General features: G+C 70.3%; 186 protein-coding genes, 5 pseudogenes and 1 riboswitch (1 of these 192 only partly in view). Of the genes and pseudogenes, 100 read left to right on the forward strand and 91 right to left on the reverse strand.

The genetic code is table 11. The annotated features are described in order from the left end of the window. Nucleotides 1-294, reverse strand: a pseudogene (locus POF73_RS05365) (Sir2 family NAD-dependent protein deacetylase); it reaches 394 nt to the left of the window's first position. 434 nt (nucleotides 295-728) lie between these two features. On the opposite strand from POF73_RS05365, the gene POF73_RS05370 reads away from it, so the two are divergent. From POF73_RS05370 to POF73_RS05380, 3 genes and pseudogenes are all read left to right on the forward strand, one after another. After that, nucleotides 729-2,624 carry a P-loop NTPase fold protein gene (locus POF73_RS05370; protein ID WP_272113299.1) on the forward strand — a complete coding sequence of 632 codons (1,896 nt, stop codon included), beginning with the start codon at nucleotides 729-731 and terminating at the stop codon, nucleotides 2,622-2,624. A 126-nt stretch (nucleotides 2,625-2,750) separates the two neighbouring features. After that, nucleotides 2,751-3,323: pseudogene (locus tag POF73_RS05375) on the forward strand (IS5 family transposase); the annotation flags it as partial. Between the two features lie 99 nt (nucleotides 3,324-3,422). Then, nucleotides 3,423-4,445 carry a S66 peptidase family protein gene (locus tag POF73_RS05380; RefSeq protein ID WP_272113300.1) on the forward strand — a complete coding sequence of 341 codons (1,023 nt, stop codon included), beginning with the start codon at nucleotides 3,423-3,425 and terminating at the stop codon, nucleotides 4,443-4,445. Nucleotides 4,446-4,924: 479 nt separating this feature from the next. Here POF73_RS05380 and POF73_RS05390 read toward each other — a convergent pair whose 3' ends face one another. Further along, the gene (locus POF73_RS05390; RefSeq protein ID WP_334313579.1) at nucleotides 4,925-5,476 is read right to left on the reverse strand and encodes a hypothetical protein; all 552 of its coding nucleotides are present in this window, start codon (nucleotides 5,474-5,476) and stop codon (nucleotides 4,925-4,927) included. 117 nt (nucleotides 5,477-5,593) lie between these two features. On the opposite strand from POF73_RS05390, the gene POF73_RS05395 reads away from it, so the two are divergent. Next, complete coding sequence (locus POF73_RS05395) at nucleotides 5,594-6,364, forward strand: transposase (RefSeq protein ID WP_272113302.1); 771 nt, start codon at nucleotides 5,594-5,596, stop codon at nucleotides 6,362-6,364. Nucleotides 6,365-8,126: 1,762 nt separating this feature from the next. Here the strand turns inward: POF73_RS05395 and POF73_RS05400 are convergent. The 3 genes from POF73_RS05400 to POF73_RS05410 form a co-directional block, all read right to left on the reverse strand. Continuing rightward, the gene (locus POF73_RS05400; protein ID WP_272113303.1) at nucleotides 8,127-8,870 is read right to left on the reverse strand and encodes an SIR2 family NAD-dependent protein deacylase; all 744 of its coding nucleotides are present in this window, start codon (nucleotides 8,868-8,870) and stop codon (nucleotides 8,127-8,129) included. 116 nt (nucleotides 8,871-8,986) lie between these two features. Next, nucleotides 8,987-9,481 carry an NUDIX domain-containing protein gene (locus tag POF73_RS05405; protein WP_272113304.1) on the reverse strand — a complete coding sequence of 165 codons (495 nt, stop codon included), beginning with the start codon at nucleotides 9,479-9,481 and terminating at the stop codon, nucleotides 8,987-8,989. Between the two features lie 128 nt (nucleotides 9,482-9,609). Continuing rightward, complete coding sequence (locus POF73_RS05410; RefSeq protein ID WP_272113305.1) at nucleotides 9,610-10,683, reverse strand: ADP-ribosylglycohydrolase family protein; 1,074 nt, start codon at nucleotides 10,681-10,683, stop codon at nucleotides 9,610-9,612. A 213-nt stretch (nucleotides 10,684-10,896) separates the two neighbouring features. Between POF73_RS05410 and POF73_RS05415 the strand changes: the two genes are divergently transcribed. After that, on the forward strand, nucleotides 10,897-12,015 hold the full coding sequence (locus POF73_RS05415) for a glycerate kinase (protein WP_272113480.1): 1,119 nt from the start codon (nucleotides 10,897-10,899) through the stop codon (nucleotides 12,013-12,015). A 68-nt stretch (nucleotides 12,016-12,083) separates the two neighbouring features. On the opposite strand, the gene pssA is transcribed toward POF73_RS05415, so the two are convergent. The 10 genes from pssA to POF73_RS05465 all read right to left on the reverse strand — a co-directional run bounded on the left by pssA (nucleotide 12,084) and on the right by POF73_RS05465 (nucleotide 23,811). After that, nucleotides 12,084-12,863: a CDP-diacylglycerol--serine O-phosphatidyltransferase gene (gene pssA, locus POF73_RS05420; protein ID WP_272113481.1), complete on the reverse strand. Its 780-nt coding sequence runs from the start codon at nucleotides 12,861-12,863 to the stop codon at nucleotides 12,084-12,086. Between the two features lie 58 nt (nucleotides 12,864-12,921). Continuing rightward, a complete protein-coding gene (locus POF73_RS05425) occupies nucleotides 12,922-13,581 on the reverse strand; it encodes a phosphatidylserine decarboxylase (RefSeq protein WP_272113307.1) in 660 nt (219 codons plus the stop codon). A 170-nt stretch (nucleotides 13,582-13,751) separates the two neighbouring features. Continuing rightward, a complete protein-coding gene (locus POF73_RS05430) occupies nucleotides 13,752-14,957 on the reverse strand; it encodes an acyl-CoA dehydrogenase family protein (RefSeq protein WP_031475707.1) in 1,206 nt (401 codons plus the stop codon). A 3-nt stretch (nucleotides 14,958-14,960) separates the two neighbouring features. After that, on the reverse strand, nucleotides 14,961-15,473 hold the full coding sequence (locus POF73_RS05435) for a MaoC family dehydratase (protein ID WP_093905754.1): 513 nt from the start codon (nucleotides 15,471-15,473) through the stop codon (nucleotides 14,961-14,963). 5 nt (nucleotides 15,474-15,478) lie between these two features. Next, on the reverse strand, nucleotides 15,479-16,438 hold the full coding sequence (locus POF73_RS05440; protein ID WP_062716550.1) for an HpcH/HpaI aldolase/citrate lyase family protein: 960 nt from the start codon (nucleotides 16,436-16,438) through the stop codon (nucleotides 15,479-15,481). Further along, complete coding sequence (locus tag POF73_RS05445; protein ID WP_272113308.1) at nucleotides 16,435-18,483, reverse strand: protein meaA; 2,049 nt, start codon at nucleotides 18,481-18,483, stop codon at nucleotides 16,435-16,437. Before POF73_RS05445 ends, POF73_RS05440 begins: the two co-directional genes overlap by 4 nt. 31 nt (nucleotides 18,484-18,514) lie before the next feature. Continuing rightward, a complete protein-coding gene (gene ccrA / locus POF73_RS05450; RefSeq protein ID WP_272113309.1) occupies nucleotides 18,515-19,858 on the reverse strand; it encodes a crotonyl-CoA carboxylase/reductase in 1,344 nt (447 codons plus the stop codon). A gap of 803 nt (nucleotides 19,859-20,661) precedes the next feature. After that, nucleotides 20,662-20,880 carry a hypothetical protein gene (locus POF73_RS05455; protein ID WP_272113310.1) on the reverse strand — a complete coding sequence of 73 codons (219 nt, stop codon included), beginning with the start codon at nucleotides 20,878-20,880 and terminating at the stop codon, nucleotides 20,662-20,664. Nucleotides 20,881-21,056: 176 nt separating this feature from the next. Further along, nucleotides 21,057-21,869 (reverse strand): TetR family transcriptional regulator, encoded by an 813-nt coding sequence (locus tag POF73_RS05460; protein ID WP_272113312.1) that lies wholly within the window; start codon nucleotides 21,867-21,869, stop codon nucleotides 21,057-21,059. Between the two features lie 136 nt (nucleotides 21,870-22,005). Next, nucleotides 22,006-23,811: a 3-hydroxyacyl-CoA dehydrogenase family protein gene (locus tag POF73_RS05465; protein WP_272113313.1), complete on the reverse strand. Its 1,806-nt coding sequence runs from the start codon at nucleotides 23,809-23,811 to the stop codon at nucleotides 22,006-22,008. Between the two features lie 403 nt (nucleotides 23,812-24,214). Between POF73_RS05465 and POF73_RS05470 the strand changes: the two genes are divergently transcribed. Next, nucleotides 24,215-24,790, forward strand: a complete 576-nt coding sequence (locus tag POF73_RS05470) for an adenylosuccinate lyase (RefSeq protein WP_272113314.1) — start codon at nucleotides 24,215-24,217, stop codon at nucleotides 24,788-24,790. Nucleotides 24,791-24,866: 76 nt separating this feature from the next. Here POF73_RS05470 and POF73_RS05475 read toward each other — a convergent pair whose 3' ends face one another. The 3 genes from POF73_RS05475 to POF73_RS05485 form a co-directional block, all read right to left on the reverse strand. Next, entirely contained in the window at nucleotides 24,867-25,265 is a 399-nt protein-coding gene (locus tag POF73_RS05475; RefSeq protein ID WP_272113315.1) for a RidA family protein, read from the reverse strand. A 69-nt stretch (nucleotides 25,266-25,334) separates the two neighbouring features. After that, nucleotides 25,335-26,912 carry an alpha/beta hydrolase gene (locus POF73_RS05480; protein ID WP_272113316.1) on the reverse strand — a complete coding sequence of 526 codons (1,578 nt, stop codon included), beginning with the start codon at nucleotides 26,910-26,912 and terminating at the stop codon, nucleotides 25,335-25,337. Nucleotides 26,913-27,047: 135 nt separating this feature from the next. Continuing rightward, a complete protein-coding gene (locus POF73_RS05485) occupies nucleotides 27,048-28,085 on the reverse strand; it encodes an Rv2578c family radical SAM protein (RefSeq protein ID WP_272113317.1) in 1,038 nt (345 codons plus the stop codon). A gap of 192 nt (nucleotides 28,086-28,277) precedes the next feature. On the opposite strand from POF73_RS05485, the gene POF73_RS05490 reads away from it, so the two are divergent. The 4 genes from POF73_RS05490 (at nucleotide 28,278) to POF73_RS05505 (ending at nucleotide 34,791) form a co-directional block, all read left to right on the forward strand. After that, the gene (locus POF73_RS05490; protein WP_272113318.1) at nucleotides 28,278-28,721 is read left to right on the forward strand and encodes an SRPBCC family protein; all 444 of its coding nucleotides are present in this window, start codon (nucleotides 28,278-28,280) and stop codon (nucleotides 28,719-28,721) included. 156 nt (nucleotides 28,722-28,877) lie between these two features. Continuing rightward, on the forward strand, nucleotides 28,878-31,274 hold the full coding sequence (locus POF73_RS05495) for an MFS transporter (protein ID WP_272113319.1): 2,397 nt from the start codon (nucleotides 28,878-28,880) through the stop codon (nucleotides 31,272-31,274). Nucleotides 31,275-31,459: 185 nt separating this feature from the next. Next, complete coding sequence (locus POF73_RS05500) at nucleotides 31,460-33,913, forward strand: ATP-binding SpoIIE family protein phosphatase (RefSeq protein ID WP_272113320.1); 2,454 nt, start codon at nucleotides 31,460-31,462, stop codon at nucleotides 33,911-33,913. 152 nt (nucleotides 33,914-34,065) lie between these two features. Beyond that, complete coding sequence (locus POF73_RS05505) at nucleotides 34,066-34,791, forward strand: class I SAM-dependent methyltransferase (RefSeq protein ID WP_272113321.1); 726 nt, start codon at nucleotides 34,066-34,068, stop codon at nucleotides 34,789-34,791. A 61-nt stretch (nucleotides 34,792-34,852) separates the two neighbouring features. On the opposite strand, the gene POF73_RS05510 is transcribed toward POF73_RS05505, so the two are convergent. The 5 genes from POF73_RS05510 to aceA all read right to left on the reverse strand — a co-directional run bounded on the left by POF73_RS05510 (nucleotide 34,853) and on the right by aceA (nucleotide 42,267). Beyond that, nucleotides 34,853-35,338 carry a hypothetical protein gene (locus POF73_RS05510; protein WP_272113322.1) on the reverse strand — a complete coding sequence of 162 codons (486 nt, stop codon included), beginning with the start codon at nucleotides 35,336-35,338 and terminating at the stop codon, nucleotides 34,853-34,855. 384 nt (nucleotides 35,339-35,722) lie between these two features. Then, nucleotides 35,723-38,041 (reverse strand): 5-methyltetrahydropteroyltriglutamate--homocysteine S-methyltransferase, encoded by a 2,319-nt coding sequence (gene metE, locus POF73_RS05515; protein WP_272113323.1) that lies wholly within the window; start codon nucleotides 38,039-38,041, stop codon nucleotides 35,723-35,725. A 155-nt stretch (nucleotides 38,042-38,196) separates the two neighbouring features. Beyond that, a riboswitch (cobalamin riboswitch) is annotated at nucleotides 38,197-38,420 on the reverse strand. Beyond that, nucleotides 38,419-39,291, reverse strand: coding sequence for a 3-hydroxybutyryl-CoA dehydrogenase (locus POF73_RS05520; RefSeq protein ID WP_272113324.1), 873 nt, complete (start codon nucleotides 39,289-39,291; stop codon nucleotides 38,419-38,421). Its footprint overlaps the riboswitch before it by 2 nt. Beyond that, entirely contained in the window at nucleotides 39,288-40,886 is a 1,599-nt protein-coding gene (aceB, locus tag POF73_RS05525; RefSeq protein WP_272113325.1) for a malate synthase A, read from the reverse strand. Before aceB ends, POF73_RS05520 begins: the two co-directional genes overlap by 4 nt. A gap of 97 nt (nucleotides 40,887-40,983) precedes the next feature. After that, nucleotides 40,984-42,267, reverse strand: coding sequence for an isocitrate lyase (gene aceA / locus POF73_RS05530; protein WP_272113326.1), 1,284 nt, complete (start codon nucleotides 42,265-42,267; stop codon nucleotides 40,984-40,986). 267 nt (nucleotides 42,268-42,534) lie between these two features. Between aceA and POF73_RS05535 the strand changes: the two genes are divergently transcribed. After that, nucleotides 42,535-43,989, forward strand: a complete 1,455-nt coding sequence (locus POF73_RS05535) for a short-chain fatty acyl-CoA regulator family protein (protein WP_272113327.1) — start codon at nucleotides 42,535-42,537, stop codon at nucleotides 43,987-43,989. 94 nt (nucleotides 43,990-44,083) lie between these two features. Here POF73_RS05535 and POF73_RS05540 read toward each other — a convergent pair whose 3' ends face one another. Both POF73_RS05540 and rox read right to left on the reverse strand, forming a co-directional pair. Beyond that, the gene (locus POF73_RS05540; protein WP_272113329.1) at nucleotides 44,084-45,580 is read right to left on the reverse strand and encodes an APC family permease; all 1,497 of its coding nucleotides are present in this window, start codon (nucleotides 45,578-45,580) and stop codon (nucleotides 44,084-44,086) included. A 138-nt stretch (nucleotides 45,581-45,718) separates the two neighbouring features. After that, complete coding sequence (gene rox / locus POF73_RS05545) at nucleotides 45,719-47,146, reverse strand: rifampin monooxygenase (protein ID WP_272113330.1); 1,428 nt, start codon at nucleotides 47,144-47,146, stop codon at nucleotides 45,719-45,721. A 314-nt stretch (nucleotides 47,147-47,460) separates the two neighbouring features. Here rox and POF73_RS05550 point away from each other — a divergent pair, with 314 nt between their 5' ends. From POF73_RS05550 to POF73_RS05580, 7 genes are all read left to right on the forward strand, one after another. Then, nucleotides 47,461-48,294 (forward strand): M55 family metallopeptidase, encoded by an 834-nt coding sequence (locus POF73_RS05550; RefSeq protein ID WP_272113331.1) that lies wholly within the window; start codon nucleotides 47,461-47,463, stop codon nucleotides 48,292-48,294. Continuing rightward, a complete protein-coding gene (locus POF73_RS05555; protein ID WP_272113332.1) occupies nucleotides 48,287-49,591 on the forward strand; it encodes a M20/M25/M40 family metallo-hydrolase in 1,305 nt (434 codons plus the stop codon). Before POF73_RS05550 ends, POF73_RS05555 begins: the two co-directional genes overlap by 8 nt. Before the next feature lie 17 nt (nucleotides 49,592-49,608). Further along, the gene (locus POF73_RS05560) at nucleotides 49,609-51,600 is read left to right on the forward strand and encodes an LpqB family beta-propeller domain-containing protein (protein ID WP_272113333.1); all 1,992 of its coding nucleotides are present in this window, start codon (nucleotides 49,609-49,611) and stop codon (nucleotides 51,598-51,600) included. Beyond that, nucleotides 51,597-52,532, forward strand: a complete 936-nt coding sequence (locus POF73_RS05565) for a S66 peptidase family protein (RefSeq protein ID WP_272113334.1) — start codon at nucleotides 51,597-51,599, stop codon at nucleotides 52,530-52,532. The genes POF73_RS05560 and POF73_RS05565 overlap by 4 nt, the downstream gene beginning before the upstream one ends. A gap of 152 nt (nucleotides 52,533-52,684) precedes the next feature. Next, on the forward strand, nucleotides 52,685-54,463 hold the full coding sequence (locus POF73_RS05570; protein ID WP_272113335.1) for a CocE/NonD family hydrolase: 1,779 nt from the start codon (nucleotides 52,685-52,687) through the stop codon (nucleotides 54,461-54,463). A 58-nt stretch (nucleotides 54,464-54,521) separates the two neighbouring features. Continuing rightward, nucleotides 54,522-54,776 (forward strand): DUF1049 domain-containing protein, encoded by a 255-nt coding sequence (locus POF73_RS05575; RefSeq protein ID WP_272113336.1) that lies wholly within the window; start codon nucleotides 54,522-54,524, stop codon nucleotides 54,774-54,776. A gap of 19 nt (nucleotides 54,777-54,795) precedes the next feature. Next, complete coding sequence (locus POF73_RS05580) at nucleotides 54,796-55,350, forward strand: GNAT family N-acetyltransferase (RefSeq protein ID WP_272113337.1); 555 nt, start codon at nucleotides 54,796-54,798, stop codon at nucleotides 55,348-55,350. Here POF73_RS05580 and POF73_RS05585 read toward each other — a convergent pair. Further along, nucleotides 55,322-55,669, reverse strand: a complete 348-nt coding sequence (locus POF73_RS05585) for a DUF6204 family protein (RefSeq protein ID WP_272113339.1) — start codon at nucleotides 55,667-55,669, stop codon at nucleotides 55,322-55,324. The genes POF73_RS05580 and POF73_RS05585 overlap by 29 nt on opposite strands. A gap of 59 nt (nucleotides 55,670-55,728) precedes the next feature. Here POF73_RS05585 and POF73_RS05590 point away from each other — a divergent pair, with 59 nt between their 5' ends. Then, nucleotides 55,729-56,664 (forward strand): arginase family protein, encoded by a 936-nt coding sequence (locus tag POF73_RS05590; protein WP_272113340.1) that lies wholly within the window; start codon nucleotides 55,729-55,731, stop codon nucleotides 56,662-56,664. Here the strand turns inward: POF73_RS05590 and POF73_RS05595 are convergent. Beyond that, a complete protein-coding gene (locus POF73_RS05595; protein WP_272113341.1) occupies nucleotides 56,655-57,014 on the reverse strand; it encodes a VOC family protein in 360 nt (119 codons plus the stop codon). The genes POF73_RS05590 and POF73_RS05595 overlap by 10 nt on opposite strands. Before the next feature lie 111 nt (nucleotides 57,015-57,125). Between POF73_RS05595 and POF73_RS05600 the strand changes: the two genes are divergently transcribed. Together POF73_RS05600 and POF73_RS05605 are read left to right on the forward strand one after the other, a co-directional pair. Further along, nucleotides 57,126-57,671, forward strand: a complete 546-nt coding sequence (locus tag POF73_RS05600; RefSeq protein WP_272113342.1) for a phage holin family protein — start codon at nucleotides 57,126-57,128, stop codon at nucleotides 57,669-57,671. Nucleotides 57,672-57,678: 7 nt separating this feature from the next. Further along, entirely contained in the window at nucleotides 57,679-58,731 is a 1,053-nt protein-coding gene (locus POF73_RS05605) for an SDR family oxidoreductase (RefSeq protein ID WP_272113343.1), read from the forward strand. Nucleotides 58,732-58,804: 73 nt separating this feature from the next. Here POF73_RS05605 and POF73_RS05610 read toward each other — a convergent pair whose 3' ends face one another. Then, nucleotides 58,805-59,896, reverse strand: coding sequence for an enolase C-terminal domain-like protein (locus POF73_RS05610; RefSeq protein WP_272113344.1), 1,092 nt, complete (start codon nucleotides 59,894-59,896; stop codon nucleotides 58,805-58,807). Nucleotides 59,897-59,913: 17 nt separating this feature from the next. Then, entirely contained in the window at nucleotides 59,914-60,870 is a 957-nt protein-coding gene (locus tag POF73_RS05615; RefSeq protein ID WP_272113345.1) for an LLM class F420-dependent oxidoreductase, read from the reverse strand. 209 nt (nucleotides 60,871-61,079) lie between these two features. Between POF73_RS05615 and POF73_RS05620 the strand changes: the two genes are divergently transcribed. The 13 genes from POF73_RS05620 (at nucleotide 61,080) to POF73_RS05680 (ending at nucleotide 70,828) form a co-directional block, all read left to right on the forward strand. Continuing rightward, nucleotides 61,080-62,804 (forward strand): NAD(P)/FAD-dependent oxidoreductase, encoded by a 1,725-nt coding sequence (locus tag POF73_RS05620; protein WP_272113346.1) that lies wholly within the window; start codon nucleotides 61,080-61,082, stop codon nucleotides 62,802-62,804. After that, the gene (locus tag POF73_RS05625; RefSeq protein ID WP_272113347.1) at nucleotides 62,801-64,648 is read left to right on the forward strand and encodes a transketolase; all 1,848 of its coding nucleotides are present in this window, start codon (nucleotides 62,801-62,803) and stop codon (nucleotides 64,646-64,648) included. The genes POF73_RS05620 and POF73_RS05625 overlap by 4 nt, the downstream gene beginning before the upstream one ends. Further along, nucleotides 64,645-65,583: a non-homologous end-joining DNA ligase gene (gene ligD, locus POF73_RS05630; RefSeq protein WP_272113348.1), complete on the forward strand. Its 939-nt coding sequence runs from the start codon at nucleotides 64,645-64,647 to the stop codon at nucleotides 65,581-65,583. Before POF73_RS05625 ends, ligD begins: the two co-directional genes overlap by 4 nt. Nucleotides 65,584-65,636: 53 nt before the next feature. Then, nucleotides 65,637-65,954, forward strand: a complete 318-nt coding sequence (locus POF73_RS05635) for a gas vesicle protein GvpO (RefSeq protein WP_272113349.1) — start codon at nucleotides 65,637-65,639, stop codon at nucleotides 65,952-65,954. 63 nt (nucleotides 65,955-66,017) lie between these two features. Then, nucleotides 66,018-66,455, forward strand: coding sequence for a gas vesicle structural protein GvpA (locus POF73_RS05640; protein ID WP_272113350.1), 438 nt, complete (start codon nucleotides 66,018-66,020; stop codon nucleotides 66,453-66,455). Continuing rightward, entirely contained in the window at nucleotides 66,452-67,222 is a 771-nt protein-coding gene (locus tag POF73_RS05645) for a GvpL/GvpF family gas vesicle protein (protein WP_272113351.1), read from the forward strand. The genes POF73_RS05640 and POF73_RS05645 overlap by 4 nt, the downstream gene beginning before the upstream one ends. Nucleotides 67,223-67,225: 3 nt before the next feature. Then, nucleotides 67,226-67,486 carry a gas vesicle protein GvpG gene (locus POF73_RS05650; protein WP_272113352.1) on the forward strand — a complete coding sequence of 87 codons (261 nt, stop codon included), beginning with the start codon at nucleotides 67,226-67,228 and terminating at the stop codon, nucleotides 67,484-67,486. Then, nucleotides 67,486-68,157, forward strand: coding sequence for a DNA primase (locus tag POF73_RS05655; RefSeq protein WP_272113482.1), 672 nt, complete (start codon nucleotides 67,486-67,488; stop codon nucleotides 68,155-68,157). The genes POF73_RS05650 and POF73_RS05655 overlap by 1 nt, the downstream gene beginning before the upstream one ends. Then, nucleotides 68,154-69,257 (forward strand): SRPBCC family protein, encoded by a 1,104-nt coding sequence (locus POF73_RS05660; protein WP_272113353.1) that lies wholly within the window; start codon nucleotides 68,154-68,156, stop codon nucleotides 69,255-69,257. The genes POF73_RS05655 and POF73_RS05660 overlap by 4 nt, the downstream gene beginning before the upstream one ends. Beyond that, the gene (locus POF73_RS05665) at nucleotides 69,254-69,580 is read left to right on the forward strand and encodes a gas vesicle protein (RefSeq protein WP_272113354.1); all 327 of its coding nucleotides are present in this window, start codon (nucleotides 69,254-69,256) and stop codon (nucleotides 69,578-69,580) included. The genes POF73_RS05660 and POF73_RS05665 overlap by 4 nt, the downstream gene beginning before the upstream one ends. Then, nucleotides 69,577-70,362 carry a GvpL/GvpF family gas vesicle protein gene (locus POF73_RS05670; protein WP_272113355.1) on the forward strand — a complete coding sequence of 262 codons (786 nt, stop codon included), beginning with the start codon at nucleotides 69,577-69,579 and terminating at the stop codon, nucleotides 70,360-70,362. The genes POF73_RS05665 and POF73_RS05670 overlap by 4 nt, the downstream gene beginning before the upstream one ends. After that, nucleotides 70,359-70,547, forward strand: a complete 189-nt coding sequence (locus POF73_RS05675) for a gas vesicle protein (RefSeq protein WP_272113356.1) — start codon at nucleotides 70,359-70,361, stop codon at nucleotides 70,545-70,547. Before POF73_RS05670 ends, POF73_RS05675 begins: the two co-directional genes overlap by 4 nt. Beyond that, entirely contained in the window at nucleotides 70,544-70,828 is a 285-nt protein-coding gene (locus POF73_RS05680; protein WP_272113357.1) for a gas vesicle protein K, read from the forward strand. Before POF73_RS05675 ends, POF73_RS05680 begins: the two co-directional genes overlap by 4 nt. 17 nt (nucleotides 70,829-70,845) lie before the next feature. Here POF73_RS05680 and POF73_RS05685 read toward each other — a convergent pair whose 3' ends face one another. The 3 genes from POF73_RS05685 to POF73_RS05695 form a co-directional block, all read right to left on the reverse strand. Next, a complete protein-coding gene (locus POF73_RS05685) occupies nucleotides 70,846-71,016 on the reverse strand; it encodes a hypothetical protein (protein ID WP_062702272.1) in 171 nt (56 codons plus the stop codon). Between the two features lie 42 nt (nucleotides 71,017-71,058). After that, nucleotides 71,059-71,904, reverse strand: a complete 846-nt coding sequence (locus POF73_RS05690) for a methyltransferase domain-containing protein (RefSeq protein ID WP_272113358.1) — start codon at nucleotides 71,902-71,904, stop codon at nucleotides 71,059-71,061. A 103-nt stretch (nucleotides 71,905-72,007) separates the two neighbouring features. Beyond that, nucleotides 72,008-73,507 (reverse strand): bifunctional phosphatase PAP2/diacylglycerol kinase family protein, encoded by a 1,500-nt coding sequence (locus POF73_RS05695; RefSeq protein ID WP_272113359.1) that lies wholly within the window; start codon nucleotides 73,505-73,507, stop codon nucleotides 72,008-72,010. A 73-nt stretch (nucleotides 73,508-73,580) separates the two neighbouring features. On the opposite strand from POF73_RS05695, the gene POF73_RS05700 reads away from it, so the two are divergent. From POF73_RS05700 to POF73_RS05710, 3 genes are all read left to right on the forward strand, one after another. Continuing rightward, a complete protein-coding gene (locus POF73_RS05700; RefSeq protein ID WP_272113360.1) occupies nucleotides 73,581-74,240 on the forward strand; it encodes a histidine phosphatase family protein in 660 nt (219 codons plus the stop codon). 84 nt (nucleotides 74,241-74,324) lie between these two features. Next, nucleotides 74,325-75,944 (forward strand): ABC-F family ATP-binding cassette domain-containing protein, encoded by a 1,620-nt coding sequence (locus tag POF73_RS05705; RefSeq protein ID WP_272113361.1) that lies wholly within the window; start codon nucleotides 74,325-74,327, stop codon nucleotides 75,942-75,944. Between the two features lie 453 nt (nucleotides 75,945-76,397). Continuing rightward, a complete protein-coding gene (locus POF73_RS05710) occupies nucleotides 76,398-76,682 on the forward strand; it encodes a DUF6158 family protein (RefSeq protein WP_272113362.1) in 285 nt (94 codons plus the stop codon). A gap of 99 nt (nucleotides 76,683-76,781) precedes the next feature. Here the strand turns inward: POF73_RS05710 and POF73_RS05715 are convergent, their stop codons facing one another. The 4 genes from POF73_RS05715 to POF73_RS05730 are packed head-to-tail and all read right to left on the reverse strand — an operon-like array spanning nucleotide 76,782 to nucleotide 80,341. After that, entirely contained in the window at nucleotides 76,782-78,875 is a 2,094-nt protein-coding gene (locus POF73_RS05715) for a catalase (RefSeq protein ID WP_272113363.1), read from the reverse strand. Beyond that, the gene (locus POF73_RS05720; RefSeq protein ID WP_272113364.1) at nucleotides 78,875-79,426 is read right to left on the reverse strand and encodes a type 1 glutamine amidotransferase domain-containing protein; all 552 of its coding nucleotides are present in this window, start codon (nucleotides 79,424-79,426) and stop codon (nucleotides 78,875-78,877) included. Before POF73_RS05720 ends, POF73_RS05715 begins: the two co-directional genes overlap by 1 nt. Before the next feature lie 38 nt (nucleotides 79,427-79,464). Continuing rightward, on the reverse strand, nucleotides 79,465-79,884 hold the full coding sequence (locus tag POF73_RS05725; protein ID WP_272113365.1) for a CBS domain-containing protein: 420 nt from the start codon (nucleotides 79,882-79,884) through the stop codon (nucleotides 79,465-79,467). Between the two features lie 52 nt (nucleotides 79,885-79,936). Next, nucleotides 79,937-80,341: a DUF2795 domain-containing protein gene (locus POF73_RS05730; RefSeq protein WP_272113366.1), complete on the reverse strand. Its 405-nt coding sequence runs from the start codon at nucleotides 80,339-80,341 to the stop codon at nucleotides 79,937-79,939. A gap of 127 nt (nucleotides 80,342-80,468) precedes the next feature. Between POF73_RS05730 and POF73_RS05735 the strand changes: the two genes are divergently transcribed. Beyond that, on the forward strand, nucleotides 80,469-80,600 hold the full coding sequence (locus POF73_RS05735) for a hypothetical protein (protein WP_272113367.1): 132 nt from the start codon (nucleotides 80,469-80,471) through the stop codon (nucleotides 80,598-80,600). A 105-nt stretch (nucleotides 80,601-80,705) separates the two neighbouring features. On the opposite strand, the gene POF73_RS05740 is transcribed toward POF73_RS05735, so the two are convergent. Continuing rightward, nucleotides 80,706-81,617: a hypothetical protein gene (locus POF73_RS05740; protein WP_272113368.1), complete on the reverse strand. Its 912-nt coding sequence runs from the start codon at nucleotides 81,615-81,617 to the stop codon at nucleotides 80,706-80,708. 337 nt (nucleotides 81,618-81,954) lie between these two features. On the opposite strand from POF73_RS05740, the gene POF73_RS05745 reads away from it, so the two are divergent. Together POF73_RS05745 and POF73_RS05750 are read left to right on the forward strand one after the other, a co-directional pair. Further along, nucleotides 81,955-82,320, forward strand: coding sequence for a hypothetical protein (locus POF73_RS05745; RefSeq protein WP_272113369.1), 366 nt, complete (start codon nucleotides 81,955-81,957; stop codon nucleotides 82,318-82,320). Further along, the gene (locus tag POF73_RS05750) at nucleotides 82,317-82,589 is read left to right on the forward strand and encodes a hypothetical protein (protein WP_272113370.1); all 273 of its coding nucleotides are present in this window, start codon (nucleotides 82,317-82,319) and stop codon (nucleotides 82,587-82,589) included. Before POF73_RS05745 ends, POF73_RS05750 begins: the two co-directional genes overlap by 4 nt. 514 nt (nucleotides 82,590-83,103) lie before the next feature. On the opposite strand, the gene POF73_RS05755 is transcribed toward POF73_RS05750, so the two are convergent. Genes POF73_RS05755 through POF73_RS05765 form a run of 3 tightly spaced genes read right to left on the reverse strand, consistent with a single transcriptional unit; the run spans nucleotide 83,104 to nucleotide 85,987 of the window. Further along, nucleotides 83,104-83,697 carry a TetR/AcrR family transcriptional regulator gene (locus POF73_RS05755; protein ID WP_272113371.1) on the reverse strand — a complete coding sequence of 198 codons (594 nt, stop codon included), beginning with the start codon at nucleotides 83,695-83,697 and terminating at the stop codon, nucleotides 83,104-83,106. 29 nt (nucleotides 83,698-83,726) lie between these two features. After that, on the reverse strand, nucleotides 83,727-84,815 hold the full coding sequence (locus POF73_RS05760) for a tetratricopeptide repeat protein (RefSeq protein WP_272113372.1): 1,089 nt from the start codon (nucleotides 84,813-84,815) through the stop codon (nucleotides 83,727-83,729). Then, complete coding sequence (locus POF73_RS05765; RefSeq protein WP_272113373.1) at nucleotides 84,812-85,987, reverse strand: DUF4331 family protein; 1,176 nt, start codon at nucleotides 85,985-85,987, stop codon at nucleotides 84,812-84,814. The genes POF73_RS05760 and POF73_RS05765 overlap by 4 nt, the downstream gene beginning before the upstream one ends. A gap of 275 nt (nucleotides 85,988-86,262) precedes the next feature. Between POF73_RS05765 and POF73_RS05770 the strand changes: the two genes are divergently transcribed. The 4 genes from POF73_RS05770 to POF73_RS05785 all read left to right on the forward strand — a co-directional run bounded on the left by POF73_RS05770 (nucleotide 86,263) and on the right by POF73_RS05785 (nucleotide 90,069). Beyond that, a complete protein-coding gene (locus POF73_RS05770; protein ID WP_272113374.1) occupies nucleotides 86,263-86,871 on the forward strand; it encodes a hypothetical protein in 609 nt (202 codons plus the stop codon). Between the two features lie 13 nt (nucleotides 86,872-86,884). Next, nucleotides 86,885-88,225, forward strand: a complete 1,341-nt coding sequence (locus tag POF73_RS05775; RefSeq protein WP_272113375.1) for a Dyp-type peroxidase — start codon at nucleotides 86,885-86,887, stop codon at nucleotides 88,223-88,225. Nucleotides 88,226-88,252: 27 nt separating this feature from the next. Next, a complete protein-coding gene (locus tag POF73_RS05780; protein ID WP_272113376.1) occupies nucleotides 88,253-89,341 on the forward strand; it encodes a catalase family protein in 1,089 nt (362 codons plus the stop codon). A 101-nt stretch (nucleotides 89,342-89,442) separates the two neighbouring features. After that, the gene (locus tag POF73_RS05785) at nucleotides 89,443-90,069 is read left to right on the forward strand and encodes a TetR family transcriptional regulator (RefSeq protein WP_272113377.1); all 627 of its coding nucleotides are present in this window, start codon (nucleotides 89,443-89,445) and stop codon (nucleotides 90,067-90,069) included. 296 nt (nucleotides 90,070-90,365) lie between these two features. Here the strand turns inward: POF73_RS05785 and POF73_RS05790 are convergent, their stop codons facing one another. Together POF73_RS05790 and POF73_RS05795 are read right to left on the reverse strand one after the other, a co-directional pair. Next, nucleotides 90,366-90,866, reverse strand: coding sequence for a hypothetical protein (locus POF73_RS05790; RefSeq protein WP_272113378.1), 501 nt, complete (start codon nucleotides 90,864-90,866; stop codon nucleotides 90,366-90,368). A 402-nt stretch (nucleotides 90,867-91,268) separates the two neighbouring features. After that, the gene (locus POF73_RS05795) at nucleotides 91,269-92,882 is read right to left on the reverse strand and encodes an MFS transporter (protein ID WP_272113379.1); all 1,614 of its coding nucleotides are present in this window, start codon (nucleotides 92,880-92,882) and stop codon (nucleotides 91,269-91,271) included. A 185-nt stretch (nucleotides 92,883-93,067) separates the two neighbouring features. Between POF73_RS05795 and POF73_RS05800 the strand changes: the two genes are divergently transcribed. Together POF73_RS05800 and POF73_RS05805 are read left to right on the forward strand one after the other, a co-directional pair. Then, complete coding sequence (locus POF73_RS05800; RefSeq protein ID WP_123969403.1) at nucleotides 93,068-93,706, forward strand: TetR/AcrR family transcriptional regulator; 639 nt, start codon at nucleotides 93,068-93,070, stop codon at nucleotides 93,704-93,706. Between the two features lie 28 nt (nucleotides 93,707-93,734). Further along, nucleotides 93,735-94,517: an LmeA family phospholipid-binding protein gene (locus POF73_RS05805; RefSeq protein WP_272113380.1), complete on the forward strand. Its 783-nt coding sequence runs from the start codon at nucleotides 93,735-93,737 to the stop codon at nucleotides 94,515-94,517. A gap of 2 nt (nucleotides 94,518-94,519) precedes the next feature. Here the strand turns inward: POF73_RS05805 and POF73_RS05810 are convergent, their stop codons facing one another. Continuing rightward, the gene (locus POF73_RS05810) at nucleotides 94,520-95,155 is read right to left on the reverse strand and encodes a TetR/AcrR family transcriptional regulator (protein ID WP_272113381.1); all 636 of its coding nucleotides are present in this window, start codon (nucleotides 95,153-95,155) and stop codon (nucleotides 94,520-94,522) included. A gap of 135 nt (nucleotides 95,156-95,290) precedes the next feature. Between POF73_RS05810 and POF73_RS05815 the strand changes: the two genes are divergently transcribed. From POF73_RS05815 to POF73_RS05835, 5 genes are read left to right on the forward strand one after another with little or no spacing between them, the layout of a single operon-like run. Further along, nucleotides 95,291-96,433, forward strand: coding sequence for a VOC family protein (locus tag POF73_RS05815; RefSeq protein ID WP_272113382.1), 1,143 nt, complete (start codon nucleotides 95,291-95,293; stop codon nucleotides 96,431-96,433). Between the two features lie 36 nt (nucleotides 96,434-96,469). Continuing rightward, nucleotides 96,470-97,408 (forward strand): fumarylacetoacetate hydrolase family protein, encoded by a 939-nt coding sequence (locus POF73_RS05820; RefSeq protein WP_272113383.1) that lies wholly within the window; start codon nucleotides 96,470-96,472, stop codon nucleotides 97,406-97,408. Nucleotides 97,409-97,427: 19 nt separating this feature from the next. Further along, nucleotides 97,428-99,008, forward strand: a complete 1,581-nt coding sequence (gene mhpA / locus POF73_RS05825; protein WP_272113384.1) for a bifunctional 3-(3-hydroxy-phenyl)propionate/3-hydroxycinnamic acid hydroxylase MhpA — start codon at nucleotides 97,428-97,430, stop codon at nucleotides 99,006-99,008. Further along, nucleotides 99,005-100,972: an acetoacetate--CoA ligase gene (locus tag POF73_RS05830; protein WP_272113385.1), complete on the forward strand. Its 1,968-nt coding sequence runs from the start codon at nucleotides 99,005-99,007 to the stop codon at nucleotides 100,970-100,972. The genes mhpA and POF73_RS05830 overlap by 4 nt, the downstream gene beginning before the upstream one ends. Beyond that, the gene (locus POF73_RS05835; RefSeq protein WP_272113386.1) at nucleotides 100,969-101,313 is read left to right on the forward strand and encodes a DoxX family protein; all 345 of its coding nucleotides are present in this window, start codon (nucleotides 100,969-100,971) and stop codon (nucleotides 101,311-101,313) included. Before POF73_RS05830 ends, POF73_RS05835 begins: the two co-directional genes overlap by 4 nt. A gap of 805 nt (nucleotides 101,314-102,118) precedes the next feature. Here the strand turns inward: POF73_RS05835 and POF73_RS05840 are convergent. The 3 genes from POF73_RS05840 to POF73_RS05850 are packed head-to-tail and all read right to left on the reverse strand — an operon-like array spanning nucleotide 102,119 to nucleotide 105,512. Further along, the gene (locus tag POF73_RS05840) at nucleotides 102,119-103,675 is read right to left on the reverse strand and encodes an acyl-CoA synthetase (RefSeq protein WP_272113387.1); all 1,557 of its coding nucleotides are present in this window, start codon (nucleotides 103,673-103,675) and stop codon (nucleotides 102,119-102,121) included. Nucleotides 103,676-103,701: 26 nt separating this feature from the next. Then, nucleotides 103,702-104,274 (reverse strand): flavin reductase family protein, encoded by a 573-nt coding sequence (locus POF73_RS05845; RefSeq protein ID WP_272113388.1) that lies wholly within the window; start codon nucleotides 104,272-104,274, stop codon nucleotides 103,702-103,704. Beyond that, entirely contained in the window at nucleotides 104,271-105,512 is a 1,242-nt protein-coding gene (locus POF73_RS05850) for an acyl-CoA dehydrogenase family protein (protein ID WP_272113389.1), read from the reverse strand. Before POF73_RS05850 ends, POF73_RS05845 begins: the two co-directional genes overlap by 4 nt. A 228-nt stretch (nucleotides 105,513-105,740) precedes the next feature. Here POF73_RS05850 and POF73_RS05855 point away from each other — a divergent pair, with 228 nt between their 5' ends. Continuing rightward, complete coding sequence (locus POF73_RS05855; RefSeq protein ID WP_272113390.1) at nucleotides 105,741-106,646, forward strand: LysR family transcriptional regulator; 906 nt, start codon at nucleotides 105,741-105,743, stop codon at nucleotides 106,644-106,646. Nucleotides 106,647-106,652: 6 nt separating this feature from the next. Here POF73_RS05855 and POF73_RS05860 read toward each other — a convergent pair whose 3' ends face one another. The 10 genes and pseudogenes from POF73_RS05860 to POF73_RS05905 form a co-directional block, all read right to left on the reverse strand. Continuing rightward, complete coding sequence (locus POF73_RS05860; RefSeq protein WP_272113391.1) at nucleotides 106,653-107,732, reverse strand: maleylacetate reductase; 1,080 nt, start codon at nucleotides 107,730-107,732, stop codon at nucleotides 106,653-106,655. Further along, the gene (locus POF73_RS05865; protein ID WP_272113392.1) at nucleotides 107,729-108,616 is read right to left on the reverse strand and encodes an intradiol ring-cleavage dioxygenase; all 888 of its coding nucleotides are present in this window, start codon (nucleotides 108,614-108,616) and stop codon (nucleotides 107,729-107,731) included. Before POF73_RS05865 ends, POF73_RS05860 begins: the two co-directional genes overlap by 4 nt. Before the next feature lie 6 nt (nucleotides 108,617-108,622). Beyond that, the gene (locus tag POF73_RS05870) at nucleotides 108,623-110,389 is read right to left on the reverse strand and encodes an FAD-dependent oxidoreductase (RefSeq protein WP_272113393.1); all 1,767 of its coding nucleotides are present in this window, start codon (nucleotides 110,387-110,389) and stop codon (nucleotides 108,623-108,625) included. Further along, complete coding sequence (locus POF73_RS05875) at nucleotides 110,386-111,483, reverse strand: alpha/beta hydrolase (protein WP_272113394.1); 1,098 nt, start codon at nucleotides 111,481-111,483, stop codon at nucleotides 110,386-110,388. The genes POF73_RS05870 and POF73_RS05875 overlap by 4 nt, the downstream gene beginning before the upstream one ends. A 123-nt stretch (nucleotides 111,484-111,606) precedes the next feature. Continuing rightward, nucleotides 111,607-111,783, reverse strand: a complete 177-nt coding sequence (locus tag POF73_RS05880) for a hypothetical protein (RefSeq protein ID WP_272113395.1) — start codon at nucleotides 111,781-111,783, stop codon at nucleotides 111,607-111,609. Nucleotides 111,784-111,947: 164 nt separating this feature from the next. Further along, a pseudogene (locus tag POF73_RS05885) lies at nucleotides 111,948-112,949 on the reverse strand (transketolase-like TK C-terminal-containing protein); the annotation flags it as partial. Between the two features lie 318 nt (nucleotides 112,950-113,267). Continuing rightward, a complete protein-coding gene (locus POF73_RS05890) occupies nucleotides 113,268-115,115 on the reverse strand; it encodes an FAD-dependent monooxygenase (RefSeq protein ID WP_272113397.1) in 1,848 nt (615 codons plus the stop codon). 3 nt (nucleotides 115,116-115,118) lie between these two features. Further along, nucleotides 115,119-115,766: a VOC family protein gene (locus tag POF73_RS05895; RefSeq protein ID WP_272113398.1), complete on the reverse strand. Its 648-nt coding sequence runs from the start codon at nucleotides 115,764-115,766 to the stop codon at nucleotides 115,119-115,121. A gap of 11 nt (nucleotides 115,767-115,777) precedes the next feature. Further along, nucleotides 115,778-116,731: a fumarylacetoacetate hydrolase family protein gene (locus POF73_RS05900; RefSeq protein ID WP_272113399.1), complete on the reverse strand. Its 954-nt coding sequence runs from the start codon at nucleotides 116,729-116,731 to the stop codon at nucleotides 115,778-115,780. A gap of 204 nt (nucleotides 116,732-116,935) precedes the next feature. Beyond that, nucleotides 116,936-118,240 (reverse strand): PucR family transcriptional regulator, encoded by a 1,305-nt coding sequence (locus tag POF73_RS05905; protein WP_272113400.1) that lies wholly within the window; start codon nucleotides 118,238-118,240, stop codon nucleotides 116,936-116,938. A gap of 280 nt (nucleotides 118,241-118,520) precedes the next feature. Between POF73_RS05905 and POF73_RS05910 the strand changes: the two genes are divergently transcribed. The 4 genes and pseudogenes from POF73_RS05910 to POF73_RS05925 all read left to right on the forward strand — a co-directional run bounded on the left by POF73_RS05910 (nucleotide 118,521) and on the right by POF73_RS05925 (nucleotide 120,630). Next, on the forward strand, nucleotides 118,521-119,354 hold the full coding sequence (locus tag POF73_RS05910) for an alpha/beta fold hydrolase (protein WP_272113401.1): 834 nt from the start codon (nucleotides 118,521-118,523) through the stop codon (nucleotides 119,352-119,354). Nucleotides 119,355-119,373: 19 nt separating this feature from the next. Then, nucleotides 119,374-119,505, forward strand: a pseudogene (locus POF73_RS05915) (alpha/beta fold hydrolase); the annotation flags it as partial. Beyond that, entirely contained in the window at nucleotides 119,504-119,791 is a 288-nt protein-coding gene (locus POF73_RS05920) for a DoxX family protein (protein WP_272113402.1), read from the forward strand. The pseudogene POF73_RS05915 and the gene POF73_RS05920, both read left to right, overlap by 2 nt. Nucleotides 119,792-120,144: 353 nt before the next feature. Next, on the forward strand, nucleotides 120,145-120,630 hold the full coding sequence (locus POF73_RS05925; RefSeq protein WP_272113403.1) for a ferric reductase-like transmembrane domain-containing protein: 486 nt from the start codon (nucleotides 120,145-120,147) through the stop codon (nucleotides 120,628-120,630). 763 nt (nucleotides 120,631-121,393) lie between these two features. Here POF73_RS05925 and POF73_RS05930 read toward each other — a convergent pair. The 3 genes from POF73_RS05930 to POF73_RS05940 all read right to left on the reverse strand — a co-directional run bounded on the left by POF73_RS05930 (nucleotide 121,394) and on the right by POF73_RS05940 (nucleotide 124,414). Beyond that, nucleotides 121,394-122,017 carry a TetR/AcrR family transcriptional regulator gene (locus tag POF73_RS05930; protein WP_272113404.1) on the reverse strand — a complete coding sequence of 208 codons (624 nt, stop codon included), beginning with the start codon at nucleotides 122,015-122,017 and terminating at the stop codon, nucleotides 121,394-121,396. A gap of 292 nt (nucleotides 122,018-122,309) precedes the next feature. Continuing rightward, nucleotides 122,310-122,513 (reverse strand): AAA domain-containing protein, encoded by a 204-nt coding sequence (locus POF73_RS05935; protein ID WP_272113405.1) that lies wholly within the window; start codon nucleotides 122,511-122,513, stop codon nucleotides 122,310-122,312. Between the two features lie 98 nt (nucleotides 122,514-122,611). Beyond that, a complete protein-coding gene (locus POF73_RS05940; RefSeq protein WP_272113406.1) occupies nucleotides 122,612-124,414 on the reverse strand; it encodes a thiamine pyrophosphate-requiring protein in 1,803 nt (600 codons plus the stop codon). 244 nt (nucleotides 124,415-124,658) lie between these two features. Here POF73_RS05940 and POF73_RS05945 point away from each other — a divergent pair, with 244 nt between their 5' ends. Beyond that, nucleotides 124,659-125,450, forward strand: a complete 792-nt coding sequence (locus tag POF73_RS05945; protein ID WP_272113407.1) for an RNA polymerase sigma factor SigF — start codon at nucleotides 124,659-124,661, stop codon at nucleotides 125,448-125,450. Between the two features lie 82 nt (nucleotides 125,451-125,532). On the opposite strand, the gene POF73_RS05950 is transcribed toward POF73_RS05945, so the two are convergent. Beyond that, the gene (locus POF73_RS05950; RefSeq protein ID WP_272113408.1) at nucleotides 125,533-126,660 is read right to left on the reverse strand and encodes a PAS domain-containing protein; all 1,128 of its coding nucleotides are present in this window, start codon (nucleotides 126,658-126,660) and stop codon (nucleotides 125,533-125,535) included. A gap of 122 nt (nucleotides 126,661-126,782) precedes the next feature. Here POF73_RS05950 and POF73_RS05955 point away from each other — a divergent pair, with 122 nt between their 5' ends. From POF73_RS05955 to POF73_RS05970, 4 genes are all read left to right on the forward strand, one after another. Further along, nucleotides 126,783-127,499, forward strand: coding sequence for an ANTAR domain-containing response regulator (locus tag POF73_RS05955; protein WP_272113409.1), 717 nt, complete (start codon nucleotides 126,783-126,785; stop codon nucleotides 127,497-127,499). A gap of 267 nt (nucleotides 127,500-127,766) precedes the next feature. Then, the gene (locus POF73_RS05960) at nucleotides 127,767-128,783 is read left to right on the forward strand and encodes a hypothetical protein (protein ID WP_272113486.1); all 1,017 of its coding nucleotides are present in this window, start codon (nucleotides 127,767-127,769) and stop codon (nucleotides 128,781-128,783) included. Between the two features lie 282 nt (nucleotides 128,784-129,065). After that, complete coding sequence (locus POF73_RS05965; protein ID WP_272113410.1) at nucleotides 129,066-130,313, forward strand: aminotransferase class I/II-fold pyridoxal phosphate-dependent enzyme; 1,248 nt, start codon at nucleotides 129,066-129,068, stop codon at nucleotides 130,311-130,313. Beyond that, a complete protein-coding gene (locus tag POF73_RS05970; RefSeq protein WP_272113411.1) occupies nucleotides 130,310-131,446 on the forward strand; it encodes an MBL fold metallo-hydrolase in 1,137 nt (378 codons plus the stop codon). Before POF73_RS05965 ends, POF73_RS05970 begins: the two co-directional genes overlap by 4 nt. A 95-nt stretch (nucleotides 131,447-131,541) precedes the next feature. Here POF73_RS05970 and POF73_RS05975 read toward each other — a convergent pair whose 3' ends face one another. Continuing rightward, nucleotides 131,542-132,162, reverse strand: coding sequence for a DedA family protein (locus POF73_RS05975; protein ID WP_272113412.1), 621 nt, complete (start codon nucleotides 132,160-132,162; stop codon nucleotides 131,542-131,544). After that, nucleotides 132,159-132,932, reverse strand: coding sequence for an MBL fold metallo-hydrolase (locus POF73_RS05980; RefSeq protein WP_272113413.1), 774 nt, complete (start codon nucleotides 132,930-132,932; stop codon nucleotides 132,159-132,161). The genes POF73_RS05975 and POF73_RS05980 overlap by 4 nt, the downstream gene beginning before the upstream one ends. Before the next feature lie 84 nt (nucleotides 132,933-133,016). Between POF73_RS05980 and POF73_RS05985 the strand changes: the two genes are divergently transcribed. The 5 genes and pseudogenes from POF73_RS05985 to dnaK all read left to right on the forward strand — a co-directional run bounded on the left by POF73_RS05985 (nucleotide 133,017) and on the right by dnaK (nucleotide 138,805). Beyond that, nucleotides 133,017-133,424, forward strand: a complete 408-nt coding sequence (locus tag POF73_RS05985) for a hypothetical protein (RefSeq protein ID WP_272113414.1) — start codon at nucleotides 133,017-133,019, stop codon at nucleotides 133,422-133,424. Between the two features lie 280 nt (nucleotides 133,425-133,704). Beyond that, a complete protein-coding gene (locus POF73_RS05990) occupies nucleotides 133,705-135,762 on the forward strand; it encodes a phage holin family protein (RefSeq protein WP_272113483.1) in 2,058 nt (685 codons plus the stop codon). 176 nt (nucleotides 135,763-135,938) lie between these two features. Continuing rightward, nucleotides 135,939-136,279: pseudogene (locus tag POF73_RS05995) on the forward strand (hypothetical protein); the annotation flags it as partial. 64 nt (nucleotides 136,280-136,343) lie between these two features. Beyond that, entirely contained in the window at nucleotides 136,344-136,772 is a 429-nt protein-coding gene (locus tag POF73_RS06000) for an OsmC family protein (RefSeq protein WP_272113415.1), read from the forward strand. 128 nt (nucleotides 136,773-136,900) lie between these two features. After that, nucleotides 136,901-138,805 (forward strand): molecular chaperone DnaK, encoded by a 1,905-nt coding sequence (gene dnaK / locus POF73_RS06005; protein WP_272113416.1) that lies wholly within the window; start codon nucleotides 136,901-136,903, stop codon nucleotides 138,803-138,805. Here the strand turns inward: dnaK and narI are convergent. The 6 genes from narI to POF73_RS06035 form a co-directional block, all read right to left on the reverse strand. Continuing rightward, nucleotides 138,802-139,524, reverse strand: a complete 723-nt coding sequence (narI, locus tag POF73_RS06010) for a respiratory nitrate reductase subunit gamma (RefSeq protein ID WP_272113417.1) — start codon at nucleotides 139,522-139,524, stop codon at nucleotides 138,802-138,804. The two genes, dnaK and narI, sit on opposite strands and share 4 nt — an antisense overlap. After that, nucleotides 139,521-140,015 carry a nitrate reductase molybdenum cofactor assembly chaperone gene (gene narJ / locus POF73_RS06015; RefSeq protein ID WP_272113418.1) on the reverse strand — a complete coding sequence of 165 codons (495 nt, stop codon included), beginning with the start codon at nucleotides 140,013-140,015 and terminating at the stop codon, nucleotides 139,521-139,523. Before narJ ends, narI begins: the two co-directional genes overlap by 4 nt. After that, the gene (narH, locus tag POF73_RS06020; RefSeq protein ID WP_272113419.1) at nucleotides 140,015-141,646 is read right to left on the reverse strand and encodes a nitrate reductase subunit beta; all 1,632 of its coding nucleotides are present in this window, start codon (nucleotides 141,644-141,646) and stop codon (nucleotides 140,015-140,017) included. The genes narJ and narH overlap by 1 nt, the downstream gene beginning before the upstream one ends. After that, entirely contained in the window at nucleotides 141,646-145,353 is a 3,708-nt protein-coding gene (locus POF73_RS06025; RefSeq protein WP_272113420.1) for a nitrate reductase subunit alpha, read from the reverse strand. The genes narH and POF73_RS06025 overlap by 1 nt, the downstream gene beginning before the upstream one ends. Nucleotides 145,354-145,443: 90 nt before the next feature. After that, nucleotides 145,444-146,259, reverse strand: a complete 816-nt coding sequence (locus tag POF73_RS06030) for an SAM-dependent methyltransferase (protein WP_272113421.1) — start codon at nucleotides 146,257-146,259, stop codon at nucleotides 145,444-145,446. 169 nt (nucleotides 146,260-146,428) lie between these two features. After that, a complete protein-coding gene (locus POF73_RS06035) occupies nucleotides 146,429-147,292 on the reverse strand; it encodes a helix-turn-helix domain-containing protein (protein ID WP_272113422.1) in 864 nt (287 codons plus the stop codon). Between the two features lie 241 nt (nucleotides 147,293-147,533). Between POF73_RS06035 and POF73_RS06040 the strand changes: the two genes are divergently transcribed. Then, nucleotides 147,534-147,959: a hypothetical protein gene (locus POF73_RS06040; protein WP_272113423.1), complete on the forward strand. Its 426-nt coding sequence runs from the start codon at nucleotides 147,534-147,536 to the stop codon at nucleotides 147,957-147,959. On the opposite strand, the gene POF73_RS06045 is transcribed toward POF73_RS06040, so the two are convergent. Beyond that, the gene (locus POF73_RS06045) at nucleotides 147,941-148,783 is read right to left on the reverse strand and encodes a helix-turn-helix domain-containing protein (protein ID WP_272113424.1); all 843 of its coding nucleotides are present in this window, start codon (nucleotides 148,781-148,783) and stop codon (nucleotides 147,941-147,943) included. The genes POF73_RS06040 and POF73_RS06045 overlap by 19 nt on opposite strands. Between POF73_RS06045 and POF73_RS46145 the strand changes: the two genes are divergently transcribed. Genes POF73_RS46145 through POF73_RS06060 form a run of 3 tightly spaced genes read left to right on the forward strand, consistent with a single transcriptional unit; the run spans nucleotide 148,688 to nucleotide 150,210 of the window. Next, nucleotides 148,688-149,110 (forward strand): ADP-ribosylglycohydrolase family protein, encoded by a 423-nt coding sequence (locus POF73_RS46145; protein WP_443049432.1) that lies wholly within the window; start codon nucleotides 148,688-148,690, stop codon nucleotides 149,108-149,110. The genes POF73_RS06045 and POF73_RS46145 overlap by 96 nt on opposite strands. A 50-nt stretch (nucleotides 149,111-149,160) precedes the next feature. After that, nucleotides 149,161-149,463 (forward strand): 4a-hydroxytetrahydrobiopterin dehydratase, encoded by a 303-nt coding sequence (locus POF73_RS06055; protein WP_272113425.1) that lies wholly within the window; start codon nucleotides 149,161-149,163, stop codon nucleotides 149,461-149,463. Nucleotides 149,464-149,466: 3 nt separating this feature from the next. Continuing rightward, nucleotides 149,467-150,210, forward strand: coding sequence for a class I SAM-dependent methyltransferase (locus POF73_RS06060; RefSeq protein ID WP_272113426.1), 744 nt, complete (start codon nucleotides 149,467-149,469; stop codon nucleotides 150,208-150,210). Here the strand turns inward: POF73_RS06060 and POF73_RS06065 are convergent. Next, a complete protein-coding gene (locus tag POF73_RS06065; RefSeq protein WP_272113427.1) occupies nucleotides 150,194-150,655 on the reverse strand; it encodes a hypothetical protein in 462 nt (153 codons plus the stop codon). The genes POF73_RS06060 and POF73_RS06065 overlap by 17 nt on opposite strands. After that, nucleotides 150,652-151,131 carry a hypothetical protein gene (locus POF73_RS06070; RefSeq protein WP_272113428.1) on the reverse strand — a complete coding sequence of 160 codons (480 nt, stop codon included), beginning with the start codon at nucleotides 151,129-151,131 and terminating at the stop codon, nucleotides 150,652-150,654. Before POF73_RS06070 ends, POF73_RS06065 begins: the two co-directional genes overlap by 4 nt. Nucleotides 151,132-151,170: 39 nt before the next feature. Here POF73_RS06070 and POF73_RS06075 point away from each other — a divergent pair, with 39 nt between their 5' ends. Further along, nucleotides 151,171-152,277 (forward strand): helix-turn-helix transcriptional regulator, encoded by a 1,107-nt coding sequence (locus tag POF73_RS06075; protein ID WP_272113429.1) that lies wholly within the window; start codon nucleotides 151,171-151,173, stop codon nucleotides 152,275-152,277. Nucleotides 152,278-152,462: 185 nt separating this feature from the next. Here the strand turns inward: POF73_RS06075 and POF73_RS06080 are convergent, their stop codons facing one another. Continuing rightward, entirely contained in the window at nucleotides 152,463-154,022 is a 1,560-nt protein-coding gene (locus POF73_RS06080; protein WP_272113430.1) for a hypothetical protein, read from the reverse strand. Nucleotides 154,023-154,275: 253 nt separating this feature from the next. Here POF73_RS06080 and POF73_RS06085 point away from each other — a divergent pair, with 253 nt between their 5' ends. Continuing rightward, nucleotides 154,276-156,150, forward strand: a complete 1,875-nt coding sequence (locus POF73_RS06085; protein WP_272113431.1) for a rhamnogalacturonan lyase — start codon at nucleotides 154,276-154,278, stop codon at nucleotides 156,148-156,150. Nucleotides 156,151-156,277: 127 nt separating this feature from the next. Beyond that, entirely contained in the window at nucleotides 156,278-156,895 is a 618-nt protein-coding gene (locus POF73_RS06090) for a DUF4352 domain-containing protein (protein WP_272113432.1), read from the forward strand. Between the two features lie 65 nt (nucleotides 156,896-156,960). On the opposite strand, the gene POF73_RS06095 is transcribed toward POF73_RS06090, so the two are convergent. Together POF73_RS06095 and POF73_RS06100 are read right to left on the reverse strand one after the other, a co-directional pair. Beyond that, complete coding sequence (locus POF73_RS06095; protein ID WP_272113433.1) at nucleotides 156,961-159,627, reverse strand: cellulose binding domain-containing protein; 2,667 nt, start codon at nucleotides 159,625-159,627, stop codon at nucleotides 156,961-156,963. Between the two features lie 139 nt (nucleotides 159,628-159,766). Beyond that, nucleotides 159,767-162,682, reverse strand: a complete 2,916-nt coding sequence (locus POF73_RS06100) for a glycoside hydrolase family 48 protein (RefSeq protein ID WP_272113434.1) — start codon at nucleotides 162,680-162,682, stop codon at nucleotides 159,767-159,769. A gap of 367 nt (nucleotides 162,683-163,049) precedes the next feature. On the opposite strand from POF73_RS06100, the gene POF73_RS06105 reads away from it, so the two are divergent. Next, entirely contained in the window at nucleotides 163,050-164,768 is a 1,719-nt protein-coding gene (locus tag POF73_RS06105) for a glycoside hydrolase family 6 protein (protein ID WP_272113435.1), read from the forward strand. 84 nt (nucleotides 164,769-164,852) lie between these two features. Here the strand turns inward: POF73_RS06105 and POF73_RS06110 are convergent, their stop codons facing one another. Further along, entirely contained in the window at nucleotides 164,853-165,623 is a 771-nt protein-coding gene (locus tag POF73_RS06110; RefSeq protein WP_272113436.1) for a phytanoyl-CoA dioxygenase family protein, read from the reverse strand. 138 nt (nucleotides 165,624-165,761) lie between these two features. Here POF73_RS06110 and POF73_RS06115 point away from each other — a divergent pair, with 138 nt between their 5' ends. Then, nucleotides 165,762-166,673 (forward strand): class I SAM-dependent methyltransferase, encoded by a 912-nt coding sequence (locus POF73_RS06115; protein ID WP_272113437.1) that lies wholly within the window; start codon nucleotides 165,762-165,764, stop codon nucleotides 166,671-166,673. Nucleotides 166,674-166,829: 156 nt separating this feature from the next. Further along, complete coding sequence (locus tag POF73_RS06120) at nucleotides 166,830-167,546, forward strand: SDR family oxidoreductase (RefSeq protein WP_272113438.1); 717 nt, start codon at nucleotides 166,830-166,832, stop codon at nucleotides 167,544-167,546. Nucleotides 167,547-167,563: 17 nt separating this feature from the next. On the opposite strand, the gene POF73_RS06125 is transcribed toward POF73_RS06120, so the two are convergent. Continuing rightward, on the reverse strand, nucleotides 167,564-168,259 hold the full coding sequence (locus POF73_RS06125) for a glycoside hydrolase family 75 protein (protein ID WP_272113439.1): 696 nt from the start codon (nucleotides 168,257-168,259) through the stop codon (nucleotides 167,564-167,566). Nucleotides 168,260-168,485: 226 nt separating this feature from the next. On the opposite strand from POF73_RS06125, the gene POF73_RS06130 reads away from it, so the two are divergent. Then, nucleotides 168,486-169,013: a hypothetical protein gene (locus POF73_RS06130; RefSeq protein ID WP_272113440.1), complete on the forward strand. Its 528-nt coding sequence runs from the start codon at nucleotides 168,486-168,488 to the stop codon at nucleotides 169,011-169,013. Between the two features lie 120 nt (nucleotides 169,014-169,133). Here POF73_RS06130 and POF73_RS06135 read toward each other — a convergent pair whose 3' ends face one another. The 3 genes from POF73_RS06135 to POF73_RS06145 all read right to left on the reverse strand — a co-directional run bounded on the left by POF73_RS06135 (nucleotide 169,134) and on the right by POF73_RS06145 (nucleotide 173,646). Continuing rightward, nucleotides 169,134-169,970: an aldo/keto reductase gene (locus tag POF73_RS06135; RefSeq protein ID WP_272113441.1), complete on the reverse strand. Its 837-nt coding sequence runs from the start codon at nucleotides 169,968-169,970 to the stop codon at nucleotides 169,134-169,136. Between the two features lie 101 nt (nucleotides 169,971-170,071). Next, on the reverse strand, nucleotides 170,072-171,898 hold the full coding sequence (locus POF73_RS06140; RefSeq protein WP_272113442.1) for an AMP-dependent synthetase/ligase: 1,827 nt from the start codon (nucleotides 171,896-171,898) through the stop codon (nucleotides 170,072-170,074). A 254-nt stretch (nucleotides 171,899-172,152) separates the two neighbouring features. Then, complete coding sequence (locus POF73_RS06145; RefSeq protein WP_272113443.1) at nucleotides 172,153-173,646, reverse strand: MFS transporter; 1,494 nt, start codon at nucleotides 173,644-173,646, stop codon at nucleotides 172,153-172,155. A 112-nt stretch (nucleotides 173,647-173,758) separates the two neighbouring features. Between POF73_RS06145 and POF73_RS06150 the strand changes: the two genes are divergently transcribed. Beyond that, entirely contained in the window at nucleotides 173,759-174,739 is a 981-nt protein-coding gene (locus POF73_RS06150; RefSeq protein WP_272113444.1) for an Lrp/AsnC family transcriptional regulator, read from the forward strand. A gap of 103 nt (nucleotides 174,740-174,842) precedes the next feature. Here POF73_RS06150 and POF73_RS06155 read toward each other — a convergent pair whose 3' ends face one another. After that, nucleotides 174,843-175,706, reverse strand: coding sequence for a LysR substrate-binding domain-containing protein (locus POF73_RS06155; RefSeq protein WP_272113445.1), 864 nt, complete (start codon nucleotides 175,704-175,706; stop codon nucleotides 174,843-174,845). A gap of 180 nt (nucleotides 175,707-175,886) precedes the next feature. On the opposite strand from POF73_RS06155, the gene POF73_RS06160 reads away from it, so the two are divergent. Further along, nucleotides 175,887-176,957 carry a bile acid:sodium symporter family protein gene (locus tag POF73_RS06160; RefSeq protein WP_272113446.1) on the forward strand — a complete coding sequence of 357 codons (1,071 nt, stop codon included), beginning with the start codon at nucleotides 175,887-175,889 and terminating at the stop codon, nucleotides 176,955-176,957. Here the strand turns inward: POF73_RS06160 and POF73_RS06165 are convergent. The 3 genes from POF73_RS06165 to POF73_RS06175 all read right to left on the reverse strand — a co-directional run bounded on the left by POF73_RS06165 (nucleotide 176,893) and on the right by POF73_RS06175 (nucleotide 181,078). Beyond that, complete coding sequence (locus POF73_RS06165; RefSeq protein ID WP_272113447.1) at nucleotides 176,893-178,128, reverse strand: DUF4185 domain-containing protein; 1,236 nt, start codon at nucleotides 178,126-178,128, stop codon at nucleotides 176,893-176,895. The genes POF73_RS06160 and POF73_RS06165 overlap by 65 nt on opposite strands. Nucleotides 178,129-178,147: 19 nt before the next feature. Further along, the gene (locus tag POF73_RS06170; RefSeq protein WP_272113448.1) at nucleotides 178,148-180,028 is read right to left on the reverse strand and encodes an exo-alpha-sialidase; all 1,881 of its coding nucleotides are present in this window, start codon (nucleotides 180,026-180,028) and stop codon (nucleotides 178,148-178,150) included. Between the two features lie 132 nt (nucleotides 180,029-180,160). After that, nucleotides 180,161-181,078: a quinone oxidoreductase family protein gene (locus POF73_RS06175; RefSeq protein WP_272113484.1), complete on the reverse strand. Its 918-nt coding sequence runs from the start codon at nucleotides 181,076-181,078 to the stop codon at nucleotides 180,161-180,163. A gap of 101 nt (nucleotides 181,079-181,179) precedes the next feature. On the opposite strand from POF73_RS06175, the gene POF73_RS06180 reads away from it, so the two are divergent. Continuing rightward, nucleotides 181,180-181,617, forward strand: a complete 438-nt coding sequence (locus tag POF73_RS06180; RefSeq protein WP_272113449.1) for a MarR family winged helix-turn-helix transcriptional regulator — start codon at nucleotides 181,180-181,182, stop codon at nucleotides 181,615-181,617. Nucleotides 181,618-181,636: 19 nt separating this feature from the next. Beyond that, entirely contained in the window at nucleotides 181,637-182,164 is a 528-nt protein-coding gene (locus tag POF73_RS06185) for an isochorismatase family protein (protein WP_272113450.1), read from the forward strand. A gap of 130 nt (nucleotides 182,165-182,294) precedes the next feature. On the opposite strand, the gene fdhD is transcribed toward POF73_RS06185, so the two are convergent. From fdhD to POF73_RS06210, 5 genes are read right to left on the reverse strand one after another with little or no spacing between them, the layout of a single operon-like run. After that, nucleotides 182,295-183,143: a formate dehydrogenase accessory sulfurtransferase FdhD gene (gene fdhD / locus POF73_RS06190; protein ID WP_272113451.1), complete on the reverse strand. Its 849-nt coding sequence runs from the start codon at nucleotides 183,141-183,143 to the stop codon at nucleotides 182,295-182,297. A gap of 8 nt (nucleotides 183,144-183,151) precedes the next feature. After that, nucleotides 183,152-184,012, reverse strand: coding sequence for a 2Fe-2S iron-sulfur cluster-binding protein (locus tag POF73_RS06195; RefSeq protein ID WP_272113452.1), 861 nt, complete (start codon nucleotides 184,010-184,012; stop codon nucleotides 183,152-183,154). Next, the gene (locus POF73_RS06200; RefSeq protein ID WP_272113453.1) at nucleotides 184,009-185,847 is read right to left on the reverse strand and encodes an NAD(P)H-dependent oxidoreductase subunit E; all 1,839 of its coding nucleotides are present in this window, start codon (nucleotides 185,845-185,847) and stop codon (nucleotides 184,009-184,011) included. Before POF73_RS06200 ends, POF73_RS06195 begins: the two co-directional genes overlap by 4 nt. 6 nt (nucleotides 185,848-185,853) lie before the next feature. Beyond that, the gene (locus POF73_RS06205; RefSeq protein ID WP_272113454.1) at nucleotides 185,854-187,779 is read right to left on the reverse strand and encodes a molybdopterin oxidoreductase family protein; all 1,926 of its coding nucleotides are present in this window, start codon (nucleotides 187,777-187,779) and stop codon (nucleotides 185,854-185,856) included. 10 nt (nucleotides 187,780-187,789) lie between these two features. Further along, complete coding sequence (locus POF73_RS06210) at nucleotides 187,790-188,761, reverse strand: 2-dehydropantoate 2-reductase (protein ID WP_272113455.1); 972 nt, start codon at nucleotides 188,759-188,761, stop codon at nucleotides 187,790-187,792. Nucleotides 188,762-189,033: 272 nt separating this feature from the next. Between POF73_RS06210 and POF73_RS06215 the strand changes: the two genes are divergently transcribed. The 4 genes from POF73_RS06215 (at nucleotide 189,034) to POF73_RS06230 (ending at nucleotide 192,411) form a co-directional block, all read left to right on the forward strand. Continuing rightward, nucleotides 189,034-190,368: an OFA family MFS transporter gene (locus tag POF73_RS06215; RefSeq protein ID WP_272113457.1), complete on the forward strand. Its 1,335-nt coding sequence runs from the start codon at nucleotides 189,034-189,036 to the stop codon at nucleotides 190,366-190,368. Then, entirely contained in the window at nucleotides 190,349-190,483 is a 135-nt protein-coding gene (locus POF73_RS06220) for an MFS transporter small subunit (protein ID WP_272113458.1), read from the forward strand. Before POF73_RS06215 ends, POF73_RS06220 begins: the two co-directional genes overlap by 20 nt. A gap of 149 nt (nucleotides 190,484-190,632) precedes the next feature. After that, nucleotides 190,633-191,571: a beta-ketoacyl-ACP synthase III gene (locus POF73_RS06225; protein WP_272113459.1), complete on the forward strand. Its 939-nt coding sequence runs from the start codon at nucleotides 190,633-190,635 to the stop codon at nucleotides 191,569-191,571. Nucleotides 191,572-191,733: 162 nt separating this feature from the next. After that, complete coding sequence (locus tag POF73_RS06230; RefSeq protein WP_272113460.1) at nucleotides 191,734-192,411, forward strand: GntR family transcriptional regulator; 678 nt, start codon at nucleotides 191,734-191,736, stop codon at nucleotides 192,409-192,411. Nucleotides 192,412-192,426: 15 nt separating this feature from the next. On the opposite strand, the gene POF73_RS06235 is transcribed toward POF73_RS06230, so the two are convergent. Further along, the gene (locus POF73_RS06235) at nucleotides 192,427-193,251 is read right to left on the reverse strand and encodes an NAD(P)H-binding protein (RefSeq protein ID WP_272113461.1); all 825 of its coding nucleotides are present in this window, start codon (nucleotides 193,249-193,251) and stop codon (nucleotides 192,427-192,429) included. 244 nt (nucleotides 193,252-193,495) lie between these two features. Here POF73_RS06235 and POF73_RS06240 point away from each other — a divergent pair, with 244 nt between their 5' ends. The 15 genes from POF73_RS06240 (at nucleotide 193,496) to POF73_RS06310 (ending at nucleotide 213,286) form a co-directional block, all read left to right on the forward strand. Next, entirely contained in the window at nucleotides 193,496-194,677 is a 1,182-nt protein-coding gene (locus POF73_RS06240) for an ROK family transcriptional regulator (RefSeq protein WP_272113462.1), read from the forward strand. 127 nt (nucleotides 194,678-194,804) lie between these two features. Continuing rightward, nucleotides 194,805-196,325, forward strand: coding sequence for a sugar ABC transporter ATP-binding protein (locus tag POF73_RS06245; RefSeq protein WP_272113463.1), 1,521 nt, complete (start codon nucleotides 194,805-194,807; stop codon nucleotides 196,323-196,325). Further along, nucleotides 196,322-197,341, forward strand: a complete 1,020-nt coding sequence (locus POF73_RS06250; RefSeq protein ID WP_272113464.1) for an ABC transporter permease — start codon at nucleotides 196,322-196,324, stop codon at nucleotides 197,339-197,341. The genes POF73_RS06245 and POF73_RS06250 overlap by 4 nt, the downstream gene beginning before the upstream one ends. 61 nt (nucleotides 197,342-197,402) lie before the next feature. Continuing rightward, complete coding sequence (locus POF73_RS06255) at nucleotides 197,403-198,440, forward strand: substrate-binding domain-containing protein (protein WP_443049436.1); 1,038 nt, start codon at nucleotides 197,403-197,405, stop codon at nucleotides 198,438-198,440. 83 nt (nucleotides 198,441-198,523) lie between these two features. Continuing rightward, nucleotides 198,524-199,735, forward strand: a complete 1,212-nt coding sequence (locus POF73_RS06260; RefSeq protein ID WP_272113466.1) for a Gfo/Idh/MocA family protein — start codon at nucleotides 198,524-198,526, stop codon at nucleotides 199,733-199,735. Between the two features lie 36 nt (nucleotides 199,736-199,771). Then, on the forward strand, nucleotides 199,772-200,770 hold the full coding sequence (locus POF73_RS06265) for a sugar phosphate isomerase/epimerase family protein (protein ID WP_272113467.1): 999 nt from the start codon (nucleotides 199,772-199,774) through the stop codon (nucleotides 200,768-200,770). Nucleotides 200,771-200,854: 84 nt separating this feature from the next. Next, on the forward strand, nucleotides 200,855-203,371 hold the full coding sequence (locus tag POF73_RS06270; protein ID WP_272113468.1) for a PQQ-dependent sugar dehydrogenase: 2,517 nt from the start codon (nucleotides 200,855-200,857) through the stop codon (nucleotides 203,369-203,371). Nucleotides 203,372-203,386: 15 nt separating this feature from the next. Continuing rightward, nucleotides 203,387-204,802 carry a ThuA domain-containing protein gene (locus POF73_RS06275; protein WP_272113469.1) on the forward strand — a complete coding sequence of 472 codons (1,416 nt, stop codon included), beginning with the start codon at nucleotides 203,387-203,389 and terminating at the stop codon, nucleotides 204,800-204,802. Between the two features lie 126 nt (nucleotides 204,803-204,928). Then, nucleotides 204,929-206,098, forward strand: coding sequence for an inositol-3-phosphate synthase (locus POF73_RS06280; RefSeq protein WP_272113485.1), 1,170 nt, complete (start codon nucleotides 204,929-204,931; stop codon nucleotides 206,096-206,098). Between the two features lie 402 nt (nucleotides 206,099-206,500). Further along, nucleotides 206,501-207,541, forward strand: coding sequence for a sugar phosphate isomerase/epimerase family protein (locus POF73_RS06285; protein WP_272113470.1), 1,041 nt, complete (start codon nucleotides 206,501-206,503; stop codon nucleotides 207,539-207,541). 80 nt (nucleotides 207,542-207,621) lie between these two features. Further along, entirely contained in the window at nucleotides 207,622-208,545 is a 924-nt protein-coding gene (locus POF73_RS06290) for an EboA domain-containing protein (RefSeq protein WP_443049437.1), read from the forward strand. Beyond that, the gene (locus POF73_RS06295) at nucleotides 208,545-209,468 is read left to right on the forward strand and encodes a TatD family hydrolase (RefSeq protein WP_272113471.1); all 924 of its coding nucleotides are present in this window, start codon (nucleotides 208,545-208,547) and stop codon (nucleotides 209,466-209,468) included. The genes POF73_RS06290 and POF73_RS06295 overlap by 1 nt, the downstream gene beginning before the upstream one ends. A gap of 3 nt (nucleotides 209,469-209,471) precedes the next feature. Further along, the gene (eboE, locus tag POF73_RS06300; RefSeq protein ID WP_272113472.1) at nucleotides 209,472-210,641 is read left to right on the forward strand and encodes a metabolite traffic protein EboE; all 1,170 of its coding nucleotides are present in this window, start codon (nucleotides 209,472-209,474) and stop codon (nucleotides 210,639-210,641) included. Continuing rightward, nucleotides 210,638-212,083 (forward strand): nucleotide pyrophosphatase/phosphodiesterase family protein, encoded by a 1,446-nt coding sequence (locus POF73_RS06305; protein WP_272113473.1) that lies wholly within the window; start codon nucleotides 210,638-210,640, stop codon nucleotides 212,081-212,083. The genes eboE and POF73_RS06305 overlap by 4 nt, the downstream gene beginning before the upstream one ends. 114 nt (nucleotides 212,084-212,197) lie before the next feature. Then, nucleotides 212,198-213,286, forward strand: coding sequence for a sugar phosphate isomerase/epimerase family protein (locus POF73_RS06310; protein WP_272113474.1), 1,089 nt, complete (start codon nucleotides 212,198-212,200; stop codon nucleotides 213,284-213,286). Between the two features lie 77 nt (nucleotides 213,287-213,363). On the opposite strand, the gene POF73_RS06315 is transcribed toward POF73_RS06310, so the two are convergent. Beyond that, complete coding sequence (locus POF73_RS06315) at nucleotides 213,364-214,752, reverse strand: OFA family MFS transporter (RefSeq protein WP_272113475.1); 1,389 nt, start codon at nucleotides 214,750-214,752, stop codon at nucleotides 213,364-213,366. 1 nt (nucleotide 214,753) lies between these two features. Then, a complete protein-coding gene (locus tag POF73_RS06320; RefSeq protein ID WP_272113476.1) occupies nucleotides 214,754-216,142 on the reverse strand; it encodes an OFA family MFS transporter in 1,389 nt (462 codons plus the stop codon). Nucleotides 216,143-216,267 lie beyond the last annotated feature (125 nt).

A 216,267-nucleotide genomic window follows, 5' to 3' on the forward strand; every position in this document is an offset into this window, starting at 1 on the left:
TCCGTGCAGTTCGAGCACCTTGCGGGCGGGCATCCCGGCGAGCTGGTGCAGCCCGTCCACGTTCTGCGTGATCACCCGCACCGGCACCCCGCTCCGCTCCAGCTCGGCCACCGACCGGTGCGCCACGTTGGGCTCGGCCTTCAGCGTCCGTTCTTGCGCCGCATCCGCCACGAGCGCCGCCGGATCCCCGGATCGCCCATGTAGTACTCGTACGTCACCAGCTTCTCGGCCTCGGGATCCCGCCGCCACAGTCCGTTCGGCCAGGTAGTCGGGGATACCGGAGTCGCAAGGCATCGGTAGATGTAACACGGCAAGTTAGGAAGGGATCGATGGGGCCTGGTTGACCGTCCCTGGCCGGTTGCTCGTCGTCTGGTGACACTCTCGGGCAAGGGTCACCGACTGCATTTGGCGCCGGAAAAAAGGGATTGTGCTTCGCGACGGACCAGGATTCGGGCATTCTGGAGTACATGTCAAGGGATAGGCTGATACTGCGGCAACAATTGTTCACGAGCGTACTCTCGCAGGTGTTGGCTGAGCCGGAGTTCGCCACAATTTTGGACCAGGGCAGCACCCTTACAACAGAGGAGGCCCGGCGCGCGGCGGAAGTTGAGCGACCCGTGTTACTTGACGACACGCAGGAGGCTGAGGACGCCTACTGGAATGCGGTCCACCAGGAGTGCGCATTCGATCGCCTGGCATCAATAGGGTCCGTGGCCGGGTGTGGCCTCGTGGCACTGATCTTGGCCACAGGGGCAGCGTGGGGCTGGGATGAAGCTCTGAAGGACGCCCGGGCGCACGACCATGCTGTCTCGATACTTTCCGCTTTGGGTAATGGATTTCTCGGCGTTGCGGCTTTGTTCGTGGTGACGTGGCTAGTGACTGTCATCACAGGCTACGCGTTCAGCGGTCTCTTGCGTAGGTATCGGGATGTTGAAGAAATGTGGATGGGCTCACTGGCGCTCGCATATCTCTTTACAGCCGTCCTCTGCTCACTATTCATTGGTGACTACATTCCGGAGATCGTCTGGCAGTTGGTTCGCGGTGAACCATTGGGAAGTCATGGATACGATTGGGGAGTATGGGTAAAGTTTTGTTCATTGGGTTTGTTTGCCCTTCCAGTGTTGTTCTCGGTGAAGCTGGCTGCGCGAGCAACTGGCCACTCAGGTGTCATCAAGCGCTGGTCTCGTATGGGTAGCGTCTACGACAGCATTGACCCTGGTGAACGGTTTAATGAGTGGCGGGAAACCTTGCGGCAGGTGCTGTTGAGCTTCATGCGTGTTCAAATCAACGAGCGGTCCGAGCGTCTCTATTCCACGGTCCTTACTGTCAGCGATGCCCCCGGACTGAGGGGACTACGAGCGGTGCGTGATCATGTATCCACGGCGGCGGACGAGCAGTTGGCCGCGATAAGTGCGGGTATGGACAGCGGGAGTATCGCTCTGTCCGGTCCTCGTGGAGCGGGCAAGACGCAGCTTCTGCATATGTTCTGTGCAGGCGCTCAGGGTGGCCGATCACGGCGATTGAGTGTTGTGGAATCGGTACCCGTTCTATTTGATCGTCGAGAGTTCATGCTTCACCTCTTCTATAAATTGTGCGACCTCGCGATCGAGGAAGGTCTCGGCACGGCGCAGGAAGCTGAGCGGCATAAACGCTCCATCCGTTACCTTCAGACACTTTCTGATCAGGTGGCGCTCAGTGCCGGCTGGCGCAGCTGGAACCTCTCGGCAAACCGGGCAACGGCACTTGCCCAACAGCCCCAGACTTATCCCGAGATTGTCGATGACCTGAAGGGGTTTCTCACACGAACGGCCAGATCGCTGAGCGAGGAGGGTCGGCATTTAGTGATCGCTATCGACGAACTCGACCGGATCGAACCTGCCTCCACTGCGCGAACGTTCTTGAACGAGCTCAAAGCCGTATTCGATGTACCGAAGTGCCTCTATCTCCTGGCAGTATCCGACGAGGTGTTCCGGGATGCGGCATTGGCGCCAGTTGGGCATCGTGACGTTTTTGACAGTGCCATCGATGAGGTGGTTCGGGTGGAGCCCCTAGATCAGAAGTCAGCCGAACGCCTCCTGGGGCGTCGTGTGATCGGACTTCCAGTTCCCTTCACTGCGCTGTTCTATTGCTTGTCTGGTGGGCTGCCGCGAGATCTGTTACGCACTGCTCGTGCGGGCATCTCTTTTGTTTCATCACAACGTCCATGTCAGCTAGGTGAATTGGCCGGTAGGATGGTGGATCGCGAGCTGGTTCGGATCGCCAATGCTTCTGCTATGCCTGGCGATTCGGCCGAGCTGACCCATCTCTTCCGTGCCGATGTGATTGCCGAAAATGGCGGCTTAAGTGGACTGGGCCCAATGATTCAACAGCACGCCCGGACGACCGAAGAGAGCGTCCCATTCGCACGGACGTTAGCCAACCGTGCATTCCACTTGGACACAGTGCTGATGATCTTCTCGTCCGACCTCTCTCGCGAGAAGATCATCAACGCTTCTGATCCCAGATTCCCTGGATCCTTCGCTGCGTTGGCCAGGGTTCAGCGCGAGATTGGTACAGCCGATACCCTGGCTAGGGCCACGCTTGAACGCATCAGAGAAGCGTGGTCACTGCCACCTGTAAGGTGAGTACTCCAGTCAGGTTTACGCCACTGAGCGGCCAACCGCGCCGACAGCAGGTGCTGTCTGGCGGTAACCCGGGCTTGGCCATTACTCAAGTGTTGACGGAGCCCCACCCTCGCAAGGCATCGGCCACGGCCGGTGGCGGACCGACTGTGTCTGCAGGGCATCCTGTTCGTCCTGTACAACGACATTGCCTGGCAACTGCTGCCGCTGGAGTTGGGGTTCGGCTCCGGACAGACGTGCTGGCGTCGTCTGGAGCGGTGGCAGCAGGCAGGCGTCTTCGACCAGTTGCACCGCATTGCTTGCCGAACTGAACGCGGCCGGCCAGCTCGACTGGTCTACGGCCTGTGTGGGCGGCTCCCCCATCCGTGCGAAAAAGGGGTTACCGACACCGGTCCGTCGCCGGTCGACCGGCGCAAGACGGGCAGCAAACACCACCTGATCTGCGACGGACGCGGCACCCCGCTCAAGGCCGTCACTACTGCGGCCAACGTCAACGACGTCACCAAGACCCTCGCCCTGGTCGACGGCATCCCACCCGTCGCCGGCCGCCCCGGCCGTCCGCGCAAGCGTCCCGAAGCCTTGCTCGGCGACAAGGGCTACGACTCCCACCCCAACCGCGACGAACTCCGCAAGCGTCGGATCCTGCCTGTCATCTCCCGCAAGGGAGCCCCGAATATCCAGGGCATGGGCAAGCTCCGCTAAGTCCTAAGCCAGCTGGCCGAGCGCCACACAGGAGGGGCCGCCGGGTGGCTGATCGGTAAATGAGTAGCGTGTTGTCACGGGGGTCGGAACGCTGCCTCGGTGACCAATACTGCAGCGTCTCAACTGCTACGCCCTCGCGCCCTCGTGCCCGGGGATCTTGTCGTCGTCGCGGCGCTGTCCGGGCCGCTCCAAGCCCAATACGCACCCGATCTCGAACGGGCAGTGGCCGAGATCGAGCGGATGGGATTCCGGGTGCGCCTCGCGCCGCTCCTCCAAGCCGGACGGCACCGCTGGTGGAGCGCGGCGCGGCCGGACGAGATCGCCAAGGAGTTCAACGGTCTGCTGCGTGATCCCGAGGTACGCGCGATCGTCGCACACGACGGTGGCCAGACGGTGTTCGGATACCTCGACCTGATCGACTTCGACGCGATCAGGGCCGACCCCAAGCCGATCCTCGGCTACAGCGACATCTCACTGCTGCACCTGGTGCTCTACGCGCGCACGGGTCTGGTCGGCTTCCACGCCGACGTGGCCACGCCCGGCCTCGGAGGGCACTGGCAGAGAACGTCCGCAGCCCGCCGGGAGGAGCTGGGGAAGCTCTATTCGACGCTGCTGACCGGCACGAAGCCGATCGGTGCGCTGCCCGCCAGTCCGTCGTGGGAATGCTGGCGTCCCGGGCGGGCGGAAGGTCCGCTGATCGGCGGGGTCATCAACCGCATCGTGCTGGCGCAGGCGACGCCTTTCGCGCTGCCGCTCGAAAGCTTCGACGGCGCGGTGCTGTTCTGGGAAGAGCTGGGCGGCCAGGCATCGCACGTGTGGAACTACCTGCAGATACTGCGGCACAGCGGCATTCTCGATCGGATCTCCGGCATGGTCGTGGGCGTTCCGGAGGCGATCGACGGGCTCGACTCGCCCGACGGCCCTCCGACCTTGGCCGAGATCGTCCTCGACGTCCTCGGCGACCGCGACATCCCGGTCCTGGGCAACGTCGAGGTCGGGCACGCAGGCCCGAATCTGCCGATGCCGGTCGGTATCCGTGCCGCCCTTGATGCGGAGGAGCGGACGTTGTCGCTGCTCGAACCGGCGGTACGGCCGCACGCGATGACGGGACCGGTCGGCTGAGCAACGCGCATGAGTCACCCGACCAGGATCGTTGGGCAAGATCCTGTTACGAGCTCTAGGCGCCGAGGATTCTTGGATGGCGACGCAACGTGAACGGCCCGGGCAAGCAGGTGGTGATCAAACCTGGCCACCGTTAATCATGTTCCGTGGCCGCTTGGGGGAGCCGAGGTATCCGCTGATGGCGGCCGCATCACCCAGCACCACCGGGGCGAGCCGCAAATCCAGGCACGGCGGATCCTCCTCCCCGGCTTCGGCCCGTGCGGGGGCGTCCTCTATGCGACCGCCCATGACACTTCGTACACGAAACTCCGTGCGCAGCCGTGCAGTTCGAGCACCTTGAGAGCGAGTATCTCGGCCAGCTGATGCAGCCGGTCCATCTCTGCACATCGGTGGGAGCACGTTTTGAATGAGGCGGCTAAGACTTGTCCCGTAACGATCACGCAGGACGGCGCCGCAGCCAGTTGTCGACCGGTGCGGAGTCAGTCAAGGCCGGTCGCCCATGCCGTCAGCGTGCCGAAGTCGTCGACGACAAGGCCACATCGCGGGTCGACCCGGTGCAGCAGAGCGGGACCGTCGTGGTGCTCCATCACCCAGGCACGATCCACCTCTGTGATCTCGTCGTCGACCCAGGCGAACGCACGGCCTTGCGCCCACGCGACGATCTCAGGCGTCTTCCAGAACACACCATCCCCGGGCTCGGGCCGCGGCGAAGGCCAGCGAATGAAGGGCAGTTCGGGCAATCCCAGGAGCGGCGCGACGAAGGCGTTGGCTTCTTCCTCCCACGTTGTCGCCCACACCAGGTCGAAGGGAAGCGCCTCCAGCGCCGGGCCGTGATCGGGGTTAAGCCACACCCGCAGCGGCTTCACCGGCTTGTTCGGCAGCCCCCACTCAGTCAGCCGGCGCCGCTCGGCGGCCTCCCAGCGGGGCGTCAGCAGGCGGTGCGTCTGATAGCCCTCGGGCCGACGGTGCGGCTTGGCGGCATATGGGTTCAAAGGCCCGTCCACGTCCACCAACAACACTGGGCGCACCAGCTCATCCCCCTTGGTTCTGCGTCGCACCGTACCGGCCGGTGACGAGACGCCCAACAAATTTCTGGCTGGTACTGATCTCCGCAGCTCTGGGCCCCGGGGTAGTGGGACGATCTTGACGTGGCAGCAGTGATCACGGCGTCACAGCCGTTCTGGATAGGCCCGTTCACGGGGCTCAGCCCGCGCTTCTTCGGCAAGCTGGTGACCGCCCTGCGCCGTGAGGGAGCGGACACGGTCCGCCGAGGCCGACCGTGGAGCCTGCCCTTGGAGGACCGTGTCCTGCTGGTCGCAGCGTACTGGCGCACGAACTTGACACTGCGCCAGCTCGCGCCGCTGTTTGGAATCTCGAAGTCTGCGGCCGACCGCATCATCAACCGCCTTGCACCGCTGCTCGCACTGCGACCGCGCCGGCGGTTTCGCAAGGGCACCGTTCTCATCGTGGACGGCACCTTGGTCCCCACGCGTGACCACGCAGTGGCAGAGCAGGCGAAGAACTACCGGTACTCCACCAACCACCAGGTCGTCATCGACGCCGATACACGCCTGGTCATAGCGGTTGGCCAGCCCGTGCCCGGCAACCGCAACGACTGCAGGGCATGGGAGTTGTCCGGGGCGAAGGACGCCATCGGCAACACCACGGTGATCGCCGACGGCGGTTACCGCGGCACTGGCCTGGTGATCCCGCACCGCCGCGAACCCGGACAGGCCGAACTCCCGGCCTGGAAAGAGGAGCACAACCGCTCACACCGCAAGGTTCGTGCCCGCGTCGAGCACACCTTCGCCCGCATGAAGAGCTGGAAGATCCTCCGCGACTGCCGCTTGAAGGGAGACGGCGTTCATCACGCCATGCTTGGTATTGCCCGCCTACACAACCTCGCGCTCGCCGGATAGACCGGCCCGAGGCGGCCATCCCGATGCTGGTGTGGACTCAGTTGATCATTGCGGGACAGCCTTTAGCGACTCAGTCTCTCCAGAAGGCGAGTCGGGCCCATCCCTCGCGCTTAGAACGGCGGAACGAGGCTTCCCGCTTAATCGCCTCATTTAGCATCTCGTCTGCAGTGACGGCGATCTCGGCGCGCTTCTGGAACTCGGCTGACTTCTGGCGAGCCGGACATCTCCGACTGAGCTTCAGTGAGCCCAAAGGCCCTTGTCTCGTGTGCTGGGTCAAGCGGGCCCCCGGGGAACTCTTTCTCACGCAGTATCGTGACGAGTTCGGCCCATCGCCCGTCTGGACCTGACCACCTCGGCATAGACGTCCATACGGCGATCCCACGTGCGGTGACGTCGCTCGCGGCCGCGGGTCAGCAGATGCGTGACTACAACCGCAGCTGTGGAGACGGCAGAGGTGATCGAGACGGCAATGAGAGTGGCTTCGACAGGTTGCAGCGGCATGACGGGAGCGTATGCCGGGACAGGATCCTCCGGGGCCTGTGGGGCGATCTACTGCGAACCCCCAGGAGGTTGGTTCTCCGTGGCTTAGGCCTACTCGCACCCCAGGCGAGGGGCGCCACCGCGGTGCCTCGCGTTGTCAGCGACCTCGGACAGCCGCTGGTTGTCCACGAGACCCCGCCTTCCGTTGTTGATCACTGAAGAGGACAGGGAACCTTCTGCTCAAGGCATCGGTGGATGTAACACGTCATTGCGAGCAGTCAGGCGGCGTCGGACGGTATCTGTGCCAGCCCACGAGAGATGCGCCGCCACAAGATGACACCACCCGCTATCTGCTCATTGGCCATCGGCCCTTCCACCAGTCGCCCGTTCTCAACTAGCAACGTGCGCTCCCGCAGGTTTCCACCCTGGTCAGGAAGCCAGGCTCGGATGACCCTGTGCGATCGATCCCAGTTCAGCACCTTGATCGGTCTCTGGGTTTCCAGCGACCTCAAGGTCAAGGTGAGCCGGCGGGTTCCACCTAAAAACCAGGGAGCGAAGCGGAGTTGGAGGCTACGACAGTCGTCGCATGAGTAGAAACCCGACACGTGTTGTGGGATCGACTCTGATCTGCCAGGCACTTTGGGGCGTGTCCGAGTGCCCACGTCACGAGTGAGGCTCGTGCGTAAACGGCTTCCGTGTATACGCAGGTATTCGCGTATTGATGGATCCAACCGCTCTCTTTCGGAATCTTCCCAACCCCATCCGTCGCTGATACGGCGCAAGACTTCCTGCAGAGCGAAGTAGTCGCCGCGTGTCGCCGTCGACAGAAACAGTCCACCTGTGCCGAAGAACCATGCCTGAAGACTCTCCGCGAGCTCTTTTACTTCGGCTGCCCGAAAGCGGGTTGGAGGAACGTATTTGGCCAAGGGTTCCATTCGGCACCACAGGTCCGTGTAAACCTCTATACGCTTCTGCCGAAGATCTGCGTCGTAGTCCAATGTCAGCTTGCTCCGCGTACTGACATAGGTGACGATCCCGGACACCAGGGCCCCAGCTGTCAAGGTCAACAGTGGTATCAGCCACGTCGTCACAGCTGGCCTCCAGCGCACCGTAGGGGACCCGCTTTCGTCGCCCAGTGTGGCAGTCCACCAGCGGCAGCGCCGGAGCGATGCACGAAACTGACGCTCATGCGACCTAAGTGGCCTGTCCTAGAGGAGCGGTAGGCCGTCGGAGAGAACTCGTTGAGAGGACCCTCGCCAAGCGGCCTGACGAGGTAACCATGTCACTGAGGCGACTCGCTCTCGGCACCCATCGTGCGCAGCAACGTTGGCAGGGCTGTGCCGATGGGCTCTCGGATCACCTCGTCGGCCTGGTCGTCGTACGGTGTCGGCTCGGCGTTGACGATGATCAGCCGGGCCCCGTGGTCGGCGGCGACGCCGGCGAGCCCGGCTGCTGGCTGTACCTGGAGGCTGCTGCCGACGGCGATGAACACCTGGCAGGCCTTGCTGATGGCGAGGGCCTCGCCGAGGACAACGTGGTCCAGCTGTTCGCCGAACATGACGGTCGCCGACTTGAGGATGCCACCGCACTGCAGGCACGGCGGGTCGTCTTCGCCGGCTTCGACGCGGGCGAGTGCATACATCATGGCGCCGCGGACGTGGCAGGCGGTGCATACGACGCTGCGAGCCGTGCCGTGCAGTTCGAGGACCTTGCGAGCGGGCATCCCGGCGAGCTGGTGCAGCCCGTCCACGTTCTGGGTGATCACCCGCACTGGCACACCGGACTTCTCCAACTCGGCAACGGCCCGATGCGCGGCGTTCGGTTCGGCCAGCAGCGTACGGTTCTTCCGCCGCATCTGCCACGACCGTCGCCGGATCTCCGGATCGTTCATGTAGTACTCGTACGTCACGAGCTTCTGGGCCTCCGGATCCCGCCGCCACAGCCCGCTGGGCCCACGATAATCAGGGATTCCGGAATCGGTGGAAATGCCTGCGCCACTGAGGATGGCGACGAGAGGCTTGGTCATGGTGCCGAGGGTAGGACGGGCGCCGTGGGGCGGCGAATGGATATTCGAGCGTCGCCCGATGCCGAACTCGTCGCCTGTGACCGCGTCGAGCGCTGAACCCGGCCCCGGCCCCCGGGTCACCCCACCCGGTGCCCGTTCTCCAGCTCCACCGTCCCGCTGCCCGCCGCGAGGACGTCCAGCGCGGCCAGCACCCGATGGCCCAGGGCGCCCGGGAGGTACTCCAGGACGTCTTCGGGGGCCACCAGCCGCCACGACAGCAGCTCCTCCTCCTGCAACCGGATCGCCTTGAAGTCGTCCTCGGGGAGGACCCCGCCGTCGTACAGATACGCCACCAGCGGCGGCAAACCCGGCCGGTACACCCAGTCCAGCGCGAGCAGCCTCCCGATCTCGCGGTCGAGGCCGATCTCCTCAAGCGTCTCGCGGTGCGCGCCCTGGCGGGGCGTCTCGCCGTCGTCGGACTCGATCGTGCCGCCCGGGAGCGTCCAGCCCTCACGGTAGTTGGGCTCCACGAGCAGCACCCGTCCCTCGGCGTCCCGGAAAAGGGCGGCGGCACCGGCGAGTACGCGGGGGAGCGAGGCGATGTACGCGGCGAAGTCTGGCGTGGAGGTCATTGACGAAGCGTAACCAGCCCGCGCGACCACACCGCCGACGCGGATCGGACCCACACCTCCGATGCGGTTCGGACCTACGCCGGCGACACCGGCCGGCCCGGCGTCCGGCCCGCCGTCCGGGCCACCGCTCAGGCCTCTGCCTCCGCCAGCCGCACCGTCCGCTCCGCCAGCTCGCTGATCCGCACCCCGTCGAACCCGAACACGGCACTGCGCACCGTGTCCTCCAGCGGCTCGCTCCACTGGTCCGGGATCGCCCCCGCCCCCGTCAGCACACCGGCCACCGACCCGGCGGTCGCCCCGTTGGAGTCGGTGTCCAGACCGCCGCGCACGGTGAGGGTGATGGTGCGGGTGAAGTCGCCGTCGCCGTAGAGCAGCCCGGCGGTGAGCACGGCCGCGTTCGGGATGGTGTGGATCCAGCCGAGCCCGGCGGTCTCCTCGGCGACCGTGGTGAGCGTGTCCTCCCAGGTCATCCGGGTGTCATGGAGCGAGACGACCCGGCGTACGGTGCGGGCGAGGCGGCTGCTCGCCGGGATGACGGTGAGGGCCTGGTCGACGGCCCGGCGGACCGTGGGCGCGGTGAACGCCGCCGCGATCAGCGCCGCGGCCCACATCGCGCCGTACACACCGTTGCCGGTGTGCGACAGCACCGCGTCCCGGCGGGCGAGCGCGGCGGCCCGGCGCGGCACGCCCGGGCAGGTCCAGCCGTAGATGTCGGCCCGGATGAGGGCGCCGATCCACTCCTGGTACGGATTGTCGTACGTCGCGGTGAGCGGCGGCTTCAGCCCGTTCGCCAGGTTGCGGTAGGCGGCCCGCTCCGCCGTGAAGGTCTGCAGATACGGCAGCCGCAGCAGCCACAGGTCCCCGACCTGCTCGGTGCTGAAACCGAAGCCGTGGGTTTCGAGGAGGTCCAGGCCGAGGATCGCGTAGTCCACGTCGTCGTCGCGGCAGCTGCCGTGGATACGGCCACGTACGCACTGCCGCCACTCGGGGCGCAGCTCGAAGCCGTCGTCCTCGCTCGGCGGCTCGGGGAGATAGTCGGTAAGGGGCAGGGCGGCGGCCTGCCGCAGATACTGGTCGATCCGGTCCCGCGTCCACAGGTCGCCCTGCTCGACCGGTTTGCCGAGCATGTTGCCCGCGATCCGGCCCAGCCAGCCCCCGAGGATGCGGTCGGCGAGCTCTGGCTCAGTGCCCACAGGGGTCATAGGACCGGTTTACCCAATTCCGGCCGCGGCCGCGCGGGGTTCGGCAGCTCGCACAGGGGTTCCCCAGGCCGCTCGTACGTTGTTCCCACCGTCTTCTCAGGGTCCGGGCAGTGCATGACGTCATGGGCCTCCTCCGGTTAAGGTCGCAGCGGCGCGACTGGCCTTGACGTGCGCGAGGCCCGGAGAGCAAGGGGAAAACAGGTGACACAGCGCGTGCTCATCGCCGCGGACAAGTTCAAGGGGTCGCTGACGGCCGTGCAGGTCGCCGAGCGGGTGACAGCCGGTCTGCGCCGGATCGTGCCGGATCTCCAGGTCGAGGCCATGCCCGTGGCCGACGGCGGCGACGGCACCGTGGACGCGGCGGTCGCGGCCGGTTTCGAGCGGCGGGAGGTCCGGGTCGCCGGGCCCCTCGGGGACGAGGTGACGGCGGCGTTCGCGCTGCGCGGCGACACTGCGGTCGTGGAGATGGCCGAGGCGAGCGGCCTGCAGCGACTGCCCGCGGGGGTCTTCGCGCCGCTCACGGCATCCACCTACGGCTCCGGCGAGCTGCTGCGTGCCGCGCTGGACGCGGGCGCCCGCACGATCGTCTTCGGCGTCGGCGGCAGCGCCACCACCGACGGCGGCGCCGGCATGCTGACCGCCCTGGGTGCACACTTCCTCGACAAGGACGGGGAGCCGGTCGCACCCGGCGGCGGGGGCCTGGAGGCCCTGGCCACGGCCGACCTGTCCGCCCTGGACCCGAGGCTGGCCTCCGTCGACCTCGTGCTCGCCAGCGACGTGGACAACCCGCTGACCGGCCCCAAGGGCGCGCCGGCGATCTACGGCCCGCAGAAGGGCGCCTCCCCGGAGGACGTCCGGACCTTGGACGCGGCCCTCGCGCACTTCGCGAAGGTGCTGGAGGAGTCCTTCGGCCCAAGGGCCGCCGAGCACGCCGCCGCACCGGGCGCGGGCGCGGCGGGTGGCATCGGCTACGGCGCCCTCCTCCTCGGCGCCCGCTTCCGCCCCGGCATCGAGGTCATGCTCGACGTGCTCGGCTTCGGCCCGGCACTGGAGCGGGCCGATCTGGTCATCACCGGCGAGGGCTCCCTGGACGAGCAGACCCTGCACGGCAAGGCCCCGGCGGGCGTCGCCGCGGCGGCCCGCGCGGCCGACAAGGAGGTCGTCGCGGTGTGCGGCCGCCTCGCGCTGTCACCGGAGGCGCTGGGCCGGGCCGGGATCCGGCGGGCGTATCCACTGACGGAGGTCGAGCCGGACGTGGCGAAGTGCATCGCGGACGCCGGGCCGATCCTGGAGCGGGTGGCGGAGCAGATCGCCCGGGACTTCCTGAGCTGAGCCGCCCACGTACACCGAAGGGCCCCGAGCCGACTGGCTCGGGGCCCTTCAGGTTGTCGTACGGCCGATTACGGGAGCTGCGCCGCCCGGGCCTCGCGCCGGTTGTCGCGGAAGTTGTTCACCCGGCGGGCCGTGGCGAACAGCGGGATGACCGCGCCCATCACCAGCTGGAGCGCGCAGCCGGTCTGCAGGAGCAGCTGACCGCTCGGGGCGTCGAAGGCCCAGGCCGCCAGCAGACCCATCGACATGACGATCCAGGAGAGCATCGCCACCGCCAGCCGGCCCCGCGGCTTCGGGTACTCGACGCGGCTCACCATGAGCCAGGCCGTGCCCAGGATCGCCAGCAGCGTCGCCACGAAGGGCAGCTCAAGAAGCACGATCGAGACCACTGTCAGAGCGCCGAACGGCGAGGGCATGCCCTGGAACATGCCGTTCGGGACCGTGACACACGAGAACCGCGCGAGTCTCAGCACCACCGCCAACAGCACGACGATCGCGCCCACCGCCGCGACCCGCTCATGCGCGTCCCTCGCGACCATGCCGTACACGAGCACGAAGTACGCGGGCGCCAGCCCGAAGCTGATCAGGTCGGAGAGGTTGTCCAGCTCCGCACCCATCGGCGAGGACCGCAGCTTGCGGGCGACGAGACCGTCGAACAGGTCGAAGACAGCCGCGCACAGCATCAGTATCACTGCCGTGGCCGCGCTGTTGCGGGCCATGCCCGAATCGTCGCCCGAGAGGTGCGGGATCAGGATGCCGGTGGTGGTGAAGTACACCGCCATGAAGCCGCACGTGGCGTTACCGAGAGTGAGGGTGTCCGCTATCGACAGACGAAGAGAAAGAGGCATCTCCTCCTCTTCGTCGACCTCGTCGGCCTCGGGTACCCAGCCCGGCTGGGTCTCAGGATCAATCACGGTCAATGCGAGTCACTCCAGCCACGGTCTTCTGCCCGACCTCGACCGCGACCTCCACGCCCTCGGGCAGGTAGATGTCGACACGCGAGCCGAAGCGGATCAGACCGATACGGTCGCCCTGCTCGACCTTCGTGCCCTGCGGGATGTAGGGGACGATACGACGAGCCACCGCGCCGGCGATCTGGACCATCTCGATGTCGCCGAGTTCGGTGTCGAAGTGCCAGACTACGCGCTCGTTGTTCTCGCTCTCCTTGTTGAAGGCCGGAACGAACCCACCCGGGATGTGCTCCACGGAGGTCACCGTGCCGGAGAGCGGCGCGCGGTTGACATGGACGTTCAGCGGGCTCATGAAGATCGCGACGCGGGTACGGCCGTCCTTCCACGGCATGATGCTCTGCACCACACCGTCGGCGGGCGAGATGACCCGGCCCGGGGCGATCTCGCGCTCGGGGTCGCGGAAGAACCACAGCATGCCCGCCGCGAGAGCGGTGGCGGGCACAGCGACAGCCTTGGCGACGCCGGAGCGGCGTGCACGCAGCAGGCTGACGGCTGCGGTGGCGACGGTCGGGAGAAGCCACGGCGATGCTCCGCGCGCGAGGCGTACGCCGCCGACCTGGCTGTCGCGTGGTGCAGAGGTTTGGCTGTGGGGCATGGATGACCTTCGTAGCGGATGATGCCGCGCGGTATCAGGGGACGGCGGCTTTCCCGGGATCGTACCGGTCGCGGGCCACAACTGGGCAAGCCAGGAAGCCGAGTCGGCTGCTGAAGAGTGTTGACGGGGTGTGATCTTCTTCTCCAAGAAAACACCCCGTATTCGGACAATCAGCCCTGGAATCGATACTCTTCGAGCAACCTGCGACCGATGATCATTTTCTGGATCTCGGCGGTACCTTCACCGATCAGCAGCATCGGAGCCTCACGGTAGAGGCGCTCGATCTCGTACTCCTTGGAGAAGCCGTAGCCGCCGTGGATCCGGAAGGCATCCTCCACGACCTCCTTGCAGTATTCGGAGGCGAGGTACTTCGCCATCCCTGCTTCGAGGTCGTTTCGTTCTCCGGAGTCCTTTTTGCGTGCCGCGTTCACCATCATGGCATGCGCGGCCTCGACCTTGGTAGCCATCTCGGCCAGCTTGAACTGGATCGCCTGGTGCTGGGCGATCGGCTTGCCGAAGGTGTGACGCTGTTGGGCGTACTGGACACCGAGCTCGAACGCACGCTGAGCGACACCGCAACCACGCGCCGCCACGTTTACACGCCCGACCTCAACGCCGTCCATCATTTGGTAAAAACCGCGACCGGTGACGCCGCCGAGTACCCGATTGGCCGGAATGCGCAGGCCGTCCATGATGAGCTCGGTCGTGTCGACGCCCTTGTAGCCCATCTTGTCGATCTTGCCGGGGATGGTGAGGCCGGGGCGGACCTCTCCGAAGCCGGGCTCCTTCTCGACGAGGAAGGTCGTCATCGACTTGTGGGGCGCCGTGCCCTCGGGGTGTCCTTCGTCACTTCGGACGAGAACGGCGACCAAGCTTGACGTTCCGCCGTTCGTCAGCCACATCTTCTGGCCGTTCAGGACGTACTCCTCGCCGTCCTTCACCGCCTTCGAGGTGATGGCCGACACATCGGAGCCCAGGCCCGGCTCCGACATCGAGAAGGCGCCGCGGATGTCGCCGGCCGCCATGCGGGGGAGGAAGTGGTCCTTCTGCTCCTGCGTGCCGTGCTGCTTGAGCATGTACGCCACGATGAAATGCGTGTTGATGATGCCGGAGACCGACATCCAGCCGCGGGCGATCTCCTCGACGCACAGGGCGTATGTCAGGAGCGACTCGCCCAGACCGCCGTACTCCTCGGGGATCATCAGGCCGAACAGGCCCAACTCCTTAAGGCCGTCGACGATCTGCTGCGGGTACTCGTCGCGGTGCTCCAGCTCGGTCGCGACCGGGATGATCTCCTTGTCCACGAAGTCGCGGACGGTGGAGAGGATCTCCTGCTGGATGTCGGTCAGACCGGCGGTCTGGGCGAGACGGGCCATGGCTTACTTCTCCTGCGACTTGAGCTCGGGGCGGCCGGGCTGCTCGCCGCCGCGCTCCTTGATGTAGGTCTCGGTGGGGACCATGACCTTGCGGCGGAACACACAGACCAGCGTGCCGTCCTGCTTGTAGCCCTTGGTCTCGACGTAGACGATGCCGCGGTCGTTCTTCGACTTCGACGGCCACTTGTCGAGCACGGTCGTCTGGCCGTAGATCGTGTCGCCGTGGAAGGTCGGCGCCACGTGCTTGAGCGACTCGATCTCCAGGTTGGCGATGGCCTTGCCGGAGATGTCCGGCACGCTCATGCCGAGCAGCAGCGAGTAGATGTAGTTCCCGACGACGACGTTCTTGCCGAAGTCCGTCGTCTTCTCCGCATAGTTCGTGTCCATGTGGAGCGGGTGATGGTTCATGGTGAGGAGACAGAACAGGTGGTCGTCGTACTCCGTGACCGTCTTGCCCGGCCAGTGCTTGTACGTCGCCCCGACCTCGAACTCCTCGTAGGTGCGTCCGAACTGCATCGCGCTCAGGCCTCCGGGATCTCGAACTTGCTGGTGCGCTGCATGCCGGCGGCACGGCCCTTGCCGGAGATGACCAGGGCCATCTTGCGGCTGGCCTCGTCGATCATCTCGTCGCCGAGCATCGCGGAGCCCTTCTTGCCGCCCGCCTCGGACGTGTAGTAGTCGTACGCGTCCAGGATCAGCTCGGCGTGGTCGTAGTCCTCCTGCGAGGGCGAGAAGATCTCGTTGGACGCCTCGACCTGACCCGGGTGCAGCACCCACTTGCCGTCGAAGCCGAGGGCGGCGGCGCGCTGGGCGACCTCGCGGTAGCCGTCGATGTTGCGGATCTGCAGGTAGGGGCCGTCGATCGCCTGGAGGTTGTTGGCGCGGGCGGCCATCAGGATCTTCATCAGGATGTAGTGGTAGGCGTCCGCCGGGTAGCCGGGCGGCTGCTCGCCCACGACCAGCGACTTCATGTTGATCGACGCCATGAAGTCGGCCGGGCCGAAGATGATCGTCTCGACGCGCTGGGACGCCGTCGCGATCTCGTTGACGTTGTTCAGGCCCTGCGCGTTCTCGATCTGCGCCTCGATGCCGATCTTGCCGACCTCGAAGCCCATCGTCTTCTCGATCTGGGTCAGCAGGAGGTCGAGGGCGACGACCTGCTGGGCCGTCTGCACCTTGGGCAGCATGATGCAGTCGAGGTTCTGGCCGGCACCCTCGACGACCGTGACGACGTCGCGGTACGTCCACTCGGTCGTCCAGTCGTTGACGCGCACGACCCTCGTCTTGCCGGTCCAGTCGCCCTCATTGAGGAACTTGACGATGGTGTGCCGCGCCTCGGGCTTGGCGAGCGGCGCGCACGCGTCCTCCAGGTCGAGGAAGACCTGGTCCGCAGGGAGGCCCTGAGCCTTCTCCAGGAAGCGGGGGTTCGAGCCCGGCACTGCCAGGCAGGAGCGCCGCGGGCGGAGACGGTTGACGGTCATGCGGGGACCTCCAGGGGGTCGAGCTTGTTCGCTTTCCGGATCTCGTCGACGATGCGGCCGATGATTCCGGTGATGTCGAAGTCCTTCGGGGTGAAGACGGCGGCCACACCGGCGGCCCTGAGCTGCTCGGCGTCACCATTCGGGATGATGCCACCGGCGATCACCGGTATATCTGTGGCACCGGCCACACGGAGTCGTTCCAGCACGTCCGGCACCAGCTGGGCGTGCGATCCGGAGAGGATCGACAGGCCGACCGCGTGCACGTCCTCGGCGAGGGCCGCGTCCACGATCTGCTCCGGGGTGAGCCGGATGCCCTGGTAGACCACCTCGAACCCGGCGTCACGGGCCCGCACGGCGATCTGCTCGGCGCCGTTGGAGTGCCCGTCCAGGCCGGGCTTGCCGACCAGGAAGCGCAGCTTGCCGACGCCCATGTCCTGGGCGGTCAGGTCGACCTTGCGGCGGACCTGCGACAGGGCCGAGCCCTCCTCCGCGGGGATCGCCACCGGCGCCGACGACACCCCGGTCGGTGCCCGGAACTCGCCGAACACCTCGCGCAGGGCCCCGGCCCACTCGCCGGTCGTGACACCGGCGCGGGCGCACTCCAGGGTGGCCTCCATGAGGTTGGCGGTGCCCTTGGCGGCCTCCTTCAGCCGCTCCAGCGCCTTGCACGGGCGCGGGTGGTTGAAGGGCGGCTGGTAGCGGGTGTCGCGCCAGTGCTGGAGGCCGGCGATGACACGGGCCTCGACGGCCGGGTCGACCGTCTGGATGGCCGTGTCGAGATCCGCCGTCAGCGGGTTCGGCTCGGTCGTCTCGAAGATGTTGACGCCGATGATCTTCTCGCGGCCGGACTCGATACGGGCGCGCCGTTCGGCGTGCGAGGAGACGAGCTGCGACTTGAGGTAGCCGGACTCGACGGCGGCCATCGCGCCGCCCATCTCCTGGATCCGCTCGATCTCCGCGAGGGACTCCTCGACGAGCTTGGTCACCTTCGCCTCGATGACGTGCGAGCCCTCGAAGATGTCCTCGTACTCCAGCAGGTCGCTCTCATGGGCGAGCACCTGCTGGATGCGCAGCGACCACTGCTGGTCCCAGGGCCGGGGCAGGCCGAGGGCCTCGTTCCAGGCGGGCAGCTGCACGGCACGCGCGCGTGCGTCCTTCGAGAGGGTCACGGCCAGCATTTCGAGGACGATCCGCTGAACGTTGTTCTCCGGCTGCGCCTCGGTCAGACCGAGGGAGTTGACCTGGACTCCGTACCGGAAGCGGCGCTGCTTGGGGTTCTCGATGCCGTAGCGCTCGCGCGTGACCTGGTCCCAGATCCGCCCGAACGCCCGCATCTTGCACATCTCCTCGATGAAGCGGACGCCCGCGTTCACGAAGAAGGAGATACGGGCCACGACGTCCCCGAACTTCTCGGCGGGGACCTGCCCTGAATCGCGTACGGCATCGAGAACCGCTATCGCGGTGGACATCGCGTACGCGATCTCCTGGACCGGCGTGGCGCCCGCCTCCTGCAGGTGGTAGCTGCAGATGTTGATCGGGTTCCACTTCGGGATGTGGGAGACCGTGTACGCGATCATGTCCGTCGTCAGCCGGAGTGAGGGCCCCGGCGGGAAGACATGGGTCCCCCGCGACAGGTACTCCTTGACGATGTCGTTCTGGGTCGTGCCCTGGAGCTTGGTGATGTCGGCGCCCTGCTCCTCGGCGACGACCTGGTAGAGCGCCAGCAGCCACATGGCAGTGGCGTTGATCGTCATCGAGGTGTTCATCTGCTCCAGGGGGATGTCCTGGAACAGCCGGCGCATGTCACCGAGATGGGCGACCGGCACGCCGACCCGGCCGACCTCGCCGCGGGCGAGGATGTGGTCGGAGTCGTAGCCGGTCTGCGTCGGAAGATCGAACGCGACCGACAGGCCGGTCTGGCCCTTGGCGAGGTTGCGCCGGTACAGCTCGTTGGACGCCTCGGCCGTGGAGTGACCGGCGTACGTGCGCATGAGCCACGGCCGGTCCTTCTCTCGCGCGCCTTCGGCGGGCTGACGCTCAGTCATCTATGACCTCGGGTGTCTCAGATGTCGCGGATCAGATGTTGCGGAAGCGGTTGATGCCGTCGATGTGCTTGGCGCGCATCTCCTCGTCGCGCACGCCGAGACCTTCCTCGGGGGCGAGGCACAGGACGCCGACCTTGCCCTGGTGGAGGTTGCGGTGCACGTCGAACGCGGCCTGGCCGGTGTCCTCCAGGGAGTACACCTTCGACAGGGTCGGGTGGATCTTGCCCTTCGCGATGAGGCGGTTGGCCTCCCAGGCCTCGCGGTAGTTGGCGAAGTGCGAGCCGATGATCCGCTTCAGCGACATCCACAGGTAGCGGTTGTCGTACTCGTGCATGTAGCCCGAGGTCGAGGCGCAGGTGGTGATGGTGCCGCCCTTGCGGGTGACGAAGACGCTGGCGCCGAAGGTCTCGCGGCCGGGGTGCTCGAAGACGATGTCGATGTCCTCGCCGCCGGTGAGTTCGCGGATGCGCTTGCCGAAGCGCTTCCACTCCTTCGGGTCCTGGGTGTTCTCGTCCTTCCAGAACTTGTAGCCCTCGGCGTTGCGGTCGATGATCGCGTCGGCACCCATCGAGCGGCAGATGTCCGCCTTCTGGTCGCTGGAGACGACACAGATCGGGTTGGCGCCACCGGCCAGCGCGAACTGCGTGGCGTACGAGCCGAGTCCGCCGCTCGCGCCCCAGATCAGGACGTTGTCGCCCTGCTTCATGCCGGCGCCGTTGCGGGAGACCAGCTGTCGGTAGGCGGTGGAGTTGACCAGCCCCGGGGCGGCGGCCTCCTCCCAGCTGAGGTGGCCCGGCTTGGGCATCAGCTGGTTGGACTTGACCAGCGCGATCTCGGCGAGGCCGCCGAAGTTCGTCTCGAAGCCCCAGATGCGCTGCTCGGGGTCGAGCATCGTGTCGTTGTGGCCGTCGCTGGACTCCAGCTCGACGGACAGACAGTGCGCGACGACCTCGTCACCGGGCTGCCAGGCGTTGACGCCCGGGCCGGTGCGCAGGACGACACCTGCGAGGTCGGAGCCGATGATGTGGTAGGGCAGGTCGTGGCGCTTGGCCAACTCGCTGGTGCGGCCGTAGCGCTCCAGGAACCCGAAGGTGGACAGGGGCTCGAAGATCGAGGTCCACACCGAGTTGTAGTTGACCGAGGAAGCCATGACGGCCACCAGGGCCTCGCCCGGGCCGAGCTCGGGCAGGGGAACCTCGTCCAGGTGGATCGACTTGCGCGGGTCCTTCTCGCGGGTCGTCATGCCCGCGAACATCTCCGTCTCGTCCTTGTGCACGGTGATCGCGCGGTACGACTCGGGGAGCGGAAGTGCGGCGAAGTCGGCCGGCGTCGATTCCGGCGACTGGATCGCGTCCAGAATGGCCTGAGTGGTCACGGTGTTGCCTCCGGCGGTCTGCGCCCCTTGAGGGGAGGGACGCTGAGGGTTACGTCGGTGCTGCTGAGGGTTTTGGTGGTTGCCGTCGGTTCGGCTGGTGATGCTGTTCGGCAGCGCTTTGTGGCGCGGGAGGTTGCCTGTGACGCAGGCGCCGGGCGCGCAGGTCCCGGGAGGGACTTGCGGGGACAGCCGACGTACGAAAGGTCTCTGCACGCCGGCCGCCCGGACACCTTCAACGTATGGCACCGCGTGTCACGTGGCAAGGCACTGGGTGCCAGAAGTTGACCTCAGATGAAATCTTTACGTAACAAATGAGCGATGATCGATCAAAGCTACCCGTGAGTAGGTACTAATCGGGTGCTATCGGTCGTCGCCAGCCGGTCGTCTGTCCGGTCGTCTGTCCGGTCGTCTGGCCGGTCATCTGGACGAACTGGAAGCCGCCCTGAGCCCAGGGCGAGGAAGGTGTGCGCCGCCGAGGCCGCTGGTGCGCCTGGGCTCGGCGAAGGCGGTGCCGGCGCCGCGGGGCAAGGGGGCGCGGATCGCCGGGACGAGGGAGTTCGACAGGGACCCGGGCCGCTTCCGGCAGCGCCGGATGGAGGCGCTGGTGGCGGCCGTGCGGCCTGTCTGCCCGGGGCCGACCGGGATCGGCGGGAGCAGGAGTGGATGGGGCCGCGCCCGATGACCCGGGACGGGTTGCCCCTGATCGGCCCCCGGCCGGGTCGCCCCGGAGTCCGGCCGGCCACCGGCCACAACATGCTGGCCCCGGCGACGGGACGGCTGGTGACCTGTCCGGGGCTCAGGCCCTAGGCGCCGAGGCCCAGCAGGGCCACCTGGAGGGGGATCGCCGGCTCCTCGGGGAGGGCGGGGGGCTCCTCGCCGCGGCCGGTGTGGGTGGGCGGGACGGCGCGCAGGCCCTGGATGCCGTCCGCGGCCCACTTGGCGTCCGTCGCCGGGAGGGACAGGGTCATGCGCCGCCCGTCGGCCAGGGTGGCTTCGAGCTTGGTCGAGTCGTTCCCCTGCATGGCAACTCACTTCCGTCGCGCACTACCAAGACTGAAGATCAACCTTCGACATGGAGGACGGATGAGCCGACGCAATGGTTCCCACGGAGGGATCCGCTACGAGCATCCCTGCGTACCGCCGGCCCCGAGTCCGCGTGGGCCCGGCCGGGGCGCGTTCACCCCTGGGCCCGCCCGCCCTACGCCCGCTCCTTCAGAGCCTGCTCGATCGTCCGCATCACCTCGTCGAGCGGCGCGTCGGTCCGGGCCACCGCCACCAGCACCTCGCCCTCCGAGGCCACGGAGGCGGGTGCCGTGCGCGGTGTGGTCTCCCGGCCCGCCCCGATGCCCGAGCCGAACGTCCTGCGGACGATCGCGAAGGCGTGGTCGAGCTGCGCCTCCACGTCGCCCTGGCCGCCCGCCCGCAGCCAGCGCCGCAGGACGTGGTTGTGGGCGGTGACCACGGCGGACGCGGCGACCTCCGCCAGCAGCGGGTCGTCGTTGGCGTCGTCGTCGTGCGCGTGCTCGTCGAAGTGGCCGAGGAGATAGCGGGTGAAGAGGCGCTCGTAGCGGGCCACCGACGCGATCTCCGCCTCGCGCAGGGTGGGCACCTCGCGCGTGAGCTTGTAGCGGGCGACCGAGATCTCCGGCCGGGCCGCGTACATCCGCATGACTTCCTTGATGCCGCGGCACACCGTGTCGAGCGGGTGCTCGTGGGCCGGTGCGGCGTTCAGTACCGCCTCGGCGCGGATCAGGGTGTCGTCGTGGTCCGGGAAGATCGCCTCTTCCTTGGAGCGGAAGTGACGGAAGAACGTGCGGCGGGCGACCCCGGCCGCGGCCGCGATCTCGTCGACGGTGGTCGCCTCGTACCCCTTGGTCGCGAACAGCTCCATCGCCGCCGCCGCCAGTTCGCGGCGCATCTTGAGCCGTTGGGCGGCCGCGCGACTGCCTGCGGCGCTCTCCGGCGCGTCGGGCGTAGCTGGTGTACGTGAGGACCTGGCGGGCTGGGGCATGACCCGAACGTACTGCATGTGCGCAGCTTGATGCGCAGGTACGGGGTTTCCCCCGCCCTCCACGGGCGGGGGTCCTCCGGCCGGTTCGAGCAGTCCGCCCCAGTCCCGGTCGCCTCTGAACCAGTCGCCGACGCCGTCAGCGGCGGGCATATTCGCGGAAGCCACGGCCCGTCTTTCGGCCGAGGCAGCCCGCGGCCACCAGGTGCTCCAGGAGCGGCGCCGGAGCCAGGCCCGGGTCGCGGAACTCGCGGTGCAGGACCTTCTCGATGGCGAGGGAGACATCGAGTCCGACGACGTCCAGCAGTTCGAAGGGACCCATCGGGTAGCCGCCGCCCAGCTTCATCGCCGCGTCGATGTCGTCGAGCGTCGCGTAGTGCTCCTCGACCATCTTGATCGCGTTGTTCAGGTACGGGAACAGCAGCGCGTTCACGATGAATCCGGCACGGTCACCGCAGTCCACGGCATGCTTCCGGATCCGGCCGCAGACCTCGCGGACCGTGGAGTGGACGTCGTCGGCCGTGAGCACCGTACGGACGACCTCGACCAGCTTCATCGCCGGCGCCGGGTTGAAGAAGTGCATGCCGATCACGTCCTGCGGACGCGAGGTGGCGCGGGCACAGGCGACGACGGGCAGCGAGGAGGTCGTGGTGGCCAGGACCGCGCCCGGCTTGCAGACCTTGTCCAGCGTCGCGAACAGCTGCTGCTTGACCTCCAGGTCCTCGGCGACGGCCTCGACGGCCAGATCGACGTCGGCGAACGCGTCGTACGAACCCGCCGCGGTGATCCGGTCCAGGGTCTGCGCGGCGGCCTCGGCGGTCATTCGCCCCTTGTCGACAGAGCGGGAAAGAGACTTGCCGATACGGGCCTTCGCGGCCTGCGCCTTCTCCTCGCTGCGCGCGGCGAGCACGACCTCGTACCCGGCCTTGGCGAAGACCTCGACGATGCCGGACGCCATCGTGCCGGAGCCCGCGACACCGACGGAGCGGACCGTACGGCCGGGGGTGAGGGCGGCGCCGTCCAGCGGCGTCAGCGCGTCCCGCACGACCGTGGCGCTGCCCGGCGCCTCGTAGGTGTAGAAGCCACGGCCCGACTTACGGCCCGTCAGGCCGGCCTCGCTGAGCTGCTTGAGGATCGGGGCGGGGGCGTGCAGCCGGTCGCGGGACTCGGCGTACATGGCGTCCAGGACCGTGCGGGCGGTGTCGATGCCGATCAGGTCGAGCAGCGCCAGCGGGCCCATCGGCAGTCCGCAGCCCAGCCGCATCGCGGCGTCGATGTCCTCGCGGGAGGCGTACTTCGCCTCGTACATCGCGGCCGCCTGGTTGAGGTAGCCGAACAGCAGCCCGTCGGCGACGAAGCCGGGGCGGTCGCCGACCGCGACGGGCTCCTTGCCGAGGTCCAGGGCGAGGTTGGTGACCGCGGAGACGGCCGCCGGGGCGGTCAGCACCGAGGAGACGACCTCGACCAGCCGCATCGCCGGCGCCGGGTTGAAGAAGTGCAGTCCGAGCACCCGCTCGGGGCGGGCCGAGTCGGCGGCCAGCCGCGTGACGGAGAGGGCGTTGGTGCCGGTCGCCAGGATGGTGTCGGGGCGCACGATCCCGTCCAGCTCACGGAAGATCTGGTGCTTGATCTCGTACGACTCCGGCGCCACCTCGATGACCAGGTCCGCGTCGGCCGCGGCAGCCAGGTCGGTCGAGGTACGGACGCGGGCGAGGGTCTCCGTGCGCTCCTCCTCGGTCAGCCGGCCGCGCGCCACGGAGCGGGCGGTCGAGGTCTCCAGGGCGGCGACGGAGCGGGCGGCCGCGGCCTCGCTGATGTCGATGCCGATGACCTCGCGACCGGCCTTGGCCAGGACCTCGGCGATGCCGGTGCCCATCGTGCCGAGGCCGACGACGGCAACGGTCTTGAGCGGGGACAGAGGGGTGTCGGACAGGGGAGTGGCCATCGCGGGACTCCAGGAATGAGGGTGACGACTGGGAACGCGCCCGGGTGCGCCGAAGGGGGCCCGACCGGAGTCGAAGCCGAACCATGAGCGCACCGGGTGCGATGGAAAAATGCGGGTGTTGCCGGGCTGCGAGCGCACACGCCCGGTGCCGTCGCTGCGGACGTGCACACGTCCGAGGAGCGGTGATGACCGACCGGCCCTGTCCCGTGGCCGAGTCGTACTTGCGGTACTCGATGTACCGAACCGACTGCTTCTCGCGGCGGCTGCGTCACCAGGCCGCCGCAAGGGGTTCGCGAGTGGGTAACTCGCTCGTATGAGCTTAACCAGTGGGTAACGAGCGCGCTAGTCCCCGAGTTTGTGATGTAGGTCCCGATCGCCGACGGACCCTCTACGCTTCGCCTTCATGGACGAAGAGTTGCGATCACTCACGGAGCGCTTACGGCAGGAGTCCGGGGCGTCGGCCGCGTACGACGGGCTCGTCGCGACTGAGGACCCCGATGAACTGGCCGGCGTGCTCACCGCGCCCGGGCAGCCTCTGTGGGCCAGGGAGCTGGCCGCGTTCCGTCTGGGCCTGGCCGGGGACCGCCGGGCCTTCGAGTCCCTCGTCCTGCTCCTGAACCACCGCGACCCGCCACGCTGCGCCTCCGCCGCCCACGCCCTGGCCCGCCTCGGCGACCCGCGCACGGCCCGCGCGGCCGCCGCCCTCGCCACCAACGAGCTTCGCGTCGCCTACGCCCTGCACCCGGTCCGCCTCCTGGTCGAGCTGCGTGCCCCCGAGGCCGTGCCGGCTCTGATCACCACCCTGGAACGACGCCTGCGCCCCCACGACCCCTACCGCCGAGTGGCCCTCGCCTGCGTGGACGGCCTCGGCACCCTGGGCGACCCCCGGGCCCGACGCGTCCTGAACGAGGCCCTGGCCCACCCGATGCTCGCGGAGGCAGCGGTACGGGCACTGGCGCGGATCCCGAAGCAGCGGTGAGCGGCCGGAGGCAGGCCCCGCCGGCGACCTCACCGTCCATCGCTGCGACCGGGTTCACCACCGCGGCGTCGGCCGGCTAACCCGGCACCACCGCGAACGCCTCCACCTCCATCAGGAACTCCGGCCGTACCAGCCCGGCGACCTGTACCGCGGACGCGGCCGGCAGGCGGTCGTCGGGTATGTGTTCGGCGCGGGCCGTGCGGAGGGCTGGCATGTGGGACATGTCCGTGACGAAGTAGGTGAGTTTGACGACGTCGTCGAAGGTCGCCCCGGCCGCTGCCAGACAGCGCCTCAGGTTCTCGAAGACCTGGCGGGCCTGGGCCGCAGGGTCGCCCTCGCCGACGAGGCCGCCGTGCTCGTCCAGGGCGAGCTGGCCGGAGACGGCGACGAAACGGCCCGTGCCGAGTACGACGTGCGTGTACTGAGCGGCGGGGGCGACTCCGTCGGGGGCGGGGATCCTGGTCAGATCACTCATGCGTCCCATGGTGGACCATGGGTCCGACAATGCCCCCGACGGACCGTCAGCCGTCAGGCGGTCACGCGCTCAGCCGTGGAAGCCGAGCAGCTCGTGCAGTTCCGCGCCCCGCGACGACTGCGACGTCATCTTGGAGTTCAGCGGTTTCGGATCGGGCAGTGCCTCGCACACCGCGTCGGCCTCGCCCGCGCCGTGCGGCACCGTGCCGTCGGTCAGATAGGCCGCGAGGTGCTTGTCCAGGCAGGCGTTCCCGCTGAGCGTGATGCCGTGGTTGCCGCCGCCCTGCTCCACCACGAGGCTGGACCGGGCGAGCTTCTGGTGCACCGTGACGCCGCCCTGGTACGGGGTGGCCGCGTCGTCGGTCGCCTGGAACAGCAGTATCGGCGGCAGCTTGCCGTTGTCGACGTTCACCGAGTCCAGCGAGGGCGTGGGCCAGAACGCGCACGGCGCGTTGTACCAGGCGTTGTTCCAGGTCATGAACGGTGCCTTGTCGTACACGGCCCAGTTGTCCGCCCGCCACCGGTTCCAGTCGCGCGACCAGACGGCGTCACGGCACTGCACGGACGTATAGATGCTGTAGCCGTTGTCGCCGGACGAGTCGATGGCTCCGAACCTCTCGTACGCCTCGACCAGCGGGTCCGTGTCCTTGGTGTTCACATACGCCGCGAACGCCTCGGCGAGATAGGGCCAGTAGCCGTTGAAGTAGCCGCCGGGGAGGAACGTGTCCTCCAACTCGGAGGCGCCCACCTTCCCGCCGGCCGGCTTCTTGGCCAGCGCCGCCCGCATCGCGTACCACTTGGCCTCGATCTTCGCCGGATCGGTACCGAGCTTGTACGTGGCGTCGTACTTGGCGACCCATGCCATGAAGGCCTGGTGCCGGCCGTTGAAGGCGACGTCCTGCGCGAGGTTGTCCTCGTACCAGACGCCGGTCGGGTCGACGACCGAGTCCAGGACCGCGCGCCGCACCCGCTGCGGGAACAGCTTGGCGTAGACCGAGCCGAGGTAGGTGCCGTACGAGTAACCGAAGTAGTTGATCTGCTTCGCGCCGAGTGCGGCACGGATCTTGTCCATGTCGCGCACGGCGCTGATCGTGTTGATGTACGGCAGGACGTCCGCGTACTTCTCGCCGCAGGCCCGCGCGAACGCCTTGGCGCGCTGGAGGTTGGCCCGCTCGATCCGCGGTGTGCTCGGCACGGAGTCCGGGCGGACCGGGGCGAAGTGGCCGGGGCGGCAGTCGAGGGCGGGCTTGCTCTTGCCGACGCCGCGCGGGTCGAAGCCGATGACGTCGTACTGCGCCGCCACGTCCTTGGGCAGTGCGGAGGCGACGAACCCGGCGAGCGTGAGTCCGCTGCCGCCGGGGCCGCCCGGATTGACGAGCAGCGGGCCCTGGTACTTCTTCGCGGTGTGCGGGACGCGGGACAGTGCCAGCGTGATCTGCCGTCCGTTCGGACGGGCGTGGTCGAGCGGCACCTTGAGGGACGCGCACTGAAGCGTCGGGTAGTCCTGCGTGCCGCACTTCTGCCAGGTGAGGCGCGCGGCCTGATCGCCTTTTGCGGGGTGCGCGGCGCCCGCCTGAGCGGGGACGGCCGTCATGGTTCCGGCCACGAGGGCGGCGGTGCCGCACAGCACGACTGCGCGTTTTCTCATGTGGTCCTCCCAGGACGGAGGGTCTCGGACCGTGAGTGCCACGGTCCCGGCCGCATCGTGCCGGAAAGGACCACCGGAAGAACGGGTTCTGCCAAGACTTGACCCGATTGGGTCGAGGGAAGCGCTCCAATGCTCTCAAATGAGCGAGAGTTGAGTCGGTTCGGTCAGTGTGGGCTCGGCCGGCTCGGGCTCGGGGATCCGGCGGGGCATGCTCGCGCGCGTGGGGCCGATGCCGTACTCCTGTGCCAGGTCGTGGACCTGACGGGTGATCCGGCGCTGGTACCACTTCGGCGCGTAGGCGCCGTCCGCGTACAGCCGCTCGTAACGGCGCACCAGATGCGGGTGATGGCGGCCCAGCCAGGCCATGAACCACTCGCGGGCCCCGGGCCGCAGATGCAGCACCAGCGGCGTCACCGAGGTGGCCCCGGACGCGGCGATCGCCCGCACGGTGGCCCGCAGTTGGGCCGGGTGGTCGCTCAGGAACGGAATCACCGGCGCCATCAGCACACCGCACCCGAGCCCGTGCTCGGCGAGGGTCCGTACGACGTCCAGGCGCCGCTCGGGGGCGGGCGTGCCCGGCTCCACGGTGCGCCACAGCTCGCGGTCGACGAAGCCGACCGACATGGAGATGCCGACGTCCGTCACCTCGGAGGACTGCTTCAGCAGGTCGAGGTCGCGCAGGATCAGCGTGCCCTTGGTCAGGATCGAGTACGGGTTGGCGTGGTCCCGCAGGGCGGCGAGGATGCCCGGCATCAGCCGGTAGCGGCCCTCCGCGCGCTGGTAGCAGTCGACGTTCGTGCCCATCGCTATGTGCTCGCCCTGCCAGCGACGCGAGGACAGCTGGCGGCGCAGCAGCTCCGGCGCGTTCACCTTGACCACGATCTGCGAGTCGAAGCCGAGGCCCGTGTCGAGGTCCAGATAGCTGTGCGTCTTGCGCGCGAAGCAGTACACGCACGCGTGCGAGCAGCCCCGATAGGGGTTCACCGTCCACTCGAAGGGCATGCGCGAGGCGCCGGGCACCCGGTTGATGATCGAGCGGGCCCGGATCTCATGGAAGGTGATCCCGGCGAACTCGGGCGTGTCGAAGGTGCGGGTGACCACGGCGTCCGCGCCGAACAGCGCGGTGTCGGCCCGGCTGTGGTCGGACTCCAGGGTGAGGTTCTCCCAGCGCATGGTGCCTCCTCGGTAGCACTGGCCCCAGAATAGAACACATGTTCCCTTGATCGTGCGACCTATGGCCAGGCTTCGATTTCGATCACTGTGCGATCGCTTCGGGGCCGTGATCGGGACCCCGATTTGGGCGGTCCGGGAGCGGGGTGGTTGGCTTGCCCAAACCCCCGAGAAAACTGGTCCTGGAGGAAGTCAATGGCGCAGGTCGAGGCCACTACGGAGCGGATCGTCGCGGCGGACGCGGAGAAGGTGTTCGACGCCCTCGCCGACTACAGCGGCACCCGGCAGAAGCTGCTGCCCGAGCACTTCAGCGAGTACGAGGTGCGCGAGGGCGGCGACGGCGAGGGCACCCTCGTCCACTGGAAGCTGCAGGCCACCAGCAAGCGGGTGCGCGACTGCCTCCTGGAGGTCAGCGAGCCCACCGACGGCGAGCTCGTCGAGAAGGACCGCAACTCCTCCATGGTCACCACCTGGCGGGTCACCCCGGCCGGCGAGGGCAAGTCCCGGGTCGTCGTCACCACCACCTGGCAGGGTGCCGGCGGTATCGGCGGCTTCTTCGAGAAGACCTTCGCGCCCAAGGGCCTCGGCCGGATCTACGACGCGCTGCTCACCAAGCTCGCCGCCGAGGTCGAGAAGTAAGTCCCCGGCGTTCGGGGGCCCTTGGTCTGCCCCGGCCTCCTCACCGGATCGAGTGGAACTCCGTCGTGTCCGGGACGGCACCGTAACTCGCCGCGCTTGCTCGTAGTTGTCGCCTTATGCGGGAAATGTGAGCAGGCGCGGCGAGGGGAGCGGTACGTGAGCGGCACGACTTTGGTGCAGGATGAAACCGTCACGGCGCCTCCTGCACAGGCTCCGCCCCACGGTTCGGAACCCCAACTGAGCCCGCGCCGGGTGCGGTTGGTCTTCTTCGGGCTGATGCTCGCGCTGCTCCTCGCCGCGCTGGAGCAGATGATCGTCGCCACCGCCCTGCCGAAGATCGTCGGCGAACTGCACGGCCTGGACAAGATGTCCTGGGCGATCACCGCCTACCTGCTCACCGCCACCGTCGGCCTGCCGATCTACGGCAAACTCGGCGACCTCCTCGGCCGCAAGGGCGTCTTCCAGTTCGCGATCGTCGTCTTCGTCATCGGCTCCGCGCTGGCCGGCCGGGCCGAGACCATGGACCAGCTGATCGCCTACCGGGCCGTCCAGGGCGTCGGTGCGGGCGGTCTCATGATCGGCGTCCAGGCGATCATCGCCGACATCGTGCCGGCCCGCGAGCGCGGTCGGTTCATGGGCATGATCGGCGCCGCGTTCGGCCTCGCCTCGGTCGCCGGGCCCCTGCTGGGCGGCTACTTCACGGACCACCTCTCCTGGCGGTGGTGCTTCTACATCAACGTCCCCTTCGGCCTCCTCACCCTGGCCGTCGTCACCGTCGTACTGAAACTGCCCAAGCCGCAGGCCAAGCCACGGCTCGACATCCTCGGCTCCCTGCTGCTCGCCGTCGCCTCCACCTGCCTGGTCCTGCTGACCAGTTGGGGCGGCAACGAGTACGCCTGGGACTCCCGCGAGATCCTCGGTCTCGGCGCGGGAGCGGCCCTCGCCACCGTCCTCTTCCTCGTGGCAGAGCGCTTCGCCGCCGAACCCCTGATCCCGCTGCGGCTGTTCAGGGACTCCGTCTTCAACGTCACCGGACTGGTCGGCCTCGTGATCGGCGTCGCCCTGTTCGGGGCGGCCAGCTATCTGCCGACCTTCCTGCAGATGGTCGACGGGGCCACGGCCACCGAGTCGGGCCTGCTCATGCTGCCCATGATGGGCGGCATCGTCGGCGCCTCCATCGTCTGCGGCCAGCTCATCAGCCTCACCGGCCGGTACAAGATCTACCCCGTGCTCGGCAGCGCCCTCTCGGTCGTCGGCATGTGGCTGCTGTCCCGCCTCGAAGTCGACACGCCCCGGCTGCACTACAGCATCTGGATGGCCGTACTCGGCGCCGGTATCGGCATGGTGATGCCGGTCCTGATCCTCGCCGTGCAGAACTCCGTGCGCCCCGCCGACCTCGGCACCGCCACCAGCGCCAACAACTACTTCCGGCAGATCGGCGGCAGCGTCGGCGCCGCGATCTTCGGCACTCTCTTCGCCGGCCGGCTCGCCGACGCCCTCGCCGAACACCTGCCCGCGCGCGCGGAGGCCCGGCTGCCCGACCCCGAGTCGATCACCCCGCAGCTCGTCCACGCCATGCCCGAGGCCCTGCGCGACGGCTACGTCCAGGCCTACGCCGAGGCCATGCCGCGCATCTTCCTCTATCTGGTGCCGGTACTCGTCCTCGGGCTGCTGATCGCCTTCTTCCTCAAGGAGACCCCCCTGTCGACCGGCGCGGCGTCCCACGACGCCCCGGCCCCGGAGACGGAACCGGCGTCCGTGCGCGCCCCGATCCCCGCGACCCGATCGCCGCACACGGCCGGTGTCCCCGTCCGCGGCACGGTGCAGCACCCCGACGGCACCGTCGTCCCGCGCGCGGCGCTCACCCTCATCGACGTCGGCGGGCAGCAGATCGGACGCGGCACGAGCGGTGAGAACGGGCGGTACACACTGGCCACGCCGAGCCCCGGCGCGTACGTGCTGATCGCCGCCGCGGGCGGCCACCAGCCGCAGGCCGTCTCCGTGACCGTCGGCGAGCGCCCGGTCGAGCTGGACATCGTCCTCGGCGGTGCCGGACGCCTCGCCGGGCGGGTGCTCACCCCGGACGGCACCCCCGTGGACGCCACCGTCACACTCACCGACGTCCACGGCGAGGTCGTCGCCACCACCCGCAGCGGCCGCGAAGGCGGCTATGTCATCACCGAACTGGTCGCGGGCGAGTACACCCTCGCCGCGAGCACGCCCGCGTTCCGCCCGGCCGCCGTCCCTGTCACCGTGAAGGCCGCCCGCGAGACCCGCCAGGACATCGAACTCGCCGGCGGCGCCCTCCTGCGAGGCACCGTACGCGCGGGCGGCGGACGGCCCGTCGAGGACGCGCGCGTGACCCTCCTCGACGCGGCCGGCAACGTCATGGACACCCTGACCACCGGGCCCGACGGCACCTTCCGGTTCGTCGACCTGTCCACCGGCGAGTACACCGTCATCGCCACCGGTTACCCGCCGGTCGCCACCGTGCTCCAGGTCGCCGGCGGCGGCCGTACGGAACGCGACCTTCAGCTGAGCCACGAGGACTGACGACCCGTCGGGTGCACGCCGCTGTCCTGCGCGGACGCGGCGTCTGCCGCCCGTTCGGCACCCGCCCGGGCCGCCCCGGTCCGGCCGCACCAATTCCCGTATTGCCGCACATCACCTCCGTCCAGAGCCGTACGGTGGAGTAGGCGGCAGATCTTGCGGAGCCGTGGGGAGAGAGGGCCTGGGCCATGAACCGTGGCACCGAGAGGGACGACGCGGTGACCGAACCCGGCGCGGCCGGCCGTATCCCGCTGGCCGTGGTCGTGGTGGACCGCGAGGGCCTGGTCTCCCACTGGAGCTCCGGCGCACGCCGTCTGTTCGGCGCCGCCAAGGAAGAGGCGATCGGGCGCCCGGCCGTCGACCTCCTGCCGGTCTCCGGGGCCCTGCCCGACGAGGGGGACCTCGCGCCGTACGGGGCGTACGCGGCGTACGACGATCTCGGCCACGACCTCGAATCGTCCCTCGACGGGCGGCTGTTCTACCCGGCCGCGGGCCGCGCCCGGCTCACCGTGCGCGACCACGACCGCGTCGACGTGCTGTGGTGGGCCTACCCGCTGGTGGGGCCCGGACCGGAGCGGCTGCTGGTGCTCGGCGCCGACGTGGGCGGACTCCAGCAGGAGGCGGGCGACGAGGACGCCCGCTTCGAGCGCGTCGCACCCGCCTTCGCCCTGCACACCGACTTCCCCGGCGCCGAGGAACTCGCCCGCCGCCTCCCCGAGATCCTGCCCAGCATGAGCGTCGAGGAGAGTGCCCGGATCGTCGGGCAGATCCTCGAACTCGGCTATCCCGTACTGGAGTTCAGCCAGAACGACCGGGTCCCCGTCACCCCCGACTGGGGCGTGCCCCGGCGCGTCGAGCGCAAGGCCCGCCGCGAGCGCGCCGCCCGGGCCGTCGCCGAAGGGTCGCCGTTACCGCAGGACTACCCTGACGAGGGCGAGGACCTGGAGTACGCCGCCGTACGCGAACGCCTGGAGTTCCTCAACGAGGTCAGCGGCCGTATCGGCACCTCCCTCGATCTGTCGCGGACCATCATCGAGGTCAGCAAGGCCGTCGTGCCGCGCTTCACCGACGTCGCCGGCACCTATCTGCGCGAACAGGTCGTCGCCGGCGAGGGGTTCCCCGACGGCGTGCCGGACACCACCACCATGTGGCACCGGGTCGCCGTCGAGCACACCGACGAACCCGGCCGCTGGGACGACGTCGTCCCGGTCGGCGAGGCCATGCCGTTCCCCGCGCACACGCCGTTCTTCCAGTGCATGACCACCGGCGAACCCGTCCTCGTGCCGCGCATCAGCGAGCAGATGGGCCACGCCATCGCCTCGCAGTTCGAGAAGCGCGACATCCGGCCGCTGATCACCGGCCGCTCGATGCTGGTCGTGCCGCTCAAGGCGCGCAATGTCGTCCTGGGCTTCATGATCCTGCTGCGGCACCCGGAGCGCGTCGAGTTCAACGACATGGACCGCGTCACCGGCGCCGAACTCGCCGCCCGCGCGGGCCTCGTGCTCGACAACGCGCGCATGTACACCTATCAGGAGAGCGTCGCAGAGACCCTCCAGGACAGCATGCTGCCGCACATCCCGCCGCGCATGGCGGGCTGCGACATCGCCACCCGCTATCTGCCGGGTACCTTGCTGGGGCGGGTCGGCGGTGACTGGTTCGACTCCGTCAAACTGCCCGGGGCCAGAACCGCCCTCGTCGTCGGCGACGTCATGGGCCACGGTCTCAACTCCGCCGCCATGATGGGCCAGTTGCGTACGGCCGTGCAGACCATGGCGGCCCTCGACCTGCCGCCCGCCCAGCTGCTGCGCAACCTCGACGACCTCGCCCAGCGCCTCGGCGACACCTACCTGGCGACCTGCCTGTACGCCGTCTACGACCCCATCGCGAGCGAACTGCACCTCGCCAACGCCGGTCATATCCCGCCCGTCCTGGTCCGCGCCGACGACGGACGCAGCGAGCTGCTCGACCTGCCCACGGGAGCGCCGATCGGCGTCGGCGGGGTGCCCTTCGAGGCGGTACGCGTGCGGGTGGAGCCCGGCGACCGGATCGTGATGTGCACCGACGGGCTGGTCGAGGTGCGCGGCGAGGACATCGGGGTCGGCCTCGCCACCCTCTGCGAGTCCGCCGCCCACCCGGCCGCGTCCATGGACGACGCCTGCGACACCATCATCAGAGCCCTCGCCGCGACATTCTCGGAAGCGGGTCGCGGCGGCCGCAAGGACGACGTGGCCCTGCTGATGGCCCGACTCAACGGCGTCGAGCCGCAGGACGTCGCCGAGTGGCGGATCCGGCTCGACCCGGCGGAGGCCGGCCGGGCCCGCGCCGCCGTCCGCGAGCAGCTGCACGACTGGGGGCTGGCCGGACTCGCCGACCACGCCGAGCTGATGGTGAGCGAACTCGTCACCAACGCCGTACGGCACTCCCACAGCCGCCCCGTCGAACTGCGCCTCGTCCGCGGTGAGACGCTGCTGTGCGAGGTGGACGACGACGATCACGACCTGCCGACCCTGCTCAGCGCCGGACCCCTCGACGAGGCCGGGCGCGGGCTGCGCGTGGTGAGCACGCTCGCGCGTGAGTGGGGCACCAGCCGGACCAGTGCCGGAAAGACCGTCTGGTTCGAACTCACGCTCCCGCGCCGCTGATCCCTGTGCCCCGTGAGGCGTACGACGGCGGACGGATGTCGAATGCGGAGTGAAGGTATGCGCCACGCGCTTGTGGCCGAAACCGGGCCGCGGTAGACCGTACTCGCCCGTCACTTCAGGACGGGTCGTCGTCGCACCCTGGGGAGTCGGACATGAGCGTGACGAGTCGGTACCGGGAGGCCTGGGAGGGCTTCTGGCGTGAGGCCCCCGAGGAGCAGGGGGCGGTGTTCTGGGACGCCGAGCCCGCCTTGACCTCCGGGCGCCATCTGGCCCTGTTCGAGGCGCACCTGGCCGATCCGGGCCTGCCGATGGTGGACCTCGGCTGCGGCAACGGTACACAGACGCGTTTCCTCGCCGACCGTTTCCCGCGCGTCATCGGCGCCGACCTGTCCGAAGCCGCCCTCGACCACGCCCGGCACGCCGACCCCGCCGGGCAGGCGGCGTACCGGCTGTTCGACGCCGTGGAGAAGACCGAGGCCGAGACACTGCACGCCGAACTCGGCGACACCAACGTCTACATGCGGGGCGTGCTGCACCAGGCCGAGCCCGACGACCGGCAGCTGATGGTGAACGGGATCGCCACGCTGGTCGGTGAGCGGGGCCGGGCCTTCCTCGTCGAGCTCTCCGAGTCCGCCAAGCCCGTCCTGATCGGCCTCGCGCAGAGCCCGGCGGGCCCGCCGCCCAAGCTCGCACCGATCTTCCGGCACGGCATCGCCCCGGGCGAGGTGGCCGACGCCGCGGTGCCGGACTATCTGCGCGCAGCCGGGCTGACCGTCCTCGCGAGCGGCGAACTGCCGCTGATCACCACGGAGTACGCGCCCGACGGCACACGGATCGAGCTGCCGTCGAAGTGGGTGGTGGCGGGCCGGACGGCCTGACGACGGGCTGCCCTCCGGCGCGTCCGTGCGCGCCGGAGGGTGAACTCGCCGTGCCGGACGATCAGTTGATGGTGCGGCCCCTGCGGTACGCCACCCAGCCGGTGGCCAGCAGGGCGGCCGCGAGTGCGGCGACGGAGAGCACCGTGACGCCGGTCGAGGCGAGGCTGCCGCCCCCGGTACCGGTGCCGCCGGATCCGCCCGTGGAGGCGGGGTCCGTGCCGCCGGTGCCGCCGCCCGTGGTGCCCGAACCGGAGCCGCCGTCGCTGCCCGTGCCGCCCGTGCCTGTGCCGTCGTCGGTGTCCACCGGGTCCTGTCCGACGAAGCTGACCGGGACCTTGACGTCCTGGGAGCGGTCGCCTGACAGGGTGTGGTCGCCCCGGGTGGCCAGGACGCACTTGGCCTTGAAGCAGTCGGTGTACTCGTCCTTGGCGTCCACGGTCAGCTCGACCTCGAAGGTACCGCCCGTGCCGTACGGGATCGCCAGCTCCTCGCCGTAGTCGGGCGGGTTGGAGGAGATCCACGCGGAGGAGTGCGAGCCGCCGGTCATGTCGACGCCGCCGATGCACGGCGTGGGCAGTACGCCGTCGCCGTTGTCGACGCAGAGGGCGACGTAGACGCCCTTCTTCGCGTCGTAGCCGGTGCCGGTGACCTTGAGGGTCTGGTTCTCGGTGGCGAGGTCGTTGACCGGGGTGACGGTGAGCTTCTGGCCGTTCGGGCCGGTGACGGTGTTGGAGCCGGAGGGTCGGCCCGGGGCACCCGGGGTTTCGCCGCCGTTCCCGCCCCCGTTCCCGTCGTCCGCGTCCTGGACCGTCAGGGTGATCGGCGAAGTGCGTGTCGTCCCCGCGGAGTTCGTGAACTCGGCGCGGTACCGGTACCCGTCCGGCGGCAGCGGTCACGGCGACCTGAGCCGCCGTGACCTGAACCGCCCGGGTCAGGACGGGGACAACTCCCCTCGGACCGTGCGTGCCGCGGCGACCAGGTTCTCCAGCGAGGCCCGGGTCTCGGGCCAGCCGCGGGTCTTCAGGCCACAGTCGGGGTTGACCCACAGCCGTTCGGCGGGGATGGCCCGCAGGCCCGTACGGAGCAGCTCGGCGGCCTCACCCTCGCTCGGGACCCGCGGCGAGTGGATGTCGTACACGCCCGGTCCGGCCTCGCGCGGATAGCCGTGCGCGGCGAGTTCCCGGGCGACCTGCATATGGGAGCGGGCGGCCTCCAGGCTGATGACGTCGGCGTCGAGGTCGTCGATGGCCTGGACGACGTCGCCGAACTCGGCGTAGCACATGTGGGTGTGGATCTGGGTGTCCGGCCGGACACCGCCGGTGGTCAGCCGGAACGCCTCCGTGGCCCAGCCGAGGTACGCGGCACGGTCGGCGGCGCGCAGCGGCAGGGTCTCCCGGAGTGCGGGCTCGTCGACCTGGATGACCGAAGTCCCGCCCGTCTCAAGGTCGTTGACCTCCTCCCGAAGCGCGAGGGCGACCTGGCGGGCCGTCTCGGCGCGCGGCTGGTCGTCGCGGACGAACGACCAGGCGAGCATGGTGACCGGGCCGGTGAGCATGCCCTTGACCGGGCGGGAGGTGAGGGAGCGCGCGTACGACGCCCAGCGGACCGTCATCGGTGCGGGGCGGGAGATGTCGCCGGCCAGGATCGGCGGACGGACGTAGCGGGTGCCGTAGGACTGGACCCAGCCGTGCTGAGTGGCGAGGTAGCCGGTCAGCTGCTCGGCGAAGTACTGGACCATGTCGCCCCGTTCGGCCTCGCCGTGCACCAGGACGTCCAGTCCGGCCTTCTCCTGGAAGGCGATCACCTCACGGATCTCGGCCTTGATCCGCTCCTCGTAGCCGCCCGTGTCGATGCGCCCCGCCCGCAGGTCGGCCCGTGCGGTGCGCAGTTCGCCGGTCTGCGGGAAGGAGCCGATGGTGGTGGTCGGCAGCAGCGGCAGACCGAGGTGGGCCCGCTGGGCGGCGGCCCGCTCGGCGTACGGCTGGGAGCGGCGTGCGTCGGCCTCGGTGACGGCGGCGGCACGGGCCCGGACGTCCGGGTTCCGGGTGACCGGGGATGCCGCGCGGGAGGCCAGGTCGGCGCGGTTGGCGGCGAGTTCGGCGGCGATGGTGTCGGTGCCCTGGGCGAGACCCTTGGCGAGGGTGACGATCTCCCGCGTCTTCTGCCGGGCGAACGCGAGCCAGCGCAGGATCTGCGGTTCGATGTCCCGCTCGGCGGACGCGTCGAGCGGCACGTGCAGCAGGGAGCAGGAGGCCGACACGTCGACCCGGTCGGCCAGGCCCAGCAGGGTGCCGAGGGTGGCCAGGGACTTCGACAGGTCGTTGACCCAGATGTTGCGCCCGGTCACGACACCGGCGACCAGGCGCTTGCCCGGCAGCCCGCCGACGGCCGCGAGCGCCTCCAGGTTGGCGGCCGCGGACCCCGTGAAGTCCAGCGCGAGCCCCTCGACCGGCGCCTTCGCCAGCACCGGCAGGGCCTCCCCGAGCCGGTCGAAGTACGAGGCGACCAGCAGCTTCGGCCGGTCGGTGAGGGCGCCGAGGTCGCGGTAGGCGCGTTCGGCGGCGTTGAGTTCGGCCGGGGTGCGGTCCTGGACCAGGGCGGGTTCGTCCAGCTGCACCCACTGGGCGCCGGCCGCGCGCAGGTCGGCGAGGATCTCGGCGTACACCGGAAGCAGCCGGTCCAGCAGGGTGAGCGGTTCGAAGTCCGCGGCCACGCCGGGGGCCGGCTTGGCGAGCAGCAGATAGGTCACCGGGCCGACCAGGACCGGCCGGGCCGTCAGACCGAGGGCCACGGCCTCCTCGAACTCGGCGACCTGCTTGGCGGAGTCGGCCACGAACACCGTCTCCGGGCCCAACTCCGGCACCAGATAGTGGTAGTTGGTGTCGAACCACTTGGTCATCTCCAGCGGCGCCACGTCCTTGGTGCCGCGCGCCATCGCGAAGTACCCGTCGAGCGGGTCGGTGGCGACGGCGTCCCGGTGCCGGTCGGGGACGGCGCCGACCATGACGGTGGTGTCGAGGACGTGGTCGTAGTACGAGAAGTCCCCGGTGGGAACCTCGTCGAGGCCGGCCTCGGCCAGCTGCCGCCAGTTGCCGGCCCGCAGGCCGGCCGCGGTGGAGCGGAGCTCGTCGGCGCTGACGCGGCCCTTCCAGTAGCCCTCGATCGCCTTCTTCAGTTCCCGGTTCGGGCCCTGGCGGGGGTAGCCGTACACGGTGGTCCGTGCTGCCGCGGCTGCGGACTCGGTGGTCACGGAGATCTCCTTCGCGAGATGGATCCCTGAGATCCCGGGGACGGGACGAGAGCGCGAAGGGGTGACGGAACCGCACGGCAGCGGCCCCTGGCCGCCCGTTCGGTATGCACGCCGACCCGCCCACGAGGTCACCGGGATGTCCGCGCGCGGAACCGTCCGCGCACGGGCAGTTGGCAGGTCTTCGGACTCGCGGGCACGTCCTCATCACCTGAGGACACCTACTGGCCGTCGCTTCCCAGATCCGGTACGTCGGACCCAGTGCGTATGACGGCGGTCGTTCCCGCTCACCGCTGCGGGGCAGTCCCGGATTCCCACCGGGTTCCCTCTTACGACGCGTCCCGCCTGGCTGACGGGGCGAACCAGCTGCACCGGCAACCCTAGATGCCGGTGCCGTACATGTGAAACCCGCGGCCGGTCTTACGGCCCAGCAGCCCCGCCTCGACCATCCGCTGCAGCAGCGGGGGAGGGGCGTACAGGGGTTCCCTGAACTCGTCGTACAGCGACTCGGCGATCGAGGCGACCGTGTCGAGGCCGATCAGGTCCGCCAGCTTCAGCGGCCCCATGGGGTGGGCGCAGCCCAGCTCCATACCGGCGTCGATGTCGGCCGTGGTGGCGAACCCGGACTCCGCCATGCGGATCGCGGCCAGCAGGTAGGGCACGAGCAGCGCGTTGACGACGAAACCGGCGCGGTCCCGGGAGCGGACGACCGTCTTGCCCAGCACCCCGGTCGCGAACTCCTCGACCGCGGCGGCCGTCTCCGGGGCGGTGTGCAGGGAGGTGACGACCTCGACCAGCGGCATCACGGGCACCGGGTTGAAGAAGTGCAGTCCCACCACGCGGTCGGCGCGGCCGGTGGCCATGGCGAGACGCATCACGGGCAGGGAGGAGGTGTTGGTCGCGAAGACCGCCGCCGGGTCCGCCACGATCTTGTCGAGGGCGGCGAACACCTCCACCTTGGCATCGGCGTTCTCGACGACGGCCTCGATGACGAGCTGCCGGTCCGCCAGGTCCTCCAGGCAGCCGGTGAAGAGCAGCCGCCCCAGGGCGTCCCGCGCGGCGGCCTCCGTCAACTTGCCCCGCCGCACGGCCCGTTCCAGCGAGGCGGCCACGCGCTCCCGGGCGGCCTGGGCGGCGACGGCGTCGGCCTCGCACACCACGGTGTCCAGCCCGGCCCGGGCGCACACCTCGGCGATCCCGGCCCCCATCTGCCCGCCGCCGACCACGCCGACGCGCCTGATGTCCCCGCTCATGCCCCCTCCTCCGTCCACCGCACAAGGTGTCGTGTGTACGCGTCCGGGGTGAAGAACAGCGGCAACTCACCCGCCATCGCGGTGCGTTCGAAGAGCGCGCGGATCTCGTCCAACGGCGCCCACGGATACTCCGCACCCAGCGAGACCAGCTCGTCTTCGAGCAGCCCTGTCACCGCCTCCCGGTCCACCACCCGGTGCCGCAGCCACTGCCAGATCTGCACCCGGGCGATCTCCGCGGTCGCCGCGTCCTCCATCAGCCCGTACAGCGCGACGGCACCCTGCCCACGCAGCCAGGCGGTGAAGTACCGCAAGGCCACGGCGACATTGGTACGCACGCCCTCGGCGCTCGGCGGCCCGCCGATCCGGCGCACCGACAGCAACTGGGCCGCCGTCACCTCCACGTCGTCACGCGTACGGTCGATCTGGTGGGGCCGGTCCCCGAGGACGCCGTCGAACACCTCCCGGCACAGGTCCACCAGCCCGGGATGGGCGACCCAGGACCCGTCGAAGCCGTCCTCCGCCTCCCGCTCCTTGTCCAGCCGCACCTTGGCGACCGCCGCCTCGTGGGCGGCCGGATCCTTGCCCGGCACCTGGGCGGCCATACCGCCGATCGCATGCGCGCCCCGCTTGTGACAAGTACGCACGAGCAGTTCGGTGTACGCCCGCATGAAGGGCGCCGTCATCGTGACCTGCCCGCGGTCCGGGAGCAGGAAGTCGGTGCGGTGACCGAAAGTCTTGATCAGGCTGAAGAGATAGTCCCAACGGCCCGCGTTGAGGCCGCAGGAGTGCTCACGCAGCTCGTAGAGGATCTCCTCCATCTCGAACGCGGCGGTGATCGTCTCGATGAGCACGGTGGCACGGACCGTGCCGCGCGGGATGCCGAGGAGTTCCTGGGCGAAGACGAAGATGTCGTTCCACAACCGCGCCTCGTACCGGTTCTCCAGCTTCGGCAGGTAGAAGTACGGCCCGCGACCGGCGTCGATCTGACGCTGCGCGCAGTGGAAGAAGTACAGCCCGAAGTCCACGAGGGCGGCGGGCACGGGCCGGCCGTCGAACTCCAGGTGCTCCTCGTCGAGGTGCCAGCCGCGCGGCCGTACGACGATCGTGGCGAGCCGGTTGCTTTCGCGGAGCCGGTACTCCTTGCCCTCCGGCGTGCCGAAGTCGATCCGTCGCTCGATCGCGTCGAGCAGGTTGAGCTGCCCGTCGATGACGTTGTGCCAGGTGGGCGCGGTCGCGTCCTCGAAGTCCGCCATCCACACGCAGGCACCGGAGTTGAGCGCGTTGACCGCCATCCGACGGTCGGGCGGCCCGGTGATCTCCACCCGGCGGTCGGCCAGCCCGGGCGCGGGCGGCGCGACGCGCCAGGCGGGGTCTGCGCGCACGGCGGAGGTGACCATGGGGAAGTCGAGCGGCGAGCCGGAGGCAAGACGCAGCGCCTGCCGACGTCGCTCCTTCAACAGCTCCAGCCGCCGCTCCCCGAAGCCTCCGACCAGCCGACCGACGAAGTCCAGGGCGGCGGGGGTGAGGATCTCGTCATGGCGGTGACCGGGAGCGGCGAGCACGCGGACATGGTGGGTCGGTGCGGTGATGGACATCGGGTTCTCCTGACTGGAAACGTTCAGGGCATCGCCCTGAAAGGGGCGCGGGGAACTGCGCGACCAGCCCCCACACACCCGCAGACGACGAACCGGCCTAGTGGAACTGCTCCTCCTCGGTCGACCCGGCAAGCGCGGTCGTGGAGGACGCAGGATTGACGGCAGTCGAAACCAGGTCGAAATACCCTGTACCGACCTCCCGCTGATGCCTGACGGCAGTGAACCCGTGCTGCTGCGCGGCGAACTCCCGCTCCTGCAGATCGACATACGCGGTCATGCCGTGCTCGGCGTACCCCCGGGCCAGGTCGAACATCCCGTGGTTGAGCGAGTGGAACCCGGCCAGCGTGATGAACTGGAACCGGTACCCCATCGCCCCCAACTCCCGCTGGAACTTGGCGATCTGGTCGTCGTCCAGCGCCGCCTTCCAGTTGAAGGACGGCGAGCAGTTGTACGCCAGCATCTGGTCCGGGTACCGGGCATGGATCGCCTCGGCGAACTCCCGCGCCTGGCCGAGATCAGGCGTACCGGTCTCCACCCAGATCAGGTCGGCGTACGGCGCGTACGCGAGCCCGCGGGCGATGACCGGCGCCATCCCGTTCCGCACCCGGTAGAACCCCTCCGCCGTCCGCTCCCCGGTCACGAACTCGGCGTCCCGCTCGTCGACGTCACTGGTCAGCAGGTTGGCGGCGAGCGCATCCGTACGCGCGACGACCACCGTCGGCACATCGGCGATGTCGGCGGCCAGCCGGGCGGCGTTGAGGGTGCGGATGTGCTGCGAGGTCGGCACCAGGACCTTGCCGCCGAGGTGACCGCACTTCTTCTCCGAGGCGAGCTGGTCCTCGTAGTGGATGCCGGCGGCCCCCGCCGCGATCATCGCCTTGGTCAGCTCGAACGCGTTGAGCGGGCCGCCGAACCCGGCCTCCGCGTCGGCGACGATCGGCGCGAGCCAGTCGGTGGTGTCCTCGCCGCCCTCCGCGGTGGCGATCTGGTCGGCGCGCAGCAGCGCGTTGTTGATCCGGCGGACCACCTGCGGGACCGAGTTGGCCGGGTACAGGCTCTGGTCGGGGTAGGTGTGTCCGGCCAGGTTGGCGTCGGCGGCGACCTGCCAGCCGGACAGGTAGATGGCCTGGAGCCCGGCCTTGACCTGCTGGACGGCCTGGCCGCCGGTGAGCGCGCCGAGCGCGTGGACGTAGTCCCGCTCGTGCAGCTGCCGCCACAGCCGTTCGGCGCCGCGCCGGGCCAGGGTGTGCTCCTCACGGACGCTGCCGGAGAGCCGTACCACGTCCTCGGCGGTGTAGGTGCGCTCGATGCCCTGCCAGCGCGGGTCGGTGGCCCAGCGCCGCGCGAGTTCCTCGGCCGCCTGCGTGCTCGCCTCTGCCATGACTGTCACCGTCTCCTCGGTCTGTGCTGAGTGCCAATCCGTATGCCTGGACAGACAGCAGTTGGCACTGGGTGTCTCGCTCTGGATGGCCCGCTGTAGTTCGCTGGCCACACCGACGACTTTGGCACTGGCACTGAGTGCCAACAACCGTGGACCGTTGCCAACTTCTGCGAATCTTCCGGTCCTCGTCTGCCAACTTTGCGAAGGGAGGAGGCGGGTGTTCCTCGCGTACGCTGCCCCTGTCCGCACACGAAGGAGGGGCCCGGAGTGAGCAAGACCTACGCGGGCGCGCGGCTGCGGCGGCTGCGCGAGGAACGCCGGATGAGCCAGGCCGAACTCGCCCGCGCCCTGGGTATCTCCCCGAGCTATCTGAACCAGATGGAGCACGACTCCCGTCCGCTCACCGTGCCCGTGCTGCTGCGGCTGACCGAGACGTTCGGGCTCGACCCGGGCTTCTTCTCCGAACGCGACACGACCCGGCTGGTGGCCGACCTGCGCGAGGCGCTGGCCGGAGAGATCGCCGAGTCCCGGGTGTCATCGTCCGACCTCGCCGAACTGGCCTCGCGCATGCCGGCGGTGGCGCAGGTGCTGGTCGGACTGGGCCGCCGCAACCAGGCGTTGTCCGAGCGGCTCGCGGACGGGCGGGACACCGGCCACACGGCGCCGCACTCACCGCACGAGGAGATCCGGGACTTCTTCTACCGCCGCCAGAACTACCTGCACGAGACCGACCTCGCGGCCGAGCACCTCGCCGACGCGATCGGCATCCGGCCCGGAGAGGTCCTCGGCACCCTGGCGGCGAGACTGGCCGACGCCCACGGAATCCGCCTGGCCGCCGGAGCCGCCGACCGTCCGCACCCCCATGCCACCGGCGGTCGTCCGCATCCCCACGACACCGACGACCGGCTCCACCACTACGACGTGACGACCCGCACCCTCCACCTCTCCGGCCGCCTCCGCCCCGGCCAGCGCGCCTTCCGGATGGCGACCCAGCTGGCCCTCCTCGAATACGGCGACGACCTCGACCGCCGGGCCGCCGAGGACTTCGAGCCCGGCTCACCCGCCCACGCCCTGGCCCGGATCGGCGTCGCCCACTACTTCGCCGCCGCGCTGATCCTGCCCTACACCGCTTTCCACACGGCGGCCGAGGAGGTCCGCTACGACATCGAGCGGCTCACCGACCGCTACGGCCTCGGCTACGAGACCGTCTGCCACCGGCTGAGCACCCTCCAACGGCCGCGGCTGCGCGGGGTGCCCTTCTCCTTCGTCCGGGTGGACCGGGCCGGGAACATGTCCAAGCGGCAGTCGGCCAGCGGCTTCCACTTCTCCCGGGCGGGCGGCACCTGCCCGCTGTGGAACGTCTACGAGGCGTTCGCCGCGCCCGGCCGGATCCATGTCCAGATCGCCGAAATGCCTGACGGGCAGCGGTACTTGTGGACCGCCCGCGTGGTCACCCGGCACCGCGGCGGCTGGGGCGAGCCGGGGCGGACGTACGCCATCGGGCTCGGCTGCGAGATCCGCCATGCGCATCGGCTCGTCTACTCCGACGGCCTCGACCTCGCCAACACCGCCGCGGCCACCCCGATCGGCATGGGCTGCCGCGTCTGCGAGCGCCTCGACTGCCCCCAGCGGGCCGCGCCGCCGCTCGGGCGTCAGCTGCGGATCGACCAGAACAGCAGCACGTTCGTGCCCTATCCGGTCGAGAGCGACGGACCCGGCTGATCAGTCGTGCCACGGCTCCGCGGGTACGCACGGCACCGGTGTGCGGTGCGCGGACCGCCCGGGGAATCGTCGCGGCCGAGAACGACCGACGACTTCAGTGCGCCTTGTCGCCGTGCACGAGATCGGGGTCGGCAACCTCCGGGCGTTCCGCCCAGTAGGCGGGGGCCATCAGACGCCACACGACCATGAGGACGACTCCCGTGAGGGTGATGCCGATGCCGATGACCAGCGGCGGGCCGAGCCCGAACCACGAGTCACCGCTGTAGGAGTTCGCGGGATCGGACATGTCGGCGACCGACTCCACCAGCAGCCAGGCCAGCAGTCCGGCGCCCACCAGGGGGCCGAGGCCGATGAGGACGAAGTGGTGCAGGCTCTCGGTGAGATGACGGCGGTAGTAGACCGCGCAGGCGACGCCCGTGAGCGCGTAGTAGAACGCGATCAGCAAGGACAGCGCGGTGAGCGAGTCGAAGAGGGCGTTCTCGCTGATCCGGCGGACGGCGAGGTACCAGGCGATGGCGATGCCGGCCACCCACCAGGTACTCACGTCGGGGGTGCGGAACCGTGGGTGGATGTGGGCGAAGCGCGTCGGCAGGGCCTGCCGGCGGGCCATGGACAGCGCCGTGCGGGAGGCGGGGATGATCGTCGTCTGCGTCGACGCCAGCCCGGACGTCGAGACCGCGAGCAGTACGACCCAGTCCCAGGCGCCCATCGCCTCGTCGGCCAGCAGCGCGAAGATGAACTCCTCCTCCTCGGCGTTCTCGGCCAGATACGCCGGTCCGGCGTAGGCCACGACCGCGTAGGCGACCGCCACATAGGTCACCAGCAGGATCACCGTCGACCACACGGCCGCCCTGCCGGGAGCGGTGGCGGAGTTCTCGACCTCCTCGGTGAGGTTGACCGCCGACTCCCAGCCCCAGTAGACGAACACGCCCAGCAGCAGACCCGCCGTGAGTTCGGCGCCCCCGGCGCCGAACGGGTCCAGCCAGCTGAGGGCCGGATCGGCGGAGTCGAGGGTGCCGGTGTCGGCGTAGACCCGGTAGAGCGCCACCACGGCGAAGGCGAGCAGACAGGCGACCTGCGCCAGGATGAGGATGTTCTGCACCCTGGCCGACACCTCGGTGCCGATGACGCACACCGCGGTCATCACCAGGATGAGCAGCACCGTGAGCGACTGGCGCACGAACTCGTTGTCGACCCAGCTGTCCAGGCCGAACGCCAGCAGGGCGAACGTCACCGCGACGTCCGCGAGCGACCCGATGACCAGGACGCCGGTCATCGTGATGGCCCACCCGCCGAGCCACCCGGCCCACGGGCCCATCGCCCGGGTGACCCACGAGAAGGTCGTCCCGCAGTCCTGGTCCACCCTGTTGAGGTAGTAGAACGCCGATGCGATCAGCAGCATCGGGACGAACGACGCGAGCATGACGCCGGGGGCGTGGACACCCACGAGAGCCACCACCGGGCCGATGGCCGCGGCCAGCGAGTACGCGGGAGACGTCGCGTTGAGGCCGATGACGAGCGCGTCGACGAAACCGATCGCACCGGCCCTGAGCCCCTCGGGCGGCAGAGTGTCCGTGGTGCCGTCGGCCATGCTCCCTCGCTTCGGTCGTGGGTGGCCTCATCAAACAGGGAGCCATGGCCACTGCCGGGTCTTTGCCGTCCGGTCGCGGGGTGTATCACCCATGTGCACACCGGCGGCCGGACGGCCGACCGACCCGTGCCCGCGCGCTCAGCCGGCCGCGGCGCCGAACCACCGCGGCAGCTTGCCGAGCAGATCCCGCTGGTCCTCGCCGACCCACACCACATGGCCGTCCGGCCGCAGCAGCACCGCGGGTACGTCCAGTTCCGCGGCGGCGTCGACGACATGGTCGACCCGGTCCGCCCAGCCCGCCACCGAGAGCCGGCCGGTCCGGTCCAGCAGCAGCCCGCGGCCGCCGTGCGTCAGCGCGTACAGGCGCCCCCGCTTCAGCTTCACGTCCCGCAGCCGCCGGCCCAGCAGTTCATGTCCCTCGCCGAAGTCGTATCGGACGCCGATCGCCGTGATCTTCTCGATCAGATGCCGGTTCACCTCGTCGAAGTCCATCAGCTCCGACACCAGCCGGCGCACCGCCCGGGGGCCCGGCTCGGTGGACAACAGGTGCATCATGGCGCGGGTGGTGTCCAGCACGTCGGCGGCCACCGGGTGCCGCTCGGAGTGGTAGCTGTCCAGCAGTCCTTCCGGCGCCCACCCGTTCACCTCGGCGGCCAGCTTCCAGCCCAGGTTGAACGCGTCCTGGATGCCCAGGTTGAGGCCCTGCCCGCCGGTCGGGGGATGGATGTGCGCGGCGTCGCCGGCCAGCAGTACCCGGTCGACCCGGTAGCGCTCGGCCTGCCGGGTTGCGTCGCCGAAGCGGGACAGCCAGCGCGGCGAGTGCGCCCCGAAGTCGGTGCCGGCGACCGCCCGCAGCTGCCGCTCGACCTCCTCGAAGGTCGGCGGCACCGAGCGGTCCTCGGCCACCCCCTCGGCGGGTACGACCACGCGGTACAACCCGTCCCCGAGGGGCGCGGCACCGAACCTCTTCTGGGTCCTGCGGACTTCGGCCGTCACGGCGGCCAGTGTCTCGGGCGACGCGGTCAGCTCCATCTCGCCCAGCAGCGTCTCGACCCTGGACGGCTCTCCGGGGAAGCCGACACCGAGCAGCTTGCGCACCGTGCTGCGCCCGCCGTCGCAGCCGACCAGATAGCGGGACCGCAGCCGTGTGCCGTCGGCCAGTTCGGCGGTCACCCCGTCCTGGTCCTGGCTCAGCCCGACCAGTTCGCGGCCCCGCCGGATCTCGACGCCGAGCTCCCCGGCGCGCTCGGCCAGCAGCCGGTCGGTGACGGGCTGCGGGATACCGAGGACGTACCCGTGTGCGGTGTCCATTCCGGTCGGCCACGGCTTCTCGATACCGGCGAAGAAGCCGCGGACCTCGGACCGCCGGCCGTGCGCGAGGAACCGCTCCAGCAGACCGCGCTGGTCCATCACCTCGATGCTGCGCACATGCAGGCCGAGCGCGCGGACGACCGGGGTCGGCTCCGCGTCCCTCTCCAGCACGACCACACGCACACCGTGCAGCCGCAGCTCACAGGCCAGCATCACCCCGGTCGGTCCGCCACCGGCGACGATCACGTCGATCATCGGAACCCCCTTTCTTCGCTTCTTCAGCGGGGATTCTGCAACGCGACCAGGGACTTCATTCCTGTGCCGCGGTGTCAGCCGTGCATGGCTCAGCAGAACCTCTCCAGCACCTCGTGGATGGCTGACGTGCCCTGGCCGGTCTCCTGGCTGACGGGTGACACCGACCGCGCGCTCCGCCTTCCCGGGCCCAAAGACCCAGTGGCTGCCCGTCAGGGCTGGAGCCGGACTTCCCGACAAGCGAGCCTCGGGGGCGTGAAAGTGGCGTTCGCCCGCTTCATGGCGGGTTCCCGCGGCGGCGCGTAACGTGACGGAGCATGAAGATCCTCATCAGCGCGGACATGGAGGGCGCCACCGGCGTGACCTGGCCGGACGACGTGATGCCGGGTGCCCCGCAGTGGGAACGGTGCCGCTCACTGTTCACCTCGGACGTCAACGCCGCCGTCCTCGGCTTCTTCGACGGCGGTGCGGACGAGGTACTCATCAACGAGGCGCACTCGACCATGCGCAACCTGCTGCTCGAACAGCTCGACGAGCGGGCGCAGATGCTGACCGGCCGGCACAAGGCGCTGTCCATGGTCGAGGGCGTGCAGCACGGCGACGTGGACGGCATCGCCTTCGTCGGCTATCACGGGGGCGCCGGCATGGAGGGCGTCCTCGCCCACACCTACCTCGCCAACTCCATCACCGGGGTGTGGCTGAACGACGTACGGGCGAGCGAGGGCCTGCTGAACGCGCATGTCGTCGCCGAGTACGGCGTGCCCGTCGTGCTCGTCACCGGGGACGACGTGGCCTGCGAGGACGCGCTCGGGTACGCGCCTCAGGCGCTGAAGGTCGCCGTCAAGGACCATGTCTCGCGCTACGCCGCCGTGTGTCGTACACCGGCCAGGACCGCCGCCGACATCCGTGCGGCGGCCAAGGAGGCGGCCGCGCTGGCGGTCCGTCAGCAGCCGGTGAGCGGCGGCCCGTTCACCGTCGCGGTCGAGTTCGACGCCGAGCACCTGGCGATGGCCGCGACGGTCGTCCCGGGCGTCGAACGTATCGGCGAGCGAAAGGTGGCGTACACCAGCGAGCGGATGTACGAGGGAATCCGTACCTTCAAGGCGGTCACCACGATCGTCTCGGCCGCGGTGGAGGAGCAGTATGGCTGACGAGCAGGCACTGGAGGAGGTCGTCACGTTCACGTCCGACCTCATCCGCATCGACACGACCAACCGGGGCGGCGGCGACTGCCAGGAGCGCCCCGCCGCCGAGTACGCCGCCGCGCGGCTGGCCGAGGCGGGCCTGGAGCCCACCCTGTTGGAGCGCACCAAGGGCCGGACCAACGTGGTCGCCCGTATCGGGGGCACCGACCCGTCGGCGGACGCGCTGCTCGTGCACGGTCATCTGGACGTGGTGCCCGCGCAGGCCGACGAGTGGAGCGTGCACCCCTTCTCCGGGGAGATCCGCGACGGGGTCGTGTGGGGCCGGGGCGCGGTCGACATGAAGAACATGGACGCGATGATCCTGGCCGTCGTCCGGGCCTGGGCCCGCGAGGGCGTACGGCCCCGGCGTGACGTCGTGATCGCGTTCACCGCGGACGAGGAGGCCAGCGCCGAGGACGGCTCCGGATTCCTCGCCGACCGGCACGCCGGGCTGTTCGAGGGCTGCACCGAGGGCATCAGTGAGTCCGGCGCGTTCACCGTCCACGACGGCGGCGGCCGGCAGATCTACCCGCTCGCGGCAGGGGAGCGCGGCACCGGCTGGCTCAAGCTCACCGCCCGCGGGCGCGCCGCGCACGGCTCCCGGCCCAACCGGGAGAACGCGGTGACCCGCCTCGCCGCCGCCGTCACCCGCATCGGCGCGCACGAGTGGCCGATCCGCCTGACCCCGACGGTCCGCGCCGCCCTCGTCGAACTCGCCGCGCTGTACGGCCTCGACGCCGACCTGGACGACGTGGACGGCCTGCTCCAGAAGCTCGGCCCGGCGGCCAGGCTCGTGGAGCCGACCATCCGCAACAGCGCCAACCCGACCATGCTGGAGGCCGGTTACAAGCTCAACGTGATCCCGGGAGAGGCCGTGGCCTACGTCGACGGCCGGTATCTGCCTGGCGTCGAGGACGAGTTCCGCGCAACCATCGATGAGCTCACCGGACCCGACGTGGAGTGGGAGTTCCACCATCGCGAGGTGGCCCTCCAGTCGCCGGTGGACTCGCCGACGTACGCCCGGATGCGAGCCGCCGTCGAGGAGTTCGCGCCCGAGGGCCACGTGGTGCCGTACTGCATGCCCGGCGGTACGGACGCCAAGCAGTTCTCACGGCTCGGCATCACCGGATACGGCTTCTCGCCGCTCAGGCTGCCGGAGGGCTACGACTACGGGGCCATGTTCCACGGCGTCGACGAGCGGGTGCCGGTCGAGGCACTGCACTTCGGCGTCCGGGTGCTCGACCGCTTTCTGCGCACGGCCTAGGCGAGTAGGGGGAGACAGTGCGGACGCTGGCGTACGGTTCCTGGCCCTCGCCCATCGACGCGGCCCTCGCCGCGGCGCACGAGGGGCACCCCGAGTACGTGGGCTTCGTCGGCGACGAGGCGTGGTGGACCGAGCCGCGGCCGGCCGAGGGCGGGCGGCGCACCCTGGTGCGGCGCCGCGCCGACGGCACGGAGGTCTCGGTGCTGCCCGCGCCGTGGAACGTGCGCAGCCGGGTCGTCGAGTACGGCGGACAGCCCTGGGCCGGAGCGATGGTCGACGGCCGGTGGCTCGTCGTCTTCGTAAACTTCGCCGACCAGCGGCTCTACCGGTACGAGGAGGGCGGCGAGCCGCGTCCGATCACGCCCGTGTCGGCGGTGGGCGGTGGACTGCGCTGGGTGGAGCCGCAGTTGCGACTGGACCTCGGTGAAGTGTGGTGCGTGCTTGAGGAGTTCACGGGGGAGGGGCCGACCGATGTGCGGCGCGCCCCGGCCGCCGTCCCGCTGGACGGCTCGGCGGCCGGGGACCGCGACGCCGTACGCGAACTCACCGACGCCCGGCACCGGTTCGTGACCGGCCCCCGCATCTCCCCCGACGGGCGGCGGGCGGCGTGGCTCGCCTGGGATCATCCGCGGATGCCGTGGGACGGGACGGAGCTGCTGGTCGCCGATGTCGGCGCCGACGGCACACTGGGCCGGCCGCACACCGTCGCCGGCGGACCGGAGGAGTCCGTCGCACAGGTCGACTGGTCGGCGGACAACCGTCTGCTGTACGCGACCGACCGGACGGGGTGGTGGAACCTCTACCGCGACGGCGAACCGCTCTGCCCCCGCGAGGAGGAGTTCGGCGGCCCGCTGTGGAAGCTGGGGCTGCGCTGGTTCGCCCCGCTGGCCAGCGGGTTGATCGCGGTCGTGCACGGTCGCGGGTCGGCGGTCCTCGGGATCCTGGACCCCGAATCCGGCGAGATCGTCGACGCCGCCGGTCCCTGGACCGAGTTCGCGCCCACGCTCGCGGTGAGCGGCGAGCGGGTCGTGTCCGTCGGCGCCAGTCCGCGCAGCGCCTACGAGGTGGTCGAGCTGGACACGCGGACCGGCCGGTCCCGGGTGATCGGGGCCGCGCACGACGACGCCGTGGACCCGGCCTACTACCCCGAGCCGCAGATCCGCACCTTCACGGGCCCCGCCGGGGACGAGATCCACGCGCACCTCTACCCGCCCCACCACCCCAGCTGTGTGGCTCCCGGCGGCACACCGCCGCCGTATGTCGTCTGGGCGCACGGCGGCCCCACCGACCGGGCGCCGCTGGTGCTCGACCTGGCCATCGCCTACTTCACCTCGCGCGGCATCGGTGTCGCCGAGGTCAACTACGGCGGCTCCAGCGGGTACGGGAGGGAGTACCGCAACCGGCTGCGCGAGCAGTGGGGTGTCGTCGACGTCGAGGACTGCGCGGCCGTCGCGCTCGCCCTAGCCGGTGAGGGCACCGCCGACCGCGACCGGCTCGCCGTCCGGGGCGGCAGTGCGGGCGGCTGGACCGCGGCCGCGTCGCTCACCGCGACCGACGTCTACGCCTGCGGCACGATCCTCTACCCGATCCTCGACCTGGCCGGCTGGGGCACGGGCGAGACCCACGACTTCGAGTCCCAGTACCTGGAGTCGCTGGTCGGCCCTCCCTCACCCGCCGGGCGGGGGGACCCCCATCTCGCTTCGCTCGCCGAGGCACGCGCGCGCTACGAGGAGCGTTCACCCGTCGCGCACGCCGACCGCATCACGGCGCCCTTCCTGCTGTTCCAGGGATTGGACGACGTGATCTGCCCGCCCGCCCAGTGCGAGCGGTTCCTGGCCCGGATGGAGGGGCGCGGGGTGCCGTACGCCTACATCGCCTTCGAAGGGGAGGGCCACGGGTTCCGGCGGGCGGAGACGATGATCCGGGTCCTGGAGTCCGAACTGTCCCTGTACGCCCAGGTCTTCGGGCTCAACCCGCCCGGGATCCCGAAGCTGGAGCTCGCCAAGTGAACCATTCCGTACGGCCTCTCGTGCGGCCCGTCCGACTGGCCCCCGGCGCCCGCGTGGCCGTCGTCGCACCCAGCGGACCCGTGCCCGAGGAGCGGCTGCAGGCCGGGCTGGATGTGCTGCGCGGCTGGGACCTCGACCCGGTGGTGGCGCCCCATATGCTGGATAAGCACGGGGAGTTGGACTACCTCGCGGGCACGGACGCGGACCGCGCGGCCGATCTGCAGAATGCCTGGTGCGACCCTTCCGTGGACGCCGTGCTCTGTGCCCGGGGCGGCTACGGGACGCAGCGCATGGTCGACCTGCTCGACTGGGAGGCGATGCGGGCGGCCGGGCCCAGGGTATTCGTCGGCTACAGCGACATCACCGTGCTGCACGAGGCGTTCGCCACGCGGCTGGGGCTGGCCACGCTGCACGGGCCGATGGCGGCGGGCATCGACTTCGTCAAGAACGCGCGGGCACAGGAGCATCTGAGGGCCACGCTGTTCGAACCGGAGGCGGTGCGCACCATCACCTCCACCGGCTCCGCCCTGGTCCCGGGCCGGGCGCGCGGTGTCACCCTCGGCGGCTGCCTCAGCATGCTCGCCGCCGAGAGCGGAGTCCCGCACGCCCGGACCTCCGCACAGGGCGGCCTGCTCTGCCTGGAGGACGTGGGCGAGGAGACCTACCGGCTCGACCGCTACCTCACCCAACTCCTGCGCGTCGGCTTCCTCGACGGGGTGCACGGCGTGCTGCTCGGGTCGTGGCACGACTGCGATCCGTACGACCGGGTGCGCGCCCTGCTGGCCGACCGGCTCGGCGCGCTCGGGGTGCCCGTCGTGGAGGAGTTCGGCTTCGGCCACTGCGAAGGGGCGCTGACTCTGCCCTTCGGGGTCATGGCCGAACTCGACGCCGAAGCGGGCACGTTGACGCTCGACGAGCCGGCGCTGCGCTGAACGCGAGTCGGCAGACCTTCACTGAATATCCGTCAAGGAACTCGGTCACGCCGATTGACCTGGTCTGACACGTGTCACACCATGGCAACCGGCCAGTTCTTACTGGCTGGTAAGCAGGGCTGTCCTCAGCGTGCCTCAGTGTGGAGGTCTTCGTGTCCCGTCGTGTGCCCAGATCCCGAACCCCACTCGCTCTCGTCCTCGGCGCCACGCTCACCGCCCCCCTCGCCCTCACCGCACCGGCCGTCGCCGCGACCGGCCAGTACACCGTCACCGCCCTGAAGTTCACCGTCCAGGCGGGCGGCCGGACCTGCGCCGTCGACGCCGATCTGTACCGGCCCGCCGGTGTGGACCGGGCCCGGCCCGCACCCGCCGTACTCGCCACCAACGGCTTCGGCGGCAGCAAGTCCGACGGCTCGACCGACGCCGTCGGCAAGGCCTTCGCCCAGCGCGGCTACGTCGCCCTCGTCTACTCCGGGCTCGGCTTCGGCCGGTCCGGCTGTCTGATCTCGCTCGACGACCCCACCATCGACGGCGTCGCCGCCGCGCGCCTGGTCGACTTCCTGGGCGGCACCCGCGCCGCCGACGACGGCACCCGGGCCGACTTCGTCACCCTCGACGCCCCCGGCGACCCGCGCGTCGGCATGCTGGGCGGCTCCTACGGCGGGGCCGTCCAGCTGGCCACGGCCGCCGTCGACCGGCGCCTCGACGCCCTGGTGCCGATGATCACCTGGAACGACCTCGCCTACGCCCTCGACCCGAACAACGCCGCCGGCAGCGGCAGCGTGCCCGGAGCCTTCAAATGGCAGTGGGCCAACGCTTTTTACCTCATCGGCGAGGGTCAGCCCCTGACGGAACCGAACCTCGACCCGTCCCGCATCAACTCCCTGGCCTGTCTGCACTTCGTCACCAAGGCCTGCGACACCATCCGCACCCTCAACTCCGGCCGCTATCCGGCGAAACAGACGGCCGAACTGCTCGCCTACGCCCGCAGCGTCTCCCCGGTGTCGTACCTGAACCGCGTCAAGGCACCCACCCTCCTCGTCCAGGGCCAGGCCGACAGCCTCTTCAACCTCAACGAGGCGACGGCGACGTACAAGACCCTCAAGGCCCAGGGCACCCCGACCAAGATGATCTGGCAGTCCTGGGGGCACAGCGGCGGCCTCACCGACCCGGCCTCCGGGGAACTCGACATCGCCCGGGGCAACCTGGAGACCAGCTACGTCGGCCGCCGCATCCTCGCCTGGTTCGACCGCTACCTGGGGAAGAAGAACGTCGACACCGGACCGGCCTTCGCCTACTACCGCGACTGGATCACCGACCCCAACGGCACCTACGCCACCGCCGACCGCGTCCCCGCGCCCGGCCGGACGCTGTACCTCTCCGGCGACGGCAAACTCGTCGACAACCGCCGGAAGGTGGCGCGCGGCAGCCGTACGTACACCAACTGGCTCGTCCCCACGAGTCATTCGGAGAGCTCGCTGGCCGGGGCCCTCGGGATGCCCGACCCGGCGCCCTACGACACCAAGGGCACCCACCTCGGCTGGACCAGTGAGCCCCTCGCCCGCACCACCGACGTGGTGGGAGCGCCCCGGGCCACGCTGAGGGTCGTCTCCCCGAAGGCCGAGCGGACCCAGCACTCCGGGGACGCCGCCGACAAGCTCGTCCTGTTCGCCAAGCTGTACGACGTCGCGCCCGACGGCACCCAGACCCTGGTGCACCGACTGGTCGCGCCGGTGCGCGTGCCCGACGTCACGCAGCGTTTCACCGTGACCCTGCCGGGGATCGTGCACCGGTACGAGAAGGGGCACAGGCTGCGGTTCGTGATCGCGGCGAGTGACGACGCCTACTTCGGGAACCGGGGGATCAAGCCGGTGACCGTGGTCAGCGCGCCGAAGGACACCGGGGTGCTCCAGCTGCCGGTGATCGACTGAGGGACCCGGCCGGGCACTCACCGTGCGTGATCGCGTCCGAGGGAGCATCCTTGTTGGTATGACCGCGAAGACGTCGGGGAGCGGCACGAAGGCCGGCGGGAAGCGGGGTGGCCTGGCCGGGGCGATGACCCCTGCCAGGATCACCGTGCTGGTGCTCGTCGCCCTCGCGCTGATCTTCATCTTCGAGAACACCCGCGAGACCGAGATCCGGCTGCTGATCCCCCTGGTGACGATGCCGCTGTGGCTGGCGCTGCTGGCCATGGGCATCATCGGCGCCCTGTTCGGCGGGTACTTCATGAGCCGACGCCGCTAACGGGCCGTACGCTGGCGGGATGCCGCACGATGCGTCCCGCTATCTCGCCGAAGGCCCCCGGGTGGGTATCCGGCACTTCACCTACGAGGACGCCGGTGAGTTCACCGCGCGTGTCCGGGAGAGCAAGGAACTGCATCATCCGTGGCTCTTCCCGCCGGACAGCGCCGCGGCCTACACCGCCTACGCCGGGCGGCTGATCGAGGATCCGAGCAAGGCGGGGTTCCTGGTCTGCGCGAAGGACGACGGCGGGGACATCGCCGGGTTCATCAACATCAACAACATCGTCGAGGGCGCATTCCAGTGCGGGGCACTGGGGTACGGCGCCTTCGCCCACGCGGCCGGGCGCGGCCTGATGCGGGAGGGCCTCGACCTGGTCGTCGGCCACGCCTTCGGCCCGATGCGCCTGCACCGCCTGGAGATCAACGTCCAGCCCGCCAACACCGCCTCGATCACCCTGGCCCGCGCCTGCGGCTTCCGGCTGGAGGGCCTCTCGCCGGGCATGCTCTTCATCGACGGGGCCTGGCGAGATCACGAGCGGTGGGCGCTCACCGCCGAGATGCGGACCTCCGGTTGATCTTCATCGTGTCCAGGTCGGTGACCGTCGACCTCAGATCGCGGAAGCCGTAGCCCAGCTCCCGCAGCGTGCCCTCGGCCCGGTCCTCGGCGAGCGCGCCGGCCATCTCCTCACCGTCCGCCGCGTCCGAGACGACCACGTATCGCATCGAGAAGTGCTTGAGCGGGGACGGCTCGTAGGACAGCGACCCCTCCTCGGTGAACCGCATGCTGGTCAGACCGTGCTCGGCGGCCTCGGCGAGCAGCCGCGCCCGGGCCTCGTCGGTGAGCCCCTCCCAGGTGCCCCGGACGATCACCCGATAGGTGTGCCGCTCGCCCATGCTCCCGCTCCCTCGAATTGACGTTGAGGGCCGACTCTACGTCGGCGAGGATGAGCCGCATGCGGAATTTGGTCGTGCTCGACGCCCCCTCCAATCTGGGCCTGCGCCCACCCGCCCCCGGCACCGTGCCCGGCTGCCACAAGCTCGCCGGCGCGCTGCGTGAGCAGCGGATCGTGCAGCGGCTGCGCGCCCTGGAGGGCGGGGTGGTGGTGCCGCCGCGCTACGACCGGGGGGACTGGCAGGAGGGCGACGGCGTGTTCAACGCGGCCGCCCTCGCCTCCTATACCCTCAGGCTCGCCGACCGCATCGAACGCCATGTGCGCGCCGGGGACTTCCCGGTCGTGCTCGGCGGCGACTGCTCCATCAACCTCGGCGCCGCCCTCGCCCTGCGCCGCATCGGCCGGTTCGGCCTGGTCGTGCTGGACGCCTCGCCCGACTTCCGGCACCCGGGCAACTCCGACCGGGTCGGCGCGGCGGGCGGCGAGGAGGTCGCCCTGGCCACCGGACGCGGGCAGGAGGACCTGACCGACCTGGAAGGGCTCCGGCCCTATCTGCGGGACGAGGACGTGCGGTACTTCGGCATCCGTGACTACTTCGAGGAGGACCGGGCCGAGCTCGCCGACCTGAAGATTCCCGTGGTGACCGTCGGCGACGTACGGGAATGGGGTGCGCAGGCGCTGGCGTCGGTCACCCGGCACGCCTTCGAGATCCCGCAGCTGGGCGGCTTCTGGGTGCACCTGGACGCCGACGTCCTGGACCCGTCGGTCATGCCCGCCGTCGACAGCCCCGACCCGGAGGGCCTGACCCCCGACGAACTCGTCGCCCTGCTGCGGCCGTTGCTCGGATCGGGCCACTGCGTCGGGCTCAACATCACGATCTACGACCCCGATCTGGACCCGGAGGGCACGGCGGGGGCGCTGCTCACGGACATCGTGGTGACCGCCATGGACCAGGCCGGCGACCAGGACGGCGATCAGACCAACGATCAGACCTGACCTTCGGCCTGCCGGTCCGCGTACTCGTAGATCGCACCGTCCGGATGCATCGCGATCAGATTGCGGCCCACCGGCGTCGGCAGCGGGCCCGCGATGATCCGCGCGCCCAGCTCGCTCAGCACCTGGCGGGTCTCCTCGACGTCCTTGACGGCGATCGTCGCCGCGACCTTGCGCAGCACCTCCAGCTCGGCCTCCGGGCCGCTCATGAGCAGGAAGCAGCCGATCGCCGCCACCTGGACACCGCCGCGTTCGAAGCGGAGGGCTCTGCCGCCCGAGAGGCGTTCGTAGAAGGGGACCGCGGTGTCCAGGTCGTCGACGCATACGCGCAGCGTGGCTCCCAGAATGTCCATGCGGAGAGCCTAGTTGGGACGGCGCCGGGACGGGAGATCGTTTCACGCGATCCCCGCACGCGATCCCCTCACTCCCCGTTATGCGTACGCGCCCGCGGGTACCCGGCGGCCATGGAGCGCTTGGATCATCTTGAGCATCTGGACAAGCAACTGGTCGACGAGCTCGCCCAGGTGGCGCGCGAGACCGTACGCGACGAGCTGCGCGAGCAGACCCGCAGGCAGCGCCGCCGCGCCATGCTCTACGCCGCGTCCGGCGCCGTCGCCCTGTACGCGGGCGCGGCCCTCGCGCTCGCCCTGGGGCTCGGCCTCGCCGCCGGGCTGCCGGACTGGGCCGCCGCACTGATCACCGCGGTGATCCTCGGCGCGATGGCGTACGCACTGCGCGGCGCGGCACGCCCGTCGGCGTCCCGGCCGACGCCGCGATCGCAGACCGACGACGCGCAGGGACACGCCGCCGGCGGCACGGCGCCGACCGCCCCGCCGGGCGGGCCCGGCATGCCGTACCCGCCGATGCCGCCCGGACCGCCCGCGGCCGGAGCGACCGGGGCCACCGGGGCGGGGGCGACGGGCACGACCGGCGCCGTACCGCCGCAGACGCCGGGAGCGCCGCCGCACCCGGACGACGTCGACCCCGAGCAGCCGCATCACCGGGCGTGACGCCGCCGTGCGCGGGCCGAGGAAGGGAGACCTGCCGGGGCGGCGCGGCAGGGTCGTCGTGGTCACCGGGGCCAGCGGAGGCGTGGGCCGGGCCGCCGCCCGTGCCTTCGCCGCACGGGGCGACCGGGTCGCCCTGCTGGCCCGGGGCCGCGAGGGTCTCGCCGGGGCAGCGGACGAGGTGCAGCGGGCCGGTGGTGAGGCGCTGGTCGTCACCGTGGACATGGCCGACGCCAAGGCGGTCGACGACGCGGCCCAGCAGGTCGCCGACGCCTTCGGGCACATCGACGTCTGGGTCAACAACGCCTTCGCCGGGGTCTTCGCGCCGTTCACCGAGGTCACCCCGGACGAGTTCCGGCGGGTGACCGAAGTGACGTACCTGGGCTATGTGTTCGGCACCCGGGCCGCCCTGCGCCACATGCTGCCGCGCGACCGGGGCACGGTCGTGCAGGTCGGGTCCGCGCTCGCCTACCGGGGGATTCCGCTGCAGTCGGCGTACTGCGGTGCGAAGCACGCCATCCAGGGCTTCAACGAGTCGCTGCGCTGCGAGCTGCTCCACCGGGGGAGCCGGGTGCGTACGACGATGGTGCAGCTCCCCGCGCTCAACACCCCGCAGTTCGACTGGGTGTTGAACCGGCTGCCGGGGCGGGCCCGGCCGGTGGCGCCGGTGTACCAGCCGGAGGTGGCCGCGCGGGCGATCGTGCACGCCGCCGGGCACGGGCGGCGCAGGGAGTACTGGGTGGGCGGCTCCACGGTGGCGACGCTGATCGCCAACGCCGTCGTGCCCGGTGTGCTGGACCGGTATCTGGCGCGGAGCGGGTTCGAGGCACAGCAGGACGAGGGGGAGCCGGCGGGCCAGGGCAACCTGTGGACGCCGGCCGACGGGCCGCACGGGCGGGACTTCGGGGCACACGGGCGCTTCGACCAGGAAGCGGTGGGCGGCGGCCCGCAGGAGTGGGCGTCGCGGAACCGGGGGCGGATGGGGGCGGGCGGGGCCGTCGTGGCGCTGGGTGCCCTGGCGACCGCCGGGCTGCGTCGTCGGCGACGTCACGCCACCTGGTAGACGTCAGCCACCTGCTGGACTGCTGGTAGACGTCATCCACCTGTTGGACATCTTGGACATCACCTGGTGGACGTCACGCCACCTGGTACTCCTCCACCTCCTGTGCCCGCAGCGTCAGTCCGTGCCCCATGCCCCGGGTCGGGGTGACCGTGCCGCCCTTCGGGTCCAGGGCGCCGGTGAAGAACATGTCCTCCATGCGGACGTGGTCGTGGAACCACTCGATGTGGCGCAGATTGGGGATCGCGGCGGCGACGGCGGCGTGGGCGTGCGGGGCGCAGTGGGCCGAGACCTCCAGGCCGTGGGCCTGGGCGAGGGCGGCGGCGCGGAGGAACTCCGTGATGCCGCCGCAGCGGGTGGCGTCGATCTGGAGGCAGTCGACCGCGCCCGCGCCGATCATGCGGGCGAAGTACGGGAGGTCGTAGCCGTACTCTCCGGCCGTGACATCGCAGTCCAGCGTGTCGCGGACCAGGCGCAGACCCGGCAGATCGTCCGAGGACACCGGCTCCTCGAACCAGCCGACGCCGTGCTCGACGAGGGCCCGGCCGACGCGGACGGCCTGTTTGCGGTTGTAGGCGCCGTTGGCGTCCACGTACAACTCGGCCTCGGGGCCGATCACCTGACGCGCGGCCTTGACCCGGGCCACGTCCCGCTGGACCGACTGCCCCCGGTCCTCGCCGATCTTGATCTTCACGCGCGGGATGTGCTGGCCGTGCACCCAGCCGTTCAACTGCGCTTCCAGATGCTTGTCGTGGTACGTCGTGAAGCCTCCGCTGCCGTAGACCGGGACCCGTTCCCGGCACGCGCCCAGCAGGCGGACCAGGGGCAGTTCCATCAGGCGGGCCTTGAGGTCCCACAGGGCGATGTCCAGCGCCGAGATCGCGCACGCGGCGACGCCCGGGCGGCCGGCGTTGCGGACCGCGCGGGACATCGCGTCGTGGGCGGCCGGGATGTCGAGGGCGCTACGGCCTTCGAGGAGCGGTGCGAGATGGTCGCGCAGGAAGTCGCCGATCGCCGCCGGACCGTACGTCCAGCCGGTGCCGGTCGTGTCGCCCGCCGTCACCTCGGCGATCACCAGGGTCGTGGAGTTCCAGGTCAGCGTGCCGTCCGCCTCGGGGGCGTCGGTGGGCACCGTGTAGACGGAGACGACGGGGAGACGGAGTTTCATCGTGGGTCGCCTTCTTGTCACCGCTGGAGCTGCGGGAGCACCTTCGTACGGTAGAAGTCGAAGAAGCCGCGCTGGTCGGGGCCGATCTGGTTGACGTAGATCCGGTCGAAGCCGGCCTCGGTGAAGGCGTTCAGGGCGGAGATGTGGTCGTCAGGGGCGTCGCCGCACACCGTCCGTTCGCGCACCATGTCCTCGGTGATCAGCGGTTCCAGCTGCTCGAAGTGGCTGGGGGAGGGCAGGATCTGGCCCATCTCGCCGGGCAGCAGTTGGTTGGACCACAGCCGGTGGACCGTGCGGACGGCCTCGGCGCGGTCGGTGCCGTAGCAGACCTTCGTGCCGCCCATCGCGGGCTTGCCGTGTCCGCCGCCTTTGCGGAACTGGGTGACCAGGTCCTCGTCCGGCATCATCGTGATGTAGCCGTCGCCGACCCGGGCCGCCAGCGCCGTCGCCGCTGGACCGAAGCCGGAGATGTCGATCGGGACGGGCTCGTCGGGGACCGTGTAGAGGCGGGCGTTCTCCACCCGGTAGTGATTGCCGGAGTGGCTGATCTCCTCTCCGGAGAACAGCCTGCGCATGATCAGGATCGCCTCCTCCAGCATGTCCATGCGGACGCTGGCGGGTGGCCACACATGGCCGAGGATGTGCTCGTTGAGGGCCTCGCCGGTGCCGACGCCGAGCCGGAAACGGCCGTTCGTCAGCACCGCGCAGGTCGCCGCGGCCTGGGCCACCACCGCCGGGTGGATCCGCACCGTCGGGCAGGTCACGGCCGTCTCGATCGGCAGTGACACCGCCTCCGAGAGCGCGCCGATCACCGACCACACGAAGGGGCTCTCGCCCTGTGCGTCGTTCCACGGGTGGTAGTGGTCCGAGATCCACAGCGATTCGAACCCGGCCTGTTCGGCCATCCTTGCCTGTTCGACGAGATCGGCCGGACGGAACTCCTCGCTGGCCAGGAAGTAGCCGTACTCGGGCATGGGAACTCCTCCGGGAGTGGCGCGGCACGGGGCCTCCGTGTCGGCGGCGGGGGACGGTCGCCGTTCCGGGTACCCGGGGGGCCGGTCGGAAACCGGGCCGTCCGGGGTGACAGGCCGTAATGCGACGCTGCCCGCGGTCCACGTTTGGCGGCACTGACCAGGGGGACGCGGAAGGCTCCCGAGGTACGCGACAGCGTCGGAGGCCCATCGTGAGTCGACCCCGCATCGTGATCGTCGGCGCCGGATTCGCCGGGTACCGGGCGGCCCGCACCCTGTCCCGGCTGGCCCGGAACCACGTCGACATCACCCTGCTGAACCCGACCGACTACTTCCTGTATCTGCCCCTGCTGCCCCAGGTCGCCGCCGGCATCCTGGAACCGCGCCGGGTGACCGTCTCGCTCTCCGGCACCCTGCCCCACGTACGGCTGGTGCTGGGCGAGGCCGATGCGATCGACCTCGACGGACGCACCGTGCACTACGCCGGGCCCGAGGGCGACCGCGGGACCCTGCCCTTCGACCGGCTGATCCTCGCCGCGGGCAGCGTCAACAAGCTGCTGCCCATCCCCGGCGTCGCCGAGCACGCACACGGTTTCCGCGGGCTGCCCGAGGCGCTGTACCTGCGTGACCACGTGACCCGGCAGGTGGAGCTGGCGGCGGCCGTCGACGACCCCGGCACCTGCTCGGCGCGCTGCACCTTCGTCGTGGTCGGCGCCGGATACACGGGCACCGAGGTCGCCGCGCAGGGCCAGTTGTTCACCGACTCCCTGGTGCGCAAACAGCCGTTGCGGTCCGGCATGCGGCCGCGCTGGCTGCTGCTCGACGTCGCCGAGCGCGTCCTGCCCGAGCTGGACGAGAGGCTCTCGCGCACCGCGGACCGGGTGCTGCGGCAGCGGGGTGTGGAGGTGCGGATGGGCACCTCGGTGAAGGAGGCCACGCACAGCGGGGTGCTGCTGACCGACGGCTCGTTCGTCGACACCCGCACGGTGGTGTGGTGCGTCGGTGTACGGCCCGACCCGCTCGCCGAGTCCCTCGGGCTGCCGCTGGAACGAGGCCGCCTCCTCGTCGACCCGTACCTCCAGGTGCCCGGCCGGCGCGAGCTGTTCGCCGCCGGGGACGGGGCCGCGGTGCCCGACCTGGAGAGGCCGGGGCGCGGGGGGTCTGGGGGATCTCCCCCAGAAAGGCACAGTACGCCGATGACCGCGCAGCATGCCTGGCGGCACGGCAAGGCCGTGGCCCACAACGTCGCCGCGTCGCTCGGCTTCGGTGAGCCGCGCCCCTACCGCCATCGCGACAAGGGCTTCGCCGTGGACCTGGGCGGCGTCAAGGCGGCCGCCAACCCGTTCGGTGTGCCGCTGTCCGGCGTGGCGGCTGGCGCCGTCACCCGCGGCTACCACCTCGCCGCGATGCCGGGCAACCGGATCCGCGTCGCCGCCGACTGGCTCCTGGACGCCGTACTGCCGCGCCAGGCCGTGCAATTGGGGCTCGTCCGGTCGTGGGCGGTGCCGCTGGACACCGCGTCGCCGGAACTGGTCCGGGCACCGGGGCCGCAGAGGGCGGGGGGAGCCTCCGGGGGAGCTTCGAGGGGGGCGTCGGGGGGAACCCAGCCCGCGGTTTCCGACCGGACACCCGCGGTTTCCGACCAGACAGGGGAGCCCGAGATGACCGAGAAACGCCGGGTGCTCGACGAGTCCGCGAGGAACGAGCCCGTGAAGAAGAGGAGCCGGCCCGCAGGCGACCCCGTCCAGGACCCCGACGCCGCCACGCACGCCGAACCCCCCGGCCCCATAAGGCGCTCCGATCTGCGAGCCGCCCACGAGGCACGCTCCGGCACTTCCGACACCCCCGACGCCCCCGCGGTCCACAAGCCGCACCCCCAAGCCCCCGAACGCCGCTCCCACAACCCCAACTCCACCCCTTCGGAAGGAGCCTCATGAACACCGCCGAACTCGTCGAGCTCGCCCAGCAGTTGCGTGTGGACAGTGTGCGGGCCTCCGCCGCGGCGGGATCGGGGCATCCAACGTCGTCGATGTCCGCCGCCGATCTGACGGCCGTACTCCTCGCCAACCACCTCCGCTACGACTTCGACCGGCCCGCCCACCCCGGCAACGACCGCCTCGTCCTCTCCAAGGGGCACGCCTCGCCCCTGCTGTACGCCGCCTACAAGGCGGCCGGGGCCATCGAGGACGGTGAGTTGGTCACCTTCCGCAAGCTCGGCAGCCGTCTCGAAGGGCACCCGACGCCCAGGCGGCTGCCGTGGGTGGAGACGGCGACCGGTTCGCTCGGGCAGGGGCTGCCGGTCGGGGTGGGGATCGCGCTGGCCGGGAAGCGGCTCGACCGGGCCGGGTACCGGGTGTGGGTGCTGTGCGGGGACAGCGAGCTCGCCGAGGGATCCGTGTGGGAGGCCGCCGAGCACGCGGCGTATGAGCATCTGGACAACCTCACCGCGATCGTCGACGTGAACCGGCTGGGCCAGCGCGGCCCGACCCGGCACGGCCACGATCTCGACGCCTACGCCCGCCGCTTCCAGGCCTTCGGCTGGCACACCGTCGAGGTGGACGGGCATGACGTGGACGCCGTGGACCGGGCGTTCGGGGAGGCCGGGTCCACCACCGGGCAGCCCACCGTGATCCTCGCCCGCACCCTCAAGGGCAAGGGCGTCGAGTCCGTCCAGGACCGGGAGGGACTGCACGGCAAGCCGCTGCCCGACCCCGACGAGGCCATCGCCGAACTCGGCGGGACCCGCGACATCCGCGTCAGCGTCCACGAACCGCCCGCCGCCCGTGCGCTGCACGCCGTGCACACCGGGCACCTCGAACTGCCCAGCTGGGACCAGGGGGAGGAGGTGGCCACCCGCAACGCCTACGGTGAGGCGCTGGCCGCCCTCGGCAGCGCGCGCGGTGACGTCGTCGCCCTCGACGGCGAGGTCGGTGACTCCACCCGCGCCGAGTTCTTCGCCAAGGCGCACCCCGACCGCTACTTCGAGTGCTACATCGCCGAGCAGCAGATGGTCGCCGCCGCGGTGGGGCTCGCGACCCGCGGCTGGGTGCCGTACGCCGCCACCTTCGCCGCCTTCCTCACCCGCGCCCACGATTTCGTGCGCATGGCGTCGATCAGCGGTTCCGACATCAACCTCGTCGGTTCGCACGCCGGCGTCGCGATCGGGCAGGACGGGCCAAGCCAGATGGGCCTGGAGGACCTGGCGATGATGCGGGCCGTGCACGGCTCGACGGTGCTGTACCCGTGCGACGCCAACCAGACCGCGCGGCTCGTCGCCGCCATGGCCGGTCTGCGCGGCGTCCGCTATCTGCGCACCTCGCGCGGCGACAGCCCGGTGATCTACGGTCCCGACGAGGAGTTCCCCGTCGGCGGCAGCAAGGTGCTGCGCGCGAGCGACCGGGACCGGCTGACCGTCGTCGCGGCCGGCGTCACCGTGCACGAGGCGCTCGCCGCCGCCGACGCCCTGGACCGTGAGGGCATCCCGGTCAGGGTCGTCGACCTGTACTCCGTCAAGCCCGTCGACCGGTCCACCCTGCGCCGGGCCGCCGAGGACACCGGCTGTCTGCTCACCGTGGAGGACCACCACGAGGAGGGCGGCATCGGCGACGCCGTCCTCGACGCGTTCCTCGACGGGCGTCCGGTACCGCGCCTGGTCCGCCTCGCCGTCCGCAGGATGCCGGGCTCGGCCTCTCCGGACCAGCAGCTGCACTCCGCCGGCATCGACGCCGCGTCCATCGCCGCCGCGGGTCAGCTGCTGGTGGAGGAGGCAGTCGTACGGTGACCGGCGACGGCGATGCCAGGAAGGTGCGGGCCGGCCGCCGTACGGTCGAGGTCAAACGCGTCGGCAAGGTGCTCTTCCCCGGCGGCGGGGGCGCCAAGGAGTACACCAAGGGCGACCTTGTCGACTACCACCGGTCCGTCGCCCCGTTCATGCTGCCGCATCTGCGGGGCCGCCCGCTGATGCTGGAGCGGCATCCCGACGGTGTCGACGGACCCCGGTTCATGCAGAAGAACACCCCCGACCACTATCCGGAGTGGATCAGCCGCTTCGAGGTGCCCAAGGAGGACGGCACCGTCTGTCACACGGTGTGCGACGACATCGCGACCCTCGTCTACCTCACCGACCAGGCCTGCCTCACCCTGCACCGCTGGCTCTCCCGCACCTCGGGCATCGACCGCCCCGACCGCCTGGTCTTCGACCTGGATCCGGCCGACGACGACTTCGGGCAGGTCAGGGAGGCGGCCGGGTTTCTCGGCGAGCTGCTCGACGAACTGGGCCTGTCGTCGGCGCCGATGACCACCGGATCGCGCGGGCTGCACATCGTCGTACCGCTGACCGGGCACCACGACTTCGACGAGGTCCGGGAGTTCGCCAAGGACGTCGCCGGGGCGCTGGAGTCGGCCCACCCCGACCGGTTCACCACGGCCGCCCGCAAGAAGGACCGCGGCGACCGCCTCTACCTCGACGTGCAGCGCAACGCCTACGCCCAGACAGCCGTCGTGCCCTACAGCGTCCGCGCCCGGCCCGGCGCCCCCGTCGCCACACCGATGGCCTGGGACGACCTGGACGATCCGGAGCTCGACGCGCGCCGCTGGAGCATCGCCGACGCCGTGGAGCAGGCCCGCACCGACCCCTGGGCCGGGCTGATGGGCCGCAGCCGCGCCCTCGGACCCGCCCGGCGCAGACTCGACGCACTGCGTGGCCGTAGCACCTAGTTTCCCGGGTTTGGGTAACCCCCCTCAAGCCACTCGGAGTTCGAGGGGAGCCCATGACCGATTCACACAACACACCCAGAACTTCAGGACAGAACTCGGGCGGAGGGGCCGGCGGGCCCGGCCCCATGGAAGTGCTGCGGCAGGCGCGTTCCGAGCTCAGTGAGCTCACCGGCATGACCGCCGAAACCGTGTCGTCCTTCGAACGGACCGACGACGGCTGGACGTTGGACATCGAGGTCCTGGAACTGGCCCGGGTCCCCGACACGATGAGTCTGCTGGCGAGCTACCGCGTCGAATGCGACCCCGACGGCCGCCTCACCGCCTACCGGCGCCTGCGCCGCTATGAGCGCGGGCGGTCCGACACCGAATAGGCACGCACGCGTGGAACAGCACGCAGCGAAGAAGCACGCATCCAAGAAGGAGGAACGGTCCGTATGACCGTCGTCCCCGCACCTCAGGCAACAGGCGGCAGAGGCACCAGCGGCCTCTACGACGTCCTCGAACTCATCCTGGACAGGGGTCTCGTCATCGATGCCTTCGTCCGGGTCTCCCTGGTCGGCATAGAGATTCTGAAGATCGACGTCCGGATCGTCGTCGCCAGCGTCGACACCTATCTGCGCTTCGCCGAGGCATGCAACCGGCTCGACCTGGAGGCCGGGCCGCGCAAGAGCCCCGGTCTGCCCGACCTGGTCGGTGAGATCACGGAGTCCGGCGCGCGCGGCAAGTCCAAAGGGGCGCTGTCCGGCGCCGCCGAGACCATCTCCGACGCGTTCAGGCAGGCCCGTGAGGAGGGCGAGGAGCGGCCCAGGCAGCGCGCCCGCAAGTCGACCACGGCGCGCAGGAAGACAGAAAAGGAGGAGGAGCAGGAGTGAGCACGTACGTGTACGGCATCACCGAGAGTTCGCATCCGGCCCTCCCGAAGGATCTGGGCGGGGTGGGTGAGCCGCCGCGCCCCGTGCGCATCCTGAAGGAGGGCAGGCTCGCGGCCCTCGTCAGCGACGCTCCCGAAGGGCTGCGGCCCAAGCGCAGGGAACTGCTCGCCCACTCCAACGTGCTTGCCGAGGTGGGTGCGAGCGGCTGCGTCCTGCCCATGCGGTTCGGCAGCGTCGCGCCCGACGACGACACGGTCACCGGAGTCCTCGCCGAACGCGCCGAGCACTACAAGGAACGCCTCAAGGCCCTGGACGGCAAGGTCGAGTACAACGTCAAGGCCACACACGCCGAGGAGGCCGTGCTGCACCGGGTGCTGGCCGAGAACCCGGAGATCCGGGCCATGACGGAGGCCAACCGGAAGGCGGGTGGCGGCAGTTACGAGCAGCGGCTGCGGCTCGGCGAGATGGTGGTCGCCGCGGTCAAGGCCCAGGAGGCCGAGGACGCGACCGATGTACAGCACACGCTGGAACCGGCCGCGGACGCGGTCAGCCTGGGCCCCGACTCCAGCGGCTGGCTCGCCAACGTGTCGTTCCTGATCGACGGCGACTCGGTCGAGACGTTCCTGACCGCCGTCGAACGGCTGCGCCAGGACCATCCACACCTCGACCTGCGCCTCAACGGCCCGCTGCCGCCGTACAGCTTCGTCGAGCCCGGCCCCGCCGAACCCGCGGACCCCATGTCCGGCGGCGGAACCGCCGGAGAGTGAGGGGTGGGACTGGTCGGAGAGGTGTTGCTGCTGCCGTTCGCCCCGGTGCGCGCCAGTGCATGGGTGATCGGACAGGTGGTGCGCGAAGCGGAGCGCACCTACTACGACCCGGCCACGGTGCGGGCCGAACTGGTGCGACTGGAGGAGGAGTTGACCGCAGGAGAGATCGACGAGGAGGAGTTCGACCGCCGTGAGGACGAGCTTCTCGACCGACTGGAGATCGGCCTGCGCGCAGAGTACGGGAACAGCGACGGGACGGCATGATGAACCGAGTGGGACTGGGCCTCGCGATCGGGGCCGGATACGTCCTCGGACGGACGAGGAAACTGAAACTGGCGCTGGCCGTCGGCGGTGTCGTCGCCGGCAAGCGAATGCATCTGAGCCCGCGGGCCGTGGCTGACCTGGTGTCGGGGCAGCTGCTGAACAACCCGCAGTTCAAGGAGATCGGGGAACAGCTGCGCGAGGACCTGCGCGGCGTCGGCCAGGCCGCCTCCGGCGCCCTGGTCGAGCGGCAGCTCGACGCGTTCGCCGAACGGCTGCACGGCCGCACCGCCGAGGTGCGCGAGCAGCTGTCCGGGACGGTGCCGACACCGGACGCGGAGGACGACGAGGCCGAGGAGCCTCGCGCACAGGACGACGAGCAGGACGAGTCCGAGGACTCCGAGTCCGATGCGCCGTCCGCGAGGAGGACGGTCAAGGGGGCTCCGGCGGGTTCGGTGCGGCAGACCGGCAAGAAGTCGGCACAGAAGGCCCCCGCGAAGATGACGGCGAAGAAGGCAGCGGCGAAGAAGACCGCCGCCGGGAGGACGGCGCACAGGACGGCCCCGGCGAAGCGGGACGGGACCGGCAAGTCGGCCGCCAAGGCGACGGCCGGGGTCGGCGGATCCGCCCGCGGCGGCCGGGCGCGCCGGACGAAGGACGGTGACGGGTCATGACCGAGGCACTCGGATCGGCGACCTCCGCGACTTCCGCGGCCGGCGGAGCGGCGAAGCAGCCCCTGGCCGCAGTGGCCCAGAGCGAGGCCGCCGACCGGCTCAGGGCCGAACTGCAGGAGTACCTCGCCGCGCAGGCCCAGCGGCTGCTGGTCGGCGCGGGACGCACGCTCGGCGAGGCCACGGTCAAGCTGAACGACATCGCCGAGGGCCGCAGCCCCGGCCTGGCCAAGCTCGCCCTCGACGGCGGCCGCAAGCTCGCCGAAGGCAAGGGCCCGATCCGCAGCGCCCTGGAGGTCGGCGCCGGACACGTCAAGGACAACGTGGTCGAGGCGTTCAAGAACCTCGGCGGCGGCAAGGGCAGGCGCAAGGACGCGGCCGGCAAGAAACCCACGGTGATCATCGAGTACGTCGACGTCGGCGTTCCGCTGCGCACCGCGTACGACCAGTGGACCCAGTACCAGGGCTTCAGCACCTTCGCGAAGGGCGTGAAGAACGCCAACCGGGCCGACGACACGCACTCCGACTGGCAGCTGAAGGTCTTCTGGTCCAACCGCAGCTGGAAGGCGCACACCACCGAGCAGGTGCCGGACGACCGGATCGCCTGGACTTCGGAGGGTGCCAAGGGCACTACGAAGGGTGTCGTCTCCTTCCACCGCCTCGACGACAGCCTCACCCGCGTCCTGCTGGTCATCGAGTACTACCCCAAGGGCCTGTTCGAGAAGACCGGCAACCTCTGGCGCGCCCAGGGCCGCCGGGCCCGGCTCGACCTGAAGAACTACGTCCGCTTCGTCACCCTCAAGGGAGAGGCCGAAGATGGCTGGCGCGGCGAGATCCGCGACGGCGAGGTCGTCCGCAGCCACGAGGACGCGGTCGCGGAGGAGGGCGAGGAGGAGTACGAAGGTAACGAGGAGGACGGCGAGACCGGTGAGACCGGTGAGGTCGGTGAGACCGGTGAGTACGCCGACGACGAGGAACCGGAGGACGAGCGACCGGAGGACGAGGAACCCGGGGACGAGGAGCCCGAGGACGCGTACGAGGACGAGCCCGAGTACGAGGAAGAGGAAGAACCCGAGTACGCCGGTGGCGGGAGCCGCCGATGACGATGCCCAGCCGGCTGCCCGAGCCCTACGGTCAGGGCAGCAGCGCCAACCTCGCCGACATCCTGGAGCGGGTGCTCGACAAGGGGGTGGTCATCGCGGGCGACATCCGGATCAACCTGCTCGACATCGAGCTCCTCACCGTCAAGCTGCGTCTCATCGTCGCCTCGGTCGACAAGGCGAAGGAGATGGGCATCGACTGGTGGGAGAGCGACCCCGCGCTGAGTTCCCACGCCCGCCGTGACGAACTGGCGCGGGAGAACGCCGAGTTGCGTGAGCGTCTGGCCCAGCTGGAGCCCGCCCGGAGACAGGAAGAGGCCCCATGAACGCACTGCGCTACGTCTACGCCGTCTGCCGCCCCTTTCGCTCCGCCCTCCAGTCCCAGCTGACGGGGGTCGCCGGGGCGCCGCCGAAGCAGCTGACGCACCACGGCCTGATCGCGGTCGTCAGCACGGTGCCCGAGGCGGACTTCGCCGAGGCTCCGCTCCGTGCCCACCTGGAGGACCTGGACTGGCTCAGCACGACCGCCCGCGCCCATCAGCAGGTCATCGACGCGCTCACCGTCGTCACCACCCCGCTACCGCTGCGGCTCGCCACCGTCTTCCGGGACGATAGCGGTGTACGGACCATGATGGAGGCCCGCGAGGCGGACTTCCGGCGCGTTCTCGACCGGCTGGAGGGGCGGGTGGAGTGGGGCGTCAAGGTGTACGTCGAGCCGGAGCCGACGGAGGCCGCCGAGTCCGGTCGGCCCGACACCAAGCCCGGGTCGGGGCGCGACTACCTGCGTCGGCGCCGGCGCCAGACGCGCGCCCGCGAGGACGTGTGGCAGAAAGCCACCGAATTCGCCGGCCGACTGCACGAAACACTCTCCGCTTTCGCCGAGGATTCCCGGCTGCACGCCCCCCAGAGCGCCACGCTTTCCGGAGCCTCCGGCCAGAATGTGCTCAATGCCGCCTACCTGGTGCCGCGCGCGGACTCCGAGGAATTCGTGGAACTCGTGGACCGGGAGAAGGACGGTTCCTCCGGAATCCGGGTCGAACTCACCGGCCCCTGGGCCGCCTATTCCTTCTCCGGCGAGTTCGCGGAGGAGCCGGAGGAGGGGCCGTGACCGTCATCGAACGCCGTGAGGTCGCCCTCGTGGACCTGCTCGACCGGCTGCTCGCCGGGGGCGTCGTCGTCACGGGGGACATCACCCTGCGCATCGCCGACGTCGATCTCGTCCGCATCGACCTGAACGCGCTGATCAGCTCGGTCAACGAGCAGGTCCCGTCGCCCTGGGGGCAATTGACGTGACGGCCCATCGCAACCGCCTCGACCTCGACCCCGACACGGTGGAACGCGACCTCGTGAAACTCGTCCTGACGGTCGTGGAGTTGCTCCGTCAGCTCATGGAGCGGCAGGCGCTGCGCCGTTTCGACGAGGGTGACCTGAGCGAGGAGCAGGAGGAGCGGATCGGGCTCACGCTGATGCTCCTCGAAGACCGTATGACCGAGCTGCGCGAACGCTACGCACTGCGGCCCGAGGACCTGAACCTGGACCTCGGGCCGCTGGGACCGCTACTTCCCCGGGAATGAAGTCCTGGGGAATGAATTCACCACCGATACCATCGGCCCCTGCCGCCTGCCGTGGTGGTGCCACGCATGACGAAACCCAGGAGCCACACCACGAGAACCGCGATCGCGATCCACCACAAGGCCTTCAATGCGAATCCGGCACCGAAGAGAATCAGGGCCAGTAGCAGTACGAGCAGAATGGGAACCATAATCTGACCTCCTGTTCGACCGAGTTTCCAGAAATTCGCGATTCAGGCTTCCTTACGGCACAGAATCTCCCCGTGCAGCACGCTGAACCATCCGTCCTCCCGGCGCCCCCACTCCCGCCATGCCTCCGACACGGCCCGTAGTTCCTCGATGGTCGCGTGCCCGCCCTCGGTGGCCCGCTCGGCATACGCCGACGCCAGCGTCCGGTCCGCCCACAGCCCGCTCCACCAGGCCCGCTCCTCCGGCGTCGAGAAGGTCCAGGTGCTCGACGTGGCCGTGACGTCGGTGAGCCCCGCACGCAGCGCCCAGGACTTCAGTCGGCGCCCGGCGTCCGGCTCGCCGCCGTTGGCGCGGGCGACCCGGCGGTACAGGCCCAGCCAGTCGTCCATGCCCGGGGACGCCGGGTACCAGGTCATGGCCGCGTAGTCCGAGTCGCGTACCGCGATGAGGCCGCCCGGCCTGGTCACCCGCCGCATCTCGCGCAGCGCACCCACCGGATCACCGACGTGCTGCAGCACCTGGTGGGCGTGGACCACGCAGAACGTGTCGTCCGGGAAGTCCAGGGCGTGCACGTCCGCGACCGCGAACTCGACGTTCGTCAGGGCGCGTCGGGCGGCCGTGGCCCGGGCCTGCTCCAGGATCTCCGGCGCCCGGTCGACACCGGTGACCTGTCCGTCGGGGACCAGGGCCGCCAGGTCGGCGGTGATCGTGCCCGGGCCGCAGCCGACGTCCAGGATCCGCATGTGCGGCTTCAGCGAGCCGAGCAGGTACGCCGCCGAGTTGGCGGCGGTGCGCCAGGTGTGCGAACGCAGCACGGACTCATGGTGCCCGTGCGTGTAGACGGCGGTCTCCTGGGTCTTCCACGGTCCCTTGGACGGTGCCTTCGACATGGCTGTTCCCCTCGTCTCGTCTGCGCGTCACCCTACGCGTGCATGTCGAATACTGAGACCCGTGTTTTGCAATACGGACTGACGTCTCGTCAGAAACGCTCGGTCAGGAACGTGCACCCGGCAGCGGGCGGTAGACCGTCAACGCCTCCGGCAGCTTCTCCAACGTCACCTCGCCGCCCACCTCGGTGACTTCGCCGTCGTACGCGAGGAGCGCGCCCGGTGTGACCCCCGACAGACGCAGCCGGCCGACCTGGACCGCCGCATGGGCGGGGGAGCGGGTCAGCGGGCCCGCGAGGGCGGCCGCGAGGAGGCGCAGGGCGGGCCGGCGGCCGCCGTGCACGACGCGGACGTCCAGCACACCGTCCGCGAGGTCCAGCCGCCGGGCGGGGGCGAGGCCCACCCGGTGGTAGGTGCCGTTCCCGGCGAACAGCAGCCACAACGGGTGGGCGCGGCCCGCGACTTCGGCGTGCAGCGGGTGACGCTCGCTGCGCATGATGCGCAGGGCCGCGAACACCCCGGCCGGCCAGGCGCCGAACCGTGCCCCGAACCGATCCCGCTCGCGCACCAGCTCCGGATACACGCCCAGGCTGCAGGTGTTGAGGAACAGGCCCTGCCGTCCGTCGCAGGAGAACCGGCCCACGTCCACACGCACGGCCTCGCCGCGCCGGACCGCCCGGCTCAGATCGTGTGCGTCCTCCACACCCAGGTCCTGGGCGAAGTGGTTCATCGTGCCGCCGGGGAGCACCGCGAGCGGCAGACCGTGCCCCAGCGCGACCTCGGCGGCCGCGTTGACGGTCCCGTCCCCGCCGCACACGCCGAGCACCCGGGCGCGGGCCGCCGCGTTCTGCAACTCGGCGCGGGTGTCGGACGGTTCACATGTGACGATCTCGGCGCGCGGCAGCGCGTCCAGCAGGGCGTGCACCCGGTCGGCGGTGCCCGACCCCGTGTTGGCCACCATGACCAGACCCTCACCGTCCGGCAGCGCCGGCACGTCCGTACGGGGCCGGGCCGGCGGCACCAGCCGGTCACGGGTCGGCACCATGCCCCGTACGGCGAACGCGGCACCCGCGCCCAGGGCAGCGCCCGCCAGCACGTCGCTCGGGAAGTGGACGCCCGTGTACACCCGGGACAGCGCGACCGACCAGGCGACCGGGGCGACGACCAGTGCCCACGCGGGCGACTCCAGGGCGACCCCGGTCGCGAACGCCGCCGCCGACGCGGAGTGACCGGACGGGAACGAGGTGGTGATCGGCTGCCGCTTCAGCTGCCGGACCAGCGGTACGGGATCCAGCAGCGGCCGGGGACGGCGCACCGACCGCTTGCCGAGGGTGTTGATGGTCAGCGAGGCCAGGCTGAGCGAGGCCAGCCCCCGCACCGCTGCCCGACGGGCCCGGGGCGTGCGGCTGGCGGCGATGGCGGCGGCCGTCGCGAACCACAGCACCCCGTGGTTCGCGCTCCGGCTCAGCCGCGGCAGCACCCGCTCGGCATACGGCCAGTGCTGCTCGGCGGCGAACTCGAACAGCCGGGAGTCGAGGGCGAGCAGCCGGTCGCGCAGGGCGTGCCGGCCGGGCCTGGGGACGGTGAGGTCGACGTCTGGGCTCATACAGGGCTGGGTACCCTGAAGTGGCCGATTGCTGTCCGGCCCGCGGTGAGAGACACACGGAGGAACCCGTCACATGCGCCTGCTCCTCGTCCGCCACGGCCAGACCCCGTCCAACCTGCACCACCTGCTGGACACGGCCGTCCCCGGCCCGGGCCTCACCGCACTCGGCGAACAGCAGGCCGGGGCCCTGCCCGCGGCGCTGGCCGACGAGGACATCGAGGCCCTCTACGCCTCCACCCTCACCCGTACCCGGCACACCGCGGCCCCACTGGCCGCCGCCCGCGGCCTCGACGTGCTCGTCCGGGACGGCATCCGCGAGGTGTCCGCGGGCGACCTGGAGATGCTGCCCGGCGACTCCGAGCGGGGCCGGCTCTACATGAGGACGGTGTTCGGGTGGGCGGCCGGTGACCCGGAGCAGCGCATCCCGGGCGGCGAGAACGGCACGGAGGTGCTGGCGCGGTACGACGCCGTGGTGGCCGAGGCCGTGGAAAGCGGCGCCGGGACCGTCGCCATGATCAGCCACGGTGCGGTGATCCGTCTGTGGACGGCTGCTCGTGCGGACAACGTGGACGTGGCCTTCGCCGCGGCGCGACCGCTCGAAAACACGGGCGTGGTGATCCTTGAGGGCTCGCCCGGGGACGGGTGGAAGGCGTTGTCGTGGGCCGGGGCTGTGGTGGCTCCGGCCGGGGAGGGCGGGCCTGCGGGGTGGCCGGTCGTCGGGGATGCGCCGTAAGCCCGCCCCGGGAAGGGGCTCCGGGAACGGCGTTCCGAATATCGGTTTGCCGGAGCTCCGCGGCGGCCCGCACAATTCCTCATCATGGGACATCTGGAAGCCGCGCATCTTGAGTACTACCTCCCCGACGGGAGGGCGTTGCTCGGCGACGTGTCCTTCCGGGTGGGGGAAGGCGCAGTCGTGGCGCTGGTCGGGCCCAACGGTGCCGGAAAGACGACCCTGCTGCGGCTGATCTCCGGGGAGCTGAAGCCGCACGGCGGCACCGTCACCGTCAGCGGCGGGCTCGGTGTGATGCGGCAGTTCGTGGGGTCCGTACGGGACGAGACGACCGTACGTGATCTGCTCGTGTCGGTCGCGCCGCCGCGTATCCGCGAGGCCGCGCAGGCCGTCGATACCGCCGAGCACTTGATCATGACCGTCGATGACGAGGCCGCCCAGCTGAAGTACGCGCAGGCGCTCTCCGACTGGGCCGAGGCGCGCGGGTACGAGGCCGAGACGCTGTGGGACATGTGCACCACTGCCGCGCTCGGCGTGCCGTACGAGAAGGCGCAGTGGCGGCAGGTGCGGACCCTGTCGGGCGGTGAGCAGAAGCGGCTGGTGCTGGAGGCGCTGCTGCGCGGCACCGACGAGGTGCTGCTGCTCGACGAGCCCGACAACTACCTCGACGTGCCCGGCAAGCGGTGGCTGGAGGAGCGGCTGAAGGAGACCCGCAAGACGGTCCTCTTCGTCTCCCACGACCGTGAACTGCTCGCCCGTGCCGCCGAGAAGATCGTGTCGGTGGAACCCTCGCCGGCCGGTGCGGACGCCTGGGTGCACGGCGGTGGCTTCGCCACCTACCACGAGGCCCGGCGTGAACGCTTCGCCCGCTTCGAGGAGTTGCGCAGGCGCTGGGACGAGAAGCACGCCCAGCTGAAGAAGCTGGTGCTGAGTCTCCGGCAGGCCGCCTCGATCAGCCATGAGCTGGCCTCCCGCTACCAGGCCGCGCAGACCCGGTTGCGCAAGTTCGAGGAGGCGGGGCCGCCGCCGGAGCCGCCGCGTGAGCAGGACATCCGGATGCGGCTGAAGGGCGGGCGTACCGGGGTGCGGGCCGTGACCTGTGAGGAGCTTGAGCTCACGGGGCTGATGAAGCCGTTCTCCCTGGAGGTCTTCTACGGCGAACGCGTCGCCGTCCTGGGCTCCAACGGTTCCGGCAAGTCGCACTTCCTGCGGTTGCTGGCGGGGGAGGGCGTCGCGCACACGGGGGCCTGGAAGCTGGGGGCGCGCGTCGTGCCCGGGCACTTCGCGCAGACCCATGCGCACCCCGAGCTGATGGGCCGGACCCTCCTCGACATCCTGTGGAAGGAGCACGCCCAGGACCGCGGAGCCGCGATGTCCCGGCTGCGCCGCTACGAGCTGACCCAGCAGGCCGAGCAGAGCTTCGACCGGCTCTCCGGCGGACAGCAGGCCCGGTTCCAGATCCTGCTGCTGGAGCTGGAGGGCGTCACCGCGCTGCTGCTCGACGAGCCGACCGACAACCTCGACCTGGAGTCCGCCGAGGCGCTGCAGGAGGGGCTGGAGGCGTTCGAGGGCACGGTGCTGGCGGTCACCCATGACCGGTGGTTCGCGCGGTCCTTCGACCGGTACCTGGTGTTCGGCAGCGACGGCCGGGTACGGGAGACGGCCGAGCCCGTCTGGGACGAACGCCGCGTGGAGCGGACCCGCTAGTTTCCTCGCCCCCGCCGCCCCTACCCGTCCCATCCCCAGGGGCTGCCGCCCCTTCGCCCCCGCCTCCCAGGGGGCTCCGCCCCCTGGACCCCCGCTCCTCAAACGCCGGAGGGGCTGGGTTTGCTGCCCGCTTCTCGAACGCTGGAGGGGCTGGGTTTGCTGCTCGTTTCTCGGATGCCGGAGCGGGTGGGTTTGCGGGGGGACTGGTTTTTCAGCCCGTCCGGCGTTTGAGGACGAGGCCCTTTCGGGGCCGATGCGGGGGTCTGGGGGCGGCAGCCCCCAGGGATGGGACGGGTAGGGGCGGCGGGGGCGAGACAAGTCAGGGCAGGACGGCGTGCACGGAGGCCCAGGGGCCGGGGTGTTCGTACAGTGGATTCAGACAGGCGGGATCCATGGCTCTCTCCCGTACACCGCTCGGGGGCTGTGTGCTCAACGGGCGGGTACCCGGACCGCATGACGGACCACGACGAGCGGGGCACCACGATGACCGGAGTCGACCCCGGCCGGCTGGACGACCAGCAGCTCATGAAGGAGCTGGAGACCATCCACCGGACGCGCCACGACACGCTGCTGTACGGCTCGAACGACGCGCTGCGGGCCCACAACGAACGCATGGCCCAGCTGGAGGGCGAATACCTGCGCCGCAACCCACGCCGCACGGTGGCCGCGGGCCGAACCCGCGAGGGCGCCCGCGACCGCACGGGGACCGGCGCGGCACCGACGGCTCCGTCGGCGTGACCGCAGGCCGGACCGAGAGCGTGCCGGCCAGCGCTGAGGCATGGCCACGCCGCACCTGACCTGGTGTTTTGACCTGGTGATTCCGGCCACCCGATCGGCTCAGCACCGCACCGGCGGCCGCCCCCGGTGGCGATGTGCGGCCAGCGCGGTGCGGAAGGCGCGCAGGAAGTCCTCGGTCGCCGGACCCGGGGAGGTGTCCGTGACCACGCCGTGGTCGGCGACCGTACGGTGGAACTCGGTGGACAGCCGTACGCCCTCCGGCTCCAGGGCGGACAGAACGCCCACCCCCGAGCCGAGTGCGCCCACCGGCTTGCCGTGCCGGTAGGCGTCCCGGACGAAGCGGACCGCGTCCTGGTCGGCGGCCGTGGGCGGGGTGTCCACGGGGCCGCCGGGCAGCAGTACGGCGTCGTACAGCACGGAGGCGACGGTCGGCAGCGCACGGTCGACCGGGAAGCGGTCGCCGTCGGCACCGGTGACCGCCCCGGCCGTCGGCGCCAGCGCCTCCACGACGGCTCCCTCGGCCGTGAGCGCGGCACGCACCGATGTGACCTGCGCGGTGTCGACACCGTCGGTGACGAGGACCGCGACCTGCTGGGTGCGGATCGAGCCGTCGCCGCGCAGGGACTCCAGGCTCAGCGCGGGGGAGGACAGCTTGTCGGCCGCCTGCGCCGCGGACGGATCCGGAACCCCGACACCCCGTGCCACCGCCACCGCCAGGTCACCGTTCACCTGGGCCAGCTGCTCGACCGTACGGGCCCGCACCGCCATCGCGCCGACCTTGCCGAGCTCGAACCGGAACGCCTCGACGATGTGCTCCTTCTCCCAGTCCGCCATGCTGTTCCAGAACATCGCGGGCTGGGTGTGATGATCCTGGAAGCTCGCACTGCGGCGGCGGATCTTGGCGCCGTCCACGCGTTCGGCGTAGTGCGTGTACGCGTGCCCGTCGGCGCCGGCGTGTGCGGGACAGCCGCCGCCCAGGGAGTTCGGGAAGTAGTTGGTGCCGCTGTGGATCGCGCTCTGGTGGTAGCCGTCGCGCTGGTTGGTGCGTACGGGGGACACCGGGCGGTTCACCGGCAACTGTGCGAAGTTGGGGCCGCCGAGGCGGATCAACTGGGTGTCCAGATAGGAGAAGTTGCGGGCCTGGAGCAGCGGGTCGTTGGTGAAGTCGATGCCGGGGACGATGTTGGCCGTGTGGAAGGCGACCTGCTCGGTCTCGGCGAAGAAGTTCTCCGGGTTGCGGTCCAGCACCATCCGGCCGATCGGCCGCACCGGCACCTGCTCCTCCGGAATGAGCTTCGTCGCGTCGAGAAGATCGAAGTCGAAGGCGAACTCGTCCTCCTCCGCGACCAGTTGGACGCCCAGCTCCCATTCCGGGTATTCGCCCGCCTCGATCGCGTCCCACAGATCGCGCCGGTTGAAGTCCGGGTCACGGCCCTGGCACTCCTGCGCCTCGTCCCACACCAACGAGTGCGCGCCCAGCTTCGGCTTCCAGTGGAACTTCACGAAGGTGCCGCGCCCCTCGGCGTTCACGAACCGGAAGGTGTGCACACCGAAGCCCTGCATCATGCGGTAGCTGCGCGGGATCGCCCGGTCCGACATCAGCCACATGATCGCGTGCAGCGTCTCCGGCTGCAGCGACACGAAGTCCCACAGGGTGTCGTGCGCGGAGGCACCGGTCGGGATGTCGTTGTGCGGCTCCGGCTTCACCGCGTGCACGAAGTCGGGGAACTTGATGCCGTCCTGGATGAAGAAGACCGGGAAGTTGTTCCCGACCAGGTCGTAGTTGCCCTCCGACGTGTAGAACTTGGTCGCGAAACCGCGCACGTCCCGCACCGTGTCGGCCGAGCCGCGCGGTCCCTGCACCGTCGAGAACCGTACGAACACCGGCGTCCGCACCGACGGATCCTGGAGAAAGGCCGCGCGCGTGAACTCCGCGCAGGACTCGTACGGTTCGAAATAGCCGTACGCGCCCGCGCCCCGCGCGTGCACCACCCGCTCGGGGATCCGCTCGTGGTCGAAGTGGGTCAGTTTCTCCCGGAAGTGAAAGTCCTCCATCAGCGTCGGACCGCGTTCACCGGCTGCCAGCGAGTCGTCGGTGTGGTCGACCTCCACCCCCTGGTCGGTGGTCAGCGGACCCGTGGTCGGGTCGTCCGCCCGGAACGTCTCCCGCTGCTCCTGCTTGCGGTCCGCCATCAGGCGACCTCCTCGGGCTGCCGGGCGAAGACGTCGAGGAAGGCCTCACAGAACGCTTTCAGATCGCTTGGCCTACGGCTGGTGATCAGCTTGTTCGGGCCGTGGTCGCAGATCCGTACCTGCTCGTCGACCCAGGTGCCGCCCGCGTTGCCGATGTCGGTCCGCAGGCTGGGCCAGGACGTCAGCACCCGGCCGCGTACGACGTCCGCCTCCACCAGCGTCCACGCGGCGTGGCAGATCGCGGCGACCGGCCGGCCCTGCTCGAAGAAGTCCCGTACGAACGCCACCGCCTTGCGGTTCGTCCGCAGATAGTCGGGGTTGGCGACCCCGCCCGGCAGCACCAGCGCGCCGAACGAGCCGGCCGTGGTCTCACCCACGACCTCCTGGACGGGGAACTTCTCCGCCTTGTCGAGGTGGTGGAACGCCTGGATCGTGCCCGGCTTCGTCGACACCAGGACCGGTTCGTGTCCCGCGTTCACCGCCGCCTGCCAGGGATCGGTGAGCTCGACCTGTTCGACGCCCTCGGGTGCGGTCAGAAATGCGATACGCATCGTGTCTCAACGTCCTTCCGTGACGGTGACTTCTCGTCTCACTCGTCCGGTGCGGCGCGGCTGATCTCGGCCAGTGCCGAGTCGGGGTCCTGCGTCTCGGCCAGGTCCCCGAGGCTGACGACGCCGACCGGCAGACCGTTCTCCACGACCGGCAGCCGCCGTACGGCGTGCTCACGCATGAGCGAGATCGCGAGGGACGTCCGCTCACCCGGGCCGATCACCACCGGATCCGGGGTGCACACCGACTCGGCGCTCACCGTCAGCGGGTCGGCGCCGTCCGCGACGGCCCGCACCGTGATGTCACGGTCGGTGAGCACCCCCACGACGCGCTCCCCGTCGGCCACCAGCACATCGCCGATGTCCTGCGCGCGCATCAGCTGCGCGGCCTCGACGAGCGAGGCGCCCGGCCGGACGGCGACCGCGCCCGGCGTCATGACGTCCCTCACGAAATCGGCCATGTCCGGTCCTTCCCTCCATCCTTTCCGCGTTTCCCGGCGCGGTACGGGTCCGCTACGCGTTCCGCCGCCGAGTCGGCCGCCCGGCCCCGGTCAGGGCCTCGGCCAGCTCCTGCACGTTGGCGTAGCGCGCCGTGCGCGGCAGCCGTTCCAGCGACTCGACGAGAGCGTCGGGCGCGTATTCGCGGCGCAGCGCTCCGGTCAGCTCCCTGGGACTCGCCGGGAAGGCGCTACGGCCCAGCAATCGGGCCAGCTCCAGCCGGACCGTCGCCAGGGACGCCGTCGTGGGCCCCGGCCAGCCCACCGGCCCGCGGGCGACCTCCGGGTCGTCCTCGGCGATCGGCTCCGGGTCGTGCCACTCGTCGGTCCGGGTGGGGTGCCCGGACCTCAGCAGCCCCTGTAGTTCGTGCTTCATCTCGTCGTCACGGTGAACGCTCAGCCGGTCACTGCCTCGCTGCATGACTCCCTCCAGATCTTCGGGCTGCGCACCGCGTACCCGACGAGTGGGGGGCCGACACAGGGTTTGCGCTCCGGAAGGCGGGTCACCCGGCCTTCACCCCCCACATGTTCCGGGGAAGGACCAGGCCATGGCACTGATAGCTGTGCTGCTTCCGTTCCTCATGCTCGGCGTGGTGCTGGCACTGGGCCGCTACGAGGAACTGCTCCTGCCGAAGGAGCCGGACGAGGACCGGCAGGAAGGAGCGGCCCTGGGGCATTGAGTCCTTCTGTCGGACGAAAGGAAAGAGTTCAGTCCACGTGGCCCTGACCTGGGCACTGAACTCTTCTCTGCATGAAAGGAAGTAGCGAACCTCGCGCGGAACAGTTCAGTGCGCAGACCATGATCGCACCGGGTCGCCCACGGCACCAGCGGCTCTCGGGTCATCCTGGGGTCCAGTGCCCTTCTCGTCCAGCCATTCCAGCCCCCACAGCGTCAGCGCCCTGGCGGCAGATTCTGGAACGCGATCGTGGAACTTCCGTCGGGCTTCGGTCACCGAGGCCACGCTCAGTCCTTCCCAGCCTCCGGCGTAGACAGGGGAGTCACGGGCTGGGCTGCCTGTGAGGGCTTCCCAGATCCACGCTGCGGCGTGGCGTTGCCGCTGGCGAGTAACGCCCATCCGTACTGGACGGAAGATCGAGAACAGGCTGTCATAAGGGACCTCGAGAAGTTCGGATAGCGCTCTCCGGCGAGCGGAATAATCAATGGCTCCTCGTTTCCGCAGTAGATCGGCCAAAATGCGAACGCCGTTCCAGAAAGCCTGAGGGTCAGGGATTTTCTGGGTAGTTTTTCCCCAATTTCCCTTGCGGCGCTGTTGGGTCTCGAGCTGGTCTTCGGCTTGGGCCCAAGTCTCTGCTCCGGCCAGGCGAGCGAGTCCGAGGGAGCAGAAGTGCCTGCCGATGACAGGTGTGGTTCCGGGAAGGTGAAGGGCCATGACGTTGCGGTAGTCATCAGCACCTATCAGATTGGGAATATGCCGGAACTCCAGGGCGACGGATGATCCAGTGGTAACGGCGCCAGCGATTCGGTAATGGTGGGGAACGATCGCCGTCATCATGCGATGCAGTCCCGCCGGGTGCTGGATGCCGCGCAGCGGGTTGCGGCCACTGTGCCTGGTTTGCCGTTCTGCGGCCAACCTGCGCGCCCAAGGAGCCACGACGACCTCACGCCGCCGGGCCCCGGTGCCGCTCTCGCGGCCGCGGCTCCACCCGGCAAGCTGCTCGCCTACCGCGGCGGCCATTGGGACCCCTACGTCGGGGAGGGCTTCGACCAGGTGGTTCCCGACCAGATCGCCTTCCTCAAGCGGACTCTCGGGGCTCCAGCCGCTCGGTGACGGTGCGGCGCACCCTCACCGGCGCGTAGGCGGGGACCGCTCCCTCGCCGGCGCCGGTGTCGTACGCACGTCGGTGCGATCTGCCTGATCAAGTCGCCCTCGCGTCAGCACCGCGCACTGTCGGGACTGCCGCAGCGGCTGGCCGCACTGGCTGATCCGCGGCACCGGCGCGGGAAGCGTCACCCGTTCGTGAGCGTGCTGCTGATCGCGTGCTCGGCCGTACTGGTCGGGCCCCTCGTTCGCCGTGGTCGGCCAGTGGGCCAAGAACGCTCCGCAGGAGGCTCTCGCCCGGCTCGGTGCCCGCACCACCAGCGTGTTCGCCGTCCGCGTTGCGCCGAGCCCGGCGACCGTCCGCCGGATCATCAACACCACCTGTCCCGGCGGCCTGGCCGACCTGCTCGGCGCCGCCCCGGCCGGGTCCGACACCCCGGCCGTGGACGGCAAGAGCACCCGCGGCTCGTGCAGCGGCGACAGCCCGGCCGCACATCTGCCGGCCGCTGTGACCTGTGCCATGACGGCCGTCACCCAGCTGCGAGTGCCGGACAAGACCAACGAAATCACCTGCTTCGCGGCCCCGTTAGAGCCCTACAACCTGACCGGCGTGAGGTGACCGCCGACGCCCTGCACACCCAGCGCGCACACGCCCACTTCCTCGTCGAGCAGAAGGACGCGCACTATGCCTTCCCCGTCAAGAAGAACCAGCCGATCCCTTATGCGCAGCTCAAGACACTGCCCTGGAACAAGGCGACGGCGAAGTTCTACGACCGGTCCCACGGCAACGGACGGTTGGAGACCCGGACGGTACAGGTCCTGACGTCACCGCCCTCGGCATCGACTTCCCGCACGCCGCGCAGATCGTCCGCCACCGGACCTGCGTGAAGAGGGGCAGACGCACCTGCGAGACGGTCTACGTGCTGACCGCCCTCACCAGCCACCAGGCATCCCCCGAGCGTCTCGCGAAGATCGTGCGCTCGCAGTGGACCATCGAGAACCGGCTCCACTTCGTTAGCCCTCCACCCGAACGCAGGCTGCCGACTCTCGCTCCTCCAGCATTCCCAGCACCGATGCCACCGCGCCCCCCCTCGACCATGCAGCGGACACAAGACGTCGCCATGCCTCCCTCAACCCAAGCGAAACTATGCCTGACCTGCAGGAATCAAGGGATCACGTTCGGTTGGGATACGGCTTCTGAGGATCGTGGGCGCGGTCGACGATCCAGACGCCTCGTCCCCGGTCGGCCAGGAAGGCCACGAGCGCGAGCAGGAGCGCGCCTCCTGTCACGGCTTGTGCGCCGACTGTCCCGAGGGGGCCGCCGGCGCACAGGACGGTCATGGTGACCGCCGCCCATTCCGCGGGAGCGAGCCGTCGACGTAGTGGGGTTGAACCGGAATCGCTACGGCGCCCACGCCCGCAGTGCCGCATCCACCACCGCCTCCACCGCGTCGTGACCGAGCCGGGCGCCCACAAGAAAACGCTGGTAGACGAGTGGGCCGACAGCCGTCATGGCGAACGTCTCGGCCGTGACGTCATCGCGCAGCCGCCCCCGGTCGACGGCCGCAGTGATGGCGGGCCGCAGGGCGTCCACGACCTGGGTCAGCAGGGTCTGTCGGAGGTGCTGCATCCCGGCGTCGTACTGTGCCCCGCCCAGTACGGCGGCGAGAACGGCCCCGGCCTGGGCGTCGTCGAGCCGCTCGCCGAGCTGGCGCAGGTAATGGACCAGCTCGGCGCGCGGCTCAGCGCCTGACGCCGCCCGAACGTCCTCGGGCGCCGGTGACAGGGGCGGCATACCAGCCTGCAGCGCCGCCAGACGGAGACCGAGCACGTCGGGCCAGTGGCGGTACACCGTGGCCCGGCCGACCCCGGCTCGGGTGGCAACCGCCTGGTGCGTGACGGCCTCCAGGCCGCCCTCGGTGAGCAGCGTGGTGGCCGCGGCCACCATGGCCTCGCGGCTGCGCACCTGGCGTGGATCCACTCGTTCCTCCTGCATGCGCCGCCCTTCGTGTGAGACAAGTTGCCTCACATGCTAGTCGCAAGGCTTCTTGATCCGGAGGCATCGGTCAGCCTGCCGCTAGCCTCGCGGGCGCGCCGGACCAGCGCGTACGAGCGGCTTGTCTGCCGCATGACCATGGTCTGCAGGGCGAGTTGGAGCCCTCGGTCGACATCACCTCCGACCATGAGCCAGAAGTCGGCGGCGTGGTCGGCATACGCCTCCGGGTGGCGTGTCACCAGTTCCTCGTAGCGTCTCGCTGCCCGGTCCCGCCACGGTTGGGCCTCCTGGTGGCGGCCTGCCGCTCGCAGGGTAAGCGCGAGGTGGGCGATGTACTCGGGGTCGTCGCTCGTCTCCGCCAGCGGGCGCAGGCGGGTCACAGCGGTCTCGGGGTCACCCAGGAGCAGGTCGACCTCGGCGAGATGACCGGTCGCCGGGGCATAGCCCGGCACGCGGCGCCGGGCCGCGTCGAACCAGGACCGAGCCGTGGGTAGGTCACCTTCGCGCAGCCACATCACCCCGCGGCGGAAGTCCAGTTGGGCGAGCGGGAAGGGCGAGACACCCCGGTAGGCGGCGCGCGCCTCGTCGAACACGTGCTCCGCCTCGGCGGTCTCGCCGCGTTCCGCCTGGAGCACGGCGAGAGCCGACAGCATCGTGAAGTCGGACTGGTGGAGGGCTGCGCTCCGCAGCAAGGAGTGGGCTTCGGCGTAGCAGCCGACCGCTTGCAGGATCGCCGCCCGTTCCGCGTCCAGAGTGGCCTGCGCCGCGCCAGCCCGGCGTGCCGCGTCGAGGTCGGCCATGCCCTCGGCGAACCGGTGCAGGGTCGCCCGGGTCCGGGCTCGGGCCAGCAGGGCGGCACGGTCGTCAGGTGCGTTCCACACCATGTGTTCGGAGAGCTGTGCGGCTTGCTCGTAGTCGGCGACGCGGCCCAGGAGGTGTCCGCGGAGTGTAAGGAGGTCGACCAGGGCCGCTTGTTGTGCGACGGCGAGTGGCGCGGTCGAGGCCGCCCGGCGTACGGGTGCGGCCAGGCCGTCGATCTGGGCCGACAGGTTCACCAGGGCCAGGGTGCCGTTGGTCGTGACAAGTTCCTGGTCGGTCGGCTCGCGCCGGTTCTTCATGCTGCTTCCTCCTCCGGCTCCGGCGGGGCGAGCAGCGCGGTCATCACCGTCATGAGGTCAGGCGGGTTCGGGTTGGGGGCCACGAGGTATGGGAAGTCGTGCGTGGCCGGCCGGGTGGCCTGGTCGACGCCGTCGCTGATGCGCGGGCCGTCGACGCCGCCCACCAGGAGTGTGTAGAGGGTGTCCACGATGTCGTCGTTGGGCGCACGGCCTCCGCAGGTCGCGTGGGGGCGTCCGGCGAGCAGCGCGGTCTCGATCTCGAAGCAGCTGTCCTCGGCGAACGGCTTGGAGATGTCGACGACAAGGAAGTCGGCCAGGAGAAGTTCCGTCATCGGGTGAGTGCCTTGGCCGTCCGGCGGCCAGACGAGCTCGCCGTCGAGGCGGTCGAAGAAGGCCAGGTTGGCGTCGAACCGCGCCCGGTAGGCCCCGGCGTAGTCCGGTCGCACAGCGAAGGCATCCTCCTCGTTGTAGAGGTCTCGGATCTCCAGGTCGCTGTTGACGGGGTCGAAACTCTTGCTTGCCAGGACGACATTCTTGATCTCGGGGCGGCCCATGCGTTCCAGCCGGACCGGGCGGCCGCCGGAGGTCACGGTCTCGCCGACGACGCCGAGCAGGGGGCCACAGTCCAGGCCGAACACCACTTCGGGGTCGACCTCGACGACGATGCTCAGCACGTTCATCCCTTCGAGGACGTTGTTCGCGCCGGGCCGGAAGGCCAGCTTCTGTGTGGCGTCGGCGGCCAGAACGCCTGCGAGGTCGATGAAGAACGGGTCGAGTCGTGGTCCGGCGAAGATCCTCAGTCCTTCGGCCTCGGCGGGTGTGTCGCCGCCGACCTGGAAGAGGACCTGCTCACCGCTGGGCGTCGTGCAGGTGCCGATCTGGACCGGTTCGTCGCTGCCGGGGATCTGACCGGGCGTGGCGAAGGTGAAGTCGAGGCCGTACTCGGTGTCGCCGACAGTGAACGCGGCCCGCTCGGCCGCCGGGGCGACCGGCCGGACCCGGAAGCGGTAGGTGATCGCGTCGGAGAACAGCGCGGTGGGAGCGGCGGCCGGGAAGACGTCGAGGACGAGTACCAGGCAGCCGGGGTGGTCCGGGCTGGGGAAGGCGAAGACGTCGGCGACGTCGGACGCGGGGTCGAAGAGGATGCGCGGTCCGGAGAAGTGATCCGCCATCGGGAACTCCTTCGAGTGATGGGTGGGTCGAGGTGCGCCATCTGTGAGACACGATGACTCACAGAGATGTTGTGAGTCAATCTGTCTCATAGTGGCGTACGCCATGTGACTACCTGCGAGTAGCGCGTTGACAAGCCGGAGTAGCGAACTGATGATGTAATCAGTTATGCGGAGGTGGTCAGAAAGCAGGTTTCATCCCGCTTGCACGTCACCCTGCGATGGCCTATTTGTGGCGGTAAGTGAAGTATTGCCGCCCACGCCCAAAGAGAGGCGCCATGAGCGAGACAGACCTGCACGCCAAGTTCCAGCAGTTCCCCGATGCGGTGCGCGAGAAGGTCGAGACCGCCCTGTTGGACGCGAAGATCGCTCTCAAGGTCAAGGCCGCCGAGATCCTCGTCGACAAGGAGGAGATGGCCGAACACGCGGTCACCACCGCCGGCCGGATCGGTGCCAAGAGCGGTGAGGTGTCCGAGCTGACGACGATCCTGCCGCTGAAGCCGAACGGCGCGGCGCACCTGCGGAAGTTCTTCCGGCTGGTTGGAGGGAACCTGGCGGGCGCCGGTCAGGTCGGCACCCTGCACAACATGCGGTTCGTGTTCCTTGAGAACGACACGAAGCTGCTGTTCGCGACCGCCTTCGACGGCGAGTGGGACCCCTACATCGACGACTTCGCCACCAAGATCCCCGAGATGATGGACTACCTGTTCAGCAACGTCGAGGGCTGGCCCGGCATCACCTCGCCGGACGTGAAGGACTTCATCGCCAAGTACCAGATCCCGGCGGAGGCGTGGTTCGTCGCCCACCCGGGCCTCACCGTCGCGGAGGGCCACCGGCTCAAGCGACAGGAAGCCGCCGTCCAGCGTTTCCTGTCGGACCTCAACTGAAGGCAGGCGCACCATGCCTTCCCCGCTGTTCCGGCGGCTGCGCCGCCCGCCCACCCTGGACCTCGACGACATCCAGGCGACCCTGCTGCGGGCCCGGCCCGAGCCCTACTTCGGCACCCACGCGATTCTGGAGATCACCGAACCGGCCGCGGGCAAGGAACTGCTGCGCCGACTGGCGCCGAGGGTGACCTCGGCGGCGCGCTGGGACGAACCGCAGCCGTCCTGGCTGGCCCTCGCCCTCAGCTACCAGGGTCTGGTCGCACTGGGGCTGCCGGAGACCTCACTGGCCTCCTTCCCGGCCAACTTCCGCGCCGGGATGGCGGCTCGCGCCGAGCGGCTGCGGGACACCGGCGTGAACGCGCCGGGCCGCTGGGAGTTCCCCTTCGGCACCCCGCGCGTGCATGCCGCCGTCACGGTGTATGCCGCAAGCGAGGACGACTGGCGGGCCGAAGTCGCCGCGTACGAAAAGGAACTGGGCGAGGTCCCTGGCGTAAAACTGCTGTCGCACCAGGACTTCGCGGCCGACGGGTTCAACGTCTTCGGCTACCGGGACGGCTTCAGCCAGCCGGTGGTCGAGGGCAGTGGCGCCGAACCCCTGCCCGGCGACGGACGCCCCATCAAGGCCGGTGAGTTCGTCCTCGGCTACCCGAGCGAGACCGGTGTGCCGCTGCCCGTACCGGCTCCGGACGTCCTGGGCCGCAACGGAACCTACGTCGTCTTCCGCAAGTACCACTCCCACGTCGCGGCCTTCAACAAGTGGCTGCACGACAACGCCAACACCGAGGCCGAACGCGAGCTGCTGGCCGCCAAGTTGGTCGGCCGCTGGCGCAGCGGCGCACCTCTCGCCCTGACCCCGGAACGCGACACCCCCGCCATCGGCGAAGACCCGAACCGGATCAACGACTTCGACTACTCCGCCGACCCGCGTGGGCTGCGCACCCCGCTCGGCTCCCACATCCGCCGGATGAACCCACGCGACACCAAGCTGACGGTCCTCTCCGACGTCAATATCCGCCGGATCATCCGGCGCGGCACCTCCTACGGCACCCCGCTGCCCCCGGATCGCCTCAAGGACGACGGCACACCGCGCGGCCTGGACTTCATCGCCCTCGGCGCCCGAGCCATCGACAACGTCGAGTTCCTGCAGAGCGAATGGGTCGGTTCCGGCAACTTCATGGGCCTGGGCAAGGAGAAGGACCCGATGATCTCGCTCCAGGACAAGGGCGCCTACTTCACCGTGCCCGGCACCCCGCCGCGCAGGGTGCAGAACATCCAGTCCTTCAACACCCTCCTCGGCGGCGAGTACTTCTTCATGCCCAGCCTGTCCGCCATCCGCTGGCTCGGCAGCAACTGACCCCCACCTCGCGCGGAGACACTCCCCATGACCTCGTACGTCCGCTACAGCCCCGACCTCGAACAGCCCTTTCCGGACGAGGACGAACTCGTCCGCCAGGTGGTCGCGGCCATGGGCAAGGCCAACCAGCAGGTCGCCGACAAACACCGTCACGGCCTGCGCGACGCCCACGCCAAGAGCCACGGCGTCCTCGCCGGTGAGCTGCGCATCCAGCCCGACCTGCCCGCCCACCTCGCCCAGGGCCTCTTCGCCGAACCGGTCACCTACCCGGTGATCGTCCGCTTCTCCTCCGCCCCCGGCGACCTGCGCTCCGACCAGGTGCCCGTCCAGCGCGGCCTCGCGATGAAGGTGATCGGCGCCCCCGGGCCCCGCGCCCTCGACGACGGCTTCACCACCCAGGACTTCCTCCTCGTCAACCACCCCACCCTGCCCTTCGGCAACATCGCCGAATACGCCAAACTCCAGGGCATCCTGGAGAAACAGCCCGGCCAGAGCGACCAGCAACTCCAGCTCACCGGCGCGGCCGCCCGAGTGGCCGCCAAGGCCCTCACGCGCGTCGGACGTCCGCTTCCGCCCGCCGTCGAGACCCTGGCCGCCGCCAACGACCACATCCTCGGCGAGACCTTCCACTCCATGGCCGCGCTGCGCTACGGCGACCACGTGGCGAAGATGTCCGCCGCGCCCCGCTCGGCGAACGTCAAGGCCCTCACCGGCAGCCACGTCGACAAGAAGGCCGGCGAGTCGGCTCTGCGCGACCTCGTCATCGACTTCTTCGCGGACAACAGCGCCGAGTACGACATCCGCGCCCAGCTGTGCACGGACATCGACCGGATGCCGGTGGAGGACGCCTCGGTCCTGTGGCCCGAGGAACTGTCACCGCACCAGACCGTGGCCGTGCTGCACCTGCCCGCCCAGGACGCCTACAGCGACGCCCGCCGCCGCTACGCCGACGACGTCCTTTCCTTCAGCCCCTGGCACGCCCTGGAGGCCCACCGCCCGCTGGGCTCGATCATGCGCTCCCGCCGCGCCGCGTACCCCGCCTCCAGCGACTTCCGGCACCGCTTCAACGGCATCGAGCCGCAGGAGCCGTCCGACATCAAGGAGCTGCCCGCCTGACCAGGTCCCGACCGACCCCGGATGCGTACGGGGTCGGTCGGGACTCCCGTGCCAGAATGGAGAAGTCCCTTCTCCGCCCTGTCTTCTTCGAGGTTCCTTTCGTGTCCCAGCCCGTCGGCCGTGTGCCCCAGCGACGCAACGCCCGCTCCAACCGGGCCCGCATCCTCGCCACCGCCCGCCAGGAGCTCGGCCGGAACCCCGACATCACCCTGGAGGAACTCGCCCGCGCCTCCGGTGTCGTACGACGCACGCTGTTCGGGCACTTCCCCGGCCGGGCCGCGCTCCTGGACGCGCTGGCCGAGGAGGCCGCCGAGGCCCTTCAGGCCGCCGTCGCGGTCGGCGCGGGGGTGACGGAACCGGCCGACCGGGCGCTCGCCCACTTCACGTTGGCGCTCTGGCCCGTGGGCGACCGGTACCGGATGCTCCTGGCGCTGGCCCGACGGGACCTCGGCATGGACCGTGTCGCCGGGATCCTGGAGCCCGCCCGGGTCAGGGTCACGGCCATCCTGTTGCAGGGACAACGGGACGGCGTCTTCCACACCCACCTGCCGGCCCCGGTGCTGAGCGTCGGCCTGGAGGCGATGACGGTCGCCCTGCTGGAGGAGGTCAACACCGGGGCGCTGGAGGACGACGGCACCCGGGTGGCCGTCACCACGCTCATCGCGGCCGGTGTGCCGGAGAAGCGGGCGCAGATCGTCGTCGACGAGATGGCCGCCACCGAGGCGTGAGTTCGCCCCCCACAGTTCGACGTGACCCCGATGCGAAGCGCCGGGGTCTTTCCATGTCCGCCCCCGCGCCAGCGTCGTGGCGATGCGGTAGTGCCGGGCCAGCGCCGCCACGTCATATGGGTAGGTCCACTCCGCCCGCCGGACCGGGTCCCGAGGGGCAGGACCAGATCTTCGACGATGCGCACCTCCTGGCGAAACACTTGGCCGGACCGCGCAGTTCGTCGAGGCCGACCTGCATGCCTTGGAACACATTCGGCGGAATCGGGACGGCAAGCGCCGCCTTGCCGTGGTTGAGGTCATCCAGATGCGCGTTGAATTCTCGTTCCCTGATCAGGTCCACGGGCACAGGCGACTACCACCGGCACGGCCGAACTACCTGGACATACCTCGGCTCGGAACTCCTCCAGGGCGTGTTCCGACGTCCCATCCGTGATCTGCTGACGGGGCTCAGCGAGAGCGCCGTCGTCCCGCCCGGGCTCCCAGCCCTTGAATGGTGCCTGCGCAGTGCGCTCCACCGCGAGCAGCCCGGCGGACGCATGTTCAAGACGAGCCGCAGCCCCGTGGAACTGCAAGGGCACGGACGCGGCACATTGGCCGGCCACCCGCATGGCCAGACGCCGCCAGGCACACGCTTCCACCGCCTCGGCCTGCACCATCGCAACCCGGTTGAGGATCACCAGGGCCAACGGAACGCCGAACGAAGCGGTCGTCACGGACGAGAAGACATTGGTGAGGAACGCCTTGTCCGCCCAGAATCCCGCGTGATCTCGCCACCAGCCCAGGCCGAGCAGCGCCATGCCAACCATCCGCAGCGCCGCACCCGGCACTCAACCGCGCGGCGTCTCTTCTCAGATCCCCCCGCACCTGCCCCGCCCCTCCCCGAACGGCTTGATCACCAGCTCCCCGACGCTGCACCGCCCAACTCGGCGTCAAGCCAGTGGTGCCAAACCAAGCCGCCCCCGAAGCCACCCCATAGCGCCTGATCTTCGACAATCATCCTGGAACTGGTCCCGGTTGGGGTCACCTATGAGGGTCCGCTGAACGCCACCCCAGCCACCCGGGACGGACAGCGAAAAAAAGGGGGACGGTGCCGGGTGTCCCCTCCCGGCACCGTCCCGGGGCCGTGCGCCGCTCAGGCACAGCCCGTCCTGGGGGTGGAGGAGGCCGGAATCGGGGTTCCGGCCTCCGGTGTACAGGGCTCAGGCGCCCACGGTCTCGGTCTGCTCCTCGGTCACCGGCGTCGCTTCTTCCTCACCGTGCTTGGCGGTGTGCTTGCGGCCGGGCAGGACGGCGATGACGATCAGGGTTCCGGCGGCCATGATGATGCCGCCGATGAGGCTGGTGTGGGCGATGGCGTGGGCGAAGGACTCGTGCACCGCGCCCAGCAGGGTCTGGGCCTGCTCGGCGCCGCCCTGGGGGTTCTTGGCGACCTGTTCGGCGACCGCGATGCCCCCGCCGACGGAGTCCTTGGCGACGTCCATGGCCTCGGCCGGGAGGTGGCCGCCGACCATGTCGGTGAGCTTGTCCTTGTAGGACGTGGCCAGCAGCGAGCCGAGGATGGCGATGCCCAGGGCGCAACCCAGTTCCAGCGCGGTGTCGTTGGCGCCGCCGCCGACGCCCAGCTCGTCCTCGGGGAAGGAGCCCATGATGGTGTCCGTGGCCGGGGACAGGCTCAGGCCGATGGCGAAGCCGAGGAGCAGCAGGGGCGTCAGGAAGTCGGTGTAGGTCGAGCCCGTCTCGATCTGGGTGAGCAGGAAGACGCCCGCGGTGCCGATCACCATGCCGGTGCCGACCACGATCTTCACGCCCAGTTTCGGAGCCAGCTTGCCGGTGACGGCGGCGCCGACGAACACGGCTCCGGCCAGCGGCAGCAGGCGGATGCCGGTGTCGAGGGCGTCGTAGCCGAGGACGAACTGCAGGAACTGGGTGGAGTAGTAGATCGAGCCGAAGGTGCCGAAGAAGAAGAACAGCACCGCCATCATCGAGCCGCTGAAGGGACGCTCGGTGAACTTGCGCACGTTCAGCATGGGGTTGGGGTGCTTCAGCTCCCAGGCGACGAAGGCCAGCAGGCCCACGCCGGCGACGACGGCCGCGGTGATGGGGCCGACGCCCCAGCCGAAGTGCGGGCCCTCGATGGTCGCGTAGACGAGGGAACCGACCGACACCATCGACAGCAGACCGCCGACGTAGTCGATGCGGCCCATGCCCTCCGCCTTCGACGGCGGCACGAGCAGCAGCGCGCCGACGACGCCGAGAACGGCGACGGGGACGTTCATCAGGAAGGTGGAGCCCCAGGCGTGGTTCTCCAGCAGCCAGCCGGCGGCCAGCGGGCCCGCGGCGATGGCGAGCCCGGAGGTCGCGGACCAGGCGGTGATCGCCTTGGCGCGCTCGGCGCGCGGGAAGATCGCGACCAGCAGCGAGAGGGTGGCCGGCATGACGACGGCGGCACCGACGCCCATGATCGCGCGGGCGACGATGACGAGGTTCGTCTCGTCGACCAGGCCGCCCATCACCGAACCTCCGGCGAAGATCAGCAGGCCGAGGACGAGGGCGCCGCGGCGGCTGTACTTGTCGCCGATCGCGCCCAGCACCAGCATCAGCGCGGCGTAGGGGACGGTGTAGCCGTCGATGACCCACTGCAGGTCACTGCTGGACAGCCCCAGGGCCTTGGTCATGTCGGGGGCGGCCACGACCAGTGACGTGTTCGCCATGACGACGATCAGCAGGCTCAGGCACAGGACCAGCAGGGCCCACCAGCGCCGGTGGTAGGGCTCCGTCATCTTCTCGACGGGCGTCTTGGCAAAGAGCGGCATGGTCAGGCTCCTCGGCAGGAGGTGAAGCGGAGGCTTCGGGGGCGGAATCGATGGGATCGGTGCACGCGGGGCCAAGAGGGGCCCGGCACCAGGGGCAGCTAATTGCCCGTTGATGTGCAGACTAGTTTATTGCCCGCCGATGTGCAACTATCGAGTCGCCCTCCCCCGTCCACCGGAGGTTCGACATGATCCACGCACACCTGACAGCCGCCCCGGAACGCAGCCGCACTCTGCTCACGCGGGCCCGCATCCTGGAGGCGGCCCGGCAGGAACTCGCCCGTGACCCCGACAGCAGCCTCGGCGACATCGCCGAGGCTGCGGGAGTGGTTCGCCGTACGGTCTACGGCCACTTCAACGGCCGGGCCGCACTGATGGAGGGGCTGGTGGAGGAGGCCACGTGGGCCTTGCGGCAGGCGCTCGCGGTCCCGCGCGCACCGGTGGGGGATGCCGTCACGGAGTTGGCGCGCTTCGTCCTCGCGGTGTGGCCCGTCGGAGATCGATACCGCATCCTGCTCCGCCTCGCCCCGCAGGACCTCGGGGCCGATCGGCTCGCTGAAGTCCTGGCCCCCGCGCGGGACATGACGGAGGCGATCATCGGCCGCGGGCAACGGCAGGGCGCCTTCCAGACCGGCGTCCCCCCGGTCGTCCTGACCCGGGCGCTGGAGGGGCATCTGCTAGGGCTTCTCGACTGCGTGAACAGCGGGGTCTGGAGCGACGACGGCACCAGCACCGCGACCGCCGCCCTGATCGCGATGGGCGTGGCCGGAGACAGCGCTGCGGCGTGCGTCGACGGGCTTGTCCGGCGCGAGGGCGACGCCGCGTAGGCGCAAGCACCACTCGAAGAGGAGAACCATGTATCAGTCCCACCGCGACGAGGAGTACGTCGGCGAGCCCTACTACGGCGACGGCTCCGTGTACGTGAGCCCTCCGACCCGGACCAGACGACGCATGATCATCGCTGCCTCGTCCCTGGTGGTCCTGCTGGTCGGCGGCGTCGTGGTCGACCGGATCGCCGCGGCTCGCGCGGAAAGCCGTACGGCCAAGGCCTTCCATGACGGCATGGGAACCGCCGATCGGCCGTCGGTGCACGTCAGGGGCTTTCCCGTACTGAGCCAACTGGCTGCGGGCAGCCTGGACCATGTCGACCTGACCGCCCACGACATTCCGGCCGGCGGCACCACCCGACCGCTCCCGGTGACGAAGCTGAAGGTCGGGATGGACGGGCTGAAGACTTCGGGAAGCGCCGACGAGGCTCACGCGGACAGCGTCACAGCGACCGCGTTCCTGTCGTACGCGGACGTGTCGAGCGCGCTCGGCGTGCAGGTGTCACAGGGGGACGAGTCCGGCCGGGTCGACGCGACCGCGAGTCTGCCGCTAGTCGGCGACGTGACCGTCAGCGCGGCCGTCTCGGCGGCCGACGGCAACCGCATCGCCTTCACGGACGTACGCGCGGAGCAGGGTGAACTGCTCCCTCCGCTGAAATCGCTGCTCGACAAGGCCCTGGACGAGCCCATTCCGCTGCAGAACGTGCCCGACGGGCTCCGGCTGCGGTCGGTCACCACCAGCGAGGACGGAATCGACGCCCGCTTCACCGGCCGCTCGGTCACGTTCCACCCGGACTCGTCGTCCGCGTGAGGTCAGCCGGCGTCAGGCAAGGGGCGTCGGGCGACCTCGTGCGCTTCGTCCGCGGGCAGGCCCAGCATTCGCAGGACCATCTCGGCGAGGTTGACCGCGGCCTCGTCGCCGTCCACCTCGGGGCGGGCGAACCGCAGTTCCACCAGGGACAGCAGGGTGCCGCCCAGTGCGGACAGGGCGACCACGGGGTCGACGGGCGTGAAGCGGCCGGAGGCGATGCCGACCTGGAGATCACGCAGGGCGCGTCGGGCCAGTCCCTTGCCCGAGTGGATGTGCGCGAGGCCGCGGCGGCGCAGGACCTGCATCAGCTCCGGGTGGGAGTCGGCCATGCGGGCACTGAGCCGGAAGCCGCCCGCGACCCGCTCCGCCGGGTCGTCGACCCCCGTCAGACGCTCGTCGAATTCCTGCGCGAACTCCTCGAGGGCGTCGATCACCGCCGCCTCGAACAACTCCACCTTGGAGTCGAAGTGGTTGTAGAAGGAGCCGAAGCCCACGTCCGCGCGCTCGGCGATCGCCTGGATGCTCGCGCTGGTGTCGCCGCTCTCGGCGAGTATCTGCCGGGCCGCTCGCACGAGAGCTCCACGGGTCTCTGCGCGACGTCGCTCGAACCGGTTGCTGGGCGGGGCTGACGTAGACATGCGCAGAAGTCTAACGGTTACCCAATGTAGATCGCAGTCCTGATGAATTCATCATTTCCTGCAGCGAACGTCTTGACGACAGAACTGTCACAGTTGATGATTTCCTCATTACGGCAATGTTGCTCGGAGGGCACCATGTCTGAAACACGCGTCAACGGGGACGTCATCACGGCCCACCAGGACCTCCACAGTGAGCACGGCGCCCTGCGCGGCGAACACCCCGGCCGCTCCCGGAATCCCGTGATCAAGGTGGCGGACCTGGCCTGGCTGGAGTTCGAGAAGCCCGACCTGGACCGGGCGGAGGTCTTCGCCCGCGACTTCGGTTTCGGCGTCGCCGCCCGCACCGAGAGCGAGCTGTGGCTGCGGGGCAGCTTCGCGGGCTCGCCCTGCATGGTGATCCGGCGTGGTCGTACGTCCCGTTTCATCGGTCCGGCGTTCCGCGCCGCCGAGCGGGGTGACCTGGACCGGCTGGCCCGCGCGACGGGCAGGGACGTGCGGGACGCCGACGTTCCCGGGGGCGGCAAGGGCGTCGACCTGCTCGACCCCTCCGGCTTCCCCGTGCGGGTCGTGCACTGCGGCGAACAGCTCCCCGCCCTGCCGGAACAGCAGCCGCTGCTGCTCAACTTCGGTACGGATCACCGGCGTACCAACGCCGCCCAGCGGCCGCCGCGCGAGCCGTCCCGCATCCAGCGGCTCGGCCACGTGGTGCTGGAGACGCGGGTGTTCGGCCGGGCCCTGGACTGGTACCTGGACACCCTCGGGATGATCGTGTCCGACTTCCTGTTCCTGGACGGGCAGCGCGACCGCGGCCCGACGATGGCGTTCATCCGCTGTGACCTGGGCGGTGTGCCGGCCGACCACCACACCCTCGCGATGCATCTGGGGCCGGGCACGGGGTACGTCCACTCCGCCTACCAGGTCACCGACCTCGACTCCATAGCCGCCGGCGGCGAGTACCTCAAGGAGCGTGGATACAAGCGCAGTTGGGGCATCGGCCGGCACATCCAGGGCAGCCAGCTCTTCGACTACTGGCGCGACCCCGACCACTTCATGCTGGAGCACTTCGCCGACGGTGACCTGTTCTCCTGCGACGTCGAGCCGGGCTGGGCTCCGATGTCGACCAGCGGTCTCGCCCAGTGGGGCCCGCCCGCGACTCGTGACTTCCTCGGCGCCAGTCCCTCCCCGCAGCGGGTCCGCGATGTCATCGAGGCCCTGCGCGGCGACAACGAGATGGACCCGGCACGACTGTTCGGCCTGCTCAAGGCCGCCAACTCCTGAACCTCCGCCCGCCAATCCCCTGACAAAGGCACTGACATGAGCACCAATGTCCTGCGTACCGCCGACGGCTGGTGGGTCGTCCGCGGTGACCGGGCCGTCCCGGTCGACACCAAGGCCGTCACCACCGCCGAGCTGCTGACCGACCGTGAAGCCGTCCGTGAGGCCGCCGTCTCCGGCGAGCCGGGCACTCCGATCGCCGACCTGGTGGCGCTCTCGCCGGTCACCACGCCCTGCCGGGTGGTCGCCCAGATGGTCAACTACCGCAGCCACGCCCGCGATTCGGGCTTCACCGGCGACATCCCTCCCGCCTTCTTCCGCAAGGCGTCCGGCTCGGTCAGCGGCCCCGGCGACGCCGTCGTCCGCCCCTCCCACGTGAAGTTCCTCGACTACGAGATCGAACTCGGGCTCGTCATGGGCGCACCCCTGCCCGTCGGCACCGTCGTCGAGGAGCGGGACCTGCCCTCGTACGTCGCCGGACTGGTGATCACCAACGACGTCAGCGCCCGCGAGGTGCAGCTGACCAAGACACAGTTCTACGAGAGCAAGTCGTACCCCACCTTCACGCCGACCGGTCCGCACCTGACGCTGCTGGAGCCGGAGGACTTCGCCCATCTCCTGGACCTGCGGCTGAAGCTGAGCGTCAACGGCGAGCTGCGCCAGGACCGCACCCTCGCCGACATGATCGTCCGTCCGGCGCAGGCGCTCACCCTGCTGGCCCGCTTCCAGACCCTGGACGCCGGCGACCTGCTGCTCACCGGCACCCCTGGTGGCACGGCCCTGAAGGCGCCGCCGAAGGCTGTCGAGAAGATCGGCGCGCTGCTGCCTCCCTCGGTGAAGTGGAAGGCCTTCTTCAAGAGCCAGGCCAAGAACCCGCACTACCTGCACACGGGTGACGTGATCACGGCGACGATCGCGACCCCGGACGGCCGGATCGACCTCGGCGAGCAGCGTACGCCCGTCGCAGACGCGAAGTAGGACCTGAGGTGAGCCGCACATGACCGTCGATGAAGCCGCATCCGTCCCCGTCGTGATCATCGGCGCCGGACCCGTGGGCGTGACCGCCGCCCTCCTCCTCGCCCGGCGTGGAGTCCGCAGTGTCGTCCTCGAACGCCACGCGGACCTCTATCCGCTCCCGCGCGCCGTCGCCATGGACGACGAGGTGCGCAGGATCCTGCAGGCCGCAGGCGCCGGCGAGGAGTTCACCGCAGTCGCCCGGCCGGCGAACGGGCTGCGGCTGCTGGACGCCCGGCACCGGGTGATGGCCGAGTTCCGGCGTACCAAGGACGGTCTGCACGGCTACCCGCAGACCAGCATGTTCGACCAGCCAGAACTGGAGCGGGTACTGCGCGACGCCCTGGCCCGGCGCCCGGAGTGCGAGCTGCGCGGTGGCGTGGAGGTCATCGGCGTGGGCCCGGACACCACGGGCCCCGTGCGAGTGACGTACCGCGACGACACCGGCGACCACGAGCTGTGGGCCGACGCGGTCCTCGGCTGCGACGGCGCCAACAGCCTCACCCGGGAGGCCATCGGCGGCGTCTGGGAGGACCTGCGTTTCGAGGAACGCTGGACCGTCATCGACGTCCGCACGACAGCCGACGTCCGCTGCTGGGAAGGCGTCGACCAGATCTGCGACCCGGACCGGCCGGCCACCTTCATGCGCGTGAGCGAGAACCGCTACCGCTGGGAGTTCCGGCTCGGGGAAGGACAAGAGACGGTCCGTGAGCTGGTCGCTCCGTGGTTGCCGCCCTCGTACGACGGGGACTTCGAGGTGGTCCGCGAGACGCAGTACACCTTCCGGGCCCGCGTCGCCGACAGCTGGCGCAGCGGACGGGTCTTCCTGCTCGGCGACGCCGCCCACCTCACCCCGCCGTTCATCGGACAGGGCCTCTGCTCGGGACTGCGGGACGCCTACAACCTCACCTGGAAACTCGCCCGCGTCCTCCAACAGGGCGGCGATGAACGGCTGTTGGACACCTACGAGAGCGAACGCAAGCCGCACGCACGGCATGTGGTCCGCCTCGCGGTCGCCATGGGCTGGGCCATGACCGGCGGCCAGGACGGCGCCGCCGCGATCCGCCGCCGGGCGCTGGCCGCCGCCTGCCGCATACCCGGCCTGACCGAGCTGGCCGGCCGCGACCTCAGCCCGCCCCTCACCGCCGGACCGCTCGTTCGCCGCGGGGGCCGCCGACGCCTGGCGGGCACGCACTGTCCGCAACCGTGGGTGAGCGTCGACGGACGGCGTACCCGTCTCGACGAGCTGCTCGGCGACTCCTTCACCGTGCTGACCGCCACCGAACCCGGCCCCTCCCTGACCGCGCTCGCGCACGGCCTCGGCGTGCACGCGATCCCGGTGGCCGACCTCGGCGACGACGGCACCCTCGCCGCCTGGCTGCGCGCCGGACGCGCGGACGCGGTCCTGCTGCGGCCCGACCGTGTCGTGATGGACGTCGTCCCCTCGGGCGGCCGCGACTTCACGTCGACCGCCGCCTGGGCCTCCCTGCTGCACACCACCCGAAGCCCTGTCCCTTCCGAACGGATGGCCCCGAAAAGCCTGTTGAGGAGTACGACACGATGAGCACGCCCTTCTTCACCCCCGATCCGGAGAAGGCGGCCGCCAGTCGCATCGCGGACTTCGCCCGCTACGTCGGGGTGGACGGCCTTGACTATGCCGCCCTGCATCGCTGGTCGGTCGCCCACCTGGAGAGCTTCTGGGGCGCGGTGTGGGAGTACTTCGGCATCGACGCCGACACCCCGTACGAGCAGGTGCTGGCCGAGGACAGCATGCCCGGCGCCCAGTGGTTTCCCGGCGCAACGCTCAACTACGCCCACCACGCGCTGCGTAACGTCCGCGACGACGACACGGCGATCCTCGCTCTCGACGAGACCGGCTCCGGGTACGAGGTGACCGGCGCACGGCTGCGTGCCCTGGTGGCCTCCGTCGCCGCCACCCTGCGCGACCTCGGCGTCGGCAAGGGCGACCGGGTCGTCGGCTATCTGCCCAACACCCCGCACGCCATCGTCTCGTTCCTCGCCGCTGCGAGCCTGGGCGCCGTGTGGTCGGTGTGCGGTCAGGACTACGCCCCCAAGGCCGCCGCCGACCGGTTCGCCCAGCTGGAACCCACCGTGCTGATCGCCGCCGACGGCTACCTCTTCAACGGCACCACCCACGACCGCCGCCACGCCGCCCTCGAACTCGCCCAGGCGCTGCCGACGTTGAAGGCGACCCTGCTGGTGGACCACGTCGGCCTGCCCTGGCCCTCGCAGGCCTACCCGTCGCTGGTCGTCCCCTGGGAGGACGCCTCGACCCGCACCGAGCGACTCGACTGCGCACCGGTCCCGTTCGACCATCCGCTGTGGGTCGTGTTCTCCTCCGGCACCACCGGCCTGCCCAAGGGCATCGTCCACGGCCACGGCGGCGTGCTCCTGGAGCACCTGAAAACCCTGGGCCTGCATTCGGACTTGGGCCCCGGCGACCGCCTCCTCTGGTACACCACCACCCACTGGATGATGTGGAACCTGGTCGCCTCCACCCTCCTGACCGGCGCCACGACCTGCACCTACGACGGCAGCCCGGCCCCCTTCGCCAAGCTCGACCGGCTATGGGAACTGGCCGCCCGCCACCGGGTCACCGTCTTCGGCACCAGCCCCCAATACCTGCTGGGCATGGCCAAGTTCGGCATCGACCCGTCCGCGCACGACCTGTCGTCGATCCGCGTCGTCGGCTGCACGGGCTCGGCCCTGCCCGCCTCCGCCTACCCCTGGGTCCGCGAGCACGTCGGCGACCACGTTCTGCTGGCCTCCATCAGCGGCGGCACCGACATCGTCTCCGGCTTCGCGGGCAGCGCCCCCAACACCCCGGTCTGGGCAGGCGAGTTGTCCGCGCCGCACCTGGGGGTGGCGCTGGCCGCGTACGACGCCGAGGGCTTCCCCGTCATCGACCAGGTCGGCGAGCTGGTCGTCACCCGCCCCATGCCCTCGATGCCGCTGTACTTCTGGAACGACCCGGAGGGCACGCGCTACCGCGACGCCTACTTCTCGGCGTACCCCGGGGTGTGGCGGCACGGCGACTGGATCACGGTCACGGGGCACGGCTCGGTGATTATCCACGGCCGCTCCGACTCGACGCTCAACCGCAACGGTGTACGGCTCGGCAGCGCCGACATCCACGATGTCGTCGAACGCCTCCCCGAGATCACCGAGGCCCTCGTCATCGGCGCGGAGGAACCCGACGGCGGCTACTGGATGCCCCTGTTCGTGGTCCCGGCGGCCGGGGTGACCCTGGACGACACCCTGCGCGAGAAGATCCGCGACGCCGTCCGCACCGGCGCCTCACCCCGCCACGTCCCCGACGAAGTCCTCGAAGTGCCGGGCATCCCGCACACACGCACCGGCAAGAAGCTGGAGGTCCCGATCAAGCGGCTGCTCCAGGGCGCCGCGGTGGAGCAGGTCGTCAATCCGGCCACTGTGGACAGTCCCGAACTCATCGACCACTACGTCCGGCTGGGCGCCGAGCGCCGCAAGGGCAGGTCCGCCTCATGACCACCGCGCTCGCTGTCGCCCTGTCTCTGATCTTCCTTCCGCTAGGGCTGGCGAAGCTGGCCTCGGCGCCGTTCATGCGCCAGGCGGCGGCCCATCTCGGCTTGTCGGTACGGCTCTACCGCGTCGTCGGCGCCCTGGAGGTGGCCGGGGTCGCCGGACTGCTGACGGGGCTGACCTGGACGCCGCTGGGCGTGGCCGCCGCGACAGGCCTCGCCCTGCTCATGGCCGCCGCGGCGGTGGTCCACCTGCGCCACGGCGACCCGCCGCCCCGAGCCGTCCCGGCCGCCGTAATGGCCCTGATCTCCTTGACATACGTGGCAACGGCGATGACGTCCGGCTAACGCGTTCTGGACGGCCGGGCACGGGCGGCGGCCCCCTGTGAGGGGGCGGCCGCCCCTCCCCGGCTCCGCGTGGGCTGCCATCGCACATCGGCCTCCCCCTCCCCCCTCCGGTCGGCCCTGGACGCGCTGTGGTTGGTCATCGGCGTCGTGGTGCAGGCTGCCTCGGCCCACGACAACACCGCTGGCACCGCCCTGCTCGGCCAGGTCGTCGAGCGGTGCGGGATGCGGCTGCAGAAGGCCCTGGTGGATCAGGGCTTCTAGGACGAAGTCCTGATCCATGGCGTGTTGTCGGACATCGATGTCGAGGTCGTCCGTCGCAACCCCGATGACCAGCGCAAAGGCTTCGTCCCGCAACCGAAAAGGCGGATTGTGGAGCAGGTCAACGGCGTTGTACCGCCGTCTGGCCCGTGAATACGACCACCGGCCCGGCACCTCTGCCTCACGGATCTAGTGGGCCTCCATTGAGGCGTCCTGTGCGGCCCATTTACAGGGAGAACACGTTTGAACGAGGCTGCCGACGAAGCAGTGAACGACGTGGTCCGATGCGAGCGTCCGGGTGAACCAGCGCTCGCGCAGCTCGCTTTCAGCACGTCGACGACAAGGCCGGCGCGGTGGTGGTCGGCCATCGAGTAGCGACGCTCCATCGGGTAGCAGACCCCTGCTCATCTCAAACCGTGCTGGATTCGTGCTGGGAAAGACGAGAGCGCCCGTGCTGGGGCTTGCACTGTCCAGATTCCCGCGGCGGCAGGAAGCGCGTCGGCGAACGGCCTCCGCACCCCTTTCGCGACCGTGAGGTCGAAGTGGATCAGCCGCCACCCGGCGTTTTCGGGTCCCCTGGCCTCATGCCTCCTCGGGCCGGCATTGAGCCGTACTGGCTGCGCAGCCGGGCTTTGAGGATCTTGCCGGTGGCGTTGCGGGGCAAGGTGTCGACGAGGACGACCGATTTGGGGAGCTTGTACTTGGCGAGTCGGCCGGACAGGGAGTTCATGATGTCGTCGGGCGACACCTCGGCGCCCGCGCGGGGCACGACCAGCGCTCTGCCGACCTCGCCCCATCGTTCGTCGGGTACGCCGATCACCGCGCATTCGGCGACCGCGGGATGCTGGTAGAGGAGTTGCTCGACCTCTGCGGGGTAGACGTTCTCCCCACCGGAGATGTACATGTCCTTGATCCGGTCGACGATCGTGACGTACCCCTCCTCGTCGACGGTGGCCCCGTCTCCGGAGCGGAACCAACTTCCGTCCACGAAGGCGTCCTTGGTCGCTTCGGGCCACTGCCAGTACCCCTTCATCACGTTGGGGCCCTCGATGATCACCTCGCCGACCTCGCCCGGTGCGACATCGGTGAGGTCGGGGCGCACCACGCGTACGTCGGTGAAGAAGCAGGGCGTGCCGGCCGAGCCGGCCTTGCGGATGCTGTCACGCGCGCGCAGGCCCAGCGCGGCGGGGGCGGTCTCGGTCAGGCCGTACGCCTGGAGGAAGGTCAGGCCACGGTCCTGGTATGTGTGGATGAGGTCCTTGGGTACGGGTGCCGCCGCGCACTGCAGGATCCGGATCGACGACAGGTCGGCCGTCGCCCACCGCGACGACCGGGCCATGGCCTGGTACATCGCGGGCACGCCGAACATCCTCGTCACCCGGTGCTCGGCGATGATGTCGAGCACCCGTTCCGGGTCGAAGCCGCGCATCAGCACCGACGTCCCTCCCTTGAGGAAGCCCGGCAGGAAGACGGTGTTGAGGGCGGCGGTGTGGAACATCGGTGCCACCACCAGAGCGACCTCGTCGGAGACGATGTCCACGTCCAGCAGCATGTTGAAGCAGTTCCAGGCGATGTTGGCGTGAGTCAGCATGACGCCCTTGGGACGGCCGCTGGTGCCGGAGGTGTACTGGATCATGCACACCTCGTCGAGGCCGACCGTCTCGTCCAGGGGGTCGTCGGGTGCGTCCGCCAGCAGCTCCTCGTACGCGCTCCCCACCTCGACGTAGTGCTTCACCTCCACGTCGTCCCTCAACGCGTCCACGACATCGGTGAGTTCGGCGCCGTACAGCAGTACCGACGCCCCCGCGTCCCCCAGGATGAAGGCCAACTCAGGTGCCGCGAGGCGGGTGTTGAGCGGTACGAAGACGGCGCCCAGCGCGTTCGCGGCGAACAGGGTCTCCGCCAGGGCCGGATGGTTCGCGCCAAGGTAGGCCACCCGGTCGCCGTGGCCGACCCCCAGGGCACGCAGGGCGTGAGCGAGCCGCGTCACGCGGGCGGCCAGCTCTCCGTAGGACAGGGATCCGCCGTCGTGCACGACGGCGGTGGCCTCCGGTGCCATGCGGGCGCGCCGCGCGGGCCACGAGCCGAGCCCTTGATCGCGCATGGTGCGTCTCTCTTCTCTCAGAGCTCTCAGAGCCAGTCGGGCCAGGTGTAGTCGGCCGATTCGTCGTGGTCCCGGCGGGGCGGCAACGGGGCGAGCCGCCCCCGGGAGAAGACCAGCGGCGAGACGCCGGTCTTCTCCACCCCGAGTTCCCGTACGCGGCCGAGGACGAAGTAGTGGTCGCCGAGGGGCCACACGTCGGCGATGTCGCAGTCGATCCAGGCGGCGACGCCCGCCAGGACGGGGCTGCCCGAGGGCGCGCCGCGCCACGGGTGGCGGTCGAAGACGTCGGGGGCCTTGGCGCTGACATCCCGGCAGAGGCCCTCCTGGCCGGCGGCCAGCACGTTCACGCAGAAGGCGCCGCCGGCCATGATCCTGGGCCAGGTGGTGGAGGAGCGGCCGGGGAAGAACGCGACGAGCGGGGGGTCGAGGGACACCGAGGTGAACGAGCCGATGACCATGCCGACCGGGGTGCCTTCGGGTTCCTTCGCGGTGACCACCGTGACACCCGTCGGGTAGTGGCCGAGCACGTGCCGGAACAAGCCGGGGTCGTCCGCCGGGCCACCGCCGGGCGCCGTCGTGGCGGGCGTCTGCCGGTTCACGCCGGGGTCTCCAGCCCGAGCAGAACACGGGCGTACCCCGTGGCCCACGAGCCGTGCTGCGCGTTGATGTGGGTCTTGTACGTGGCGACGTCGCGCAGGTACCGCTGCATGCGCTGGCCGTTCGCCAGCGCGCTGGAGCCACTGGCCGAGACCAGCATCTCGACGGCCTGGCAGGCGAGTTGGCCGGACTGCCGGGCCGCGAGGGAGAGAGCCCGGTCGTCCAGTTCGGAGAAGGGCTCGCCCCCTGCCAGGCCCCGGGCCGCGTAGGCGGCGTAGTCGTCCGCGACCGACAGGATGATCCGCTGCGCGCTGTCGGCCAGGGCCGTGGCCAGACCGAGGTTGCGCTGGTGTTCCGGATCGTGGCTGCGCGGCTTGAAGGGCGGCAGCGGGCTGTTCTTGGTGGTGATGATCCGCTGGTACTCGTCGACCGCGGCCCAGGCGGTGCCCGCCACGACCGAACACAGCTGGATGTTGAAGAACGACATCAGCCGGCCCGCGTACATAGGGTTGCCGTGCAGTTCCACCCCCGGCCCGTCGGCGGCGTCGTGCGCCAGGAGGTGGGTCCTGGACACATACTCGTACGGTACGAGGACGTCCTCGGCCACGACGCTGTTGGAGCCGCTGCCGCGGAAGCCCAGGATCTCGCCCCAGTTGTCGAGCATCCGCCAGCCGGAGGGCACGAGCACCATGCCCGGCGTGGGCGTGCCGCCCTCTTCGTCGATGATGAGCACGCCACCCAGGAAGTGCGTGGAGACGTTGACTCCGGAGGCGTAGTCCCAGCGGCCGTTGACCCGGTACCCGTCGGGGGTCCTCGTCGCGGTGGCGCTCGGGGCCACCGGCAGCGGGGCCCGGAAGTCACCGTCCGGCCCGAACACCTCGCGCTGGGTGCTCTCGGGGAAGCGGCCGGCCACCACCAGGCTGTGGGAGGCGGCCAGACACAGGTTCCAGCCGCTGGACGGGCAGCCGCGGGCCACCTCGGTGACCATCCGGGAGTAGGTCCGCAGGTCGAACTCGTAGCCGCCGAAGCGGCGTGGCTGGAGGGACCGGTAGAAACCCGCCTCCAGGAACGCCTTGTGCGTGTCCTCGGAGATACCGGTTCGCTGTTCGGTCTCGTCCTGATGATCACGTAGCCAGGACCTCATGCCGGCGGCCCGGCGCACCAGTTCCTCTGGTGTCAGGTCCGGCTCCGGCTGCGGAATCTCGATGATTTTCTCGGCTGTCTCGGTTGTCTCGGACAATTCGCACCCCATCCGCTGCTGTTCTGGGTCGGCCTGAAGGGAGTGTTGGCGGCGCGGCGAAGGACCGTCCAATGCCGGTGACTGTGGGCTTGATGAGTGCCGTGCATCACAGCAGGTCGGAGGGGGTGACGGGAATGCCGCACATTTCTGCCTGGTGACGTGCGGGGAAGCGCGCTGTAACCTGGCGCGGACCACAACGCCGTGGACCTCGCCTTTCTGGAGGGCTGAGTGGAACTCCGGAGCCTGCGCCATTTCTCGGCGCTCGCCGAGACCTTGAATTACCGGGTCGCCGCCGAGCGTCTGCACCTCACCCAGCCTGCGCTGACGCGCTCGATCGCCGCCCTCGAGCGTGAGTTGGGCGTCCAGCTGTTCGACCGCGACAAACGGCATGTGGCGCTCACCGCCGACGGCGCGGAGCTGCTCGTACGGGCGGGCGAGGTGCTGGCCGATGCCGACCGGCTCGCCGCCGCCGCAGACACCATCAGGGCCAGGCGACGGGACGAGGTGCGGGTCGCGCTCTACGGGATGGCTCTCGCGGAGCTGACGCATCCGGTCATCGAGGCGTTCTGCGAGCGGTATCCCAGAGTCACGATCCGGGTGCACGAAGCGGACTTCCACCAGGGGCACGCCCCGTTGCTGGCCGGCGAGTGCGACGTGGCGCTGATGTGTCTGAGCGTCGACATGCCGGGCCTGACACGCGTACCGATCTTCACCGAGCCCGTTTCCGTCGGGCTGTGGAAGGGGCACCCGCTGGCCTCGGCCGCCGCGGTGGACATGACCGAGGTCTACGACCAGCCCTGGGTCACCCCCCACCCGGGCGACGACTGGTGGGTGGGGGGACGCCCCGGGGACCACGACGCCCCGACAGTCGGCTCCCACGCCCGCTCGGTCCTGGACATGTCCTCGAAGATCGCCTACCAGCACATGGTGGGACTGATGCCGCTGTCGGGCACCCGGATGTTCCCGCCACACCCGGGAGTGGAGGCCGTCGCTCCGAAAGAGCCCCTCCACGCGGTGGCCGCGGTCGCCTATCCGAAGACGGGCCACTCGCCCGCCGCCCCGGCGTTCGCTGAGGTCGCACGCCGGGTGGCCCGACGCGCGACCGGCGTTCCGTACGCCGAGATCTCCCCGTAGGAGGGGTCAGTCGCCGTACGGCGGCTCGCCCGCCCAGGCCGCGTGCAGGACGGCGCGCAGATCGTCGGCGAAGGCCGGGCGGGGATTCGCGTACGGCGCCCCGAGAGCGACGTCGACCGCACGGTCCACGTCGGCGGCGGTCAGGCCGAGGTCGGCGAGCGATCGCGGGATGCCCAGCCGCTCGCCCAGCTCGTGCAACTCCCGTACCGGATCCGGGACATCGAGCGCCCGGCGCAGCGCCGCCAGTGCCTCGGGAACCGCCGGCGCGTTGAACGCCAGCACATGGGGCAGGACGACGGCGTGTGTCTCGGCGTGCGGCAGGTCGAAGGTGCCGCCGAGCACATGGCAGAGCTTGTGGTGCAGCCCCATGGTGGTCGCGCCGAGACAGGCACCGCACAGCCACGCCCCGTACAGCGCGCGGCTGCGCGCGTCATGCCCCGAGGGGTCGGCGACGATCTCGGGAAGGGCCGCGGCCAGCGCCCGCACACCTTCCTCCGCCATGAGGGAGACGATCGGAGTGGAGTCCGGGGCGTACAGAGCCTCGACGGCGTGCGCGATCGCGTTCATGCCGCTCGTCGCGGACCCCACGGGCGGCATGGTGAGCGTGAGCAGCGGGTCGTACACGACGCTGCGCGGCAACACCTTCGGGTCGCGCCCGGTGCGTTTGACCGCGCCCTCGGTCAGGCCCCAGACGGGTGTCATCTCCGATCCGGCGTACGTCGTCGGGACGGCGACGATCGGCAGGCCGGTCCTGAGCGCGACGGCCTTGGCCAGGCCGGTCACGGAACCGCCGCCGACCGCCACGCAGCCGTCGGCCCGGGCTTCGCGAGCCGCCTCGACGGCCAGGTCGGCGACCTCCACCGGGACGTGCGTCACCGCCCCTGCGTGCAGCCCGGCGCAGGCGTCGCCGAGAGACGCGGCGACGGCACGGGCCGTGTCCAGGCCATGGTCGTCGCACAGCACGAGGACGCGGCGCAGGCCGAGAAGCGCGACCTCGTCGGGCACCGCGTCCGGGACGGCACCCGACCGGAAGAGGACGCGCATCGGCTGGGCCTGGTAGGTGAAGTCCAGGGCCTCGCCCTTCACACGATCACCGGTTGCAGCACGATGTCGAAGCGCGCCCGGCGGAAGGGGGTGGCCAGGCCCAACTCCGCGGCCTCCGCGGGGGAGTCCACCTCGACGAACTCCTCGACCAGGCTCTCCTTCACGGCGAAGACCGCGTCCGACTCCAGATAGTCGCTGCCCGCCACGAAGATGTGCGTCGTCACCGGGCTGTACCCCTCGGCGCCCACGATGAAGTGGACATGGGCCGGACGGTAGGGGTGACGGCCGGTCGCCTCCAGCAGCGAGCCGACCGGCCCGTCCGTCGGAATCGGATACGGGCTCGGAACGCACGAGCGGAACCAGAACCGCCCCTCCGCGTCCGCTGTGAACAGCCCGCGCCCATTGCCCGGCGGCTGCTTCTCCGGCTGCTGGACGTCGTAGAAGCCCTGGTCGTCGGCCTGCCACACGTCCAGCGTCGCACCGGGCAGCGGGGTGCCGTCGACAGAGACGACCCGTCCGCTGATCACACACGGCTCGCCGCCGCCGACCAGATCGATGTTCGCCCCGAGTTCACGGACCGGGGACTCGGTCATGTGGAAGGGGCCGAGCACCGTCGAGTCGGTCGCGGCGGCTGCCTTGTGGTCGTTGATCGTCTCGACGAGCATCGACACACCCAGGACGTCCGACAGCAGGATGAACTCCTGCCGAGTGTCGTCGCACATGTGCCCGGTCGCGGTGAGGAAGTCGATCGCCCGCTCCCACTCGGCCTGGGTCGGCTCGATGTCCCGTACGAAATCGTGCAGGTGACGCGTCAGGGAGGCCAGCACCTCGCGTAGTCGGGGATCGGAGGTGTGGGCGAAGCTTTCCAGCACCGCCGTCGTCGTCTCGGTCTCCGCGGTCTTCGCGGTCTTCGCCGTGAGGTCCATGGCCGCTCAGCCCCGCCCGAGGATCTGCCGCAGCGCGTCCCGCAGTGCGGCCGTGACGTCACCGGTGGCGTCCTGGCGGCGGAAGGCCACGTGGTTGTCCGGCCGCACCAGCAGCGCGCCCGAGTCGCCGATCTCCCGCAGCCGGGCCCAGTCCCCGTACGGGTCCTCGTACTCCTGGCCGGGGCCGATGACCGCCGTGGCGATCTCCAGGCCGAACTCCTTGCCGAGGATGCGGGCGGCCTCCGTCCAGGGCTCGCCACCGATGCCGGTGATCAGGGTGAACCGGCCGTTCCCGCCCAGGTCCAGGGTGGACAGATTGCGGGTGCCCGCGTCGAGCCAGGCGTGCGGGAGCTTGGCGCCGGGGCGGGTGCTCGGCTGGAAGTGCAGCTCGGGGTCGCGTGCGAAGCCGGGGTCCTCGGTGCCGTCCGGGACGATCGCGGTGGAGGTGTAGCGCTGGTTGAGGTCCACGCCGTGGGCGTTGAACTCGTATGCCTTGAAGGCGATCGCCTCCCGCAGCCGCGCCCGCTGCTCCTCGGCCTCCGCAGTGGCGTCCTTGCGGGCGGCGATGTTCCGCCACAGCTGCTCGGGAGTCTGCGGCGCCAGGCCGCCGAGCGCCTCGAAGACGGGTGCCGTTTCACCGATGGACTGGTTGGCCCGGGTGACGACCTGCTTGCCGACCGGTGCCCGCTCGTCACTGTAGGTGTCCAGCAGGGACGGGGACGCGGTGCCGTCCAGGACGAGCTTCAGCTTCCACGCCAGGTTGTAGGAGTCCTGGATGGAGGTGTTGGAGCCCAGCCCGTTGGACGGTGGGTGCCGGTGGCAGGCGTCGCCCGCGCAGAACACCCGGCCGTTGGAGTACGTCTCGGCGTACATCTCGTTGACCGTCCACGCGGAGGACGACTTGATGGTCACCGGGATCTCGTCGTCGCCGATCAGCCCCCGGACGACGGACAGGGCGTACTCCTCGGTGAGGTCCGGCGGCCCGGCGTCGACGTCGTAGCCCCACACGATCAGCCACTCGTTCCACGTCCGTACGCAGCGCACCAGGCCGGCGCCGATGCCGCCCACGGTCGCGCCGGGCGCCAGCACCCAGTAGAGGGTGGCCGGTCGGTGCGCCACGTACTTGCTGAGGTCCGCGTCGAAGACGATGTTGATGCTGCCGGCCACGCCCATCTGGCCGCCCATCGGCAGTCCGGCGTCCTCGGCCACCTTGCTGCGGCCGCCGTCCGCGCCGATCAGGTACTTGGCGCGGATGGTGTACGTGTCGCCGCGCAGCCGGTCGCGGACCGTGGCGGTCACGCCGTCGGCGTCCTGCTCGTGCGACAAATACTCGGTGTCGAACCGCAGTTGGCTTCCGCGCGCTATGGCCGCGTTCACGAGCACCGGCTCCATGAGGTGCTGCGGCATGTCGCACATGCGGGTGGGACTCGCCAGCTCGTGCGCGGCCTGCACGAGCGGTTCGTTGCCCCAGGACCTCAGCCGGCCGAGCTCCTCGCCCGCGATGGCGGTGCAGAAGACGGTGTTGCCCATCAGGTGCTGCGGGGTGGCCTGGGCGATCACATCCTCTTCGACACCGAGGTCACGCAGCACTTCCATGGTGCGCTGGTTGGTGATGTGCGCCCGGGGCGTGTCCGCGAGGCGTGAGTAGCGGGTGACCATGACGTTCGGCACGCCATAGGTGCTCAGCGCCAGTGCGGCGCTCGCTCCCGCGGGCCCGCTTCCCACGATGAGCACATCGGTCTCGACGGTCGGCACGGTCGGCACGGTTGTCATCGGGACGTTTCCTCCACATCGGCCAGTCGCTTGTTCAGCCAGGTCATCAGTGCCTCGGCCACGTCGTCGGAGTTCTTCTCGCCCATGGGCAGGTGACCGTTGCCCGTGAGCCCCAGGTCCGCCAGGCGCAGCAACTCGACGTCCGCACCGGCCTGGGCGAGGTAGTCGGCGACACCGTGCTGGTACGCCGCGAACGGCGAGTGGTCGGCCGCGACCACGGCGATCGGGAAGCCCTGGAGCCCTGGCAGGGACCGCACGGCGCCTGCCTCTTCGTCCTGGACGAGACAGTCCTGCAGCCCGTCGCCCCCCGCCTCGCGCAGCCGAAGGCGCAGTTCCTCCGGGGTCCGCGCCGGCGGCTCGTAAGTGATCGGGGCCGCGGTGAGCCCCCACTCCAGCTTTCCGAGGCCGGGCAGTTCGGTGAACGGCGGCCCGATCGGCTCGATGGAGACGACGGCCTTCACCAGCCCGGGCCGGGCATCGGCGACCAGCCAGCCGAACGGCCCGCCCATGGAGTGGGTGATCAGCACGGCCGGTCCGATACGGTCCAGCAACTCGGCCCCGCAGCGCCGCATCTGCTCCTCGTTCTCGGCGAAGGTGGGCAGCGTCGGGCCCTGGCTCGCCATCAACTGGTCCAGCGCGGAGTCGTCGCCGACCTCGCCGCTGCCGGGCCACTGGCCACCAGGTCGTCCCGCCCCGTCGCAGAACAGCCAGCGGATGAACTCGTACGTCGGCGCCGCGCCCTCGATGGGCCCGAGGACATCGGGGTGGTACGGGGAGCGCCCGTGACCTGGACGGTCGACCACGTACACGGCGTAACCGGCCTGGAGGAACCGGGTGGCCCAGCCGGGGCGCCCGTCCGGCGTCGACAGGTAGTCCGTGCCCTGGCCGCCGCCCCCGTGGACCATCACCACGGGCAGCGGATGCCGGAGATCGGCCGGGATCTGGTACTGGACGTACATCGCGGCCTCGGCGGCGGTCCCGGCCTCGGTCGGCTTGCGCCCGACGCCGACCCAGAACGCGCCTTGCTCGCTGATCGTCAACGGCGAGGCGGCACGGGCCGGCTCGGTGGTTCCGGGTGGTGGGGAGATGGTCATCGGTGAACCTCCGTCACGGCGTCTGCGCCCATCCCCAGCACTATTGGTGACCGGCTCCGGGCCGGTCCAATGCCGGTTGGGGACGCCGTGATGCATGGCGCTCATCAGCGTCCCCGAGGGCGGCTACTTCACCGGGAAGATGGGCGTGGCGGCGAGGGTGACCAGGGCGTCGGTGTAGAGCGCGGCCTCCAGATGCTCGACGACCGGCAGCTGCGGGTCGTGATCGGAGAGGCCGGTCAGGTGGAAGCTGCCGGTGCCGACCCAATCGCTCGCGACGTCGTCGACTCGGCGAGACAACACGACCGAGCCGCGAGAGGCAGACCTGGAGCAGGACTACCCGCCCTCGCACCCCCGGCAAGTGGAAGCGGTACGCGCCATCGCCGCCAAGTACCAGTTCGACCTCACCGGCGGCCGGCTCCGCGCCCGCACTCCCGACGATCGGGCTTGAGTTGAACGGGGCGGGGCTAATCGACCAGGTCCAGTGCGGCCCCGACGATGCTTTCGGTGTCAAGGTGGTGGTACCGGTAGACCTCGTCCAAGGAGCCGGACTGCCCGAAGCGGGTGACGCCAAGTGCTGTGGTCGGGACCTGGTTGATCGTGGCGAGGAAGGCCAGCGAGTGCGGGTGACCGTCCAGGATCGTGACCAGGGGTGTCGCCCTGTCGGCGGGAAACACCTCGTCAAGGATCCAGTGGTCGGCCGGGTCCTGGCCCTGGCGGGCACGCACGGCGCGGTAGAGGAGGTCGGGGCTGGTGATGCAGATGACGTCAGCCCGGATGCCGCTCTGGTCAAGGCGGTCGGCGGCCGCGAGGGCCTCCGGCACGAGGGCGCCCATGACGGCGAGGGTCACCGCCGGGTCGTCTGTGCGCCGCAGAGCGTAGGCCCCGGCTACGACCTGCCGTCGGCGGATTTCCCGGGCGGCAGGATCGACCGGGACGGCGGCGAGGCCCTGATCGATCGGGCGGGTGGACAGTCGCAGATAGGCCGATGTGCCATCCGGCTTCCCAAGGCGTCCGAGACTGGCCAGCAGGGTCCATTCGGTGTCGATGACGAAGGCCGGTTCGTAGGTCACGCAGCCAGGCTGTTCGATGCCGATCGAGGGAGTCTTGATCGATTGGTGGGCTCCGCCTTCCGGGGCGAGGGTCACCCCGGAAGGGGTGCCGACCAGAATGGACTGTCCCCCGGCGTAGATGCCGTACGACCACGGCTCCAGGGCGCGTTCGACGAACGGGTCGTAGAGCACGCCGATCGGCAGCAGGGGCTGGCCCCACCGGCTCCAGGCCGCGCCCAGCTCACCGATGAGGCCGACCAGGTTGACCTCGGCGATGCCCAGCTCGATGTGCTGTCCGCTGGGCTTTTCCCGCCAGTGCAGGATCGTTTCGCGGTCGTCGGCGAACCAGTCGGTCCGCTCGGTGGCCGACCAGACACCGACCTTGTTGACCCACCCACCGAGATTCGTCGATGTCTGGCCGAGTGGGGGGCTCGTCATTGTTGCCGTCCTTGACTTCGGTGTGAAACACGAACCATGAGAGTGCGCTTCCGCTCTCACATCTGCGGGGTGAGAAGCCATCGAGAAGGCTGCCTGGACCGAGACGGTCTGGGAGCCGTGAGCGGGAGCGATGCGCGAGGACCCACCGCTGTGAGCAAGGGTGCGCCCGCACCTTGCGAGGGTTCTTACAGCGTGTGACGGCGGCCGCCGGTAGCGGTGCCCAGGGGGAGGGAATGGTGCCAGAGGGTGTGTTTACAAGGAGGTCCTCGGTCAGTGAGGCACCTTCACAGCGTTGTCTTATTCGATGTTCGGGCTACTCACTGCTGGCACGAAGGAGTCTGCTCCCAGTTGGCGAGCAATAGCCGGATCGGGCTTCCAGTACGGCTGCCAATGGTCGCGCAGGAACCGGTTCAGCTCCGGCGGCGCCTGCCCGGCCGTGCCGGTGGTGCGCCAGGCGACGTGGCCGTCCGGCCGTACCAGAACCGCGCCGTGTCGGCCGACCTCGAACAGCTCCACGAGCGTCCCCTCCTCGGCCGGGGAGGCGGCGACCAGGCCGACGACGTGCACCGGGAGAGGGCTCTCGGCCGGTTGCTCCCGCAGTGCGCGCTCCCATGCCCCGGGATCGGGGGTGACGAGGGCGAGTCCGTCGTGCGGGAGCAGGTCGTGGACCGGGCGTGGGGTGTCCTCGTGCTGGACGACGGCGTGGGGGAGGCGGGCACCGGGTCGGGTGGTGGGGCGGTAGGTGACCACGTCGCCACCACCTGGCGGAGGGGTTTCGGCGTGGATGAGCGGACCGTCGTAGGTGTAGCCGAACTCGAGCCCGGTGGAGACGAAGTGCTCGAGCTGGTCCGGGATGGCGGCGGCGATGTGTGCCCGGACTCGCCGGCCGCGGGGGGTACTCGCGAGCAGCACTCCGGTGCGCTTGAGCTGGAGCGGGGTGAGGCGGTCGCAGGCCCAGCCCAGCGCGCGAGGGGGCACCCGGGACAACAGCGGGTGGGCGAGGGCCTCGGTGGTCTGCCGCACCGCGCGGTTGGTGATTCCCACGGGCGCGGTCACCTCGTCGAGGAGGAAGTGGTTGGCGACACTCTGCTCGGCGAAGCGTTCGACGACGGGTCTGCGCTCGGACTCGTATGTGTCGAGCAGGGCGTCGTCGGCGCCTCCACGGAGCACCGCGGCGATCTTCCAGGCGAGGTTGTGGGCGTCCTGCACGCCGCTGTTGAGGCCGAAACCGCCCGTGTGCGGGAAACGGTGCGCCGCGTCGCCGGCGAGGAGCAGGCGCCCCTGCCGGAAGGCGCGGGCCGTCTGGGAGGTCATCTTCCACGTGCCCGTGGACCGGATGGTGACCTCGGTGCTGCCCAGCACCCGCGGGAGTGCCCGTTCCCAATAGCGCCGGCTGTCCCTGGCGATTTCCTGTTCCGGGTGGAGGTAGGCGGTCATCAGGATGTAGTCGTCGTTCGCGTGGGCGATCATGACGCCGCAGAAGTCGGGCTGGTAGATCCAGCTGAGCAGCGGGCGGACCGTGCCGGGCGGGTGCAGTTCGGGGGCGTGGAAGAAGACGCTGCCCATGTTCGCCAGGACCGGGCCCCGCAGCGGAATGCCGGCGCTGTCCCGGACCACGCTGTTGGCGCCGTCGGCGGCGACCAGGTAGGCGGCATCGAGTGCCTGCGTGGCGCGCTCGGTGTGCACGGCGATCCGGTCGGCGCCCGCCTCGATCGCGCTGACCGCGGTGCCGGGGCGGAAGTCGACGAGCGGCTCGCGATCCAGCGCCGCCCAGAGCACGGGCATGAGCTGGTGCTGTCCGATGTGGGCGATCAGGAAAGGGCTGTGCGCCTGGAGGTCGGTAAGACGGTCGGGGTCCGACAGCAGGTCGATCTCGCCGAGCGACTCGGTGAGCCGTGAGCACCAGCGGATGATGTTGATCGTGTCTGTGGGCGGCGCCAGCGCGGTGATCTCCGTGGCAAGCCGGGGTGACGTGTGGTGCCAGATCTCGAGTGAGCGGGCGTTGATGATGTGGGCCGCAGGGTGCATCAGGGGCTGCTCGCGGCGTTCGAGCACCGTGCTGGGAATACCGTGTCGGGCCAGCAGTAGTGCGAGGGTGCTTCCCGTCGGGCCTGCGCCCGCGATCACGACCGGTGCGGTGCGCATGGCCTAGAGAGTCTTCCAGGTGATCGCCCGCCTGTTGGCCCGTGGTGTGGTGCCGCGCGGGGTGCCCGCGCCGGGCCGGAGCAGCTCGGCCGGGTCGTCGCCGCGGCGCAGCCGCTCGAGCAGGTAGTCCGGGTCGAACTCAGTGCCGATCGGGTTGGCGGCGAACTCCTTGCTGCCGAAGAAGGCGGCAGTGGCCTCAGTGGTGGGGAAGTTGTCCACCTGGAACTCCAGGCGGATGCCGTCGGGATCCTCGTAGTACAGCGAGGTGGTCGGCCCGTGGTTGATGGCCCAGACCGGGCGGATGCCCGCCTGCTTGAGTCGCTCGTAGGTGGTGAGCAGGTGTTCGAGCGAGGCGAACTGGACGGCGAGGTGGTCGATCCCGTACACCTTGCGCCGCAGCCGTGCCAGCGGGAAGAGGTAGCGCAGGACAGAGGGCACCGTGACCAGCGCCAGCCGGTGATGCTCGTGGTCCCAGCTGAGGAAGGTGACCTGCCGGCCCTCGTGAACCACGCGGGCGCCGAAGACCACGCGGTACCACGTGATCATCTCGTCGCGGCGGGCGGTCTTGACGACCCAGTGCGCGACGAAGTCCGGCGCGGTGTCGCTCGCGTTCGTGGGCCTGTGGGTGCCGGCTTCTTTGGCGGCTTCCATGATCGGTCCTTTCAGGATGTGGTGATGGTGGTGTGCTGGCGGCCGAGGTCGATGGAGCCGTCGGGGCTGCGAATGCTCGCGGTCACGAGGTCACCGGGCTGGAGGTAGGGCTTGCGGAGGTTGGATCGGATGAACATCCGCCAGAGCCTGTCCTCGGGTAGCAGTGCCGTGGCCAGGCGGCGGACCAGCGCGGGCGGGGTGGTCGCGGTACAGCCGTGTGGGGTGCCGGTGAGCAGCAGGTCTCCGGGACTGAGGTCGCAGAACGTGGTCAGCTCGGTGAGAGTCTCAGCGGGCCGGTAGAGCAGGTTGCGGGTGCTGTCGTGCTGGCGGAGTTCGCCGTTGACCTCCAGGCGCAGTTCCAGGTCGTCCAGGAGCGGGAACTCGCCCGGCTCGGGGACCGCGAGATAGGGCCCGACCGGGCAGAAGCCGCGGTAGCTCTTGCCCTTGAGGTACTGGCCCTGCGGGAGCTGGACATCGCGGGCGGCGAGGTCGTTGGCGATGGTGATGCCGAAGACGTATTCGTGGAGATTCTCGGCGGTGACGGTCTCCGGCTGGGTGACCTGCTTGCGCAGCACCAGGGCGAGCTCGATCTCGTGGTCGAGCAGCCGCACGTGGGGCGGCCGGGTGACGGGTGTGTCGGGATCGGTGACCGCGGCGTCCGTCTTGTCGAAGAACAGGTTGAAGGGCCGCGCGTCGGGATCCATCCCGGACTCGATCGCGTGCTGCCGGTAATTGGCGCCCTGGCACAGGACGCGGCAGGGCGTGGTCACCGGGGACAGCAGCTCCACCGACTCGGTCGGCAGTTGGGCAGGTTTCTCAGCGGCCGACCGCCAGTCGTCAGCGCCGTCACGGATGAGGTCCGCGGTCGAGGCGTAGCTGCCGGCCAGCGGCGACAGGCCTCCGTCGCCGACGGTCGCCCACCCGATCTCGTCGTCGAGGCGGTAGCGGGCGAGGTGGATCACCATGCGCGTTCCTTCGCGGGGCGGCGGCAGACCAGAGAGACTGGCGCCGGTGCGAGCGATCGCGTCCAGTAGCCGAAGTACATGCCGACAGTGCAGCGGACACAGCCTTCGCGGCGCTTGGTCCGTGGTGCAAACCGGCCCGCCGCCGATTGGACCGAAGTCCAAAGGGGCCGTCTGGACCGACGTCCGAAGGGGCCGTCAGCTCCGTCAGCGTGGGGTGGTCTGTTCGCTCAACACGAGGTCGCCGAACTCCTCCGCGAGCGCCAGCGCGACCTGAAGGTGCATCCGCCGGACCTTGATCTCCCGGCCCCGCAGCTGCTCGGCCCGCTGGATGCGGTACGCAACCGTGTTACGCGCGACGTGCAGCAGCTCAGCCGTCGTGTTCAGGCTTCGTTCCGTGTCGAGATAGCACTTGAGGGTGGTGCGCAGGGTGGTGGCAGGCTCCCCGGATCCGGCGAGTCCACCCAGCTCACGGTGCACGAACCGGCGCGCCTCGTCGAGATGCGTGCTGAGCATGGCGATCAGGTCGAGCTCGGCGTAGTCGAACAGCCACCGGTCGGTGCGGGACAGCATCCCGACCCGGACGGCATTGAGGGCCTGATGGTGACTGAACGCGAACCCCTCGACGCCGGACTCGGGCAGCCCGGCCGCTACCCGAATCCCGGACCGGGGCGTGGCCGTCGACGTCGGCGGCGCCACCGAGGCACCGTGGACACTGGACCCCCACGCCCATACCCGTTGCCGGCCGACAGGCAGGATCAAGGTGCCCGTCGCTCCGCCCGCCCGCAGTAGCTGCTCGGCGCACCCTGCCAACCGGCCGGGATCGGCCTGTTCGAGGTCGTCAGCCCACACCACCAATGCGGTGTGCCGGCGGGTGAGGTCGTAGCCCAGGACGCGGTGCGCATGATCGGCAGCGACCGGCTTTCCGTCGAGGACCTCCTGCACCAGCTCCATGCGCACGGCGGCCGAACTGGTCACCCAGGCGGCGTGGGCCCGGGAGAACACGCGAGTCATCTCGGCGGACAGCTGGTTGACGATCGCGAACAGCACCTCCGAGACGTGCCCCATCGCCGCGAACCGGTCGGAGGCAGGCAGCTGTCGTTCGGCCTCGGCCAGGAGCTCCCTGACGGCGTAGGCATGAGCGAGCTGGACGCTTTGCAACAGGTGCTCGATACCGACTCCCCGGCCCACAGCCTCCACAGCGCCCGTGAGCGCTTCCGCCGGAGGCTCCGGCGCGACCTCGGTATTCTCGGCCAGCGCAGCCACGATGCTCAACGCGACGGCCTCACATCCCTTCCGCAGCTCCTGCACGAGGCCGTCCACGCCAAGCTGCGGGATCTGCGTGGTCACGTGATCAGTCATGCCCTGGGCAAGTTCGACGGCCCAGGCCACCGGACCCGCGCCGACCCGGTCGACAAGCCGGTTGACCTGGGCCGAGGGCAGCACCGACCGGGACAACACATTCCGGCCGGGCGGCGCGAGGTCACGAATCCATCCGCCCACGTCGCCCACTGGTCCTCGCCACCTCCGTCCGGGACCGAAGCGCAGCGACCAGTCCGTGCCGCCGAGCGCACCCTCAGTCATCAAGTACAACCATCCATTGCAGGTGCGGCCTTAGAAGTGGGCAAGCCCGAGGGCTTGTTACATCTCGCGATCCGGTCCGGCGGGACCGGCGGACGACCGGCAGCGCGGCGTACCCACTGATCCACATCCTCGCTCAAGATCACCGTCGCCGTAACTCGCGGGGACTTCCACTTGACACCATCACTATAACGGCAACAGTGTATCCATTATGAGTGCCTGGTCTGAGCCCCAGCCCGATTCCGTGTTCGTCGAGGTGGACGGCCTGCGGATCCACTACAAGCGGGCTGGGCACGGCCCGGCACTCGTACTGCTGCACGGCAGTGCCTCATCCCTGCAGCACTTCGACCGCGCGACGGATCTGCTGTCGGATGCGTTCGATGTCATCCGCCCCGACCTGCCGGCGTTCGGACTGACGGGCCCGCGCAAGGACCGCGACTACCGCATCCCGGCGTACGCCGCGACGGTGGCGGGCTTCATGGAGGCGCTGGGCGTGCCGCGCTACGCGATGGCCGGCAATTCCCTGGGCGGCAACATCGCCTGGAACGTCGCGCTGGATCATCCGGAGCGGCTGACCGGCCTGGTACTGGTCAATGCCACCGGCTACCCGGAGAAGTCGGTGCCCGCGGGGATGCGCCTGACTCGCAACCCGCTGGTGCGGCCCCTGCTGAGGCGGGTGATGCCGCGCGGGGCACTCGAACGCAACCTGCGTGAGGCCGTCGGGCCGCATTCGCAGATCGTCGACCACGCCATGGTGGACCGCGCCTATCAGCTCATGAGCCGCCCCGGTAACCGCTCGGCCTTCGTCGACTTCTGCAACACCGACCAGCCGGACCGCAGCGCGCAGATCCCCCGCATCACGGTGCCCACGCTGGTGCTGCGCAGCGCGAGCATCGACGGCCAGCACTTCACCCGCGACATCCCCGGCGCCCAGGAGCTCGTCCACCCCCACGGCGGACATCTGCTGCCGGAGGAGGAACCGCAGTGGGTCGCGGACGCGATCGCGAAGTTCCTCGGCTCCCGCGCCGACGCCCCCGCGAACTGAGGGCAAGGAGGCCCGTTCTATGAAGTACTTCGTCGCCTCGGGCGAGGACCGCAAGCTCACCGCCGACTCGCGGGGGGCGCTGCGCGGCAGTTTCATCGAGCTGTCCGACGGCGTCACCCACTACGAGTTGACGGGGCCCGAGGGCGGGGATGCTCAATGCACTCGCATTGCCGAAGGCGCGCGAACTGGCCGCCGAGACCGGCTTCTCTGTCGCCGCCTACCGCCGCATCGGCATGCTGCAATTGGTAGGAGTCGCCGGCGTGGCGCTCGGCCTCGCCGTGCCGCCGCTCGGCGGCCTCGCGGGGGCAGGGCTTCTCCTGTTGCTCGCCGGAGCTGTGGTCGTACACCTGCGCAAGGGCGACCCGGTTGCCAAACTCGCGCCCGCCGTCGGTTGTGCAGTGCTTGTCGCCTCATACCTCGCGGCCTTGTTCGTCTGAGGCGCTGCGGATCGAGTTCACGCCTCCATGGGTGGGCAGCTCCGGCAGTGTCGCCCTGTAAGCGATGCCGCCCCGGGCTGTGACTTCACCTCGAAGAGCCGGCCGACGGGATGGCTTCGGACCGGCACGCTCCCGAAGGGCAGATCCAGAACTGGCCAACGCACATCCGATTGCACCACTGGACCAAAACCAGCTAAACGGCTACGTTGTAGCCAATATTAAAGGTGGCGGGAAACGTAGCCACCTGAGCTCGAGGGCGCTCAAGCCGCGACCGCACGATCTGCCCTGTCTTCACCAGCGCTCCTTCGTCCACAGTGCCCACCCCCGAGGGGTAGACGATCCCCGTCCTGATCGTGATAGTGATCTACGCTATTCGGATCGCACGCGCCCCCTTGGATGCGCGCCTGAAGAAGCGCCACGCTGGACCCCTGTCGGTCGCGACCGGAGCGGTCATGCTCTATCTGGCCTGGGACTGGCTCCGGCCCGAGGGCCTTAGCGCTGTCTATTTTGTCGGCGAGTTCGCCGGCGTCCTGTCCGTCTACCTGATGTCCTGCACCCTGGTGCTGGCCACCCGCCTGATGTGGCTGGAGCAGTGGTTCGGCGGCCTGGACCGCATGTACCGTCAGCACAAGCTGTACGCCGTATGGTCCATTCTCCTGCTCACCCCCCACCTGCTCCTCCACTTTTTCTCCGATTTCGACGGTAGCCAGTACGGCTACGCCCACCGGGCCGCATCGGTAGGGATGGGCCATCTCCTCGGTGCCGTCTCCGCTGTCGGCCTGCTGCTGCTCGTCCTCATCTCACTCGGCCAGGTCGGCCGCATCCTCCGACTGCCCTAAAGCGCTGGCTGTTCCTGCATCGCCTCACCGGCCTGCTGCTCCTGTCGGCGCTGTTGCACGGCTGGTTCCTCGATCTCATCATCAACGGATCCATGCCCCTCCTGGCGATCTACATCGCCATGGCCACCATCGGCATGACCGCCTACACCTACGACGAACTGGTGCTACGGCACAGGGAACCCCGGGCGGACTACACCGTCCAACGTGTCGAGCGACCGACACCCGACATCCTCGACCTGACCCTCACGCCCACCGGCGAGACGACGCTTCCCTTCGCAGGGGGCAAGTTCGTCTACCTGCGGGTCGGCGGCTGGCACGAGCACCCCTTCAGCGTTGCAGGAACGCAAGCCGACGGCTCGGTACGCCTCACCATCCGTGCCGTGGGCCGCGGTACACGCGGCCTCTACACGGACCTAAGGGAAGGACACCCCGCAACCCTCAAGGGTCCCTACGGCATGTTCGACCACACCCTCGGCGGACCTCGGCAGATATGGATCGCCGGGGGCATCGGTATCGCGCCCTTGCTCGGCTGGCTCACCCACCCTCCTCTGCGGCCCCGCCTCCATGATCGAAAACCTCACTCGCGCCCTCCATCGCCAGGGCGTCCCTCGCCAGCATCTCCACGCCGAGCACTTCGCCTTCCGCTGACGAGCCGCCGACCGCACGAGATCACGCGCTCAGCACCAGCAGCTGTGGCGACGCTCCATGCCGACCGAGATGACTCCGTCGGTGGGCAGCCTCAGGTTCGCATCGCCCTGGCTGGTCAGGCGTCGTCGCGCAAGTGGGCAAGCCCGCTGAGAAGCAGTTCGAGTCCGAAGGAGAACTCGTCCTCGATCGGAACGGGCATCGACTCCGCGACGGTGACCGTTGCCGGGAACAAGGCTGGATCGACGCTCTGAAAGACGGCGGAGAGTTGCGCGTCGTCGAGTTGCCCGCCGCCATGACCGTTGACCTGCATGGCGAATCCGAGGACGTAGCGGGAGAGGGTGGCGAAGGCATGCGCGGCCAGTCGCGGCGGGAAGCCGCTGTCGAGCAGCGCCGCGACGCAGTGCTCCCGCAGCGCCATGGCGTTCGGCCCCAGGGGAATCTCTTCGACCATCAGGCGGGCCGCGTTCCGGTGCCGGGCCAGGGCCTCGAACATGGTGTGCGCGACCGTCCGCAGTGCTTGCTGCCAGCCCATCGCGAGGAGTTCGTCGCCCTTCAGTTCCACGGCGCCGAACATGCGGTCCACGACATGGGCGACCAGCGCTGCCCGGTTGTCGAAATGCCGGTACAGCGTCGCCGTGCCCGAGCCCAGGCGCTGGGCCAGCGTCCGCATCGAGAGAGCGTCGGCCCCTTCATCGTCCACGATCTGCAGTGCGGTAGCGACGATGCGCTCCAGCGGCACGGGCGGACGCCCCGGGCCCCGACCCGATGCCGCGGTCGCTCGCACAGGACCCGCTGCTGTCACTGAACGTCCACCTCCTCGGCCAGCACCATAACAGCAACACCGTATCCGCTTTGGAGATCGCCGATTGGGCGTGGACCGCCGGGAACACCGCAGTTACGGCTCAGGCACCACAACGCTGCAAGTCACAGGCGCGTCTGCGATATGAGGCCCGGTCGTGCCACAGGTGCATGTCGCCGACCATGATGACGTGGCTGCGGACGCGGGTGATGGCGACGTTTCAGAGGTTGAGCTAGCCGTAGACCAAGCCGATCGCGCCCTCGTACATACCTTCACCGGCGACGAGTGAGGAGACCATGACGGCGCACTCACCGCCCTGGAAGGTGTGCACGATGCCGACGCGCACGCATTGCCGACCGTATTGCCTCAGTTTCGCGCGGAGTTCGTCGGCTTGGGGCGTGAAGAGGCTGACCACACCGATCGTGGCTTCGTCCAAAGCTTCCGGCGGACAGGTGGTCCAGCCGGCTCAGCAGGGACTCACTGAAAGCGGTGCCAGCGCTGCAGGGAGACGCTGAGGCGGACCGTTCAACACCTTCATCCGCGCCTCTTGTCCCGTCCCGGCAGGAATTCCTGCACCTTCGCCTTGAACCCCTGCCTGATCATGGACCCCCGATCCGCGTCCCCCTTCAGGATCGACTCCGCCGTCGCCTCCATCTGGTCCCACGTGGCGTGCGGCGGGATCGGCGGTACGGCCGGGTCGGTGAGGAACTCGATCACCGCGGGGCCGTCCGCCTCCAGACCCGCGCGCCAGCCCGCCTCGACGTCCTCGGGCTTCTCCACGCGGACACCGGTCAGACCGAGTGAGCGGGCGAAGGCGGCGTACTGGACGTCGGGAATCTCCTGGGAGGGCAGGAAGGACGGGGCGCCCTCCATGGCGCGCATCTCCCAGGTGACCTGGTTGAGGTCGTGGTTGTTGAACACGCCCACGACCAGCCGAGGGTCGTCCCACTGGTCCTTGTACTTCGCGGCCGTGATCAGCTCCGCCAGCCCGTTCATCTGCATCGCCCCGTCCCCGACCAGCGCGATCGCCGGACGGTTCGGGTGGGCGAACTTGGCGCCGATCGCGTACGGCACCCCACAGCCCATCGTCGCCAGCGTCCCGGACAGTGACGCGCGCATGCCGGGCCGCATCGTCAGATGGCGGGCGTACCAGTTCGCCGCCGACCCCGAGTCGGAGCTGATCAGTGCGTTGTCGGGGAGCAGCGGGTCCAGTACGCGGGTGACGTACTCCGGGTTGATCGGGTCGGCCGCCAGGTTCGCGCGCCGCTCCATGACCTCGCGCCAGCGCGTCACGTTGTCGCACACCGTGTCGTACCACTCGCGACCGCGTTCCTCGGAGTCGATCAGCGGGATCAGCCGTTCCAGCGTCGCCCTCGCGTCGCCGACCAGATTGACCTCGTACGGATACCGCATCCCGACCATGTGCGGATCGATGTCGATCTGCACACCCCGCGCCGAGCCGAAGTCCGGCAGGAACTGCGTGTACGGGAAGGACGACCCGATGGTCAGCAGGGTGTCGCAGTCCCGCATCAGCTCGTACGACGGGCGGGTGCCCAGCAGGCCGATCGCGCCGGTGACATACGGCAGTTCGTCGCTCAGGACGTCCTTGCCGAGCAGCGCCTTGGCCACGCCGGCGCCGAGGAGTTCGGCGATCCGCTCCACCTCGGCCCGCGCGCCGGACGCGCCCTGGCCGACCAGGATCGCCACCTTGTCACCGGTGTTGAGGATCTCCGCAGCCCGGCGCACCGAGTCGTCCGAGGGGAGCGCCGTCCAGCCGCTTCGGTCCAGGCTGGAGGGCACCATCTTGAACTCGTGGGTGGGGGCCGAGTAGTCGAGTTCCTGCACATCGCCGGGGATGATCACGGCCGTGGGGGCGCGGCGCGCGTAAGCGGTGCGGATCGCCCGGTCCAGGACGTTCGGCAGTTGCTCGGGGACCGTCACCGTCTCGACGAAATCCGAGGCCACGTCCTTGAACAGGGTGTGCAGATCCACCTCCTGCTGGTACGAGCCGCCCATCGCGGTGCGGTGCGTCTGGCCGACGATCGCCAGCACGGGGGCGTGGTCCAGCTTGGCGTCGTACAGGCCGTTGAGCAGGTGGATCGCGCCGGGTCCCGACGTCGCCGCGCACACTCCGAGACGGCCGCCGTACTTGGCGTAGCCGACCGCCTGGAACGCGGACATCTCCTCGTGCCGGGACTGGACGAAACGAGGCTGGTTCTCGGCCCGGCCCCAGGCGGCGAGCAGACCGTTGATGCCGTCACCGGGATAACCGAAGACATGCTCCACACCCCATTCGCGCAGGCGCTGCAGGACGTGGTCGGCGACCTTGGTGCTCATGCGGGGACCTCCTGGACTCCGGGGGACTGCGGGGCACCGCTACGAGTGACCCCGAGGGTGAGCGGAAAACCCGCGCGGTGTTTGGGGAGCGGGGGTGAGGGCAGGCGAAGGACAGTGCTTCGGACAGGAGGCACGTCCGTGGGAACGGCGATCGCCGGCCACGGGTGTGCCCGGTCCGGGGCACTTCCGCTTTCCCACGGTGACCGTCCAACCCAGAGCACAGCCAAGGGAGTTGCGACGCACCATGCCCACTTCAGTGAGCGCGAAGCACCACCCGCACGACGACGCCCCCGACACCGCCGAGGACTTCCGCAGGCTCGCCAGGCTGCCCGAGGGGCAGCAGCGCGACACGATCCGCGAGAGGATCGTCGAGGCATGGCTGCCCATGGCCGACCGGCTCGCCGGACGGTTCCGCAGCCGTGGCGAGAGCTTCGAGGACCTGCGGCAGGTCGCCGCCCTCGGGCTGGTCAAGGCCGTCGACCGATACGACCCCGAGCGCGGCAACGCGTTCGAGAGCTATGCCGTGCCCACCATCACCGGTGAGATCAAGCGGCACTTCCGCGATCACATGTGGACGCTGCATGTGCCGCGCCGGGTGCAGGACCTGCGCAACCGGGTGCGGTTCGCCGTGCAGGACCTGCAGACCGTCTCCGGCCGCAGGCCGACCGAGGCCGAGATCGCCGAGCACGCGGAGATGAGTGAGGCCGACGTCCGGGTCGGCCTGGAGGCGCTGGAGAGTTTCACCGCCCTGTCGCTGGACGCGGAGTTGCCCGGCAGTGACGACGGGTATTCGTTGAGCGACGCGCTGGGCTCCACCGATCCCGCGCTGGACACGGTGGTCGACCGTGAGGCCGTCGCACCCCGGCTGGCGGCACTGCCCGAGCGTGAGCGGGCGATTCTGTACATGCGGTTCTTCGGGGACATGACGCAGAGCCGGATCGCGGAGCACTTGGGGATCTCGCAGATGCATGTTTCCCGGCTCATCAGCCGGTGCTGCAGCCGGGTGCGGGATCAGGTGCTGAGTGATGTGGCCTGAGGGTCGGGTTTCGCCGTAGGGGGTGCGGGTGCGCTGCGGAGTGCGAGTCGTATGGGGCTTGTCGCGCAGTTCCCCGCGCCCCTTAGCGTGTTGTTGTCGCCGCCAGTGAAATGTGGCGGGACATTGTGTCCATCGCCTTTGCCTCTGCCATGGAGAACGCTCGGCGGGCTCCGCATCTGAAAAGGGTCAGGGTGCCCTGCGCCTCGCCTTCGGTCATCAGGGGAACGCACAGCAATGATGTGACGTTCGCCTGTATGAGGACGGGGGCACCCTCCTTGGTTCTGCCGAAGGCGTCCGGGTTCTCGGGGCGGATCTGCAGGGACGGGGAGCCGGTACGTGCCGTCTCCGTGACCAGGGGGCAGGTGGCAGGGTCCTGAGCCGTGAGCGCGGCCGCCTCCTTCCGGGAGGGGGCCAGCACGGTCGTACGGGACAGCCGGGCGGTGCCCGTGTCGGCGACGACCCAGTCGGCGAAGCGGGTGTGCAGGATCCCGGCGGCCCGGCGGACGACTGCCTCGCGGTCGCCGCGCGGTGGGGTCAGGAGGGCCGTGGTCATCTCCTCCTGGAGGTCCGTCAGCGCCGCGTGCAGGGTCGTCTCGGTGAGGTCGGGGACGCGGGCCGCCGGTCTGGCGGTCGGTGGCGGTGCCTCCGGTGCCCCCAGCGCGCCGGGCTGCAGCACCACCAGCACCGTGGTGTGCGGCTCCCCGCTCGGACGTACGGCGGTCAGGGTCGTGTGCACCGGGACCGACGGATGCTGCTGGAGGTGCACGGTGAGACTGCGGTCGCCCTCGCCGCGTGCCACGGCCGCCGCCTGGGTACGGAACGCCGCCCGGTCGGCGTGGGCGAGGAAACCGGTCAGCGGCCGGCCCGTCGCATAGCCCGCCCGGACACCCGTGAACGACGTCGCCGCGAAGTTCAGCCGGCGCACCACCGTCTCCCGGTCCACCAGCGCCACCGGCAGCGGAAACCGCTGGAACACGCCGCGCAGCAGGTGATGCTCCTGACGGTCGGCGGAACTCGTGCGGGGCTGCCCGCCTGAGGACAACTGCTCGTACCACGGCCACAACTGGTCCGCGACGTGGTCGAGTTCGAAGATGGCCGCGTCCAGGACGGTCGGCAGGTCCCCTTCCGAAACGGACCGCGCCGCCTTCAGCTCTGCGACACGGCGCACGAAATCCACGAGCTCTTCACCGAATTCATCGGTCTGCGCCATGGCACGAACCTAGCTCCTGACAAGGCGTTCCGGGATGGCGGGGACCAACTGGCCCGACTTGTTCCCCCGTTGTTTTCCCCGCGCCGGACCGGGCACGCGCACCTAATGAGGAGGAGTTGAGGATGCCCGCTCATGAACAGGTGGACCGCTGGGGTGACGAGTCCGCCGTGGCCGCCCTTCCGGGGCGCAGGCTGTCCGAGTTGGCCGAACAGGCCGTGCGCTGCACCGCCGACTGCTGCGGTGCGAGCAGCATGGTGTCCGAGGCGGGAGCCGAACGGCCCGCCGCGGTCACTCATCCCGACCTCGCCGGGCTCGTCGGCGTGCAGTTGCGCTCCGGGGACGGGCCCATTCCGGACGCCCTGGAACGCGGCGAGCCCGTCGACTCGGCCGACCTGCTGTACGACGAGCGCTGGCCGCAGTACCGTGCCGTGGCGCTCGACTCGGGTGTGCGCTCCAGTGTCACGCTCCCGTTCCGCCGCTCCGGGCTCACCGTGACGCTCAGTCTCTACAGCTTCCGGCCCGGCACCCTGGAGAACGCCTCGCACGGGCCCGTGCACGCCCTGGGCGAATTCGCCGCGAGCTGCCTGGTCCGCGACCGCTCCTACCGCGCCGCGCTCACCGAGCTCGACCACCTCGGCACGGCCCTGCGCTCCCGGCCCGTCGTCGACCAGGCGTGCGGCATCGTCATGCACGTCCTCGGCTGCGACGCCGACGCCGCCTTCGGCGTCCTGCGCCGCATCTCCCAGGGCACCAACCGCAAGCTGGCGGACGTCGCGTCCGGCGTGGTCAGCAGGCGGGGGCGGGGGCTGGAACGGGACTTGGCCGCGCTCATGAACTGACGGGGTGAGTCGGGAAACCGGACTTGACGGGGCCGACTCTCGGCCAATTCCATTCGGAAATCCAACTCACCTCGGGCCTGCTCGGCTCGGGCTTATTCGCCTCGGGCCTGCTCGGCTCGCTCGGCCCACCCCCGACGTCACCCACTCGGCCGCCCACGTCCCGCGAATGGTGTCCGGCCGCGCGCGCCCTGACGCCGGGCGGGCTGTCATGGCTGCGGGGGCACGACCGCCGTACCCCCACAGCCGTCGGCCGAAGGAGTTCACCCCATGCGCCGCACCGCCCGTGCCCTGACCGTCGCCGCCCTGGCGGGTGTCGTCCTGGGCTTCGCCGCCTCGGCCGCCCTGGGGGACCCGGCCGCGGAGGTCAGCCCCGGCAGCGTCGCCCCGGGCGGCAATGTCACCGTCTCGGTCACCTGCGACGCCCTCGACGCAGACGCGCCCGCAACCCTGGACGCCACGTCGCAGGCGTTCGAGGAGGGCACTGTCCGGCTGAAGCGGGTCTCCGGCAACGACGAAAAGGCCGCCGGACCCGCCTACGAAGGCACCGCGCGTGTCCCCCCGGCCGAGAACTTCGAGGGCGACCCGGACGCGGCCGGACCGGACTCCACGTGGACCGTCGACGGCACCTGCCCGGCGGCGGGCGGCGGGGAGGGCAAGGAGTGGAGCGCGACCTTCACTGTGGCCCGTGAGAACGGCTCCGGCGGTGGCGGCAAGGGCAGCGGGGAGGGCGGCTCGGGCGGTGCCGGGGCGGCCGGCAAGGGCGGCGCTGACGGCGGCAAGGACGAGATGGGGGGTGACCAGGGCGGCTCCGGCGGTGGCGTGGGGGGCAGTACCGAAGGCGGCGGGATCGAGGAGGGCGGCACCGAAGGCGGCGGCATCGAAGGCGGCGGCATCGAAGGCGGCAGCCGTCCCTGCACCGAGGCCGACTCGGACTGGACCGGAGCCGATGAGTCCCAGGCTCACTCGGGCAAGTCCGAAGGCGGCGGGACCGGGTCCGACCGGGGCACGGCCGACGCCGACAAGACCGAGCCGAACGCGGAGGCGACCGAGCCGTACTGGGAGGCAAGCGGGCTCCACTCCGGCGGGAGCGACGCGTCCGGCAAGAGCGAGTCGCCCGAGCAGGACTGCGACAGCGCCGGCGCCGAGCACGGTGTGGAGGCCGGTGCGGGCGGTACCTTCACCGACTCAGTCCCCGCGCTGGTCGCCGGCGGCCTGCTGATCGCGGGCGCGTTCGGGGGCGCGATGTACCGGCTGCGCCGCAAGACGCCCACCACGGAGGACTGATCCGTAGGGCCACCCCGGGAACAGGCGCAACCCGGGCGGCCAACCGTGTAATTGCGCCACGATGGGTACGCACAGCGAAGGGCGAAGGGCGAAGGGCGAAGGGCGAAGGGCGCAGAGCGAAGAGCGAAGAGCGAAGGGTGCAGAGCGTGGGGATACGCGACGTACCGTGCGGCTTCCGCACCGTGAACGCCTCAGTGCCCGCCCACGCAACGCCGCCCTCAGCCCTCACGGAGCACCGGACGACGACGAACCAGCACGGCACCAGGCACAGCGGAGGCACGGATGCGCCGGACGGACCTCGAAGGCCATGGCCCCGTCCGCTACGGGCCGCCGCTCCCGGACGACGGGCTGCCCGTGCTGCCCGAGCTGGCCGCCGTGCTCGCCGCGGCCGCGGGCCGTGCCGAGAGCGAACCGATCGGCGGTGGCACCGCGCTCCTGGAGGCGGCCTGCGGCTACTGGGGCCGCCGCGGCCTGCCGACCGGGCCCGAGCGGGCGGTGGCCGCTCCCGGCGCCCCCGCGCTGCTGCTCGCGCTGACCTTCGCGCTAGGCGGCGACGTCCTCGTGCCTCGGCCCTGTGCCGCCTGGTGGGCGCCGTACGCACGCCTGCTGGGCAGACCCGTCTTCCATGTGGCGACACCGGCCGAGTGCGGTGGGGTGCCGGATCCGTACGCCCTGCTGGAGACCGTCCGCAGAGTACGCGCCGAGGGCGGTGATCCACGCCTGCTGGTGCTGTCCGTCGCCGACGATCCCACCGCCACCGTGGCCCCTCCCGAGGTGCTGCACGAGACGCTGGAGGCCGCCAGCGGCGAGGGGCTGCACCTGGTCAGCGACGAGACCTGGCGCGACACCGTGCACGCCCCGCACGACACGGTGCTGGTCAGCCCCGCCGAGATGCTGCCCGAGCAGGTCACCGTCGTCACCGACCTGGCCGGGTCGCTGCTGCCGTCGGGCTGGCCGGCCGCGGTCGCCCGGTTCCCGCCGGGCGAGGCCGGAGACAGCCTGCACGCGCGCGTGCTCGACGTGCTCACCGCACTCGGCGCCCGTGTCGCAGGCCCCGTCGCCCTCGCGGCCGGGTACGCACTGGCGGAACCCGAGTCGGTGACCGCGCGGGTCTCCGCCGCCGTACGCCTGCACGCGCGCGTGGCCGCCGCCGCGCACGCCGCCGCCGTGGGAGCGGGCGCCCTGGCCCGGCCCCCGCAGGCCGGGCGCCATCTGTACGTCGACCTCGGCCCGCTGCGCGCCGGTCTGTCCGCGCACGACGTGGGCGATGCGCAGGACCTGGAGGAGTTCCTCGCCGCCCGGCTCGGCATGCCCGCGCCGGGCGGGCACCGCTTCGGCGACGACCTCGGGGCGCTGCGCGTGCGGCTGTCCACCGGACCGCTGCTGGAGGGCACCGACGAGGAGCGCGCGGAATGCATGAGTTCGCCCTCGCCGTTGGAACTGCCACAGGTGCAACGCGCGCTGATCCATCTGAAGTCGGTCTTCGACGATCTCCGCGACGACGCTCAGCGATGGGAGCCTCCGCGATGACGCAGCAGTCCGAGTCGACCACCACGCGTACGACCGTCACGAGCACGAGCACGAGCACGAGCACGAGCACGAGCACGAGCACGAGCACGAGCGCGAGCGCGAGCAGGCAGGAAGCCGGCGCCCCGGCGCGCCCGTCCCGCTTCGCGCCCCAGTACCCGCCGCTCGCCGCACCCCGCCCGCTGTACGAACGCCGGGTGTGGCCGCGTACCTTCCACGACCGTCTCACCGCCCCGCTGCCCGGTTTCAAGACCCTCGCCCGCTTCGCCCGCGAGGGCGCCGTACGCCCCGGCGACGAGGGCCTCGCCGACATCCCCCGGCTGCCCTTCGAGCCCGGCCCGCTGCCCCGCGTGGACGCGCGCACGATCGCCGTCTCCTGGGCGGGGCACGCCAGTTGGGTCGTGCGGATCGGCGGACTGACCGTCCTCACCGACCCGGTCTGGTCACGCCGCATCCTCGGCACCCCGGCCCGCGTCACCCCCGTCGGCATCGCCTGGAGCGCCCTGCCGCGCGTGGACGCGGTCGTCATCAGCCACAACCACTACGACCACCTGGACGCCCCCACCCTGCGCCGACTCCCGCGCGACACCCCCGTGTTCGTCCCGGCGGGCCTCGCCGGCTGGTTCAGGCGCCGCCGGTTCACCCGGGTCACCGAGCTGGACTGGTGGGAAGCGGCCGAACTGTCCGGTGTCCGCTTCGACTTCGTCCCCGCCCACCACTGGTCCAAGCGCACCCTCCTCGACACCTGCCAGAGCCTGTGGGGCGGCTGGGTCCTCACCGCGCCCGACGGGCAGCGCGTCTACTTCGCCGGCGACACCGGCTACGGCCACTGGTTCACCCGCATCGGCGAGCGCTACCCCGGCATCGACCTCGCCCTGCTCCCCATCGGCGCCTACGACCCCCGCTGGTGGCTCAGCGACGTCCACTGCGACCCGGAGGAGGCGGTGCGCGCGGCTGAAGATCTGGGGGCACGGAGGATGGCCCCGATGCACTGGGCCACGTTCGTGCTGTCGGCTGAGCCGGTACTGGAACCGCTCACGCGGGTGCGTGCGGCATGGGACAAGGCGGGGCGCGACCGGGAGGACTTGTGGGACTTGCCGGTTGGTGGCTCCCGCGTGCTTGACATCGCCGGGTAAGGGTCAGACCCCGAGGGGCGCGGGGCCGTATCGATATGCGGCTCCGCCGCGTGGGCGCGAGCAACCACACACCACCCGCACTCCGCAACAAGACGTCATCGGGCAGATCGAACCCGCTTCCAAAGGCTCGGCGCCACACTGATCACCAAGGTCAGCGCCACCGCAGCCACCACACCTTCCCACGGCTCCGGGAACAGCGAGCCCCCAAGAATCCCGATCAACTGATACGTCACCGCCCACGCGAGGCAAGCGGGAAAGTTCCCACGGGCGAACCTCTGCATCGGCCACTTCGCCAGCAGACACGCCAGCATCACCGGCAGCCGCCCCGCAGGCACCAGCCGGGACAGCACCAGCACGGCAACACCGTGCGCGGCGAGCCTGTCCTGCGCCTGTGTGAGCCGCTCCTCCGGTGCCCGCGCGCGGATCGCCTCAAGCCAGCGCGAGCCGTTCTTCGAGCCCATGCCGCGCCGCCCCAGCCAGTACAGCGTCACATCGCCGAGAAACGCGGCCGTGGACGCCGTCACGAACACCAGCGCCAGCGAGAACGGCGCCGTCTGGTGAAACGCCACCACCGCCGCCGAACTCACCAGCGCCCCCGTCGGCACGACCGGCACCAGCGCCCCGATCAGCACCAGCAGGAACAGCGACGGATAGCCGATCGCCTGCTGCGTCGACTCCGGCGGAACCGTCGTCGCGGTGGCGGCCAGCAGCGTCACCGGGCCACCTCCAGGCGCACACGCCCGCCGTGCGCGAGCCGGTGCACCGACACGCCGGGCGCACGCTCGGCCGCGAGGCGCGCGAACTCGTCGCCGGGTGCGTGGAATTCGTGGGGACGCACGGCATCCATGCCGATCGGCCAGTAGGTGCCGAAATGCACCGGCACGGCGCTGCGCGGCGACAGCCGGGCCAGTGCCTCGGCCGCCCGTGCCGCGTTCAGATGGCCGTCCCCGAGATACGGCCCCCAGCCGCCCACCGGCAGCAGCGTCACGTCGACCGGCCCGACCTCCTCGGCCATGGCATCGAACAGCCCGGTGTCTCCGGCGAAGTACGTGCGCCCCTCGCCCTCGACGACATAGCCGAGAGCGGGGGAGCGGTGCGGACCGAAGGGCAGCCGGCGTCCGTCGTGCCGGGCGGGCACGGCCCGTACCGTCAGCCCGCCCACCGACACCACGTCCCCGGGGGACATCTCGGTCACCCGCAGCCCCGTGAGGCGGCGCAGGCCCGGCACCGCGCGGGGCGCGCCGGCCGGCACGAGCAGTCGGGTGCCCGGCGCCAGCCTCGCGAGGGACGGAACATGCAAGTGGTCGGCGTGCAGGTGGGAGACGACGGCGACGTCGGCCCGCCAGGCGTCGGGCGGTGGCAGTGCGCCCCGGCGGCGCCGGAGGTGCGCCAGGCGGCGCGCGAACAAAGGGTCGGTGAGAACGCGCACGTTCGAGTCCTCGACCGTGCAGGTGGCGTGACCCCACCAGGTGATCTCCACCGGCACCTCCTTTGCCTCCTTCGCGCGACTCCCCGAAGCGTACGGGCTGGAGTAGGGTCGGCGGCGAAACCCGGAGGTGAGGGGGACGCCATGGGGCCATCCATAGTGCGCGTCACGGCGATCGCCAGTCTGACGCCGCTCGAAGAACTGGACGCCGACCCCTTCCTGGTGGACTCCCGCAGCCAGCACGCGATGTGCGCACACTGGGCCGCCGAACACGGGTACGTCATCGCGCGTGAGCTCCTCGTACGAGGGCTGCGGGCCGACCACAGCGTGCTGTGGGAAGGCGTCCGGCCCGGCCTCGATCTGTTCGTGGCGCCCAGCCGCAGGGTGCTGGAGAGCGCGCTGTCGTCCGTCGAGGAGTTCACCGCGGAGTGCGCACGGCGCGGGGTGCGGGTGGAGACGGTGGGGCGGGCCGAGCCGTTGTACGACGCGCAGATGAAGGCCCGGGTGCACCGTCGGCTGTCGATGCCGACGGCGGGGTACGACGGACGCTAGGCGCTCCGCCGAGGGGGCCGGGGTGGGGCGTCTTTTGGCCGCGGCGCCGTGAGGGTTGGTCGCGCTCGCGCGGCGGAGCCGCATATCGATACAGCCTCGCGCCCCTTTCAGGGGCGCTGCCCCAGCGCAGGCGACAAAGGGAACTGGTGGGCACCTGGGACCGTTGTGTCAGGCTGGGGGCGTATAGGCCCGTTTCGGGGCGGTGGGCCGGACGTGAGGTGGGCTGGGCGTGCGTGGGCGTTGGCGGCGGATTGCCAGTCAGGTCGGGCGGAGCGTGGCCGTGTGGGCCGTCTCCACCGTGACCATGCTCGTGCTCGCCGGGATCCTGCCGGACTTCCAGTTGCAGTCGGCGGACGGTGACAGCGCCACCCGGATCGCCATCACCGCGGCCCTCGGCGCCGGCGCCTTCGGTCTGCTCTCCGCGCTCGTCTGGCCCCTGCTCGTACGGCTGCTGCTGCTCGTGCCGGCGCTGGTCCTCGGCCTGCTGGTGTTCTTCCTCAACGGCTCGCTGCTCATCGTCGCCCTGCGCCTCGTGCCCTCCGGCGACAGCGAGGCCGCCCCCGAGACCGCCGTCATCGTCGCCGCCGTGATGTCCGCCGTCGCCTCCGCCACCGGCGCCGCCCTGGCCGTACGGGACGACGACGCGTACCGGCGCCGGCTGTACCGTCTGGCCGACCGTCGGCGCAGAGCCCTGCCACCCGGCCCGTCCAGCCCCGGCACCGTCTTCATCCAGCTCGACGGCGTCGGGCACGACGTCCTGCTCGCCGCCGTCGGCAAGGGCCTGATGCCCACCGTCGCCCGCTGGCTGGGCGATCACACCGGCCGCCCCGACCGCACCGACGGCACCCGGCCCGGCGCCGCCCCCACCCACCGCCTCACGCCCTGGCGCACCGACTGGTCCAGCCAGACCGGCGCCAGCCAGCTGGGCATCCTGCACGGCAGCAACCACGACGTCCCCGCCTTCCGCTGGTACGAGAAGGCCGGCCGCGAGGTCGTGGTCTGCAACCGCCCCACCAGCGCCGCCGAACTCCAGCGCCGCGCCGTCGACCGCACCGGCGACGGCGGACTGCTCAGCGTCGACGGCGCCAGCCGCGGCAACCTCTTCAGCGGCGGCGCCGACGAGCAGGCCCTCGTGCTGTCCATCGCCACCAAGCGCCGCGGCCGCCGCAACCGCTCCCGCGCGGGCTACTTCGCCTACTTCTCCGACCCGGCCAACGCCGTCCGCACCGCCCTGTCCTTCATCGCCGAGGTCGGCCGCGAGATCGGCGAGTCCACCCGGGCCCGCGCCCGCAAGGTCCGGCCGAGGGTCTCCCGCGGCGGCCTCTACCCCTTCGTCCGCGCCTTCGCGACCGTCGTCGAGCGGGACGTCGTCGTCGCCGCGGTCATGGGCGACATGCTCGCCGGCCGCACCGCCGTCTACGCCGACCTCGTTGCGTACGACGAGGTGGCGCACCACTCCGGGCCGTGCAGCCGCGACGCCGAGAAGGTCCTCGAACGCCTCGACCGGGCACTGGCGTTGATCGAGAAGGTCGCCGAGCACGCGCCGCGGCCGTACCGGATCGTCGTGCTGTCGGACCACGGGCAGAGCCCCGGCGAGACCTTCCGCGCCCGCTACGGCCTCGGCCTCGGCGAACTGGTGCGGGCCGGCTGCGGGCTGCCCGTGCCGCGCAAGGCTCGGCGCACCCACAGCGGTGCCGAGGCCCGCGCGGCCGTGCGCGCGGCGCTGCGCCGTCCCGTCGAGGAGGGCGGCGAGCAGCACCGCCCCGCGCGCCGCCGTTCCGAGCCGATCGTGCTGGCCTCCGGCAACCTCGGGCTGGTCTCCTTCCCGGACGTGCCGCACCGGATGACCAGGGAGGAGATCGACGCCCGCCACCCGGCCCTGCTCACCACCCTCGCCAACCACCCCGGCGTCGGCTTCCTGCTGGTCCGCAGCGAGCAGCACGGCGGACTCGTGCTCGGCGCGTACGGCGCGGAGATCCCCCTGGACCGGCTGGACGCCGACCCCGGGCCGTTGGAGGTCTTCGGGCCGGGCGCCGCCGACGCCGTACGCCGGACGCACTCCTTCCCGAACACCGCCGACATCATGGTCAACTCCTTCCACGACCCGGCCGACGGCGAGGTCCTCGCCTTCGAGGAGCAGATCGGCTCGCACGGCGGTCTCGGCGGGGCACAGGGCAGACCCTTCCTGCTGTCGCCGCTCATCTTCTCCACGCCGGTCGGCGACGGGGAGGACCTCGTCGGCGCCGAGCACATCCACCGCGTACTGCGCCGCTGGCTGCGTGAATCGAACGGTCCCCAGGTGCCGCTGACACGAAGCCAGGACCAGCGGGCCGCCTGATCACCCGGCCGGACCGCCCCTGGGGGCGCCGCCCCCTCGTACCCCCATGAACGAAGGAGCGGCTCTCACGGAGGACCGTGCCTCAACGTGTCACCGCCGGGTGGTCTTGCCCAGGGCACATTCCGGCCAGGTAAGCGCGGCTTCGAGGGATCGGCTCCGCCGGGAAGGCCGAGGAGATGCCCCAAGGCCTGCTGTACGACGCACGGTTCACCGGACTGTCCGCGGAGGAGGTCCACGACCGCATCGCCGGCAGCAGGAGCGCGGCTTCCGGCCCGGCGGTCCGGTCCAGGAGGTCCGCGCGCTCAGCCGTCCGCCGCTGCCGTGGGACGCCCGACTGGCCCGCTGGTTCGACGAGTTCGTGCAGCGCGCGGACGACTTCCCGCCGGGTGCTCCCGTCCTGGTCGGCACCGACGGCTGGTGCGATGTGCTGCGGGTGCGGCGCGAGCACGCGTATTGGATTGCGCAGAGGCGTCGACTGCCGTTCACCCCGCGTGGGCCGGTCTTCCGGGTGCAGTGAGGCGGAGTGTGATCGGATGGGGGCACGGACCCAGGAAACGGGCCCCCACGCGAAAGGAAGAACCGTGGCTACCACGCGCTCCGCACACACCGTCTGGGAAGGCAGCCTGCTTGAGGGCAACGGTGTCGTCAACTTCGACTCTTCCGGTGCCATCGCCGCACAGCCGGTCACGTGGGCCTCGCGCTCCCAGGACGCGAACGGCAAGACCAGCCCGGAAGAGCTGATCGCCGCCGCGCACTCCAGCTGCTTCTCCATGGCCCTGTCGCACGCCCTCGCGGGTGCCGGCACCCCGCCCACCAAGCTGGTCACCTCGGCGGACGTGAGCTTCCAGCCGGGAGAGGGGATCACCGGGATTCACCTCACCGTCGAGGGGACGGTTCCCGGTATCGACGATGAGGCGTTCGTCGCCGCGGCGGAGGATGCCAAGAAGAACTGCCCGGTGAGCCAGGCTCTGACGGGCACGACCATCACCCTGTCGGCCAAGCTTGGCTGAGCAGAGGGCCTGAGCGCTTGCTCAGGCCCCGTTTGGCCCCCTTCCGGTAGGTCACCCGTCCCATTGACAAGAACCCACTCAAGTTTTGTGCTGGAGTTCAAGAGGTGCCCTGGCGGAAGGGGACAGCGATGGCACGCGCGGTCGGAATCGATCTCGGGACCACGAACTCGGTGGTCGCCGTTCTGGAGGGCGGCGAACCCACTGTCGTCGCCAATGCGGAGGGGGCCAGGACCACACCTTCGGTCGTGGCCTTCGCCAAGAACGGCGAGGTGCTCGTGGGGGAGGTGGCCAAACGGCAGGCGGTGACGAACGTCGAGCGCACCGCCCGTTCCGTGAAGCGGCACATGGGTGACGGGAGCTGGCGGTTCCCCGATCAGGGCGACATCGACGGCACCCGCTACCGGGCGCAGGAGCTGTCCGCCCGGGTGCTGCAGAAGCTGAAGCGGGACGCCGAGTCCTATCTCGGCGAGGACGTCACCGACGCGGTGATCACCGTCCCCGCGTACTTCGACGACGCCCAGCGGCAGGCCACCAAGGAGGCCGGGGAGATCGCGGGCCTGAAGGTGCTCAGGATCATCAACGAGCCCACGGCCGCCGCCCTCGCCTACGGCCTCGACCGCGGCGAGGAGCAGACAGTACTGGTCTTCGACCTCGGCGGCGGCACCTTCGACGTCTCCCTGCTGGAGATCGGCGACGGCGTCATCGAGGTCAAGGCCACCAACGGCGACACGCATCTCGGCGGCGACGACTGGGACCAGCGGGTCGTCGAGTACCTCGTGAAGAAGTTCAAGGGACAGAACGGCATCGACCTCGGCAACGACAAGATGGCCCTGCAACGGCTTCGCGAAGGTGCCGAGAAAGCCAAGATCGAGCTGTCCAGCTCCTCCGAGACGACGATCAACCTGCCCTACATCACCGCCTCCGCCGCGGGCCCCCTCCACCTCGACGAGAAGCTGACCCGCGCCCAGTTCCAGGAACTCACCGCGGACCTCCTCGACCGCTGCAAGACCCCCTTCCACCAGGCCGTCAAGGACGCCGGCATCAAGCTCGCCGCGGTCGATCACGTCATCCTCGTCGGTGGCTCCACCCGGATGCCCGCCGTCACCGACCTGGTGAAGGAACTCACCGGCAAGGACCCGCACAAGGGCGTCAACCCCGACGAGGTCGTGGCCGTCGGCGCGGCTCTCCAGGCGGGTGTCATCCGCGGCGACGTCAAGGACGTCCTCCTGCTCGACGTCACCCCGCTGTCCCTCGGCATCGAGACCAAGGGCGGCATCATGACCAAGCTCATCGAGCGCAACACGACGATCCCGACCCGGCGTTCGGAGATCTTCACGACCGCCACCGACAACCAGCCCTCGGTCGGCATCCAGGTCTACCAGGGCGAACGTGAGATCGCCGCGTACAACAAGAAGCTCGGCGTCTTCGACCTGACCGGTCTGCCGCCCGCGCCGCGCGGGGTGCCGCAGATCGAGGTCGCGTTCGACATCGACGCCAACGGCATCATGCACGTCTCCGCCAAGGACCTGGCCACCGGGCGCGAACAGAAGATGACGGTCACCGGCGGCTCGGCGCTGCCGAAGGACGACATCGACCGGATGATGCGGGAGGCCGAGCAGTACGCCGAGGAGGACCGCAGTCGCCGCGAGGCTGCGGAGACCCGGAACCAGGCCGAGCAGCTCGTCTACCAGACCGAGAAGTTCATCCGCGACAACGAGGACAAGGTCCCGGCGGACACCAGGACCGAGGTCGAGTCGGCGGTCACGGACCTGAAGCAGCAACTGGAGCAGAACGCCGATACGAACGCCCTGCGCACCGGCATCGAGAAACTCGCCACCGTCAGCCAGAAGATGGGCCAGGCGATGTACGCCCAGGCCCAGCAGGCGCCGACGGACGCCGGCCCGGGCACGGCCACGGGCACTGAGCAGACCTCACCGCAGGACGACGACGTGGTGGACGCGGAGATCGTCGACGACGAGAAGGAGCAGAAGGACCAGCGGGACCACAGGGACCAGACGGGCGGGGCGGCCTAGGAACCGGTCCTCTCCCAGCCCCGCTTCTCCGGCCGCGGCCCCAGCTGTCGGGGGTCGCGGCTCCGGTACACCACGTACGGCCGGAACAGGTACTGCACCGGCGCGCTGAACATGTGCACCAGCCGGGTGTACGGCACCAGCGCGATCAGCGCCATGCCGATCACGGCGTGGATCTGGTACAGCACCGGCACGCCCGCCATCCGGTCGAGGTCCGGCTGGAGCGTGAAGAGGCTGCGGGCCCAAGGGGCGATGGACTGCCGGTAGTCGTAGCCGTCGCCGGAGGAGTGGGCCAGTTTCGCGACCATGCCCATCGCGATCGCCGCCAGCAGCACCACGTACATGAGCTGGTCGTTGACCGTCGTCGCCCGGAACACCGGTGCGTTCGTCCGGCGGCGGTAGATCAGCAGCACGATCCCGGCGACCGTCAGGATCCCGGCCGCCGTACCGCCGTAGAGGGAGAACAGGTGGTAGGTGTGCTCGCCGACGCCGAGCGCGTCCGTCCAGGACTGCGGGACGAACAGGCCGATCAGATGGCCCACCAGCACGAACAGGATGCCGTAGTGGAAGGCGGGCGAGGCGATGTTCAGCAGCTTGGACTCGTAGACCTGCGAGGAGCGGGTGGTCCAGCCGAACCGGTCGTAGCGGTGGCGCCAGATCAGGCCGGCGACGAGGAGGGCGAAGGTGACGTACGGCAGGACGCCCCAGAGGAGTGTGGTCATGAGCGCACTCCCGAGTGTGCGGTCGGCAGTGTGGCGCATACGGCGTCCAGGACGGACGCGTACGGAGTCCCGAAGTCGGTGAGCCGGGAGCGGAGCTGCTCCAGGGCGTCCCGGTGTTCCAGCAGGAGGTCGGTGCTGCCGGTGCGGGCCGCGAACTCCAGGACCGCGGGCAGGAAGTCGGGCAGCTCCTCGCCGGTGAACTCCAGGCCGTGTGCGCGGTAGAGCTCCTTGAAGCGGAGCAGCGACATGCCGCGCCGCCGGGTGTCCCCGTCCTGCCACCAGCTCAGGTACAGGCTGTGGCGGTTGTTGAGGTCGAAGACCTCGACGTAGTGCGCGGCCAGGTCCTGCGGGGGAGTGACCGCCGCGTGGTCGGTGAACTCCCGCAGTTGCGGGGCGGCTTCCCGCAGCAGCGGCAGCCGGGCGCGGAAGTCGTCGTCAGGGTAGGTCAGGCAGAGCGCGGCCGCCTGGTAGAGCACCTCGAAGGAGGGCATCAGGACTCCTCGGAGTCGGCTGTGGGGGCTGTGTCGGCCGCTACGGCCGTGTCGTCCGCGGTCTGCCGTCTGCGCAGGGCGTGGAAGTTCTCCACCGTCACCAGCGGCAGCAGCTTGCGGCCCGAGTCCTGGCCGAAGGGGCCGTCCCCGCCCATCCCGGGACCGCCCTCGAAGTCGAGGCTGCACCCCTGTGGGAGCGCCGACTCCTCCAGGCGCCGGGCGTCCCCGACGGCCGCCGTCGGAATCACGTACCGGTCCTCGTACTTGGCGATCGCCAGCAGCCGGTACATCTCCTCGATCTCGAACCGTCCCATGCCCACGGCGGACGCCGTCGACGGGTCCGGCTCCTCACCGAGGTTGATCGCCCGCATGTGGGCGCGCATCGCGGCGAGCTTCTCCAGCGAGGACCGCACCGGGCCGACGTCACCGGCCGTGAACAGCTCCGCCAGGTACTCCAGCGGAATGCGCAGCGTGTCGATCGCGCCGAACAGGTTGTCCGCGTCCTCCCCGTCGTGCCCGGTCTCCGTCAGCGCCTCCACGACCGGGGAGAGCGGCGGGATGTACCAGACCATCGGCATCGTCCGGTACTCCGGATGCAGCGGCAGCGCCACCCGGTACTTGCTGATCAGCGCGTGCACGGGGGAGCGGCGGGCGGCCTCCAGCCAGTCGTAGGGGATCCCCGCGTCCTCGCAGGCCCGCCGCACCCCGGAGTCGTCGGGATCGAGGAAGACGCCCAACTGCGCCTCGTACAGGTCCTGTTCGCTGCGCACCGAGGCGGCGGCCGTCACCTTGTCGGCGTCGTACAGGATCACCCCGAGGTAGCGCAGCCGGCCCACGCAGGTCTCCGAGCAGACCGTCGGCAGACCGACCTCGACCCGCGGATAGCACAGGGTGCACTTCTCGGCCTTGCCGGTGCGGTGGTTGAAGTACACCTTCTTGTACGGGCATCCCGTCACGCACATCCGCCAGCCCCGGCACCGGTCCTGGTCGACCAGGACGATGCCGTCCTCCGCCCGCTTGTACATCGCCCCCGACGGGCACGACGCCACACAGGACGGGTTGAGGCAGTGTTCGCAGATGCGCGGCAGATAGAACATGAAGGTCTGCTCGAACTCGAACCGCACCTTGTCCGAGGCCTGTCTGCGCGCCTGCTCGACCATCGGGTCGAGGTCACCGTGTGCGGGTGCGCCGGCGAGGTTGTCGTCCCAGTTCGATGACCACTCGATCTTCATCGGTTTGCCGTCGAGCTGCGAGATCGGCTGGGCCACCGGGAAGTCCTCGCCGAGCGGGGCGTCGGTGAGGTTCTTGTAGTCGTACGTCCAGGGCTCGTAGTAGTCCTTGATCTCCGGGAGTTCGGGGTTGGCGAAGATCCCGGCGAGCTTGCGGAACCGGCCGCCGGCCTTGAGCTTCAGCGCGCCTCGCCGGTTCAGTTCCCAGCCGCCCCGCCAGCGCTCCTGGTCCTCGTAGCGGCGTGGGTAGCCCTGGCCGGGGCGGGTCTCGACGTTGTTGAACCAGACGTACTCCATGCCCTGCCGGTTGGTCCACGCCTGTTTGCAGGTGACCGAGCAGGTGTGGCAGCCGATGCACTTGTCGAGGTTCATGACCATCGCTATCTGGGCCATCGGGCGCATCAGTACTCGACCTCCTGGCTGCGGCGGCGGATCACCGTCACCTCGTCGCGCTGGTTGCCCGTCGGGCCCAGGTAGTTGAACGCCCAGGACAACTGGGCGTAGCCGCCGACGAGATGGGACGGCTTGAGGATCAGCCGGGTCAGCGAGTTGTGGATGCCGCCGCGGCGGCCGGTGGTCTCGGTCTTCGGGACGGCGACCGTGCGTTCCTGCGCGTGGTGCATGTAGACGGTGCCGGGTGGCATCCGGTGCGAGACGACGGCCCGCGCGACGACCACGCCGTTGCGGTTGACCGCCTCGATCCAGTCGTCGTCCACGACGCCGATCGCGTCCGCGTCCTGCGGGGACATCCAGATGTTCTGGCCGCCCCGGGAGAGGGCCAGCATGAACAGGTTGTCCTGGTACTCGGAGTGGATGGACCACTTGTTGTGCGGGGTGAGGTAACGGACCGTCACCTCCTGCTGCCCGTCCGGGCCGAGCCGCGGTTCGCCGAACAGCTTGTTCATGTCCAGCGGCGGCCGGTAGACGGGCAGGGCCTCGCCGAGCTCGTGGATCCAGTCGTGGTCGAGGAAGAAGTGCTGGCGGCCGGTGAGGGTGTGCCAGGGCTTGAGATGCTCGGTGTTGAGGGTGAAGGCCGTGTAGCGCCGCCCGCCCGACTCGCTGCCCGACCACTCCGGCGAGGTGATCACCGGCACCGGCGCGGCCTGCGTGTCCGCGTACGTGATCCGCCTGCCCTCGTGCTCGGCGGCCAGGTGTGCCATCTCCTGCCCGGTTCGCGCCTCAAGGGTGCGGAAACCCTGGGTGGCCAGACGGCCGTTGGTGGTGCCGGACAGGGCGAGGATGGTGTTCGCCGCCTTCACGGCCGTGTCGAGGCAGGGGCGGCCGTCGGCCGTCACACCGTTGAGGTGCCTGAGGTCCTCGACCTCCTGGTCCGGCTTCAGCGTGATGCCCTTGGCGGGCAGGCCGAGCTGCTCCACCAGCGGGCCCAGCGCCGAGAACTTGGCGCCGATCGCGGTGTAGTCCCGCTCCACGACGGTCAGGTTCGGCATGGTCCGGCCGGGCACCGCAGCGCACTCCCCGCGCCGCCAGTCCAGGACGACCCCGCCCGGCTGGGCGAGCTCGCCCGGGGTGTCGTGCTGGAGCGGGGTCGCCACCAGGTCCTTGCGTACGCCGAGATGGCCGACGGCGAGTTCGCTGAGCCGCTCGGCCAGCGCCTTGAACGTGTCGAAGTCGGTGCGCGCCTGCCACGGCGGATCCACGGCCGGGGTGAAGGAGTGCACAAAGGGGTGCATGTCCGTGCTGGACAGGTCGTGCTTCTCGTACCAGGTGGCGGCGGGCAGCACGACGTCCGACAGCAGCGTGGACGACGTCTGCCGGAAGTCCAGCGACAGCAGCAGGTCGAGCTTGCCCTCGGGCGCCTCCTCGTGCCAGGTCACCTCCCGCGGCCGTACGTCCTCGGGCGCCTCCTCCGCCTGCAGCGAGGAGTGGGTGCCCAGCAGATGCCGGGTGAAGTACTCCGCGCCCTTCGCCGAGGAGCCCAGCAGATTGGCCCGCCACAGCGTCAGCACCCGCGGCCAGTTCTCCGGCGCGTCCGGGTCCTCGCAGGCGAACTTCAGGGTCCCGGCGCGCAGTTCGGCCACCGTCCTGGCCACCGGATCGCCGAACACCTCGCCCAGCTCCAGCGGATTGCGGTCGAAGGTCGGATACGACGGCATCCACCCCACACGCGCCGACAGCGCCAGACAGTCCGCGCCCGTCATCCCCCGGAACCGGCCCGCACCCAGCGGGGAGGTCAGCACGTCGGCCGTGAAGCGGTCGTAGCGCCACTGGTCGGTGTTGAGGAACCAGTACGCCGTGCCGATCATCTGGCGCGGCGGACGAGACCAGTCCGACGCCGCCGCGAGCGTCGCCCAGCCGGTCACCGGACGGCACTTCTCCTGGCCCACGTAGTGCGCCCAGCCGCCGCCGTTGCGGCCCTGGCAGCCGGTGAGCTGGAGCAGGGCGAGGAAGGCGCGGTAGATCGTCTCGGAGTGGAACCAGTGGTTGGTGCCGGCGCCCATCAGGATCATGCAGCGGCCCTCGGACCGCTCGGCCGTCCGCGCGAACTCCCGGGCGATCCTTGCGCACTTGGCCGCCGGAACGGAGGTGTGCACCTCCTGCCAGGCGGGGGTGCCGGGCGCGTCGGCATCGTCGTACGACGAGGGCCAGCGGCCCGGCAGCCCGGGCCGTGCCACCCCGTACTGGGCGAGCAGCAAGTCGAAGACCGTCGTCACCAGCGGCCCGTGCACGCCGCCCAGCTTCGTCGCCGGGACACCACGGCGTACGACGTCCCCGCGCCCCTGTCCGTGCGCCCCGCCCTCCGTGTCGAACCGGGGGAGCAGCACCTCGACACCGGCGGCGACCTCGCTGCCGTACAGGCTCAACTGCGGGCGTATGTCGCCGAGTTCGAGGTTCCACTTCCCCTTTCCCGACTCGGTCCAGCGAAAACCCAGGGAGCCGTTCGGGGCGACCGCGCGGCCCGTCGCCTCGTCCAGGACGACCGTCTTCCACTCGGCGCCCTCGCCCTCCTGGCCCAGGTCCGAGGCGCGCAGGAACTTCGCGGGGACATGGGCGCCGTCCCGGTCCTCCAGGGTGACAAGGAAGGGCAGGTCGGTGAACCGGCGGACATAGTCCGCGAAGAAGGGGGTCTCCCGGTCGACGAAGAACTCCTTGAGGACGACGTGGCCCATGGCGAGGGCCAGGGCGCCGTCCGTGCCGGGGTGCGGGTGGAGCCACTCGTCGGCGAACTTGGCGTTGTCGGCGTAGTCGGGAGCGACGACCACGACCTTCTGGCCCCGGTAGCGGGCCTCCGCCATCCAGTGCGCGTCCGGCGTGCGGGTCACCGGGACGTTCGAGCCCCACATCATCAGATACGCCGCGTCCCACCAGTCGCCCGACTCCGGCACGTCGGTCTGGTCGCCGAAGACCTGCGGGGAGGCCACGGGCAGATCGGCGTACCAGTCGTAGAACGACAGCATCGGGGCGCCGATCAGGGAGTGGAAGCGGGCGCCCGCCGCGTGCGACACCATCGACATCGCGGGGATGGGGGAGAAACCGGCGACGCGGTCGGGGCCGTACGTCTTGATGGTGTGGACGTGGGCCGCGGCGACCAGCTCGACCGCCTCGTCCCAACTCGCCCGCACCAGGCCGCCCTTGCCGCGCGCCCGCTGGTAGCGGCGGCGACGCTCGGGGTCGCTCTGGACGTCCGCCCAGGCCAGGACCGGGTCCTGCAGGCGTTCCTTCGCCTCGCGGTACATCTGGAGGAGCACACCGCGGACGTACGGGTAGCGGACCCGGGTGGGGGAGTAGGTGTACCAGGAGAAGGCGGCGCCGCGTGGGCAGCCGCGGGGTTCGTACTCCGGGCGGTCCGGGCCGACCGACGGGTAGTCCGTCTGCTGCGTCTCCCAGGTGATGATGCCGTCCTTGACGTACACCTTCCAGCGGCAGGAGCCGGTGCAGTTCACGCCATGGGTGGAGTTCACGACCTTGTCGTGGCTCCAGCGGTCCCGGTAGAAGGCGTCCGCCTCCCGCCCGCCGGTCAGCTCGACGCTGTGCAGATCGGGCGCGGGCGTGCCGGGCCGGAAGAACCTGCCGGCCTTCAGCAGCGCCGCACCCGGCTCGGCGGGCGGCGGCTCGGCGGGCGGGGTGGGCGGTATCCGGGTGTCGGTCACAGGCGCTCCCTTAGCTTGCCCTCGGACAGGCCCTGGTCACGAACCTAGGGCGGGGCGAGGGAGCGCACCCGTTCACGGCACCCGTACGGGTCAGACCTTGCGGGCGACCCCCGCGTACACCGGCACGATGCCCTCCGCCTGGGCCGCCACGTCCTCCGGCTCCGGACGCCAGCCGTAGACGGGGATGACGCCGGGGCCGAGCAGCTCCAGACCGTCGAAGAAGCGGGAGAACTCGGCGAGCGACCGGGGGTGGAAGGGCGTGCCGCTGCGCCGGAACTGGTTCGCCGCCTGCTCGATGGCCTCCGGGCTGAGGTCCGGGGTGACCTGGGAGAGGATCAGGTAGCTGCCCGGGGCGAGTGCGGCGACGTACCTCCGGAGCAGGCCGTACACGTCGTCGCCGTCCGGGTCGTCGTCCAGGTAGTGGGTGAGCGCTACCAGCGAAAGCGCGACCGGCTCGGTGAGGTCCAGGGACTCGCCCGCCCGGTCCAGCAGGGCGTCGATGTCACGGACGTCGGCGTGCGCGTAGTCGGTGCCGCCCTCGGCGGTGCCGTTCAGCAGGGCTTCCGCATGCCGCAGCACGATCGGGTCGTTGTCGGCGTACACCACCTTGGACTCGGGCGCGACGCCCTGCGCCACCTGGTGCAGGTTGGGCTCGGTGGGGATGCCGGTGCCGATGTCCAGGAACTGGCGGATCCCGGCCTCGGCGGCGGTGCGCACGGCCCGGTGCATGAACCGGCGGTTGGCGCGCGCCCCGCGCAGCACCGTGCCGTCCACGGCGAGGATCCTGCGGGCCAGCTCCTCGTCCACCGGGTAGTTGTCCTTGCCGCCCAGCCACCAGTCGTAGACGCGGGCCGGGTGCGGCCGGCTGGTGTCGAGGCGGGCGGGCAGGGACTCGGATCCGGTCATGCGGTGTGTTCTCCTCGGGGCTCGAATCGGGCTCGTGTGCCGTCGTGGACGGGTCGTACGCGGACAGGTCGTACGCGGGGGCCGGAAAGGTTGCCGTACGGGGGGGGGAGGTACATCCCGGAGCCGGAGCCGGAGCCGGAGCCGTGGCCGGTCGGCGCACTCGGGTGGCTCAGATGTCGTCGCGGAGTTCCCGCAGGATCCTCCTCGTGCGCGCGGCCGACGCGGCGGCCGTCGACATGTGGTCCAGCACCTCCAGATGCGCGGCGACCTCCGTGCGGGAGTCCAGGTACAGGGCGCCGGTGAGGTACTCGGTGTAGACCATGTCGGGCAGCTCGGGCTCGGCGAAGCGGAACAAGGCGAAGGGCGCGTACGTCCCCGGGTGCGGGCCGGAGGAGAACTCGGCGATCTGCAGCGTGACGCGGTCGCGCTCGGCGAACTCCAGCAGCTTGTCCAACTGGTCGCGCATCACCTCGGCGCGGCTGCTCACCGGGCGCCGCAGCACCGTCTCGTCCATGATCACCCACAGATGGGGCGGGTCGGGCCGCTCCAGCAGCCGCTGCCGCTCCATGCGCAGCGACACATGCCGCTCGATGGTCTCCGGCCCCGCCTGCCCGATCGTCCCCGCCTCCATCACGGCACGCGCGTAGTCCTCGGTCTGCAGCAGGCCGGGCACGAAGTGCGGCTCGTAGGAGCGGATGATGCGGGCGGCGCCCTCCAGGCTGACGTACAGACTGAACCAGTCCGGCAGTACGTCGTGGAACCGCTGCCACCAGCCCGGCTGGTTGGCTTCCTCGGCCAGCGCGACGAACGCCGCCGTGTCGGCCTCGGGTACGCCGTAGGTCTCCAGCAGTACCTGCACGTACGGGATCTTCAGGGCGACCTCGGCTGTCTCCATACGGCGTACGGTCGCCGAGGCCACCCGTAGGACGCGTGCGGCCTCGTCACGGCCCAGGCCGGCCGCCTCCCGCAGTTCCTGCAGGCGCTTTCCCAGCACCACCTGGCCGACGGTGGGCGCGGGTCGCCGCTCACTCACGCCACGCCTCCCCTACGCGCCGAAAGTACGCGGAGCAGTGTGTCATGTTCCGGTTACGGACTCACCGGGTCGGCGGTGAGACGCTCGTTACGGGGCGGGCGGCGCTGCCATTACCCGGCGGGTAATCGACCTCCCCGCCTTTCCGCGAGAGCGTTGAGACACCGGGTTCCGGGGCGGCGCACGCCGAACCGGGGCCCGGGTCCCACCACCGCAACCCGACCTCGACGGAGGGTGATTCGTCATGTCCGCCACCTCGCTCGCCGCGCTCGCCCGGACCTCCGACCCGCAGACCGCGCTGCGCCGTTTCCTGGCCATGGACGCCGTGGTGACCGGGGCGAACGGGCTCGCCTACCTCGCCGTCCCCGGTCCGCTGGGGCGTCTGTTCGGCGTCGACTCGGCGCTGCTGCTCGTGCTCGGCGCGTTCCTCACCCTGTATGCGGCCGCCGTCGGCTTCCTCGCCTCCCGGGCCCGCCCCGCCGCCTTCCCCGTGCGTGCCGTGATCGAGGCCAACCTCGGCTGGGCCGTCCTGAGTGTCGTCGCCCTCCTGGTGTGGCTGTCGCCGAGCACGGCGGGCGCGGTGTGGACCGTGTTGCAGGCGCTCACCGTCGCCGGGTTCGCCGGGTTGCAGTACGCGGCGCTGAAGGCACGTCAGGACATCAGCGACTGAAGGTACTTGACCGTCGCCGGGTCGGCCGGGAGGAGTGTCTCGATGGCCAGCTCGGCGACGGTCACGTCCATCGGTGTGTTGAACGTGGAGATGGAGGAGATGAAGGACAGGACGCGGCCCTCGTGCTCGATCTGCATCGGCAGCGCGAAGTAGGGGACGGGGGCCGGTTCTTGATCTGTCCCGGGCGGCTCCTCCGCCGGCACCGGATACGCCGCCACCTCCTCGTACAGCCGCCGCAGCGGCTCGGAGCGGCGCAGCGCGATCTGCCGGTCCATCTGGGCGAGCAGATGCCCGCGCCACTCCCGCAGGTTGCGGATGCGCGGCGCGAGACCCTCCGGGTGCAGGGTCAGACGCATCGCGTTCAGCGGGGGCTTCAGGAGGTGCTCGGGGATGCCGTCGAGGAGCATCAGGATGCCGCGGTTGGCCGCGTGCACGTGGTACATCGCGTCCACGACGAGGGCCGGGTAGGGCTCGTAGCCCTGGATCAGCTGCTCCATGCCCGCGCGCAGCGCGTCCAGCGCCGGGTCGTCCAGCGGGGTCTCCGGGTAGCGCGGGGCGTAGCCCGCGGCCAGCAGCAGCGCGTTGCGCTCGCGCACCGGCACCTCCAGGTGCTCGGCCAGCCGCAGCACCATCTCCTCGCTCGGCCGTGAACGGCCCGTCTCGATGAAGCTGATGTGCCGCGCCGAGGAATCGGCCCGCAGCGCCAACTCCAGCTGACTGACCCGCCGTTGCTCCCGCCAGGCCCGCAGCAGGGGGCCCACGCCCTGCTCGGCGGGGGTGGAGGCGGTGACGGACGCCGCGTCGGCGGACGGGACAAGGGTCATGAGTACGACCGTAGCCGAGGAGCCCGCCGAACGAACGAGCCGTGGCCTCCGAGGGGGGGCTCATCCCCCAGGCCGCCCTCCGTCGCGGACGCCCTGCCGCCGGCCGTCAACCACTGCGGTGACAGCGACTCCACCGGCTCCGTCCGCGGCAACCTCCCGGGCGCCCGGTACGGCGACCACGGCCTCCCGCGCGAATGGCCGGAACGGGTCGAGGGCCGGTCGCGGATCGCCGCGCTCGCCGACGACCCGGCGGCCGCAGGTGTCCGCGGACGGCCGTCGGGGAACCCGTCTGACCAGGACCGCCGCGCCTCGGCTGTGGCAGGCTGAGGGCGAACCCTCCCGGGGACGGACCCTCCCGTGCAGGAAGGAGCGAGGCCATGCCCCTCGAACCGCTGTCGCAGAAGGAGATCGAGGACCGGCTCGCCGAGCTGCCGGGCTGGTCGCAGGAAGGCGACCGCATCGCCCGCGCCTACCGGCTCCCCTCGCACTTCGCGGCCACGGCGATGGTCGTGCACATCGCCCAGGTCCAGGAGGAGCTCGACCACCACTCCGACCTCACCCTCGGCTACAACACGGTGTCCCTCACGGTGAACACCCACACCGTGAGCGCCGTGACCGAGCGGGACTTCAAGCTCGCCCGCAGGATCGAGGACCTCGCCGCCGGTCACGGAGCGCATTGACGCGTGCTGGACTACGACAAGGAAGCGGAGCGCTACGACGCCTCACGCGGCGGGGAACCCAGGGCGGCGGCCGCGGCGGACGCGGTCCTGGGCCTCCTCCCGGACGCCACGCGCCGGCTGCTCGACGTCGCCTGCGGCACCGGCATCGTGACGCGGCGCCTCGCCGCCGGACGGCACGGCATGCACGTGACCGGCGTCGACCTCGCGCACAACATGGCCCGGCAGGCCGCCGCCCGTATGCCCGGCACCGTCGTGCTCGCCGACAGCCGCCGGCTGCCGTTCGGTGACGGCCGGTTCGACGCCGTGAGCAGCGTGTGGCTGCTGCACCTCGCCCGGACCGACGACGACGTACGGACCACCGTCGCCGAGTGCGCCCGGGTGCTGCGGCCCGGCGGGATCTACGTCACCACGGTCGACAAGGCCGCCGCGCACAACGTGGGCAGCGACATCGACGCCGTCCTGGCCTCCCGCCCGCGCCGCCCGGCCCGGGACCAGGCGGCGCTCGTCGAGTCGTACGCCCTCGACCATGGCCTGGTCCCGGCCGGGCAGGCCCGCTTCACGGGCCGCGGTCAGGGCCGCAGCCCCCGCCGCACGGTCGCCGACCTGCGCCGGGGCTGGTTCGTCACCCTGCCGCCCGGTGACCCGCTCGCCGACGGTTTCGCGGCCCGGCTGGCGCAGCTCCCGGACCAGGACCGGCCCCGGCCCGACCCGGTCTTCAGCCTGCGGGCGTTCAGGAAGCCCGGCTGAACTCCATGATCCAGTTGGTGAGCCAGGTGCGTCCCTCGTCGACGGAGAACGCCTGCTCCCAGCGGGCCGACTCAGTGGAGACCCCCGACCACACGAAGCGCACCCGTACGTCCTTCCCGTCGTACGTGTCGTCGCCGTAGAACTCCCCGCGGCCCCCGCCGAACCGGCCGACGACCGGGGGGAACAGCTTTCCGCTGACACTGGAGGCCCAGTTCAGCGACCACTGCTCGGTCTCCCGGTCGAAGAGCCGCAGGGTCGCACCCTTCGCCGAGAGGCGCGGCATGTCGATCTCGTCGAGGTTCGCGGCCCCGTCGAACAGCGGCCAGCAGCGGCTTGTGCCCGGGAATTCCTCCCAGCCGCTGTCCGGGTCGAGGAAGTCGGTGCGGCGGCGGTGGCGGACCTCCCACGCGCCGTGGAAGAAGGCGAAGTCGTTCGGGCTGCTCATGCGGGGTCTCCAGTGGTTCCATCGGGCAGGGAGTCGGCCAGGTAGGCGGTCAGGTCCGGGACTTCGGGCGTCAGGATGTGCCGCACCCAGGCGTTCCGTTCGTGCTGGATCGGCGGGAGTTCGTAGACACAGCCGATCCACGGCAGGTCGGGCTTGATGAAATGGGTGGGGTCGTTGTCCGGGCAGCCCAGCACCGGCTGCCCCGCCGAGGCGCCCTTGAAGTGCAGGACGTTGTCCCACACCCAGCTGTAGACGTTCAGATAGGCGCCGTCGTCGCCGCCCCGGTGTAGCACCACGAACGTCGCCGGAGGCGTGCCGTCCGGCTCCGGCAGCAGCTCCGGCAGGATCGCGTACGCCGCCTTCTCCACGTCGGGTGCGATGCCCGCCGGGTCGGTGGTGACGTGGTAGCGCTTGACATGCCGCCCGGCCACCTCGATGGGCGGCGGCACGGTCAGCAGTTTTTCCGTGAAGACCATGCCGCGACGCTAGAACCGATTCACTGACACCATGTGTCAGTGAAGTCCAGCCGACTCGTCTCCATCCTCCTGCTGCTCCAGACCCGTGGCCGGCTGACCGCCGCCCAGCTCGCCGCGGAACTGGAGGTGTCGGTACGCACCATCTACCGGGACGTGGAAGCGCTCGGCACCGCCGGGATCCCCCTCTACGGCGACGCGGGCCACGCCGGCGGCTACCGTCTCCTCGACGGCTACCGCACCCGCCTCACCGGACTCACCACCGACGAGGCCGAAGCCCTGTTCCTGGCAGGCGTACCGGGCCCGGCCGCCGAACTGGGCCTCGGCTCGGTCCTCGCCGCCGCCCAGCTCAAGGTCCGCGCAGCCCTGCCGGCCGAACTGCGCACCCACGCCGACCGCATCAGCGGCCGCTTCCACCTGGACGCCCCCGGCTGGTACGCCGACTCCGACGAGACACCGCACCTCCCGGCGGTGGCCGACGCGGTCTGGAACGGCCGTGTGCTGCGGGTCCTGTACCGGCGCTGGCGTGAGCCCACCGATGTGGAGCGCCGCCTGGAGCCGTACGGCCTGGTCCTCAAGGCGGGCCGCTGGTATGTGGTCGCGGGGCCCGGACCCCGTACGTACCGGGTGGACCAGATCCTCCGACTCGCCGTGACCGACGAGGAGTTCACCCGCCCCGACGACTTCGACCTGGCCGGCTACTGGGCGGCCTACCAGCGCGACTTCCACGACCGGCTCCGCCCCGCCGAGGCACTGGTCCGACTGGCGCCGGGCGTGCGGCTCGCCGGACCGATGGGAGCCGCCGTCCGGGCCGACGGCCGTAAGGACGACGACGGCTGGACCCTGGCCACCGTCCCCATCGAGTCCGTCGACCACGCCCACGGGGAGTTCCTGCGGCTGGGCACGGACATCGAGGTGCTGCGCCCCGCCGCCTTGCGGGAGCGAATCGCCGCGACCGTGCGGGAACTGGCGAACCGGTACCGCGGAACGGCCCCGGGGCGGACCACCGAGTCCGGTACCGCACCGACCCCGTCGGTCGGCGCATGCCCGTCGATGGAGACGACGACGTCCCCATCGTCCGCCGCTTCGGCATGCGAGAACCACTCTTCGACGCCCAGCCCGGCCGGCCGCCAGTCGCCACGCGAGTAGCGGACGTCCGTGCCGTCGCCCGGGGTGTCCATGCGCAGCGCCAGCGCCCACGAGGCCGTCACGACCAGCGCCCGGCCCAGCACCGGCACGGGCCGCAACCCGCGCCGCAGGGCTGCCCCGGGTCGCCGTCCCGGTGCGGACGGCGGGTCCCGTGAAGTCCTGGGTGCCGTCATGGCGGCGGTCCCTCAGAGGGCGAACCGCAGCACGCGACGGAAGAGGTCGAGGGCTTCGTCCGCCCAGGCCAGCAACCCGAGGCCGGAGGTCAGGCTTCCCGGCGGCCGGGTCAGCAGGGTGTCGCGGCGGACCAGGCGGTCGAAGTCGACCAGGACGGGGTCCCGGCGTGGCGTCACCCCGTCCGGGCGGAAGAACTCCACACCGGCCAGGCGCATCACATTGATCAGTTCCTGGGCGAGGATGCCGTAGCCCACCGTGGTGGGGTGGACGCCGTCCAGGGAGAACAGCCCGCCGTCGGTGCGGCGCGTGCCGTCGCTCGCCAGGAAACGGGTGTTGGGCTGCGGTGTCAGCGCGCGCAGGGCCGGCGGCAGGGGGTAGGGCTGCCACCAGGGCGGGCGGGCGAGCGGGTCCTCGATGTAGCGGCGGGAGCCGAGCCGGTCCAGGAGGGCCACGGTCTCCAGCAGGTACCAGTCCCTGCCCTCGTTGCGGGCGCCGCGTACCACGTCGGTGATGGCGTGGTTGTAGTGATCGATCGCGGTGTCGATCTCCTGCGCCTGCGCGCCGGTGATGTGCGGGTCCTGCGTCGGGTCGAACGCCCGGTCACTGATCCACGGGCGGGTGTAGTACGGGAAGTACGGCGAGCCCGGCTGGGTCTTCGTGGCGACACCGCGGGCGATCGGCGCGATGGTGACATGCGGGACGGTGCACCAGATGACGTGCCGCGCCTTGATGTCGCGCACCCGGTCGGCGACCTTGCCGAGTTCGGCCCTGAAGTGTTCGGGTCGCCAGACGGTGAAGCCGCCCTTGCGGTCCAGGTCGTCGTACCCCTTGTCGCTCCAGATCACTTTCAGGTCCACCACCGAGCGCAGCGCGTTGTTCGCTCCCAGGAACACGACCAGTGTCTCGATGCCGTGCCGCGGGCGTGTGTCGCCGACCTCGTCGCCGAGGTGGGCGGCGGCGGTCAGCTGTGTCAGGGTGTCGGCCGCCGCGGGCGGGGCCGGCAGCACGCGCAGGGCGGCGCGGTCGTCGGCGTGTTCCACGAGCTGCCGCAGCAGGTTGTCGCGCGGTGCGCCGATCCGTTTGGCACACACGCTCGCGGACTTCACCAGCGCGTCCCGCAGGTCCCAGCCGAACACCGCGAGGTTGTGGTTGACGGCGGTCCGGGCGGGCACGGTGTTGCCCGCCCCGACCTCCCAGAAGCGCTCGACCTCGTCCATGTGCTGGTGGGCGTACCACAGCGCGGGTGCGGACTCCCACCAGTTCACCACCTGCCCGAACCGCGTCTCCAACTCGCGCAGGAACCGCTCGATGTTGAACGGAAGCCCGCCGAACCCGTCGTACGTCGGGCGGCGGAATTGGCCGGCCCACCCCAACTCGTGGGCGACGACCGCCGGATACGACAGATCCGTGTGGAAGATCGCCCCGCTCTGGAAGCCCTGCGTCAGCGAGTCGCCGATGGCGACCAGCCGGTGCGGGGGCCGGCCCCGCCAGGATCCGGTGTCGACGGGGATGCCGAGTCGGGGATCGTCCTGTGGCTCTCGCGGAACGGTCTTCTGGACTGTGTTGCTCATCGTGTCCCCCTGGGCCCCCGCGGGCGTCCCTCGCCGAGGGGGCCTTCACAGACCTGTACCGGACACGACGCCCGGAAGGACCGGTCGAACCGTCAAATACGTCCGAACCCGTCAGGTTGAGGTGGCCGGTTCGGGTCCTTCGCCTTACCCGACCCGTCCCCCTGAGCGGGATGCCGACGCACCCGGCAACTTCCGTCCGCCCGGCGGCGACTGAGGGGACGGACCCCGTCCTTCCCCCGAGGAGGTACGTCACGTGCAGCACCCGCGCAAGCACCGCAGACGCCGGGCCGCTCTCGCCGCGGCCGTCGCCACCACCGCCCTGACCGCCGCCGGGCTCACCACCCTGAACGGGACCGGAATTGCCGCGGCCGCCACCGCACGGCAGGTCGAGGCGCTCGACCGGGGCGTGGTCAGTGTGCACACGGCCGACGGCAACCTGGTCAGCTGGCGCTGGCTGGGCACCGACCCGGACAACGTCTCCTTCAACGTCTACCGGGCCGGCACGAAGGTCAACTCGACCCCGGTCACCGGCTCCACGAACTATTTCCACTCCGGCGCCCCCGAACAGGCCGACTACACGGTCCGCGCCGTCGTGGGCGGCGTCGAGCAGGGCGACTCCGTGCACGCCGTCCAGTTCCGCACGGGCTACAAGGACGTCCCCATCAGCGCGCCCGCCGGCGGCACGACCCCCGACGGCGTGGCCTACACCTACGAGGCCAACGACGCCTCCGTCGGCGACCTCGACGGTGACGGCGCCCTCGACATCGTCCTGAAGTGGCAGCCCACCAACGCCAAGGACAACTCCCAGTCCGGCCACACCGGCAACACGATCGTCGACGGCATCAAGCTCGACGGCACCCGGCTGTGGCGCGTCGACCTGGGCCGCAACATCCGCTCCGGCGCGCACTACACGCAGTTCCAGGTGTACGACTACGACGGCGACCGCAAGGCCGAGGTCGCCATGAAGACCGCCGACGGGACGAAGGACGGCACGGGCGCGGTGATCGGCAGTTCGTCCGCCGACCACCGGAATTCGTCCGGCTACGTCCTCTCCGGCCCCGAGTACCTCACCATGTTCAACGGGCAGACCGGCAAGGCGATGGGGACGGTGGACTACGTCCCGGCCCGGGGGACGGTCTCGTCGTGGGGCGACTCCTACGGCAACCGCGTCGACCGGTTCCTCGCCGGCACCGCCTACCTGGACGGCTCACGGCCCTCACTGATCATGGCGCGCGGCTACTACACCCGTACCGTCATCGCCGCCTGGGACTGGCGGAACGGCGCCTTCACGCGCCGCTGGACCTTCGACACCAACTCCTCCACCAACACCGGCAAGGGATTCGACGGCCAGGGCTCGCACAGCCTGTCCGTCGGAGACGTCGACGGCGACGGCAAGGACGAGATCGTGTACGGCGCGATGGCCGTTGACGACAACGGCAACGGCCTGTGGACGACCAAGACCGGCCATGGCGACGCCCAGCACCTCGGCGACCTCGACCCCGCGCACGCGGGCCTGGAGTACTTCAAGGTCTCGGAGTCGACGAGCCAGCCCGCCGAGCTGTACATCAACCCGGCCAACGGCACGGTCAACTGGAAGCTCGCCGCCTGCTGCGACAACGGCCGGGGCGTGGCGGGGGACATCTACGCCGGGAACGACGGCGCCGAGGTGTGGTCCGCCTCCGACAGCTCCATCCGTGACGAGGCCGGCGCCACCAAGGGCCGCGAGCCGTCCTCCGCCAACTTCCTGTCCTGGTGGGACGGCGACACCGTCCGCGAACTCCTCGACGGCACCCGTATCGACAAGTACGGCACGTCCTCCGACACCCGCCTGCTGACCGGCTCCGGCGTCTCCTCCAACAACGGCACCAAGGCCACGCCCGTGCTGTCCGGCGACATCCTCGGCGACTGGCGCGAGGAGGTCATCTGGCGCACCAGCGGCAACACGGCGCTGCGCATCTACTCCACGCCGTACGAGACGAACACGAGGATCACGACCCTGCTGCACGACACGATGTACCGCACGGGGCTGGCCTGGCAGAACACGGCATACAACCAGCCATCGCACCCGAGCTTCTTCCTCGGCAACGGCATGGGAACGGCGCCCCGGCCGACCGTGTACACGCCCTGATTCGCCGCTGTCCGCGATCGGCGCTCTCGGAGGTGGTCGTGCCCGGACGGAGCACGGCCACCTCTGTACAACCATGCGGGTTCTTCACAGGTCCTTCACATGCGAACCACTGAAACCTGGGGGGAACATGTTGCGCCACACCCGCATTCGGCACACCCGCATTCGCCTCGCCGCCACCGCGGCCGTCGCCGTGGCCGCGATCGGCCTTACCGCCTGCGGCTCCGGCTCCGGTGACGAGATCGTCGACAAGCCGAAGGCGAAGGCCTCCGCCAAGGCCGACGGCGGCGACGCGCAGGAGCCCGCCGCCGAGAAGAGCAGCGCCGCGCCCGAGGTCGCCAAGGTCGGCGACACGCTCGCCCTCAAGGGCATGGAGAGCGGCAGCGGACTCGACGTCACGGTCGTCAAGGTCGCCGACAACGCCAAGCCGGGCGACGAGTTCTTCGCCCCGGAGTCCGGCAACCGGTGGATCGGCGTGCAGTTCCAGCTGGTCAACACCGGCAGCAAGGTCTATTCCGACGCTCCCATGAACGGGGCGAAGATGGCCGACGGCCAGGGCCAGCAGTTCGGGACGACCATCGCCGACATCACGGCAGGCCCGTCCATGTCGTCGGACGTCCGGCTGAAACCCGGCGCGAAGGCGCTCGGCTGGATCGTGTTCGAGGTGCCGAAGGCGTCGAAGCCGGCCACCGTCACCTTCGCGATGGACTCGGGCTTCGCCCAGCAGGCCGGGGAGTGGAAGCTGTAGGGCACCCAACGCGGCACGGAGGGCGCGTGCCTGTGCCGGCACGCGCCCTCGGGCTCAGCCCGCGCTCAACTCACGGCGCAGCTCTGGTCGCCCAGCCTGAACGCGGACGGTTTCGTGTTCGTCCCCGACCAGCTGCCCGTGAACCCGAAGCTCACGGACGACCCGGCCGCCACGTTCCCGTTCCAGCCCAGGTTCTTCGCGGTCACCGCCGATCCCGACTGCGTGTGCTCGGCGTTCCACAGCTGGGTGATCCGCTGCCCCTCCGCGAAGGACCAGCCAAGTGACCAGCCGCTCCAGGCGGTTGAGCCCGTGTTGGACAACTGCACATCCGCCTGGAAGCCGCCCGACCACTGGTTGGTGACCTTGTACGTCACCGCACAGGCGCCGGTCGGCGTCGGCGCGGGGTCGGTACCGCCACCGCCTCCGTCCCCGCCGCCCGCGTCCGAGGAGTCGCCGTAGACGACCCCGCGGCCGTTCGTCGACACGTACACCCGCCCGTACACTCGCGGATCACCCGTGATCGCCGCGCCCGTCCAACCCCACTGGTGGGCGTCGTCGTTGATACGGGTCCAGCTCGCGCCCTTGTCCGTGGAGCGGAAGATGCCGCGCACGCCGCCGATCTTCGCGCTGGTGTAGAGGGTCTGGTACGACGCTCCCGGCGCCGCCTTGCCGAAGCCGATCGCGTCGGCCTGCTCGACGCCCGAGAGCTTTGTGAAGCTCGCGCCCCCGTCGGTCGAGTGCCACAGACCGTACGCCCCGTCCGTCGCACCGCCGGCCAGCCACACGTCGCCCTTCACCCCGGGCAGCGCCTTGAAGCGGACGCTGTCCCCGCTCGGCAGCCCGGTCGCCGAGGACGCGGTGAAGGTCGCGCCGCCGTCCGAACTGACATAGAACGTCCCGGACTTGAAGCCGTAGAAGGTCTTCGGATCGGCGCGGTCGGACTCCACGGTCGCCCCGGCCGGTATCCCGCTCGACGCCTGCCACGACGAACCGAAGCCCGTGGTGTACTGCACGCCCGTCCCGGCGGGGCTCCACACGAACCGGCTGTCGTCCGCCGCCGCCGCGACCGTCCCGCCGCCGCTGACGCCCGAAGGGTCGCTCCCCGCGAACCAGTTGGCACCGTTGTCCGTCGAGAACGCGATGTGCGGGCCGGAGTCGAGATCGCCGACCCGGACGACGGTGCCGGGGTTCGTCTCGGCGAAGTCCAGGCTGGTGCTCGTGGTGAAGTTCGGCTGTGTGAACATCATCGACGGCACCTTGGTGAGGTCCGTGTGCCGGAAGCCGCCGATGTCGCCGAGGGCGCTGAGCAGCGGGGCACCGGACGGGGGAGAGGCCAGGTCGTTGACCGCCGTCTCCTCCAGCCCCTGCACCATCGGCCTGATGGCGAACTGACTCCCGCTGTCCCACTTCGTCAGATCCTCGGTGCCGTAGACCGTCGCACCCGTCCCGTACATCATCCGGTTCGAGTCGAACGGGTCGATCTCCAGCGCCTCCGTCATCCAGCCCAGCTTCGGCGTCTGCTCGGGCGGCGACGGGTTCGCGCCCCAGGTCAGCCACGGCGAGGACGAGACGTCCATGGTGTAGCGGTTGGCACGGTCGGGATACGACGTGTAGTCCCACGCCTTCGTCCAGGTGCCGCCGCTGTCCGTCGAGCGGAAGATCTGGGTGTCCGGCCACCAGGAGCTGTACGCCGTCGCCATCACCGTGCCGGGCTTCTGCCGGTCGACCGTCAGGCCTGCGAAGCCGTAGTAGGTGTCGGCCTCGACGACCGGGCTGATGTCCGTCCAGGTACCGGTCGCCGTCGCGTACCGCCACAGCCTGCCCTTGCCGCCGTCGTACGGGCCGCCCTTGTCGCTGTAGGCGAGATAGAGGTAGCCGTTCGTCGCGTCCAGCACGCCCTTGTGCGCCAGGTATCCCGTCGGCTGCCCGGCGACCCGCGACCAGGTCGCGCCCGCGTCCGTCGACCGGTACACGGCGTTGTCCTTGTCGGCGACCCCGACGTAGATCGTCTTCGTCGCGTTGCCCGAGGTGCCCGTGGACTCGTCGAAGGTGACCCAGACGACGCCCTGGTTGTCGCTGGCGTACCCGCTGGTGTCGCTCGGATCCTGCACGTAGTTGCCGACGTTCGGGAAGTTGGTGACCTGCGACCAGGTCACCCCGGAGTCCGTCGACCGCCACAGCCCCTTGCCGCTGGGCGCGCCCAGATACAGCACGCTGTTGCGGTTCGGGTCCACCGCCAGCCGCTCACCCATGCCACGGCCGGGCATGTTGCCGCCCAGCTTGAACGGCAGTCCCGTCTTCTGCCAGCTCGCGCCCCGGTCGGCGGAGCGCATCACCGCGCCGTTCTTCGGGTCCCAGCCGTTGGTGTACGTCCCGACTGCCGCGTACACCTTGTCCGGGTCGACGGAGTCGGACGCCAGGCTCACCACGCCCGTGTGCCCCCAGTCGTCCCAGCCGACCGAGTCCAGCAACGGCGTCCAGGTCCTGCTCGCCTCCTGCCAGCGGTAGGCGCCGCCGATGTCGGTCCGGGCGTAGGCGAGGTTCTTCTCCTTGCGGTTGAAGACGATGCCGGGGACGAAGCCGCCGCCGTCGATCCGGGCGTTCTTCCAGGTGTAGGTGTCGGCGGCGATCGACACGTCCTTCGGGGCGTCGGCGGCGAGTGCGGGTGGGGTGCCCGCGAGCAGTCCGGCGGCGAGTGCGAGTACGGCCGTGAGGATGCGGGTTCTTCGCACGACGGGTCCTTTCCGGAGTGGGGGATACGGAAGGCAGTGCGCGGAGTAAGCGCTTTCTGCCCCATGCGACAGGTGCCGGGCGACCCCCAGTGCGGGTGGGGCCGCCCGGCGTTGTACGCAGAGCCTCAGCGGGGCGGGGCTATTCGAGCAGCTCCGCGTACGAGCCCATGGCCAGGGCGATGTCCGCCTGGGCCCAGAACCGGTGATACGTGAACGACGGCACCGCGCCGCCCGCGAGATACGCCTCGATCTTCGACCAGGCCGGGTCGTCCTCGTAGAACGAGCGGATCGAGTCGAAGGTCGACGACGAGCTGATCGCGTCGCCGTTCGGCATGGTGCCGGTCCAACCGGACGGGATGTAGATCGCGTCGTCGAAGCGGTTGTAGTCGGCGCGGTTCTCCGGGACGGCGACGCCGAGGGCGTCCTGGTAGTTGCTCCACATGCCGTCGAGGAGCGCCTTGGCCGTGGTGGCGGCCTGCGTGTCACCGGAGCGGTCGGCGTAGTACGTCAGGGTCTTGGCGTACGCGGCCGCCACACCGACGTCGTTGGTGTAGTCGGCGACGGTGACGTGCAGTCCGCTGTTGGCACCGGGACTTGAGGCGTTCCAGGTGTCGGGCTGGCCCGACCACTGGAGTGTCGCGGGGATCTGGTAGGTACCGTCCGGGTTGATCGTGGTCTTGGACAGCGCCCACTTGACCCACTTGTCGAGGATCGCCTTCGCGGAGGCGTTCCCCGTCTGCTGGTAGTACTCGGCGACCCGCTCCATCGACCACGCCTGGAAGCCGAACCACTGGTTGGACGGCGGGTCGTGGTAGACGGGCTGCTCGTCGTAGTACATGCCGTAGAACGTCGACTTCCCGGCCGGCGGGGTCGCGTACCGGCCCGCCCAGCTGTTGGTCGCACCGCCCGCGATCGCGCCCTCGTCGGACTGCAGCCAGCGGTAGAACTCCAGCTGCCGCGTGAGCGACTTGCCCCAGTCGGCCTGGCCCGTCGCCGACTTGGGCTTCAGGTCGGCGTAGGAGCTCAGGGCGTACGCGGCCAGGGGGTTCTGGTAGCCGCTGTGGGAGTGGCTGGAGCCGATGCGCCAGGCCCAGCCCGCCGAGGTGTCGGTGGCGCCGCCCCAGGCGTAGTACCAGGACAGCAGGTACGCCGAGGCGTCCTTGCCGGTGCCGGCCGGGCAGGTGGACGGGCCGACGCAGTTGCCGATCTTCTTGAAGTACTTGTCGTACATCGCGTAGCGCAGATAGTCGCCCATCTTCGCGGCCTTGGCCACGGTCGCGGAGATCTGGCCGCCCTTGCCCTGCTCGTCGGCCCACTTGTCGGCCCAGTACGCGGCCTGCACCGCACGGGCGTCGGCGTCGGGGGCGTTGGTGAACTTCCACTGCTTGGCGTACGACGCGTCACCCGTGAACAGGTCCAGGTAGCCGTTCTTGCCGCCGTACTTGAACTGGTCGCAGGTCGGCTGCGGCACCGTCTCCCACACCGACTCCTGCGCGCCGCGCTGGAAGGTGTTGATGTACGACGGCCCCGTGTCGCTCGGCCCGGCCTCGCACTTGCCCGGCGAGTTGCCGTACCCGTAGACGTTGTCGACGTCCTGCAGCCAGTGCATGCCGTAGACGTCGTCGGTGCCGTACGCGCTCTTCAGCTCACCGGCGATCGGGTCCGAGCCGACCGAGACCGACGAGTCGAGCTTCGCCGGATACTCGTTCGGGGTGTCCAGCTCGGGCGCGTAGGTCGCCGGCTTCGATGCGTTGTAGAAGGAGTTGGTCGGCTGGTCGGCGTGGGTCGGGATCATGTACTTCTCCATCAGATCCCAGGCGCCGTTGAACTTCGACCAGTCGCCGCTCACCTTGCCGTACATGGCCTGGAGCCACAGCAGATAGCTGTACGCCTCCGACGTGGTCTCGTGCCCGTGGTCCGGCGCCTCGACGATCAGTGTCTCGACCGAGTGGTAGGGGATTCCCTCGGGCGAGAAGTAGCCGTTCGCCGGGTTGGTGATCTTGCCGTACAGCTCCAGGAAGCGGGCGTCGTACGCCTTCGTCGCCGCGATCTGGGTGGCGGTGACCGTGGCCTTCGCATGCCCGGTGGCCGTCGACTCGAAGGCGGCCGATCCGGTGCCGGAGGAGCCCGCGGTGATGGTCACCTTCTGCGCGGTGTTCCAGTTCGAGGGCGTGAAGGTGAGTGAGGCGCCGCCGGTCACCGACAGGCCCGAGTTGCCGCTCGTGCGGGCGGTGGTGACGGTGACGTCGGCCGACGGCCGGGTCGACAGCTTGACGTCGTACGTCGCCGACTTGCCCTGCTGGACCGGGAGTTGGGTCGGCGAGGCGACCACGGCGGGACCCGAGGCGACCGTGATGCCGACCGGCGTGGACTCCGCGGACGCGCCCAGGCTGTCGTACGCCTTCGCGAGCAGCGAATGACTGCCCACGGTCAAGCTGGAGACCGAGAGCGAGTACGGCGCCGTCGTGTCCGTGCCCAGCAGCGTGGTGTCGTCGTAGAACTCCATCTTGCTGATCGTCGCGCTGTCCGCGGCCGCGGCGGTGGCCGCGAGCGGGACGGCGTCGCCCTGCGAGTAGACGGCGCCCGCCGCCGGGCTGGTCAGCACGGTGATGGGGGGTTGGTGGGCGCCTGCGCAACTGGTGCCGTTGATGGCGAAGTTCGTGGGGGCGGCGTTGCTGCCGCTGTAGGTGAACTGCGCACCGGTGGTGACCGCGGCGCCGGCGGCGATCCGGCCGTTGTGGCCGGCGTCCTTGACCGTGACCGCCTGACCGGACTGCGACCAGGTGCCGTTCCAGCCGTTGCCGAGCTTCTGGTTGCCCGCGTAGCTGTACGTCAGGGTCCAGCCGTCGATGACGTCCGTGCCCCGGTTGGTGATCGTCAGATCCGCGGTGAAGCCGGAGCCCCAGTCATTGGTCTTGTAGTCGACGCTGCACTGAACGGCCGCTGCCTGAGCGGGAGTTGATCCCGAGCTCAGCATCGCCAAGGGGAGCGCCAGGGCCGCGACGGCGGCCGTCCAGAACCGTCGTACGGTTCTGCGTCTGCGTGGGGGATGCACGTGCTGGTTCCTCCTTGCGGCTCGGAGAAGTCAAGGCTTGAACCAGTGGGAGCGCTCCCATAGTGATGACGGGGGTGCAAGGGGTCAAGACGCTTGAAGAGTCGAAAAGATTCGATGAATTCAGTTGAGCAAAAGTCAGTAGCTGCTCTGTCCTTTGCCGTCACTTGGCGCTAACTTCGGTGACACCAGTGGGAGCGATTCCATCAGTCGACGCGTCCGTCACGGCGCGCCTGATCTGCAAGGAGTCGCTCATGCGACACCCCCCGCGTTCAGTACTTTTAGCCGTCGTCGGCACCTCCTCCTTGCCTCTTGCGCGCCCTGCACGGACGGACCGTCAGCACCCGCAACCAAGAAGGAACCCCCACTCATGAGTCGTACCAGAACAGCGATGCTCGCTGCCCTGACGCTGGTCGCCGGGGCCTCGGGGACCGCGCTCGCCGCGGACCCCGACGCGATCGGACCGGCCGCCGTCCCCTGCACCGTCGACTACAAGGTGCAGAACCAGTGGGACACCGGCTTCACCGCCGCCGTCACGGTCACCAACCAGGGCTCCGCCAGGTCGAACTGGTCGGTGAAGTGGTCGTACGCCGGGAACCAGAAGGTCACCAGCGGCTGGAACGCCAGGATCAGCCAGAGCGGCGCCGCGGTCACCGCCGCCAACGAGACCTACAACGGCGCGCTGGCAACGGGCGGTTCGGTCAGCTTCGGCTTCCAGGGCTCCTACAGCGGCACCAACGCCATCCCGGCCACCTTCACCCTCGACGGCGTGACCTGCAACGTCGACGACGGCAGCGGTGGCCCGACGGATCCGCCGGACCCCGGCCCGACCGGCCCCAAGGTCGACAACCCGTACTCCGGCGCCAAGGTGTACGTGAACCCGGAGTGGTCCGCGCATGCCGCCGCCGAGCCGGGCGGCAGCCGGATCTCCAACCAGCCCACCGGGGTGTGGTTGGACCGGACCGCCGCCATCAACGGCGTGAACGGCGGCATGGGCCTGCGCGCCCACCTCGACGAGGCCCTCAAGCAGAAGGGCAGCGGCGAGCTCGTCGTCCAGCTGGTGATCTACAACCTGCCGGGCCGCGACTGCTCCGCTCTCGCCTCCAACGGTGAGCTCGGCCCGACGGAGATCGACAAGTACAAGACGCAGTACATCGACCCGATCGCCGCGATCCTCGCCGACCCCAAGTACGCCTCGCTGCGGATCGTCAACACCGTCGAGCTCGACTCGCTGCCGAACCTCGTCACCAACGTCACGCCGCGGCCCACCGCCACGCCGAACTGCGACACGATGAAGGCCAACGGCAACTACACCAAGGGCGTCGGCTACGCGCTGGGCAAACTCGGTGACGTCCCGAACGTCTACAACTACGTGGACGCCGGGCACCACGGCTGGCTCGGCTGGGACGACAACTTCTCGGCCACCGTCCAGACGCTCAAGCAGGCCGCGACCGCCGAGGGCGCCACCGTGGGCGACGTGGCCGGCTTCATCACCAACACGGCCAACTACAGCGCCCTGAAGGAGCAGTACTTCACCATCAGCGACTCCGTGAACGGCAAGTCCGTGCGCGAGTCGAAGTGGGTGGACTGGAACCGGTACGTCGACGAGCTCTCCTACGCCCAGGCCTTCCGCCAGGAGGCCGTGAGCCAGGGCTTCCCCTCGGGCGTCGGCATGCTGATCGACACGTCGAGGAACGGCTGGGGCGGCTCCGCACGGCCCACCGGCCCGGGTGCGACGACCGATGTCGACACGTACGTCAGCGGCGGCCGTATCGACCGGCGCATCCACGTCGGCAACTGGTGCAACCAGTCGGGCGCGGGCCTCGGCGAGCGTCCGCAGGCCAACCCGGCGACCGGAATCGACGCGTACGTCTGGATGAAGCCTCCGGGCGAGTCCGACGGCGCCAGCAGCGCCATCCCGAACGACGAGGGCAAGGGCTTCGACCGGATGTGCGACCCGACCTACACGGGCAACCCGCGCAACAACAACAACATGTCCGGCGCCCTGCCGAACTCCCCGCTGTCCGGCCACTGGTTCTCGGCCCAGTTCCAGCAGCTGATGCAGAACGCGTATCCGCCGTTGTCGTAGTGCGATGGCTGCGACTGCGGGATCGTTGTGGCTGGTCGCGCAGTTCCCCGCGCCCCTAGAGGGCATCCAGTCCGCCGGGGTTGGTCAGTTCTCTTTGACCAGGCCTCGGCGGATTGCGAACTCCACCGCTGAATAGCTGCCGTCGGGGCGCTCCAGCTCCAGCGGCACCGCCGTGTGCAGGGGCGGCTGGGCCATGAAGCGGGGTCGGGTGCCGTGGTGGGGCTGGGCGGCGTGGACCAGGAAGGGGTGGCAGAGGTAGACGTCGCCGGGGTTGCCGGTGGCGTGGGCGAGCGGGCGGTGGGCGGAGGCCTCGGCGACCTTCGGGCCCAGCTCCAGGAAGGAGGCGCCCCCCTCGCCGTACGGTTCCAGGATCTGGGGTACGTCGAGATGGGAGCCGACCCGGATGCGGGTCGGCGCGTCGTCCTCGGTGACCTCGCTGAACAGGAACAGCATCAGTAGTGCACGGCCCTTCGAGTGCACGTTCGTGTGCGGGTGCTCGGCGCCCTCGGGAACGTAGCTGGCCTCGATGTGCCAGCCCGCGTCGGCCGGTTCCTCCTCGTGCGGAAACCGCAACGGGAAACTGCCCAGCGAGTAGCGGGACTGCCAGCGGTCCTCACCCACCAGCACATCGAAGGCCTCGTGCAGCACGGGTGTGTTCACCGCGGCCGCGAACGGGCCCTGCGCCATGTCGTACACCCAGTGCACGGGGTCCTTCCAGGTCCCCGGATCCTCCCGGTCGTACCCGGTCTCACGCCACAGCAGCCGGGCGCAGTGCTCGGCGACACGGGGCGGAAAGGCACCCTCGATCTTCACGAACCCGTCTTCGAGGAAGCGCTTCACCATCTCGTCGTCCATCGGGTCATCGTGGGCGACCGGCCGTGCGGTCCGCATCCCAATTTTTTGCGCTCGTGTTTTGCCGTTACGGCAAGGACAGTGGCCCCACGACGGTGCGTCGGAGCACGCTGGCCTCATCCGAAGGAGAGGCTGACGAGCATGGCGCACCACGATCACGGAGACGACCACCACGCCGGTCATCAGCATGCCGGTCACCACCACGACCACGGCGACATCGACTGGAACGAGATGGCCCCGCTGCTGGAGGCGCAGGCGGAGTTGTTCACGCCCCTGTACGAACACGCCCTGGCCTGGCTGGCCAAACGGCAGACCGAGCCGGGGCTGATCGTCGACGTGGGCAGCGGGCCCGGCGTGATCGCCTGTCTGCTCGCCGACACGTTCCCCGGCGCCCGGATCGTCGCCGTCGACGGTTCCGAACCGCTTCTGGAGCGGGCCCGGGCGCGCGCCGAGCGGCTCGGTGTCGCCGACCGCTTCGGCACCCTCGCCGGTGAACTCCCGGACGTCCTCGGCGACTTGGACTACCCCGCCGATCTGCTGTGGGCCGGCCGCAGCCTGCACCACCTCGGCGACCAGCGAGCCGCCCTCGCCGCCTTCGCGGACCGCCTCGCGCACGGCGGCACGCTGGCCCTGCAGGAGGGCGGCCTCCCGGCCCGGTTCCTGCCGCGCGACATCGGCTTCGGGCGGCCCGGGCTGCAGGCCCGACTCGACGCCCTGGAGGCGGAGTGGTTCGCGGCGATGCGGGCGGACCTGCCCGGCAGCGTCGCCGAGACCGAGGACTGGCCCGCGCTGCTCAGCGCCGTCGGCCTCAGGCCCTCCGGTACCCGCAGTTTCCTCCTCGACCTGCCCGCCCCGACCACGGACCGGGCCCGCGCCTACATCGCAGCCCAGCTGTCCCGCACCCGCGAGGGTCTCGGTGACCGGCTCGACGCCGAGGACCGGGCGACCCTCGACCGCCTCCTCGACCCGGACGACAAGGCGAGCGTGCACCACCGGCCGGACGTGTTCGTGCTGGCGGTGCAGACGGTGTACACGGCGGTGCGGACGAAGTGACCGTCGTCTTCGTGCGCGCACAACGGGGCCTCGCGGAGAGCGAATGGCGCCGCTGTCTCCCTTCCAACGCCTACCGGGCCGCCTGCGGGTCTTGACTTCGAGAGTTCTCCAAGTGATGGACTCCCCGGCGTCCGAACGAAAGACAGGGGGATCACCATGACCGGATCCATCACGACCGGCTCTCCGGCCGCACTCATCACCGGCGGCGGCAGCGGCATCGGCGCGGCGGTCGCGCGGCGACTGCTGGACGCCGGGTACCGGGTCGCCGTCACCGGCCGCGGAGAGGAACGGCTGCGTGGCTTCGCCGACGAACTCGGCAACCCGGACGGCCTGTTGACGATCGTCGGCAACACGGCCGAGTACGGGGACGTACAGCAGGCCGTCGACACGACACTCAAGGCCTTCGGCCGGCTGGACACGGTCGTCGCCAACGCCGGTTTCGCCACCCATGACACGGTCGCCGAAGGTGACCCGTCCGGCTGGACCGAGATGGTGCTGACCAACGTCCTCGGCCCGGCCCTGCTGATCCGCGCCTCCGTCGACGCCCTCAGGGAATCCCGCGGCCGGATCGTCCTCGTCGGCAGCGTCGCCGGATTCGTGCACGGGCCGGGCAACATCTACGGGGCGACGAAGTGGGCGGTGACCGGGCTCGCCGAGAACACCCGGCGGCAGGTCACCGATTGGGGCATCGGCGTGACCCTGATCGCGCCCGGCCGCGTGGAGACACCGTTCTGGGACAGCCACGGCAGCCTGCCGCCTGGGCATCTGCTGACCGCCGACCAGATCGCCGACTCGGTCGTGTGGGCCGTCCGGCAGCCCGACGGCGTGGACATCAACACCGTCGTCGTACGGCCGCTCGGACAGCCCAACTGACGTACGGACCCCCGGACTCAGTTGCCCTGGATGAACTCCTTCGCCAACTGCTCGCCCAACGAGGCCGCCGCACTGCGGCTCTCGATGGGCGAGACCCGGGAGTTCTTGAAGAGGATGTACGTCACGCCGGAGCCGGTGCCGCCGGTCGCCGGGTCCGGGTCGAGGCCGAGGGACTCGGCGGTGGCGTAGGAGGCCTCGCCGATGATCTGCTTGGGGCCGGTGTCACCGACGACGGCGTACACGAGCCGGTCGTCGTGGATGACGGCGGCCACGCTGCCTCCCTTGATGCCCGCCGCGGAGTGGTCCCACGTATCGCTGACGCTGGGGACGACGACGTACGGCAGGGTGTCGGAGCGCAGCGGCTTGCCGTCGGACTGGTGGAACGCCGTGTCCGGCAGGAACCACGGGTCGGTGTTCTCATTGCACTTGTCGGTGCGCTGACCGTCGCAGTCGATGTCCAGGTCGGCCTTCCAGAAGACGGCGCCGTCCTTGCCGCAGACCGGGACGGCGGCCGACGAGCCCTCGTCGGCGCGGTACTTGCCGTTCGAGACCTGTGAGCAGGACGTCACCTTCGCGAGCAGGTCGGCCGCGCTGACCGACATCTCCCCGAAGGGCGGTGGTTGGGGGTGGCCGGAGGCGCTCGCGGGGAGGAGCAAGGCGGCGAACAGCGCGGCGCCGGAGGCCGTGGTGAGGGTCAGTGGTCGGAAACGCACTGTGAGGAAACCCTTCTGTCAGGATCTGTCTGGAATGTATTAGTAAGGTTTCCTTACCTGCATTGATTGCGGCGTCATCACCTCAGTAGAAGACTGGTCGTGCCGAAGATTTGGGACATTCGCCTGCTTTCTGGGAGGTGTCATGTTCGTACGCGCCATTTACGCGACCGGCGATCCCGCAAAGATCGACACGGCCATCAGGGCAATGAACACAGAGGGAAGGGACTTGCTGGAGGACCGTCCGGGCTACCGCGGAGCGAGTGTCTTCGTGGACCGGACACTCGGGAAACTGCTCGCGGCGAGCTGGTGGGAGACGGAGCAGGCCCGGCGCAACAGCGACGAGGTGCTGCGTGAGCGGCGGGCGGCGATGCTGGATCCGTTCGCGGGGACACTGGCGGTCGACAACTACGAGGCGGTGGTCTTCCATCAGGTCCAGCAGCCGCGCTCGGGCGGCGGACTACGGCTGACCAGGCTGGAGTTCGATCCCAGGGACACGGACCTGCTCGCCGACACGTTCCGGGGGACGGTGATTCCCCGCATCGAGACCCTGACGGGCCTGGTCAGAGCGTCCCTGCTGGTCGACCGGGAACGCGGGCGCGGGATGGTCGGCGTCATGTTCGTCGACCAGGCCGCCCTGGCGGCGTCCCGCTCGGGCCAGGCCGCGGCCCGTCACGAGGGTGCGGCCAAGGCGCATGTGACCGTGACCGGGCTGGAGGAGTTCGAGGTCGTCCACACCGACGTGCGCGGCGAGTGAGACGGTCCGTTGCGCGTATCCCTCACACGCCTCCCCTGCACGTCCGCCCGCCGCTCGGGAAGTCGAGCGGCGGGCGGACGGTCGTGCCGAATCGGTGTCAGGCCACGGCGGACCCGGGTGTCAGGCCAGGTCGAAGGTGGCCGGGTCCGGGCCGATGCGCCGGTCCTCGTTCAGCGCGCTGATCGCCGCGAGGTCCTCGTCGTCCAGGCTGAAGTCGAAGACCTCGATGTTCTCCTTGATCCGCGACGGCGTCACGGACTTCGGGATCACGACGTTGCCCAGCTGGAGGTGCCAGCGCAGCACGATCTGGGCCGGGGTGCGGCCGTGCTTCTGCGCGATGGCCACGATCGCCGGGACCTCCAGCAGACCCTTGCCCTGGCCGAGCGGCGACCAGGCCTCGGTGGCGATGCCCTGCTCGGCGTGGAACTCACGGGAGGCGTGCTGCTGCAGGTGCGGGTGCAGCTCGATCTGGTTGACCGCCGGGATGACCGACGTCTCGGCGATGAGCCGCTGAAGGTGCTCCGGAAGGAAGTTGGAGACACCGATGGCGCGGATACGGCCGTCGGCGTGGAGCTTCTCGAACGCCTTGTAGGTGTCTACGTACGTGCCCCGGGCCGGCAGCGGCCAGTGGATGAGGTACAGGTCGATGTAGTCGAGCCCCAGCTTCTCCAGCGAGACGTCGAAGGCACGCAGCGTCGAGTCGTACCCCTGGTCGCGGTTCCAGAGCTTGGTGGTGACGAAGAGATCCTCGCGGGCCACGCCGGAGGCGGCGATGGCCTTGCCGGTGCCCTCTTCGTTGCCGTAGATCGCCGCTGTGTCGATGCTGCGGTACCCGGCCTCAAGCGCCGTGGCGACCGCCTGCTCCGCCTCGTCGTCCGGCACCTGCCAGACGCCGAAGCCCAGCTGGGGCATCTCGACGCCGTTGTTGAGGATGATCGGGGGGACCTTGCTGCTCACGAGCTCTTGATCCTTACGGTTGTCGTCAGGTGGTACTCCCCATCGTCAACGATCACGGGCCGTTATGCATTCCTGACCGGAGAATCCACCGGAAACAACCATTACGCCCGGTAAAGCGCCTCGACCTCGTTGGAGTAAGCGCTCTCGATCGCCTTGCGCTTCAGCTTCAGCGACGGCGTGAGCAGGCCGTGCTCCTCGGTGAACGGCTGCGCGAGGATACGGAACGTACGGATCGACTCGGCCTGTGAGACAAGGGTGTTGGCGGCGACGACGGCGCGCCGCACCTCGGTCTCCAGGTCGGCGTCGCGGACCAGCTCGGCCGGTGTCAGCGGGGGCTTGTCGCGCATCATCAGCCAGTGCTCCACGGCCTCCTGGTCGAGGGTGACCAGGGCCGCGATGTACGGGCGGTCGTTGCCCACGACGATGCACTGGGCGACCAGCGGATGGTCGCGGACCCGCTCCTCCAGCACACCCGGCGAGACACTCTTGCCACCGGACGTGACCAGGATCTCCTTCTTGCGGCCGGTGATGGTGAGGTAGCCGTCCTCGTCGAGCGAGCCCAGGTCGCCGGTGGCGAGCCAGCCGTCGTGCAGGGCCGCGTCGGTGGCCTTCTGGTTGTTGAGGTAGCCCTGGAAGACGTTGGCGCCGTGCAGCCAGATCTCGCCGTCGTCCGCGATGTGCACGGTCATGCCCGGGATGGGCTGGCCGACGGTGCCGTAGCGGGTGCGGTAGGGCGGGTTGGCGGTCGCGGCCGCCGTGGACTCGGTGAGGCCGTACCCCTCGTAGACATGGATGCCGGCGCCCGCGAAGAACAGGCCGAGCCGTCGGTCCATGGCCGAACCGCCGGTCATCGCCTGCTTGATGCGGCCGCCCATCGCCGCGCGCATCTTGGAGTAGACGAGTTTGTCGAAGAGCTGGTGCTGCATCCGCAGACCGGCCGAGGGGCCGGGGCCGATGCCCCACGCCTTGGCCTCCATGGCGTCCGCGTACTTCACGGAGACCTCGACGGCCTTCTCGAAGGCGCCGGACCTGCCCTCCTTCTCGGCCTTGCGGCGGGCGGCGTTGAAGACCTTCTCGAAGATGTACGGCACGGCGAGGAAGAACGTCGGCTTGAACGCGGCGAGGTCGGGCAGCAGCGCGGCCGCGTTCATCTGCGGCTGATGGCCGAAACGCACCCGGCCGCGGATCGCGGCGACCTGCACCATCCGCCCGAAGACGTGCGCCAGCGGCAGGAACAGCAGGGTCGCCGCCTCGTCGCCCTTCTTCGAGTGGAACACCGGCTCCCAGCGCTCGATGACGGTGTCCGCCTCGTACATGAAGTTGCCGTGCGAGATGACACAGCCCTTGGGGCGGCCCGTCGTCCCCGAGGTGTAGATGATCGTCGCCACGGAGTCGGGGGTGACCGCCTGCCGGTGGCGGTGGACCACCTCGTCATCGAGGTGCGCTCCGGCGTCGTACAGCTCCTGCACGGCGCCCGAGTCCAGCTGCCAGAGCTGGTGCAGCCGGGGGAGCCGGTCGATGACGGTGGCGATCGTCATCGCGTGGTCCTCGTGCTCCACGATCGCCGCCGAGCACTCGGCGTCGTACAGCGCCCAGAAGCACTGCTCGGCCGAGGAGGTCGGGTAGATCGGCACGACCTGGGCGCCGATCGTCCACAGTGCGAAGTCGAAGAGCGTCCACTCGTACCGGGTACGGGACATGATCGCGACCCGGTCGCCGAACCGGATGCCCTGGGCGAGCAGGCCCTTGGCCAGGGCGAGCACCTCGTCCCGGAACTCGGCGGCGGTGACGTCCCGCCACTGCCCGCTGTCATCCTTGCGGCCGAGGGCGACATACAACGGGTCGTCCTGGGCATGTTCGAAGACGACGTCGGCCAGGCCGCCCACCGGCGGTGCCAACGCCAACGGAGGGTTGGTGAACTCGCGCAAACCCCGCTCCCCGCTCCGATCGCCTCGGCTGAAGCTCCGCTCAGCGCCGTGAAAGCTACCCCACCCGCCCTTGAGGCGGGAGGGGGTCGGAAATCGACGGGTGCTCAGGTACGCACTGGTCAGGGCAGGAAAATGCGCTCACATGGGGAAGGGTCGGACAGAAAACTGACGGTTGAGTAAGTTTCGGACCCGTAATCTCCACCGAATCTGTACGACCCGATTACGCGTTTCCAGCCCTTTCGATCATGTCATTCCTAGCGTGTCGTCGTCTCCTCTGTCAGCGTACGCGTGGCCGAATCCGTCACTCCGGTTTGTCCGGCGGGCCGCCTTTTCACCAGGGCGAGCACCACAACCCCGGCTACCACGGCCGTCGAGCCCGCCGCCACCGCGACCGAATTCAGTCCCTCGGCGAAGGCGCCGCGCAACGTCTCCTCGCCGAACACGCTCCGCAGCGCACCGGCGCCACCGCCCGCCAGGGCATGGGCCGCCTCCCGCGGCAGCGTGTCCGCCATCCGCGAGGTCAGCACCGTGCCGTACAGGGCGATGCCCAGCGCATACCCGAGCTGCCGGAAGGTGTTCACCGCACCGCCCGCCATGCCCGCCCGGTCCTGCGGTACGGCGGCCAGCGCGGCGCCCGCGATACCGGGCGCGACCAGCCCCGTCCCGACGCCGACCAGCACCAGCCCGGGTATCAGGGCGCTCGCCGTCGACCCGGCGTCCAGGACCGCCATGCAGTACTCGCCCGCGCCGATCAGCAGCAGCCCGCCCCCGATGGTGAACCGCGCCGGCACCCCGTGCAGCAGCCGACCGCCGGCCGCGGCGACAACGAACGAGGCGAGCGACAGCCACAGGAACACCAGACCGCCGCGGACCGGGCTCATCCCCAGCAGGGTCTGCAACCAGATCGAGGCATACGCCAGCGCGCTGAACGCCGCCGCGTTGAAGGCGAGCGCACCCGCCATCACCCCGGCGAACGCGGGCTTCAGGAACAGCCGCGGATCCAGCAGCGGATGGGCGACACGCCGCTCGACCAGCACGAAGCCGACCAGTGCCAGGACCGCCGCCGCGAACCACGCCAGGGTCCCGGACGCGCCCCACCCATGGCTCCCGGCCCGCACGGCCCCGTACGTCACCGCTCCCGCGAACGCCGCGAACATCAGCGTGCCCGCCCAGTCGATCCGGCGCCCGCGAGCACCCCGTGACTCCGGCACCACCCGCAGCGTCAGCCACACCGCGACCACGCTCACCGGCAGATTGACGTAGAAGATCCACCGCCAGCCCGGCCCGTCGGTGAGCAGCCCGCCGGCGACCGGCCCCACCGCGGCCGCCGCCCCGCTGACCGCGCCCCACACACCGAGCGCGATCGAGCGCCGCTTGCCCTGGTAGACGGAGCCGAGCAGCGGCAGCGTCGTGGCGAACACGGCCGCCGCGCCGACGCCCTGCAGCAGCCGGGCGCCGACCAGCATCTCCGGCCCGGACGCGAGCCCGCACAGCAGCGACGCCGCCGCGAAGACGACGACACCCGCGACATGGACGCGCCGCCGCCCCAGCACATCGGCGGCGGCCCCCGCCCCGAGCAGCAGCGCGGCCAGCGCCAGCGCGTACCCGTCCATCACCCACTGCAGATCACTCAGCGACGCGTCCAGTGCCCGCGCCATGTCCGGCAGCGCGACGATCGCGATCGTCACGTCCAGCAACAACATGAACGTGCCCAGGCACACGGCCGTGAGCGGCCCCCAAGTACGCATGTCCTCAACTCCTCGCTCGTGGGATGCGTATGACTGCGTACGATGGGCGTCACCAGGCCGATCGAGGCCGCACAAGGCATCTGATCGCCGGAATCCGACAGGGGATGCTGTTGTGAAGATGGAATCCGACATCTTCGACGAGCTCGATCTGAAACTGCTCGACGCGCTGGAGGCGAACGCCCGGGCGTCCTTCGCCCGGCTCGGGGAGGTGCTCGGCGTCTCCGACCAGACCGTCGCGCGCCGCTACCGCAGGCTGTGCGCCGAGGGCGGCCTCAGGGTGGTCGCCGTGCGCGACGCCGAGCGACTGGGCCAGGACCAGTGGACGCTCAGGCTGCGCTGTGTCCCGGACAGCGCCCAGGCCATCGCGGACGCCCTCGCCAAGCGGCCCGACACCAGCTGGATCGGCATCGCCTCCGGCGGTACCGAGGTCATCTTCGGCACCCGGCCGCGCAGCCCCGGCGACCGCGACGACCTCCTGCTGGGCAAGCTCCCTCGCACCCCGCGTGTCCTGGAGATCCGGGCCCACCAGATGCTGCACCGCTTCTACGGCGGACCGAGCGGCTGGCTCCGCAAGTTTCGGGTGCTCACGGACGACCAGGTCGCGGCGCTGCGGCCCGAGGTCCCTGCCGAGCCGGGTCCCGCCCGTATCGCCCCGGACGACGAGCCCCTGCTGGCGGCCCTGGAACGCGACGGACGTGCCACCTACCCCGAGCTCCAGCGTGCCACCGGCCGCTCGGAGTCCGCCGTGAAGCGCCGCCTCGCCGCGCTGCTGGCGTCCGGGGCGGTGTACATCGACGTGGAGTACCTGTCCGAGACCATCGGCTATCCGTTCGCCGCGATGCTGTGGATCACCACCACCCCGGCCGCCCTGACGTCCGTCGGCGAGGCCCTCGCCACCCACGAACCGATCGCCCACGCCGCGGCGACCGCGGGCCCCTGCAACATCCTCGCGACCGCGGTCGTCAGAAACTCGGCCGACCTGTACGCCTACCTCAGCGGCCCGCTCGGCCGGCTGAACGGAGTACAGCACGTGGAGTCGTCGGTGTTCCTGCGGCGGGTGAAGCAGCTGACGTATCAGATGCGGCCGCGCTGAACCGCCGCCAAGGGGCGCGGGACTGTATCGATATGCGGCTCCGCCGCGTGGGCGCGACCGGCCACGACATGCCCGCAGCCGCAATCGGTCCCCGGCATCGTGCTCATCGCCGGTGCAGCCGATCCCCGCCCGCGAGGATCGCCCCTGCCAACGCATCCGCCGCCCCCTGCGCGGCCGTACGCCGCCGCCCATGGACCAGCACGAAGTCGACCCGCCCCAGTTCCGGCAGCCCGAACCGCTCGGGCACCCGCACCAGCCCCGGCGGAATCAGCCCCCGCGAGTGCGCCATCACCCCGAGCCCGGCCCGCGCCGCGGCGATCAGCCCGTTGAGGCTGCCGCTGGTGCACACGATCCGCCACTCACGCCCCTGCCTCTCCAACGCCTCCAGCGCAAGGGCCCTGGTGATGCCCGGCGGTGGAAAAACGATCAACGGCACCGGACGTTCCGGCTCCAGGCGGAGCCGCTCCGCGCCGATCCACACCAGCCGGTCGTGCCAGACCAGTTCGCCCCGTGGATCCTCGGGCCGTCGCTTGGCGAGCACCAGGTCCAGTTTTCCGGCGGCCAGCTGCTCGTGCAGGGTGCCCGAGAGCTCGACCGTCAGCTCCAGGTCGACCTCGGGGTGCTCGTACCGGAAGCCCTCCAGGATCTCCGGCAGCCGGGTCAGCACGAAGTCCTCGGAGGCGCCGAAGCGGAGCCGGCCGCGCAGCCGGGTGCCGGTGAAGAACGCCGACGCCTGCTCGTGCACCTCCAGGATCCGGCGGGCGAAGCCGAGCATCGCCTCGCCGTCCTCGGTGAGCTCCACGGAGTGGGTGTCCCGGCTGAACAGCGGCCGTCCCGTGGCGTCCTCCAGACGGCGTACGTGCTGGCTGACGGTCGACTGGCGCAGGCCGAGCCGGCGGGCGGCCCGCGTGAAGCTGAGCGTCTGGGCCACCGCGAGGAACGTACGAAGGTGGGAGGGGTCGTACACGCCTCCCAGGCTACCCGTGGCTATCACGGAACGTGATGACAGTCAGAGTGGTGTGCGGGATTCCCGATCGCGGGGGGCCGGAGGACGATGGAGAGGGCACGTCCGTGCCCGGCGCCGGAAGTTCAGCGAACGACAGCGAAGTAGTGGAGCACAGTGAATCGCCTGCGATGGCCGCGTTGGATGCCGATCGACCCGTACATCCTGCTGCTGCTCGGGACCGTGGGCCTCGCGGCCCTCTTCCCGGCGCGCGGAACGGCCTCCGACGTGGCGTCCGGTGCCTCCACGGCCGCGATCGCCTTCCTGTTCTTCCTCTACGGAGCCCGGCTGTCCACCCGTGAGGCACTGGACGGGCTGAAGCACTGGCGGCTCCATGTCACCGTCCTGGCCTGCACCTTCGTGGTCTTCCCGGTGCTGGGGCTGGCGTCCCGCGGACTGGTCCCGGTGATCCTGACCGACCCGCTCTACCAGGGCCTGCTCTTCCTCACCCTCGTGCCGTCGACCATCCAGTCGTCGATCGCCTTCACGTCGATGGCCCGCGGCAACGTGCCCGCCGCGATCTGCGCCGGCTCCTTCTCCTCCTTGGTCGGCATCGTCGTCACCCCGCTCCTCGCGGCGGCCGTGCTCGGCAGCGGCGCCGGTGGCTTCTCCGCCGACTCGCTGGTCGAGATCGTGCTGCAGCTGCTGGTGCCGTTCGTCGCCGGGCAGGTGCTGCGGCGCTGGATCGGGGGCTTCGTCACCCGGCACAAGAAGGTTCTCGGGCTGGTCGACCGCGGCTCGATCCTGCTGGTCGTCTACACGGCGTTCAGCGAGGGCATGGTCCAGGGCATCTGGCACCAGGTGAGCCCGCTGCGGCTGGGCGGCCTGCTCGCCGTCGAGGCGGTGCTGCTGGCCGTGATGCTCGCCCTGACCTGGTATGGCGCGAAGGCCCTGCGCTTCAACCGCGGGGACCGGATCGCGATCCAGTTCGCCGGCTCGAAGAAGTCCCTCGCCGCCGGGCTGCCGATGGCGAGCGTCCTGTTCGGCGCGCACGCCTCGCTGGCCGTGCTGCCGCTGATGCTGTTCCACCAGATGCAGCTCATGGTGTGCGCGGTCATCGCCAAACGGCGCTCCCACGACGCCGAGGCCCAGGACGGCGAGGCCCGCGACGCCGAGGCCCGCGACGCGGAGGCGGCCGCCCCCGACCCGGTCACCGCGTCGGCGCCACCCGCAGCGTCACGAACCGCGGTCGGTACAGGGACACGTTCCGGTTGAGCTGCGCCGCGGCACCGACCGTCTCCAGCCAGTTGACGTCGTAGCTCAGCACGAGCCGTCCGTCGCCGCTCAGCTCGGGGTGCACCTGCGGGTTGTAGGCGGCCACCTGCGCGCCCTGCGGCAGCGACGGGCTGAAGTCCTTCGTCGGCCCGTGCCACGGACCGGTCGGCGAGCAGGCCCAGTACGACGTCACGGTCGACAGCCCCTCGGTGCCCGCGGCCATGGTGAACAGGACGTACGTCCCCCGCACCCGCGCCACCGAGAACGCGCTGCCCACCCCGGTGCGCTGTCCGTCCCCGAGCACCGCACGCGGCCGGGCGCCCGCGTCGGCCCACGCGGAGCCGTTCCAGTACCGCCAGGCCCCCGGCTCCGCGAGCCTGCCCTCGGGCACGCGGGCGACATACGCCCGCGAGGCCGGCCGGGACGCGGCCTGACCGTCGTCACCGCCGAAGACATACGTCCAGCCGTCCTCCTCGACCAGCGTCGTGCCGAACAGCACCCGCCGGGACGGATCGGGCACCAGCTGCTGGTCGAGGACCTTCACGACCGACTCGACCTTGAGGTCGGGCAGCGACAGCGTGGCGACCTCGGTGGCCGTCGGCACGCCGTAGATCCAGGGCGCCTGCCCGGCCGTGCGCACCCACAGCAGCACCCGCAGCACCTTCTCGGACGAGCCGGGGGAGCGCGGCTCGACCCGGGCCGCGACCGGCCAGCGCCACTGGTTCGGGGCGGGATCGGGGAAGAGCGGGGCGGGCAGAGTGCTCTCCAGCCGTCCGTCGCGCATCACGACCGCCGAGTTGCGCACCAGCGGGGCGGTCGTGTCCCGCCAGGTGACGGACTCGCCGAACGGGTTGGGCGGGGCGTGCACCCGGCCCAGATAGGTGTCCGAGAACAGCCACAGCACCCGGCCGTCCGGCAGCCGCACCGAGTGGGTGCCGTCGCCGCCGGTCCAGTCGTCGCCGCGGGCGGGGTCGTCGCCGTAGCGGGCGAACTCTGCGGTGAGACCGGCCTCGGCGGACCAGGCCGCGACCGAGTGCGGGGCGCACGCGTCACCGCCCTCCCGTTCGCCGTCGTCCGGGAGGGCGGTGAGCAGCACGGCCGCGAGGACCAGAACCAGCAGGAGTCCCAGACCGGTTCCGGTGCGCTGTCGTGCTCGTGCGTCGTCGGGCACGCCAGGGACGTTAGTGGCCTCAGCGCACCTGGTCCATGGGCAGCCACAGGACGGTGTCGGCGGTGGTCGCGGGCCTACGGGCGGTGACCTGCGCCGCCGCCCGGATCTCGGCGTCGCCCAGTGCCCGGTTCCACACATGGACGTCGTCGATAGCGCCGGTGAGGAACGCCCGGCCGTCCATGCGCTGGCCGACGTGCACACCGAACGGCGAGTTGCGGCTGACCGAGCCCGCCACGTCCGCGGTGCTGAGCGCCGTACCGTCGAGGAACAGCGTCAGCTTTCCGCCGCCGCGCCGCAGGGCGAGGTGGTGCCAGCGGCCGTCGTTGCGGGCGCCGTTGAACCACACGGACGCGGTGCGCACGGTCCGGAATCCCTCCCGTGTGGTGATCAGGGCCCGCACCCGGTCGTTGTCGGGCTCGCCGCGCAGCCAGACCTGGGGCTGAGTGGTGCCGATCCCGCCCATCCACAGGAACGGCTGCTCGCCGGACGCGGCCGAGTAGCGGAAGAACAGCGACGCCGTGAAGTCCCCGTCGCCGAGCGGGAGTCGGGAGCGGTACGGCAGGCGTACGGCGTCGTCCTTGCCGTCGAACGCCACGGCGCCCGCGAACACCCCGTTCGTGGTGCTCGGGCTGCCGAGGACGGTCGCCCGGGGTGCGCCCAGGGCCAGGTCGGGGGTGGTCGGGTCAGGGGCGCGGCGCGGGCCGAGCCAGTCCTCGTTGAAGCGGGCGAAGCGGATCTCGTCGCGGGCGTCGACGGCGCCGCCCTCGTACATCAGGCCCACGGTGGACGCGTCGACGGCCACCATGTCGGAGTAGCCCGTCCAGTCCGTGGCGACGACCTTGCCGCGGTCGGCGCTCTCCCAGGTCTCGCCGCCATCGTAGGAGGACCGGATCATCATGGTCCGGCGGCGGTCGGGGTCGCCGGGGGCGGACAGCAGTATCCGGTTGCCCATGCGCAGCGTGGCGGCCTGGACCTGCGGCGTGTACAGGTCCGGCAGGCCGTGGAAGGGGCCGGTGAAGCTGTCGCCGCCGTCGCGGCTGAACGTCTGGGAGCGGTGGCCGAGGTCGGAGCCGTCCTGCTCCCGGCCGCTGATGATGATCGTGCCGTCGGTGTGCTCGGTGAGGGTCACCTCGGAGGGCTTCTGCCGGAAGGTGCCGTCGGCGGCGGCGATGGGCCAGGAGTCGGTGGCGCCGATCCGCCAGGTGTCCCCGCCGTCGTCGCTGACGATGAGCGCGGCGTGGTTGGCGGAGACCCGAGTGCCGTCCCAGGTCTCGGTGTTGACGCCGAAGACCAGGCGTCCGGCGTGCTTGCCCCGGGTGAGCTGGATGCCGTGCACGGGCCCGGTGGCGTACCAGGAGTTCCACTCCTTCGGCAGTATCTGGTCGCTCAGATTGCGCGGCGCGGACCAGGTCCGGCCGTCGTCGTCGCTGTACTGCAGATGAGGAGTGCGGTCACACGGCACCGAGCAACTGCCACTGTCCGTACGGCCCGTGTTGTACGTCTCGGCGAGCAGGATGCGGCCGGTCTCATGGTCCACGATCGGTGCCGGGTTGCCGTGCGTGTCGCCGCCGCCGTCGTTGACCACCTGGAGCGGTCCCCAGGTGCGGCCACCGTCCGTCGACCGCTTGAGCACGATGTCGATGTCGGCGGCGTCCCCGCAGTTCAGCACCCGCCCCTCGGCGAACGCCAGCAGCGTGCCGTCCTTGGTCTTCACGATCGCCGGGATGCGGTAGCAGGCGTAGCCCGGGTCCTGGTCGGCCCGGAAGATGACCTGCTGCTCGAACAGCGGTGTCCGGCTTGCGGGTTGGGACTGGGCCGGACTCGACGTCGCGGCCGTCGCCGTGGTGGCGACGGCCGCGATCAGGGCAGCTCTGAGGCGTGCGCGAACTCTTGACGGCATGGTGCGGCCCGCCCTTCATCGTCTGGTTTTGGGTCCAGGCATCTGAACATTCGGACATCCCACGTCCAAGGTGCGCATTACAGACGTTAGTTGGGCTATCGCACACATCACAAGAACCGTGCACGTGTCACATCACGGATGGAGTACTACTTTCCCCCGGTTGGCCCGCGCCTCGATGGCCGCATGCGCCCCGGCCGCCTCCTCCAGTGCGAACTCGCCGTGCACGGCGGGTCTGACGACCCCCTCCTCGAACAGCTGCCACAGCTCCCCCCGCCACCGCTCGTACAACTCCGGCCGCCCGCGAGCGATCCGCGCCATCTGGAACCCGATGACGGACTTGGCGCCCACGAGGAGGTCGTACGCCTGGATCGTCCCGCCCCCCGAGCTGTACGCCACGAGCCGCCCGCCCGGGGCGAGCGCGGCCAGGGCGGGAGTGAGCAGGTCGCCGCCGACCGCGTCGAGGGCATAGTCGAAGGGCTCCCCCCAGCTGTCCTCCCCGTACCCCACCACGCCATCGACGCCGAGGGAGCGCACGAAGTCCGCCTTGGCCGGATCGGACACGGCGCCCACGACCCGCCCGGCACCCCGCACCCGTGCGAGCTGCACGGCGAGATGCCCGACCCCGCTGGCCGCGGCGGTGACCAGCGCCGCCTCCCCGCGCTCGGGCCGGGCGGCCTCCAGTGCGCCGAGCGCGACCAGGCCGCTGCGTACGAGGGCGACCGCGTCGGTGGCGGTGGCGGTGTCGGGCACCGGAGAGGCCATGGCCTCGTGCAGAAGCGCGTAGTCGGCGTACCCGTGCCCGAAGCACAGGCCGGTCACGCGGTCGCCGCCCCGGAAGTGGGTGACTTCGGCACCCACGGCCACGACCTGCCCCGCGATCTCGCCGCCCAGCGGTATGGGCTCGGCGGCCTCGGTGACCTTGCGGACGACGGGCAGCGTGACGCCGATCGCCTCGCAGCGGACGAGGAGCTCGCCGGGGCCCGGTTCGGGGACGGGGGTTTCCTCCAGGAACAGGGGGCCGCCGGGGGAGTCGTAGCGGACGCGGCGCATCGCACCTCCAGAAGTCATTGGGAACACCAACGGTTTCGACGGGGCCCGACGCTATAGGTCAATCGTTGGGAAGTCCAATGAAATCTCGGTAGAGTGCCTGCATGCCCGAAGCCCCGCTCCCCGCGATCCGTTCCCTGCCCAGCTGGCTGCTCGGCCGTGCCGCGGCCCGGGGCCGGGCGCTGGTGGCCGAGGCGCTGGCCGCGGAGGGCATGAAGATGTGGCACCACGTCGTCCTCTCCGCCGTCCGCGACCTCGCCCCCGTCGCGCAGGCGGACCTCGGCCGCGGTGTGCGGATCGACCCCAAGGACCTGGTCGGGATCCTGAACGACCTGCAGTCCGCCGGCCTGGTCGTCCGCGCTCCGGATCCGAACGACCGCCGTAAGAACGCGGTGTCCCTCACCGACGATGGGGCGCGTCTACTCAAGCGCTGCGAGAAGGCGGCGCGCGAGGCCAACGACGCGCTCCTCGCACCGCTCACCGCGGCCGAACGCGACCGGTTCATGGACCTGTTGATCCGGATTTCCGGTACACAGAGCTGACGGCGGATAACGTTCCGTCATGACCGCACCTCTCGCGCTCGACCCCGACCACACCGCCCTGCTGCTCGTCGACCTGATGGACCGCATCGTCGCGCTGCCTCTGGAACCCCGTAAGGGAACCGAAGTCCTGGCCGCCTGCGAGGAGTTGGCGACCGCCTTCCGCAGCGCCGGAGCGCCGGTCGTGCTCGTCCGTGTCGAACGCCCCGGCGTCGCCGAACAGCCGCCCGGCAGCGCCCTCGCGGCAGGACTGCTGGGGGACGGCGACATCGAGATCGTGAAGCGGACCATCGGCGGCTTCCAGGGCACCGGCCTCGACGACCGCCTCCGCGAACACGGCATCACCACCCTGTTGTTCGGCGGCATCGCCACCAACCTGGGCGTCGAGTCCACGGCCCGCGCCGCCGCCGACCTCGGCTACGAGCTGGTCTTCGTGGAGGACGCGATGACGGCGTTCACGGCAGCGGAACACGACGCGTCGGTGCGCCTCGACTTCCCGAGGCTGGGGTCGGTGGTGCGGGCGGCGCAGGTGCGCTTCATGGGCGGCTGAGTCGGCGGGGCCGAACCCGGCCGCGGCCCGGTGCGCGCAGGCAGTGCACAAGAACAGCGGGGCCCCAGTACGGCGCAGGGGGCGCTCCCCGCCGGTTTCGGGGCCCCGCCGCCGTGTCGCGGGGAGCCGGTCAGGCCTGGGCGGCCGCGGTCCGCAGGGCGAGCCGGTGTTCGCCCGCGTACACGTTCATGGAGCTGCCCCTCAGGAAGCCCACCAGCGTCAGCCCGGTCTCCGCGGCCAGGTCCACCGCCAGCGAGGACGGCGCCGAGACCGCCGCGAGCACGGGGATCCCCGCCATCACCGCCTTCTGCGCCAACTCGAAACTGGCCCGCCCCGAGACCAGCAGGATCGTCCGGGACAGCGGCAGGGAGCCGTTCTGCAGGGCGCGGCCGACGAGCTTGTCGACCGCGTTGTGCCGGCCCACGTCCTCGCGTATGTCCAGCAGTTCGCCGTCCTCGGTGAACAGGGCCGCCGCGTGCAGGCCCCCGGTCCGGTCGAAGACCCGCTGAGCCGCGCGGAGCCGGTCGGGGAGGTCCGCGAGCAGTTCGGGCTCGACCCGGACCGGGGGAGTGTCCGCGATCGGCCAGCGGGCCGTCGTTCGGACGGCGTCCAGGGACGCCTTGCCGCACAGCCCGCAGGACGACGTCGTGTACACGTTCCGTTCGAGGGTGATGTCGGGGATGACCACGCCCGGCGCGGTCCGCACGTCCACCACGTTGTACGTGTTGGAGCCGTCGACCGTGGCGCCCGCGCAGTAGACGATGTTCTGCAGGTCGGACCCCTCGGCGAGCACCCCCTCGCTCACCAGGAACCCGGCGGCCAGCGCGAAGTCGTCACCCGGCGTGCGCATCGTGATCGCGAGCGGCTTGCCGTTGAGGCGGATCTCCAGCGGTTCCTCGGCGACGAGGGTGTCCGGCCGGGTGGAGACGGCCCCGTCCCGGATCCGGATCACCTTGCGTCGTTCCGTGACTCGTCCCATGTCGTGCCTCAGTCCCGGTTCTGTACGTGCTGGTAGCCGAAACGGCCCTTGATGCAGAGGTTGCCGTGGGTCACCGGGTTGTCGTGCGGTGACGTGACCTTCACGATCTCATTGTCCTGCACGTGGAGCGTGAGGTTGCAGCCCACACCGCAGTACGCGCACACGGTGGTCGTCTCGGTCTGCTCGGACTCGTTCCACGTACCCGCCGCCCGCATGTCGAACTCGGACTTGAAGGACAGCGCCCCCGTCGGACACACCTCGATGCAGTTCCCGCAGTACACGCACGCCGAGTCGGTGAGCGGAGCGTCATGCTCCACCGCGATCCGCGCGTCGAATCCGCGCCCGGCGACGGAGATCGCGAAGCTGTTCTGCCACTGGTCCCCACATGCGTCCACGCACTTGTAACAGAGGATGCACTTGTCGTAGTCCCGCACGTACAGCTCGTTGTCGAGCTTCGGCTCCTCGTCGAGTCGCGCCGCGTCCGGCCCGAAGCGGTCCGGTTTCGCCTCGTACTTCTTGATCCACCCGGCGACCTTCGGGGTCGTCGACAAGTCGACCGAGGACGCGAGCAGCTCCAGGACGATCTTCCGGCTGTGCCGCGCCCGCTCGGTGGAGGTCCTCACCTCCATGCCTGGCTCGGCCTTCCGCGAGCAGGCGGGTACCAGGGTCCTGGACCCCTCGACCTCCACGACACACACCCGGCAGGCGTTCTTGGGCCTCAGGGTGTCCCCTTCGCACAGGGTCGGGATGTCCTTCCCGGCCGCCCGGCAGGCGTCGAGGATCGTGGAGCCCTCCGTCGTGCGCACGGGCTCCCCGTCGATGGTGAACTCCAGCAGCCGGCGCGGGATCCCCAGCGGTACCACGGTCATTCGTACGCCCCCAGACGGTCGATGGCGGATTCCACGGCGTTCCACGCGGTCTGCCCCAGACCGCAGATCGAGGCGTCCCGCATGGCGCGGCCGACCTCTCTGAGCAGGGTGATGTCATCGGCGGCCGCCGCACCCGTGCGCTCCACGATGCGATGCAGCGCCTCCTCCTGCCGTACGGTCCCGACCCGGCACGGCACACACTGCCCGCACGACTCGTCCCGGAAGAACTCGGCGATCCGCAGCAGCAGCCGGGGCAGCGGGACAGTGCCGTCGAAGGCCATGACGACGCCCGAGCCGAGCGTCGCGCCCGCCTCCCGCGTGCCCTCGAAGGTGAGCGGGATGTCGGTCTCGTCCGGGCGTACGAAGCCGCCCGCGGCCCCGCCCAGCAGCACCGCCCGCAGTCCCTCCCGGACCCCGGCCAGCTCCAGCAGCTCGCCCAGCGTCGCGCCGAACGGCAGCTCGTAGATGCCGGGCCGCCGCACACTCCCGGACACGCAGAACAGCTTCGGTCCGGTGGACCTCTCCGTGCCGATCGCGGAGTATGCCGGGGCGCCCATGGTCAGCACGGGCAACACGTTGACCAGCGTCTCCACGTTGTTCTCCACCGTCGGCTTGCCGAACAGCCCCTTCTCCACCGGGAACGGCGGCTTCGATCGCGGCTCGCCCCGGTAGCCCTCGACGGAGTTGAAGAGAGCCGTCTCCTCACCGCAGATGTAGGCCCCGGCCCCCCGCCGGATCTCGATGTCGAAGGCGTACCCCTGCCCGAGGACGTCGTCCCCGAGCAGCCCGCGCGCGCGTGCCTGCGCGATGGCGTGCTCCAGGCGCCGCAGCGCCCGCGGGTACTCGCCGCGCAGATACAGGTACCCCTTGTGCGCGCCCGTCGCATACGCCGCGATCGTCATCGACTCGACCAGCGCGTACGGGTCGCCCTCCATGATCACGCGGTCCTTGAAGGTGCCCGGCTCCGATTCGTCGGCGTTGCAGACGACGTAGTGGGGGTGGTCGGGCTGGGACGCCGTGGCCTGCCACTTGCGGCCGGTGGGGAAGGCGGCGCCGCCACGCCCGACCAGGCCGGAGTCGGTGACCTCGCGGATGACTCCGGCGGGACCGAGCTCGAAGGCCCGGCGCAGTGCGGTGTAGCCGCCGTGGGCGCGGTAGTCGTCCAGCGAGGACGGGTCGACGACTCCGACGCGCCGGAGCAGGGTCAGCGAGGGGTCCCCCGCCTGCGGTACCGCCATCGCCGCCGGCGGCTCCTCCGGCGCCGAGTCCGGCGCGCTCGCGGCGAGGACCGCGTCGTGCACGGTCGCCGGCGCCGAGACCGCCGTACGCACCGGATCCCCGGCCCTGATCGCGAGGGCCGCCGGAGCCCGCTCGCACAGCCCGAGACAGGGGCTGCGCTCGACGCCGACGCCGACGCCGCTCCCGAGACCGAGGCGTGCCTCGATGCCCGCGCACAGTTCGCTCGCGCCGGCCGCCGCGCACGCGAGGTCAGTGCACACGTGGAGCACGGTCGCGGGACGCGGCTTGACCGAGAACATGGCGTAGAAGGTGGCGACGCCGTACGCCTCCGACGGCGGCACCGTCAGCCGGCGGCACAGGTAGTCGAGGGCGCCCTCGCTGATCCAGCCGATCCGGTCGTTGATCGCGTGCAGCCCCGGCAACAGCAGATCGCGGCGGTCCCGGGCCTCGCGTCCGCCGCGGGCCCAGCGCAGGTCGGCGGCCCGCATCTCATCGCGGGCGGCGCCCTCCCAGGAGGACTCCGGCGGGCCCAACAGGGCGTCGACGGCCGCCCGTTCGTCGTCCGTCGGTTTGCTGTCACCGAAGCGCAGGTCCACTTGACGTCACCTCACGATGGTCGCGACGGGGAGCTTCTCGATCCGGATCGCCGACGCCTTGAACTCCGCCGTCCCCGCGATCGGGCAGTTCGCCTCGATGGTCAGCTGGTTGGTGTCCACCTCGTCGGGAAAGTGCATGGTCATGAAGGCGAGCCCCGGCCGCAGCGCGGTGTCGACCCACACCGGCGCGACGACCGAACCGCGCCTTGAGGTCACCTGGACCTCCTCACCGACGACAACCCCGTACCGCTCGGCGTCCTCCGGGCACAGCTCGACGTACTCGCCGCGCCGCAGCGGGGAGGCGTAACTCCCGCTCTGCACACCGGTGTTGTAGGAGTCGAGCCGCCGTCCGGTGGTGAGCCGGATCGGGTACTCCTCGTCGGTGAGGTCGACCGGCGGATCGTGCTGGACGATCCCGAAGGGCGCCGCCATCCCGCGCCGCGCCGGGTCCGTCTCCCACAACCGGCCGTGCAGATACGTCGGTTCGAGCCGCCCCGTGCTCGGGCACGGCCACTGGATGCCCTGGTGCTCCGCCAGACGTTCGTACGTCATCCCGTAGTGGTCCGGCGAGACGGACCTGAGCTCGTTCCACACAGCCTCGGCGTCGGCGTACTTCCACTCGTGGCCGAGCCGGGCCGCCAGCTCGCAGATGATGTCGATGTCCTCGCGTGCCTCGCCCGGCGGAGTGACGGCACGGCGCACCCGCTGCACCCGTCGCTCGCTGTTGGTGGTGGTGCCCTCGGTCTCGGCCCACCCGGCGGTCGCGGGCAGGACGACGTCCGCCAGCTCGGCCGTCTTCGTCAGGAAGATGTCCTGGACGACGAGGAAGTCCAGCTGCCGCATGCGGCGCACCGCCTGCTCGCTGTCCGCCTCCGACTGGGCGGGGTTCTCGCCGATGCAGTAGACGGCCTTGAGCGCGCCCTCCTCCATCGCCTCGAACATCTCGGTGAGGTTGAGGCCGTAGTGGGGCTGGATCACGGTGTCCCAGGCCGACTCGAACTTCAGGCGGGTGTCGGGGTCGAGGATGTCCTGGAAGCCGGGCAGACGGTTGGGGATCGCGCCCATGTCGCCGCCGCCCTGGACGTTGTTCTGGCCACGCAGGGGCTGGAGCCCGCTGCCGTAGCGGCCGACGTGCCCGGTCAGCAGGGAGAGGTTGATCAGTGCGCGGACGTTGTCGGTGCCGTTGTGGTGCTCGGTGATGCCGAGGGTCCAGCACAGCTGGGCGCGCTCGGCACGGGCGTAGGCGTGGGCCAGCTCCCTGATCGCGGCGGCCGGTACGCCCGTCACCTTCTCGGCCAGCGACAGCGTCCATGGCTCGACCAGCGCCTTGTACTCCTCGAAGCCGCTGGTCGCCCGCTCGATGAACGCCTCGTTCGCCAGTCCCGCGTGGATGATCTCCCGGCCGATCGCGTGCGCCATCGGGATGTCGGTGCCGACGTTCAGCCCCATCCAGCTCTCCGCCCACTCGGCGGTGGAGGTGCGGCGCGGGTCGACGGCGTACATGCGGGCGCCGTTGTGGATGCCCTTGAGTACGTGCTGGAAGAAGATCGGGTGCGCGAAGCGGGCGTTGGAGCCCCACATCACGATGACGTCGGTGTGCTCGATCTCCTCGTAGGAGGAGGTGCCGCCGCCCGACCCGAAGGCTGCTGAGAGCCCGGCGACGCTCGGCGCGTGGCAGGTGCGGTTGCAGGAGTCGACGTTGTTGGTGCCCATGACGACGCGGGCGAACTTCTGCGCCACGTAGTTCATCTCGTTGGTGGCGCGGGCGCAGGAGAACATGCCGAAGGAGCCGCGGTTGCGGGCCAGGCCCTCGGCCGCGCGGGTCAGGGCCTCCTCCCAGGTCGCCTGCCGGAAGGGCTCGTCGCGGGAGTCACGTACGAGCGGGTGCGTCAGCCGCGTGTAGTTCTTCGGAGTTCGGTCGCGTTTCCTCATACGGCGCTCCTCATGCGGCGCTCCTCAGCGCGAGCAGGTCCGAGATGGCGTGCACGGTGCGCAGGGTGGGCACCTGGACGCCGGTGATCTCCGCCAACTCGACGACCGCCGCGAGCAGTACGTCGAGTTCGAGCGGCTTGCCGCGCTCCAGGTCCTGGAGCGTGGAGGTGCGGTGGTCGCCGACCCGCTCGGCGCCCGCGAGGCGACGCTCGATGGAGACGGCGACCTCGCAGCCGAGGGCCTCGGCGACCGCGAGCGTCTCGGTCATCATGATCTCGATGACCTTGCGGGTGCCGCCGTGCAGGCACATCTGCCGCATGGTGGCGCGGGCCAGCGCGCTGATCGGGTTGAAGGAGATGTTGCCGAGCAGTTTGAGCCAGATGTCGTTGCGCAGGTCGGGTTCGACCGGGCACTTGAGACCGCCGGCGACCATGGCCTCGCTGAGGTCCAGACAGCGCTTGGAGACGCTGCGGTCGGGCTCCCCGATGGAGAACCGGGTGCCTTCCAAGTGCCGTACGACACCCGGGCCTTCGAGTTGGGTGGCGGCGTAGACCACGCAGCCGACGGCCCGTTCGGGCGCGATCACCGCACTGACCGCGCCGTCCGGGTCCACACTCTCGACGCGGTGGCCGTCGTGCGGGCCGCCGTGCCGGTGGAAGTACCACCAGGGGATGCCGTTCTGGGCGGCCACGACCGCCGTGCCGTCGTGCAGAAGGGGCTCGATGAGCGGCCCGCACGCCGCGTACGAGTTGGCCTTCAGGCCCAGAAGGACATAGTCGACCGGGCCGACCTCGGCCGGGTCGTCGGTGGCGTGGGCGCGGGCGGTGAAGTCGCCGCGCGTACTGAGCACCCGCACTCCGTGCTGCCTCATGGCCGCGAGATGCGGTCCACGGGCGATCAGGTGCACGTCGGCGCCGGCGCGATGCAGCGCGGCTCCGACGTAGGCGCCGATGGCACCGGCGCCGAGGACTGCAACTTTCACTTCGGAACGCTCCGTTCGGTCGAGGGAGTACCGCGGAGGTGGCTGGGAAGTAGTGCCGATCGGCTCGAATCGCACCGACTCACACCGAATCTCGTCGACTGAATATTGTCTACAGTATGGATAGGGGGTCAGCAAGGGTTCGCGCACGGCGTTCGGGAAGGCAGGCTTTCCGGACAGTGTTCGACCGTTCGTCGCGCCCTGCATACCGCTCACCGAATACGGTCGACGCGCCGCCTTCTCAACTGCCGTGCGGCTCCCTACCGTTCCGGATCATGAGTCCACCGGTCGCACCCCCGGGATGGAGCCGCTGGCTGGTTCCGCCCGCCGCTCTCTCGGTTCATCTGTCCATCGGCCAGGCCTACGCCTGGAGCGTGTTCAAGCCGCCGCTCGAATCCGCCCTCGGCCTCAGCGGCACGCAGAGCGCCCTGCCGTTCCAACTCGGCATCGTGATGCTCGGTCTGTCGGCCGCGTTCGGCGGCACGCTGGTGGAGCGCAACGGGCCGCGCTGGGCGATGACGGTCGCCCTGATCTGCTTCTCGTCCGGGTTCCTGCTCTCCGCACTGGGCGCGGCCGTCGAGCAGTACTGGCTGATCGTCCTCGGCTACGGCTTCGTCGGCGGAATCGGCCTCGGCATCGGCTACATCTCGCCGGTCTCCACACTGATCAAGTGGTTCCCCGACCGGCCCGGCATGGCCACCGGCATCGCCATCATGGGCTTCGGCGGCGGCGCGCTCATCGCCTCGCCCTGGTCGGCCCAGATGCTGGAGTCGTTCGGCTCCGACAGCTCCGGGATCGCGCTGGCCTTCCTGGTGCATGGATTGTCGTACGCGGTGTTCATGTCGCTGGGTGTCCTCTTGATCCGGGTGCCGCGAACCGACCAAGGGGCGCGGGGAACTGCGCGCTCGGCCCCCACCGGCCCGCAGGTGAGCGCGAAACAGGCGATCCGCACCCCGCAGTTCTGGTGTCTGTGGGTCGTGCTCTGCATGAACGTGACCGCCGGCATCGGCATCCTGGAGAAGGCCGCGCCGATGATCACGGACTTCTTCGCGAACACCTCGACAACGGTGTCGGCGTCGGCCGCGGCCGGCTTCGTCGCCCTGCTGTCCGCCGCCAACATGGCGGGCCGGATCGGCTGGTCGTCGACCTCCGACCTGATCGGGCGCAAGAACATCTACCGCGTGTACCTGGGCGTGGGCGCGCTGATGTACGGCCTGATCGCCCTGGCCGGCGACTCCTCGAAGCCGCTGTTCATCCTGTGCGCACTGGTGATCCTGTCCTTCTACGGCGGCGGCTTCGCCACGATCCCCGCCTATCTGAAGGACCTCTTCGGCACCTATCAGGTGGGCGCCATCCACGGACGGCTGCTCACCGCCTGGTCCACGGCCGGTGTCCTCGGGCCGCTGATCGTGAACTGGATCGCCGACCGGCAGGAGGAGGCCGGCAAGGACGGCTCCTCCCTGTACACGATGTCCCTGTTCATCATGATCGGGCTGCTCGCCGTCGGCTTCGTCGCCAACGAACTCGTCCGGCCCGTCCACCCGCGCCACCACGTGCCCGCCCCGGCGCAGCAGGAGAAGGAGGTCGCGGATGTCCAGCGACAGCAGTAGCCCTCCGCCCGACCGGCGGGGGCTGATCGCCTTCGCCTGGGTGTGGGTGGGGGTGCCGCTCGCGTACGGGGTCTACGAACTCGTACAAAAGGCGACGCAGCTGTTCACCGGGTAGGTGTTCGGAAGTTGTTCGGGCGTCCGAGGGTCTGATGGAAGCTGACAACGCGGGCGCCCGTTTCCTGTGGCATCACGTGCCGTCGTACCCGTGAGTCACTGATCAGACTGGTGAATCCCGCTACCCGAGGCCCGAGGGGATCACCAACGATGAACGGCTCGCGCATCGCCGCAGTCGGCCACTATCAGCCCGCCAAGGTACTCACCAACGAGGAACTGGCGGGCATGGTCGACACCAGTGACGAGTGGATCAGGAGCCGAGTGGGCATCCGTACCCGCCACATCGCGGGGCCCGACGAGCCGGTCGACGAACTCGCCGCCCACGCCGCCGCCAAGGCGCTCGCGGCGGCCGGCCTCGCGCCCGGCGACATCGACCTCATCCTGGTCGCCACCTCCACCGCCATCGACCGCTCCCCGAACATGGCCGCACGGGTCGCCGCCCGGCTCGGCATTCCCTCGCCCGCCGCGATGGACGTCAACGTCGTCTGCGCCGGTTTCACCCACGCCCTGGCCACCGCCGACCACGCCGTCCGTGCGGGCGCCGCGGCCCGGGCGCTGGTGATCGGCGCCGACAAGATGTCCGACGTGACCGACTGGGGCGATCGCACGACCTGTGTGCTGGTCGGCGACGGGGCGGGTGCGGCCGTCGTGGAGGCGTCCGGGGAGGCCGGCGTCGGTCCGGTGCTGTGGGGTTCGGTGCCCGAGATGGGGCACGCGGTGCGTATCGAGGGCCAGCCCGCGCGGTTCGCGCAGGAGGGTCAGAGCGTCTACCGCTGGGCCACGACACAGCTGCCGGCCATCGCCCGCAGGGCCTGCGAGCGGGCGGGTCTCGCGCCCGAGGACCTCGCCGGGGTCGTTCTGCACCAGGCCAACCTGCGCATCATCGAGCCCCTCGCCGAGAAGCTCGGCGCGGTCAACGCCGTGGTCGCACGCGATGTCTCCGAGTCCGGGAACACCTCGGCGGCGAGCATCCCGCTGGCGTTCTCCAAGCTCGTGGAGCAGGGGAGGATCTCCGGCGGGGACCCGGTGCTGCTGTTCGGGTTCGGCGGGAACCTGTCGTACGCCGGGCAGGTCGTGCGCTGTCCCTGACGCCGCCGTGGTGAGGGGCGACGCCTCGGTGTGATGTGGTCAACTCCCCGGTCCCCTGGCCTTTGTGCGCCGTAGACTGTAGACGAAAGACAATTGATACTGGCTTTCCGTGACGGTCGGCTACGGGACGCAGTCGCCCGGTGATCGCCCAGGAGGGGACCGATGTTGTCGACAGGACTGCCGCAGGGTGCGGTGCCCAAGCTCGAACGGCCCGGCCCGCTGCGCGACCGCGTCTACGAGGCGCTGCTCGAACTCATCACCACCCGCGCCCTGCAGCCCGGCCAGCATCTGGTCGAGAGCGAACTGGCAGGTCATCTCGGCGTGTCGCGGCAGCCGGTGCGCGAGGCGCTGCAACGGCTGAACACCGAGGGCTGGGTCGATCTGCGGCCCGCGCAGGGCGCGTTCGTGCATGAGCCGACGGAGGAGGAGGCCGACCAGCTCCTCACCGTGCGCACCCTCCTGGAGGCCGAGGCCGCCCGGCTCGCCGCCGCCCACGCCGACAGCGCCGGCATCAAGGCCTTGGAACAGCTGTGCGCGGAGGGCGAGAAGGCCGTCGCCGCCGACGAGGTGGACGCGGCCGTCGCCCTCAACGCCCGTTTCCACGCGAAGATCATGGAGCTCGCGGGCAACGCGGTCCTCGCCGAGCTGGCGGCGCAGGTCGACCGCCGCGTCCGCTGGTACTACACGCCGGTCGCCCGCCAGCGCGGGCAGCAGTCCTGGATCGAGCACCGCGGCATGATCGCCGCGATCACCGAGCGGGACGAACAGCAGGCCACCCGGCTGATGCGGGAGCACACCGAGCACACGCGCCGGTCGTACCACGCCCGGCAGGAGTCGTAGCGCCGGGACGTCCCCTCAGAACGCGTCCGCGTGCGTCCGGGCCCACTGCTCGAACGTGCGCGGTGCCTGGCCCGTTATGTCCTGCACGGTCGGCAGGACCTCCGACTCGTCCAGGATCCCGTCCACGAAGAAGCGGAAGAACGCGTCGACGTACGGTGCCGGGAGCTGGGCGCCCATCGCCGTGCGCGCCTCCTCGTCCGTGAGGCCGACGGCGTGCAGATCACGGCCGAGTACCTCGCCGAGGATCCGGACGCGGTCGGCGGGCAGCAGGGCCTCGGGCCCGGTCACCGTGTGGACGCGGCCCTCGTGCCCGGCCGAGCGCAGCGCGTGCGCCGTCACCTGGGCGATGTCGTACGGATCGACGTCCGCCGTGCGCACCCCCGGGAACGGCACACGCACCTCGTCGCCCTTGCGGATCCGGTCCGCCAGAGCCAGCGCGTTCGACATGAAGCTCACCGGCCGCACGAACGTCCACGACAGCCCGGACGCCCTCACCTCCGACTCGGCCGCCCGCAGGTAGCGCGTCACCGCGTTGTCGTCGTCGACCTCGGCCGACTTCCCGGACAGCAGCACGACACGCTCCACACCCGCCGCCCGCGCGTCGGCCAGGATCCGGCGCTGCCCCTCGTAGCCGGGCATCAGGAACAGCGACCGTACGCCGTCCAGCGCGTCCCGCACGGTCTCGGGCCGGTTGAGATCGCCGGCCACGGCCTCCACCCCGGCCGGTAACCCCGCCGCCCGGCCGGACCGGCTCATCGCACGCACCGGCTCCTCGGCCTCCGCCAGTGCGCGCACAAGCTCGGCGCCGACGTTCCCCGTGGCACCCGTCACCAGAATCACGTGATTCCCCCTCACCCCCGGACCGGACGGCCCGGTCCGCCGCCCATCCTGCGGGGCCGGAGCCCGCCGCACCAGGGCCCGGCCCGGCTTTGTCCTGTGAGTGGAGAAAGTTGACGGCAATCTGTGCGCAACTTCTTCCCAGTCCCGGCGGCCACTGCTACGTTCCCCTCGAAAGCAGGCCACCGAGGTGGCCGAAACCCGGCGCGCACAGGCCGATTGAGGCGGGGAGGGGCTCGTGAGACGTATGACGGCTCGACCCGCGAACGCCCATCAGGCCCGGCTGCTCAAGCTGCTGCGTGACGGAGGACCCAACTCCCGGGCCCAGCTGGGCGATCAGATCGACCTCTCACGGTCCAAGCTGGCCGTGGAGGTGGACCGGCTGCTGGAGACGGGCCTGGTCGTGGCCGACGGACTGGCCGCCTCGCGCGGTGGCCGCCGCTCCCACAATGTCCGGCTCAACCCCGGGCTGCGCTTCCTCGGCGTCGACATCGGCGCGACCTCGGTCGACGTCGCCGTCACCAACGCCGAACTGGAGATCCTCGGACACCTCAACCAGCCCATGGACGTACGTGAGGGCCCCGTCGCGGTCTTCGAGCAAGTCCTGTCCATGGCAGCGAAGTTGAGGGCCTCGGGGCTCGCGGAGGGTTTCGACGGCGCCGGCCTCGGCGTCCCGGGACCGGTCCGCTTCCCCGAGGGCGTGCCGGTGGCTCCGCCGATCATGCCGGGCTGGGACGGCTTCCCCGTACGGGAGGCGCTGAGCCAGGATCTCGGCTGCCCGGTCATGGTCGACAACGACGTGAACCTGATGGCGATGGGGGAGATGCACGCGGGCGTCGCACGCTCCGTGGGCGACTTCCTCTGCGTCAAGATCGGCACCGGCATCGGCTGCGGCATCGTCGCGGGCGGTGAGGTCCACCGCGGCGTGACGGGCAGTGCCGGCGACATCGGGCACATCCAGGCCGTGCCCGACGGCCGCCCCTGCGCCTGCGGCAACCGGGGCTGCCTTGAGGCCCACTTCAGCGGGGCGGCCCTCGCCCGGGACGCCGTGGAGGCGGCCCAGCAGGGGCGGTCGGAGGAACTCGCCTCGCGGCTGGAGGCGAACGGCACCCTGACCGCCGTCGACGTGGCCGCCGCGGCCGCCGCGGGCGACGCCACCGCCCTCGACCTGATCCGTGAGGGCGGCAACCGCGTCGGCCAGGTCATCGCCGGACTCGTCAGCTTCTTCAACCCCGGCCTGGTGGTGATCGGCGGTGGGGTGACCGGCCTCGGCCACACCCTGCTCGCCGCGATCCGCACCCAGGTCTACCGCCAGTCGCTGCCCCTGGCGACCGGCAACCTCCCCATCGTCCTGGGCGAGTTGGGCCCCACCGCCGGAGTCATCGGCGCGGCCCGGCTCATCAGCGACCACCTGTTCTCACCCGCGTAAGCCACTCACCCCGTACGGCTCACCAGCACCGCGCGGCACCGCACCTCACCTCGCACAGCGCTCAGCTCCGCCCTGCTCTGCCTCGCCCAGCCCTGAAACCGGCCCGCACGCCCGCCAAGGGGACCTCATGGCACCAGAACCACCGCTGCTCAGCATGTCCGGCATCACCAAGTCGTTCCCGGGAGTCCGCGCCCTCGACGGCGTCGACCTCGACGTCCAGGCCGGTGAAGTGCACTGCCTGCTCGGCCAGAACGGAGCCGGCAAGTCCACCCTGATCAAGGTCCTGGCCGGCGCCCACCAGCCCGACACCGGCACCATCCACTGGCGCGGCGAGGCGGTCACCCTCCGCTCGCCGATCGCCGCCATGCGCCTCGGCATCGCCACCATCTACCAGGAACTCGACCTCGTCGAGCATCTGTCGGTGGCCGAGAACGTCCACCTCGGGCACGAACCCACGGCCGCCGGTTTCGTCGTACGTGGAAAGGCCGCGCGAGCCTCAACAGCCCAGCTGCTCAAGCGACTTGGGCATCCCGAGATCGATCCGGCGCGTCTGGTGGGGGAGTTGTCGGCGGCCCAGCAGCAGATCGTGTCGATGGCGCGGGCGCTCTCCCACGACGTACGGCTCATCGTGATGGACGAGCCGTCCGCCGCCCTGGACCCGGACGAGGTCGACAACCTCTTCCGCATCGTCGGCGACCTCACCGCCGCGGGTGTCGCCGTCGTCTACATCTCGCACCGGCTGGAGGAGATCCGTCGGATCGGTGACCGGGTGACGGTGCTGAAGGACGGGCGGGCCGTGGCCGGCGGACTCCCGGCGAAGTCGACGCCGACGCGTGAGGTCGTGGCGCTGATGACGGGACGCAACGTCGAGTACGTCTTCCCCGAGCGGCCCGTGCAGGACGCGACCGGCGGCAAGCCGCTGCTGGAGGTCCGCGGACTCGCCCGGGACGGCGAGTTCGAGTCCCTGGACCTGACCGTGCGGCCCGGGGAGATCGTCGGGCTCGCCGGACTCGTGGGCTCGGGACGCTCCGAGATCCTGGAGACGATCTACGGCGCCCGCAAACCCGGCGCCGGTCAGGTGCTCGTGGACGGGCGGCCGCTGAAGCCCGGCAGCGTGCGGGCCGCGGTCCGCGCCGGTCTCGGGCTCGCCCCCGAGGAACGCAAGGCGCAGGCCCTGCTGATGCTGGAGTCCGTCACCCGCAATGTGTCGGTGTCGTCCATGTCCCGCTTCTCACGCGGCGGCTGGATCGACCGCGCCGCCGAACTGCGGGCGGCGCGGGCCGCGACGCGCGAACTGTCGCTGCGGCCGGACAACCCGTCGGTGCCCGTGCGCACCCTGTCCGGCGGCAACCAGCAGAAGGCCGTCCTGGCCCGCTGGCTGCTGCGCGGCTGCCGCGTCCTGCTGCTCGACGAACCCACCCGCGGCGTCGACGTCGGCGCCCGCGCCGAGCTGTACGCGGTCGTGCGCCGACTTGCCGACGAAGGCCTGGCCGTGCTGCTGGTCTCCAGTGAAGTGCCCGAAGTCCTCGGCCTCGCCGACCGTGTGCTGGTCCTGCGCGAAGGCCGCGTCGTCCACACCGCACCGGCCCGCGAACTCGACGAACACCGAGTACTCGACCTCGTCATGGAAGGAAGCCCGGCGTCATGACGCAGCACGCCTCCCCGCCCCGGGACAGCACCGGCAAGGTGCCGTCGGCCGGCGCACCGCCCGCCTGGCGTGGCCTGATGGCCCGCGCCGACGTGCGCACCCTCTCCCTGCTCGGCGTCCTCGCCGCGCTGATCGTCATCGGCGGCATCACCAAGCCGGACGAGTTCCTGGACACCCGCAACCTCCAACTCGTCCTCACCCAGGCCTCCGTGATCGGCGTCGTCACCGTCGGCATGACCTTCGTCATCATCTCCGGCGGCATCGACCTGTCCGTCGGCGCGATCGTCGCGCTGGCCTCGGTGTGGGCGACGACCGTCGCGACCCAGGAGTACGGCTTCGCCGGCATCCTCTTCACCGCGGTGATCGTCGGTGTCGGATGCGGGCTGGTCAACGGAGTGCTGATCGCGTACGGCGCGATGGTGCCGTTCATCGCGACGCTCGCCATGCTGGCCTCCGCCCGCGGCCTGGCCCTGCAGATCACCGACGGCAAGACGCAGATCGTCACGATCCCCTCGGTGCTCGACCTCGGTGAGCGCGACGCGTACGTCCTCGGCATTCCGCCGCTGGTCATGGTGTTCGCGGTCGTGACGATCATCGGCTGGCTGGTCCTGAACCGCACCACCTTCGGACGCCGCACGGTCGCCGTCGGCGGCAACGCGGAGGCGGCCCGCCTCGCCGGCATCGACGTCCGCCGCCAGCGGCTCTACCTCTACCTGCTGTCCGGACTGTGCTGCGGCATCGCCGCCTTCCTGCTGATCATCCTGTCCGGCTCAGGCCAGAACACCAACGGCAACCTCTACGAACTCGACGCCATCGCCGCCGCGATCATCGGCGGCACGCTGCTCACCGGGGGCCGCGGCACCATCGTCGGCTCCGTGCTCGGCGTCCTGATCTTCACCACGATCACCAACATCTTCGCCCTGAACAACCTGCAGAGCGACGTCCAGCAGATCGCCAAGGGCGCGATCATCGTCGCCGCCGTGCTGGTCCAGCGCCGTACCGCAAGCACGACCTGAGGGTCGTACCGCTACCACTGAGCACGACCTGAGGAAAGGGTTCACCGCCATGCCAGAGACCATGGGCCGCTTCGCCAGTCGCAGAGGGCTGCTCTTCGGGACCGCCGCCGTAGGTGCCGGTGCCTTTCTCGCAGGTTGCACGAGTAACGAGTCGAGCGACGAGCCGGCGGCCAACGACCAGCCGGCCGCCGACGACAAGCCCGGCAAGGAGGTCACGATCGGCTTCGCCGGTCCGCAGGCCGACCACGGCTGGCTCAACGCGATCAACGACAACGCCAAGAGCCGGGCGAAGAAGTACTCCGACGTGACCCTGGAGATCACCGAGGGGTCGAACGACACCGCCGCGCAGATCGGCCAGATAGAGACGCTGATCAACAAGAAGGTCGACGTGCTGGTGGTGCTGCCCGCCGACGGCAAGGCGCTCACCCAGGTCGGTCTGAAGGCGATGCGCGCGGGCATCCCGGTCATCAACCTCGACCGGATCTTCAACACCCCGCAGGCGTACCGCTGCTGGATCGGCGGCGACAACTACGGCATGGGCCTCAACGCCGGGAACTACATCGGCGAGAAGCTCAAGGGAAAGGCGGACGCCAAGGTCATCGAGCTGGCCGGCCTGGACAACCTGGAGCTGACCAAGCAGCGCACCCAGGGGTTCGACGACGCCCTGAAGAACTACCCCAACATCAAGAAGGTGGCCCGTCAGGCGGCCGAGTTCACGGTCGAGTCCGGGCAGGCCAAGATGGCCCAACTGCTCCAGGCGCAGTCGAAGTTCGACGCCCTGTGGAACCACGACGACGACCAGGGCGTCGGCGCCCTGCGCGCCATCGAGCAGGCCGGGCGGGACGACTTCCTGATGGTCGGCGGCGCGGGCGCGCTGTCCGCCTTCCAGGCCATCAAGCAGGACGACGGCGTGCTCAAGGCCACCGTCCTGTACCCGCCGACCATGGCCGCGTCCGCCATCGACCTGGCCCGCGCGCTGGGCCAGGGCAAGGGCGTCGGCGGCATGGCCGAGTTCGAGATCCCGGCCTCGATCACGCTCTACTCGGCGGTCGTCGACAAGGGCAACGTCGACCAGTACATGTCCACCGGCTTCAAGTGAGGAGCCCTGCCCCCGGGACTGACCAGCCCATCGGGGCGGGGCCCACCCCCCACCGTGTCACGACGACGAGGAGGACATCGCATATGGGACAGCCGCAGCAGTCAGACGGGGCAGGGAGCGAGAGGCCGCCGCTGCGGATCGGCATGGTCGGCTACTCCTTCATGGGCGCCGCCCACTCCCAGGGCTGGCGCACCGCGGGCCGCGTCTTCGACCTGCCGCTCAGCCCGGTGCTCGCCGCGATCTGCGGCCGGGACGCCGGCGCCGTGCGCGCGGCGGCCGACCGGCACGGCTGGGCGACGGCCGAGACCGACTGGCGGGCCCTGATCGCGCGGGACGACATCGACCTCGTCGACATCTGCACCCCCGGCGACAGCCACGCCGAGATCGCGCTCGCCGCGCTGGCCGCGGGCAAGCACGTCCTGTGCGAGAAACCCCTCGCGAACACCGTGGAGGAGGCCGCGGCGATGGCGGCGGCGGCCCAAGAGGCCTATGAACGCGGCCAGTTGGCGATGGTCGGCTTCAACTACCGCCGGGTGCCCGCCACCGCGCTGGCCCGCAGCATGGTCGCCGAGGGCCGCCTCGGCCGACTGCGCCATGTCCGGGTGACCTACCTTCAGGACTGGCTCGTGGACCCCCAGTTCCCGCTCACCTGGCGGCTGCGCAAGGAGCTGGCCGGCTCGGGCGCGCTCGGCGACCTGGGCGCGCACATCGTCGACCTCGCGCAGTACCTGACGGGTGAGCAGCTGACCGGGGTGTCCGCCCTGATGGAGACCTTCGTACGGGAACGCCCGCTGCCCGGTGGGGCCGTGAAGGGACTGTCCGCCGTCTCGGCCGAGGGCGCCACCGGCCAGGTCACCGTCGACGACGCCGCCGTTTTCACCGGCCGCTTCCCCTCCGGCGCCCTCGCCTCCTTCGAGGCCACCCGCTACGCCACCGGCCGCAAGAACGCGCTGCGCATCGAGCTCAACGGCGAGCTCGGCTCGATCGCCTTCGACCTGGAGCGGCTCAACGAACTCGCCTACCACGACGGCACCGAACCGGGCGCGCACGCGGGCTTCCGCCGCATCCTCGTCACCGAACCCGACCACCCCTACCTGGACGCCTGGTGGCCGCCCGGCCACGGCCTCGGCTACGAGCACACCTTCGTCCACCAGGCCCGCGACCTCGTCCACGCCATCGCCGAGGGCCGCCGGCCCGAACCCTCCTTCGCCGACGGGCTCCAGGTCCAGCGAGTCCTCGCCGCGGTGGAGGAGAGCGCCGAGAAGAACGCCGTCTACACCCCGATCGCGGTCTGACACACCCGGATAGCGGCCTGAGGAGGCTGACGCGCAATGCCGCGTACGTTCACGCTGTTCACCGGCCAGTGGGCCGACCTCCCGCTGGAGGAGGTCTGCCGGCTCGCCCGCGACTTCGGCTACGACGGGCTGGAACTCGCCTGCTGGGGCGACCACTTCGAGGTCGACAAGGCCCTCGCCGACCCGTCGTACATCGACTCCCGCAAGGCCCTGCTCGACAAGTACGGCCTCAAGTGCTGGGCCATCTCCAACCACCTGGTCGGCCAGGCCGTCTGCGACGCCATCATCGACGAACGCCACCAGGCCATCCTGCCGGGCGAGGTGTGGGCCGACGGTGACCCGGAGGGGGTGCGCAGGCGGGCCGCGGACCGTATGAAGGACACCGCGCGCGCCGCGGCCGCCTTCGGTGTCGACACCGTGATCGGCTTCACCGGCTCGGCCATCTGGCACCTCGTCGCCATGTTCCCGCCCGCGCCCGAGTCGATGATCGAGCGCGGTTACGAGGACTTCGCGACCCGCTGGAACCCCATCCTGGACGTCTTCGACGAGGAGGGCGTGCGGTTCGCGCACGAGGTCCATCCCAGCGAGATCGCCTACGACTACTGGACGACCTGGCGAGCCCTGGAGGCCGTCGGGGGCCGCCCCGCCTTCGGCCTGAACTTCGACCCCTCCCACTTCGTGTGGCAGGACCTCGACCCGGTCGGCTTCCTCTGGGACTTCCGCGACCGCATCTACCACGTCGACTGCAAGGAGGCCCGCAAACGCCTCGACGGCCGCAACGGCCGCCTCGGCTCCCATCTGCCGTGGGGCGACCCCCGACGCGGCTGGGACTTCGTATCGGCCGGACACGGGGACGTCCCCTGGGAGGACGTCTTCCGGATGCTGCGCTCCATCGACTACCAGGGCCCGATCTCCGTGGAGTGGGAGGACGCCGGGATGGACCGGCTCCAGGGCGCCCCCGAGGCGCTGCAGCGCCTGAAGGCGTACGACTTCGAGCCGCCGTCGGCCTCGTTCGACGCGGCGTTCGGCAACTGAACCCCCTCGCACGTCTCCGGGGTGACGGCGCACCCCGGCGCAAGAACGACCGCATGTACACCCGGCCCCATTCTGGAGGCACTCGTGCACGCGAACCACCGCACCACCAGCACCGACAGAAACGAGACCCACAGACGACGCCCGTCCCTCCGCAAGACGGTGGCGCTGCTGAGCGGCGTCCTGCTGGCGGGCGCCACCCTCACCCTCACCGCACCCCAGGCCGGCGCAGCCGTCGCCGGCCGGGAAGCCGCCGCGGCTGCCGCCCCGGCCGCGGCCGACGACTTCCAGCAGGTCACCCTCGCCAAGGGCGAACCGGAGGTCGGCGAGCCCATGTCGCTCGCCGTCCTCCCGGACCGCTCGGTCCTGCACACCTCCCGCGACGGCGAACTGCGCCTCACGGACGCGGCGGGCAACACCCGGCTCGCGGGCAAACTCGCCGTGTACACACATGACGAGGAGGGGTTGCAGGGCGTCGGTGTCGACCCCGGATTCGCCGAGAACCGCTTCATCTACCTCTACTACGCACCCCCGCTCGACACCCCGGCCGGTGACGCCCCCGAGACCGGGACGGCGGCCGACTTCGCTCCCTTCGACGGCGTCAACCGCCTCTCCCGCTTCGTCCTGAAGACCGACGGCACGCTCGACACGGCCAGCGAGACGAAGATCCTCGACATCCGCGCCTCCCGCGGCCTGTGCTGCCATGTCGGCGGTGACATCGACTTCGACGCGGCGGGCAACCTGTACCTCTCCACGGGCGACGACACCAATCCGTTCCAGTCGGACGGCTTCACCCCGATCGACGAGCGCTCGAACCGCAACCCGGCCTTCGACGCCCAGCGTTCCGCCGGCAACACCAACGACCTGCGCGGCAAGATCCTGCGCATCAAGGTGAACGCCGACGGCTCCTACTCGATCCCCGACGGCAACCTCTTCGCCCCCGGCACGGACAAGACCCGGCCCGAGATCTACGCCATGGGCTTCCGCAACCCGTTCCGCTTCAGCGTCGACAAGAAGACGGGCATCCTCTACGTCGGCGACTACGGCCCCGACGCCGGCACCGCCGACCCGGCACGCGGCCCGGCCGGCCAGGTCGAGTTCGCCCGCGTCACCGGCCCCGGCAACTTCGGCTGGCCGTACTGCACGGGCGACAACGACGCCTACGTCGACTACGACTTCGCCACCGGCCAGTCCGGCGCGTCCTTCGACTGCGCCGCGCCGAAGAACACCTCGCCGCACAACACCGGCCTGACCGACCTTCCCCCGGCCCAGGCCGCCTGGATCCCCTACGACGGCGGCTCCGTGCCCGAGTTCGGCACCGGCTCCGAATCCCCGATGGGCGGCCCGGTCTACCACTACGACGCCTCGCTCGACTCGCCGGTGAAGTTCCCCGAGGCCTACGACGGGAACTTCTTCGCCGGGGAGTTCGGCCGCCGCTGGATCAAGCGGATCGTCAGCGACGGCTCCGGGGCCGTGCAGTCGATCAACGACATCCCGTGGACCGGCACCCAGATCATGGACATGGCCTTCGGCCCGGACGGCGCGCTGTACGTCCTCGACTACGGCACCGCGTGGTTCGGCGGCGACGAGCACTCGGCCCTGTACCGGATCGAGAACGCCACCGACGGCCACTCGCCGGTCGCGCAGGCCGCGGCGAGCAAGACCTCGGGCAGGGCCCCGCTGCGGGTCCAGTTCTCCTCGGAGGGCACGACCGACCAGGACGGCGACGCGTTGACGTACAGCTGGGACTTCGGCGACGGCGGCAAGTCGACGGCGGCCGACCCGACGTACCGCTACAAGAAGAACGGCACCTACACCGCGACCCTCACCGCCAAGGACGCCTCGGGCCGCACCGGCAGCGCCAGCACGCAGATCGTGGTCGGCAACACCGCGCCCAAGGTGACGCTGGAACTCCCCCAGGACGGGCGGCTGTTCAGCTTCGGAGACGCCATCCCGTTCAAGGTGAAGGTCACCGACCCCGAGGACCGGACCATCGACTGCGCCAAGGTCAAGGTCAGCTTCATCCTCGGTCACGACAGCCACGGCCACCCGCTGACCTCGGCCAACGGCTGCACCGGCACCCTCCAGACCAGCGCCGACGGCGGCCACGACGAGGACGCCAACATCTTCGGTGTGATCGACGCCGAGTACACCGACGGCGGAGGCGGCGGCCAGGCCCCGCTCACCACGCACGACCAGAACGTCGCGCAGCCCAGGCACCGCCAGGCCGAGCACTTCGGCAACGGCTCCGGCGTCTCCGTCATCACCAAGGACACCGCGCACGGCGGCCGGACGGTCGGCGACATCGACAACGGCGACTGGATCTCCTTCACGCCGTACGCCCTGAGCAACGCCAAGAAGATCACCGCCCGGATCTCCTCCGGCGGCGCGGGCGGCACGCTCGAAGTCCGTGCGGGATCCTCGACGGGCACCCTGCTCGGCAAGGCGACCGTGCCGGTGACCGGCGGCTGGGAGACCTTCCAGGACGTCACCGCCGACCTGTCCCGTGCGCCCAGCGGCACGACCACGCTCTACCTGGTCTTCAAGGGGAGCGGCACGGGCGCCCTGTTCGACGTGGACGACTTCACCTTCACCACGGGCTGAGAGGAGGCACGAAGGATGCGACACATACGCCCAACCCGACGACTGGCCACGGCAGCCGTGGGAGCGGCCGTACTCCTCGGCTGCGTCTCGGGACCGGCCGCGTCCCAGTCCTCGCGGGACCCGCGACCCGGGGCCGAGGCCAAGCGGGTGCTGGTCTTCTCCAAGACGGCCGGCTTCCGCCACGACTCGATCCCCGACGGCGTCGCCGCGGTGAAACAGCTCGGCGAGACGGGCGGATTCACGGTCGACGCGACGGAGGACGCCACCGCGTTCACCGCCGCCAACCTGCGCCGCTACGCCGCGGTCGTGTTCCTGTCCACGACCGGAGACGTCCTCGACGCCACCCAGCAGAACGCGTTCGAGGGCTACATCCGCCAGGGCGGCGCATATGTCGGCGTCCACGCGGCGGCCGACACCGAGTACGACTGGGAGTTCTACGGCGGCGTCGCCGGTGCCTACTTCCAGTCGCACCCGGCGATCCAGCCCGCGACCGTCGACGTCGAGGACCACGCCCACCCGGCGACCTCGGGTCTGGCGCAGACCTGGAACCGCACCGACGAGTGGTACAACTACCGCTCGAATCCTCGGGATCGGGTCCATGTCCTGGCGTCCCTCGACGAGTCCTCGTACGCCGGCGGCACCATGAACGGCGATCACCCGATCGCCTGGTGCCAGAACTACCAGGGCGGCCGCGCCTTCTACACCGGGGGCGGCCACACCAAGGAGTCCTACGCCGAGCCCGCCTTCCGTCAGCACCTGCTCGGCGGAATCCGCTGGGCCATCGGCGACGCCCAGGCCGACTGCCGCCCGGAGAACGGCTACCGCCGGCTCTTCGACGGCACCCGGGCATCCCTGGACGCCTGGCGACAGGCCGGCCCCGGCTCCTTCACCCTGTCCGACGACGGTACCCTCACGACGACCGGCGGCATGGGCATGCTCTGGTACGCCGGGTCGGGCTTCGGGTCGTACTCCCTGAAGCTCGACTGGAGGATGGCCGGCGACGACAACTCCGGTGTGTTCGTGGGCTTCCCGCCCTCGGACGACCCGTGGTCGGCCGTCAACAACGGGTACGAGATCCAGATCGACGCGACCGACGCCGCCGACCGCACCACCGGCGCGGTGTACGGCTTCAAGTCCGCCGATCTGAAGAAGCGCGACCGTGTGCTGAACCCGCCGGGGCAGTGGAACACGTACGAGATCCGCGTGGAGGGCGAACGCCTCCGCGTCTATCTCAACGGTGTGAAGATCAACGACTTCACCAACACCGACCCGGCCCGGAGCCTCACCGACGGACACCTCGGCATCCAGAACCACGGAGCCGACGACGAGGTGTCCTTCCGGGACATCCGGATCAAGGAACTGCCCGCGAAGACCGACGAGTCCGCCAACTCCGCCACATCCGCCGGACTCATGGCTTCGCAGGGCGACTGAGCGACGGCGGGCGGGGGACGCCGGACCTCCGCCCGCCGTCTTGGCCCCACCGGGCCCTCGCCAGGGGCCCGGCCCCGGGGCATTCCATACGACGCGTTCGACAAGGAGGCCGCCATGTCCGCGCGCATGTCCATTTCCCCGTCCGAACCGCGCGTCGGCGTCTGGCTGATCGGGGCGCGCGGTTCCGTCGCCACGACCGTCGTCGCCGGGTGCGCCGCCGTCACCGCGGGCCTGCACCCGCCGACGGGCCTGGTCACCGAGACGCCGATGTTCGCGGACAGCGGTCTGCCCGCCCTGTCGTCCCTGGTCTTCGGCGGCCACGACACGGTGGACTGCCCCCTGCCCAAACGCGCGGAGGCCCTGGCAGCAGGCGGCGTTCTGCCCCCGGGACTGACCACCGCGGTCCGCTCCGAACTCGCCGCCGCGGACAGGGAGATCAGGCCCGGCGGCCCCCTCCCCGGTGACACACGAGACGACGACGAACTGATCACGGCCTTCGCGTCCGACATCCGGGACTTCATACGACGGTGTGCGCTCGCCCGGGCGGTCGTGGTGAACGTCGCCTCCACCGAGCCCACGCCCACCGACACCGCCCTGCCCCCGAGCTCGCTGTACGCGGCGGCGGCCCTGCGTGCGGGCTGCCCCTACGTGAACTTCACCCCGTCGACCGGCCTGGACCACCCCGCGCTGGCCGCCCTGCGATCGTCGACCGGCCTGCCCTTCGCGGGCCGCGACGGCAAGACGGGCCAGACACTGCTCCGCTCGGTCCTGGGCCCGATGTTCACCGGGCGTGCCCTGACGGTCCGCGCCTGGTCCGGCACGAACCTCCTCGGCGGCGGCGACGGCGCCTCCCTGGCCGACCCGGCCGCCGCGGCCGCGAAGAACGCCGGCAAGGACCGGGTACTCGCGGACACCCTCGCCACACCCCCCGAGGGCGAGGTCCACATCGACGACGTCCCGGCACTCGGCGACTGGAAGACCGCCTGGGACCACATCGCCTTCGACGGCTTCCTCGGCACGCGCATGATCCTCCAGACCATCTGGCAGGGCTGCGATTCGTCCCTGGCGGCACCACTGATCCTCGACCTGGCCCGACTGACCGCCCGATCCCATGAAGCGGGCCTCTCCGGCCCACTCGCCGAACTGGGCTTCTACTTCAAGGACCCGGTGGGGGAGGGGCCGGCAGCACTGGGCGAGCAGTACGCGGCACTCAGGGGATTCGCCGAGCGCCTGACGGCCCGCGAAGGGCATACATGTCCTGCGCAGGACACGGGTTCCGACAGGGACCGTCCGTGAACCGGCGCCCGAGGCCTCGGACACCGTCGTCCGCCAGCGGTGGTGGGGTGTGTACCGGTGGGGTGTGTTCCGGTCGGTTGCGTTTGGCTGGGTGGAGCTGCTTCGGGTGTCCGGGCTGTTCGGCGTCCTTGGAGTTTCGCGTGCTGTTGTCCGCCAGCGGTGCTGGGGTGTGTTCCGGTCGGCTGCGCTGGCTCGGGTGGAACTGCTTCGGGTGTCCGGGCTGTTCGGCGTCCTCGGAGCCTCGCGTGCTGTCGCCCGCCCACGGGGCTGGCGTGTGTCCCGGTCGACTGGGCTCTCCCGGGGCGAACTGCTGTGCCCGCTCGCGCTGTTCACCATCCCGGGCGACGCCATGGGCGGGCGCAGCGGCCTCTGCCACCGCCACGGAAGGAAGGTGAGCGTCGGATGAGCCACGCGACGTCCGCCCGAGCACGGTCCGTCGATGCGCCGGAGGGCGGCGCCGACCTCCACGGCAGCCACACCCACGGCACCGGCGCCGAGCACGCCACCGCCGTCTCCCCGACTCCGGCGGTCACCCCGCTCCGCCTCGGCTACGGCACCAACGGTCTCGCCGACCTCCGCCTCGACGACGCCCTGGCCCTGCTCGCCGACCTCGGCTACGACGGCGTCGGCCTGACGCTCGATCACATGCACCTCGACCCCCTCGCCCCTGGCCTCGCCGCCCGCACCCGTCGCCTCGCGGCCCGGCTGGACACGCTCGGTCTGGACGTCACCGTGGAGACGGGCGCCCGCTACGTACTCGACCCGCGCCGCAAGCACGGCCCCTCTCTTCTCGACCCCGCCCCCGACGACCGCGCCCGCCGCATCGACCTGCTGATCCGCGCCGTCCAGGTCGCCGCCGACCTCGGCGCGCACGCCGTCCACTGCTTCAGCGGCATCACTCCGCCGGGAACGGACCCCGACACGGCCTGGCACCGACTGGCCGACGCGCTCACTCCCGTCCTGAACGCCGCCACCACGGCCGGCGTCCCGCTCGCCGTCGAACCCGAACCGGGCCACCTCCTCTCCACCCTCGCCGACTTCCACCGCCTCCACCGCACCCTCGGCGAACCCCAACACCTCGGCCTGACCCTCGACATCGGCCACTGCCAATGCCTCGAACCCCTCTCTCCCGCCGACTGCGTACGCGCCGCCGCCCCCTGGCTGCGTCACGTCCAGATCGAGGACATGCGCCGCGGCATCCATGAACACCTCCCCTTAGGCGACGGCGAGATCGACTTCCCACCCGTCCTCGCCGCCCTCACCGCCACCGGCTACCAGGGCCTGACCGTCGTCGAACTGCCCCGCCACTCCCACGCGGGCCCCCACTTCGCCGAACTCTCCCTCCCGTTCCTCCGCCGAGCCGAGGCCACGGCCACCCGATCCCCCGCACTCGACCCGTCTCCTGGCGATCCCTCCGCCACCCCCGAAGGGAGCACCTCATGACCCACCCCCGCACCAGCCCGGCAACCCCGGGCGCGGGCCCCGACGGCCAACCGTTCACCGCGGCCCCGACGGACCGTGAAGTGCGCCCCGGCGAAGCTCTCCCAGGTGCAGGGCGTCACGCGGGCTCCGAGAGCTGGGCCGGTACGGAGGCTCGGACGAGCGTTCAGGGCCGGTCGGGTGCCGACGGCTGGGCGAGTGCCGACGGCCGGGCGGATGCCCAAGGCCGGGCGGATGCCCAAGGCCCGACCAGCCAGCGGCGCCCGACCAGCCAGCGGCGCCAGCGCCTTGCGGGGGCGAGCGCCGAGAGTCGGTCGGACGGTGAGGGCACGACCCGGCCTCTCACCCCGCCCACGGAGCTGCGCGGGCACCTCGACGCCCGCCTCAGTGGCGCCGCCCGCGCCTGGCTCCACCAGGCACTCGACGAGGCCGCCGCCAACCCCGGCACCCACGGGCCCATCTCCGTCTGGGAGCTGCGCATCGCCGAGGCCGGACGCCGCTGTGGCCCCGAGCACGCCGACTCCGCCCGCGTCCTCATCCTGCACGCGGCCCGCGCCGACACCGACGCCCTCACCCGGGTCTACTTCCAGGGCACCGCCGCCGAACGCCGAGCAGTCCTGCACGCACTGCCCCACCTGGTGCCCGACCGGGAGGCCCTCCCGCTCGTCGAGGACGCCCTGCGCACCAACGACACCCGGCTCCTCGCCGCCGCCGTCGGCCCCTACGCCGCCCGGCACCTCGACCCCCACCAGTGGCGGCACGCCGTCCTGAAGTGCCTGTTCACCGGTGTGCCCGTCGACACGGTGGCCGACCTGGAGCACCGCGCCCACCGCGACACCGAACTCGCCCGCATGCTCGGCGACTACGCCGCCGAACGCACCGCCGCGGGCCGCCCCGTACCCGAAGACCTGTACCGCGTCCTGACCCTGACCGACCCCACGGCCACCCCACCCGCGCCCGCCGCCCAGCACGGCGGCACCCGCGGAACCGACGGCAAGGAGTCCTGATGCGCCTCTTCGACCCCCACATCCACATGACGTCACGCACCACCGACGACTACGAGGCCATGTATGCCGCCGGCGTCCGCGCCGTCGTCGAGCCCTCCTTCTGGCTCGGCCAGCCCCGCACCTCACCCGCCTCCTTCCTCGACTACTTCGACTCCCTCCTCGGCTGGGAGCCCTTCCGCGCCGCCCAGTACGGCATCGCCCACCACTGCACGCTCGCCCTCAACCCCAAGGAGGCGAACGACCCGCGCTGTGTCCCCGTCCTCGACGAACTGCCCCGGTATCTGGTCAAGGACCAGGTCGTCGCCGTCGGCGAGATCGGCTACGACTCGATGACGCCTGCCGAGGACACCGCCCTGGCCACCCAGCTCCAGCTCGCCGCCGACCACGAGCTGCCCGCCCTCGTACACACCCCGCACCGCGACAAGCTGGCCGGCCTGCGCCGCACCCTCGATGTCGTCCGCGAGTCCGCACTGCCCCCGGACCGCGTCCTGGTCGACCACCTCAACGAGACGACGGTCAAGGAGGCCAAGGACAGCGGCTGCTGGCTCGGCTTCTCCGTCTATCCCGACACCAAGATGGACGAGGAGCGGATGGTCGCGATCCTCCGCGCGTACGGGCCCGAGCAGGTGCTGGTGAACTCGGCCGCCGACTGGGGCAAGAGCGACCCCCTGAAGACCCGCAAGGTCGCCGACCTGATGCTGGCCGAGGGGTTCGGCGAGGACGACGTGGACCGGGTGCTGTGGCGCAACCCCGTCGCCTTCTACGGGCTCAGCGGTCGCCTCACCCTCGACGTGGCCACCCCGCAGGCGACCCACGAGGGCAACTCCATCCTCCGTGGCGCTCCGAAGGAGCCCGGCGAGGAGCCGGTCGGTGCACCGAGCGAGCGGGACGACCCGGCCGCCGCCCCGGCCCCGGGGGCGTGAGCCATGCGCTTCCGCCACCCCGACGGCTCCACCGTCCACCTTGCCTACTGCACCAACGTCCACCCGGCCGAGACCCTCGACGGTGTCCGCGCCCAACTCCGGGACCACTGCGAGCCCGTCCGCCGACGGCTCGGCCGTGACCGCCTCGGCATCGGCCTGTGGCTCGCCAAGGACGCCGCCCGCACTCTCGTCTCCGACCCGTCCGCCCTGCGCGGCCTGCGCACCGAGCTCGATCGGCGCGGCCTTGAGGTCGTCACCCTCAATGGCTTCCCCTATGAGGGATTCGGCGCCGAAGAGGTCAAGTACCGCGTCTACAAGCCGGACTGGGCCGACCCCGAACGACTCGACCACACCACCTCCCTCGCCCGCGTCCTCGCCGGCCTCCTCCCCGACGACGTCACCCACGGCAGCATCTCCACCCTGCCCCTCGCCTGGCGCACCGCCTACGACGACGGCCGTCCAGAGACCGCCCGCACCGCCCTGCTCACCCTCGCCGAACGCCTGGACGCCCTGGAGGAGTTGACCGGGCGCGACATCCGCGTCGGCCTCGAACCCGAACCCGGCTGCACCGTCGAGACCACGGCCGACGCCATCGCACCCCTCGCCGCCGTCGGCCACGACCGTATCGGCATCTGCGTCGACACCTGTCACCTCGCCACCTCCTTCGAAGATCCGCACATCGCCCTGGATGCGCTCACCGAAGCCCGCATCCCAGTCGTCAAGTCCCAGCTCTCAGCCGCCCTGCACGCCGAACACCCCCATCTCCCCGATGTCCGCGAGGCCCTCGCCGCCTTCGACGAACCCCGCTTCCTGCACCAGACCCGCACCGCCACCGCCGCCGGCCTGCGCGGCACCGACGACCTCGGTGAGGCCCTGAAGGGCGACGCCCTGCCCGACGCCTCTGCGTGGCGCGCCCACTTCCATGTCCCGCTCCACGCGGCCCCCGCCGCGCCCCTCACCGCCACGCTCCCCGTCCTCAAAGCCGCCCTGAGCCGCCTCGTCGGCGGCCCGCAGCCACTCACCCGCCACCTCGAAGTCGAGACGTACACCTGGCAGGCGCTCCCCCTCGAACTGCGACCCCGCTTCCGCAGCCAGCTCGTCGACGGCATCGCCGCCGAACTCACCCTCGCCCGCGACCTGTTGACGGACCTCGGCCTGAAGGAGCTGCCATGACCGAGCAACCGCACCCGGCAGTACCGGCCACGCGCTCAGCGCCCGGACCCGACGCCACCGCGGTGCCCCGCCCCACCCCGCTCCTCGTCCTCGACGTCGTCGGCCTCACCCCCCGTCTCCTCGACCACATGCCTCACCTCAAGAGACTCGCCCAGTCCGGGTCACGCGCACCGCTCGGCACCGTCCTGCCCGCCGTCACCTGCGCCGCCCAGTCCACCTTCCTCACCGGCACTCACCCGTCGGAGCACGGCATCGTCGGCAACGGCTGGTACTTCCGTGAGCTCGGCGACGTACTCCTGTGGCGCCAGCACAACGGACTGGTCGCCGGCGACAAACTCTGGGACGCCGCCCGCCGCGCCCACCCCGGCTACACCGTCGCCAATATCTGTTGGTGGTACGCCATGGGCGCCGACACCGACATCACCGTCACCCCTCGCCCGATCTACTACTCCGACGGCCGCAAGGAACCCGACTGCTACACCCGGCCGCCCGCCCTGCACGACGAACTGACCGAGAAATTCGGCACCTTCCCGCTCTTCCACTTCTGGGGCCCCGGCGCGGACCTCGTTTCCAGCCGCTGGATCATCGACGCGACCCGCCACATCATCCGCACCCAGCACCCCGATCTGACGCTCTGCTACCTCCCTCATCTCGACTACGACCTGCAACGCTTCGGCCCCGACGACCCGCGCTCACTGAAAGCGGCCGCCGACCTGGACTCGGCCATGGCTCCGCTCCTGGACGACGCCCGGGCGGAGGGGCGTACGGTCGTGGCGCTCTCCGAGTACGGCATCACCCGAGCGGACCGGCCCGTCGACATCAACCGGGCCCTGCGCCGCGCAGGACTGCTCGAAGTGCACACACAGGACGGCATGGAGTACCTCGACCCGATGACGTCACGTGCCTTCGCGGTCGCCGATCATCAGATCGCCCACGTCTACGTACGCCGAGCGGAAGACCTCGACGCGACACGGGCGGCCCTCGACGCCCTGTCCGGCATCGAGCAACTCCTCGACGACGAAGGCAAGAAGGCCCATCACCTCGACCATCCGCGCTCCGGCGAACTTGTCGCCGTCGCGGAGCCGCACGCCTGGTTCACGTACTACTACTGGCTCGATGACGCCCACGCGCCCGACTTCGCGCGACTCGTCGAGATCCATCGCAAACCCGGCTACGACCCGGTCGAACTCTTCATGGATCCCCTCGACCCGTACGTCAAGGCCAAGGCAGCGACCGCGCTCGCCCGCAAGAAACTCGGCATGCGTTACCGCATGGCGGTCGTGCCTCTGGATCCGTCACCTATTCGCGGCAGCCACGGCCGCCTTCCCGCGAGCGACGACGAAGGTCCGCTCCTCATCTGCTCCACCCCCCGCGCTGTCGGCGACCGCGTAGCGGCCACCGATGTGAAGTCACTCCTGCTCCAACTCGCCGGTCTCGGCTGAGAGGTCACGGCCGGCAGCACCAGCTCACCGGTCTCGTCGACCCGTCTCTTCCGACTGGTCACAAGTGAAGCACTCACCACTGACAACGGCCTTCGATCACAGGGAGTTCCAGGTATGAGCCGCTTTTCCCAGACGGATCCCGAACTCACCCACCGCCTCACCAGACGAGGCATGCTCGGCGTCGCGGCGGGCACCACGGCCGCCGCCCTGCTGGGCGCCGCCACAGCCCCGGCGACCGCGGCTGCGGGGACCGCCGCCCCCGGCGCGTCCGCACTCGGCACCGCGTCCGCCACCGGCACGGCTTCCGGCGCCGGCGGCCGCGGCCGTCCCGTCCTCCCGCCCGGCCGCCTCGGCATCCAGCTCTACAGCCTGCGCGACAAGGTCTCCACGCTCGGATTCGCGCCCGTCTTCGCCGAGTTGGAGAAGTACGGCTACGACGAGGTCGAGTTCGCCGGGTACACCCAGGGCTCGGCCGGCCCGATCACCCTCGCCCAGCTCAAGCGGCTGGCCAGGAACCACGGACTGAACCCGATCGGCAGCCACGTCGGCTACTACTCCGACGACCCGAACGCCTACACCTTCGCCCAGAACCTCACCAAGGTCCTCGACGACGCCCAGGCTCTCGGCCTGAAGCACATAGGCACCGCCTCCGGACCGTTCCGCTACGGCTCCACCGTCGATGCCTGGAAGCGCGCCGCCGAGGAGTTCAACACCTACGGTGCTGCGGCGAAGGCGCGCGGCATGAAGTTCTACCAGCACAACCACTCCGAGGAGTTCTCCTTCGCCACCGACAACCCCAAGGTCCGCCTCTACGACGTGCTGCTCGCCGAGACCGACCCCGACCTCGTCTTCCTGGAGATGGACATCTTCTGGGCGTACTCGGGCCAGTTCCGCTTCTCGAAGCGGCCCGACGGCTCACCCGCCCCCTTCGAGCCGCTGGACTATGTGCTGAACCAGCCCCACCGCTACCCGCTCTTCCACGTCAAGGACGGGGTGAGCGACCCGGCCAACCAGTACGGCTACCGCATGGTCGACGTCGGCGACGGCGACATCGACTACAAGCGGTTCATCTCTGCCGTGACCAAACTGCGTGGGCAGAGATTCGCCCACCACTGGCAGGCGGAGCACGACAACCCGACCGAGTCCTTGACCTTCGCACGGCGTTCGAGTGAGCACCTGCACTCGTTGCGGGAGAAGTGCTGACGGTCGTACCGACATGAGGAGGCCCTCCCCGAGACGGGGAGGGCCTCCTCATAGGCGCGACAGGCAGTCGCGGCAGTTCAACCCGCTGGATGCGGCGTGGCCGTCCGTCCTGGCCGACGCAGCAGCAACGCGATCGCCGCCGCCACGATCGACACGCCACCGGCCAGCGCGTAGGCGCCGTCATAACCCCAGGCGGCGACCACCATGGAGCCCAGGCCGCCGCCGAACAGGCCGCTGATCAGCTTGCCGCTGTAGACGAGGCCGTAGTTGGTGGCGTTGTAGTTCTCCCCGAAGTAGTCCGGGGTGAGCGCCGCGAACAGAGGGTAGAAGGCGCCGCCGCCGAAGCCGGAGAGGAACGCGAAGAACAGGAACAGCCACTCGCTCCTGAGATCGCCGGCCCAGATCACGCCGAACTGGGCGAGACCCAGCACGACGATCACGAACACCAGCGTCGGCTTGCGGCCCCACTGGTCCGACAGCCAGCCGACGACACCGCGGCCGATGCCGTTGATGACCGCCATCACGCCCATCGACGATGCGGCGACCAGCGGTCCGAAGCCCACCTCCTTGGCGTAGTCGACCTGGAAGGAGATGCCGAAGATCGACACCCCGGCGGTCAGTACCACGGACAGCCACATCAGTGGCAGCATGCCCGTCCTGATGGCCTCCCGCGGCGTGTACTGCTTCACCGCCGGAGGGTTCTTGGCCAGGCTCGCCGCGCTCTTCCGGCTGCCCGCGTAGGACAGCGGATCGATGTCCGCGGGCCACCAGTTCTTTGGCGGGTCCTTGAAGAAGAACGCGCATCCGAGGACGACGATCATGACGTAGCAGCCGATGAGGTCCAGCACCCGGTGGTAGTTCGCGGTGTCGAACCCGTAGTTGAAGATGAAGATGAACGGCAGCGATCCGTACGCGAACCCCCCGTTGACGAAACCGGTCCGGGCGCCGCGCCGCTCGGGGAACCACTTGCCGACCATGTTGATGCAGGTCGCGTAGATCAGGCCGGCGCCGATACCGCCGATGACGCCGAATCCGAGGATCGCGAGCCACACGTTGCTCAGGTGCGACAGGGCGAGGAATCCCAGCAGACACATGCCGGAGCCGATGTACATCGCCGTACGGGCCGTCAGGATGCCCTTCTCGCGCAGCCAGCCCGCCGGGAAGGCGATGCCGGCCTGGAAGAACACCCAGACGCTGAGGATCCAGAAGGTGTTGCTCTGCGTCCAGCCGTGCGCGTGGGACAGGGTGTCCTCCGCGGAGCCGTACGCGTACTCGAAGACGCTGATGGCCATCATGGCGAGCCATGGGAGGTACACCATGATCTTGCGGGAGTGGCCGAGGATGTCCCGGTCGGTCTCGCCGACGCGGTAGACGCGCCCGCGCGCGTCGGTCACCTCGCGGTAGGGACGGTGTGCGGCGTCGGATCGGGCGGACGAGCTGTTTGCTGCGTACGGATCTGCCGTCATGTCAGGCCATGTCCTCGCCGAGAGGTTGGGGGTTGGGAGCGATACGGCGCGGTTCGTTGTCGCGTCCCGGTGGGCTGAGGAACAGCGCCACGCAGCCGGCGAAGAGCGAGATCGAGCCGGCCAGGATGAAGGCACCGGAGTGACCCCAGGCGCTGACGACCACGGCACCCATACCGGCGCCCAGGCCGGAGACGAGCTTGGCGCTGTAGACCATGCCGTAGTTGGACGCGTTGTTGTTCTCGCCGAAGTAGTCGGCGGTCAGGGCCGCGAACATCGGGAAGATGGCGCCACCACCGAAACCGGAGATCGCGGAGAAGATCAGGAACAGCGTCAGGTTCTTGCTCTCGGCCGACCAGAGGATGCCGTACTGGGCGAGACCCAGGACGAGGCAGACGAAGAGCAGGCACCGCTTACGGCCGTAGAGGTCGGAGAGCCAGCCGATCACGCCGCGGCCGGTGCCGTTGACGACCGCCTTCAGGGACATGGCCGTGGCCACGATCCCGCCGGCGAACCCGGCCTCCTCGCCGATGTCCACCTGGAAGGCGATGCCGAAGATGTTCACGCCGGACGTGCACGCAAGGCAGAACCACATCAGGGCCACCCGGCCGGTCTTCCACGCCTCCTTGGGGGAGTACTGGCGGACCGCCGGCGGGTTCATCCGCATCGAGCGGGCCGCGCGCGGGTCGCTCGGCGGGTTGAGCGGGTCGATCGCGGCGGGCCACCAGTTCTTCGGCGGGTCCTGGAAGAAGTAGCCCGAGAACGCGACGATCCCGGCCAGGAACACACCCACCGAGACCAGGACCCAGCGGAAGTTGGTCAGGTCCATGTAGCCGTTGAAGATGAAGACGAAGGGCACCGAGCCGTAGGCGAAACCGCCGTTGACGAAGCCCGTCTTGCCGCCCTTGCGCTCCGGATACCACTTGCCGACCATGTTGACGCAGGTGGCGTACACCATGCCCGCGCCCATGCCGCTGAACATGCTGAAGCCGATGTAGGCGAAGACGACATGCGGCGCGAAGGCCAGCGACAGATAGCCGAGCAGCGTGCCCGTGGCGCCGCACATCATCGCCCAGCGGGCCGGCAGTTTTCCGCTCTCACGCAGCTTGCCCGCGGGAAAGGCCACCGCGGCCTGGAAGAAGACCCACACGGTCATCATCCAGAAGATGTGCATGCTGTTCCATTGGTGCGCCGTGTGCAGGGTGTCCTCGGCGGACGCGAACGCGTACTCGGCGGAGGAGATGCCCATCATGCCGATCCAGGGCAGGATCACCATCCACTTGCGTTTGCGCCCCATGATGTCGATGTCGGACTCACCGACGCGATAGACGCGTCCGTTCTTGTCGGTCACCTCCCGATAGGCGGCGACCCGTGGAACGTCGGTTGTGGCCACGTTAGTTGCACCCCTTGCGTCGAAAGTTCTGGCCAGCGCCCCCTGTCCAATGCCTTTCGTGTGCGCACGGGTCCCGGGGGGGGGGGGGGGGGGGGGGGGGGGGGGGGGGCGGGGGGGGGGGGGGG

It is taken from the genome of Streptomyces sp. HD, assembly GCF_028369295.1.
Lineage (GTDB): Bacteria > Actinomycetota > Actinomycetes > Streptomycetales > Streptomycetaceae > Streptomyces.

What these genes read in the sequence shown, in the direction of transcription:
- POF73_RS05400 (WP_272113303.1), bottom strand. Translation starts at nt 8,870, where the DNA reads ATGACCAAGCCTCTCGTCGCCATCCTCAGTGGCGCAGGCATTTCCACC.
- POF73_RS05405 (WP_272113304.1), bottom strand. Translation starts at nt 9,481, where the DNA reads ATGACCTCCACGCCAGACTTCGCCGCGTACATCGCCTCGCTCCCCCGC.
- POF73_RS05410 (WP_272113305.1), bottom strand. Translation starts at nt 10,683, where the DNA reads ATGACCCCTGTGGGCACTGAGCCAGAGCTCGCCGACCGCATCCTCGGG.
- pssA (WP_272113481.1), bottom strand. Translation starts at nt 12,863, where the DNA reads ATGCCTCTTTCTCTTCGTCTGTCGATAGCGGACACCCTCACTCTCGGT.
- POF73_RS05425 (WP_272113307.1), bottom strand. Translation starts at nt 13,581, where the DNA reads ATGCCCCACAGCCAAACCTCTGCACCACGCGACAGCCAGGTCGGCGGC.
- POF73_RS05430 (WP_031475707.1), bottom strand. Translation starts at nt 14,957, where the DNA reads ATGGCCCGTCTCGCCCAGACCGCCGGTCTGACCGACATCCAGCAGGAG.
- POF73_RS05435 (WP_093905754.1), bottom strand. Translation starts at nt 15,473, where the DNA reads ATGCAGTTCGGACGCACCTACGAGGAGTTCGAGGTCGGGGCGACGTAC.
- POF73_RS05440 (WP_062716550.1), bottom strand. Translation starts at nt 16,438, where the DNA reads ATGACCGTCAACCGTCTCCGCCCGCGGCGCTCCTGCCTGGCAGTGCCG.
- POF73_RS05445 (WP_272113308.1), bottom strand. Translation starts at nt 18,483, where the DNA reads ATGACTGAGCGTCAGCCCGCCGAAGGCGCGCGAGAGAAGGACCGGCCG.
- POF73_RS05455 (WP_272113310.1), bottom strand. Translation starts at nt 20,880, where the DNA reads ATGCAGGGGAACGACTCGACCAAGCTCGAAGCCACCCTGGCCGACGGG.
- POF73_RS05460 (WP_272113312.1), bottom strand. Translation starts at nt 21,869, where the DNA reads ATGCCCCAGCCCGCCAGGTCCTCACGTACACCAGCTACGCCCGACGCG.
- POF73_RS05465 (WP_272113313.1), bottom strand. Translation starts at nt 23,811, where the DNA reads ATGGCCACTCCCCTGTCCGACACCCCTCTGTCCCCGCTCAAGACCGTT.
- POF73_RS05470 (WP_272113314.1), top strand. Translation starts at nt 24,215, where the DNA reads ATGGACGAAGAGTTGCGATCACTCACGGAGCGCTTACGGCAGGAGTCC.
- POF73_RS05475 (WP_272113315.1), bottom strand. Translation starts at nt 25,265, where the DNA reads ATGAGTGATCTGACCAGGATCCCCGCCCCCGACGGAGTCGCCCCCGCC.
- POF73_RS05480 (WP_272113316.1), bottom strand. Translation starts at nt 26,912, where the DNA reads ATGAGAAAACGCGCAGTCGTGCTGTGCGGCACCGCCGCCCTCGTGGCC.
- POF73_RS05485 (WP_272113317.1), bottom strand. Translation starts at nt 28,085, where the DNA reads ATGCGCTGGGAGAACCTCACCCTGGAGTCCGACCACAGCCGGGCCGAC.
- POF73_RS05490 (WP_272113318.1), top strand. Translation starts at nt 28,278, where the DNA reads ATGGCGCAGGTCGAGGCCACTACGGAGCGGATCGTCGCGGCGGACGCG.
- POF73_RS05500 (WP_272113320.1), top strand. Translation starts at nt 31,460, where the DNA reads ATGAACCGTGGCACCGAGAGGGACGACGCGGTGACCGAACCCGGCGCG.
- POF73_RS05505 (WP_272113321.1), top strand. Translation starts at nt 34,066, where the DNA reads ATGAGCGTGACGAGTCGGTACCGGGAGGCCTGGGAGGGCTTCTGGCGT.
- POF73_RS05510 (WP_272113322.1), bottom strand. Translation starts at nt 35,338, where the DNA reads ATGACCGGCGGCTCGCACTCCTCCGCGTGGATCTCCTCCAACCCGCCC.
- POF73_RS05520 (WP_272113324.1), bottom strand. Translation starts at nt 39,291, where the DNA reads ATGAGCGGGGACATCAGGCGCGTCGGCGTGGTCGGCGGCGGGCAGATG.
- aceB (WP_272113325.1), bottom strand. Translation starts at nt 40,886, where the DNA reads ATGTCCATCACCGCACCGACCCACCATGTCCGCGTGCTCGCCGCTCCC.
- aceA (WP_272113326.1), bottom strand. Translation starts at nt 42,267, where the DNA reads ATGGCAGAGGCGAGCACGCAGGCGGCCGAGGAACTCGCGCGGCGCTGG.
- POF73_RS05540 (WP_272113329.1), bottom strand. Translation starts at nt 45,580, where the DNA reads ATGGCCGACGGCACCACGGACACTCTGCCGCCCGAGGGGCTCAGGGCC.
- rox (WP_272113330.1), bottom strand. Translation starts at nt 47,146, where the DNA reads ATGATCGACGTGATCGTCGCCGGTGGCGGACCGACCGGGGTGATGCTG.
- POF73_RS05550 (WP_272113331.1), top strand. Translation starts at nt 47,461, where the DNA reads ATGAAGATCCTCATCAGCGCGGACATGGAGGGCGCCACCGGCGTGACC.
- POF73_RS05555 (WP_272113332.1), top strand. Translation starts at nt 48,287, where the DNA reads ATGGCTGACGAGCAGGCACTGGAGGAGGTCGTCACGTTCACGTCCGAC.
- POF73_RS05575 (WP_272113336.1), top strand. Translation starts at nt 54,522, where the DNA reads ATGACCGCGAAGACGTCGGGGAGCGGCACGAAGGCCGGCGGGAAGCGG.
- POF73_RS05580 (WP_272113337.1), top strand. Translation starts at nt 54,796, where the DNA reads ATGCCGCACGATGCGTCCCGCTATCTCGCCGAAGGCCCCCGGGTGGGT.
- POF73_RS05585 (WP_272113339.1), bottom strand. Translation starts at nt 55,669, where the DNA reads ATGGGCGAGCGGCACACCTATCGGGTGATCGTCCGGGGCACCTGGGAG.
- POF73_RS05590 (WP_272113340.1), top strand. Translation starts at nt 55,729, where the DNA reads ATGCGGAATTTGGTCGTGCTCGACGCCCCCTCCAATCTGGGCCTGCGC.
- POF73_RS05595 (WP_272113341.1), bottom strand. Translation starts at nt 57,014, where the DNA reads ATGGACATTCTGGGAGCCACGCTGCGCGTATGCGTCGACGACCTGGAC.
- POF73_RS05600 (WP_272113342.1), top strand. Translation starts at nt 57,126, where the DNA reads ATGGAGCGCTTGGATCATCTTGAGCATCTGGACAAGCAACTGGTCGAC.
- POF73_RS05610 (WP_272113344.1), bottom strand. Translation starts at nt 59,896, where the DNA reads ATGAAACTCCGTCTCCCCGTCGTCTCCGTCTACACGGTGCCCACCGAC.
- POF73_RS05615 (WP_272113345.1), bottom strand. Translation starts at nt 60,870, where the DNA reads ATGCCCGAGTACGGCTACTTCCTGGCCAGCGAGGAGTTCCGTCCGGCC.
- POF73_RS05625 (WP_272113347.1), top strand. Translation starts at nt 62,801, where the DNA reads ATGAACACCGCCGAACTCGTCGAGCTCGCCCAGCAGTTGCGTGTGGAC.
- POF73_RS05635 (WP_272113349.1), top strand. Translation starts at nt 65,637, where the DNA reads ATGACCGATTCACACAACACACCCAGAACTTCAGGACAGAACTCGGGC.
- POF73_RS05640 (WP_272113350.1), top strand. Translation starts at nt 66,018, where the DNA reads ATGACCGTCGTCCCCGCACCTCAGGCAACAGGCGGCAGAGGCACCAGC.
- POF73_RS05655 (WP_272113482.1), top strand. Translation starts at nt 67,486, where the DNA reads ATGAACCGAGTGGGACTGGGCCTCGCGATCGGGGCCGGATACGTCCTC.
- POF73_RS05660 (WP_272113353.1), top strand. Translation starts at nt 68,154, where the DNA reads ATGACCGAGGCACTCGGATCGGCGACCTCCGCGACTTCCGCGGCCGGC.
- POF73_RS05665 (WP_272113354.1), top strand. Translation starts at nt 69,254, where the DNA reads ATGACGATGCCCAGCCGGCTGCCCGAGCCCTACGGTCAGGGCAGCAGC.
- POF73_RS05670 (WP_272113355.1), top strand. Translation starts at nt 69,577, where the DNA reads ATGAACGCACTGCGCTACGTCTACGCCGTCTGCCGCCCCTTTCGCTCC.
- POF73_RS05685 (WP_062702272.1), bottom strand. Translation starts at nt 71,016, where the DNA reads ATGGTTCCCATTCTGCTCGTACTGCTACTGGCCCTGATTCTCTTCGGT.
- POF73_RS05690 (WP_272113358.1), bottom strand. Translation starts at nt 71,904, where the DNA reads ATGTCGAAGGCACCGTCCAAGGGACCGTGGAAGACCCAGGAGACCGCC.
- POF73_RS05695 (WP_272113359.1), bottom strand. Translation starts at nt 73,507, where the DNA reads ATGAGCCCAGACGTCGACCTCACCGTCCCCAGGCCCGGCCGGCACGCC.
- POF73_RS05700 (WP_272113360.1), top strand. Translation starts at nt 73,581, where the DNA reads ATGCGCCTGCTCCTCGTCCGCCACGGCCAGACCCCGTCCAACCTGCAC.
- POF73_RS05705 (WP_272113361.1), top strand. Translation starts at nt 74,325, where the DNA reads ATGGGACATCTGGAAGCCGCGCATCTTGAGTACTACCTCCCCGACGGG.
- POF73_RS05710 (WP_272113362.1), top strand. Translation starts at nt 76,398, where the DNA reads ATGACGGACCACGACGAGCGGGGCACCACGATGACCGGAGTCGACCCC.
- POF73_RS05715 (WP_272113363.1), bottom strand. Translation starts at nt 78,875, where the DNA reads ATGGCGGACCGCAAGCAGGAGCAGCGGGAGACGTTCCGGGCGGACGAC.
- POF73_RS05720 (WP_272113364.1), bottom strand. Translation starts at nt 79,426, where the DNA reads ATGCGTATCGCATTTCTGACCGCACCCGAGGGCGTCGAACAGGTCGAG.
- POF73_RS05725 (WP_272113365.1), bottom strand. Translation starts at nt 79,884, where the DNA reads ATGGCCGATTTCGTGAGGGACGTCATGACGCCGGGCGCGGTCGCCGTC.
- POF73_RS05730 (WP_272113366.1), bottom strand. Translation starts at nt 80,341, where the DNA reads ATGCAGCGAGGCAGTGACCGGCTGAGCGTTCACCGTGACGACGAGATG.
- POF73_RS05735 (WP_272113367.1), top strand. Translation starts at nt 80,469, where the DNA reads ATGGCACTGATAGCTGTGCTGCTTCCGTTCCTCATGCTCGGCGTGGTG.
- POF73_RS05740 (WP_272113368.1), bottom strand. Translation starts at nt 81,617, where the DNA reads ATGGCCGCCGCGGTAGGCGAGCAGCTTGCCGGGTGGAGCCGCGGCCGC.
- POF73_RS05755 (WP_272113371.1), bottom strand. Translation starts at nt 83,697, where the DNA reads ATGCAGGAGGAACGAGTGGATCCACGCCAGGTGCGCAGCCGCGAGGCC.
- POF73_RS05760 (WP_272113372.1), bottom strand. Translation starts at nt 84,815, where the DNA reads ATGAAGAACCGGCGCGAGCCGACCGACCAGGAACTTGTCACGACCAAC.
- POF73_RS05765 (WP_272113373.1), bottom strand. Translation starts at nt 85,987, where the DNA reads ATGGCGGATCACTTCTCCGGACCGCGCATCCTCTTCGACCCCGCGTCC.
- POF73_RS05770 (WP_272113374.1), top strand. Translation starts at nt 86,263, where the DNA reads ATGAGCGAGACAGACCTGCACGCCAAGTTCCAGCAGTTCCCCGATGCG.
- POF73_RS05775 (WP_272113375.1), top strand. Translation starts at nt 86,885, where the DNA reads ATGCCTTCCCCGCTGTTCCGGCGGCTGCGCCGCCCGCCCACCCTGGAC.
- POF73_RS05780 (WP_272113376.1), top strand. Translation starts at nt 88,253, where the DNA reads ATGACCTCGTACGTCCGCTACAGCCCCGACCTCGAACAGCCCTTTCCG.
- POF73_RS05790 (WP_272113378.1), bottom strand. Translation starts at nt 90,866, where the DNA reads ATGGCGCTGCTCGGCCTGGGCTGGTGGCGAGATCACGCGGGATTCTGG.
- POF73_RS05795 (WP_272113379.1), bottom strand. Translation starts at nt 92,882, where the DNA reads ATGCCGCTCTTTGCCAAGACGCCCGTCGAGAAGATGACGGAGCCCTAC.
- POF73_RS05800 (WP_123969403.1), top strand. Translation starts at nt 93,068, where the DNA reads ATGATCCACGCACACCTGACAGCCGCCCCGGAACGCAGCCGCACTCTG.
- POF73_RS05805 (WP_272113380.1), top strand. Translation starts at nt 93,735, where the DNA reads ATGTATCAGTCCCACCGCGACGAGGAGTACGTCGGCGAGCCCTACTAC.
- POF73_RS05810 (WP_272113381.1), bottom strand. Translation starts at nt 95,155, where the DNA reads ATGTCTACGTCAGCCCCGCCCAGCAACCGGTTCGAGCGACGTCGCGCA.
- POF73_RS05815 (WP_272113382.1), top strand. Translation starts at nt 95,291, where the DNA reads ATGTCTGAAACACGCGTCAACGGGGACGTCATCACGGCCCACCAGGAC.
- POF73_RS05820 (WP_272113383.1), top strand. Translation starts at nt 96,470, where the DNA reads ATGAGCACCAATGTCCTGCGTACCGCCGACGGCTGGTGGGTCGTCCGC.
- mhpA (WP_272113384.1), top strand. Translation starts at nt 97,428, where the DNA reads ATGACCGTCGATGAAGCCGCATCCGTCCCCGTCGTGATCATCGGCGCC.
- POF73_RS05830 (WP_272113385.1), top strand. Translation starts at nt 99,005, where the DNA reads ATGAGCACGCCCTTCTTCACCCCCGATCCGGAGAAGGCGGCCGCCAGT.
- POF73_RS05835 (WP_272113386.1), top strand. Translation starts at nt 100,969, where the DNA reads ATGACCACCGCGCTCGCTGTCGCCCTGTCTCTGATCTTCCTTCCGCTA.
- POF73_RS05840 (WP_272113387.1), bottom strand. Translation starts at nt 103,675, where the DNA reads ATGCGCGATCAAGGGCTCGGCTCGTGGCCCGCGCGGCGCGCCCGCATG.
- POF73_RS05865 (WP_272113392.1), bottom strand. Translation starts at nt 108,616, where the DNA reads ATGGACCTCACGGCGAAGACCGCGAAGACCGCGGAGACCGAGACGACG.
- POF73_RS05870 (WP_272113393.1), bottom strand. Translation starts at nt 110,389, where the DNA reads ATGACAACCGTGCCGACCGTGCCGACCGTCGAGACCGATGTGCTCATC.
- POF73_RS05875 (WP_272113394.1), bottom strand. Translation starts at nt 111,483, where the DNA reads ATGACCATCTCCCCACCACCCGGAACCACCGAGCCGGCCCGTGCCGCC.
- POF73_RS05890 (WP_272113397.1), bottom strand. Translation starts at nt 115,115, where the DNA reads ATGCGCACCGCACCGGTCGTGATCGCGGGCGCAGGCCCGACGGGAAGC.
- POF73_RS05895 (WP_272113398.1), bottom strand. Translation starts at nt 115,766, where the DNA reads ATGGAAGCCGCCAAAGAAGCCGGCACCCACAGGCCCACGAACGCGAGC.
- POF73_RS05900 (WP_272113399.1), bottom strand. Translation starts at nt 116,731, where the DNA reads ATGGTGATCCACCTCGCCCGCTACCGCCTCGACGACGAGATCGGGTGG.
- POF73_RS05910 (WP_272113401.1), top strand. Translation starts at nt 118,521, where the DNA reads ATGAGTGCCTGGTCTGAGCCCCAGCCCGATTCCGTGTTCGTCGAGGTG.
- POF73_RS05920 (WP_272113402.1), top strand. Translation starts at nt 119,504, where the DNA reads ATGCTCAATGCACTCGCATTGCCGAAGGCGCGCGAACTGGCCGCCGAG.
- POF73_RS05940 (WP_272113406.1), bottom strand. Translation starts at nt 124,414, where the DNA reads ATGAGCACCAAGGTCGCCGACCACGTCCTGCAGCGCCTGCGCGAATGG.
- POF73_RS05945 (WP_272113407.1), top strand. Translation starts at nt 124,659, where the DNA reads ATGCCCACTTCAGTGAGCGCGAAGCACCACCCGCACGACGACGCCCCC.
- POF73_RS05950 (WP_272113408.1), bottom strand. Translation starts at nt 126,660, where the DNA reads ATGGCGCAGACCGATGAATTCGGTGAAGAGCTCGTGGATTTCGTGCGC.
- POF73_RS05955 (WP_272113409.1), top strand. Translation starts at nt 126,783, where the DNA reads ATGCCCGCTCATGAACAGGTGGACCGCTGGGGTGACGAGTCCGCCGTG.
- POF73_RS05960 (WP_272113486.1), top strand. Translation starts at nt 127,767, where the DNA reads ATGCGCCGCACCGCCCGTGCCCTGACCGTCGCCGCCCTGGCGGGTGTC.
- POF73_RS05965 (WP_272113410.1), top strand. Translation starts at nt 129,066, where the DNA reads ATGCGCCGGACGGACCTCGAAGGCCATGGCCCCGTCCGCTACGGGCCG.
- POF73_RS05970 (WP_272113411.1), top strand. Translation starts at nt 130,310, where the DNA reads ATGACGCAGCAGTCCGAGTCGACCACCACGCGTACGACCGTCACGAGC.
- POF73_RS05985 (WP_272113414.1), top strand. Translation starts at nt 133,017, where the DNA reads ATGGGGCCATCCATAGTGCGCGTCACGGCGATCGCCAGTCTGACGCCG.
- dnaK (WP_272113416.1), top strand. Translation starts at nt 136,901, where the DNA reads ATGGCACGCGCGGTCGGAATCGATCTCGGGACCACGAACTCGGTGGTC.
- narI (WP_272113417.1), bottom strand. Translation starts at nt 139,524, where the DNA reads ATGACCACACTCCTCTGGGGCGTCCTGCCGTACGTCACCTTCGCCCTC.
- narJ (WP_272113418.1), bottom strand. Translation starts at nt 140,015, where the DNA reads ATGCCCTCCTTCGAGGTGCTCTACCAGGCGGCCGCGCTCTGCCTGACC.
- narH (WP_272113419.1), bottom strand. Translation starts at nt 141,646, where the DNA reads ATGCGCCCGATGGCCCAGATAGCGATGGTCATGAACCTCGACAAGTGC.
- POF73_RS06030 (WP_272113421.1), bottom strand. Translation starts at nt 146,259, where the DNA reads ATGACCGGATCCGAGTCCCTGCCCGCCCGCCTCGACACCAGCCGGCCG.
- POF73_RS06040 (WP_272113423.1), top strand. Translation starts at nt 147,534, where the DNA reads ATGTCCGCCACCTCGCTCGCCGCGCTCGCCCGGACCTCCGACCCGCAG.
- POF73_RS06045 (WP_272113424.1), bottom strand. Translation starts at nt 148,783, where the DNA reads ATGACCCTTGTCCCGTCCGCCGACGCGGCGTCCGTCACCGCCTCCACC.
- POF73_RS06055 (WP_272113425.1), top strand. Translation starts at nt 149,161, where the DNA reads ATGCCCCTCGAACCGCTGTCGCAGAAGGAGATCGAGGACCGGCTCGCC.
- POF73_RS06065 (WP_272113427.1), bottom strand. Translation starts at nt 150,655, where the DNA reads ATGAGCAGCCCGAACGACTTCGCCTTCTTCCACGGCGCGTGGGAGGTC.
- POF73_RS06070 (WP_272113428.1), bottom strand. Translation starts at nt 151,131, where the DNA reads ATGGTCTTCACGGAAAAACTGCTGACCGTGCCGCCGCCCATCGAGGTG.
- POF73_RS06080 (WP_272113430.1), bottom strand. Translation starts at nt 154,022, where the DNA reads ATGAGCAACACAGTCCAGAAGACCGTTCCGCGAGAGCCACAGGACGAT.
- POF73_RS06090 (WP_272113432.1), top strand. Translation starts at nt 156,278, where the DNA reads ATGTTGCGCCACACCCGCATTCGGCACACCCGCATTCGCCTCGCCGCC.
- POF73_RS06105 (WP_272113435.1), top strand. Translation starts at nt 163,050, where the DNA reads ATGAGTCGTACCAGAACAGCGATGCTCGCTGCCCTGACGCTGGTCGCC.
- POF73_RS06110 (WP_272113436.1), bottom strand. Translation starts at nt 165,623, where the DNA reads ATGGACGACGAGATGGTGAAGCGCTTCCTCGAAGACGGGTTCGTGAAG.
- POF73_RS06115 (WP_272113437.1), top strand. Translation starts at nt 165,762, where the DNA reads ATGGCGCACCACGATCACGGAGACGACCACCACGCCGGTCATCAGCAT.
- POF73_RS06120 (WP_272113438.1), top strand. Translation starts at nt 166,830, where the DNA reads ATGACCGGATCCATCACGACCGGCTCTCCGGCCGCACTCATCACCGGC.
- POF73_RS06145 (WP_272113443.1), bottom strand. Translation starts at nt 173,646, where the DNA reads ATGCGTACTTGGGGGCCGCTCACGGCCGTGTGCCTGGGCACGTTCATG.
- POF73_RS06160 (WP_272113446.1), top strand. Translation starts at nt 175,887, where the DNA reads ATGCCGATCGACCCGTACATCCTGCTGCTGCTCGGGACCGTGGGCCTC.
- POF73_RS06170 (WP_272113448.1), bottom strand. Translation starts at nt 180,028, where the DNA reads ATGCCGTCAAGAGTTCGCGCACGCCTCAGAGCTGCCCTGATCGCGGCC.
- POF73_RS06175 (WP_272113484.1), bottom strand. Translation starts at nt 181,078, where the DNA reads ATGCGCCGCGTCCGCTACGACTCCCCCGGCGGCCCCCTGTTCCTGGAG.
- POF73_RS06180 (WP_272113449.1), top strand. Translation starts at nt 181,180, where the DNA reads ATGCCCGAAGCCCCGCTCCCCGCGATCCGTTCCCTGCCCAGCTGGCTG.
- POF73_RS06185 (WP_272113450.1), top strand. Translation starts at nt 181,637, where the DNA reads ATGACCGCACCTCTCGCGCTCGACCCCGACCACACCGCCCTGCTGCTC.
- fdhD (WP_272113451.1), bottom strand. Translation starts at nt 183,143, where the DNA reads ATGGGACGAGTCACGGAACGACGCAAGGTGATCCGGATCCGGGACGGG.
- POF73_RS06195 (WP_272113452.1), bottom strand. Translation starts at nt 184,012, where the DNA reads ATGACCGTGGTACCGCTGGGGATCCCGCGCCGGCTGCTGGAGTTCACC.
- POF73_RS06205 (WP_272113454.1), bottom strand. Translation starts at nt 187,779, where the DNA reads ATGAGGAAACGCGACCGAACTCCGAAGAACTACACGCGGCTGACGCAC.
- POF73_RS06215 (WP_272113457.1), top strand. Translation starts at nt 189,034, where the DNA reads ATGAGTCCACCGGTCGCACCCCCGGGATGGAGCCGCTGGCTGGTTCCG.
- POF73_RS06220 (WP_272113458.1), top strand. Translation starts at nt 190,349, where the DNA reads ATGTCCAGCGACAGCAGTAGCCCTCCGCCCGACCGGCGGGGGCTGATC.
- POF73_RS06225 (WP_272113459.1), top strand. Translation starts at nt 190,633, where the DNA reads ATGAACGGCTCGCGCATCGCCGCAGTCGGCCACTATCAGCCCGCCAAG.
- POF73_RS06230 (WP_272113460.1), top strand. Translation starts at nt 191,734, where the DNA reads ATGTTGTCGACAGGACTGCCGCAGGGTGCGGTGCCCAAGCTCGAACGG.
- POF73_RS06240 (WP_272113462.1), top strand. Translation starts at nt 193,496, where the DNA reads ATGACGGCTCGACCCGCGAACGCCCATCAGGCCCGGCTGCTCAAGCTG.
- POF73_RS06245 (WP_272113463.1), top strand. Translation starts at nt 194,805, where the DNA reads ATGGCACCAGAACCACCGCTGCTCAGCATGTCCGGCATCACCAAGTCG.
- POF73_RS06250 (WP_272113464.1), top strand. Translation starts at nt 196,322, where the DNA reads ATGACGCAGCACGCCTCCCCGCCCCGGGACAGCACCGGCAAGGTGCCG.
- POF73_RS06255 (WP_443049436.1), top strand. Translation starts at nt 197,403, where the DNA reads ATGGGCCGCTTCGCCAGTCGCAGAGGGCTGCTCTTCGGGACCGCCGCC.
- POF73_RS06260 (WP_272113466.1), top strand. Translation starts at nt 198,524, where the DNA reads ATGGGACAGCCGCAGCAGTCAGACGGGGCAGGGAGCGAGAGGCCGCCG.
- POF73_RS06265 (WP_272113467.1), top strand. Translation starts at nt 199,772, where the DNA reads ATGCCGCGTACGTTCACGCTGTTCACCGGCCAGTGGGCCGACCTCCCG.
- POF73_RS06275 (WP_272113469.1), top strand. Translation starts at nt 203,387, where the DNA reads ATGCGACACATACGCCCAACCCGACGACTGGCCACGGCAGCCGTGGGA.
- POF73_RS06280 (WP_272113485.1), top strand. Translation starts at nt 204,929, where the DNA reads ATGTCCATTTCCCCGTCCGAACCGCGCGTCGGCGTCTGGCTGATCGGG.
- POF73_RS06285 (WP_272113470.1), top strand. Translation starts at nt 206,501, where the DNA reads ATGAGCCACGCGACGTCCGCCCGAGCACGGTCCGTCGATGCGCCGGAG.
- POF73_RS06295 (WP_272113471.1), top strand. Translation starts at nt 208,545, where the DNA reads ATGCGCCTCTTCGACCCCCACATCCACATGACGTCACGCACCACCGAC.
- eboE (WP_272113472.1), top strand. Translation starts at nt 209,472, where the DNA reads ATGCGCTTCCGCCACCCCGACGGCTCCACCGTCCACCTTGCCTACTGC.
- POF73_RS06305 (WP_272113473.1), top strand. Translation starts at nt 210,638, where the DNA reads ATGACCGAGCAACCGCACCCGGCAGTACCGGCCACGCGCTCAGCGCCC.
- POF73_RS06310 (WP_272113474.1), top strand. Translation starts at nt 212,198, where the DNA reads ATGAGCCGCTTTTCCCAGACGGATCCCGAACTCACCCACCGCCTCACC.
- POF73_RS06315 (WP_272113475.1), bottom strand. Translation starts at nt 214,752, where the DNA reads ATGACGGCAGATCCGTACGCAGCAAACAGCTCGTCCGCCCGATCCGAC.